This is a genomic window from Brevibacillus laterosporus (assembly GCA_007833815.1).
Taxonomy (GTDB): Bacteria; Bacillota; Bacilli; order Brevibacillales; family Brevibacillaceae; genus Brevibacillus_B; species Brevibacillus_B laterosporus_D.
In genome coordinates this window covers 2,326,543-2,557,228 of record CP033464.1, presented here as the reverse complement: position 1 = coordinate 2,557,228, position 230,686 = coordinate 2,326,543, and the positions used below count along the sequence as shown (strand labels likewise).

Annotated in this window: 211 protein-coding genes, 1 tRNA gene, 9 pseudogenes and 3 riboswitches (2 of these 224 running past the window's edge); of the genes and pseudogenes, 40 read left to right on the top strand and 181 right to left on the bottom strand. The window is 41.4% G+C overall.

What is annotated here, in order from left to right; genetic code table 11:
- The 5 genes from EEL30_13450 to EEL30_13430 form a co-directional block, all read left to right on the top strand.
- Positions 1-307: the 3' end of a DNA-binding response regulator gene (locus EEL30_13450; protein QDX93217.1), read on the top strand. 482 nt of this gene lie to the left of the window's left edge; 307 of the gene's 789 nt are visible here — the last part of the coding sequence; the start codon falls outside the window, past its left edge; it ends in the stop codon at positions 305-307.
- A gap of 254 nt (positions 308-561) precedes the next feature.
- The gene (locus EEL30_13445; GenBank protein QDX93216.1) at positions 562-894 is read left to right on the top strand and encodes a DUF485 domain-containing protein; all 333 of its coding nucleotides are present in this window, start codon (positions 562-564) and stop codon (positions 892-894) included.
- Entirely contained in the window at positions 894-2,426 is a 1,533-nt protein-coding gene (locus EEL30_13440; protein QDX93215.1) for a cation acetate symporter, read from the top strand. The genes EEL30_13445 and EEL30_13440 overlap by 1 nt, the downstream gene beginning before the upstream one ends.
- Positions 2,427-2,622: 196 nt before the next feature.
- The gene (locus EEL30_13435; GenBank protein ID QDX93214.1) at positions 2,623-4,164 is read left to right on the top strand and encodes a cation acetate symporter; all 1,542 of its coding nucleotides are present in this window, start codon (positions 2,623-2,625) and stop codon (positions 4,162-4,164) included.
- 229 nt (positions 4,165-4,393) lie between these two features.
- Complete coding sequence (locus EEL30_13430; protein ID QDX93213.1) at positions 4,394-5,221, top strand: late competence protein ComER; 828 nt, start codon at positions 4,394-4,396, stop codon at positions 5,219-5,221.
- 118 nt (positions 5,222-5,339) lie between these two features.
- Here EEL30_13430 and EEL30_13425 read toward each other — a convergent pair whose 3' ends face one another.
- The 17 genes and pseudogenes from EEL30_13425 to EEL30_13345 form a co-directional block, all read right to left on the bottom strand.
- Positions 5,340-7,811: a leucine--tRNA ligase gene (locus EEL30_13425; GenBank protein ID QDX93212.1), complete on the bottom strand. Its 2,472-nt coding sequence runs from the start codon at positions 7,809-7,811 to the stop codon at positions 5,340-5,342.
- Positions 7,812-8,265: 454 nt separating this feature from the next.
- Complete coding sequence (locus EEL30_13420; GenBank protein ID QDX93211.1) at positions 8,266-9,009, bottom strand: class I SAM-dependent methyltransferase; 744 nt, start codon at positions 9,007-9,009, stop codon at positions 8,266-8,268.
- 10 nt (positions 9,010-9,019) lie between these two features.
- Complete coding sequence (rsfS, locus tag EEL30_13415; GenBank protein QDX93210.1) at positions 9,020-9,370, bottom strand: ribosome silencing factor; 351 nt, start codon at positions 9,368-9,370, stop codon at positions 9,020-9,022.
- 10 nt (positions 9,371-9,380) lie between these two features.
- Positions 9,381-9,950 (bottom strand): HD domain-containing protein, encoded by a 570-nt coding sequence (locus EEL30_13410; GenBank protein ID QDX93209.1) that lies wholly within the window; start codon positions 9,948-9,950, stop codon positions 9,381-9,383.
- On the bottom strand, positions 9,931-10,521 hold the full coding sequence (locus EEL30_13405) for a nicotinate-nucleotide adenylyltransferase (protein ID QDX93208.1): 591 nt from the start codon (positions 10,519-10,521) through the stop codon (positions 9,931-9,933). The genes EEL30_13410 and EEL30_13405 overlap by 20 nt, the downstream gene beginning before the upstream one ends.
- 16 nt (positions 10,522-10,537) lie before the next feature.
- A complete protein-coding gene (gene yhbY, locus EEL30_13400) occupies positions 10,538-10,828 on the bottom strand; it encodes a ribosome assembly RNA-binding protein YhbY (protein QDX93207.1) in 291 nt (96 codons plus the stop codon).
- Complete coding sequence (locus tag EEL30_13395; GenBank protein QDX95766.1) at positions 10,829-11,683, bottom strand: shikimate dehydrogenase; 855 nt, start codon at positions 11,681-11,683, stop codon at positions 10,829-10,831.
- Between the two features lie 85 nt (positions 11,684-11,768).
- Positions 11,769-12,908 carry a ribosome biogenesis GTPase YqeH gene (gene yqeH / locus EEL30_13390; GenBank protein ID QDX93206.1) on the bottom strand — a complete coding sequence of 380 codons (1,140 nt, stop codon included), beginning with the start codon at positions 12,906-12,908 and terminating at the stop codon, positions 11,769-11,771.
- On the bottom strand, positions 12,887-13,414 hold the full coding sequence (locus EEL30_13385; protein QDX93205.1) for a YqeG family HAD IIIA-type phosphatase: 528 nt from the start codon (positions 13,412-13,414) through the stop codon (positions 12,887-12,889). The genes yqeH and EEL30_13385 overlap by 22 nt, the downstream gene beginning before the upstream one ends.
- A gap of 111 nt (positions 13,415-13,525) precedes the next feature.
- The gene (locus EEL30_13380; protein ID QDX93204.1) at positions 13,526-13,720 is read right to left on the bottom strand and encodes a hypothetical protein; all 195 of its coding nucleotides are present in this window, start codon (positions 13,718-13,720) and stop codon (positions 13,526-13,528) included.
- 5 nt (positions 13,721-13,725) lie between these two features.
- Positions 13,726-14,079: a DUF393 domain-containing protein gene (locus EEL30_13375; GenBank protein ID QDX93203.1), complete on the bottom strand. Its 354-nt coding sequence runs from the start codon at positions 14,077-14,079 to the stop codon at positions 13,726-13,728.
- Position 14,080: 1 nt separating this feature from the next.
- Positions 14,081-15,148: a DNA polymerase IV gene (locus EEL30_13370; protein ID QDX93202.1), complete on the bottom strand. Its 1,068-nt coding sequence runs from the start codon at positions 15,146-15,148 to the stop codon at positions 14,081-14,083.
- A gap of 69 nt (positions 15,149-15,217) precedes the next feature.
- Positions 15,218-16,327 (bottom strand): annotated as a pseudogene (locus tag EEL30_13365) (MATE family efflux transporter).
- 140 nt (positions 16,328-16,467) lie between these two features.
- Positions 16,468-17,067, bottom strand: a complete 600-nt coding sequence (locus tag EEL30_13360) for a nitroreductase family protein (protein ID QDX93201.1) — start codon at positions 17,065-17,067, stop codon at positions 16,468-16,470.
- 62 nt (positions 17,068-17,129) lie between these two features.
- Entirely contained in the window at positions 17,130-17,768 is a 639-nt protein-coding gene (locus EEL30_13355; protein QDX93200.1) for an NAD(P)-dependent oxidoreductase, read from the bottom strand.
- A 264-nt stretch (positions 17,769-18,032) separates the two neighbouring features.
- Positions 18,033-18,764: a gamma-glutamyl-gamma-aminobutyrate hydrolase family protein gene (locus tag EEL30_13350; GenBank protein ID QDX93199.1), complete on the bottom strand. Its 732-nt coding sequence runs from the start codon at positions 18,762-18,764 to the stop codon at positions 18,033-18,035.
- A gap of 16 nt (positions 18,765-18,780) precedes the next feature.
- Positions 18,781-20,412, bottom strand: a complete 1,632-nt coding sequence (locus EEL30_13345; protein QDX93198.1) for a peptide ABC transporter substrate-binding protein — start codon at positions 20,410-20,412, stop codon at positions 18,781-18,783.
- A 266-nt stretch (positions 20,413-20,678) separates the two neighbouring features.
- On the opposite strand from EEL30_13345, the gene EEL30_13340 reads away from it, so the two are divergent.
- Positions 20,679-21,485, top strand: coding sequence for a serine hydrolase (locus EEL30_13340; protein ID QDX93197.1), 807 nt, complete (start codon positions 20,679-20,681; stop codon positions 21,483-21,485).
- Positions 21,486-21,745: 260 nt separating this feature from the next.
- Here the strand turns inward: EEL30_13340 and EEL30_13335 are convergent, their stop codons facing one another.
- The 3 genes from EEL30_13335 to EEL30_13325 form a co-directional block, all read right to left on the bottom strand.
- Positions 21,746-22,231 carry a peroxiredoxin family protein gene (locus tag EEL30_13335; protein QDX93196.1) on the bottom strand — a complete coding sequence of 162 codons (486 nt, stop codon included), beginning with the start codon at positions 22,229-22,231 and terminating at the stop codon, positions 21,746-21,748.
- 13 nt (positions 22,232-22,244) lie between these two features.
- Positions 22,245-23,378 (bottom strand): virulence factor, encoded by a 1,134-nt coding sequence (locus EEL30_13330; GenBank protein ID QDX93195.1) that lies wholly within the window; start codon positions 23,376-23,378, stop codon positions 22,245-22,247.
- A 208-nt stretch (positions 23,379-23,586) separates the two neighbouring features.
- Complete coding sequence (locus tag EEL30_13325; GenBank protein QDX93194.1) at positions 23,587-24,237, bottom strand: hypothetical protein; 651 nt, start codon at positions 24,235-24,237, stop codon at positions 23,587-23,589.
- An 808-nt stretch (positions 24,238-25,045) separates the two neighbouring features.
- On the opposite strand from EEL30_13325, the gene EEL30_13320 reads away from it, so the two are divergent.
- Both EEL30_13320 and EEL30_13315 read left to right on the top strand, forming a co-directional pair.
- Positions 25,046-25,315, top strand: coding sequence for an ArsR family transcriptional regulator (locus EEL30_13320; protein ID QDX95765.1), 270 nt, complete (start codon positions 25,046-25,048; stop codon positions 25,313-25,315).
- Between the two features lies 1 nt (position 25,316).
- A complete protein-coding gene (locus EEL30_13315) occupies positions 25,317-25,952 on the top strand; it encodes a DUF1648 domain-containing protein (GenBank protein QDX93193.1) in 636 nt (211 codons plus the stop codon).
- A gap of 168 nt (positions 25,953-26,120) precedes the next feature.
- Here the strand turns inward: EEL30_13315 and EEL30_13310 are convergent.
- Positions 26,121-26,209 (bottom strand) — tRNA-Ser (locus EEL30_13310).
- A gap of 292 nt (positions 26,210-26,501) precedes the next feature.
- On the opposite strand from EEL30_13310, the gene EEL30_13305 reads away from it, so the two are divergent.
- From EEL30_13305 to EEL30_13295, 3 genes are all read left to right on the top strand, one after another.
- The gene (locus tag EEL30_13305) at positions 26,502-27,227 is read left to right on the top strand and encodes a FadR family transcriptional regulator (GenBank protein ID QDX95764.1); all 726 of its coding nucleotides are present in this window, start codon (positions 26,502-26,504) and stop codon (positions 27,225-27,227) included.
- A complete protein-coding gene (locus EEL30_13300; protein QDX93192.1) occupies positions 27,175-28,443 on the top strand; it encodes an MFS transporter in 1,269 nt (422 codons plus the stop codon). The genes EEL30_13305 and EEL30_13300 overlap by 53 nt, the downstream gene beginning before the upstream one ends.
- Positions 28,444-28,774: 331 nt before the next feature.
- A complete protein-coding gene (locus tag EEL30_13295; protein ID QDX95763.1) occupies positions 28,775-29,137 on the top strand; it encodes a L,D-transpeptidase in 363 nt (120 codons plus the stop codon).
- A 274-nt stretch (positions 29,138-29,411) separates the two neighbouring features.
- On the opposite strand, the gene EEL30_13290 is transcribed toward EEL30_13295, so the two are convergent.
- On the bottom strand, positions 29,412-29,681 hold the full coding sequence (locus tag EEL30_13290; protein ID QDX93191.1) for a hypothetical protein: 270 nt from the start codon (positions 29,679-29,681) through the stop codon (positions 29,412-29,414).
- Between the two features lie 257 nt (positions 29,682-29,938).
- On the opposite strand from EEL30_13290, the pseudogene EEL30_13285 reads away from it, so the two are divergent.
- Positions 29,939-30,138: pseudogene (locus EEL30_13285) on the top strand (hypothetical protein).
- Positions 30,139-30,603: 465 nt separating this feature from the next.
- Here the strand turns inward: EEL30_13285 and EEL30_13280 are convergent.
- The 3 genes from EEL30_13280 to EEL30_13270 all read right to left on the bottom strand — a co-directional run bounded on the left by EEL30_13280 (position 30,604) and on the right by EEL30_13270 (position 32,382).
- Entirely contained in the window at positions 30,604-31,047 is a 444-nt protein-coding gene (locus EEL30_13280) for an OsmC family peroxiredoxin (protein QDX95762.1), read from the bottom strand.
- Between the two features lie 551 nt (positions 31,048-31,598).
- A complete protein-coding gene (locus tag EEL30_13275) occupies positions 31,599-31,913 on the bottom strand; it encodes a hypothetical protein (GenBank protein QDX93190.1) in 315 nt (104 codons plus the stop codon).
- Positions 31,914-31,935: 22 nt separating this feature from the next.
- Positions 31,936-32,382 (bottom strand): GNAT family N-acetyltransferase, encoded by a 447-nt coding sequence (locus EEL30_13270; GenBank protein ID QDX93189.1) that lies wholly within the window; start codon positions 32,380-32,382, stop codon positions 31,936-31,938.
- Between the two features lie 177 nt (positions 32,383-32,559).
- Between EEL30_13270 and EEL30_13265 the strand changes: the two genes are divergently transcribed.
- The 3 genes from EEL30_13265 (at position 32,560) to EEL30_13255 (ending at position 34,380) form a co-directional block, all read left to right on the top strand.
- A complete protein-coding gene (locus tag EEL30_13265; GenBank protein QDX93188.1) occupies positions 32,560-32,805 on the top strand; it encodes a DUF2164 domain-containing protein in 246 nt (81 codons plus the stop codon).
- Positions 32,806-32,920: 115 nt separating this feature from the next.
- A complete protein-coding gene (locus EEL30_13260; protein QDX93187.1) occupies positions 32,921-33,184 on the top strand; it encodes a hypothetical protein in 264 nt (87 codons plus the stop codon).
- Between the two features lie 212 nt (positions 33,185-33,396).
- Complete coding sequence (locus EEL30_13255) at positions 33,397-34,380, top strand: alpha/beta hydrolase (GenBank protein ID QDX95761.1); 984 nt, start codon at positions 33,397-33,399, stop codon at positions 34,378-34,380.
- 155 nt (positions 34,381-34,535) lie between these two features.
- Here EEL30_13255 and EEL30_13250 read toward each other — a convergent pair whose 3' ends face one another.
- From EEL30_13250 to EEL30_13235, 4 genes are all read right to left on the bottom strand, one after another.
- On the bottom strand, positions 34,536-35,729 hold the full coding sequence (locus EEL30_13250; GenBank protein ID QDX93186.1) for a pyridoxal phosphate-dependent aminotransferase: 1,194 nt from the start codon (positions 35,727-35,729) through the stop codon (positions 34,536-34,538).
- 18 nt (positions 35,730-35,747) lie between these two features.
- Positions 35,748-37,307 carry a PTS maltose transporter subunit IICB gene (locus EEL30_13245; GenBank protein QDX93185.1) on the bottom strand — a complete coding sequence of 520 codons (1,560 nt, stop codon included), beginning with the start codon at positions 37,305-37,307 and terminating at the stop codon, positions 35,748-35,750.
- Between the two features lie 399 nt (positions 37,308-37,706).
- The gene (locus EEL30_13240) at positions 37,707-38,480 is read right to left on the bottom strand and encodes a MurR/RpiR family transcriptional regulator (protein ID QDX93184.1); all 774 of its coding nucleotides are present in this window, start codon (positions 38,478-38,480) and stop codon (positions 37,707-37,709) included.
- Positions 38,481-38,620: 140 nt separating this feature from the next.
- Positions 38,621-38,800, bottom strand: coding sequence for a hypothetical protein (locus EEL30_13235; GenBank protein QDX93183.1), 180 nt, complete (start codon positions 38,798-38,800; stop codon positions 38,621-38,623).
- Between the two features lie 106 nt (positions 38,801-38,906).
- Between EEL30_13235 and EEL30_13230 the strand changes: the two genes are divergently transcribed.
- A complete protein-coding gene (locus EEL30_13230; GenBank protein ID QDX93182.1) occupies positions 38,907-39,617 on the top strand; it encodes a DUF421 domain-containing protein in 711 nt (236 codons plus the stop codon).
- Between the two features lie 50 nt (positions 39,618-39,667).
- On the opposite strand, the gene EEL30_13225 is transcribed toward EEL30_13230, so the two are convergent.
- The gene (locus EEL30_13225) at positions 39,668-39,847 is read right to left on the bottom strand and encodes a hypothetical protein (GenBank protein ID QDX93181.1); all 180 of its coding nucleotides are present in this window, start codon (positions 39,845-39,847) and stop codon (positions 39,668-39,670) included.
- Between the two features lie 169 nt (positions 39,848-40,016).
- Here EEL30_13225 and EEL30_13220 point away from each other — a divergent pair, with 169 nt between their 5' ends.
- Positions 40,017-40,232 (top strand): LysM domain-containing protein, encoded by a 216-nt coding sequence (locus tag EEL30_13220; protein QDX93180.1) that lies wholly within the window; start codon positions 40,017-40,019, stop codon positions 40,230-40,232.
- 264 nt (positions 40,233-40,496) lie between these two features.
- Here EEL30_13220 and EEL30_13215 read toward each other — a convergent pair.
- Positions 40,497-40,790: pseudogene (locus EEL30_13215) on the bottom strand (sigma-70 family RNA polymerase sigma factor).
- A 68-nt stretch (positions 40,791-40,858) separates the two neighbouring features.
- A pseudogene (locus tag EEL30_13210) lies at positions 40,859-41,187 on the bottom strand (YolD-like family protein).
- 150 nt (positions 41,188-41,337) lie between these two features.
- Between EEL30_13210 and EEL30_13205 the strand changes: the two are divergent.
- Together EEL30_13205 and EEL30_13200 are read left to right on the top strand one after the other, a co-directional pair.
- Positions 41,338-42,132, top strand: a pseudogene (locus tag EEL30_13205) (hypothetical protein).
- Positions 42,133-42,157: 25 nt separating this feature from the next.
- A complete protein-coding gene (locus tag EEL30_13200; protein QDX93179.1) occupies positions 42,158-42,535 on the top strand; it encodes a hypothetical protein in 378 nt (125 codons plus the stop codon).
- A gap of 248 nt (positions 42,536-42,783) precedes the next feature.
- Here the strand turns inward: EEL30_13200 and EEL30_13195 are convergent, their stop codons facing one another.
- From EEL30_13195 to EEL30_13180, 4 genes are all read right to left on the bottom strand, one after another.
- Positions 42,784-43,164, bottom strand: a complete 381-nt coding sequence (locus EEL30_13195; protein ID QDX93178.1) for a VOC family protein — start codon at positions 43,162-43,164, stop codon at positions 42,784-42,786.
- Between the two features lie 389 nt (positions 43,165-43,553).
- Entirely contained in the window at positions 43,554-43,892 is a 339-nt protein-coding gene (locus EEL30_13190) for a hypothetical protein (protein ID QDX93177.1), read from the bottom strand.
- A gap of 169 nt (positions 43,893-44,061) precedes the next feature.
- Positions 44,062-44,310 carry a hypothetical protein gene (locus tag EEL30_13185; GenBank protein ID QDX93176.1) on the bottom strand — a complete coding sequence of 83 codons (249 nt, stop codon included), beginning with the start codon at positions 44,308-44,310 and terminating at the stop codon, positions 44,062-44,064.
- A 60-nt stretch (positions 44,311-44,370) separates the two neighbouring features.
- Positions 44,371-44,607: a hypothetical protein gene (locus tag EEL30_13180; GenBank protein QDX93175.1), complete on the bottom strand. Its 237-nt coding sequence runs from the start codon at positions 44,605-44,607 to the stop codon at positions 44,371-44,373.
- A gap of 678 nt (positions 44,608-45,285) precedes the next feature.
- On the opposite strand from EEL30_13180, the gene EEL30_13175 reads away from it, so the two are divergent.
- Positions 45,286-45,987, top strand: coding sequence for a hypothetical protein (locus EEL30_13175; protein QDX93174.1), 702 nt, complete (start codon positions 45,286-45,288; stop codon positions 45,985-45,987).
- Between the two features lie 501 nt (positions 45,988-46,488).
- Here the strand turns inward: EEL30_13175 and EEL30_13170 are convergent.
- Together EEL30_13170 and EEL30_13165 are read right to left on the bottom strand one after the other, a co-directional pair.
- Complete coding sequence (locus tag EEL30_13170) at positions 46,489-46,746, bottom strand: hypothetical protein (protein QDX93173.1); 258 nt, start codon at positions 46,744-46,746, stop codon at positions 46,489-46,491.
- Positions 46,747-46,806: 60 nt separating this feature from the next.
- Positions 46,807-47,157, bottom strand: a complete 351-nt coding sequence (locus tag EEL30_13165; protein ID QDX93172.1) for a hypothetical protein — start codon at positions 47,155-47,157, stop codon at positions 46,807-46,809.
- 96 nt (positions 47,158-47,253) lie between these two features.
- Here EEL30_13165 and EEL30_13160 point away from each other — a divergent pair, with 96 nt between their 5' ends.
- The 4 genes from EEL30_13160 (at position 47,254) to EEL30_13145 (ending at position 49,883) form a co-directional block, all read left to right on the top strand.
- On the top strand, positions 47,254-47,448 hold the full coding sequence (locus EEL30_13160) for a hypothetical protein (GenBank protein QDX93171.1): 195 nt from the start codon (positions 47,254-47,256) through the stop codon (positions 47,446-47,448).
- A 249-nt stretch (positions 47,449-47,697) separates the two neighbouring features.
- The gene (locus tag EEL30_13155; protein ID QDX93170.1) at positions 47,698-47,943 is read left to right on the top strand and encodes a hypothetical protein; all 246 of its coding nucleotides are present in this window, start codon (positions 47,698-47,700) and stop codon (positions 47,941-47,943) included.
- Between the two features lie 499 nt (positions 47,944-48,442).
- Positions 48,443-48,733, top strand: a complete 291-nt coding sequence (gene lepB / locus EEL30_13150) for a signal peptidase I (protein ID QDX93169.1) — start codon at positions 48,443-48,445, stop codon at positions 48,731-48,733.
- 877 nt (positions 48,734-49,610) lie between these two features.
- Positions 49,611-49,883, top strand: coding sequence for an XRE family transcriptional regulator (locus tag EEL30_13145; protein ID QDX95760.1), 273 nt, complete (start codon positions 49,611-49,613; stop codon positions 49,881-49,883).
- A gap of 585 nt (positions 49,884-50,468) precedes the next feature.
- On the opposite strand, the gene EEL30_13140 is transcribed toward EEL30_13145, so the two are convergent.
- From EEL30_13140 to EEL30_13130, 3 genes are read right to left on the bottom strand one after another with little or no spacing between them, the layout of a single operon-like run.
- Positions 50,469-50,600, bottom strand: coding sequence for a cyclic lactone autoinducer peptide (locus tag EEL30_13140; GenBank protein QDX93168.1), 132 nt, complete (start codon positions 50,598-50,600; stop codon positions 50,469-50,471).
- Positions 50,601-50,605: 5 nt separating this feature from the next.
- Positions 50,606-51,121 carry a post-translational modification of quorum-sensing peptide protein gene (locus EEL30_13135; GenBank protein QDX93167.1) on the bottom strand — a complete coding sequence of 172 codons (516 nt, stop codon included), beginning with the start codon at positions 51,119-51,121 and terminating at the stop codon, positions 50,606-50,608.
- Complete coding sequence (locus EEL30_13130; protein QDX93166.1) at positions 51,102-51,770, bottom strand: hypothetical protein; 669 nt, start codon at positions 51,768-51,770, stop codon at positions 51,102-51,104. Before EEL30_13130 ends, EEL30_13135 begins: the two co-directional genes overlap by 20 nt.
- A 412-nt stretch (positions 51,771-52,182) precedes the next feature.
- On the opposite strand from EEL30_13130, the pseudogene EEL30_13125 reads away from it, so the two are divergent.
- Positions 52,183-52,591, top strand: a pseudogene (locus EEL30_13125) (hypothetical protein).
- Between the two features lie 166 nt (positions 52,592-52,757).
- Positions 52,758-54,302, top strand: a complete 1,545-nt coding sequence (locus tag EEL30_13120) for a recombinase family protein (GenBank protein ID QDX93165.1) — start codon at positions 52,758-52,760, stop codon at positions 54,300-54,302.
- A gap of 154 nt (positions 54,303-54,456) precedes the next feature.
- Here the strand turns inward: EEL30_13120 and EEL30_13115 are convergent, their stop codons facing one another.
- The 7 genes from EEL30_13115 to EEL30_13085 all read right to left on the bottom strand — a co-directional run bounded on the left by EEL30_13115 (position 54,457) and on the right by EEL30_13085 (position 62,556).
- The gene (locus EEL30_13115; GenBank protein ID QDX93164.1) at positions 54,457-55,965 is read right to left on the bottom strand and encodes a recombinase family protein; all 1,509 of its coding nucleotides are present in this window, start codon (positions 55,963-55,965) and stop codon (positions 54,457-54,459) included.
- 266 nt (positions 55,966-56,231) lie between these two features.
- Positions 56,232-57,224 carry a carbon-nitrogen hydrolase family protein gene (locus tag EEL30_13110; protein ID QDX93163.1) on the bottom strand — a complete coding sequence of 331 codons (993 nt, stop codon included), beginning with the start codon at positions 57,222-57,224 and terminating at the stop codon, positions 56,232-56,234.
- 680 nt (positions 57,225-57,904) lie between these two features.
- Positions 57,905-58,393, bottom strand: a complete 489-nt coding sequence (locus tag EEL30_13105) for an accessory regulator AgrB (protein QDX93162.1) — start codon at positions 58,391-58,393, stop codon at positions 57,905-57,907.
- 148 nt (positions 58,394-58,541) lie between these two features.
- Positions 58,542-58,775 carry a hypothetical protein gene (locus EEL30_13100; protein QDX93161.1) on the bottom strand — a complete coding sequence of 78 codons (234 nt, stop codon included), beginning with the start codon at positions 58,773-58,775 and terminating at the stop codon, positions 58,542-58,544.
- A 632-nt stretch (positions 58,776-59,407) separates the two neighbouring features.
- A complete protein-coding gene (locus tag EEL30_13095; GenBank protein QDX93160.1) occupies positions 59,408-60,328 on the bottom strand; it encodes a DUF4179 domain-containing protein in 921 nt (306 codons plus the stop codon).
- A 3-nt stretch (positions 60,329-60,331) separates the two neighbouring features.
- Entirely contained in the window at positions 60,332-60,859 is a 528-nt protein-coding gene (locus EEL30_13090) for a sigma-70 family RNA polymerase sigma factor (protein ID QDX93159.1), read from the bottom strand.
- A 626-nt stretch (positions 60,860-61,485) separates the two neighbouring features.
- Positions 61,486-62,556 (bottom strand): LytR family transcriptional regulator, encoded by a 1,071-nt coding sequence (locus EEL30_13085; protein ID QDX93158.1) that lies wholly within the window; start codon positions 62,554-62,556, stop codon positions 61,486-61,488.
- A 644-nt stretch (positions 62,557-63,200) separates the two neighbouring features.
- On the opposite strand from EEL30_13085, the pseudogene EEL30_13080 reads away from it, so the two are divergent.
- Positions 63,201-63,814: pseudogene (locus EEL30_13080) on the top strand (noncanonical pyrimidine nucleotidase, YjjG family).
- Positions 63,815-64,170: 356 nt separating this feature from the next.
- Here the strand turns inward: EEL30_13080 and EEL30_13075 are convergent.
- The 3 genes and pseudogenes from EEL30_13075 to EEL30_13065 all read right to left on the bottom strand — a co-directional run bounded on the left by EEL30_13075 (position 64,171) and on the right by EEL30_13065 (position 68,280).
- Positions 64,171-64,524: pseudogene (locus EEL30_13075) on the bottom strand (sigma-70 family RNA polymerase sigma factor).
- 307 nt (positions 64,525-64,831) lie between these two features.
- Positions 64,832-66,184 carry a sodium-dependent transporter gene (locus tag EEL30_13070; GenBank protein QDX93157.1) on the bottom strand — a complete coding sequence of 451 codons (1,353 nt, stop codon included), beginning with the start codon at positions 66,182-66,184 and terminating at the stop codon, positions 64,832-64,834.
- 314 nt (positions 66,185-66,498) lie between these two features.
- Positions 66,499-68,280, bottom strand: coding sequence for a methyl-accepting chemotaxis protein (locus tag EEL30_13065; GenBank protein QDX93156.1), 1,782 nt, complete (start codon positions 68,278-68,280; stop codon positions 66,499-66,501).
- Positions 68,281-68,559: 279 nt separating this feature from the next.
- Here EEL30_13065 and EEL30_13060 point away from each other — a divergent pair, with 279 nt between their 5' ends.
- The gene (locus tag EEL30_13060) at positions 68,560-69,033 is read left to right on the top strand and encodes a hypothetical protein (GenBank protein ID QDX93155.1); all 474 of its coding nucleotides are present in this window, start codon (positions 68,560-68,562) and stop codon (positions 69,031-69,033) included.
- Here the strand turns inward: EEL30_13060 and EEL30_13055 are convergent.
- The 22 genes from EEL30_13055 to EEL30_12950 form a co-directional block, all read right to left on the bottom strand.
- Complete coding sequence (locus tag EEL30_13055; GenBank protein QDX95759.1) at positions 68,996-70,795, bottom strand: penicillin-binding protein 2; 1,800 nt, start codon at positions 70,793-70,795, stop codon at positions 68,996-68,998. The genes EEL30_13060 and EEL30_13055 overlap by 38 nt on opposite strands.
- Before the next feature lie 126 nt (positions 70,796-70,921).
- On the bottom strand, positions 70,922-71,563 hold the full coding sequence (locus EEL30_13050) for a uridine kinase (protein QDX93154.1): 642 nt from the start codon (positions 71,561-71,563) through the stop codon (positions 70,922-70,924).
- 1 nt (position 71,564) lies between these two features.
- Complete coding sequence (locus EEL30_13045; protein QDX93153.1) at positions 71,565-72,845, bottom strand: U32 family peptidase; 1,281 nt, start codon at positions 72,843-72,845, stop codon at positions 71,565-71,567.
- A 46-nt stretch (positions 72,846-72,891) separates the two neighbouring features.
- A complete protein-coding gene (locus EEL30_13040) occupies positions 72,892-73,833 on the bottom strand; it encodes a U32 family peptidase (protein QDX93152.1) in 942 nt (313 codons plus the stop codon).
- A complete protein-coding gene (locus EEL30_13035) occupies positions 73,830-74,483 on the bottom strand; it encodes an O-methyltransferase (protein QDX93151.1) in 654 nt (217 codons plus the stop codon). The genes EEL30_13040 and EEL30_13035 overlap by 4 nt, the downstream gene beginning before the upstream one ends.
- A gap of 120 nt (positions 74,484-74,603) precedes the next feature.
- Positions 74,604-75,710, bottom strand: coding sequence for an endolytic transglycosylase MltG (gene mltG, locus EEL30_13030; GenBank protein QDX93150.1), 1,107 nt, complete (start codon positions 75,708-75,710; stop codon positions 74,604-74,606).
- A 156-nt stretch (positions 75,711-75,866) separates the two neighbouring features.
- On the bottom strand, positions 75,867-76,283 hold the full coding sequence (locus EEL30_13025; GenBank protein QDX93149.1) for an NUDIX domain-containing protein: 417 nt from the start codon (positions 76,281-76,283) through the stop codon (positions 75,867-75,869).
- Between the two features lie 121 nt (positions 76,284-76,404).
- Positions 76,405-76,701, bottom strand: coding sequence for a DUF1292 domain-containing protein (locus EEL30_13020; GenBank protein QDX93148.1), 297 nt, complete (start codon positions 76,699-76,701; stop codon positions 76,405-76,407).
- A 5-nt stretch (positions 76,702-76,706) separates the two neighbouring features.
- Complete coding sequence (gene ruvX, locus EEL30_13015) at positions 76,707-77,120, bottom strand: Holliday junction resolvase RuvX (protein QDX93147.1); 414 nt, start codon at positions 77,118-77,120, stop codon at positions 76,707-76,709.
- 17 nt (positions 77,121-77,137) lie between these two features.
- Positions 77,138-77,398 carry an IreB family regulatory phosphoprotein gene (locus EEL30_13010; GenBank protein ID QDX93146.1) on the bottom strand — a complete coding sequence of 87 codons (261 nt, stop codon included), beginning with the start codon at positions 77,396-77,398 and terminating at the stop codon, positions 77,138-77,140.
- 148 nt (positions 77,399-77,546) lie between these two features.
- Positions 77,547-80,198, bottom strand: a complete 2,652-nt coding sequence (locus EEL30_13005; GenBank protein QDX93145.1) for an alanine--tRNA ligase — start codon at positions 80,196-80,198, stop codon at positions 77,547-77,549.
- A 430-nt stretch (positions 80,199-80,628) separates the two neighbouring features.
- Positions 80,629-81,717, bottom strand: a complete 1,089-nt coding sequence (locus EEL30_13000; GenBank protein ID QDX93144.1) for an AI-2E family transporter — start codon at positions 81,715-81,717, stop codon at positions 80,629-80,631.
- A gap of 416 nt (positions 81,718-82,133) precedes the next feature.
- Positions 82,134-82,331 carry a hypothetical protein gene (locus EEL30_12995; GenBank protein QDX93143.1) on the bottom strand — a complete coding sequence of 66 codons (198 nt, stop codon included), beginning with the start codon at positions 82,329-82,331 and terminating at the stop codon, positions 82,134-82,136.
- Between the two features lie 20 nt (positions 82,332-82,351).
- Positions 82,352-82,852 carry a photosystem reaction center subunit H gene (locus EEL30_12990; protein ID QDX93142.1) on the bottom strand — a complete coding sequence of 167 codons (501 nt, stop codon included), beginning with the start codon at positions 82,850-82,852 and terminating at the stop codon, positions 82,352-82,354.
- Positions 82,853-82,937: 85 nt separating this feature from the next.
- On the bottom strand, positions 82,938-85,202 hold the full coding sequence (locus EEL30_12985; protein QDX93141.1) for an ATP-dependent RecD-like DNA helicase: 2,265 nt from the start codon (positions 85,200-85,202) through the stop codon (positions 82,938-82,940).
- A gap of 266 nt (positions 85,203-85,468) precedes the next feature.
- Positions 85,469-86,611 carry a cysteine desulfurase gene (locus EEL30_12980; GenBank protein QDX93140.1) on the bottom strand — a complete coding sequence of 381 codons (1,143 nt, stop codon included), beginning with the start codon at positions 86,609-86,611 and terminating at the stop codon, positions 85,469-85,471.
- A gap of 32 nt (positions 86,612-86,643) precedes the next feature.
- Positions 86,644-87,063: an Rrf2 family transcriptional regulator gene (locus EEL30_12975; protein QDX93139.1), complete on the bottom strand. Its 420-nt coding sequence runs from the start codon at positions 87,061-87,063 to the stop codon at positions 86,644-86,646.
- 555 nt (positions 87,064-87,618) lie between these two features.
- Positions 87,619-88,935 carry an AAA family ATPase gene (locus EEL30_12970; protein QDX93138.1) on the bottom strand — a complete coding sequence of 439 codons (1,317 nt, stop codon included), beginning with the start codon at positions 88,933-88,935 and terminating at the stop codon, positions 87,619-87,621.
- Positions 88,936-89,242: 307 nt separating this feature from the next.
- Positions 89,243-89,998 (bottom strand): tRNA threonylcarbamoyladenosine dehydratase, encoded by a 756-nt coding sequence (locus EEL30_12965; GenBank protein ID QDX93137.1) that lies wholly within the window; start codon positions 89,996-89,998, stop codon positions 89,243-89,245.
- 310 nt (positions 89,999-90,308) lie between these two features.
- The gene (gene aspS, locus EEL30_12960) at positions 90,309-92,105 is read right to left on the bottom strand and encodes an aspartate--tRNA ligase (protein QDX93136.1); all 1,797 of its coding nucleotides are present in this window, start codon (positions 92,103-92,105) and stop codon (positions 90,309-90,311) included.
- Between the two features lie 58 nt (positions 92,106-92,163).
- Positions 92,164-93,429, bottom strand: a complete 1,266-nt coding sequence (locus tag EEL30_12955; GenBank protein QDX93135.1) for a histidine--tRNA ligase — start codon at positions 93,427-93,429, stop codon at positions 92,164-92,166.
- A gap of 397 nt (positions 93,430-93,826) precedes the next feature.
- Positions 93,827-95,362: a coproporphyrinogen III oxidase gene (locus EEL30_12950; GenBank protein QDX93134.1), complete on the bottom strand. Its 1,536-nt coding sequence runs from the start codon at positions 95,360-95,362 to the stop codon at positions 93,827-93,829.
- A gap of 604 nt (positions 95,363-95,966) precedes the next feature.
- Between EEL30_12950 and EEL30_12945 the strand changes: the two genes are divergently transcribed.
- The gene (locus tag EEL30_12945) at positions 95,967-97,868 is read left to right on the top strand and encodes an N-acetylmuramoyl-L-alanine amidase (protein ID QDX93133.1); all 1,902 of its coding nucleotides are present in this window, start codon (positions 95,967-95,969) and stop codon (positions 97,866-97,868) included.
- Positions 97,869-97,966: 98 nt separating this feature from the next.
- Here the strand turns inward: EEL30_12945 and EEL30_12940 are convergent, their stop codons facing one another.
- From EEL30_12940 to EEL30_12905, 8 genes are all read right to left on the bottom strand, one after another.
- A complete protein-coding gene (locus tag EEL30_12940) occupies positions 97,967-98,404 on the bottom strand; it encodes a D-tyrosyl-tRNA(Tyr) deacylase (protein QDX93132.1) in 438 nt (145 codons plus the stop codon).
- Positions 98,405-98,881: 477 nt separating this feature from the next.
- Positions 98,882-101,056, bottom strand: a complete 2,175-nt coding sequence (locus EEL30_12935; protein ID QDX93131.1) for a bifunctional (p)ppGpp synthetase/guanosine-3',5'-bis(diphosphate) 3'-pyrophosphohydrolase — start codon at positions 101,054-101,056, stop codon at positions 98,882-98,884.
- Positions 101,057-101,277: 221 nt separating this feature from the next.
- Positions 101,278-101,790 carry an adenine phosphoribosyltransferase gene (locus EEL30_12930; GenBank protein ID QDX93130.1) on the bottom strand — a complete coding sequence of 171 codons (513 nt, stop codon included), beginning with the start codon at positions 101,788-101,790 and terminating at the stop codon, positions 101,278-101,280.
- Positions 101,791-101,844: 54 nt separating this feature from the next.
- Complete coding sequence (gene recJ / locus EEL30_12925) at positions 101,845-104,202, bottom strand: single-stranded-DNA-specific exonuclease RecJ (GenBank protein QDX93129.1); 2,358 nt, start codon at positions 104,200-104,202, stop codon at positions 101,845-101,847.
- Positions 104,203-104,342: 140 nt separating this feature from the next.
- The gene (locus EEL30_12920) at positions 104,343-105,272 is read right to left on the bottom strand and encodes a cation transporter (protein ID QDX93128.1); all 930 of its coding nucleotides are present in this window, start codon (positions 105,270-105,272) and stop codon (positions 104,343-104,345) included.
- Between the two features lie 80 nt (positions 105,273-105,352).
- Positions 105,353-106,288 carry a protein translocase subunit SecF gene (gene secF / locus EEL30_12915; protein ID QDX93127.1) on the bottom strand — a complete coding sequence of 312 codons (936 nt, stop codon included), beginning with the start codon at positions 106,286-106,288 and terminating at the stop codon, positions 105,353-105,355.
- Complete coding sequence (gene secD / locus EEL30_12910; GenBank protein ID QDX93126.1) at positions 106,278-107,513, bottom strand: protein translocase subunit SecD; 1,236 nt, start codon at positions 107,511-107,513, stop codon at positions 106,278-106,280. Before secD ends, secF begins: the two co-directional genes overlap by 11 nt.
- 102 nt (positions 107,514-107,615) lie before the next feature.
- Positions 107,616-107,885 (bottom strand): hypothetical protein, encoded by a 270-nt coding sequence (locus EEL30_12905; protein QDX93125.1) that lies wholly within the window; start codon positions 107,883-107,885, stop codon positions 107,616-107,618.
- 148 nt (positions 107,886-108,033) lie between these two features.
- Here EEL30_12905 and spoVB point away from each other — a divergent pair, with 148 nt between their 5' ends.
- Positions 108,034-109,617 (top strand): stage V sporulation protein B, encoded by a 1,584-nt coding sequence (gene spoVB / locus EEL30_12900; protein QDX93124.1) that lies wholly within the window; start codon positions 108,034-108,036, stop codon positions 109,615-109,617.
- Here spoVB and EEL30_12895 read toward each other — a convergent pair whose 3' ends face one another.
- A complete protein-coding gene (locus EEL30_12895; GenBank protein QDX93123.1) occupies positions 109,618-110,334 on the bottom strand; it encodes a DUF421 domain-containing protein in 717 nt (238 codons plus the stop codon).
- 91 nt (positions 110,335-110,425) lie between these two features.
- Complete coding sequence (gene corA / locus EEL30_12890) at positions 110,426-111,403, bottom strand: magnesium and cobalt transport protein CorA (protein ID QDX93122.1); 978 nt, start codon at positions 111,401-111,403, stop codon at positions 110,426-110,428.
- A 144-nt stretch (positions 111,404-111,547) separates the two neighbouring features.
- Between corA and EEL30_12885 the strand changes: the two genes are divergently transcribed.
- Complete coding sequence (locus EEL30_12885) at positions 111,548-111,919, top strand: TIGR04086 family membrane protein (protein ID QDX93121.1); 372 nt, start codon at positions 111,548-111,550, stop codon at positions 111,917-111,919.
- Between the two features lie 80 nt (positions 111,920-111,999).
- Here the strand turns inward: EEL30_12885 and yajC are convergent, their stop codons facing one another.
- The 7 genes from yajC to EEL30_12850 all read right to left on the bottom strand — a co-directional run bounded on the left by yajC (position 112,000) and on the right by EEL30_12850 (position 117,215).
- Positions 112,000-112,335 carry a preprotein translocase subunit YajC gene (gene yajC / locus EEL30_12880; protein QDX93120.1) on the bottom strand — a complete coding sequence of 112 codons (336 nt, stop codon included), beginning with the start codon at positions 112,333-112,335 and terminating at the stop codon, positions 112,000-112,002.
- Between the two features lie 19 nt (positions 112,336-112,354).
- Entirely contained in the window at positions 112,355-113,485 is a 1,131-nt protein-coding gene (locus tag EEL30_12875; protein QDX93119.1) for a tRNA guanosine(34) transglycosylase Tgt, read from the bottom strand.
- Between the two features lie 121 nt (positions 113,486-113,606).
- The gene (queA, locus tag EEL30_12870) at positions 113,607-114,635 is read right to left on the bottom strand and encodes a tRNA preQ1(34) S-adenosylmethionine ribosyltransferase-isomerase QueA (GenBank protein ID QDX93118.1); all 1,029 of its coding nucleotides are present in this window, start codon (positions 114,633-114,635) and stop codon (positions 113,607-113,609) included.
- Between the two features lie 48 nt (positions 114,636-114,683).
- Entirely contained in the window at positions 114,684-115,691 is a 1,008-nt protein-coding gene (gene ruvB / locus EEL30_12865; GenBank protein QDX93117.1) for a Holliday junction branch migration DNA helicase RuvB, read from the bottom strand.
- Positions 115,692-115,694: 3 nt separating this feature from the next.
- Positions 115,695-116,315: a Holliday junction branch migration protein RuvA gene (gene ruvA, locus EEL30_12860; protein ID QDX93116.1), complete on the bottom strand. Its 621-nt coding sequence runs from the start codon at positions 116,313-116,315 to the stop codon at positions 115,695-115,697.
- Positions 116,312-116,812 (bottom strand): crossover junction endodeoxyribonuclease RuvC, encoded by a 501-nt coding sequence (gene ruvC, locus EEL30_12855; GenBank protein QDX93115.1) that lies wholly within the window; start codon positions 116,810-116,812, stop codon positions 116,312-116,314. Before ruvC ends, ruvA begins: the two co-directional genes overlap by 4 nt.
- A 211-nt stretch (positions 116,813-117,023) precedes the next feature.
- Positions 117,024-117,215: a hypothetical protein gene (locus EEL30_12850; GenBank protein QDX93114.1), complete on the bottom strand. Its 192-nt coding sequence runs from the start codon at positions 117,213-117,215 to the stop codon at positions 117,024-117,026.
- 183 nt (positions 117,216-117,398) lie between these two features.
- Between EEL30_12850 and EEL30_12845 the strand changes: the two genes are divergently transcribed.
- Positions 117,399-118,550, top strand: a complete 1,152-nt coding sequence (locus EEL30_12845; protein ID QDX93113.1) for a hypothetical protein — start codon at positions 117,399-117,401, stop codon at positions 118,548-118,550.
- Positions 118,551-118,641: 91 nt separating this feature from the next.
- Here the strand turns inward: EEL30_12845 and EEL30_12840 are convergent, their stop codons facing one another.
- The 3 genes from EEL30_12840 to EEL30_12830 all read right to left on the bottom strand — a co-directional run bounded on the left by EEL30_12840 (position 118,642) and on the right by EEL30_12830 (position 121,725).
- On the bottom strand, positions 118,642-119,955 hold the full coding sequence (locus tag EEL30_12840) for a purine permease (GenBank protein ID QDX93112.1): 1,314 nt from the start codon (positions 119,953-119,955) through the stop codon (positions 118,642-118,644).
- A 25-nt stretch (positions 119,956-119,980) separates the two neighbouring features.
- A complete protein-coding gene (locus EEL30_12835) occupies positions 119,981-120,574 on the bottom strand; it encodes a xanthine phosphoribosyltransferase (GenBank protein QDX93111.1) in 594 nt (197 codons plus the stop codon).
- 206 nt (positions 120,575-120,780) lie between these two features.
- Positions 120,781-120,885, bottom strand: a riboswitch (purine riboswitch).
- Between the two features lie 234 nt (positions 120,886-121,119).
- Positions 121,120-121,725, bottom strand: coding sequence for a BofC protein (locus EEL30_12830; protein QDX93110.1), 606 nt, complete (start codon positions 121,723-121,725; stop codon positions 121,120-121,122).
- Between the two features lie 294 nt (positions 121,726-122,019).
- On the opposite strand from EEL30_12830, the gene EEL30_12825 reads away from it, so the two are divergent.
- Positions 122,020-124,518: a bifunctional 2',3'-cyclic-nucleotide 2'-phosphodiesterase/3'-nucleotidase gene (locus tag EEL30_12825; GenBank protein ID QDX93109.1), complete on the top strand. Its 2,499-nt coding sequence runs from the start codon at positions 122,020-122,022 to the stop codon at positions 124,516-124,518.
- 112 nt (positions 124,519-124,630) lie between these two features.
- On the opposite strand, the gene EEL30_12820 is transcribed toward EEL30_12825, so the two are convergent.
- The 35 genes and pseudogenes from EEL30_12820 to EEL30_12650 all read right to left on the bottom strand — a co-directional run bounded on the left by EEL30_12820 (position 124,631) and on the right by EEL30_12650 (position 162,243).
- Positions 124,631-126,445, bottom strand: coding sequence for a glycerophosphodiester phosphodiesterase (locus tag EEL30_12820; GenBank protein QDX93108.1), 1,815 nt, complete (start codon positions 126,443-126,445; stop codon positions 124,631-124,633).
- 223 nt (positions 126,446-126,668) lie between these two features.
- Positions 126,669-127,664, bottom strand: a complete 996-nt coding sequence (locus EEL30_12815) for a serine kinase (GenBank protein ID QDX95758.1) — start codon at positions 127,662-127,664, stop codon at positions 126,669-126,671.
- 24 nt (positions 127,665-127,688) lie between these two features.
- Positions 127,689-129,419, bottom strand: a complete 1,731-nt coding sequence (gene safA, locus EEL30_12810) for a SafA/ExsA family spore coat assembly protein (protein ID QDX93107.1) — start codon at positions 129,417-129,419, stop codon at positions 127,689-127,691.
- Positions 129,420-129,544: 125 nt separating this feature from the next.
- Positions 129,545-130,426, bottom strand: a complete 882-nt coding sequence (ilvE, locus tag EEL30_12805) for a branched-chain-amino-acid transaminase (GenBank protein ID QDX93106.1) — start codon at positions 130,424-130,426, stop codon at positions 129,545-129,547.
- Positions 130,427-130,485: 59 nt separating this feature from the next.
- On the bottom strand, positions 130,486-131,358 hold the full coding sequence (gene pheA, locus EEL30_12800) for a prephenate dehydratase (GenBank protein QDX93105.1): 873 nt from the start codon (positions 131,356-131,358) through the stop codon (positions 130,486-130,488).
- 36 nt (positions 131,359-131,394) lie between these two features.
- Positions 131,395-132,333 carry a homoserine kinase gene (locus EEL30_12795; GenBank protein ID QDX93104.1) on the bottom strand — a complete coding sequence of 313 codons (939 nt, stop codon included), beginning with the start codon at positions 132,331-132,333 and terminating at the stop codon, positions 131,395-131,397.
- A 17-nt stretch (positions 132,334-132,350) separates the two neighbouring features.
- The gene (locus EEL30_12790) at positions 132,351-133,409 is read right to left on the bottom strand and encodes a threonine synthase (protein ID QDX93103.1); all 1,059 of its coding nucleotides are present in this window, start codon (positions 133,407-133,409) and stop codon (positions 132,351-132,353) included.
- The gene (locus tag EEL30_12785) at positions 133,402-134,727 is read right to left on the bottom strand and encodes a homoserine dehydrogenase (GenBank protein QDX93102.1); all 1,326 of its coding nucleotides are present in this window, start codon (positions 134,725-134,727) and stop codon (positions 133,402-133,404) included. The genes EEL30_12790 and EEL30_12785 overlap by 8 nt, the downstream gene beginning before the upstream one ends.
- 28 nt (positions 134,728-134,755) lie before the next feature.
- Entirely contained in the window at positions 134,756-135,202 is a 447-nt protein-coding gene (locus EEL30_12780) for an ACT domain-containing protein (protein ID QDX93101.1), read from the bottom strand.
- 430 nt (positions 135,203-135,632) lie between these two features.
- Positions 135,633-136,379, bottom strand: a complete 747-nt coding sequence (locus EEL30_12775) for a PilZ domain-containing protein (GenBank protein ID QDX93100.1) — start codon at positions 136,377-136,379, stop codon at positions 135,633-135,635.
- Positions 136,380-136,415: 36 nt separating this feature from the next.
- Positions 136,416-137,693 carry a GTPase ObgE gene (gene obgE, locus EEL30_12770; GenBank protein ID QDX93099.1) on the bottom strand — a complete coding sequence of 426 codons (1,278 nt, stop codon included), beginning with the start codon at positions 137,691-137,693 and terminating at the stop codon, positions 136,416-136,418.
- 15 nt (positions 137,694-137,708) lie between these two features.
- Positions 137,709-138,293 (bottom strand): sporulation protein, encoded by a 585-nt coding sequence (locus EEL30_12765; GenBank protein QDX93098.1) that lies wholly within the window; start codon positions 138,291-138,293, stop codon positions 137,709-137,711.
- Positions 138,294-138,416: 123 nt separating this feature from the next.
- Positions 138,417-138,710: a 50S ribosomal protein L27 gene (locus EEL30_12760; protein QDX95757.1), complete on the bottom strand. Its 294-nt coding sequence runs from the start codon at positions 138,708-138,710 to the stop codon at positions 138,417-138,419.
- Positions 138,711-138,715: 5 nt separating this feature from the next.
- A complete protein-coding gene (locus tag EEL30_12755) occupies positions 138,716-139,072 on the bottom strand; it encodes a ribosomal-processing cysteine protease Prp (protein ID QDX93097.1) in 357 nt (118 codons plus the stop codon).
- Positions 139,072-139,386 carry a 50S ribosomal protein L21 gene (rplU, locus tag EEL30_12750; protein QDX93096.1) on the bottom strand — a complete coding sequence of 105 codons (315 nt, stop codon included), beginning with the start codon at positions 139,384-139,386 and terminating at the stop codon, positions 139,072-139,074. The genes EEL30_12755 and rplU overlap by 1 nt, the downstream gene beginning before the upstream one ends.
- Before the next feature lie 150 nt (positions 139,387-139,536).
- On the bottom strand, positions 139,537-141,048 hold the full coding sequence (locus EEL30_12745) for an Rne/Rng family ribonuclease (protein QDX93095.1): 1,512 nt from the start codon (positions 141,046-141,048) through the stop codon (positions 139,537-139,539).
- Positions 141,049-141,151: 103 nt separating this feature from the next.
- Complete coding sequence (locus EEL30_12740; protein ID QDX93094.1) at positions 141,152-141,994, bottom strand: stage IV sporulation protein FB; 843 nt, start codon at positions 141,992-141,994, stop codon at positions 141,152-141,154.
- A complete protein-coding gene (locus tag EEL30_12735) occupies positions 141,987-142,790 on the bottom strand; it encodes a M23 family metallopeptidase (GenBank protein QDX95756.1) in 804 nt (267 codons plus the stop codon). The genes EEL30_12740 and EEL30_12735 overlap by 8 nt, the downstream gene beginning before the upstream one ends.
- Before the next feature lie 153 nt (positions 142,791-142,943).
- Positions 142,944-143,144 carry a cold-shock protein gene (locus tag EEL30_12730; protein ID QDX93093.1) on the bottom strand — a complete coding sequence of 67 codons (201 nt, stop codon included), beginning with the start codon at positions 143,142-143,144 and terminating at the stop codon, positions 142,944-142,946.
- A 233-nt stretch (positions 143,145-143,377) separates the two neighbouring features.
- Complete coding sequence (gene rodA, locus EEL30_12725; GenBank protein ID QDX93092.1) at positions 143,378-144,511, bottom strand: rod shape-determining protein RodA; 1,134 nt, start codon at positions 144,509-144,511, stop codon at positions 143,378-143,380.
- 179 nt (positions 144,512-144,690) lie between these two features.
- The gene (gene minD / locus EEL30_12720) at positions 144,691-145,485 is read right to left on the bottom strand and encodes a septum site-determining protein MinD (protein ID QDX93091.1); all 795 of its coding nucleotides are present in this window, start codon (positions 145,483-145,485) and stop codon (positions 144,691-144,693) included.
- A gap of 29 nt (positions 145,486-145,514) precedes the next feature.
- The gene (gene minC / locus EEL30_12715; protein ID QDX93090.1) at positions 145,515-146,186 is read right to left on the bottom strand and encodes a septum site-determining protein MinC; all 672 of its coding nucleotides are present in this window, start codon (positions 146,184-146,186) and stop codon (positions 145,515-145,517) included.
- A gap of 93 nt (positions 146,187-146,279) precedes the next feature.
- The gene (locus tag EEL30_12710) at positions 146,280-148,682 is read right to left on the bottom strand and encodes a penicillin-binding protein (protein ID QDX93089.1); all 2,403 of its coding nucleotides are present in this window, start codon (positions 148,680-148,682) and stop codon (positions 146,280-146,282) included.
- Between the two features lie 27 nt (positions 148,683-148,709).
- Positions 148,710-149,237 carry a rod shape-determining protein MreD gene (gene mreD, locus EEL30_12705; protein ID QDX93088.1) on the bottom strand — a complete coding sequence of 176 codons (528 nt, stop codon included), beginning with the start codon at positions 149,235-149,237 and terminating at the stop codon, positions 148,710-148,712.
- 1 nt (position 149,238) lies between these two features.
- Complete coding sequence (gene mreC / locus EEL30_12700; GenBank protein QDX93087.1) at positions 149,239-150,234, bottom strand: rod shape-determining protein MreC; 996 nt, start codon at positions 150,232-150,234, stop codon at positions 149,239-149,241.
- 15 nt (positions 150,235-150,249) lie between these two features.
- Positions 150,250-151,290: a rod shape-determining protein gene (locus EEL30_12695; protein ID QDX93086.1), complete on the bottom strand. Its 1,041-nt coding sequence runs from the start codon at positions 151,288-151,290 to the stop codon at positions 150,250-150,252.
- 93 nt (positions 151,291-151,383) lie between these two features.
- Positions 151,384-152,073, bottom strand: coding sequence for a JAB domain-containing protein (locus EEL30_12690; GenBank protein ID QDX93085.1), 690 nt, complete (start codon positions 152,071-152,073; stop codon positions 151,384-151,386).
- 71 nt (positions 152,074-152,144) lie between these two features.
- A complete protein-coding gene (locus tag EEL30_12685; protein QDX93084.1) occupies positions 152,145-152,735 on the bottom strand; it encodes a septum formation inhibitor Maf in 591 nt (196 codons plus the stop codon).
- Positions 152,736-152,746: 11 nt separating this feature from the next.
- Positions 152,747-152,988: pseudogene (locus tag EEL30_12680) on the bottom strand (DUF4321 domain-containing protein).
- A gap of 179 nt (positions 152,989-153,167) precedes the next feature.
- Positions 153,168-154,673, bottom strand: coding sequence for a sporulation protein (locus tag EEL30_12675; GenBank protein QDX93083.1), 1,506 nt, complete (start codon positions 154,671-154,673; stop codon positions 153,168-153,170).
- 70 nt (positions 154,674-154,743) lie between these two features.
- The gene (locus tag EEL30_12670; GenBank protein ID QDX93082.1) at positions 154,744-155,259 is read right to left on the bottom strand and encodes a prepilin peptidase; all 516 of its coding nucleotides are present in this window, start codon (positions 155,257-155,259) and stop codon (positions 154,744-154,746) included.
- Between the two features lie 145 nt (positions 155,260-155,404).
- Positions 155,405-156,811, bottom strand: coding sequence for a UDP-N-acetylmuramate--L-alanine ligase (locus tag EEL30_12665; GenBank protein QDX93081.1), 1,407 nt, complete (start codon positions 156,809-156,811; stop codon positions 155,405-155,407).
- Between the two features lies 1 nt (position 156,812).
- Complete coding sequence (locus tag EEL30_12660; protein ID QDX93080.1) at positions 156,813-158,183, bottom strand: bifunctional folylpolyglutamate synthase/dihydrofolate synthase; 1,371 nt, start codon at positions 158,181-158,183, stop codon at positions 156,813-156,815.
- Between the two features lie 51 nt (positions 158,184-158,234).
- Positions 158,235-160,901, bottom strand: coding sequence for a valine--tRNA ligase (locus tag EEL30_12655; protein QDX93079.1), 2,667 nt, complete (start codon positions 160,899-160,901; stop codon positions 158,235-158,237).
- 478 nt (positions 160,902-161,379) lie between these two features.
- Positions 161,380-162,243, bottom strand: a complete 864-nt coding sequence (locus EEL30_12650) for a YitT family protein (GenBank protein ID QDX93078.1) — start codon at positions 162,241-162,243, stop codon at positions 161,380-161,382.
- A 137-nt stretch (positions 162,244-162,380) separates the two neighbouring features.
- On the opposite strand from EEL30_12650, the gene EEL30_12645 reads away from it, so the two are divergent.
- Positions 162,381-162,566 (top strand): hypothetical protein, encoded by a 186-nt coding sequence (locus EEL30_12645; protein QDX93077.1) that lies wholly within the window; start codon positions 162,381-162,383, stop codon positions 162,564-162,566.
- A 63-nt stretch (positions 162,567-162,629) separates the two neighbouring features.
- Here the strand turns inward: EEL30_12645 and EEL30_12640 are convergent, their stop codons facing one another.
- From EEL30_12640 to EEL30_12580, 13 genes are all read right to left on the bottom strand, one after another.
- Positions 162,630-163,625 (bottom strand): hypothetical protein, encoded by a 996-nt coding sequence (locus EEL30_12640; GenBank protein ID QDX93076.1) that lies wholly within the window; start codon positions 163,623-163,625, stop codon positions 162,630-162,632.
- On the bottom strand, positions 163,622-164,608 hold the full coding sequence (locus tag EEL30_12635; protein QDX93075.1) for a hypothetical protein: 987 nt from the start codon (positions 164,606-164,608) through the stop codon (positions 163,622-163,624). The genes EEL30_12640 and EEL30_12635 overlap by 4 nt, the downstream gene beginning before the upstream one ends.
- A gap of 14 nt (positions 164,609-164,622) precedes the next feature.
- Positions 164,623-167,220, bottom strand: coding sequence for a LysM peptidoglycan-binding domain-containing protein (locus tag EEL30_12630; protein QDX93074.1), 2,598 nt, complete (start codon positions 167,218-167,220; stop codon positions 164,623-164,625).
- Positions 167,221-167,397: 177 nt separating this feature from the next.
- Entirely contained in the window at positions 167,398-168,294 is an 897-nt protein-coding gene (locus EEL30_12625; GenBank protein ID QDX93073.1) for an NAD-dependent epimerase/dehydratase family protein, read from the bottom strand.
- Position 168,295: 1 nt separating this feature from the next.
- On the bottom strand, positions 168,296-168,751 hold the full coding sequence (locus EEL30_12620; GenBank protein QDX93072.1) for an NUDIX domain-containing protein: 456 nt from the start codon (positions 168,749-168,751) through the stop codon (positions 168,296-168,298).
- Positions 168,752-168,929: 178 nt separating this feature from the next.
- Entirely contained in the window at positions 168,930-170,222 is a 1,293-nt protein-coding gene (gene hemL / locus EEL30_12615; protein ID QDX95755.1) for a glutamate-1-semialdehyde-2,1-aminomutase, read from the bottom strand.
- Positions 170,223-170,371: 149 nt separating this feature from the next.
- Positions 170,372-171,433 carry an Lrp/AsnC family transcriptional regulator gene (locus tag EEL30_12610; protein ID QDX93071.1) on the bottom strand — a complete coding sequence of 354 codons (1,062 nt, stop codon included), beginning with the start codon at positions 171,431-171,433 and terminating at the stop codon, positions 170,372-170,374.
- A gap of 1 nt (position 171,434) precedes the next feature.
- Entirely contained in the window at positions 171,435-172,415 is a 981-nt protein-coding gene (gene hemB / locus EEL30_12605) for a porphobilinogen synthase (GenBank protein ID QDX93070.1), read from the bottom strand.
- Positions 172,416-172,431: 16 nt separating this feature from the next.
- Positions 172,432-173,940, bottom strand: coding sequence for a uroporphyrinogen-III C-methyltransferase (cobA, locus tag EEL30_12600; GenBank protein ID QDX93069.1), 1,509 nt, complete (start codon positions 173,938-173,940; stop codon positions 172,432-172,434).
- A complete protein-coding gene (locus tag EEL30_12595) occupies positions 173,937-174,878 on the bottom strand; it encodes a hydroxymethylbilane synthase (GenBank protein QDX93068.1) in 942 nt (313 codons plus the stop codon). Before EEL30_12595 ends, cobA begins: the two co-directional genes overlap by 4 nt.
- Before the next feature lie 13 nt (positions 174,879-174,891).
- Entirely contained in the window at positions 174,892-175,530 is a 639-nt protein-coding gene (locus EEL30_12590; protein QDX93067.1) for a bifunctional precorrin-2 dehydrogenase/sirohydrochlorin ferrochelatase, read from the bottom strand.
- Positions 175,531-175,543: 13 nt separating this feature from the next.
- A complete protein-coding gene (locus EEL30_12585) occupies positions 175,544-176,362 on the bottom strand; it encodes a cytochrome C assembly protein (GenBank protein QDX93066.1) in 819 nt (272 codons plus the stop codon).
- Between the two features lie 100 nt (positions 176,363-176,462).
- Positions 176,463-177,830 (bottom strand): glutamyl-tRNA reductase, encoded by a 1,368-nt coding sequence (locus EEL30_12580; protein ID QDX93065.1) that lies wholly within the window; start codon positions 177,828-177,830, stop codon positions 176,463-176,465.
- A 359-nt stretch (positions 177,831-178,189) separates the two neighbouring features.
- On the opposite strand from EEL30_12580, the gene EEL30_12575 reads away from it, so the two are divergent.
- On the top strand, positions 178,190-179,107 hold the full coding sequence (locus tag EEL30_12575) for a DMT family transporter (protein QDX93064.1): 918 nt from the start codon (positions 178,190-178,192) through the stop codon (positions 179,105-179,107).
- A 109-nt stretch (positions 179,108-179,216) separates the two neighbouring features.
- On the opposite strand, the gene EEL30_12570 is transcribed toward EEL30_12575, so the two are convergent.
- The 12 genes from EEL30_12570 to racE all read right to left on the bottom strand — a co-directional run bounded on the left by EEL30_12570 (position 179,217) and on the right by racE (position 194,170).
- Positions 179,217-180,587, bottom strand: a complete 1,371-nt coding sequence (locus EEL30_12570) for a beta-N-acetylglucosaminidase (GenBank protein QDX93063.1) — start codon at positions 180,585-180,587, stop codon at positions 179,217-179,219.
- A gap of 74 nt (positions 180,588-180,661) precedes the next feature.
- Positions 180,662-181,297, bottom strand: coding sequence for a YihA family ribosome biogenesis GTP-binding protein (locus EEL30_12565; protein QDX93062.1), 636 nt, complete (start codon positions 181,295-181,297; stop codon positions 180,662-180,664).
- Positions 181,294-183,633, bottom strand: coding sequence for an endopeptidase La (lon, locus tag EEL30_12560; protein QDX93061.1), 2,340 nt, complete (start codon positions 183,631-183,633; stop codon positions 181,294-181,296). Before lon ends, EEL30_12565 begins: the two co-directional genes overlap by 4 nt.
- 326 nt (positions 183,634-183,959) lie before the next feature.
- On the bottom strand, positions 183,960-185,687 hold the full coding sequence (gene lonB / locus EEL30_12555; GenBank protein ID QDX93060.1) for an ATP-dependent protease LonB: 1,728 nt from the start codon (positions 185,685-185,687) through the stop codon (positions 183,960-183,962).
- A gap of 284 nt (positions 185,688-185,971) precedes the next feature.
- Positions 185,972-187,231: an ATP-dependent protease ATP-binding subunit ClpX gene (clpX, locus tag EEL30_12550; GenBank protein QDX93059.1), complete on the bottom strand. Its 1,260-nt coding sequence runs from the start codon at positions 187,229-187,231 to the stop codon at positions 185,972-185,974.
- Between the two features lie 51 nt (positions 187,232-187,282).
- Positions 187,283-187,861: an ATP-dependent Clp endopeptidase proteolytic subunit ClpP gene (gene clpP / locus EEL30_12545; GenBank protein QDX93058.1), complete on the bottom strand. Its 579-nt coding sequence runs from the start codon at positions 187,859-187,861 to the stop codon at positions 187,283-187,285.
- 99 nt (positions 187,862-187,960) lie between these two features.
- Positions 187,961-189,244 (bottom strand): trigger factor, encoded by a 1,284-nt coding sequence (locus EEL30_12540; GenBank protein ID QDX93057.1) that lies wholly within the window; start codon positions 189,242-189,244, stop codon positions 187,961-187,963.
- A 134-nt stretch (positions 189,245-189,378) separates the two neighbouring features.
- On the bottom strand, positions 189,379-189,900 hold the full coding sequence (locus EEL30_12535; GenBank protein QDX93056.1) for a metallophosphoesterase: 522 nt from the start codon (positions 189,898-189,900) through the stop codon (positions 189,379-189,381).
- Between the two features lie 2 nt (positions 189,901-189,902).
- A complete protein-coding gene (locus tag EEL30_12530; GenBank protein QDX93055.1) occupies positions 189,903-190,511 on the bottom strand; it encodes an XTP/dITP diphosphatase in 609 nt (202 codons plus the stop codon).
- A 268-nt stretch (positions 190,512-190,779) separates the two neighbouring features.
- On the bottom strand, positions 190,780-191,517 hold the full coding sequence (locus EEL30_12525) for a ribonuclease PH (GenBank protein ID QDX93054.1): 738 nt from the start codon (positions 191,515-191,517) through the stop codon (positions 190,780-190,782).
- A gap of 263 nt (positions 191,518-191,780) precedes the next feature.
- Positions 191,781-192,839 (bottom strand): spore gernimation protein, encoded by a 1,059-nt coding sequence (locus tag EEL30_12520; protein QDX93053.1) that lies wholly within the window; start codon positions 192,837-192,839, stop codon positions 191,781-191,783.
- Positions 192,840-193,345: 506 nt separating this feature from the next.
- Positions 193,346-194,170 (bottom strand): glutamate racemase, encoded by an 825-nt coding sequence (racE, locus tag EEL30_12515; GenBank protein QDX93052.1) that lies wholly within the window; start codon positions 194,168-194,170, stop codon positions 193,346-193,348.
- Positions 194,171-194,329: 159 nt separating this feature from the next.
- On the opposite strand from racE, the gene EEL30_12510 reads away from it, so the two are divergent.
- Positions 194,330-195,355 carry a superoxide dismutase gene (locus EEL30_12510; protein QDX93051.1) on the top strand — a complete coding sequence of 342 codons (1,026 nt, stop codon included), beginning with the start codon at positions 194,330-194,332 and terminating at the stop codon, positions 195,353-195,355.
- A gap of 500 nt (positions 195,356-195,855) precedes the next feature.
- Complete coding sequence (locus EEL30_12505) at positions 195,856-196,128, top strand: HU family DNA-binding protein (protein QDX93050.1); 273 nt, start codon at positions 195,856-195,858, stop codon at positions 196,126-196,128.
- Between the two features lie 142 nt (positions 196,129-196,270).
- Here the strand turns inward: EEL30_12505 and EEL30_12500 are convergent, their stop codons facing one another.
- The 16 genes from EEL30_12500 to cobJ form a co-directional block, all read right to left on the bottom strand.
- Positions 196,271-197,155: an ABC transporter ATP-binding protein gene (locus EEL30_12500; protein ID QDX93049.1), complete on the bottom strand. Its 885-nt coding sequence runs from the start codon at positions 197,153-197,155 to the stop codon at positions 196,271-196,273.
- Positions 197,156-197,229: 74 nt separating this feature from the next.
- Complete coding sequence (gene cbiQ / locus EEL30_12495) at positions 197,230-198,030, bottom strand: cobalt ECF transporter T component CbiQ (GenBank protein ID QDX93048.1); 801 nt, start codon at positions 198,028-198,030, stop codon at positions 197,230-197,232.
- Positions 198,027-198,335 carry an energy-coupling factor ABC transporter substrate-binding protein gene (locus EEL30_12490; GenBank protein ID QDX93047.1) on the bottom strand — a complete coding sequence of 103 codons (309 nt, stop codon included), beginning with the start codon at positions 198,333-198,335 and terminating at the stop codon, positions 198,027-198,029. The genes cbiQ and EEL30_12490 overlap by 4 nt, the downstream gene beginning before the upstream one ends.
- Positions 198,335-199,102 (bottom strand): energy-coupling factor ABC transporter permease, encoded by a 768-nt coding sequence (locus EEL30_12485; protein QDX93046.1) that lies wholly within the window; start codon positions 199,100-199,102, stop codon positions 198,335-198,337. Before EEL30_12485 ends, EEL30_12490 begins: the two co-directional genes overlap by 1 nt.
- A 19-nt stretch (positions 199,103-199,121) precedes the next feature.
- A complete protein-coding gene (locus EEL30_12480; GenBank protein QDX93045.1) occupies positions 199,122-200,732 on the bottom strand; it encodes a cobyric acid synthase in 1,611 nt (536 codons plus the stop codon).
- A 15-nt stretch (positions 200,733-200,747) separates the two neighbouring features.
- Positions 200,748-201,407, bottom strand: a complete 660-nt coding sequence (locus EEL30_12475; protein ID QDX93044.1) for a cob(I)yrinic acid a,c-diamide adenosyltransferase — start codon at positions 201,405-201,407, stop codon at positions 200,748-200,750.
- 38 nt (positions 201,408-201,445) lie between these two features.
- Positions 201,446-202,885, bottom strand: a complete 1,440-nt coding sequence (locus EEL30_12470) for a cobyrinate a,c-diamide synthase (GenBank protein ID QDX93043.1) — start codon at positions 202,883-202,885, stop codon at positions 201,446-201,448.
- A complete protein-coding gene (locus EEL30_12465) occupies positions 202,875-204,089 on the bottom strand; it encodes a cobalamin biosynthesis protein CbiG (protein ID QDX93042.1) in 1,215 nt (404 codons plus the stop codon). The genes EEL30_12470 and EEL30_12465 overlap by 11 nt, the downstream gene beginning before the upstream one ends.
- Complete coding sequence (gene cobM / locus EEL30_12460; protein ID QDX95754.1) at positions 204,086-204,907, bottom strand: precorrin-4 C(11)-methyltransferase; 822 nt, start codon at positions 204,905-204,907, stop codon at positions 204,086-204,088. The genes EEL30_12465 and cobM overlap by 4 nt, the downstream gene beginning before the upstream one ends.
- Positions 204,908-204,912: 5 nt before the next feature.
- Positions 204,913-205,698, bottom strand: coding sequence for a precorrin-2 C(20)-methyltransferase (gene cobI, locus EEL30_12455; GenBank protein ID QDX93041.1), 786 nt, complete (start codon positions 205,696-205,698; stop codon positions 204,913-204,915).
- Positions 205,682-206,935 (bottom strand): precorrin-6y C5,15-methyltransferase (decarboxylating) subunit CbiE, encoded by a 1,254-nt coding sequence (gene cbiE, locus EEL30_12450; protein ID QDX93040.1) that lies wholly within the window; start codon positions 206,933-206,935, stop codon positions 205,682-205,684. The genes cobI and cbiE overlap by 17 nt, the downstream gene beginning before the upstream one ends.
- On the bottom strand, positions 206,901-208,043 hold the full coding sequence (locus EEL30_12445) for a cobalt-precorrin-5B (C(1))-methyltransferase (GenBank protein QDX93039.1): 1,143 nt from the start codon (positions 208,041-208,043) through the stop codon (positions 206,901-206,903). The genes cbiE and EEL30_12445 overlap by 35 nt, the downstream gene beginning before the upstream one ends.
- A complete protein-coding gene (locus EEL30_12440) occupies positions 208,040-208,705 on the bottom strand; it encodes a precorrin-8X methylmutase (protein QDX93038.1) in 666 nt (221 codons plus the stop codon). The genes EEL30_12445 and EEL30_12440 overlap by 4 nt, the downstream gene beginning before the upstream one ends.
- A 33-nt stretch (positions 208,706-208,738) precedes the next feature.
- The gene (gene cobK, locus EEL30_12435; GenBank protein QDX93037.1) at positions 208,739-209,509 is read right to left on the bottom strand and encodes a precorrin-6A reductase; all 771 of its coding nucleotides are present in this window, start codon (positions 209,507-209,509) and stop codon (positions 208,739-208,741) included.
- On the bottom strand, positions 209,506-210,558 hold the full coding sequence (locus EEL30_12430; protein ID QDX93036.1) for a sirohydrochlorin chelatase: 1,053 nt from the start codon (positions 210,556-210,558) through the stop codon (positions 209,506-209,508). Before EEL30_12430 ends, cobK begins: the two co-directional genes overlap by 4 nt.
- Positions 210,559-210,571: 13 nt before the next feature.
- Complete coding sequence (gene cobJ, locus EEL30_12425) at positions 210,572-212,398, bottom strand: precorrin-3B C(17)-methyltransferase (protein ID QDX93035.1); 1,827 nt, start codon at positions 212,396-212,398, stop codon at positions 210,572-210,574.
- Positions 212,399-212,586: 188 nt separating this feature from the next.
- Positions 212,587-212,782, bottom strand: a riboswitch (cobalamin riboswitch).
- A 198-nt stretch (positions 212,783-212,980) separates the two neighbouring features.
- Here cobJ and EEL30_12420 point away from each other — a divergent pair.
- On the top strand, positions 212,981-213,544 hold the full coding sequence (locus tag EEL30_12420) for a nitroreductase (GenBank protein QDX93034.1): 564 nt from the start codon (positions 212,981-212,983) through the stop codon (positions 213,542-213,544).
- 106 nt (positions 213,545-213,650) lie between these two features.
- Complete coding sequence (locus EEL30_12415; GenBank protein ID QDX95753.1) at positions 213,651-214,157, top strand: hypothetical protein; 507 nt, start codon at positions 213,651-213,653, stop codon at positions 214,155-214,157.
- Between the two features lie 186 nt (positions 214,158-214,343).
- On the opposite strand, the gene EEL30_12410 is transcribed toward EEL30_12415, so the two are convergent.
- Positions 214,344-214,916, bottom strand: coding sequence for a helix-turn-helix domain-containing protein (locus EEL30_12410; GenBank protein QDX93033.1), 573 nt, complete (start codon positions 214,914-214,916; stop codon positions 214,344-214,346).
- A gap of 722 nt (positions 214,917-215,638) precedes the next feature.
- A complete protein-coding gene (gene thiT / locus EEL30_12405; GenBank protein ID QDX93032.1) occupies positions 215,639-216,205 on the bottom strand; it encodes an energy-coupled thiamine transporter ThiT in 567 nt (188 codons plus the stop codon).
- A gap of 227 nt (positions 216,206-216,432) precedes the next feature.
- Positions 216,433-216,544, bottom strand: a riboswitch (TPP riboswitch).
- 324 nt (positions 216,545-216,868) lie between these two features.
- Here thiT and EEL30_12400 point away from each other — a divergent pair.
- Positions 216,869-217,090, top strand: a complete 222-nt coding sequence (locus EEL30_12400) for a DNA-binding response regulator (protein ID QDX93031.1) — start codon at positions 216,869-216,871, stop codon at positions 217,088-217,090.
- A gap of 66 nt (positions 217,091-217,156) precedes the next feature.
- Here the strand turns inward: EEL30_12400 and EEL30_12395 are convergent, their stop codons facing one another.
- From EEL30_12395 to EEL30_12350, 10 genes are all read right to left on the bottom strand, one after another.
- Positions 217,157-218,080: an ABC transporter permease gene (locus EEL30_12395; protein ID QDX93030.1), complete on the bottom strand. Its 924-nt coding sequence runs from the start codon at positions 218,078-218,080 to the stop codon at positions 217,157-217,159.
- Positions 218,073-218,906, bottom strand: coding sequence for an ABC transporter permease subunit (locus tag EEL30_12390; GenBank protein ID QDX95752.1), 834 nt, complete (start codon positions 218,904-218,906; stop codon positions 218,073-218,075). Before EEL30_12390 ends, EEL30_12395 begins: the two co-directional genes overlap by 8 nt.
- Before the next feature lie 175 nt (positions 218,907-219,081).
- Entirely contained in the window at positions 219,082-220,497 is a 1,416-nt protein-coding gene (locus tag EEL30_12385; protein QDX93029.1) for a 6-phospho-beta-glucosidase, read from the bottom strand.
- A gap of 84 nt (positions 220,498-220,581) precedes the next feature.
- Positions 220,582-222,444: a PTS beta-glucoside transporter subunit EIIBCA gene (locus tag EEL30_12380; protein ID QDX93028.1), complete on the bottom strand. Its 1,863-nt coding sequence runs from the start codon at positions 222,442-222,444 to the stop codon at positions 220,582-220,584.
- 349 nt (positions 222,445-222,793) lie between these two features.
- Entirely contained in the window at positions 222,794-223,627 is an 834-nt protein-coding gene (locus EEL30_12375) for a PRD domain-containing protein (GenBank protein QDX93027.1), read from the bottom strand.
- 161 nt (positions 223,628-223,788) lie between these two features.
- Entirely contained in the window at positions 223,789-225,549 is a 1,761-nt protein-coding gene (locus EEL30_12370; protein QDX93026.1) for a hypothetical protein, read from the bottom strand.
- Between the two features lie 35 nt (positions 225,550-225,584).
- The gene (gene efeB / locus EEL30_12365; protein ID QDX93025.1) at positions 225,585-226,889 is read right to left on the bottom strand and encodes a deferrochelatase/peroxidase EfeB; all 1,305 of its coding nucleotides are present in this window, start codon (positions 226,887-226,889) and stop codon (positions 225,585-225,587) included.
- 5 nt (positions 226,890-226,894) lie between these two features.
- The gene (locus EEL30_12360; protein ID QDX93024.1) at positions 226,895-227,770 is read right to left on the bottom strand and encodes an EfeM/EfeO family lipoprotein; all 876 of its coding nucleotides are present in this window, start codon (positions 227,768-227,770) and stop codon (positions 226,895-226,897) included.
- A 148-nt stretch (positions 227,771-227,918) separates the two neighbouring features.
- A complete protein-coding gene (locus tag EEL30_12355; GenBank protein ID QDX93023.1) occupies positions 227,919-228,293 on the bottom strand; it encodes a hypothetical protein in 375 nt (124 codons plus the stop codon).
- A 78-nt stretch (positions 228,294-228,371) separates the two neighbouring features.
- A protein-coding gene (locus EEL30_12350) for a serine peptidase (protein QDX93022.1) crosses the window boundary here: on the bottom strand, positions 228,372-230,686 show its 3' portion. It continues 1,516 nt past the right edge of the window; the window shows 2,315 of its 3,831 coding nt (coding positions 1,517-3,831); its start codon lies off the right edge, out of view — the gene reads right to left on this strand; its stop codon occupies positions 228,372-228,374.

Here is a 230,686-nt window from a genome sequence, read left to right as displayed (position 1 = left end):
TCAACGGATGTATGTCATTGATCCCGAGACAATTATGTATGCAGTTAGAGAAGAACGTTCGTTGCTTCTGTATACAGCAACGAACACGTACACGTCTAAAATGACGCTTCAACAATTAGAAGGAAAATTACAAGCACATGCCTTTTTTCGTATCCACCGAAGTTATCTCGTCAATCTTCATTTTGTGCTGGAAGTTATTCCTTGGTTTAATGGCACTTATAATCTAGTTATAAAAAATCAACAACGCACCCAACTTCCCGTGTCACGCTCCTCTGCTCGAGAATTTTTAAAGCTGTTTCATAGCTAAGCAATCAGGTCAAAAACCCAACTGTCATCCCTTCATTGTTACACAAAGGAGATCAAAGCTAATACAGAAGAAGCAATCCCTCCTGATAAATCATATCGCCTATCATCTTTTACCTATTATTCTTCCAAACAAGCGCTTATTTCGGCCATTTAGTCATTCCTTACGACCATTCACTACACAATTTATCCATTATTCTCATTTTTCTATATAATTAACCCATTAGTTATGAAGCGCTTACATTAAGGAGGTATGGCATGTCTTATCAAAAAAATCAGCCCGGACGTATTAATTATACGACAATAGCTAACTCAGCAAGGTTTCAAATTTTGATGAAACAAAAGAATGGATTTGTACTTCCCATGACAATCTTTTTCTTCATATTTTATTTTCTGTTACCCATCATGACGTCGTATGTACCATCCATTAACCGCCCTGCCATTGGCGCTATAACATGGGCTTGGATTTTTGGCTTTGCACAATTCATCATGACGTGGGTGCTCTGTATGCTTTATTCCAGAAAAGCTAAAAAGCTAGATGCCATGGTGGAAGAGATCAAACAAGATATGGGGAAAGGAGTGGAAATGTAATGAATGTATTAGCCTTTTCCCTCTTTTTACTCATTGTACTAGGTACCTTAGTTATTACCTATTTTGCCTCCAAACACACAAATACCACCAGTGAATTTTACACAGCCGGTGGTGGTTTAACAGGTTGGCAAAACGGTTGGGCCATCGCTGGTGATTATATGTCAGCCGCTTCTTTCCTTGGAATTGCAGGAATGATCGCCTTATTTGGATTCGATGGTTTTTTCTACAGTATTGGGTTTTTAGTAGCCTATCTTGTAGTGCTGTATATCGTGGCAGAACCGTTACGCAATTTGGGTAAATATACTTTTGCAGACATGATTGCTGCCAGATTTAATGATAAGCGTGTACGTGGTGTAGCAGCACTAAATACGATTACCATAAGCATTTTTTACATGATTGCACAACTTGTAGGTGCAGGTGGACTTATAAAGCTTTTACTTAATCTAGATTACACAGCCTCTGTATTAATTGTTGGCACACTAATGACCATTTATGTTGTATTTGGTGGCATGACAGCAACGAGCTGGGTACAGATCGTCAAAGCGGTTCTTCTGATGAGTGGAACTTTTATTATCTCACTAATTGTTTTTGCAAAATTCGGCTTTAGCTTCAGTGCTATGTTCAATCACATTCAAACGGCAACACCTATAGGAGAAGCATTCTTACATTCCGGCAACAAGTTTACCAACGGGCTGGATACCATTTCGTTAAATCTAGCACTTGTACTAGGGACAGCAGGATTGCCTCACATACTCATTCGCTTTTTTACGGTTAAGGATGCTCCTACTGCTCGCAGTTCTGTTGTTTATGCTACATGGATTATCGGGATCTTTTATGTCATGACAATCTTCCTTGGCTTTGGTGCAGCTGCTTTTGTAGGACATGAAAGTATCCTTGCAGCCGATAAAGGCGGAAATATGGCAGCTCCTCTTCTGGCAAAAGTATTAGGAGGAGACTTCTTATTCGCCTTCGTCTCGGCCGTTGCTTTTGCGACCATACTAGCTGTGGTAGCAGGACTTGTTTTATCAGCAGCCTCTGCATTTGGACATGACTTTTACACGCACATCCTACGTAAAGGGCAAGTAACGGAAAAGGAACAGATGAAAGTTGCACGTTGGGCTTCTGTCGGGGTTGCTATCATTTCTATCATCCTTTCCTTATTCGCTCAAAAAATGAACGTAGCTTTCCTTGTATCTCTTGCTTTTGCAGTTGCGGCCAGTTCCAATCTCCCTGTCATTATCTTCACCATTTTTTGGAGAAGATTTAACACAGCAGGTGCGATTAGTGGCATTTTGGTTGGCCTGATTAGTTGTCTCGTCATTGTCTCTATCGGTCCTAATATTTGGGGGGCACCTGGTAAAGCAATTCTAGTTGGCACACCTCTCATATCATTAACAAATCCCGGAATTATTTCAATCCCCTTAGGTTTCCTAGGAGCATTTTTAGGAACCTTCTTGTCTAGAAAGCAGGATGCTGCCAAATTCGACGAGATCTATGTAATCGCAAATACAGGCATCAAAGAACAAGCTTAGTTTCTGCTGTCTAAATTGGTATTTCAAAAAAGCTGGCATACTTTTTGTGCACAGCTTTTTTCTTCACTTCTTGCCTTATAAATAATGCTTTTAAAACATTTTTCGACTAGTAATTGTATAACTGTCTTTTTGGATGCTCTGATACGGTCTTTGTTCAAATGTTAATATGTAGATGTTCTTTAAAAGGAGTTTCTTTATGAATATTTCTGGATTTTTCTTTTTTGCTGCGATCATTGTTGGAACACTTGCCATCACCTATTCTGCCAGCAAACGAACAACGAGTACCAATGAGTTCTATGCGGCAGGAAATCGCCTTAGCGGTTTACAAAACGGATTTGCCATTGCAGGTGATTTTGTAAGTGCTGCTTCCTTTTTAGGGATCACAGGCATGATTGCCTTACATGGTTTTGATGGCTTTTTTTATGCTATAGGCTTTTTTTGCTCGTATATGATCGTAATGTTGTTAATAGCAGAGCCGATGCATAATGTGGGGCGTTATACCTTAGCAGACTCCATCGCGGTTCGGTTTCCCTCTACTCGATTACGTGGATTGATTGCTTGTAATACTATCATTTTAACGGTTATCTATATGATGGCACAGTTAGTTGGCGCAGGGGCACTTATTTTTTTGTTATTAGATATTCCTTATATTGCATCGATCATTCTTATTGGTGGCTTAATGACCATTTTTGTAGCAGTTGGTGGCATGGTCGCAACCTCTTGGATGCAAATCGTGAAATGTGTTCTGCTTCTATTCGGTACAGTAATGCTATCACTTATGGTGTTATCTCGTTTTGATTGGAACCTGCTTACTCTGTTTGAACATGTTTCTCATCGTACGAGTACAGGACTTCGTTTACTAGAATCAGGACAGATGTTCAACCAACCTTGGGACACCTTCTCTTTGCACCTTGCTTTAGTGCTGGGTACATCAGGACTGCCACATATCATCACACGATTTTACACGGTATCTGATGCCAAAGCGGCTCGTGTTTCAGTCATTACTGCTGTTTATATCATCGGTTTTTTCTATTTGATGACTGTATCATTAGGACTGGGAGCATCATTGTTTGTCGGACAAGCCCAGTTGTTATCAACGGGAGATAATGTAAATCTGGCCGCTCCTCTGCTAGCACTAGCCTTAGGGGGACAGTTTTGGATGGCTTTTATTTCAGCCGTTGCATTTGCTACCATTCTTGCTGTCGTGACTGGACTAGTGTTAAGCGGCTCCTCTGCTTTTGCACATGATATGTATTTTAATATGATAAAAAAAGGTAATGCATCGGATCGCCAACAAATGTACGCGGCTAAACTATCAGCAATTGGAGTTGGCATCGTCTCTACTTTATTTGCTGTAGCTGCCCATAATGTCAATGCAGCTTTTGTCGTTTCCTTTGCATTTACGATCGCTGCTTCATCTCTTTTACCTATTATTTTATTTGGATTTTATTGGTCAAAATTTACGGAAAAAGGTGCAATTGCTGGCAGTATGAGTGGGTTGCTCTCTTCATTGCTACTTGCGTTAATCAGTCCTACATTTATGAATGAAGCACATGGAATTATTCGGGCGACACCGTTATTTCCGCTACACTATCCTGGGATTGTTTCTATTCCTTTTGGTTTCTTGGTATCATGGATAATTTCTTTATGCACACAACAGACGAGCAGCTCTGGAGATTTTACACGGTTACAAATTAAAGCTCATCTAGGGCTACGGGAAGAGGATTTTTATACCTAACGAATTGATTTTTCACAAAAAAACTACTTATTTGCATAAGTAGTTTTCTCCCAACCAAACAGGCTTTTGTTCTTTTACAGAGAGTTTTTTTGTTACCAAACAGAACGTTAACCTCTCAAAAAAACATGAACCCCTCCTTCACCACATAAGATATAAAAACCTCTATTTAGAACGAAAATGCATTGCTTGTACAGCTATTTACAAAAGAAGAAGTGGTGGAGGGATTATCATGCGACTTGGTTTTATCGGAACCGGCAGTATGGGGGGCATGCTTATTCAATCGTTCATTCGCTCTCAAGCCGTGCTACCCGAAAATATACGGGCCTTTAATCGAACTCTAGACAAATTGTCCATTCTACAAGAACAATTTCCTGGATTACAAATCGCTTCAAATAATGCTGACGTCGTTACCAATTGCGACCTTATTTTTTTATGTGTCAAGCCAAAAGAATATCGAACAGCCTTAGCTGAATTCGCTTCTTCTCTTTCTAGGGAGCAGGTCTTAATTACCATCACCAGTCCTATTTTAGTAGAAGAACTGGAGGAATTGGTTCCTTGTCAGGTCATACGTGCTGTTCCAAGTATCACTAATCATGCTTTGAGTGGACTTGTTTTGCTCGAATACGGTCGTCGCGCCACAGATGAAACGAAAGAACGTTTGCTCCATCTTTTATCACATATTGGTCTGCCATTGGAAATTCAATCACCGTTTTTGCGAATTTCGGCAGATATAGCCAGTTGTGGTCCTGCCTTTCTCAGCTATACAATGCAACAAATAATTCGTTCTGCTGAAGAAGAAACCGGCTTACCTCATGAAACCGCCGTTCATTTAACTACACAAATGCTAATTGGAGTAGCTGAATTGTTAAAACAAGGTCATTTTACTTTGCCTGAACTACAGGCTCGTGTCTGCGTTCCAGGAGGAATCACAGGGGAAGGACTACGGATCTTGCAAGCCTCTCTACCTGGCGTTTTTCATCATGTGTTCCGAATTACACAGAAAAAATTTGTAGAGGATCAACGGGAAATGAAAGAGCAGTTGGAGCGTCAGTATTAGAAAGAATGATTTGACCATATAAAAGCTACTTGACATATACGCATAGGAAAAAAGCCCCTTCCTTATGCTAAATTCTAGCATCAGTAGAAGAGGCTTTCCTTTTTACATGAATCCTATATTAACCTACTACAATGTTAACCAATTTACCTGGGACAGCAATCACCTTACGAACGGTTTTACCGTCGATTAGCGCGATTCCCTTTTCGTGACCAAGTACATGTTTTTCTAATTCTTCTTTACTAAGGCCATTGGCAACTACCATCTTATCGCGCACTTTACCATTGATCTGGATAACAATTTCCACTTCATCTAACACCAGTGCTTGTGGATCAAACGTTGGCCATTCTTGCATGTGTACGCTACTTGTCTTACCGATTAATTGCTGCCACATTTCTTCAGAGATATGTGGTGCGATTGGTGCAAGTAGAATGATCAAGCTTTCCATTGCATAAGCAAAGGTTCCACGGTCTGATTCTGCTGGATAGCTGTACATCTTGTTAACTAGTTCCATGATCGTACTGATCGCCGTGTTAAAGGTGTAACGCTCACCGATATCTTCTGTTACCTTTTTAATGGTATGATGCGTGGTACGATATAAGTCTTTGGCTGCATCATCGTTCGCTGCTACTTGGTAAGGAGCTTGGAACAATTCTTGATTACCTTCTACCAAGCGCCATACGCGGTTCAAGAAACGGAAGCTTCCTTCTACTCCCGTATCTGTCCAATCTAGATCGCGTTCAGGTGGAGCTGCGAACAGAATGAACAGACGAACAGTGTCTGCTCCGTACTTCTCGATCATATCATCTGGACTCACGACGTTGCCTTTTGATTTAGACATTTTAGCTCCATCTTTTAGTACCATTCCTTGTGTTAACAAGCTACGGAATGGTTCGTCGAAAGAAAGCATGCCTGCATCATGCAGTACTTTAGTAAAGAATCGAGAATACAACAAGTGCAAGATCGCATGCTCAATACCGCCAATGTATTCATCCACTTGCATCCACTTGTCTGCGCTCTCTTTAGAGAAAGGCAGTTCTGTGTTATGTGCATCTGTGTACCGTAGATAGTACCAAGAGGAATCGATGAATGTATCCATCGTATCTGTCTCGCGTCTTGCTGCACCGCCGCATGTTGGACACGTTGTCTTCGTGAATTCATCAGAACTAGTCAAAGGATTACGTTTTCCATCAATGACTACATCTTCCGGTAACAACACAGGAAGCTGATCTTTTGGCACAGGAACTACACCACAGCTATCGCAATAAATGATTGGAATAGGAGATCCCCAGTAACGTTGTCGAGAAACCAGCCAGTCGCGCAGACGATAAGTGGTAGTTAATCCACCTTTGCCTTGCTGTTCCAATAAATCGGCAATCGCTTTGATCGCTTCACGGTTTGGCATCCCATCAAATTGAGCTGAGTTCATCATGGTACCATCTTCTGTATAAGCGGCATCCACACCAACTTCTTCAGCAAAAATTTCTGGATCTTCCGGATTAATAACTACTTTAATCGCCAAATCATACTTTTTCGCAAAAGAAAAGTCACGTTCATCATGAGCTGGCACACCCATAACAGCACCAGTACCGTAGTCGGGCAGTACATAGTTCGCTACCCAGATTGGTACCTGCTCTCCGGTTAGTGGATGCTTCGCGTAGGCTCCCGTGAAGAGTCCCACTTTTTCAGCATCGGTCGCTGTGCGGGTAATGTCGCTCTCTTTCTTCATTTCTTCTACAAAGGCAAGTACAGAGGCTTCTTGTTCTTTACCAGCGATCAATTTAGGTACTAACGGATGTTCTGGTGCCAATACCATATAACTTACGCCATACAGCGTGTCAGGACGAGTTGTAAATACGTTTACTTGCTCGTCATTTTGCTCTGGAATCGTGAAAGTTACATTAGCTCCTTCGCTTTTTCCAATCCAGTTTTTCTGCATAGTACGTACTTTTTCCGGCCATCCCGATAATTTATCCAAGTCAGTCAAAAGACGCTCAGCATAGTCGGTAATGCTAAAGAACCACTGTTCCAGATCCTTCTTAGTCACTTCTGAATCACAACGCCAGCATAAGCCATCAATAACCTGCTCGTTCGCAAGTACGGTAGAACATTCTGGGCACCAGTTCACAAAAGCACGCTTACGATAAGCAAGCCCTTGTTCTAGGAAGGTTAAGAACAACCATTGCGTCCATTTATAATAATCTGGGGAGCAAGTCGCCACTTCACGGCTCCAGTCAATACTCACACCAAGACGGTTTAATTGCATTTTCATAAAGTCGATGTTTTCATACGTCCATGTAGCTGGCTGCGCTCCAAATTTAACCGCAGCATTCTCAGCTGGCAGACCGAATGCATCCCATCCCATCGGGTGCAATACTTGGAAACCATTCATACGCTTCAAACGAGCAATAACATCTCCGATTGAATATACACGCATGTGACCCATGTGCAAACGACCAGATGGATACGGAAATTGCTCTAGACAGTAAAATTTAGGCTTGGAAGAATCCTCCACCGTTTTGTTTGTTTGTTGTTCGTTCCATTTTTTCTGCCATTTGACTTCCAGCTCTTGTGGATTGTACGGCATAGACATTTGCTACATCCTCCTTCTATTCTTTCACAAATCCTTGTTCTCATTAATACCATGTACAAAAGGTTATCGTGTCTATTAAAAATCGGCAGACGAATAGCCGTCTAACGTCCAAGACACACAAAAAAACCTCACATCTCTAACAGCCGAAAAAGCTGCTAGGGACGAGAGGTTGTTTTTCTTCTCGCGGTACCACCCTAGTTAGCAAAGCAACTGTTTAACGCTATAAAACGCCGCCTAGTAGCCTTACTCCCTTCCTTTTTCCGTAACGTGGACAGACGCTTTTGCTTACACAACAGAAGTCTTCAGCAAAAAAGCAATGAGGGGAGTTCCAAAAGAATCGGGTTGACTCGCACCTACCGTCAACTCTCTTTATACCGGATCTAGCTTTTGTACTAGGCCTCATTATCGCTTTGTTCATATATGAGTCGATTATAGTCGTTTTTACGGGAACATGTCAATCACGAGAACGTTTGGCTGAGAAAAACAGACGCTCGCTTTCAGCAACAGGGGGTAGATTCACAAAGTCAGCGGTAAGCTTAATCTCTTCAAATCCAGCTTCTCGTAACCATAAAATGATCTCCATCGGCTGATAGGCCCGTTGGTATTGTGTTTCTTCCCGTTTTTGATAGCATCCATTTTCCAAACGAATAAAGAAAGTAAGCTCATGCTCCACTTCCAATCGTTCTTCATCCGTATAGCATTGCCAGATGTAGTTAATCTCCTCATCTACATGCCCAAATGTGTGGTTTCCAAAAAACTGGAGAATCTTAAAAGGGCTATGTACATCAAATAGGAAAGTTCCACCCGGTTTCAAATGCTGGTAAACACGCTGAAACGTGGCTTGCACATCTTCTTTTTCCGTGACATAACTAAGGCAATCACAAAAAGAGATGACGGAATCGATCGGGCTAACAGAGAGTTCTGTCATATCCTGTTCGAGCCACGTCACATCAACGTGCGCTGTTTTCATTTTTTCATAGGCAATCGCAAGCATCTCTGGCGACAAGTCAACACCTGTTACCTGATAGCCTTTTTGGGCCAGAGGGATGGCGATACTGCCCGTGCCACACCCCAGATCAAGGATCGTTTGTGGCTTACCGTGCATCTGCCAATAGTCCTCCGCCCAATCCAGCCAGTCCTGATAAGGCGTATCCGCCATCAACGCATCATAGACTGAAGCTAAATGCGTATATGACATAGCCTTTTTCCTACACTTCTACAGTGACGCGAGGTGCATCAGACCATAGTTTTTCCAAGTTGTAGAAATCGCGCTCTTCTTTATGGAATACGTGAACAACTACGTCGCCACAATCAACCAATACCCAACGTCCTTGGTCTTCCCCTTCAATGCCACGGATGATATACCCATTTTTGTGTACTTGATCACGAATTTCACGAACAATTGCCTGTACTTGGCGTTCGTTGTTACCATGACAAATAATGAAACGATCCGCCATAACAGAGATTGTATGGATGTCTAGCACCACTATATTTTCTGCTTTCTTATCTTCACACGCTTTATATGCCAGTTGTAGTAATTGATTGTCCAATTGTATCATGAAGGCCTCCTCATTCTTTTACAAGATCATTATAAGCAAGTAATGTGAGCGGATATACCCGCTGTTTTTTTTCAATTAAAAAACATATGGTTCCCCCGAGTGCTAAAGCAAGCGCCTGATTCAAATCCTGCTTTGCTAGACGTCTAATCTCCTCTAGACCAGGATAATTACGGTTGGGTTCGATGTAATCAGCAAGACAAACTACTTTCTCCAACAAGGACATGTTTTCACGTCCTGTCGTATGATAACGAATCGCTTGCAATATCTCAACATCTTGTATCTGTAGCTCCTGATGTACCACAATCGCGCCTACAAAGGCATGCCATAATTCTTTATCCCCTGAAAGCAAATCCTGTGGAAAATCATAACGGAGCAGATAATCTCGCAGTCGCGAAATCTCCCAGCATTTGCAGTAATCATGCAACAGTCCAGCTAGCTCAGCTTTAATCGGGTCGGCTCCGAAACGAACAGCCAGCTCTTTGGCTACTTCTGCTACGCCTAAGGTATGCTGATAACGTTTTTCATGCATTTGGGATCGAACCTGTGTAAGCAAAGCTTCTCTATGTTGGATCAGCTCCATATAACCCGCTCTCCTTTATATAGCATTCCACCGCTGAAGGAACAAGATAGCGAATACTTTTGCCAATCTGGACCTGTTCACGGATATACGTAGAAGAAAGCTCCCAAAGCGGTATTTCGATAAAATCCACATACGTTGTCCATTTTGAAGGCTGCGGTGCTGCCTGCGGGCGATGAAACCCAATAAAACGTACCAGTCTCACCAACTCTTCTATGGCATACCACTGTGGTAGCATCTCTACCATGTCTCCTCCAATAATAAAGTTGAATTGGCAATCAGGATGCAATGCCACCAATTGTTGCATGGTATCAGCGGTGTAAGAGGGACCTTCACGATCCAACTCCACCATTGTGATCCGAAACTGTGGATGTTTACGTATAGCCAGCCGTACCATTTCCGCTCGATGAGTAGCGTTCGCTACACTTTTTTTCTGTTGTTTATGTGGCGGGATATGCGCAGGCATAAACCAAACTTCATCAAGCTTTGCCTTTTCTCTCGCCTGTTCAGCAATCAACAGATGTGCGTTATGAATAGGATCAAATGTGCCGCCCATTATCCCAATACGTTTCATAGGCTTTTTGTAGTCCTTATGGTAGCACTATCGTTTTGTTTTCTTTTGATACTTTATACAGGACAACGGTATGACCGATCAATTGTACCATTTCAGCGCCTGCTCCAGTAGCCAATGCTTCTGCTACTGCATATTTGTCATCCGCATTATTTTGCAAAATGGAGACTTTAATTAATTCGCGTACTTCAAGAGCCTCCTGAATTTGCTTCACCATATTTTCATTTACCCCACCCTTACCTACTTGAAAAATTGGCGCGAGGTGATGAGCCATAGAACGCAAATAGCGTTTTTGTTTACCAGTTAACATTTAATTTCCTCCTTGTTGCAAGTGCTGCAACACTATTTCTCTCATTTTATCAGTAGGCGCCGCTTCTCCTGTCCACAATTCGTAAGCAAGCCCACCTTGATTAATAAACATGCCAACGCCCGAGTGATGAGTGGCTCCAATTGCTTTGGCATGCTGTAACAATTTTGTTTCTAATGGGTTATAGATCAGATCGCTTACAATCAAATCAGCTCGTAAGCACTCCTTATCCACGGGCATCTCATGAATGTGAGGGTACATTCCAATAGAAGTGGTATTGATTAAAAGTGTGCTATCTAGAATCGCTTGCTCTGCTTGAGAAAATGAATAGACACGCACAGGAATTTGTGACCCAAGAGCCATTGCCAACATTTCAGCTCGTTCAAGCGAGCGATTGACAATCCGAATCTCTTTTACTCCACGTTCCACCAACGTACAAGCAACAGCACGAGCAGCACCGCCAGCACCGAGTAACGTAACGACTTGCTCTGTTAGATTAACCCCTGTTTCTTCCAACAAAGAGCGAACATAACCTGTTCCATCCGTATTATATCCAATCAAGGTACCATCTTCGTTTACAATAGTATTAACGGCTCCAATGCGTTCTGCCAAGGGATCAATTTTATCCAGATACGGAATAACCGCTATCTTATGCGGAATGGTAACATTAACTCCCCGCATGCCTAAAGCTCGAATAGCCTCGACCGCTTCTTTTATCTGATGATCATCAACTTGGAAAGCAGCGTAAGCATAAGGCAATTGGTTATGTTCAAAAGCCGTATTATGCATCACCGGAGATAGTGAATGTCCCACGGGACGACCAAATAATCCAACCATTGTTGTTTTACTATGTAACAGGAAGACCCCTCCCCCAAGTAAGATATAAAAGCCCCTCCGCAAAGAAGGGGCTTGCTTGTTGTTCAAGTGATCGTCACGAGCTTGGTTAAACTAAGCCTTTTCGTAATCCGACGCTTACGCCCTTAGGCACATGCACTTCTACGACCCCTTTTACTTTCCCCTGAAGCGCAATCCAGCCTAATCCAGCAATAACGATATCCGTTGGCCCAGTTGTATCAATTTTTAATGTGTAGCGAGTGAATGGCAATAACGCCTTAGCCGCTTCTCCTGAAGGTGGTGCAAGCATCTCCCCATGATGCTTCGCCAACACTTCTTCCGCATTATCCATCTTTGTACGGTGAAGATAAAGATCATTAGCCAGATAGCAAGCAAATGGCTGACGTTCTCCGCTTACATAATCAATGCGTGCCAATCCACCAAAGAACAGCGTCTGCTTATCGTTTAATTGGAAGACACGCGGATTAATCCGTGATTTAGGCGTAAGTTTACGTAAATCTTCTGGTGACACCAAGTGACCAATTTGATCACGATTAATAATCCCAGGTGTATCAAATATAGAACGACCATCCTCTAAAGGAATCTCAATCTTATCCAAGGTAGTGCCTGGGAACGGCGATGTGGTGATTTCCATATCAGCAGCACCGTAGTCATGTAAAATCCGATTAATCAGTGTGGATTTACCTACATTGGTTACACCTACAATATAAACATCCCGTCCTTTGCGGAATTCTCCAATGCGAGCCAGCAATTCGTCAATCCCGTTTCCTTTTTCCGCACTCACAAGAACCACTTCATTTGGCTTTAGGCCGCGCTCTTTCGCTTCATGCTGAATCCAGTTTTTCACACGATTAAGATTGATATTACGTGGTAGCAAGTCTACTTTATTACCTACCAGCAAGATTGGATTTTGTCCAACAAAGCGCGGTAAGCCCCGTAGCCAAGAACCTTGGAAGTCAAACAAATCGACTACCATAACCACTAAGCATTTTGTGGAACCAATTCCATTTAAAATACGTAAAAAGTCATCATCATGCATCTCTACAGGTGCTACTTCATTATAGTGCTTGATACGGAAACAACGCTGACAAATCACAACATCACGCGTCAATGCAGAAGCAGGTGCATAACCTGGCTTCGCTTTGTTTTCTGCCTGTATCTCAACTCCGCAACCCGCACAGCTGATTGGGCCCTCGAAGTCCTGATCTACTTCTTGTTGTTGTACCACGAAATCATTCCTTTCTTGCTCATCCAGTGCAGGGCAAGTCGTTCCATTTTCCGGTTAAATCGCGTAAAAAAACCGTCCGAATTTTTTACGGGGACAACCAAAATCGTATGAAATCCTAATAAGTTGCCACCTAGCACATCCGTAAACAGTTGATCGCCAATAACCACTGTCTCCTCAATGCGAACATTCATTACCTCAACCGCACGTTTAAAAGCCTGATTGGTAGGTTTTCGCGCAGCCGGAATATAGTGGCATTGTAGGGGCTCACAAAAGTGTAAAACCCTCGCCTTGTTATTATTGGATACAATCGTCACTTGAATTCCTGCTTCATCCAGACGCTTGAGCCAATCGACTACCTCTGGAGTTGCATCTGGTGTATCCCAAGCAACTAACGTGTTATCCAAATCAGTAATCACCGCTTTGATGTTCCGTTTTCGGAGTTCATCTATATCAATGGAAAAGATGGATTCCACATATTCACTAGGGGTTAACTTCTGTAAAAGCAAATGCCCGTACCTCCCGTTCACCGTTCACTGGTCTTGCATGCACCACGAACGAGATATCGGGACTAACTATACCATATTTAGAAGGCTTGTTGCAAAACAAAATCAAATCTGCTATAAAGGAAGATTCTCTTTTTCGACTAATCTGCGAACACGCTCTGTTGGTTGCCAGCAATCAAAACGATAGGAAGACTGTGTCTCAAAACCCAGCCTACTACAGGAGTACGTGGTTTTAACACCATTTTCACCTTTGCTCACACGAAAATGCTGACACGTCGCACAGCAATGAAACCGATTCATTTCCGCCATTACGGTCATCCCTCCGATTTTCCAAACCAATGATAACGATTTCGTGCAACCCAAGCATACGCTTTTTCGCCCACATATGCAGCACCTGGTAAATAGAAAAGAGGCGCCAGCCAGCAGAAATAGGTAAGGTTAAGTAATTTTCTCACGGCATAAAACGCTCGCAAACGCTCTCCTGAAGGGAGGTGTACCTCCATCGCCTCTCCGCACGCCTTGTCATGCAAATTACAAACAGATACTTCCTCATAGTGACGCCATGCTATTTGCTGCTTTTTCCCAGGCAATAATAGGTGAGTCAACGTTTTGCGAATAAAACAGCACATGTTGCAATGCTCATCATAATAAATGATAATCTTACTCATGTTAGATTCCTTCTTTCCAAGCGGGAAGTGAAAAAATGCTTAGCTGTTCAAATCTTTCCTTCTGTTCCTCTTCCCGCAGAAAATTAGAAAAACCGACACCAATCAATCTAACACCTCTCGAGTAGTCAAATTCATCCAACAAAAATTCTAGCCATTCTTCCCAAGATGTTCCTGACACTACTTTACGCTGTTTGCTTTTTGTTGTGAAGTCAGTAAATCTAACTTTAAGCGTAAGGGTCTGAGGTTGTACTCCCTCTTGCTCCACTTCTTCTATGATATGGGTTAGCAATTCCCGAGCAATTTCAGCGATTCGGTCACGCTCCTGCAAATCATACACGAGAGTGGTTTCCCTACTAATTGATTTGACAACTCGATCCATCTCGATCTCCCGATGATCAACTCCACGTGCTCGTCCATATAGTGCATGTCCCCACTTGCCAAATAGTTGAACTACTTCTTCTAAAGACATATTCCATAAATCTCGGACGGTCTCAATACCCTTTTTGGTTAAAATCTCCTGCGATTTTTTGCCTACACCATGCAAGACACTGATTGGTAACGGAGCTAGAATATCCAGAGCTTCCTCTGCACGAATAATGACAAAAGCGTCTGGTTTTCTTAAATCACTGGCGATTTTGGCGAGTGACATGTTGTAGGATAAACCAATACTACAGGTAAGTCCCGTTTCCTGTTTAATGCGTCTTTTCAACTCTTTGGCAATGGGAACTGCATTTTCGTAGTGAGACACATCTAAGTAGGCCTCGTCTAATCCAATTGGTTGATATACCTCAGCATATTCCGTATAAATCCGCCTAATTTCCTCGGATTTTTCATGATAACGGGCAAAGCGACAAGGAACAAAAATACCATGTGGACATTTTTTACGTGCGATAGCAACAGGCATTGCAGAACGCACACCAAACGAACGCGCCTCGTAACTACAGGTAGCTACTACGCCCCGATTGCCCGTACCTCCCACAATGACAGGCTGACTGCGCCATTCTGGATGATCCAATTGTTCCACACTAGCATAAAATGCGTCGATGTCCACATGAATAAATTTTTTCATAGCCGCTCCACCCAAACATATATTCTTATTTTATTTTCTATTATAGAACACCGGGTGTAACGATTCAATTCACTTCGTTGCTTGATTTACATTTTGAGTGGTATCCCACGGTTTGTTTAACCATCTCCGCATGGCAAAGCAACCACGGAACCACTCATCCATGCCTTGAGCAATCCATACTCCAAGTAAGCCAAGGCCAAAGTAGATACCAAGTGTATAACTAAAGACCACCGCAATCCCCCACATTGCAAAAATACCAATGATCACTGGAAAACGGACATCACCTGCAGACTTTAACGAGCCCATTAAGACGATGTTCATCGCTCTACCTGTCTCAGTAATGACCATAACCCATAAGACAGGAAGGGCCACTTCAATAATAGTGGGATCAGTCGTAAACATTTGTAAAATAGGTGAGCCTAACAAAGCAATAATCAATGTCGTAACAAACGAAGCACACATCGAAATTTTCAGTGTACGCATCCCGCGACGTAAGGCCCATACTGTCTTCCGCCAATATAACGGGCTACGAGCAACTGCGTACCTTGAGCAATCGCCAGTGTAAACAAGTAGCAAATCATAGAAATATTTAACACATAAATGCGTGCCGCAAGCGATGAGGTTCCCATCGTAGCAATAAATCCCGTAATGATTACTTGTATTGGCAATCCAAAAATGCCAGTAATAGCGATAATATTACCACCTACGCTAATCATGTCCATCAGCAGGGTAACCATCAAAGAATCTTTTGTATATCCATGACTTCTAAGTACCGCGCTTAATGCTAAGGCAATTGATTCTAGGAACAACGACGCCCCACAAATTTGTACAAACAAAAGCCCGTAGCGCAGAACTTCCCCTTCAAGCTCAAACAGGCTGAGAAATTGTTTACCAAAGATAACAACAATCACAGCAATAACCATTCCGAACCAAAAATTTAATCCAAAAGCAGATCGCGCTAGCTGCCTTGCTTGATCCAATCGATTAGCCCCTAGTCTTTGACCAATCAGGATAGTTGCGATTTGCCACCCCTACACCCGTAGCTGCATCATCTGAATAATGACTGAGCATAAGCGTTGCGATAATCCCCATACCCATATGTAGCGCTAGTTCAAAAAAAATCGGCCAAGTAATTTGAAACAGAGTTTGTCGTTGATAATTATTGGTCTCTGTACTCACATTCACCCTTCTTTACTCCATTGAATTTATCTACTCAAAAAGATTTGTTCATTATAACGCTATGATGTGCGGATGGGAATAGAAACCGGCAAGTAGACAAAGAAAAAGCTACCCACATCGTAGGTAGCTAGTTCACTTTCTTATTTAAATGTTTTAAAACGCTCATCTAGTGGTTTGTATTCTTTTTCCTTAGGAGCCATTGTTGGTTGACCAAACGGCATTTGAGCGATTAGTTTCCAATGATCTGGGACATTCCATTCTTTTTTCACATCTTCATCAATTAATGGGTTGTAATGTTGTAAGGTAGCTCCTAATCCTTCCATTTCAAGAGCCGTCCAGATAACAAACTGATGCATACCAGAAGATTGTTGAGACCAGATAGGAAAATTATCTTTATATAGCGCAAAATCTTTTTGTAGTTGGTCTACAATTTGCTGGTCTTCAAAAAAGAGTACTGTCCCATATCCACTACGGAAAGATTTCATTTTTTCTTCTGTTGGAGAAAAGTTATTGTCGCCAACCACTTTCCGCAAAGCTGCTTCTGTCAAATTCCACAATTTATCATGTTGTTCTCCCAATAAAAGCACGATGCGAGCTGTTTGAGAATTAAAGGAAGAAGGCGTATGTTTAAGAGCAAATTCGATCACTTCTTTGATTTTATCATCCGTGATACTCACTTCTTTACTGATACCATAAATAGAACGTCTTCCTTCGACTGCTGTATAAAAATCTTTTGCCATGATAGTTGCCCCCTTTGTTAGAAAAAATAATGCTACTCAAAACTTGCCCTATTGACGTTAACTTATACTGACACAACCGTAAAACGTTTATTAACAAAATGCGGATTTTCGAGTTCATCTAGTACCGCAATCGCATAGTCTTCCATGCTAATAGAGCTTTCACCTTTTGAATTTACCAATAATTGCTCGTCACCTTTTTGATAACGCCCTGTGCGTTCACCCGGTTCAAACATTGCTGATGGACTTAAAAAGGTCCATTGGGGCAGATTGGATTGCTTTAAGATCTCCAAGTTTTTACCTTGATTCGTCGCTGTAGCCAAATATTCTTTTGGAAATTCTAGGGTTTCATATAGACGAACAGTTTTCGCTTCATCCACAAACAAACTCCCTGCTCCTCCAACTACAAACAGCTTCGTGTGCGGAGCATTCTTTAAAGCCTCAATCAGAACATTTCCTGCATCCACATGTAAATATTCTTCTCCTGGTTTTGCACCAAAGGAATTTATTACAACATCAAATTTATGTAAATCCTGTGTAGCTAGGTCAAACATGTCTTTTTGAAGAATAGCCACCTTTTGATTACTTTGGCCCAATTTGGTAGCATCGCGAACGATAGCTGTCACCTCATGACCTCTTTGTAAAGCTTCTTGCATGATTAAATTTCCTGCTCTCCCTGTTGCACCAATTATACCGATTTTCATGATATAGGCCTCCTTATAGGAATCTTTTTATAAACACGGTAGTTCATTTGAATGAATCAGATCAGATAAAGTCATTAGACTAACCGTTCCTCATGTAACCATTTTAGTTACAACTTTCTTTTTTGTCAAATTTTTTTTATGAATTACCCATACTTGTTCATTTTGTGCAGTTGAAATTAAATCGCTTATACTTACCATTGATTGCATTTGAAAGACAAAAAAACGTGTAAACAAAGGAAATCTCTCCTTGCTTACACGCTACGGTTATAGTAATTCATCTTGCTGTTTAACAAGCTGTACAAATTCCTTACAAATCCCAAGCATTTGTTCGTCGTGCATCCACATGCGCTCAGGATGCCATTGGACTGCGATAATACGACCATCTTCGCTTTCAAAACCTTCAACGACACCATCAGGAGCCACCGCAGTCACTTTGTAGCCTGTAGGTAACGTTTTAACCGCTTGATGATGAGAGCTATTTACCAACACTTTGTCAGCTCTCAAAGCCATTTTCAGAAAACCATCTGACACCTGAACATAATGAGACCCATACTGCTTAGAACCGATTTGCTGATGTTGCAACGCGTTCGGATACACACTCTCAATATCTTGTATCAAGGTACCTCCGACTGTTATTGCTATCATCTGCGCGCCCCGGCATACTCCAAGCACCGGCTTTCGTTTTCCTAACAGGGCACGGATTAGCCGAAGTTCTGCTTGATCACGTTCATAGTCCACTTCGCCCAGCCTTGAGTGAGGAACTTCTCCGTATAGATGAGGGGCGGGATCAACACCACCGGTCAAAAGAACGGCGTCCACAGCTTCAAGTATCTCCTCTACTGGGTAAGAGTCCTCGTTCATGATAGGCAAAAGAAGCGGTATTCCTCCGCTTCTAATAATCCCTTCGACATAACAATGACTTGCATGAAAAAAATGATCCACACGATTGTCTGAAACGTACATTTTTGAACTAGCGATTCCGATAACCGGACGCAAGCCTCTCGCTTCCTTTCTACTCGCGGCGGGCGTATTTGTAATCGACGAAGCCAAGTGCGTCGATTACTACGCCTTTCACATCATCCTTTTGTAACCATTTATATGTGTAATAGTAGATTGGAGTGACCGGCATTTCATCCATGATCATGGTATCAGCTTGTTTTAACAACTCTTTACGTTTCTCCTGATTACCTTCTGCGGAAGATTGGGATAGGATTTCTGTATATGTTGAATTAGACCACCCAGATTTATTGCTACCACCTTCCGCTTTAAATACTTCCAAGAAGTTAATAGGATCATTAAAATCACCAATCCAGCTAGCACGTGCAATCTGGAAAGAGCCTTCCTTCATGGCTTCACGCACCACTTTTAACTCCATGTTTTTCAGTTTCACCTCTACATTCAAGGTTTTGCGCCATTGATCTTGGATCGCTTGTGCTAGTTTTGCGTGCAATTCATCTGTGTTATACAAAAGCTCAACTTCTGGCAACTTCGAGAGTTTCTCTTCTTTTAAGCCCTCCGCCAGCAATTTTTTTGCTTTCTCTACATTGTTCTCCTTAAAATAGCCACTAGGGTTCAACGACATAGACGGAGGTAAAATACCAAGCGCTGCTGTTCCACCCGTTTGCACAATGTTATCAATCAGTTCTTGACGATTCATCGCATAAGCAAATGCCTGACGAATTTTCTTGTTGTTAAACGGTGCTTTCTTTGTGTTGAATACGTACCAGTACGTACCCGCTGTCGCTTGCGTATGCAGTTTATCTTTTAACGTACCGATCGCATCAGATGGGATGTCTCCTAATGGAGAGCCAGACCAATCTAATTCATTGTTATCGTACATGCTCAATTCAGTTGTGGAGTCTTCAATCATGTTAAACTCCAACTTCTCTAATTTCACATTCTCTTTATCCCAATATGTAGGATTTTTTTCGAATGTGATCTTGGATTTATGTTGCCATTCTTTCATAATATAAGGACCGTTTCCAACTAACGTGGACGCATCATTTGCCCATTTTTCGTTACTCTCTACCACTTTTTGGTTTACTGGGTAGTACGTCACAGATGACAACAGCTCTAGAAAAAATGGGGTAGGGTTTTCCAACTGCACTTCAAGTGTCTTATCATCAAGCGCTCTAACTCCTACTTGATCTAAAGGTACTGTTTTGGCATTCGCTTTTTGTCCATTTTTAATATAATAAAGCTGGTAAGCATACTCAGAACCCGTTTTTGGATCTAACACACGTTTCCACGCATATTCAAAATCTTTAGCCGTTACCGCATCACCATTCGACCATGTAGAGTTGCGCAATTTGAAAGTGTAGGTTTTCAAATCGTCCGAGATAGCGTAGCTCTCTGCTACTGATTCATGCAGTTTGCCGTCTTCGCCCAAACGAATCAAGCCATCAAAAGCAGAGCGAGCAACAGCCATAGAAATTGCATCTTGCGCTAAACCAGGATCAGCTGTCGGTGGTTCTGTCTTAATGTTGAGTCGTAGTTTCTGTTCCTTCGTTCCATTCTTTACTGTCTCCGCAGATTTGGAATTAGAGTCAGGGCTAGTTGCATTTGGACTAGCTACACCACACCCAGCTAGCACGGAAGTTAGAAGCAGGGCAGTACAGAGGGAACGGATGGGAAATCGCTTCATCGGCTTACACTCCTCATTTTTCAAAATAATAAGAAAATCATTACGTATCTTTCTTCCACGAGGGGTTATCAGGAAAACATCGCTACATTTAATAAGAAGTAGATTTTTCGCATAATCATTCACCTCTATGTGGCATAGTCAATCAGACAAATAATTCCTTGTCCTAACGGGCTTTTTGGGCTCCCCTCGATGAAAACTTTTTTCTATTATAGTAGATTCATTTATTCATGTATATACAAATGTAATCAAAGGTTGGTGTTATTTCAATGATAAAGACGCTGGGATCACAGATGCTGGAAGTTACTGAAAAAGCTGGTGGCGAGTGGGCAATATATATCGAAGACCTTTCTACAAATGAATCCTTTATGCATCAAGAAAAACAACCTTTTTACGCAGCAAGCCTAATCAAGGTACCCATTATGTCTACTGTCTTTCAAGCTGTACATGAAGGGTGCTTTTCTTTTGAAGATACGATCACTCTACGTGCTGAAGACCTTGTCGGTGGTGCAGGTGTTTTGCAGCATTTGACACCCGGTACTCCCATAACTATCTGTGATCTCGTTATGCTAATGATTATCCAAAGTGACAATAGCGCCACCAATATACTCATTGATTTGGTCGGGGAGGAAAACATACGCAGCATGCTTCACAATACAAACATGTCCAATAGCCTATTTTATAATAAACTGATGGTTATTCCTGCTAAATTAGAGGGCACGAATACCATTACAGCTGAAGACATGGCTAAGCATTTTCGTTTGTTAGCCACAGGTAAAATTATTTCCTACGATGCCTCATTAAAAATGCTGTCCATTCTAAAAAAACAACAAGTGAGAGATGCCATTCCTTATACCTTTCCCGACCCTGACCCTACTATTATTGGTGGACTACCTTTATGGGAATTAGCAAATAAAACAGGGAATGTGACTGACTTGCAACATGATGTTGGGATTTTATATGTAGGTCAACATGCTATCCTGCTAGCCTTTTTGTCACGCGGACTTGATAATAACAGTGCCAGACAAACCATTGCCAAGTTAGGAAAAATGGTTTTTGATCAGTATAACGTGTAAGAAAACAATCTTATTTCTTATAAGTAACTAGTAGGAACTCAAATTGATTAGTTATACAGAAGGGAACCTGGCATTATGTAAAGAGAATCATACTCGCCACCTTTGTTTTCCACTCAATTAGTTGCATAAAATTTCGTATTGTCACAACCATGCTCCTTTGTTAAAAAGGTAAGATGTACTTATGTTATCTCAATACACACAAAAAGACGACCGGTGTAACACGGTCGCCTTTTATTTGTAAATTATTGTATACCTCATACTTACTTTGCTTCTGTTACAAGTCTCCGCACTTCTTCTAGTAAATCTTCCACACCTGGTCTGTCAAACTGAGAACTACCAACGTAGGCGTAGCGGATTACATGTTCTTTGTCCAGCAAATAAGTACTAGGAACAGCAATACGAAAGGAATCCCACTTAAAGGGTGTAAAGACCTCATATGCTTTAATTACTTCACGAGTCGAGTCTGAAAGCAAAGGGAACGGCATATTGGTACTGTCAGCATACTGCACGAGATTCTGAAGTTTTTGACCCGCAATAACAACCACGGGTACACCTAGTTCTTCAAAACGAGCACAGGCAGGCTGCAAGGCTTCCAACTGTTTACGACAATTCGGACACCAAGTACCACGAATAAACAATAGTAGCAAAGGCTTACCAGCAAATTGATCCAATCGGATAGTTCCCTTTGTGGATTCCAATTCAAAATCTGGAGCTTTATATCCGATAGACAAGCCCTTTTTGCCCATATGCCTTCCTCCTCTACTCTCTTGAACGATTGGTCATCTGTTGCCACACCGTACCGCTAGCCTCTTCCCCACCCTCAATTCGTTCAATGGCCAATTTAATTTGCAAACTAATTTCGAACTCGCTATCCTCTTCAGCTTGTTGCAGGGCTGGCAGAGCTGACTCATCTCCAACCTCATATAAGAAACGGGCAGCCCGCCAACGGACCAACTTATTCGGATCTCCCAAAGCTTCTATCATGGCTGGTATCGCTAGAGGATTTCCTAGGTCAGATAAGGTATCGCCAGCTGTTCTCCTGACCGAAGCCGACGCATCCCGCAAAGCTAGATACAATAAAGGGAGAACCTCGTAGGTACCAATCATTCCTAAATAAACAACAGCTAGACGACGAATAGAAGCTTTTTCGTCCTCCAACGCTTTTTTCATTAGAGAAAGGTCCTCTTCCGTTGGTTCCATCCGCTCTAAAACGGCATAGCGTTTACGCCAATCAGAATCATTCAGCATTTCTATTGTCACTCTTTGTGGTGCTTGCCGTTTTGGTAGCTCCTGCTGTCCGCCTTGAGCTAATGCTATTTGTACTAGCTCCTGTAATCGTTCATCATCGTAAGCAGCATCCAGCTCCTGTGCCACTTCCTCACCAACTTCTTTCGCATTTCCATAACGCGCGCCCTGTTCTACCCACTGGCGCTCCGTAATCAAGTTAGGTGAAGTCACTCCTGCTTGCATTGCCATTCTTGCAAAGCGTTCAGGTAGACCCGTGCGGTTTTCTTCCCCATTTGCAATCATTTTTACCTGCATGGGAATGTGTCGAAACATTTGCACATATACTTGTAATTCTCCAAAAGCAGGTGCCTCTCCCTGATGGTTAGCCCAATCGCTGTCGCTCATTTCTTCTGCGCCTAATATATCCTTAGCTTCTGCTAAAATCGGTTGCCAAGCTGCATTTGACAGACGTTCCAGCGCAATAAAATCTACAACCTGATAAACACCTTTAACTCCTTCAATTCCTAATAGCTTTTGGATGTATTGTGGCGCCTGTTCCTTTTTCTTTTGTGTAAAATTATGTTGAACACCATTCGGAAGCTGTTCATCTAACGTTAGCTTCATCGTATTGGGACTTGGTGTAGGTTCAATGGAGCGTATTTTCATTAGCTCAACCCCTTTTCCGTAATGAGTGGCTATCTCAAGTAAGCTTAGAATTCATCATTACCAGTGTACTTTTCGCTAGTATAGCACATGATATTCGAGCCAATGAAACTTCCACGACAGTTTAGCTCATCCCTGATACTTTATACTCTCTTTTATGTAAAACAAAAATGGGTCACTTGCTCACCCATTTTGACTGTGATTATTTTCCCTATTCAACCAGCAATTCGTACGTTACTTCTGTTACATACGGTTCAGGTGTACCAGGAAGCACCATTTTTCCGCTCAGTCGTAATTGATGGAATCCAATTCCTAATGGTTGTAGCATAAGCCAAAATCCATCGGTAGCTGCATTACCATATCTACATGTACCGACAGGAACCTCTACATCAAGGAGATTGTCGTAGGGAAGCTGGATGGGGAAATTTGGCGAAGATACACGATATACTTCTGTTTTGATCGGATATCCATCCAGGATTACACTTGCTTCCACAATATGATCTGCTAGATATTTTGCCGCTCCAGATAAATCTAAAGGCATTCCTGATATTTTGGGTAAAAGAATGTCATTGCTCACTGCACTACATACAGGGAAAAAAATCGGCTTTGTATGAGGAATCGTGCATGTACGAACCGCAGGGCGTCCACTGTAACTTCCAGCCAAAAACCACACGGGTCTTTCGTGTTGTTTCATTTGATGCACTTCTGAATAGTCTCCAGTTAGGTCCAATAATGGATGAATAGCTTTTGGGATAGAAAAAGCCCATTGCCACCATTCTATCGTCCAATCACTAAAGCTTTTACAAAACGGCTGCGAAGTCGGAGGAAAGACCCGCGGGTCAACAATAAGTTTGTGACTCATTGATTTCACCTCCTCCTTTATCTTATTTCAATGAACGTGAAGGGAAACGGCTGATGGTCAGGTTCGATTATCTTTTCTGCCTTTTTTTGAAAAAAAACAAGCCGTAAACGGTATCCTTTTTCTTTTTTTAGAATAGAATAGCTCATTGCTGTTTTTATTGTCACATTTGCGGGGCTCTCTTTTACCATTCACGGCCATTTTTCTAAATGTTCAAAAATAAGTAACATTTAAACCCTATCTTTTTCCTTAATTTGGATCATAATATAAGTAGAAAATCTCTTGTATTTACAAACTTTTTGAAACTTATTTGTTGCTACATCGTATAAACAAGTAAGAATATAAATAGGAGTTGAAAAAGTAATGAGGACGTACACATTTTTGTTCGAAACAAAAACGAACAGATGGGAAGAACGAGTAGAAGCGAACAGCATGTTGGACGCCGCTCGCAAAGCAAAAGAATTGGCTATTGAAAAATCAAAAGCCCTTGCGACCAAAATTATGTTCTCTTTTTATCACGTTCGAGCAGTATAAGAAGCTATCTTCTTTGCAATAGATACGGCAGGTGATCCCACAACATGATAGTAACAGCATATGTCAAATGAAACGCTCCCTACCATACAGCTAGGGAGCGTTTTGTTATTTGCGTACGAGTAAGTAGCACCCATCCTATCTTCTATTTATTATATAGTTGCCTTATGTCATCGTTTTTTTCTCAAAAGACTTTTCTAATCAGCCTTCTGATGATATACTTTTAATAATTAGATGATTATCTAAATATCGAATTATAGAAGGGATGTCAGCATCAGGAATGGGATTAAACATTACTTTTAAAGCCTTAACTGACCCAACCAGGCGCCAAATTCTTGATCTTCTACGTGAAAAAGACCTGACAGCCGGAGAAATTGCTGATCATTTTAAAATGACAAAGCCGAGCATCTCCCACCATCTCAATCTACTAAAACAAGCTGACTTGGTGCGGGATGAACGAATGGGTCAACACATCATGTACTCGCTTCATACAACCGTTTTTCAAGATGTAATGAAATGGATGTTACGTTTTTCAGAGGAGGAGCATTAAAATGAAAAAACATTGGTTTTTCTTATTAATTTTTAGCATCACCGTTCTAATTAGCATCTGTAGTCTTCCTTATCTGCCCGCCGAAGTAGCCCTGCATTGGAACGCGAGTGGTGAAGTGGACGGCTATAATTCCAAATGGTATGCCGTTAGCTTCGGGCCGCTATTAATGCTCCTACTCTATGTCATGATGAATGTTCTGCCAAAATTTGATCCACGTCAGGATACCTACACTAAAGCAAAGAGTACGTACCTAATGACTCGATATGTAGTCATTGTATTTATGCTCGTCATACACTGCATTGTCATCTTAAATGGACTTGGCTACAATTTGGACATCGGCTTGATTATTAACATGTTGGTAGGGTTATTGTTTGTCTTCATTGGAAATGTGATGCCGCGTATGAAGCCATCATATTTTGTGGGAATTAGGACTCCATGGACGTTAGCTAGTGATGAAGTCTGGCGTAAAACGCACTTTGTAGGTGGCAGACTATTTGTTCTGGGAGGCATTCTCATAATCGTATGTAGCTTCTTACCCTCTTTCCTTCAAGTCTGGGCACTTTTAGTCATTCTATTAGGAACAGTAGTCATAACATTTTTCATATCATACTTTTACTATCGCCAGATCAAGCAGTAGGACACTCCACGCCTTATCCAAAAATCCCCCCCATTTTTATGTATCTGAAAACCACCGTCCAAGCAATAAGAACGGTGGTTTTCACATTGATAATGGCATGCTATGGTTAAACAAAAAGAATGCACAAAAAAATCCAATGAATTTCTTCATCGGATTTTCTGTAAAGTATGGCGGAGGGAGAGGGATTCGAACCCCCGTGACGTTGCCGCCTAACGGTTTTCAAGACCGCCCCGTTATGACCACTTCGGTATCCCTCCGTGTAGTAAATGTTGGTAACAACCTCTCAACAAAATTTATTATACCTGATGTAAAATTATTTAGCAAGGGTGAAATAAAAATTTTTTTATTTTTTTTGTTCAGTATTTTTGCATCAATTATTTTATCCATTTAGGAAGCATTTACTTGTCCTTATATAATCTTGGGTGAGTGAATACAGTTATGAGAATTTTTCTCATTGAGGAGCATTACAATCTATGCTATGATCTACATTATTCCAATCATCCTATGTTTCCGATGTATATTGATTTAGGTAAGGAGGTAACACACGCTATGAAATTAAATCAACCTACTCGCCTCACGTTGGTTCAACAAGTAGTCCTTCAATTTGAACAACTGATTGAATCAAATCAATGGCCATTAGGACAAAAAATCCCACCAGAGCCCGAGCTGGTCAAACAGTTAAGCGTTAGTCGCAACACTGTCCGGGAAGCCATTCGGGCTCTTGTACACAGCGGATTGTTGGACGTTCGCCAAGGAGATGGCACTTATGTATGCCGCACCAGCGAATTAGGTGCTGTGTTGACCCGTCGCTTAGAAAAAACGGAACTACGCGAGACAATGGAAGTTCGTTATGCGTTAGAACGTCAAGCTGCCCGCTTGGCTGCCCACAATCGGACAGAAGAAGATATCGCAACTCTACAACGTTATTTATCAGAAGAACATGATGCCAGAGAACGTGGTGATGTAGCCCTTTACATAGAAGCAGACGTAAAGTTGCACAAAGCCATTGTCGCATCAACACATAATACTCTTTTGCAGGAGTTGTATGATAGTATGACGGATGCACTAACGCATGCTGTTGCTAGCGTCATTGACCATACAACACTCTCTAGCTCTCCTGTCAGTCATACTGATTTAGTAGAAGCGATCAGGCAACAAGATGCAGGCGCCGCGGAAACAATCGCTTGCTCTTACATGAACACACTACAGCAAGTCCTTCAAGATGCTTGGGGAGGAGAAGAGAAAATTGAATACTCCGCAACATCAACTGAGTAATAACCGTCCACGGACATTCCAAATACGCACGATCCTTACCGTGCTAGGGATCATTTTAATTGCTGCCAACCTTCGTGCTGCAATCACCTCAGTAGGACCACTCATTGGCGACATCCGCGATAATACTGGTCTTACTGGCACAGTTGCTGGTATGTTGACAACCCTACCTTTGATTGCTTTTGCAGTCTTGTCCCCTGTTACACCAAAACTAGCACGTCGTTTTGGTATGGAAAAAACATTATTTGTGGGCTTACTTGTGCTCACCCTGGGAATTTTATTACGTTCTCTGCCTTCAACCATTTTGTTATTTGTTGGTACAGCATTGATTGGCTTAGCAATTGCAGTTGGGAATGTATTGCTACCTAGCCTGATCAAACGCGATTTTCCTCATAACCTAGGAATTATGACCGGGGCCTATTCTCTATCAATGAGTATTTTTGCAGCACTGGCATCTGGACTTAGTGTACCGATTGCACACGGCTTACAAATAGGATGGAGAGGTTCTCTATTGAGTGTTGCCGCTCTAAGCATTGTTGCTGCATTGATCTGGATTCCTCAGCTACAATCACGTCACATTCCAAAAGGCTACTCAACTAACAAGACTACTAGCAAAAGCATATGGTGTTGCCCGCTTGCATGGCAAGTTACTCTGTTCATGGGTTTGCAATCGTTAGCGTTTTATGTAAGCATTTCTTGGTTACCAGCCATCTTATTTGATCGTGGTTATAGTGCGGAATCAGCAGGTTGGATTTTGTCTTTGATGCAATTTGTTAGTTTACCGGTTAGCTTTATTGTTCCTATGATCGCTGGTCGCAGTAAAAATCAACGTGGACTTGCCGTTCTTATGTCGTTATTTGGCATGATTGGGTTTACTGGACTCTTCATTGGAAGTAATTCGTTGTTGCTTTTATGGATTATCTTTATTGGATTAGGCCAAGGGGGCAGTATCAGTCTAGCTCTCACCATGTTCGCCTTGCGCGCACCCAATGTTATGGTATCAGCAGAGTTATCCGGTATGGCCCAATCGATTGGTTATGCCCTGGCGGCTTGCGGACCTATTTTGTTTGGATTTTTACATGATGTCACAAATGGCTGGAATCTTCCTCTTATTGGGGTTGTCATAGTTATATTGATACAGCTACTTGTGGGTCTAGGAGCAGGTAGAGATGCTTATGTAACGCAGTTAGATAAGAAGGAGACAAATTCTGTGTCATAAAGAAAAACAGATAGTATCCCATTTTTCTCTTCCTTTTCTTTTTTAGTTTTTTTTGATTATTTTGTAATCTCTTATTATTGTATGATAGTACTCACATTTTTTCTCTTACTTCATTCATTTTAGCAGGAGGCGATAATTGACCGCCTTCTTGTCCCTACCATTTCATATCACCTGATATGTCTATCAAGATCATTGCTGATTATCAAAAAAGCACCTATTGAAAAATAAAAGCATGAGTATTATCTCAGGACCTATTAAAAGAACACAGCTATTGTTACGCTTTCATTACTCACGCATAAGATGTATGAGGCTTGATTAGGGGGTGAATGACATTCCGTCCTACCACATCCGCATTTCAATATCTAAGCTAAAGCTATATTTATTTGATGGGAGCCAACTTGTCCGCTCATTTCCCGTGGCTTTGGGCAAAATAGCCACCTCAACACCGTACGGCGATTTTACCATTGTAAGTAAAGTACCTTACCCGAATTCATACCCAGGTGGACCTTTGAGTGCGTTTGGTACATACTGGATGGGCCTCAGCAAACCTCACTATGGAATCCATGGTACCAACAACCCTACCTCCATTGGTAAATATGTGTCACACGGTTGTATCCGTATGTATAATCATGACGTAGAGACTCTTGCAAAACTCGTTTCAATCGGGACACCGGTCAATATTCGCAGAGTGTAAGAGTGAAAAAATTCCTTTATATTGCAATCAAACCCTTAGAATAGATGTTTAGACCATCTTCCTAAAGTTAACCAAATCGTATTTCATAGGATGCATTTTATCATTGTGTCAGCTATTAAGAACATAGGTTTGATGAATAGTAAAAAAGGAAAAAGTGTCAGGTTAGAACTGACACTTTCTTGAATTGTTCATTTTCACTTCTCCTGCAAAGGTATGAATCTGAGTCGCTTCATGTTTTTTTATCGGCAATATGTAAATTATAACCTTATTTTATCTAATAGTTATTTCTTTCATTTAATGATCGAATACTTTGCTCCCTTTCCATAAAAGTATATGTTTTCCTTCGATATGAACATGCCCCATGAACCTTGTCCCATACCTTAGTCAGACAATTCGGACATCTATACCTTTGACGTTTTACCTCTACCTTTCTTGGTTCTCCGTCTACAATATCATCGAATACCTGTATGCGGGTTTCGGTTTTGTGAAACTTTTGGTTTCTACAAACTGAGCATCTTTTAGGAGGTTCGGTGTAAAAATTCATAAGTAACCACACTCCTTATCGAAGTATATAATTGAAAGAAATTATATACTATTTTTTTTCTAACCACTACATGAAAGTAAATAAAACTGTAATTTTCTCATTGATTTCACATGTCGAGTATGCAACTCAAAAAATAATCGAATATGAAACAGATAATTGACTCAGATAAATAAAATTCGACAAATTTATGGAAAAGTATAGAAAAAAATCTAAAAGTAGTCTATTATTAGACCATAATTTGGATTTTTTCTGTAAGATTGATTACAGTGACAGAAAATAAATACTATAATGATGAAAATGAAAATACTACTGACCGAAAAGTTACCGAGATTAAGATAACAAATGATAAAAAGTTTTATATTGTTATAACGCGCTCAAACTCTACAATGCCTCTAATGCAGCAAAAGAAGCTCTTGAAGATGCGTATGACCTACTAAAAAATAAAATTACACCATACGAAGGATTAGGATTAACTATGTTAGATATTATTATCTGCTTACTTATATTAGCCTCATGTGATATTGTTGGCTATAACGATTCAAATGCTTTATCAAGCAATAAAAGCTTATTTTAGCCAATAAAGACTTTTAGCCTGGATTGGCTGATTAGAAAAATCTCAAGGGTTTGTTATTTTCTCCCTTTCAATAGAACGTGTTAAACCATTATTTAAGTGATTAACACCTACTATTTTGAGGGGGATTTTCTATTTTTTAAGGTTATAGTTACTCACTTAACCCATTATGACGTTTCTGTTTTCATGTGGTGGCTTTGCTCTTCTTGTATGCATCCTTCTCCCAGCTTTGTCGTTACTTGCGACTTTTAATCGTCAGGCACTTGACTATTATTTGAGTTGTTCTTAAAAAGAAAGCACCCAGATGAGGGTGCAATAGTACAATCGTTAGCATCATTTCAATAATTTGAATTAGTTTTCGATAATAATTCCGTTTAACTTGAGATTGACAGGATTAGCGATCGTGTCTCCAACTGGGCAGGTCTGCTCCAAAAATTGCACGAATGACTCAACTCGTTCTTTGGGCGCGTCGGTTTTGATGTGAAATGTGTATCGGATCTCGGAATACCCGCGGCGGACATCAGATTTGTTCATGAAGCCATCCGTATCGAGATCACCTTCAACTTCCACCCAAAAATCGTCGAGACGTACATTAAACTTATTGGCATAAGCTCTAGCAACGATAGATTGGCATGCGCCTAATGCGGAAAGTACTACTTCAACAGGATTCATTCCGGTATCTGTTCCACCCAATTTCTTGGGTTCGTCAATCGTCAACTCGAAATTTCTGGAACGCGCCTTGACGACCATTCCATTCTGCAAATGTGAAGTTGCTTTGAATGTTTCAACAGGCATTCTGTCCACTTCCTTTTGTTGGATAAATAACTGAATAAATAAACTATAACACGATTTCAATAAACTTAAAATGAGTTCTATCACTTTTTGCCTGATGTTAGAACCGTCCTCCAAAAATACTCCTCCAACGGTTGATTCCGTCAGAAGGATTTATTTATCTAATCGACGTTCTGGAAATCAAAAAAGTATGTAGTTTATCTCCATCTCTTGTTACAACATAGTTCGCTACCTACCCTCAGGATTAAGAGTAGGCATAACCTCGTGTGCTATATACGATAACTGGCGTAGGTTACAGTTTACCATCTTTATAGGGATAAGTATAAGCCAACTGCATGTTTTGCTCGCGTAAATATTCACGTTGGGCTGCATCCACCACTTGCTTGTCTTTTGCGTCAGGGAGTGGTTTTGATAAATCACGGAATTGTTTCTCGTAAGCAACGATTTCACCTGTATGTTTATCTACTACTATAGTGTAATCTTATCAGAGATAGTCAATCCTTCATGCATAGTTTCAACATAAACGAAGTATCTGGAGTCTTTTTCTTTAATAATTATTGATACTTCACGTGTCTCTTTTTCCAAATAGGGCTCTCTAAAAAAGCAAGAGCACTTTTCTGAGCCTTTGCTATGGGCCATTTTCCATCTACATAACTCATTATTTTTTTCTTAATTCCATCTGGCTTACTGAAGCCAAAAGAGACAAGCTCATTTTCTCTGATTAAAACTTCGTATTCGCTATTATCAACCTTTGCCACATATTCAGCTGTATGATTGCCAAAGAATTCTGGAGGCGTACTGCTGTTTTTAATGATGGCATCATCGGCTTTGATTCCAAATCCCTTAGCAAGTTGTACTATTTTATGCATAAAGAATGATATGTCTATTATTCTAATTTTCTAATAATGTGATAAAAACATTAGGGGCAACCTCAATATCTTTCACTTCCACAAATCCAAACATATTATATAGTTTTTTCGCTGGAAGATTCTTAGCACCAGTACTAACAGTTGCTTTATTTCCTTTGACTATATTCTGGACTAAATACCCAACCAAACTTTTGCCTATGCCTTTTCGGAAATGATTTGGGTGAACAACTAGTCGGCAAATATCTATGTGATCTTGATTCTCTGTGTAAGAAATAACACCCGCCAAGTCTTCCTCAATCATATATCCTAAAAAGATTTCATTAGATTTACTAATGGTTTCCACTGTATCTTTTAACTGTGGAATTCCATAAAAATTAATGATCTTAGCCTCTATTTCATATGCAGGAATTTGTACATTAAGAATCTTTCTAGCTATTTCTTCATTATTCACATTAAGGTTAATAATCATATTTTCACGTCCTTTATATTCTCTTACTATTTAAGCAAACCATCAACAAAAAAAGTTTCAATACTTGAACTTTTCTATTCATTTGTTCTAAGGTTCAAAGGAAGGTTTAAATGCTACAAGTTCCTAAACTGATTAATTGAACGACGGAAAAAAACGTTTAAGCAATAGGAGGATAAGATGAGCTTTGTTAAAATACCAAATGAGAAAAAAGAAATGATTGTAGAAAATATTCAGCGTTTTTTTGAAGAAGAAGACATGGAAAAAATCGGACGTTTCCAAGCAGAGCGGTTAATTGACCAGATGATAAAAGAACTTGGGCCATACGTCTATAATCAAGCAATAGGAGATGCAAGGAAGCTTGTTTTAGATAAGCTTTCAAATCTTGAAGAAGATTTATATGTACTTGAGAAAACAAGTAAATAGGCTCATCTCACCAGATGAGCTGTATCTCGCTTTTGTGAAAACGGATAGGAAGGGCGTAAATCCTCAAGTGCTCATCTGTACCTCCAGGACTTATCGAGTTTGAAAATGAAAATCAATGACCGATTTGCAGCAGTTTTACATCATTCATTTAATCAACACTGTCTATTCCATGATTCGATTTTACAAGAACATTCCCGCCTATACTTATCCTTTTGGTGGAACCAATGGATCGCATGAACTGAGCATGTACTTGCATTCCTCAGCTAACATTCAGATCATTGGATGGAATCGAGATGAGAAATCGTTCTATGTAGCAGACTTCGCATCCGTTCATGCCAGGGACTTTTCCCCTGATAAACAATTTCTGAACGAAGAGTAGCTAAAAAACATACGGACTAAGTCGCCGAAGGTAAAACAAAATGAATTTTTAGAAATGCCAAAACCCCTGATCTAAATTAGTAAGAGGTTTTATTGTATCCCTGTTCCCAAAGGCAATACATGTTTGGCAGTTGCGTGGAAGATAATAACTAACAAAGAAAGGGTGACACGCAATTGACAACAAGGAAAAAGTTTTATCTAAAAAAAAGATGGATGATTCCGATTATCTCTATTATCTCCGCTCCTATATTGTTTGTTATCATTTATCAGTTTACTCCTGCAATGAACGCATTTATAATTAAGCAACTATTCGAAGCTAAGCCTTTTGCTTCGCCTAAAGACATTGAAACAACTAAACAACAAGTTGTTGTTAAAAAAGATATTGTTTACGGTAGAGAAATTGACAATAGCCTTTTAGATATTTATTATCCGAAAAACATTGATAAGAATCTTCCTGTTATTATGTGGATTCATGGAGGTGGATTTGTATCAGGTAGTAAGGAACAAACGCAAGAGTACGGTATGTCACTAGCCCAAGCAGGATATGTAGTAGCAAATATTAACTATGCGATCGCGCCAGCTCAAAAATACCCTGGTCCAATAATTCAAGCTAATCAAGCTCTGAAATACTTGCAGGATAATATCGCTCAATATGGAGGCGATATTAATCGATTGTTCATTGGTGGCGATTCAGCGGGTGCTCAAATGGCCAGTCAAACTGTCGCCGTTATTTCTAATAAAAAATTAGCAAAGGCAATGGATATTAACCCTTATATAAATAAGAAACAAGTAAAAGGAGTTATTTTGTTTTGTGGGGTTTATAACATGGATAGAATCGTCAACAAAGTCTATGACTCTCAATCCTCAGCATTATCAAAGATTTTATTGCAAACTCTAGTATGGTCCTACACAGGGGTAAAAGATTTCTCATCCATACCCAAGCTAGATGAGATGTCTATAGTCAAACAGGTAACATCTGATTTCCCACCTGTCTTTTTGACCGTTGGAGATGCTGATCCTTTGGCGCCACACTCAACAGATCTTATAGAGGTTCTTAAAAAAAATAACGTGGAAGTGGAGAGTGTGTTATTTGATGGAACCAAGTCTGAATTAGGCCATGAGTATCAGTTTGATTTTACCTCATCACATGCTGAAAAGACGTTAGGGAAAACAATCGAGTTTTTGAATAAGCACTAAAAAAATTATTATCCCCTTTTTTCGACTATCCGTTAAGGGGATAATATCAATGTTCCGTCAGAGGGCAAGACTATCCCTATGGGATCTATTCTGTTTTTTAATCGCTAGTTGTTGTTAACACGATTCATTCTCCTCTAATTTAGGGAACCACTTAATTATTTATATTTATTTTCAAGATAATCTATGGCACTTTTAAATCGTTGTAATCCATCTATTATTTTTGAAGATGGGCAGCCTACATTCATGCGTAAGAAGCCTTTTCCATCCTTTCCGTACATTTCCCCTGGCATTATAGCTACTTTACCATGATGAATCAGTGCATTTTGTAGTTGTTCATCAGTATATGGAAGATTAGATACATCAATCCAGGCTAAATAGGTGGATTCAGGGATTTCTAAATGGGCAGATGGGATATGCTTGTTAAGAAATCCCTTTACTAATTCCATATTATTTTCAATATAAACGTTTAAGTCATCCACCCATTGACCACCTTTAAGATAAGCAGTCATTAATCCAATTGCACCTAGAGTACTCGTTGAAGAAAGTCCATCTTTATTCTTCAAGGTAACGAGAAAACTCTCCTTTAATTCTTGATTAGGAATAATTGCATAGGATCCTCCTAATCCAGGTGTATTGAATGTTTTACTTGCTGATGTACAAATACACACATGATCTAGATCTTCTGCAACTTCAACGATAGGAATATGCACATTAGGCTTCCTTACAATATCCATATGGATTTCATCGGAAATCACATATACCTGATGTTTTTTACAAAGAGCAATCATTTTTTTCAATTCTTTTTTAGTCCATACACGTCCAGTCGGATTATGAGGACTACATAATAGAAAAACTTTAGCATGAGGATGAGCAAGCTTTTTCTCTAGATCCTGAAAATCAATGGAGTACGTGTTATTTTCATAAAGTAGCTTGTTCCCAGAGAAAACCCGCTTATTATCTTCTACTAATTTAAAGAAAGCATCATAGGCAGGAGTTTGTACAACGACATGATCTCCTTCTTCTGTTATGTGTTCAATTAGCTTTGAAATCGTATAAATAACAGTAGGACTATATAGAATCCAATCCTCATTAACTAATGTAGAAAATCTCTTTTGGTACCATTGTTGAATTGCATCTTTAAACTCCTGATGATTCCATCTCGTATAACCAAAAATCCCGTGCTCTATACGCTTTCTTAATGCCTCAAGTATTTCGGGCGGGCATAGAAAATCTGTATCTGATATAGAGAATGGCAAAAGGTCCTTTTCTCCAAATCGATCTTCAATATAGTCCCATTGAGTACAATGGGTACCTAATCTATTTATTACTTCATCAAATGAATGTTTCATTTTAATCCAACCTCATCTTTATACTAATTTGTCCAATTGAGCTTTAACGGAAGCTACTTGCATTCCAATAATAACCTGTACATTATGTTTATCAAGTACAACAACACCAAGTGCACCACACTCTTTTAAGACGGGTTGATTTACTTTACTCATATCTTTCACGACAAGACGTAAACGAGTAATACAGTTATCTAATGACTCAATATTTTCTTTTCCGCCTAACGCACTTAAAATTCTTTCCTCATCATATTTCCCTTTTTTCTTATTAGTCATTACTTCTTCACCAATATCTTTGGTTATTTCTTCACGTCCTGGCGTTTTCAAATTAAATTTTTTAATTATATATCGGAATACTGTGTAATAAATAGCAAACCACACTATCCCTACAGCGAGTACTAAATACCATTTAGTATAGGTGCCCTGTAATACCCCAAAGATTAAAAAGTCTAATACACCGCCATCTGTGTTACCAATAACTACTCCAAGTAAAGACATAACCATAAATCCTAATCCTGTCATGAGTACATGAATTCCGTATAACACTGGTGAAACGAATAAGAATAAAAATTCAATGGGTTCTGTAATTCCTGTTACAAAAGCAGCAAGAACACCAGAAATTAATAGTCCTTTAATTTTTTTACGATTCTCAGGTCGAGCAGTATGATAGATCGCTAATGTAACTGCTGGTAATCCAAACATAAATGATGGCATTTTACCTTGGGATAAAAAGGCTGTAACTGAAGGACTAATTGTCTCTCCACTTTTTAACTGAGCGTAGAAAATATTTAATGCACCGGAAATTGTTTGGCCATCAACAATTTGCGTACCACCTGCTTCTGTAAAACGAATCATCGCAACAAGAATATGGTGTAATCCAAACGGAAGCAACAATCGCTCTCCAGCACCGAATAAGAATGGACCAAATGCCCCCGATTTTTGAATTAACAACCCTACTCCTGCAATCCCCAATGCAAATAATGGCCAAATGATTGGAAGTAAAATCCCAACAATCGCTAATGTCAAAGAAGTAATAATTGGCACAAAGCGTGCTCCTCCAAAGAAGGCAAATGCGTCTGGTAACTGAATATCGTAAAACTTATTGTGTAATAGATAAACGATAATCCCAACAATAATACCGCCGAGGACTCCCATTTCTAAGGTTTGAATTCCCATAACCATTCCTTGTCCAGCCTCACGTAATTTTTCGGCTGAAACAAGTTGATTAGTTTCCGTCAAATAGAAATTAATAGATAAATGCATGATCACATAGCCGGTAAACCCTGAAAAAGCAGCCACACCTTTTTCATACCTTACCAGTCCTAATGGAATGGCCATGGCGAATAATACTGGTAAATAGGTGAATGCAAAACCACCAATTGTAGACATAAAACTAAATAGAATTTGTAAAATAGGGTTTCCTAAAAACGGGATGGTATTAATCGTTGTAGGGCTTGTAAACGCACTGCCAATCCCTAGCATTAATCCCATGAATGCTAAAAGTGCTACAGGTAGCATAAACGTTTTCCCTAAACCTTGAAAGAACTCCCAAAAATTTGACTTCATGCCTGTTTTTTTCATACTGGACTCTCCTTTTTCTTATGGAAAGGGGAGGGACTTCGAATAAATCAGCTCCGCACACACCACCTTCACTAATAGGGAATCCAGAAAGTGGTGATTTTTCCATCATGATGTTGCGAGTAAACTGCTCTTGTAAGTCTTCTATAAACTTACGGGTATAGCATAGTATTATTAGCAACACCTTGCAATCGCTTTCATGCTTATTGTACACACTTACTTTTTTTGTAACGCGCTTACATACAAAAGCATAATTGCAATTTTAGCATCTCCTTCTTCTCAACAAACTCACTTCATCAAAAAGGCGATTTGAAGCCAGTTTGGGTTCTTCTTTATTAAGGTTCAAAGTCTCGTTCCCTTATCCTCCCATATAAAAAGGTTCTAACATATACTAAAAACCTATTAGTAGTATTGATTCATATATGTCAGGAGAATGAAATCCAATATAATGCTTAATGAAAATCTAGAACTCATATCTACCTCACCATAATACCCGTTTGTAATATGTGCATGAAAAGTTATATCAACCTCTTGTTGTAAACGACTATTTCGGTTGCCAATGACTGCAATTGTCTTTACGTTTCTCTCTCTTAATATATTCGCAAATTCTAGTATATGTAATGTTTCTCCACTATATGATACTAAAATGGCTAAATCATTTTCAGATAAACTATTGGCCACACACCTTAATTCATCCCAATCTTCACGTGCACTACATATTTTCCCAGAAAAGGTAAGTTTTCTAGCCGCTTCCACACAAGTTGGAAGTGATGCCCCAACCCCAAAAAACTCAACATAATTACTGTCTTTAATATATGCTGCAGCCTTTTGAATTTTTTTTTCATTAATATATTGTAATGTTTGCTCCATTTCTTTCTTCACTCGATCTATATGAATCAATAGCGTATTTGAAGAAATAATATTTTCATCATCTTGTTCTTGATCTTGATCAGCATATTTACTTAACGTGAATTTTAAATTTTGGAATCCATCGTAGCCTAACTGCTTACAAGTTCTACTGATCGTTGCAGTAGATACAAACAATTCTTTTGCAAGATCATTTACATTGCACTGAACTACATGATTCGGGTTTATTAAAATATAATCTAATACCTGTTTCTCTAATTGACTTAATTGACCTCTACGTTGAGATAGACGCTTTAAGAAAGTTTTCATAGTTCCTCCACATTTTATATTATCCTTTATTTTTTTAGCATATCCATAAATCGGTTCTGGTGCAAAAAATACTGTCGTCGTGTACACTGAGAATATTTATGAATAAAGTACGTGTTTCACGATGACAAAACCAGTAGATTTTATAGACTGACCCTAACTATTGAGAAGAAAAAAGCACCTAGGCTACCTAGTTCCGATACTCGTAGTCTGATAAAATCGATTAACCCGATACCGTCCAAAATGCTACATTCGGACGGTATCATTTTTTCTCTCTCGTTTCCCAAGCACTCCGCCACTTTGGCGTCAATCTCTCTGCTCATTGGCTTCCTCCTTAATTCTTGCGGTAATGTCTTTTCTATAACTACATAGATAACTTTTAAGCAAAATGGTAAATCTAAGAGTAAACATCCATTCGGAGGAATTTTTATGGTAAACAATGTTGCTTTACTTGACATAGCTAGTAGAACATTCTGTAGCTTTGTGGCTCTATTACTGTTAACGAGAATTCTAGGTAAAAAGCAACTTAGCCATCTTACTTTCTTTAATTACGTTACTGGAATTACGATTGGATCAATAGCAGCATCTTCTGTAGTCGACAAACATATTAACTTAATCGAAGCCATGGTTGCACTCATCTTGTGGTCTTTACTAACTGTTCTTGTTGAGTATATAAGTCTAAAATCCAATAAAACGAGAGTTATACTTGATGGTCAACCCACAATACTTATTAAAAAAGGAAAAATTATGGCAGATGCTTTAGCTCGGTGTCGAATGAACATGGATGACCTGAGCATGTTGTTGCGGGAAGAACATGTATTTTCGATCAAAGATGTTGCATATGCCATTTTTGAGCCTAACGGTCGACTGAGTGTAATGAAAACAAAAAGTGCTACTAGTGTAACGAGGGATGACTTGAAGATAAATAAAGCTGAGGTATCCATATTCCCTTCAGAATTAATCGTAGATGGTCATATTGTGGAGAAGAATTTAAAAGAATTTAACCTCAATAAGCAATGGCTCCTTCAAGAGTTAGACAAGCAAGGTATTAACTCATTACATGATGTGTTTTTTGCTGAGCTCCAAGAAGATGGCTCAGTAGTTATTGATAAGAAAGGAGACACTCATGAGTATAATTAGTTTCGCTTAATAGCCTTTATTTTCATGAATTTTCCCTCCTGTTTAACAAATTAGCTTTCGAAGAAGCTAGACTCTTTTTTATGTTTATCGCACGCTTGAACAGGTGCAGGAATATTCTTACCGCCCTCTGGATTCCTCATAAAAACAATACCGTTTGTAGTAGCTTCATTCTCATAATTTTTATAGCAACATTTCCCCATGAGCGTTTCAATAATCGGCTGTTCGGTCATTGTGCTTTCTCCTTTTTTTACGTGGCTCCATCTTCTCCACAATTTATTAAATAGGTAGAGGCCCATATCACTATACAGTTACTTACATATACTGTTTAGGCGAGTATCTATTGTGAAAGTAAAGAATATATGTAAGTAAATTTGGTTCCTTTTGAAGGGAGTAGTAGATATGTATCCAAGCCCGTCAGAAAAATTTCCTTACGAAATCCAGCCCGGTGATAACTACTGGCTGTTAGCTCAACGATTTAGCACACACGTAGATGAAATCATTGCCGCCAATCCAACCGTAAATCCCTACTACCTTTTTGTGGGTCAGGTTATTAGCATCCCTTTTGTACAACACTCCATGCCGGTTTCGTTCACAAGACCTGCAAACTATCTGTAACCACTTGATTGTTTTGAATGAAGACTATTACTCATGCTTGACTCCTCCTCTATTGTCATAATGACTTATACAATTCCTGTAAATGAGAATCATCCATGATCGGTTACTTCTACAATTAATCTGCGTTGGTTGCTTTTGTTGCTCCCGTTCCACTTGACGTTGTACGGCTACTGGAAGCTTGTCCTGCACCATAGGTTACAATTATTCATTTTCGGGGGAGTCTTCGATTGGTATCTTTCTTATACTCCCCCACTGTCAATTCATCTACCGCCCCTGCGTCTGTTTCGTCCGATAAAACTCATGGAATAGCTTCATCAGGGCTCTTTTCTCAATACGCGACACATATGAACGCGAAATTCCCAATTCACGGGCAATTTCTCGCTGTGTTTTTTCCTTGTCTTGATCTAGGCCAAAACGACCGATGATGACTTCTTTCTCACGTTCATCTAGAATATGAATATGTTGATAAATCTTGTTACTCTCCAACTTTAATTGCACAGCATCTACTACCTCGTCTGTTTCTGTACCAAGAACATCTATCAAGGTAATTTCATTGCCACTTATATGTTATCCATTACTTTAATCACTGTTATGACGATGCTAACTGGATTTAAATTAGGTATGTATTATTTGAACAAATCCTCTACAGGTATCCACCAGAAATCCTCATCGTTCTTTAGTTTGATCTGCTTAAAAGTAGTATCAAACTTTTCTACCCATTCCCACGCTGTTTCGATTACTCCCCTATCCCCTTTTGTTGCTTTCCACCAGTTGATCATAAGAGCATAGTCAAGATGACGTGAGTAGATATCCAATATCAGAACTCGGCTAGTTCATCTTCTTCAAGGATCAGCTTTTCAATCAGTTTCTTATCCTCATGAAGCTGAAATAACATCTGAGCATGTTCAGGTAAAAAGAATTTCGTTAAAAACGGATCAAGAATTTGGGAAGCTATCATATTTTCTGATATATTTATCTATACACTATTTCGCTAAATAATCATATTTTTCATTTAATACTAAATATTCCTATTAAATCTTCCGATATAATGATTGGATATATTTGTATATTCGCTATTAACTATATAAATATCGGGAGGATTAACATGTTATCAGTTTCTAGTGCTTCAAATTCTTACAAGCAAAATATGAACAGCGCAAGAGAAGTAATGGCTGTAAAAAATCAGCAAGAGCAACGTAAAAATGATCATTTACAAGGTAATATTCAAAATGATAGTGTACAAATATCAAAAGAAGGAAAACAATTGTATCTAGCCTCTTCAGCCAGTTCCAATTCATGGTGGGATGATTTAAAAGATACAGCTTCTGATTGGATTGATTCTAGTAAGAGATGGTTAGTAGATGCTGGTAATTTTTTATTAGACGCTGGCAAAGCAGGACTGGACTTCTTGATTTTAGATGATGTAAAAACAATTTTTGATCCAAAAGCTAGTGATGTAGAGAAAGGATTCGCAATTCTTTCTTTATTCCCTGCCGGAAAAGGGGCAAAGGCCGGTAAGAAAACGTACGACCTAATGAAAAAATACGGTGATGATGTAGTCGATCTTGCAAATGATGTCCTAAAAGGACGACAGAAGATTGGTAGATATTTTGTAAAGTCTAGAATCGATGAAGATAAAGTCATCTTAAAAGAGACAGAATAAGCTATGAAAAGCCCTATTATTCAAAGGGAAGCAAATAACTTGGTCGAAAAATACCTTAGAGGCCTAAATCCAAATAAAGGTTCAAGACCTTTATTTGTTGATGTACATGAACTTAGAGGAGAGGAAGGAGCAAGGGTATATTATAGAATGAAAGGGGACACTTTTGAGATTTTAGGGAAATCAGATAAGCATAATCAGCAAACGGTTATTGATCGCTTGAGAAAGATTTATAATTAAATATTTAGTAAAAGGGGTTCTATAGATGAATCAATTAAAGAAACATCAGAAAAAAAATATTTGGATTAGATCAGAAATTGGTGAAGGAGAGTTTGATCCCTGCGACGAAAATACAGATGTCATCGTAACCTTTCCTAATCGAACCAGATATGTTGCATCATTCTTTACTTATAAAAACATTGAAAGTATAAGACAACAGAATAGAGAGCATGGTGAAAATATGAATGGACTGTATTTCTGGTCTAGTGATATGGTGATAGTCGATAATATTAAAGCCGAGACAATTAAATCCATTATCGAACAATTAATTACAGAGGATAAATTTGAAAGTTTATTTACTAAAATTGAAGATGTATCCCCTGAATCTGATCATTTGTATGAAGAAGGATTCTTTGATTCTTAAATTTGAATCCTCAAAGATAAAACACCCGTTAGATACTATGAAGTGCACACCTTAAAGTAGACATTGGAAAAATCCCTAAGGTTAATCAATGAACTTTAGGGGTGCTCTTCAAGATTGATCAAAATGGATTCCTCAATTATAAATGATGACTCGATTTTTATAAAAATATTTGACGAAAACTGACGGTGTTTATTGTTCACTCAACATCCAAACGACTTTGAAGTTTGTTTCTTCTTTAATTTTGTGATTTACTTTTTTTCCATGACTGCAAAGTAATTTTTTTCATTATCAGCAAAGTTAAACACTCTACCAGAAGGCATACTTACAATTTCCCCGACTGTGATTTTTTTATCCGAAAAGTCTTTATATAACTTATCGAGATTTCCCGAGAAAAACATCATCGAAGGTGTATTAAGATTTAATTCAGGCTGCATTTTAGCAATTAATTCCTTATTGTGGAGAATGATACTCGTTTCTGCTTCCTTTGTTGGAGCAATTTCAATCCATCTTAACCCTTGGCCATTATCTTCTTCAGAAACTACGCTAAACCCTACTTTTTCTGTCCAAAATTGCAATGCCTCATCTTGGTTATTTACATATATCATAATTTGACCGACTTTATTAATCATTTTCTTCTCTTCCTTTCTGCTAGTTCAGTTAATATTGATTTTTTACTTTTGAGCATTCCATTATACTTTGGCATCAAAATCATATAACTACTTAATGATTATACCAAATGTAAGGCCTAAACAATTTTTGCCACGATTCAATTTTAATTCGTCTTAAAGCTGTTGGCGATCTAAGGCTTTATTACGGTTCGGACTTCTTCCTTTTGCCATTACATGATCACCACCACCTATTGAGTTTGTTTTGTTTTAAAAAAAATGCCATATGGGTACTACTTCTCCACAAAACAAACATCCCGCCCCACTTTTGACAAGTGAGAAACGGGATGTCATTTCATTAATTTTTGGTCTTTTAGAATTATCCTTTCGGACTACTCTCCAAAAATATTAAGCTAGTGTACATTAACTTGATATGTTTGAATAAACTTTCCATTTGTGTCATATGCAGTTACTGTTCCATTTGAAGCATCAGATGAAGCAAATAAATACCATTGTCCGCCTTGTTTTGCAACCCAAAGACCACGACCATCTACTTCATACCAGCCTACACCAGGTGAATACAACGATACCATTCCACCTTTGATAACATCAAATGCGGGTTTAATCAATTGTACTTGAGAGTTTGTTTCCTTTACAGTGTTAATCTCAGTAGCTGCAAAGGTAGGAACAGGAACGGTTAAAACCCCAGTAAGAACTGCAAAAGTAGATAATGATACTAAAAGTTTCTTCACTTTAAATCACCTCGTGTTTTTATTTGGAATTAAATTACATTTTTATAATAAATTAGAAATGTTTATCTGTATACAAATCCAGAATGAAACAGCAACAAATTATTATTTATTCAAATAATTATATAATTGTTAAACAGATTCTTTATTCGCTATCTCTCCAATAGAAAAGTCACCCGATTATCAAACAACCTGTTTTTGTTTCCATTTCTTCATTTATTTCAGTTTTTTTGCTGGTTTTGTTTTTATCTACACATTGTCCTGTAGTTATATTTACAGTAGGTGATAGCGTTACGGAATTGCTTTTGTTCGTACATTTATTTAGCTTCTCAAGCGCTGTCGTAACATCATCTATCGCTTTTGTAAGCTCCTTTAGTTCCTCAATCCCATTAACTTTAACTGTGATTGTTGTCGATGCCATGTTATCCCTCCATTAAGTTTGTTAAAAATGAAAAAAAGCACCGCAATCGGTGCTAGAGTTTTACATAAAAAATCTTTTTATTGTGGGATAAAGAATAAATACTGCAAAAGCAAAATTTATCATACTAGAAGTATGCTTTTTCTTTATGCTATCAAATATTCCATTGAAAATGAATAAAGCAGATATACCTAGAAGATAATTAACAATGTTACCATCAACCAGCAAATTTAATAGCATCAGTAATAATAATATTACTCTTGTTACTGTTTCTATTTTTTTCATTGGTCTGTTCCCCATTGTTGATTACGCCCCCTTTTATAATTATTAACCCGTACCACCTTTCAGCGATACGGGTTCTATTATAATTCTTTATAGGTTTCTAAGCCCTCAACTTCGAAGCTGATTTGTCACTTTCGCTGTGGTACTCGACACATTGATCATCTTTCTATGCATACCAGCTGGACATTAAAAAATCCACCCGATTTATCGAGTAGCTCTTTTTCGCTCATATTACCTAACTCTATGATGCTTAGTTTTTGTATCGGTAGTACTGATATTATCAACAAACTTCTTAGCATAATAAGTGCATCTAACACCGTTTTTATCTACTGTACGCCATGATAGGTCTGGTTCATCCATGGTTTGTAGACGCAATTCTTTGACATTTATCTTATTTAGAATTTAAAAAAGGTATAACTGGAAGATGGATCCTAGATGAAAGTAAGATCAATTGGGTTACTTCCTATTATCTTTTTAGCTCTTCTTCAATACTTTGTAGCTCCTGTATGTGTGTTCATCATTCATTCCCCCTCACCATCTGCTCATGGTATAATAGTTTTAGCGAACACACGTTTCTCCTGATGAGGGGGGGGCTTTTTTTATTTCTTCACATAATGCTTAAATAAAATATTAAAAGATGACACATGCTAAATGATATCGTGTGGATCAGATAACTATTGGATAAAGTAGTGATTATTGATGAATCGAATTTCGCTTCTTTTTCGAGCCATTGCAACTATTTTTCTCATTTTGATCATGTTTGAAGTAATTGGTTACCAGCCTGTTTATGCCGATCTTTCGCTACCGATTGTAGTTGATCAAGGGATCTATTGCATTGACGTTCACCCTCTGCAACACCAATTAATTGTTCGGAAATATGGTCAAAAAATAAAGACTTATCCTATCGCTGTTGGTAATCCGTCCACCCCTACACCTGTTGGAGAATACAAAATTGTATACAAAGGGAAAAATTGGGGACCAGCTTTTGGACCAAGGTGGCTAGGATTAAACGTCCCTTGGGGAACTTACGGCATTCACGGCACTAACAGGCCATATTCTATCGGACAACATTTGAGCCACGGTTGTATCCGTATGCGCAACAGAGACATCGTCGAATTATTCGATATGATTCCACTCGGATCAAAAGTTACGATTCATGGGCATATTTTGGGGGATCCGAGCCATAATCCGAGAGATTTAGCCGAAGGTGATGTCGGTGGAGATGTACAACTGATTCAATCCCGTTTGAAAAGCGCCGGATACTTTAATGGGAAATGTGATGGCAAGTTTCGCTCAAATACAACTACTGCCCTAAAAAAATTTCAACGCGACCGTCATTTGACACAGAACGGTGTCGTCTCAATTAAAGTATACGAAGAACTGGGATTGCTGGAGTAATGAACAAAGGGAGAGGTCATTACTCCAGTTTGTCTTGAACTTTTTACCCAAACCTTTTTTAGACCAATACGGTGTGTCGATATGCCACCCCACACCTTAGTTGCCAGTTAAATATCTGCCGTTCGGTCATTGTGCTCCCTCCTCGCCTTTTCGTACTAAGTGAATTTATCTCTTATCTGTTCCCATACCCACTCATTGAAGGCTTCTCCAATTTCTTCTTCTGTAGCGTCGTCCTCGAATTCGAACTCCTGCTCGTGGTTATCCCAGAATGGAATCCTTTTTTATGTCTAAACACAATTGTTATCTTTTTCATGCTATTCCCTCCACATACGGCGTAATATCCACGCCTTTAGCTTTTAGATAGGCTATGTTGGTAAATAATTTATTTCTAAAGATAAAACCTCAAGGCCTTGATTAAAGGAAAGTGTGGAAATAACCCATAATCGTATAAACAAACGTATTTCCATGAAGGTTCGTCCAAGCATTTTCAGCTATTTTCGATTACATATACAGTATGAAACAATGAGGAGGTGGAGAAAATGTCTTGTTGCTGTCGTCGCCGTCGTCGCCGTCGCTGTTGCAATTGCTTCCGTAGACGCCGTCGCTGTTGCGGTTTCTTCGGTAGACGCCGTCGTTTCTTCTTCTTCTGATAGGATTAACCCGATACCGTCCGGATTTAGGATTTTGGACGGTATCATTTTTTCCTCTCTTTCGCATCCCAAGCGACCCCGCCACTTTCACGTCAATATCTCTGCTCATTGGCTTCCTCCTTGCCTCTTTTTCTCCATCCTTTTTCAAGCTCTGTATTTATCCATCTCGTCAATTCTTCAAAGAAAACCCTCTGTGGCAATGTGGGCATGTTGGAAGCATCTTTTTTCCTCTGGATTGGCGTTCCAGATCCCGAAATGCCAGCATGTGTGGTTTGTAATTTACAATCTGTTTACGTTGTTCCAGAAGGTTCAGCACCTGGTCTCTCAGTTGCTCTTGTTCTGTAGCCAAATAGTACATAGCTTCATAAGGATCAACTGGTGCTCCACATCTGCCGCAATTTATTGCTCTATTCTGAGGATCGATAACAAAGGTTTTTTCAGTACATTGGCATCGTTTGTTACTATTCCTATTAATTCGAAGGACATCTATATCAACTATCTTTCCTGGAAGTTGGTTCATTGGCTTCCTCCCTTCTCCTCTGTACTCCGAGATATTTTGTTAAATTGATTTACAATACCAAATATTGTATATTTAATATGAAAGGTGGGTAATCAAATGAATAAGTTTGGTCGTTTCATGCTCTATTTTTTCAGTTTTTTATTCTTTCCTTTGGGTATTATTTTTTGGTTAGTTTTTTTATTAGAAACAGATTCATCAGTGAAAAAATTTGGACGAAATTGCCTATATTCTGCTCTCTATTCATTTGCATTATTTGTAACGATAGGTGTGATTAATTTTGTTGTTTCATGATTTATCCATTACAAAAACCGTTCTGCAAATCTTAGTTGTTGCTGTATATACGGATCGTCCTCTTTTCCTCCACTTGCAAACCAATCACCGATTCGTTTATTAAAATCATCCAGTACCTCAAGTGGAAGTTTTCCAGCGATTTTATTTATCTGCTCAGAATAAGACATTGCTCTCCTCCGTTGCCGTTTGGTTACATGCATGGTCAATTTGTATGTTAGAATTTACTAAAAAGATAAGTTGGTGAGTCTAATGAAAAAGAACCCTCTTTGGTTTAACGTCATTTCAATAATTGCCATTGTAATTACAATAGCTTCCCTTATAACCAGTGCTCCTTTCTTACGAATATTATCTATGCTGGGCTTAGCTGTTATCATGGCTTCTTTAGGGTCAATTGAGTTGAACAAAAACCGTAAGATGGCTTTTATGTTTTTTGGTGTTGCCTCATTTCAAGTTTTCGTATTGATTGATTCGATTTATGTTTTAGTAGCAAAATAACTATTAAGTAAAATCAGCTTTTATTTTGCTTGGAGTCCCCATGACACCACCCTTAACCAGCCAATTTCCGCATTTGCACTGAATTGACAGGGTATCGTAAAACTTCTTTCTTTCTACAATAGGCATCTTTGCTTCTTCAGAGCCGCAATTCGCACATTGTAGTGTAATCTCTCTCATATACTCCCTCCTTATCTCGCTGCACAATGTGAATATATCCTCTAGCTAACTAGTCTAATTCCCTGACACACTCAACGCAGACATTTTCGCTGTTTACTATCTCGGCATTTAGACACATTCGACATATGCCCATCACCTTAGTTGCCAGTGTTTCAATGATCTGCTGTTCAGTCATTGTGCTTCCTCCCTTGATACGTATTAATTGGATATACAAATCCTGAATAGCCGTCCATCACAATGATCTTTTTGTGTTATTATTAGTTGAAATAACTTATGGTAAGGTGGTTCTGATGAGAGTTTTAATGATATTAAAAAGAACAAGATGCATGTTAAACGAGTTGTTGGTATCCCTGGCGATACTGTTCAGTCTAAGGAAGATGTTTTATACATAAATGGAAAACCCATAGACGAACCATATTTATCAGAATACAAACTGAAAGAAAAACAGGATGGGAATCAATTTACATATGACTTTGGTCCTTTTACAATTCCTCAAGAAAGTGTGTTTGTACTTGGTGATAATCGGGTGAATAGTGCGGACAGTCGGGAATATGGGCCAATTGAAATCGAGAAAATTAAAGGTAAGATGATCAAGAAATGGTCTAATCCTTAGCAAGCTTAAAAGGCTTGTTTTTTTTTGCCACGATTGCTAGGGTTAAGCTTCTTCAGCATCGTGTGTTGTGTTAAATGTCATCCCATTGGATAGATATTTAAAAATAAGTAAAACCTAGAACATAAAATAACTAAACGTCTGTTATCCTTTAGTAAGCATTAAATCGTAGGGTGGTGATTATAATGGACTCAAAACAACGTTCTGCAAAGGATGAACCAACGATAGCCCCAAGTATCAACGGTCATGATCCACTTGAAGAAAAAGCGAGCGCTGATGAAGTAGAAAATGGAGAGTATACTTCTGTCACTAAGCTTTTTCTTGATCGCACTCCAGAAGATTAGAAAGGGGCCCAAGGAAACTTGTGTCCTGACACTAGATTTCATGCTATTTATTTGAAAATGTTTTAGATAAAGACCTATCTGTTGACGTGCATATCCTTCGTTCGCCATTTGTTCTCACTCCTACTGGATATAAATGTCATGTATTATTAGTTTGTGTTCATCTTTCAGGATCTCCCTCGGGCTGCTCACCTGGGGGAATTTTTGTAAGCTTGTACACCACGCCCAGATTGGGCGATCATACCGAAATACCTTTGGCATGAAGTGATTTGATAATTGCCCAACCTGCATTGTGATAATCCCGAAGCACTTTCTCTTTTTCCTCCTCAGTCATTGGAGGTGGAGCTACAATGTTCACAATTGTTTGACCATCTTGAATTGTCATATCGTATTTCATTTGGTCATCACCCCTTGATCTATCTATATGAGGTGAAGTGGATGGGACTACCTAGTTGATATTGACATTGGATTCACTCTTTCAAGCTTTTTGTGTCATTTGGACGCATTTATCATCAAAAAAAGTCTCCAATCGAAGTTTAATGCTGCCACATGAAGCAGGAAGACGCGAACCGGACAATGAGACTCTCCATAAACTCGCTGATTTTTTTAATGTGTCTATTGACTATCTATTAGGAAGATCTGAAGATACAAGCAATAGAGTTTTAATAGACCCATTTATCTCTGTCCTTAATGACCCGACTTTATCAGAAGAAGACAAAGATATTATCGATCGTATCCGTAGTCTCCCCCCAAGCAAAAAACATCTTGTAAAAGAACTTCTTAAAGCTTTTGAATCAGAAACAAAAAAATAACGATCCATCCTTTTTAAGAAGACAGGATGGCTTTTAATTATTCTTTATACGTTTTTGCTAACTGCTTTCTACTTGTTAGAATAGTCTTAATTGCTACAACGTCGTTTGATGCAAAAATGAAATTCTCTTTTCTAGTTTTAGTCATCTCACAACCCCCAGCAAAATAATAAAAGGGCCTATCTTTCTTTAAAGTTCAACACTACTAAATTTTTTTGAATCTTATTAGATGTTATTTTTCAGGAAAATGAGTTGTATAATTTAATCTAAGTAAAATTTTAACATGTAAAATGTAGTAAATTCACTTATTTTCATACGTACGAAAAATGGTTGAACAAATTGAAAAACTTACATTTTCACAACAAAAAAGAGAGCCAAAAGGCTCTCCTGATCATTATTTTTTATTTTTAAGAACTTCCATTATTTTATCTATATAAGGTCGTGCAACGGTCGAATACACTTGGTTGTTGCCTTCTGCATAAATGATATTTTCATCCCTAGCAAACTTCACAAGCAAAACATCCTTTGTATCCAAATAAACGATACAATTGCTTTTTCTGTAAATAACAGGAAATATCGGCATTAGTTTCAGCTTTCATTTTTGAGCAGTTCTTTGGGTGGCTTTGGTTGATGCACCATAAATGCTGATGCAGTGCTAACGAAGAAGTTTGCCATCAAAGTCAATGTTGCAGAAACAGAACGAGCTAGTCTTATTCTCATGTCATTCACCTTCCTCTGTTAATCAATGTAATTGATTGTATGAAAAACGCTTTTGATAAAATAGGAGAAAGAAATAAAAAGTTACTTAATACAATAATAACAGATACACCCTTTAATAGTGAGTATTTTTCCTTAGGTATTCTTGAGTGCCCCTCTATGTTGCTAGGAGCATACAGTATAACTAATAAGAGACTTAAAGCTAATAAAATATAATTCATTCCTGAGGTGATTGGTATATGAGGTAAAATAACAGCAAATGAGATTGAAGTAACTGTACATAGGTTTGCTGATTTAAAATGAAAGCCACCTGATACCATTCTCAAAAGTGAAAACGATAATATAGTTATACCTGTTTCTACAACTTTTCCGGTTAATTGCCCAATTATCAAAGATATAAGAACAACAATTGCAGTATTTAGGGAAATGATTAGTGCGAATTTCATCACTTCCTCGTTTACCTTATCGTCTTCACTTGCTATTTTTATACTTCTAGCAAGCTTCTCAGCTAAAGAATCGATCATTTTTGATATCCCTTTCTTTTGATAAATAGATTAACGCTCCTAATATACCTAAAAAGACTAGTGATATGAATGCGAATTTTCCTCTTGCAAATATCCAATAATTAAAAAAACCAAATAGTACAACAGCAAGGCAGACAGTTATTAGTAACGCTAAGTTGTATCCTTTAAATTTAATGCGAACAAAGCAGGTTGGAATAAAGCTAAAGCCAAAATTCATTCTTCGCAATCCAAGACTAATTAATAAAGTTGGAACGATAGTTGTTATCTGCAACAGATAACCAGATTCCGAATCTAATCTAATATCATTCAAGGACAATACAATAAAACTACTTATTATCGTAAATGTTATATATTGAAACAATCCATACATTAGATAAGATGTTACAACCATTACAGAGGCATAGAAAATAGGTATTCGACATATTACCCAGAACAAAACAATTAACCCTAACAAAAGAATTAATGGAGCAAAATCATTTATTTTTAAAAATGCCCTCAAGTAGTGCGAAAAGAACGTTATAATCAAACTTAATACAACAATTTCAATAAGATATTCTTTTAATTCAAATCTGAATAAAGCAAACATGAGAGTAAATATCGCCAGATACTCAAATAAAGAAAATAGATAAAAAAGAATTGTTTCAACCATATTTCCCTCTACACACCCTTCTGGTTTTTAGTGCAAAACTACTATGATTGTAACAGTCTTCGCCGTTCAATATCATCTTTTTCTTCCTATTTTATAATCAGATATGAAAATAGTTTTTTTGTTTTTTCACCTAAATGGTAATTATCCTGATAAATCTGTTTATTCATGCCAATAATATGGTATTATAAGAATAGAAGCTTGAATATAATAATAAAGACCGCAGGTTGCTGGTAACACCTACGGACATACAATAGACTGTCCCTTCAAAGGGATGGATCGTTTTGGCAATGAAGTAGATCACTAAGCTGGGAGGCTCAAGAGTGATCTACTTCTTTTTATGGAAGATAAAAACAGATTGATTGAAAGATGATAGTATCTGAATAAATCACAGAAAAGGGGAGGACTGATTCGTTTGGTGAAAAATTATATTATATTCGGAGCTAGCAAAGATTTAGGAGACGCATTTGTCAAAGGGTTACCCAATTCTGGAGACCAGGTATGGATTGTCTCCAGAAGCAGACCTAAAAGCTTAGACTTAAATGAAGGAATTCAGCGAATATGGCTGGAAGTTACGTGGTATAACAAATGCTTTGCGAGAACATGTTAGGAAAGATGGAATTGCTGTCACTTGCATCAATCCAGGTGAACTAGCGGCGGAAATCCCATATGAGGCTGGTGCTGAAAAAGCCATTTCTGAATATAACGGCACACGGATTCCAGTCCAGGATATTGTCTCTTTAGTCAAATGTGTTGTGAACTTGTCAAAAGTTTCTTGCGTCAAAGAGATTCATGTACCAGCCATAACAGATCTAAATGCTTGACGAACATATGACACTAGTAATGCATGAATAAATTAGTCAGGCTTTCTCTTGCACTTTATTTCAAATCCACATCATATATAAGCATACACTTGTAGTCCTATACGGTGATGTATTAAGATTATTATAGTGGGAATCCTTAAATAATTCTGCTTTTTGGGGGTGTTATATGGAACGCGTCGCCATGTATCTACGTAAATCACGTGCTGATTTAGAAGCAGAATCCCGTGGTGAAGGGGAAACCCTTGCTAAACATAAAAAGGCTTTGCTCAAGGTTGCAAAGCACTTGAATTTAAACATCATCAAAATACGTGAGGAAATCGTCTCTGGTGAAAGCCTCCTCTACCGTCCAGAAATGCAGGAGCTTCTAAAAGAAGTGAAAGATAAACAATATGATGCCGTTTTAGTTATGGATATGGATCGCCTTGGACGTGGTAATATGCAGGAACAAGGCTTAATTTTAGAAACTTTTCGGGAATCTAAAACCAAAATAATAACTACGCGCAAAACATACGACCTCGATGATGAGTGGGACGAAGAATACAGCGAGTTTGAAGCATTTATGGCACGTAAAGAATTGAAAATCATTAATCGTCGTTTGCAGGGTGGACGTATCCGTTCTATTGAAGAGGGCAACTACATAGCTACACGTCCCCCGTATGGCTATTTAATTGAGAAAAAAGGAAAAGAAAGATACCTTGTTCCTCATCCAGAGCAAGCACCCGTAGTTAAAATGATCTTTGATTGGTATGCGCATGACGATTATCAGCATCGCTTAGGAGCAAGTAATATCGCCAAGAGATTAAATGAGATAGGGTTTAAAACCTATACAGGTATACCGTGGGCTTCATCCTCTGTTTTAACCATTATCAAAAATGCAGTTTATATAGGTCGTATCCAATGGCAGAAAAAACAATATAAAAAATCTACAGACCTTACCAAAAAGCGTGTTACTAAAAACAAGCCTCCTGAGGAACAGATTGATTCCCAAGGAAAACATGAACCTCTTGTTTCCGAAGAATTATTTAATAAAGCCCATGAAATTTTAAAGAAAAAATATCATGTACCTTTCCAGCTTGTAAATGGTATTACTAATCCCCTTGCAGGGATAATCAGATGTGATATGTGCGGATCTTCTATGGTTTACAGACCGTATGGAGATAAGCCAGCTCACTTAAAATGCTATAATCAATTATGTAAGAATAAAAGCAGCCGTTTTGATTATGTTGAAACCGCTGTGGTAGGAAACTTAAAGAAATGGCTTAAACAATACAAAACCAATTGGGATGAATATAAAGAGCCTGAGGCTCCAAATAATTCGATTGAGTTAAAAGAGACGGCTTTAAAAAGCTTGCGTCGAGAAGCTGATGAATTAGAAAACCAAAAAGCTCGGCTACACGATTTCTTGGAAAGAGGAATCTACAATGAAGAAACTTATCTTGAACGTTCTCATAATTTAGCCACACGTACAGAAGTTGTCAAACAAGCGATTCATACAGCAGAGCAAGAACTCAAAATAGAAATACAGCGTAACAAAGCACAACATGACATCATTCCAAGAGTTGAACAAGTGATAGACCTTTATGAAAAGACTGACGATCCTGCCGAGAAGAATGATTTAATTAAGTCCATATTAGAAAAGGCTGTTTATCGAAAAGAGAAGTATCAAAAGAATGATCAGTTTGAAATTACTCTATATCCAAAATTGCCATAAAAGAAGCCACTTAGATGGATAACACCTAAGTGGCAATTCATTTCCCTCTTTATCCATTCCAATCGGATCGTGCAGAGATACATCCTTCTTGGTTTTCTTCAAACTACGTAGATGCATTAGGATTTCTATTCTAAAGTCATTAGTGGTGCGCTGGTTAAAATGTATAAATCTCTACACTGTCCTCGAACACCCTCACTTCTCTGACAATGTGACGAATAATTTCCTGTTTGTCTTCGAAGGTCATTTCCTCTCGTCCTTTATTCAAATAATATTCCGCTGCTTCCCTTAGTAGGTTCTGGCTGTGCTTATTACTCGTCCGATGCTGAACAGATTCATTAAGGTCGGCGAGTTTATTTGTTATTTCCTCTTCTCTTTCCTTCAGTTCGCGGAAGGATTGGCGGATCTCTTCTTCGGATATGTCCATCCCTTGGGAAAATAAAGTAAGCAGGCGTTTTCTACCGGACTTGGCTTTTTCAATTTCTGTTTCCAGTCTGGATATTTCTACTTCTTCTAATGAAACACTTTTATCATCCTGCACCACTTCGCTTGCTGCTGCAATTTCATTTGGTTGGTCCAACCAAGCCATAATTGTTCCCCATACCTCGTTCTCCAAATCCTCAGCTTTGATTTTTCTACCACAACCAGTATTTTTTGCACCTGAGAAATTTTTCAGATCAGTATATTCAAGTACATGCTTTCCCCAGTTTTTTGTTCTTCTTCCCGTCATGGTATTGCCGCAATCTCCACAGCGTACTATTCCACTTAAAAGATACTGGTTATGACTCTTTTTTGCCCATCTACGCCGTGATTCTTTTAGTAATTGCTGTGCGTGTTCATATGTTACTTTATCTATAATCGCAGGGCAAGGGATTTGAATCCACTCTTCTCTCGGGCGTACTCTCATTGGGACACGATCATCTGGGGCCTTATGCTTGTTACCTAGCATTCCCTCCGTGTTCCAACGATTTTGATAAAACTCTCCAATATATGCGCGATTCAGAAGTATCTGACGAACCACTTGACGATGCCACACATTAGCTCCACGTTTAGTCGGAATTGTCTTTTTTGTAAGGTAATGAGCGATCCCATTTATCCCTTTTACGAGATCGTTTGGTTTTGTGAATAAATCGAATATAAGCCTCACGATTTGGGCTTCGTTTTCGTTAATAACCATCTGTTCATTTTCTCTATTAAAGTCGTATCCATATACTTGAAAGTCCCGCAACACTTTACCTTGCCGAGCTTTTTGTCTTCGTCCTCGGCTCATGCGTTCTGTTATTTTCGCTTTCTCGAATTCTGCAATTGCACCGCGCATACTGTAAAACAGATTACCTTCGGGCGTTTTAGCATACTCACCGTTAACGAAGACCAATTCCACACCGCGCTTGTCTAACTCATCTGTAATAATAAGTTGGTTCATAAGTTTACGCGAAAGTCGATCGGGATCTAAACAGATGATTTTCTTTATTAGCCCATCTCGGGCATCCTGGCGCATTTTCGTTAGTGCTGGGCGGTCGAGGAATTCCCCTGAAATCCCCTCATCTACATACTCTAAGATCTCATCTGTCTTCGCCTTCTTTCGGCATTCGGCTACCTGGTCTTTCAAGCTGAACCCTTTCTTGGCTTGCTCTTCTGTACTCACCCTTGCGTATACTCCGATCATCTAACCTCTCCTTTCTGTACTTTTCTTCCAGATAAGCATAGCAGGATAGACGTATCTTTTCAGTTGAATCGCCCTCAATCACTTTGATATGCACCTATGCATCCCCCCCATAAAGGTTATGCAGGATCTGCTTGTCTGCTTTCGAAAAAAATAAACCCGGTCGGATTAGACTTGATAACCTGCTCGAAAATAAAAGAACAACATGAAATAAGATCATCGTTTTATAAAAAACAATGATCTTATTCCATGTTGTTCATGTATTATTTTCAGACCAGAGTCGACTGCTCACTACCTACTAATAGATTAATTTTTTCATATGTGATAACCTCATTTTTGTTGTCTCCAAATTTTCTAACCACAGGTGTAGGATTTTGATTAAAATTCATACTTAAGCTTTGGTTAGAATAGTGGCCAGCCGGATCAATATAGTATTTAAAATCAATTATTTTTTCTATATCAATATCCGCATAGGCAATTCCTTCTGTCTCTGCTGGAATCATTTCACTAATTGGTTCTCCATCTGGTCCATAAATACAAGTATGCCCACTCTTAAATGTATTGAAATACTCTTTTTGTTCTTGTGTTAAACAAATCATATCTTTCATCTCTTCTGAATAAATGGATGAAGTCATTAATACAAAAGTTTGAGTAGAAATTGCATAATATCTACTTGAAATTTCATCATCAAAATATCCTGGCCAAGAAGCTACGTGAACTTGTTCATTTTGTGAATTCATCGCAAGAAGATCTAATGGTACTTGATGTTCCCAACACATAAGTCCACCCAAATTACCGATTTCTGTTTCAAATACAGGCATTAAGCTTCCACTTCCATCACCCCAGATAAGTCTTTCAGCAACAGACGCTCTCATCTTTCTATGTTTTCCAATTAAATCTCCATTCGGATTAAACCATAATTGCGCTAGGTATAAAGAACCCCCGTCCTTTTCACTACAAGAAATACAAACATAAGTTTTATTTCTTTTGGCTGCTTCACTTATTTTTTGAATCGCTAGGCTTGGAATTTCGACTGCATTTTTATATAGTTCATGATAGAATTTTCTTGTATATTCTGGATGCCCAATAAATGCAAACCAAGGATAACCTGGAAGAAATGCTTCTGGAAATGCAACTAACTTTGCACCATTAGATGCAGCTTCATCAATTAATTTACAAGATTTCTCAACCGTTGCATCTAAATTTAAATATATTGGTGCTGCTTGAACAGCTGCTGCACGGTATTTAGGATATTTCTTCATCGTAATTCCTCCTAATTGTAATTTTTTATCCCTTAACTTTTCTAATGAGTTAGAATTGTTCCTTGCATTACAAATGTTATCATTTACTAAATTTGGTGTAACCATCCAGTTGGTTATTTTTTTATCCATCCACTTCATCTTTTACATAATTAATGTTCAGGGGACGCCCTAACACGATCAAACTCAAGAATATCGGTATCACCAGAACTTAGATTGTACAAAGCTGATCCCAATACAAAAAGGCACCCGATTAGGCACCTCCATCTCGTTAGCCGTATATTCAACCATTAAAAATTCGTCCGTATTGATAATTCTACTGAGTTGTTTCAACCGTCCATTGACACTCTTTGGAATTGGGATCCCTTTCTGATTGTTAAAATTTACTTTTATAAAATTGATCGATCTGTTGATAGATGCGCCCCCTCATACCTACGTACTGTGGTGCGTTTTGAACTCTTTCTTTACCCTCAAAACGTACTGTCGGGGTATTGTTATCCCAACTCTGTCCAATGCGTTTTTGTTCGTGCATTTACTCAGTTTCTCAAGCGCGGTTGTATAAAACAAAAGACCTTTTCCTCATAAAACTAAAGAAAAAACCCACGATTATCGAGCAACCATCTTTGGATTTGAGTCAATATCCTGGACACAAAAAAGCGGTCGATGCCGGTTGAGTGCTATTCTTAAAGAGAAATGAAGAAGGATAATGTAAGTATTGGAGATGTAAAAATAAAATTTGTACAAACGATAATAAATGAAATTATCTTCAGTAAGGGGTATTTTTCTCTTGATACTCTCACTTCATCAAAGACATTGTTTGGAGCTAGCAACAGAACTAAGACCACTGAAATTATATTTAAGATCAGAGTTATTAACGGAATCATAAGGATATGCGGTATAGACACCATAATACCTACTGTGACTACTACACACCCGTCTAACGACTTTAGATGATACCCACCCGAAAATGCTCTCAACAATATAAAAGAAAACAACGCTATAATTGTATCGGCTAATTTATCAAATAAATAACCAATTAAGGTTGAAAATATCAATATCGACAAAAAATTGAGCATAACCGATATTGAATAGCTCAATACCGGAACGCTACTTGTTTGAGGGTTTGCCTGATTAATTAATATAGCGAGTCTCTTTGAAATCTTTTCAACCATAATAATCTCTCTTTCGTAACAACCAAAGCAAAATAGCTAGAGGGATTAAAACATATGTAAGAATAACATATGGTCTTTCCTGATTTACAATTAGCACGTACAAAAGACTTATTAGAACAAAGGCAGCCAAAACTATCGCCGCAATAATTCATACAGTAAGCTTGGTCATTTTTGTTTTGTATGCCGTATTGTGTGGCGGTTGAATTATAAAGCTATAACCCATGTTTAATACTTTTATCATCCATGCAATGAAGAAGATGATCAGATCGGAAAGAATTTGTAATAAATAGGTTCCTACTTCTTGAAACTGTTCTAAAATATTATGTCGGATTGCATCAGTAAGTAGTAGGATATAAATTGAATTCCAATAAAGGATAAGCATCCAGCAGTATGCTTTTTAACCTTGCGTTACTTATTATAAGTTTTCGGCGATCGCTGCTTATCTTTCTCCTACAAAGCATGGTATTCATCTATCAGCCGACGGGTAGACTGATAGAAAAATGTACTTATGGTATCGAAAAGTACAAAAAAGCTGATAGGAGTTTAAATGGATGGATAATGCACAGCTAAAACGATATGTAGAGCACTTAAGCATAGAAGGTAAAACAGAGCCAGAAGTGATTACGGAATTGGCGAAATTAACTACACAAAATAATATAGCTCATGAAACGCATTGTTAACAAGCAATGGGAGCAAGAGCATATAAAAAGGGAAATTTTCACTAAAATGTACGAGATAGAAGTTCTCGAAAGCTTGTTGAACTAATCGATGGCTTTCTGTTATCTGGACCTTTATCTTAGCTTTGGTTAATAACAATTAGAAAAGCAATAGGAACAACTAGTATGATCAATATAATCAAAAAAACGCACCCTTTTGGATGCGTAAAGTCTGTAGCTTTATAATATTATTTTTTCTTAGCAGGTTGTAAATCGATCAGAACAGGCTCACCGGCCGCAAACGCTACCCCACTTACTACCTTTATGTTCCAACACGTTGACATTCCCAGGATTCATTTTAATTTGTTTTATTTTTTAATTTTGCAGGATCAATTTGAATTTGACCTTTCCAAGATCCAGCTGCTTTTCCAATTCTATTTATATCTACATCTAACGTAAGTGGTTGATTAAAAGATTCTTTATTACTTTCAAATACAACAAACGTAACGACACCCTCTGTATCACGAACGCCTACAGCGTCTAATTTTTTTCCTGCTGCCATTAATTCAAACGGTAAACCATCTGTACCTTGAATTTGTTGTCCGTTTACCTTTCCATCACTTTTAAGATCTAATCCAGTTGTATCAAATTCATACGGTACTAAACTTCCATCATCTTTCTCAATTGTATAATGAACAGATATACGTTGATCTGCTACATATAATTCTTTGAAATGTACAGTAATACCTTGATCAGTTATCTTTTCACTAATAGGCGTAAATTGACCATTTTTTGTCATATCTTGTGTTACATCATTTTCTACCATTCCCTCATTTACAACCGTATCATTTAAAACTACATTAGAAAAATAAGAGGCAATATTAGCAGCCGCAGCTTGTACTTGTGGAATCATTGCTGTTGTAAAAAGTCCTGCCACTGCTGCTGCTGTATAAACTAAACGTTTTGATTTTTTATTCATGTTTGTAAACATCCCTTTCTTCTTCTCTATTTTATGATTTATATCAGACACATTTTTTAACTGGGAATGGCTTTCGAATGTTTTCCACGCTTGTTCTACATCAATCTTGACTTCTTGTGTTGAATGTATACACTCTTCATCAAGTATCAAATTTTCCCATTGATTTAATTTACTAATTTCTAGTAATGATTTTTGACACTCTTCACATGTATCTAGATGTTGTATTAATTTCTTTCTTGTATCAAGAGAAAGTTCTCCATCTATATATGCTTGAATTAACCCAATATCATAACAAGTCATTTGTTATACCTCCTCCATCTGTTTATAAATCTTGCGGAATTTTGTTTTGGCTCTTACCAATAATGTTCCAATAGAAGATAGGTCAATTAGAAGTACTTGTGCAATTTCTTTATACTGAAATCCGGAAAATTTCATTAATAAAACAGTTCGATCTTGATCGCTCATTTTTCTTAAAACGATTTGTACCTTTGTAATCTCCTCCTTTCGTATCCATTGATCATCCAGTGATGAATCATTTCGTGTTTCTTGATATTGCATTTCTTTATCTATTCTGGCCTGATGTCTTTTTTCAGAACGTAAATAGTTATAAGCTACATAAGTAGAAGATTTAATAAGCCATCCAGGTAAGTTTTCAATTTGTTTCCAATCTGTCCGATATAATTGTAAAAATACTTCTTGCGCTAACTCTTCAGCCATAGTTTGTTTTTTGATAATCCATAATATCTGTTTTACAACGTAAACATAGTATTGTTTAAACAAATCTTCAAATGTTACATCCGAAACATGTCTCTCTTCACTTATAGTTAACATTTAAGTTAAAATCTCCTCTCATTTGATGCCTGCATTATAGAGAAACCAGAAAACAAAGTTTTGTGACAAAAACTTTTATTTTTTATTAAATAGCCGAGAACACTCGTGATTTTAATCATGAGATGAATCGTGCCTATGCTTATAACAGAGATAAGGGAAAGTGGCACGTCCTAAGTCAAATTATCCACACATGTGGATAAATCTTCCAAATCAATGGTAGAATGGGGTCAATAAAAAACGATTCGGAAATGAAAAAAAAGCCACCGGGATCGACTGGAGTTGGCGCTCCTATCGATTCTGTCCAACCGTCTTACACACGGTGAACAGGTAATCCGAAGATTACTAGTCCCATATGGCTCTTTGTCCATAGAGTTTATAATAGGCTGCCATCATAGCAAGCTTTCGTATAAATACGTGAGCCCTGTCACCCAAATAAACCGGTGGCAGGGCTTTAAGTGCTTCCATATTTTTGTAGACTTGTAGAACAATCATTTTACAAGCAAATCATCGAAGTTGGAAAACAAAAATCCGACTGTTATATGTAGTCGGATTTTACTTTTTTCAAATATATAAAATAATAATCAAATATAAAGAGGCTGCAATTAAAATATAAGTTAAATGGAGTTTTAATTTCCAGCAATGTCTAAATCATGTGCTTCAATATCCTTTTTATAAGGGTTTATTGTTTTTTTAACAAGTTCAACAATTGCGTCCTTGTCCAGATATTCATAATACATAGGTAGACCACTTGTACCGGTGGTAGGTAGAGTATATGTTGATAGCGCTTCTGTTCCTTTGATTTTATTAAGCTGACTTGCAAACCATAACATATTCTCTGGTTTAATATCGCTATCTACACTATTAGTAAATATTTCTATAAATTTAGGAATCTTTACTATATTTTCTGGTTTTATCAATTTATCAAGTATGGCCTTGATTACCACCTGTTGATTTTCAATACGCTGATAATCACTAATAATATTATGACCATTATTACCTTTTCTGTAGCGTGCAAATAATAGAGCACTTTCACCATCTAGGTGTTGTTTTCCTTGCTTTAGATTAATATGTAAATCCTGTGTTGGGTCGTCATACTTCATATCTAATGGTACATCAACCTCTACTCCACCAACAGCGTCCACTATTTTAATAAACGCATCAAGATCAACGCTAACATAAAAATCTGGAATAAACCCTATTATTGTTTTAACCTCCCTTTTTAACTGCTCAATACCTCCCTCTTTTCCACCTCCATATAGAGTACCAGCTGGATATGCGGCGTTTATTTTCTTAACGTTACGCTTAACATTTACCTTACTGTCACGCGGAATACTTATAATGTTTGATTCTTTGTTAATTCCATCATAAGAAGCTACCATTATAGTATCTGTATTAATACCTTCGTCCAAGCCAACTAATAGAAAAGTATAAAATTGTTCTTTTCTGTCTTCAGTTGTAAAGCCCTCAGGGGCTTGCAAACCATTGCCTATAAACTTATCATCTGAATTGCCATCCGGCGGTAGAAATGCAAGTTCATCTAAATTAAGATTTACATTGTCTTGTGGAATACTTGGAGGCTTTATTAAACTCTTAAAAAGAAATGTTCCAGCAAACAAGACAGTAAATACAATCATGGTTATAGATAATATCTTGAAAAATTTACTATTTTTATTGTATTTATTACTTTTATTATTCATTTCGATAATACTCCTTTATCAATATATCATTAGACAAAATAGGACAGATTTCGACCATCTCATTTTATATTATAGTATTATATTTTATAATAATTATCAATTAAAATCTTAATGTTAGATTTTTAAAAATAACCAATCAATGAAATAAGTCTAAAGAATGAAACCCTTTCCGGGTTTTTGGGTGACATATGCATTCTTTAACGCTTGTAATACTAAACCCACTCTCTGTCATATTGCGAGAAAAAGAATATCTAACGATTTTCTTTGTTCCATACCTTTATCTTTGCTTGATTGTGGGCGAAATTTCTTCCTTGTAATAGAACGAATATCAGCTTTTTTCATTAAACGCTGAGTTCTTTTTTTGGTATATTCAGTACCTCACAAATGAGTTGGATGGGGTGCTCTTTCACCCATTTATAATGGTTACTTCTGAAACGCCATATTCGCTAGATATTTGTTGTTTCCTGATAGAGTATGTCACAATTTCTTTATTATAAAGGTCTTTGATTACACATAGATAAGCCCATTTTGCATGTGCTTTTTGATTGACATCACATGGTTTTAAAATCCAGTATTGATATCTTCCAATAATTGAATAAAAAGTGCTATACTTGATAACAAAAGAAGAAAATGGGGGCATACTTTTGAAAAATTATCAAACTTTATTATTTGATGTAGATGATACACTATTGGATTTTGGTGCAGCAGAAAGCTTAGCGTTGCGCTTGCTTTTCGAGGAGCAAAACATCCCCTTAACCACTGAAATCTAAGCACGTTATAAAAAGATAAACCAAAGTCTCTGGAGGTCCTTTGAAGAGGGAAATTTAGATCGTGATGAGGTAGTGAATACTCGCTTTTCAATTTTATGTAAGGAATACGGTCAAGAGGTTGATGGACCTTTACTGGAAAAGAACTATCGTAGCTACTTAGAAGAGGGGCATCAGCTTGTTAATGGGGCCTTTGAATTGATAACAGACCTTCAAAATCAATATGACTTATATATTGTTACTAATGGTGTTTCCAAGACTCAGGATAAACGCTTACGTGATTCAGGATTATATCCGCTATTTAAGGATATTTTTGTTTCAGAGGAGACTTCTTAAGCTCGGATATGAAAGGCGGACAGCTAGCTGGGCTAGACACATGTTGGTTCAACCCTGAAATGAAGCCCAATGAAACTGAAATTGTTCCAACCTATCAAATACAAAAGCTTGATGAGCTATATCGAATTTTAAAAATTAGCTCTAAAATCCTCTGAAATCCATATATAAAAAATTAAACCATAAAATGGCCTAATATATACACTCCGTTCAATAGCCAGCTCTATTCCTGTCCCAGCACCAGCAAAATTGTCGACTATTATCTCCCTAAGAAGAGCAGTCCCATCAATCTCCACTCGCTTTCTCCACCTATAAAGTATCTCTCACCAGCTTCAACTTCTCGATCTGATTTCGATTGTCAGACTGTCTGGGTAACTACCTGATTGTTTTGAATGAAAACTAGTTGATTCATGCCTCCCCCTTCCATGTGGAATAGGAGAGAGCCGATTCTATTAAAGTTATCTAAATTACTCGGATCGAGGAAATATATTTTCACCAAAAATTTACGCACCACTAATGACATTAGATTATCATTTTCAATACATCTTGCTGCATACGTAGCCAGTTTTGTGCCTTTATTCACCTGATAGCTCTCAATAGCTTTAATCAGTCCGATGGTACCAATGGAGATCAAATCCTCGCTGTCCTCGCCGGTGTTTTCGAATTTTTTGACGATGTGCGCAACCAACCGCAAATTATGCTCAATTAATTTATTTCGAGCGATAGGGTCTCCCGTTGCCATTAATTTAAGATACTTCTCTTCTTCTACCTCGGGCAGCGGTTGTGGAAACGCATTGTTTTTCACATACGCCACAAACATAACCAATTCCTTAAACAGTAGCGAAAGCGCCACGAAGACACTTGACAAGTCTGCCACCTCCCCTTCAGTCTGCTCCTCTCCCTATCCATATGTGGGCAATTGCCTATACGTGCCTGTACAGAATGAAAACCATTAAATTGCATCAAAAAATGAATAGCCCTATACAGATAAGTAAATGCAGCTTCATAATATCCCCTTTTGATATCCTCTTCTTTGTTGCCACCATGAATATAAAAAATCACTGACCGGTATTCTCAGCAAAAAAAACCGCCAGCAACTAAGCTGACGGATGTTAATGCAATCTATATTCTAGGCAAACATATGTGGAGTAATCTTTTAGATAGTTAACAGTCACTCAGGAAAATCTAATAACCCCCAATGTATGCAAAAACACAAGAATAATCATGAAAGGTAACACGTACCTCACTAGAATAAACCAAATTCCAAAGAATCTCGTCGCCAGTTTGGAACCCCGAACGAATTCATCCTGTAATAATTCTCGTTTCATTTTGGTAGAAACAAATAGGGCAATGAGTAAAGCCCCTAATGGTAACAACAAGTTGCTAACCAAATAATCCGCTACATCGAAAATGCTTTTGCCATAAATCAATTTGTCCGACCAAATTCCAAAAGACAGACAAGATGGAACCCCTAGAACAAATACTCCCATCCCCGCTATCCATGAATAACGTCGACGTTTACTAGGGTCTTTTCGCGTCAGAGAAGCGACAGTAATCTCCAGAAGAGAAAAAGCAGATGTAATCGTAGCAAAAAAGAAGAGTGCTAAGAAACATGCCAGGAAAAGTCCACCTAGTGGTATATGGCTAAATACAGCGGGTAACACATGAAAAAGTAATCCCGGACCTTGTGTTGGTGTAAATCCAAGTGCAAAAACAGCTGGAAAGATGGCCAAGCCTGCCAATAATGATATGAGCAGGTTGAGACTCACAATAGAAACTGCGGATCGCGTCAAACTCACCGATTTATCCAAATAGGATGTATAGGTAGCCATAGCAGATGCACCAAGACTTAGGGCAAAAAATGATTGTCCCATCGCTGCTAAGATGGTAGTCGATTCAATTTTGCTCACATCTGGTTTTAAAAAAAAGACGATTCCTTCCCATGCACCTGGTAATGTTAATGCACGCCCCATAAGTACGATAAACAAAACAAATAAGGCAGGGAACATATATTTATTGGCTTTTTCAATGCCATTTTGTACGCCACGTGAAATGATGATAATAGTAAGAACGATAAAAATAAATTGAGCAGTCAAAGCTAAATAAGGCTCTGAAATGACTTGCCCAAATAATTGCTCGTAATTCATGTTTGGTTGGCTTAGCTTGCCTGTGATCGCCATACCTAAATAAAGTAAAATCCAGCCCCCAACTACACTATAAAATGAAAATAATAAAAAACATGTGATAACACCCATAATACCTAGGAAGTACCATTTCGTTTCTGGTGCTAATTCACGGTAGGCAGACACCGCTTCCTTTCCTGTACTACGGCCAATGACGAACTCACAAAGTAACAGTGGCAAGCCAATCAACAGGGTAAAGAACAGAAACAGTAAAAAGAAGACTCCTCCTCCACTTGTCCCTGCTACATACGGAAATTTCCAGATTGCTCCTAATCCAATAGCTGAACCCGCCGCTGCTAAAATAAATCCAATTCGTGATGTCCATTGTTCTGACTGTTGACTCATTCTATTCTCCGCTCCTGACTTTTCTCTGCTACGTTCCTTTGGAACATTTTAAAAAGTCCCCTAAATTTTATATTATACCTGATTTTCATCCAATTCCAAAGTACTTTACGTGTATACTCAGATGCAAGAAGATTTTTTATACCTTCCCATTTATTAAAGAAAAAGACGACAGGATACTCCCCTGCCGCCTATAAAAACTTATTCAATTCCATAATATTGAGATCAAAATTCTTTCCCTATCGTATTACTAGGTTTTGTTACCTACAATTTTGTAATCATCGACTACGTATACTTCTTCTATTACTATTGCATTTTTACCAAGTGGGGCTTCTATATTTTTCTTCCCCTTTTCTCACTTTAAAATGTTCGACCGCTGTTTGTAAATCTTTTGCAGTTCGATTCACTTCATTTGCAGAAGCCGCAACTTCTTCGATGGCAACTAATTGTTGCTGAGAAGAAGTTGCCACATTTTGCGTATATTGCGTAGCCCCCTGGGCAATTTGAGATAATTGCTCAATATTCGCAGTGACTTCTTCCGTACTAGCTGACATCTGTTCGGAGGAGGCGGATACTTCCTCAATTTGTCCCGTAATGTTTTGAATAGAGGAAACGATTCTTCCAAAAGCTTGTCCAGCTTGTTCGACTGCTTCCACCGTTTCTACTACTTCTCTTTCTCCTTTACTCATGGAATCCATGGCTTGTTGCGTACCTTCCTGTATGCCTTGTACCAACAATCTGATTTGATCCGATGATTCCTTGGATTGTTCAGCTAGTTTACGCACTTCATTGGCTACGACAGCAAAACCTTTTCCATTTTCACCTGCACGTGCCGCTTCAATCGCAGCATTTAACGCAAGCAGATTGGTTTGATTAGAAATTGTAGTGATAGCCCCAGTGATATGTCCAATTTCAGCTGACACTTCATTTAAAATATTAATAACCATAACGGCTTCATTTACCGTTTGACTTAACTCTCTCATTTGGCCTACCGTATTTTGAATGACTGTGTTACCCTGCTCAGCTTCTTTTGCCGCTTCGCCAGCCGCTTCGGCTACCTGGGAAGCAGATTCCGCAATACGCTGGATTCCCGTTGCCATTTCTTCCATTGAACGTACACTTTCCAGAGCACCTTGCATCTGCGTTTCCGAACCTGCTGCTACCTGTTGAATGTCTGCGGAAATTTGCGTCGTGGCTTGTGTTGTCTGTTCAGCATGAACAAAGAGATTTTCCGAAGAATCGACCATGCTTGCCGTCGTACGATGAATACCCTTTACTACCTCTTCAATACTGCATAGCATTGTATTAAAGTTCTCTGCTAATACGCCTATCTCATCCTTAGATGTTATTGGCACACGCACAGTAAGGTCTCCTTGTGCTGTCTGTAAAGATAGGTCAGATAGCGCTTTGATCCGTTTCATGGTATGACGAATCGCAAAGATACTACCGCCAAGTAAAATAACTCCAAAGAATAAACTTATTAACACGGGAAATTGCAAGCTTTGCAGGAGATCTTTTTGCATAAGATCATAATCAAAGTTTATAGCTAAAACAGCTGACACTTGATCAGAACGATTCTTAATTGTTGTAAATACCGTCAAAACCTCTTTATCCTCATTAATAAAAGATTTTGAAATGCTTTCCCCCTTATCCAACGCACTTTGATAGGCAACAAGCTGCGATGGGTTAAGCTCTATAATAGAGTTAGGCTTTACCCCAGCCTCTACAAGCTTTTCACTAGCTAAAATGACTTTAAGCTGGCTCTTTTGGTCGTTTTGAATAAGATCTGGAGCAAAAAGGTATCCATCTGTTACATATTCCGCTTGTAAAGAATTATCCAATTTGTTGGATAAACTTATAAAGACGTTGGTGTAGCCCGAATTGCTGTTTGACTCATCGACAATTAGCCGTTTAACAGCGTCAATTTCCGAAGATAACGTTTCAAGTTGGGTATCCACCGATTTTGAAATCGCTGCTATTACTTGAATAAACATCTGTTTCTGACGATCGTACGATAATACAATGGAAACCGAGGTAAATAAAAGAATGATAATGGAGATAAAAGCTATCGCACGAAACGAAAGGCTTCTGTGATTCAAATGGTATCGCCTCCCACATTTTTCCAGTGATTTGAACAGACTTGTGCATTATCTATATCGTCAATATACACGGAAAAATTTAGGCCTAATTACTTAAAAACTGTAGAAAAGATCGAGAATTCAACTTTCCCAACAAAATAACAGTGTAATTTCTCCTTTTAACGTTCCTATTTTCTGTTTCTTTATCTCTAGCCTCTTGCCCGATACACGTCCTTTTACCTTCTCACATATACTGGCAAGACAATTATCACTTCCGTCATTTGGAAAGGAGGTCTTGGGATGGCAACCTTATATCTTACAGAAGCCGCATGGTCCCAGATTCAAAAGTCGGTCCGACAATATCCCGATTTGGAGACAGGTGGGATTCTCTTAGGTTATAAGCGAGATGATAACAGTTGGCTTATTACGTTTGCTAGTGAGCCTGGTCCTAATGCACTACGTATGCAACATTCCATTATGTTTGATGATTCTTATCTTCGCCGCATCGTTAAGCGTAAAACACGACCAAATAGCCAAATCCAGTACATTGGAGACTGGCACAGTCATACAATGCCGCCTCTTACGCCTAGTCGAACCGACAAAAATACGTTTGTTCAAAAAAGCAATCAAAAAGAATATCGTTCCAACTCTCCTATCATGTTGATCGTCGGGTATAACCGCCAGGAACAGCTCATGGCCCGCGGCTTTTTCTTAGAGAAAGGAATTCGTTCCTTTTCTAAGATCGAAGTTCAAACGTCGCAAGCCGCTCAATAGCTAGTTTAAATGCTTGAGTTGCTTTGCTTGCACCAGATGTTGGTTGGTTCTTAGCTACTACCACAATAGCGTATCGAGGTCTATCAACTGGGGTAAATCCAGCAAACCATTGATGTACCTTAGGCTCTCCTTTATATAAGACCTGTGCGGTTCCACTTTTTCCAGCGACAGATAATGGCAGGTCTTTCAAGGAGCTGCCTGTGCCTTCTTGGACAACCTCTTGTAGAAAACGCGAAAGCTTTTGGGAAGTAACCTTGTCCAAACCTACCCCAGACAGATCATTTTCCGGAAACTGATAAAAACGACTCCCATTCCGATAATCAATTTCTGATACGAGACGCGCTTCTTTTGCTTTGCCACCCCGAGCAATCATGGCCATCATATTGGCTGTCTGTAGGGGAGAAATTTGTACATCACGCTGGCCAATCGCGGTTTGAATGAGGACCCCCTCATCATTTGGAGATACTCCTTTTGCAAATACTTGCCCTTTCTCTTCCCCGTCCAATTGCTTAAAATTTTCTATTTTATACAATTGATCTACCTGCCAACCAATTTGTTTGGTTAGCCCCATCTTCTCCGCTTGTTTAGTAATCCGTTCTCCACCTAAACGCTTGGCAATCTCTGCAAAGGTAATATTACATGACTCGGCAAAGGCTTCCAACATAGTTAGATGCCCGTGACCTTCTTTTTTCCAGCAGGAGAATCCATATTTTCCGTAGCTACCTTCACAGGTAAAGGTTTCACTAGGAGATACAACCCCATCCTCTAATGCAGCCGCAGCTACGACCGTTTTGTAAACTGAGCCTGGAGAAATCTGAGTCAAAGCTTGATTTTTCCATTTTCCTTCCGCCACATTTACCTTTGTTGGATCGAACTTTGGACGAGAAGCCATAGACAGGATATCGCTACTTTTCACATCAAGCACCACGACAGCTCCATCTTCTATTCCCGCCATATCCATTGCTTGTTCCATAAAAGACTGTATTTGGCGATCCAATGTCGTCTTCATTGTCAACGGATAAAAAGCATTATCTTCTACAGAAAATCGTGTATCCAATCCACTCAAGGGATTTCCTTGACCATCTACATAATAAGATAGAATAGAAGGCTGCATGCCTTGTAAAAATCGATCAAAGGTCCGTTCCAGTCCAGAAGAGCCAAGTGGGGTATCTAACATAATCTTTCCATTACGTAAATCATCTGCATATAATTGCGCAACACGTTCAGGATTTTGACTAATATAACCGATCACCTGTTTGGCAATACCTGTTGGTGCATAGCGCTCCGTCATGGCAACGGATAAAATACCTGGTATTTTCAGATCGTTAATTTGCTTCATCTGTTTTTCATTTAACTCAATAATGTTTCCCGCGAAATCACGCAATGGGGCAGGACTTTTTCCATTCTGAATCATTTTCATGATTTCAGACTCTCTACTTTGCACGATTTCTGCTACTTCTCTAATCTTCTCATTTACCTCTGCGTTCCCACGAGCCAACGGAAAAATAATGAGAGCATTTTTTTTTACTCCCGTAAGTGATTCTCCATGACGGTCTGTCATCTCGCCGCGTCCACTGTTTAACGTAATCGATTGCTGCCTTTGTTTAACAGCTGCTTTGACAAGATCAATATTGTGGGGGGAAAAGGAATTGGTCGCTGCTACCTGAATCCACCAAAGCCTCAATAGCAACCCACCGAATAGCAAACTGATAATAATTAGGATGAGAAAGCTTCGCCGTTTATTCAGCGCTCTCAGGTCCATTTTCTTCCTCATCTCCTTTGCTTTTTTCTCCCCAGTATTTCCCTCTATATATCTTTTCAAACCAAAAAGACCCACACCATGTAAAATGGTATGGGTCTTTTGCAATTCATTCATGACGACCTATTTTTAATCAAAATAGCATTGGTTCTTATCATGTAAGATATTGTGAATCTTCGTAGAGAGCAGATCAAGTGCTACCTTGTTATAGCCACCCTCCGGAATAATAATGTTCGCATAGCGTTTCGTTGGTTCGATGAATTGCAAATGCATCGGACGAACAACATTTAAGTATTGTTGGACAACACTATCTAAACTGCGTCCGCGCTCCTCAATATCGCGCTGAATGCGTCTCACGATACGTACATCGGCGTCTGTATCAACAAACACCTTAATATCCATCATGTCGCGAATACGTTGGTCTTCTAGGATCAACATACCTTCAAGGATAATAACATCAGCTGGCTGGACGTTAACCGTCGTTGCTGCTCTAGTATGCTCCTTAAAATCATATTTCGGTTTTTCGATTGCTCGATAGTTGAGTAGCTCATGGAGGTGTGTTAGCAATAGATCATTATCAAAAGCAAAAGGATGGTCGTAATTGGTTTTTACTCGCTCATCCATTGTCATGTAGCTTTGATCCTTGTAATAAGAATCCTGCTCAATCATCAAGACACTCTCGTCTTTAAACTGGCGGTATAATTCTCTTGCAACGGTGGTTTTACCGGACCCGCTTCCTCCGGCTACCCCAATTAGTACGGGGCGACCCATTCTAAAGCTCCTTCCTCATCATGTCATAAGGTTTCACCGGTTGGCTTACCTTCAATTTGACTAATGACATTGGATGACGTGCTGCATCTAATGATTCATCAGTGACATGGTGCCAAATTTGTTCTACTTGTTGTGCAAAGAATGTATCTGGTCCAAAGAATTCCACTTTCGAGCCCACTTTAAAATGGTTACGCACTTGAACAGTTGCAATACTTGTAGCAGGATCGTAATCCATAACCAGCCCCGCAAAATCATAAGGAATTGGATGATCTGGTTCACCAAAGATTTGTTCTTGTGTGCTTGGGCTTCCGTAAAAGAATCCAGTAGACAGCGTACGTGGCGCAGCCTTGTACACTTCGTCGATCCATTCTTGCTTGATCTTGAAGTTTTTCGGATCTTCAAAGTAAGAGTCAATCGCCATGCGATAAGCACGGGAAACGGTCGCTGCATAATGGATGGATTTCATCCGGCCTTCCACTTTAAAGGAATCGACGCCAGCTTCAATCATATCCGCAATATACGGCAACATGCTTAAATCTTTTGGAGACATCGTATATTGCTCGTCTCCTTCAGCAAACAATGTCTTAACTCCGTTTTTCTCTGCCTCTTCAAAGTTAAATCCATCTTCAAATAGATCATATTTCCAACGACAGGATTGTGCACAGCCTCCACGGTTAGAGTCACGCATCGCCATATGATTGGACAATACACAACGACCAGAATAAGCAATACACATCGCGCCGTGAATAAACGCTTCGATTTCTACATCAACATGAGATTTAATATCATAAATCTCTTTCATGGAAACTTCACGTGCTAGAACGACACGGGAAATTCCTTCATCTTTCCAAAACTGCACGGATCGCCAGTTCGTTGTTGACGCCTGTGTACTCAAATGTACTTCAATCTTAGGCGCAGCTTTCTTACAAGCCTGAATAAGTGCAGGGTCAGCTACGATAACAGCATCAATACCAATATTTTGTAGTTCTTGATAGTACTCCGCCATTCCACCTAAATCTTCATTGTGAGCAATAATATTGGTCGCTACAAACACTTTAGCTCCGCGATCGTGGGCAAATTTAACCCCTTCACGCATTTCATCATAGGAGAAGTTATCAGCATTGGCACGCAAGCTGTATACTTGACCACCGATATAAACGGCGTCTGCTCCATAACGAATCGCAAACTGCAATTTTTCTAGGTTGCCTGCTGGAGCTAGCAACTCAGGCTTGGCAATCACCGGTTTTAATCCTGTTTGGTTTGGGGTTATAATCGTGCCCAAGATGATTCACCTCTCATTTCAATTTACGCAAGTCTTCTTTACCCGTTTATGCATGGTAAGGAATTGGTGGTTTATAATAAAATCCGGTATTTAAAGGTCGATTTTCTGGTTGTAATGCTTCGATTTTCTCAAGAAATTCGGCTGCCTTATCACGATAAAGTTCTACATCAGATACGCACAAATCTAATGCTTCACGATATAGCTTGGTCACTGAGATTACATACTCAGACGTATGCAACAGCCCTTCAATTTTCAAGCTGTCCAGTTCCCCATTTACAAAATCTTCGAGACCATCAATCATACAGATATCTTCCGCACTGATAATATGAGTGCCATGGACATCTTCATATACAGGATAGCTGATATTGCGACGTTTTTCTTCCTTCACGTACATGCCGCGATCCATGCTGGTATCTTCCTGTTCCATATCACGTCCCTGATGACCAAAATAAGCCGAGACCAAATCACGCTTGGATTGGAAAATGCAAGTCGGACCATGCACCTGCGTTTGAATCTCACATGTTGCTTCCTGCTGATTTTCAATCGTTTCATCAATGGTCAACTCACGCGCCAATACAGCACGGTTTGCCCCTTTTTCCGCCCAATAATTAATTGTATCGTAACTTGTCGATAGCATTTCCATACTCCAGTGTAGCTTTAGCTTGGGAGCCATTTGTTTAACTGCAACTAACACCGCTGGATCGCCAAATACGACAGCATCTGCTCCCACTGCTTGCAAATGAATCAGAAAATCGTCTAATCCATCTAACTCTTCATTGTGCAATAACGTATTTATATTGATGTACACCTTAGCACCTTTACTATGTGCCAGGCGAATCGCTTCGTCTATTTCTTCTACGGTAAAATCTCCTGCATTGCGAAGTCCATAGCGTGCTTCCCCAATGCTAAGAGCATCCGCACCTGCCTCAATCAATGGTAGGACATCAGCTATTTTTTTTACCGCAACTAATAGTTCAGGCTTTTTCACGCACTGCCCTCTCCTCTCGTCTGCTTTACACTAATCGCAATCCCATCCCCGATTGGTACAATTGATGTTTCCAGTTCAGGGTGTCCCATGAGATGCTTGTTAAATCCATCAATCTTTTCTACCATTTTCTTTTGCCGTTTTCCTGCTGATTGCGGATCAGTCACGAGACCACGGTACAGAACATTATCCGTAATCACTAGACCTCCTTCTTTTAACAGAGGAAGGTATAATTGTAAAAAGGTGAGGTACTGTCCCTTAGCAGCATCAATAAACAAACAATCAAACTCATATGAATCAGCTAAACCTCTCGTCGCGTCTCCCTCTATCAGTTCAATTCGATCTTCAAGTCCAGCTTCTTTAAAAGTAGCTCGTGCGCGGGAGATGCGCTCTTCGTCCAGCTCCATCGTTACAATTTTTGCCGTAGGAGCAGCCTCGGCCAACCAGGTTGTCGAATACCCAATAGCTGTACCCACTTCCAAGATGCTTTTGGGTCTTTTAATTAACAGTAAGGTACGCAAGAATTGAGCCCCAGTCAACTGAATAATAGGGATATTCTCTTCATGTGCCTCCTGCTCCAGTCTCGTTAATAGCGGGGAGCGCTCTGGAATAAGATCTTTTAAATAATTATCTATAGCAGGGTTCGTAATCATGTGAAAGGTCCCCCGTTCTCTTCAACCAGATAATATACATTTTGGTATAGAATCTGTCATAAGCTAATTCACAACCGCTCTATTATAACACATTTCGACAAAACAGCCAGTATCGTTTTGCTACCAACTGCCTTGACTTTTAGCATTTTTTGAAGCATGTTCTGCAAAAGTTTTGGAGAAGTAATGCTCCTGTGTCCCGTCCTTTTTCGTCACAAAGAAGAAGTATTCATTTTCTTGTGGTTTCACGACCGACTCCAGTGATGCTCTACCGGGACTCGCAATCGGTCCAGGCGGCAGTCCTTCGTGCAGATACGTGTTATAAGGGCTAGCAATCTTTAAATCTTCAAAAGTGATACGATCACGTTGCTTACCTAATACGAATTGTACAGTGGCACATGATTGTAACTTCCATCTATCACGCATGCGGTTATAAAAAATTCCTGCTACGATTGGCCGTTCTTGATCCACAACCACTTCACGTTCCACGATCGCAGCTAAATTAACCGCTTCATCCATGGTTATCTTGTGTTTCTTAATTTGTTCGGTCCATTCTGGCTTCCACTCTTTTTGGAACTGTCCCAGCATTTTGGCGATAATTTCATGCTCAGTTGCTCCCTTGCGTACTTCATAGGTTTCCGGGAACAAATATCCCTCTAACCGATATTTTCGCCCTTCTTTCTTTGGAATAGACGAGACAAACGGAAATTCTGGGAAATTCCCTTCATTTATTTCATGTATAAATATATCTTTCTCAATTAGCCCTTTTTTAGCAAGAGCCTCAGCAATTTGGCTTACGTTCCAGCCCTCTGGTACGGTAAAGCGAACCACTTCTGCCTGGGTTCCTTTGCTCAACATATTGATTAGTTGCTCAGTAGTTACTTGTTGATCAAATTGATAGATACCCGCTTTTAAATCACCAGCAACGCCTTGATAGCGCACATAATACGAGAATAAAGTGGCATTTTTAATGACACCATTCTTCTCTAGTAACGTAGCTATCTGCTTGACGCTAGAACCTGCCGGAATGTCCACTTCTGTCGTAGCTGTAATTGGATTTGTTTGTAGCTGTTGATATACATAATAAGTCCCCACTCCACCCACAATCAGGCCGAGAAATATGACCCATAACAATCCTTTTACGATAAACCCGCCGCTTCGTCCCCTCCGCGATCGGGATTGATTCCCTAGCAAATTTTGTCTTTCTTCACTATCTTTTGCCAAGCGCACACACTCCTCCTCACATAACATCGCCATTCATTATACAAAAAGATAGCAAATCTTGCACGCTTGATAACGATTCTTCTTGCTGTCTATCTATGTTTTTTTCCGTTGAGGAGAAGGTTCGACACCTGATAGTTTCATAATCAAAAATTCCGCTAGTTCTTATAATTCTTGACTCATCTTTTTTACATCTTCAAAAACTCGTCTTAGTGAATGAACATGACAAACAACTTCATCTTCTAGCTGGTCAATCTCTGGAAAACTGAACCATCTTGCTTCGATAATTTCTTTTCCATCTATCTGAACGCTACCGCCAATCACCTTCGCAGTAAAGACATTGCGCACTAATTGTTTTCTCGTCGCACTTACAAATTGATAAATACCCGATAAACTGATTAAATCTACATCTAGACCCGTTTTTGTACGTGTTTCTCGAACAGCGGCATCCATAATTTTTTCTCCTGCTTGTACGACCCCTGATGGGATATTCCATAGACCTCCCTGCTCTTCACTGTCTTCTCTAATCAGTAAAACTCGATCTTCTTGTATAATTACAGTACTAACCATTTTTGTCGCCATATGCTCCCTCTTTCATTCATGATGTAAAAAAAGCATGAGCTACCGAAGAAAAGGCATCATCTCTTTGATGCACTCTTCTCCAGTTGACCCATGCCTTTGTTACCTACTACGTTATCAAATACTAGATCTCTTCGCCTTCCAATTCAGCGACCAGTGTTTCAAAGGTAGCTTCTACAGCATCCCATTCAGCATCGTCTTCAATCGGCTCAAGAATGTCACTTCCATCATAACGCAAGAAATGAACTTCATACTCTTCGTCATCTTCCTGATCAACCGGAACCAAAACTAAATAATTGCGATCTTCTACTTCTAGGATGTACATGATGCGGAAATCACGGGTAGCTGAATCGTCTTCCCCTTCCTCCACCAATGCGATCACGTCGCCTACTTCATAGTCATTTTGCATGTCTTCACTCATTGCTTTCACCTCGAATTAGCATCCATATACCCCTGAAGGATGAGTACGGCTGCCATTTTATCAATCACTTTCTTGCGCTTTTGGCGACTCACATCAGCAGAGATTAACATTTTTTCAGCTGCCATCGTCGTCAATCGCTCATCCCAGAGATGAACGGGTAATCCTGTCCGCTCCTTCAGTTGCTCGGCAAAAGCTTGACAGTATTCACCCTTGGGGCCAATCGTGCCGTTCATATTCTTCGGCAGACCAACCACCAGTGCTTGTACTTGGTACGTCGCAATCCATTCTTCGATACGTCCAAAATCTTTTTCTTTGGACGAGCGTCTAATCGTTTCGATTCCTTGAGCGGTCCAACCTAGCTCATCGCTTACTGCGACGCCTATAGTCTTCTCACCCACATCCAATCCAAGTATTCGCATAATTATCTCCTATGAAGTTATGAACCTTTTGGTGACAAATAAGCTTTCACCATTTCTTCAATCAGCTTGTCGCGTTCAATTTTGCCTATCAAACTGCGAGCATTGTTATGGCGAGGAATAAATGCAGGATCTCCTGATAGTAGATATCCTACAATCTGCGTAATCGGATTATAGCCTTTTTCTTGTAGAGCGCTATATACTTCTTCCAAAGTGGCACGTACTTCAGCTTCGCTTGCTTCCTTTGGAGCGCTAAACTTCATGGTATTGTCCATAGACATAGCCTAACACCTCGCTTTATTTAAAAATGGGCCTGTTACAAGCATAATGAATGGGCTCATTTTTAGAGTTGATCGGAAAGGCAAAGGATTCACCCGCACAGCGAATGAATCCAGTTCACCTTGTTACTCTATATTGTAGACGTTTTGCCTATTGATTTGCAACCGCTTGTCCTTCGACTACGCTCGCAACGATCGAAAGTGCCTCGCCTAATTTAGCTGGTTCCTTACCGCCAGCCTGTGCCATATCAGGACGACCACCACCACCACCGCCGCAACGGGTTGCTACTTCTTTGACGATTTTACCAGCATGGAAGCCCTGGCCCATCAGGTCTTTGGTCACTCCGGCTACGATGTTTACCTTATCGTCTTCTACAGATGCAAGCACGATAATTGCGGAGCCTAATTTATTTTTCAGCTCATCCACCATGCCACGTAAGTTATCCATATCCGTAGCAGATACTTGAGTAGCTAAAAGTTTTACACCCTTCACTTCTTGTACTTGCTCCGTGAGGGTTCCTGCCTCAATATTACCCAACTTTGTGCGTAATGATTCAGCTTCACGTTGTGTCTCTTTCAATTGAGCCAATACGCTCTCTACACGAGCAGGTGTCTCATGCAATTGCGGAGATTTGACTGCTTGTGCCACTTCTTTTAGTGTAGCTAACTGTTGGTTCAAATATTGATAAGCGCCACGACCTGTCACCGCTTCAATACGACGAGTCCCTGCTCCAATGCCGCTCTCGCTCAAAATTTTTAATAGACCAATTTCAGCTGTATTCCCTACATGGCAACCACCGCACAGTTCAATGCTATAGCCTTCCACATTAACCACACGCACGACGTCCCCATACTTCTCTCCGAATAGTGCCATCGCGCCCATTTCTCTTGCCTCAGCAATCTTCATGTTCGAAATATTGACCGGCAGGTTCTTCCAGATCTGTTCATTCACGATCTGCTCGATACTCTCCAGCTCTTCTGCTGTAATAGAGCTAATATGTGTAAAGTCAAAGCGAAGTCGCTCAGGAGATACCAAGGAACCTGCTTGATTCACATGTGTTCCAAGCACATCTTTTAGAGCCTGATGCAATAAGTGAGTCGCTGTATGGTTTTTAATCGTAGCGTTACGACCTTGTTGGCCTACTTCAGCCGCAACCTGAGCACCTACATGTAATGTACCTGCTTCAATCAGTACTTGATGTACGTTTTGACCATGCGGCCCTTTCTGTACATCCAATACGCGTGCTTTAACAGTATCTGCTGTCAATGTACCTTCGTCATTAATCTGTCCGCCGCTCTCAGCGTAGAAAGGAGTACGGTCTAACACCACTTGGCACGTAACGCCTTCCTGTGCTTCTTGTGCCAATTGGTTGTCAACGATAATGGCCTCGACTTTGGCATCAGCAAACAGTGTTGTATAACCGATAAATTCGCTTGCTACTGTTAATTCGGACAATGCCCCACCTTGAGTCTGCATGCTGTCTACATCTTGACGAGCAGCACGAGCACGTTCACGCTGCTCTTCCATTGCTTGTTCGAAACCATCGCGGTCAACAGTAAGGCCTTGCTCCATCGCGAAGTCCTCGGTCAAGTCAACAGGGAAGCCATATGTGTCATACAGTTTGAAGGTATCAGGACCGCTCAATTGCGTGCCACCTGTTTCCTTCGTTGCTTTTACCATGCCTTCTAAAATGGACAAGCCTTCTTCCAATGTTTCATGGAAACGCTCTTCCTCCGCGCGGATTACACGCTCGATAAAATCGCGCTTTTGTACTACTTCTGGGTAAAAATCCCCCATCATATCGCCAACTGTTTTAGTCAACGTGTACAAGAACGGCTTCTGGATACCTAGCATTTTCCCCATGCGTACAGCACGGCGAAGTAAACGACGTAATACGTAGCCACGACCTTCATTAGATGGCAAAGCTCCGTCTCCAATAGCAAAAGATACGGTACGTACGTGGTCAGCAATTACCTTTAGAGCTACATCAAGCTCATCATTGGTCTTATAAGACACACCGGAAATCTTACTCGTCTCTTCAATTAGTGGAAACAACAGGTCTGTCTCATAGTTGTTATCCACATTTTGAATAACCGAAACCATACGCTCCAAACCCATACCTGTATCAATATTTTTCTTAGGTAATGGAGTATAAGTACCATCAGGATTATGATTAAATTGCGAGAATACTAGATTCCACACTTCTAAATAACGTTCGTTCTCGCCACCTGGGTACAATTCTGGATCACTTGGGTCATTACCAAATGATTCCCCGCGATCATAGAAAATCTCTGTGTTCGGACCACTTGGACCTTCTCCGATATCCCAGAAATTTCCTTCCAAACGAATGATACGCTCTTCTGGTACGCCAATTTCTTTATTCCAAATTTCAAATGCTTCATCATCTTCGGGATGGATGGTTACAGATAATTTCTCTGGGTCAAAACCAATCCAATCCGGGCTTGTCAGGAACTCCCATGCCCAATGAATAGCTTCGTTTTTAAAATATTCCCCAATAGAGAAATTCCCCAGCATTTCAAAGAAAGTATGGTGACGCGCTGTACGTCCTACGTTTTCAATGTCGTTTGTACGGATTGATTTTTGCGCATTGGTAATACGGGGATTATCAGGAATAATTCGTCCATCAAAATATTTTTTCAGGGTAGCTACTCCACTGTTAATCCACAACAAAGATGGGTCATCAACTGGCACCAAAGATGCACTTGGTTCAATGCGATGTCCTTTACTCACAAAGAAATCCAAATACATTTGACGAACTTGATTTCCTGTCAACTTCTTCATGTTGTTTACCTCCTTTATTTTTCAACACGAGGTATTGACCAACTTGTCCTTTTTCTGTTCGGCCAAACCATCGTTTTGTATACGTATGCTGACTTTCAGACAAATAAAAAAAGCCCTCATCCCCTCAGGGACGAGAGCTATTGTCTCGCGGTACCACCCTGCTTACAGAACTCCCCTTTTTATACACCAAAAATAGCGCTTAAAAATGAGAGCATCTGTCGCTTTCCTGACCATAACGGGGTCTGCCGCCGGTTTTTCCGGTCTTCGGAGTAGCCTTCAGTTGTCCTTCTTTTGGATGCCCTTGCAGCCGGGGGGCGTCCTCTCTTTGAAAAGGGTGCAACCTACTCGTTCCATCAACGATCTAGTCGTTATGTAATTGGTTACATGAGTAATGTTTCAACGTAATTATAGTGTTTTTTTCTAATCCATGTCAACTTTGAGTTCGAATCAAAATAATACGTTGGATGATCACTTTTAACACCGCTAGCACAGGCACAGCCAAGATCATCCCGATCACCCCAGCAATCGCCTCACCAGCCAATAAGGCAAAAATAATTGTGAGTGGGTGAAGATGAAGTGTTTTCCCCATAATATTTGGCGAAATAATATTTCCTTCAATAATTTGAATCGCTAAGTTAATTCCTAGAACCAATAGAGCTTGTTTTGTGGAAATGGTAAGAGCAATCAACAACGCCGGCACAGCCCCAATCAACGGTCCAATAAAAGGAATGATGTTGGTTAAGGCCACAAAGCAAGCTAGTACAAATGGATAAGGCATTTTAATTGCCCAATATCCAATATAGATAAGCATACCTACTATTAGGGAGACAACCATTTGTCCGTGAATATATTTGCCCAATGAATCATTTATATCTCGCATCGCTACTTGCGTTTGGCGGCGAAACTTGCGTGGCACCCACAAAATAAGCCCTCGATGGATTTGTTTCATATCTTTTAATAAATAAAAAGCAATAAAAGGGATGACCGCATAGCCTAACACCTTTCCAAGTGTTTTCTTAGCACCATCAACAAAGGAGGAGATATCATGCGTCATTTTTTCCTGCGATTGAATAATAGCTCGATCTACGCCATGCTGAATGCTATCTGGCAAAAAGTATTTATGAGCCTCCCACTCTTGTATCCATGTTTCATACCAGGTCGTTAATCGAGGCAGATCGTCGGATAGTTCTACCATCTGCTTGGTAAAAATGGGAATGGCATTCATCACGGCAACGACGACTAGTAGCACAAACCCCATATAAATCAGAAGTAAAGCAGCCAAACGCGGAACCTTCCTTTTTTCTAGGCTAGCCACGATCGGATGAAGCAGATAGGCAATGATAAGACCAGCAAGAAATGGAAGGGTCACTTCTTCAATCCAAAAATAAAGAGGCTTCAACGCAGGTCGAAGCAGCACGAAAAGATTTGCTATGATGAGCAGTAAGATAATAGACACAGCGATATGATAAAAACGATAGCGTTTTTGTTGCGGTGTTGGTTGTTTTGTCAGTTGTTCCATTGCATTTCCCCCATATGTAAAAAACTCCTTTTGGTAGGATGCTCTAAAAAGGGAGGAAAGATGCGGAAAAGCTGGTGATTTGGAAGCAAAAAAAAGCAACCTGCTCCACCAAGGGAAACAGGCTGCTTGTAATCCATTTTTCCCACCAGTAAAAAGGTTACCCGTCACTTATTGTTGTTACATTCCAATTTGAATGAAGACTAGCGTGCAAACGAACGCTTCAAAAACCGACCAAACCTCTGAATATCTCGCTGTGAAAATTGCATTTTTCCCCAACCACTAAAGTATTTTTGACTCCGTTTAGACTTCATCAGGTACCCAATAGCAGCTACGATTCCACTCATGATCAAAGTTCGAAAAATTCCGCGTCTCATATAGCAGCCTCCTTCAGATTCTCATGGGGTCAAATTGAAGTGTCATGCTTGTGCTCTAAGTTCTTGGTCGTCTAAAAACAAGTCATTCAATGATTCCAAAGAACCGTCTTCTTCCACTTGATAAATAGAAGAAATCTGATCTCCAGACATACTCATCTCAACATAGCAATTCCAGCAGTAGTACTGATTCGTTCCAATTTTACCAATATCTTTTGATGAACAATTGGGGCAAGTCATCATGTATCATAACCTCCTAAACGCTAATGCGCCTTAAATCCGGTGTGCAAGGGGATGATAAGGTGGTCGTTTCCGATTGATACAGGCGCTGTCGCAGTAATCCGCTTGCGTCCCTCGGTAATATCGGCAATCCATCCGTCCGATAATTCGTACCCTACCATTCTTTCCCAGTCGACTGAAAAATAAACATCTTCCACTTTTCCTAGCCAAGCACCGGTCTCTGTTATTGCTTGTTTTCCTTTTAATGCATGTTCACCTGTAAATAGGCAGAACAATTGATTTGTATCTAGATGGCGCATTGAGGTCACAACATGCTTGTCCTCTACTGTGATGAAATCGTCCCCGATTGTACCGATATGGTTGGAATGAATGTAGCTTCCCTGCTGGAACCAGCCTGCTTCTTGCAAAACCAGACCAATGACTTGCAAGTGAAGATCACAGAGGATATCTCGGACAATCCCAATTTCTTCGCCGCTGTTCATGGCCAAAACTGGCAAGCCTACTGCGTCCAATGCTCTCTTCATGGGCATCTCCTCCCGTTATGTTAGTATTGCGGTTGAGATGACCTTGTATCCTGCCTAAACTGTTCCACCTATACCAAACCTTCCTTTATCCATACAACCGAAGTCGATCTTGTAAGTAGCTATAACGAATTCCTTCTTCATCGTTTTGCACCGCAATGCGAAAAGCATCTGGATCACCACACATTAGCAAAAATGACTTACTACGTGTTACACCCGTGTAGATTAATTTTCTGCGTAACATTCGGTAATAGTTACGTACTAAAGGTAAAATCACAATCGGAAATTCACTACCCTGTGATTTATGCACAGAGCAACAGTACGCCAAAGTTAGTTGATGGTATTGTGAACGACGGTATACAACCTCACGTCCTTCAAAGGAAACCACCAGTTGCTCTTCATTCTCCTCATTTTCTGTAGGACGAAAGATAGCAACAACTTCTCCCATATCTCCGTTAAAGACTTGTTCGTCTGCATTATTTACCAATTGGAGTACTTTGTCTTTTACCCGAAAAACAGTTTCGCCAAACGTTACCTCCCGTTTTTGTTCCGAAGGCGGGTTAAACAGTAGCTGTAACTCTTCATTGATGTGGTTAACGCCAGCTACTCCTTTATAAACTGGAGCAAGCACCTGTATATCTTTTGCTGTATATCCTTTATTTACGGAACTGGAGCAGATTTGTTTCACAACATCAACAACATTTTGTGGCGAAGTTGTGAAAAATCGTCGATCTTGGGTTGGAGCAAGCAAATCTTGTGGTACTTTTCCCACCCGAATATCATGGGCTAGCCGAATAATGGAAGATTCTTCTGCCTGTCGATAAATGTCTGTCAGTTGGACAACCGGGATCATATTTGACTCCAACATATCAAACAGAACATTACCCGGACCAACAGAAGGCAATTGATCAGGGTCTCCTACCATCACCACATGAATATCCTTTGGGAGGCAACGGAATAACTGATTGGCTAGCCATACATCCACCATGGACATTTCATCAATAATAATCATTTTGCCGCGAACCGGATTATCGTTGTCGTGCTCGAAGCTCTCTCCTTTCCAACCAAGAAGACGATGGATCGTCATAGCCGGTAATCCTGTCGTCTCAGACATACGCTTGGCCGCTCTACCGGTAGGAGCTACCAATAAAATAGGAAATGGATTATCGTGTGTGTCATATTTCTTCATGTCCAAACTAATTCCCTGCAAATTGGCAAAAACATGGCAAATTCCTCGAATTACTGTTGTTTTCCCCGTTCCTGGTCCCCCAGTCAACAGCATTAGACCGGAATCCATTGCCTTCTCTACTGCTTCTCGTTGTTTAGAAGCATAGCTAATACCCAATTCTTCCTCTACTTTTCCAATTGCTTGGTAAAATTCAGAAGCAGGATAGCTATCCGAATCCTCTCTTGAAGCAAAATAATGAAGCCGTTTCGCTAAACCAATCTCTGCAAAGAATAAGGACGGAAGATAAACACGCTCTTCTTCCCAATGGACTTTGTTTTCCATTACCAATTGTTCAATAGATCTTTGGACATCTTCCGCTTCAAAAACATGCCCACCGCATTCTGTTAATAGCTGAATGGCCCGTCCAATCAATTCCTCATGCGGGAAATAAACATGCCCCTCGCTATAACCTGCCTCTTGCAAAACATACAGACACGCCGCCATCACTCGTTCCGGTGAAGAAGCAGCAATGCCTGTCGAGAGGGCAATATCATCTGCACGTTTAAAGCCAATGCCCTGTACATCTTCAATTAGCTTATACGGGGTTTCTGTTAAGACTGTCATCGTATTATGTTTGTACGCTTGATAAATTCGCAAAGCTACATGCACACCAATCCCAAACTCGTATAAGAAGACCATGGTACGTTCCAGTGATTGATGCTCCATTACCGAATCATAGATCTGCTTGGCTCGTTTGGGAGAGATACCTGGAATAGCTGCTAGATCATCAGGGTTTTCAGCAATAATGGTTAGTGCGTCGACGCCTAGATGTTCTACTATTCGCTTAGCCAACTTCTTACCGATTCTACTAAAAAGCCCACTTGCTAAATATTTTTCCACACCTGATTTCGTCTTTGGTGTTTCACGCTCGTACCGTTCTGCCACATACTGCTTCCCGTATTTAGGATGATCTTTCCACTCTCCATAAAACGTATACGTCTCATCTTCGTGGGGGCGCGGAAAATGCCCCACCACAATGACATCCTTATCTTTTATCGGTTCCGTTGTTTCTTCTACTTTAAAACGAATGATGGCATACCAGTTCTCTTCGTTATAAAAAATTTCGTGTTTTACTTGTCCTCGAATGTAGGTCTCACGAAACAACGGGAGGGCCTGTTGTTGCACGGTAGTACGCCTCCTTTTCTAGTAGAAAACTTAAACTTTGCCAAAGCTTCTGGAGCCAGCAAAGAAGTTGTACATTTTTACAGATAAGAATTATTTCCTGCTAGTTAACATCATCGTAAAAAAAATTCCACTATCCGATGTGATAGTGGATGTGTGTTGCTTTATTGTACTTTGATTAAAAGGGTTTTGACAACTTGATTCGAACAAGCGTTCCAAACCTTTCACAACTAGCTACGCTAATGTCAAACAGCTTATTCATTTATTCCTTATTTCACCAAACGTTTTACAATCTGCACGATCTTTTGAGCTGCTGTTGTAACTTCTTCTTTTGTGTTGGTCATGCCAAAACTAAAACGGATCGCTGTATCTGAGCGCTCTTTGGACAAATGCATAGCTGTCAGCACATGAGAAACTTCCAATGACCCTGATGTACATGCAGAACCACTAGCAGCTGCAATACCTGCCAAATCTAAATTAAACAACATCGTCTCTGTATTTATATCCAGAAAACTGACATTTAGGATATGAGGCAAAAATTGCTCGTCATGACCATTTACTTCAAATGCAATACCCGATTCGCTAAATACATGTAACATTGCTTCGCGCATATCCAGATATTTTTTACGACGTTCTTCACGGTCAGAGCGCATGAGTTCGATTGCCTGAGCAAATCCAACAATTCCAGCTAGATTTTCTGTACCGGCACGTCGCTTACGCTCTTGTGCCCCCCCGTGTAAGTATGGAGTAATTGTAATTTTACGTCCCATACACAAGACCCCAATCCCTTTTGGTCCATTGATTTTATGGGCAGATAGAGAAATCAAATCTACTGGCAGCTCGTTTGCCTTGATGCGCAATAATCCAAAAGCTTGTACACAATCTGAGTGGAACAAAATACCTTGTTCCTGCAAAAAGCTACCGATCTCTTGGATAGGCTGTATTGTTCCTACCTCATTGTTCCCATACATAATGGAGACTAAAATGGTATCAGGACGAATAGCTTCTTTTACATCATCTAGGCTGACCATACCCGTTTCATCCACCGGTAAATAGGTCACTTCAAACCCCATTCGTTCCAGATGCTCACAAGCATGTAATACCGCATGATGCTCGATTTGGGTTGTAATGATATGCTTGCCCTTTTGTTCATTGGCAAGCGCTCCACCGATCAACGCCATATTATCTGCTTCTGTACCGCCACTAGTAAAAATAATTTGTCCGGGGTCAGCTCCTAGAAAATCTGCAATCGTTTCCCGTGCTTTTTCCATTGCTTTTCGTGCTTCACGACCAAACCCATGAATGCTGGATGGGTTTCCATAAATCTCCGCGAAATAAGGCTGCATGGCCAATACCACTTGTGGATGAACAGGGGTCGTTGCTGCATTATCCAAATATACATATGAGTTCATGTTCTAATCCCCTACTTTGTAATCTAACAAACTTAAATGTAGAACATATAATTATCAGTGCGCCCGTCATCTTGATAGTTGATGAGGTCTCGCAACGTAGTGGAGTCAATTACAGAAGTAATACTATCGCGAATACGCAACCATAAATAACGTTTGGCAGGATCCTCTTCTTCCGCAAATTCCACAGGACTAATTGGTCCTTCTAGCACACGCAGAATATCTCCCGAGGTAATATCGTCAGGCGATTTGGATAGCACATAGCCACCATAAGCCCCACGTATGCTTTTTACCAACCCTGCATTACGAAGTGGAGCAATTAACTGCTCTAAATAATGCTCAGACAACTCATGTCGTTGAGCAATACTTTTCAATGAAATAGGACCGTCCCCATGACGGGTGGCAAGCTCCATCATAATGGTTAAGCCGTAGCGTCCTTTAGTCGAAATTTTCAACGTTAACAACTCTCCTCTATGTTTCACTGTACGTCTTTTGACAAACTTCCCTGATATTGTAGCACATGAGTCTCTTGCTTTTGGTCAAAATATCGTCAGGGAGGTGAGCTTACATGGCAACCAACAAGCGTTCCGAACGTGGCCGAAATCATCCATCTGACGTTCTTTACGAAGTACCAGCAGGAACCTTTGCTCACAAAGCAAGATATGGTGCAAACGAAAACAGCAAGCAACCGAATGAGAACGGAGATTTACCGAATAAACCGGGCGGAAATGTACGGACGTAAAAGCCACACTAATGAATCGGTCGTCTTTCTCTTTGCTTTACCAAGCTTTGTACTTTCCCGTCAGTTCTCTTCTTGTATTTTCTTATGGAAAAATTATTCGTTACTTACCTTCTCGCATGCCATTACTTCGACCCCTCTTATCAGAGGGTCGAAGTTCTTTTTTATCCAATAACAAACAAGAAAAATAACCAGTACGCTCTAGTTGTCTCTGTTAAAAATAAATATAAACTTTTCCTAAAAGAATGTAAAGGGATCGGAATAATAGGGGTTAGCTACGAGATGCTTGGCGTTTTTGAATTTCTGATTCATACCCGATCTGCTTAGGATGATAAAACCGCTCCTCCACACCTTCTGGTAAATATCGCTGTTTCACATAGCCTTCGGGGTAATCATGCGGATATAAGTAGCCCTCTCCGTGACCTAATGTAGCAGCCCCTTTATAATGTCGATCACGCAGGTGGACAGGCACGGGCTTATGTCCTTCTTTTTGCACATAAGTTAATGCCTGATTAATACCCATATAAGCAGCGTTACTTTTCGGAGCGGTCGCAAGATACGTGGTGGCTTGCCCTAAGGAAATGCGTCCCTCTGGCATGCCTATTAATTCTAAGGCTTGAAAGCAAGATACAGCAACCGAGAGTGCTTGCGGATCAGCATTACCGATATCCTCTGAGGCAGAGATAATTAAGCGACGCGCTATAAATCGTGGGTCTTCACCTGCATCAATCATCCGAGCGAGCCAGTACAAAGCGCCATCTGGATCAGAGCCTCGAATGGACTTGATAAATGCAGAGATGGTGTCGTAATGATTATCTCCACTTTTATCGTAGCGAACAGCTCTACGCTGGATTGATTCAACTGCCACGTCCAGCGTAATGACGATCTCTCCTGTTTCATTTAATGGTGTCGTCGTTGCAGCTAATTCTAGTGCATTTAATAACCGACGAGCGTCCCCTTCTGCATAGTGAATCAAATGCTCTCTCGCTTCTGGTTTGATTTGAACTCGTAATTCTCCTAGTCCATCCAGCTCATCGGCTAAGGCTCTGTCAATAACTTGCCCTAAATCCTCATTTGTCAGGGATTGTAAGGAAAAAATTTGTGAACGTGACAGCAAGGCTGCATTTACTTCAAAAAAGGGATTCTCCGTTGTGGCACCAATCAAAATGACCGTACCCTCTTCTACATAAGGCAGGAGTGCATCCTGTTGAGATTTATTAAAACGATGAATCTCGTCTATAAACAACGTCGTGCGTTGGCTATTCATGACCAACCGATCTTTCGCTTCTTCTACGATCCGGCGAATGTCAGCTACCCCTGCGGTGACCGCATTTAGCTCACTGAAATGCGATTTGGTTGTACGTGCTATTACTTTTGCTAATGTGGTTTTTCCCGTGCCCGGAGGTCCGTAGAAAATTAGAGAGGAGATTTGATCCGCTTCTATAGCTCTACGAAGCAAAGAGCCTTTGGCTAATATATGTTGTTGCCCAACAACCTCATCTAGGTTCTTTGGTCTCATTCGTGCCGCAAGCGGCTTAGTACGCCCTTTTGAATCTTCCTGCTCATGGGCGAAAGAAAATAAATCCATCCTTGTCATCCCCCAACTAGGCTTCTTTACCTATTTGCATCTATAATCTGTCTTTTGTTACCATAGCCATAGATGTAATCATACCCTGTTCATCATACTTAGAAAAGCAAGATACTGCTTGGACGATTTACCAATAGAACTTTGTCATGATCCCAAATCATACACATTGTGTATAGATCACAATTGATCGTAGCCATTCTACTTAGACTTCCTTTCCGTAAAGAAAGTAGCGCAGAAAAGCCTTTAGGCCTCTGCGCTATCCATTCCATCAATTCAAAATAATTACTACTATAAATTAAAACCTATTTTAGCCTTTTTTTGGTACCCAACCAACCAAATCTTGCACAACCACACTAGCTAAAATCAATCCTGCCACAGATGGCACAAATGCGTTGCTTGCTGGTGGTTGCTTCACTTTTCTAATAGGAGAATCTGGATTTTGAACAATTTGTTCTCGTACATCCGCACGAATTGTTACAGGAATCTCTTTGGAATATACTACTTTGACACCTTTATAAATGCGATGCTTCTTTAGCTCACGACGAATTACTTTTGCAATAGGGTCATAGCTGGTTTTAGAGATATCCTCCACTTGAAAACGAGTCGGGTCCATCTTGTTAGCTGCCCCCATGCTCGCGATGATCGGGATGTTGCGTTTCTTTGCTTCTAGAATGACGTGAATTTTAGCAGACACTGTATCCATAGCATCCACAATGTAATCTATCTTGTGCTCGAACAAACGAGGAGCTGTTTCCTCGTCATAGAACATCTGGAGTGTCACAACTTCGCACTCTGGATTAATGGAGTGGATACGCTCTTTCATTAGTTCGGTTTTTTGCTGTCCGACCGTGTGTAAAGTAGCATGAATCTGTCTATTAATGTTTGTGATATCAACATCATCTTTATCAATCAAGATCAACTTTCCTACACCAGTACGTGCTAGAGCTTCTACTGTAAAAGAACCTACGCCGCCTACACCAAGTACAGCAACGGTACTGTTTCTCATTTTCTCCAAGCCTTCTGGACCAAATGCCAGTTCACAACGCGAGAATTGATGCAACATTTCACTAACAACCTTTCTTACATTCATCTATTTTTTGATAAGTAACATTCCATCCATAGTTACAGTTTTGTTTATGTCCTTATTATATGACCTAGTAATCTTCTCAGATTTATACTTTTTATACGATCATAAAAATGGTGACATTCCGATTATACCCACGAATAGGCTTATATTCAATTCCTATTATTTCACTAGGACTCTAAGTAGTTTGTAATGAGGCATATGCTATCATATTGAACCCGACAAGGCAAACAAAACAGGTCCAACCAAGAGGCGCTTTGCCTTGGTTGGACCCATTGTACACGTAAACTTACTTGCTCTCTACTTCTTCTTTTTTCTCTTCTTCAATGGTAGCAATAAACAACTGCTTTAACTGGTTCTCGTCTACTTCACTTGGAGCATTAACCATTAGGTCACTTGCGCTCGCTGTTTTCGGGAAAGCAATTACTTCGCGCAAATTCGTCCGTCCAGCAAGCAACATCACCAAACGGTCTAAACCTAGAGCGATACCGCCGTGTGGAGGTGTGCCATATTCAAAAGCATCCATCAAGAAGCCAAATTGCTCTTTCGCTTCTTCTTGACTAAAACCAAGCGCCGTGAACATTTTCTCTTGTACATCGCGTTTGTAGATACGCATAGACCCGCCACCTAATTCATAACCGTTTAGAACCAAGTCATATGCTTGAGCGCGAATAGCACCTGGATCTGTTTCAAACAAATGAAGGTCTTCGTCTTTTGGACGAGTGAACGGGTGATGTAGAGCTACATAACGTTTTGCTTCCTCATCCCACTCTACTAATGGGAAATCGACTACCCATAAGAAGGCATATTTACTTTGATCGATTAGGCCTAATTCAGCACCTAGCTTGCTACGTAGCGCACCTAGAGAATCTGCTACTACTTTTGGTTTGTCAGCTACGAACAACAATAGATCGCCTTCCTCTACCTGCAAGCGTTCTTTAATTGCTGCTACTTCTTCTTCAGAGAAGAACTTAGCGATTGGCCCTTTTACTTCGCCATCTTTAAATGCAATCCATGCAAGACCTTTAGCTCCATAACGTGAAGCGAATTTACCTAGATCGTCAACATCTTTACGTGAATAGTGACCGCAACCTTTTGCATTAATAGCTTTTACTTGTCCGCCAGTCTCTACTGTACTTGCAAATACTTTAAAGCCACTTTCTTTTACAAGATCAGATACGTTGGTCAATTCCATACCAAAACGAACGTCCGGCTTGTCGGAACCATAGCGATCCATCGCCTCTGCATACGTTACACGTGGGAATGATGTCCCTACATCTGTACCAACCGTTTGTTTAAATACATGCTGAACCATTTCTTCCATCATTGGCAACAACTCTTCCATTGGCAAGAAGGAAGTCTCAATGTCGATTTGCGTGAATTCTGGCTGACGGTCAGCACGTAAGTCTTCGTCACGGAAACAACGCACAATTTGATAGTAACGCTCGAATCCAGAAACCATTAGCAGCTGTTTAAAAATCTGCGGGGATTGTGGCAATGCATAGAATTCACCTGGGTGTACACGGGATGGTACAAGATAATCACGCGCTCCCTCTGGAGTACTTTTCGTAAGCATTGGCGTTTCAATATCTAGGAACCCTTTTTGATCCAAGAAATCACGGAACGCTTTTGTCGCTTTTGAACGCAAGTAGAATGCTTTTTGCATCTCTGGACGACGAAGATCAAGATAGCGATATTTTAGACGAATCTGTTCGTCTACATCAATTTCGTCTTCAATCAAGAACGGAGGGGTTTTTGCATCGTTTAAGATGGTGATCTCCGTTGCTAGCATTTCATATTCACCTGTTTTGATTTTCGGGTTAACTGCTTCTGGTCCACGATGTACCAATTTACCTTTTACAGATAGTACGTACTCACTACGCACGCGATCAGCTTTTTCCCATGCCTCTTTATTTACTTCTGGGTTAAATACAACCTGGCAAATTCCTGTACGGTCACGCAAATCGATAAAGATAACTCCACCAAGGTCACGACGTTTTTGAACCCAACCATTTAAAATAATCTCTTGTTCTACATGTTCTTTGGTAACTTCGCCACAATAGACACTGCGCACATCAAATTTCATAGATGGTCCCTCCAATTTTATTTATGCTGTTCGATCTGTTTGTACTTGCTCTCTATCCTTAGCGTTTAGCCAACAGCCATTCGCCTAATTCTGCAAAACTTACTTCTTGCTGATCACCAGTCGCTAGCTCTTTGACCATGACCACGCCTTTTTCCAATTCTGATTCACCAATGATCGCGGCAAACTTCGCTTCTACACGATCAGCAGCTTTTAATTGACCTTTCATTTTACGGCCCAAGTAATCCATCTCCGCTTTGACACCTTTGTTGCGCAGGTCATCTAGCAATTGGAATGCTTTTGTTTTCGCTGTTTCGGATTGCATAACAATATAGGCATCTAGTCCTGTTTCGATTGGCAATTGTATATTTTGCGTTTCTAATGCCATTAACAAGCGTTCAATACTCATCGCAAAACCAATGCCCGGCATATCCTCGCCACCAATTTCTGCAACCAGACCATTATAACGACCACCGCCGCACAATGTTTCAACCGCACCGATCTCTGCCATTTTAATTTCAAAAGCAGTCTGCGTGTAGTAATCCAGACCACGCACCATACGCGGATTAATGTGGAACGGAATGTTAATCGCTGTAAGGTAAGCTTGCACCTCCTCAAAATGCTGTTTGGATTCATCGCTAAGATAATCTAACAAGGAAGGGGCATCTTTCGTAAGGGTTTGACATTTTTTATTTTTGCAATCCAGAACGCGCAAGGGATTGCGATCAATCCGAGATTGACAATCCTCGCAAAGCTCATCGCGTACACTATTTAACACGTCAAGTAATGCCCCGCGGTGACGAGCACGATCTTCCAGAGTCCCTACGCTGTTTATCTCTACGGACAAACCCGTAAGTCCTAATTCTTGATAGATGCGCATCGCTACAGCAATTACTTCAGCATCAATTGCTGGATCAGCTGAACCGATTGCTTCAACACCGAACTGAACAAACTGGCGGAAACGACCAGCCTGTGGACGTTCATGACGGAACATTGGTCCTAAATAGTACAGCTTAGTAGGTTGATTAGGTACACCATACAGCTTTTTCTCCACGTAAGAACGTACCACTCCTGCCGTTCCTTCCGGGCGTAAGGTGAAATCTCCTTCTCCACGGGATTCAACGCTGTACATCTCTTTTTCAACTACATCCGTAGTCTCACCTACGCCTCGTCTGAACAATTCTGTCTGCTCAAAAATTGGCGTGCGGATTTCTTGGTAGTTGTAGCGTGTGCAAAGGTCGCGCATCTTCCCTTCGATGTGCTGCCAAAGCTCCACCGTACCCGGCATAATGTCTTGTGTACCACGTGGAATTTGGATTTTCGCCATGTGAGTCTCTCCTTTTTTTGTTTTTTGACCTGCTATATAAAAAGAATCCGTACAGGGCAAGTCAGGAAAAATAATTGTTAGAAAACACAAAAAATCTCCCGTCCTTGACATGCCCAACTTACGTACATGTCAGGGACGAGAGATTATATTCTCCCGTGGTGCCACCCTGCTTGGATATATATGTAATCATATCCCACTTCATTATCATCGTAACGCCGATGCCGCGCCTTACAGTTACTAGCTAGCAACGCTACCTTTCACTGGGGTCTTCAGGGAGGTCATTCACCTAACGTAATAGAGAAGCACTTTCAGCCACGATGCTTCCTCTCTAGCTATCCGTCTAAAGGTTACTTGGTCCCGTCATCAGATCAAAATTATATTACAGATCATAGCAAAATCAAGAGTGAGCGTCAACTACGCGATCACCTAAAATTTTATCTGAGTAAAGCGTATCTAAATCTCGCAGTTTTTTCTCGATCAACTGCTGATACGTATCATTATACGTTTTAGGATCTTTCGGATTTGGCCAACGTGACAAAACACCGCTACCAGGTCTCATCAACTTAGAGACAGCTCCACAGCCTAAGCCAAGTACAGTCTGCACCTCTTCCATCATTACGATGTTATAGATAGAGTCCTGATCCCGTAGCGCATAGCCCACATTTTCGAGATTACCCAAGATGTTTTTTTGTCGGTAGAGATAATAAGGCAAATATCCTTGCTCTTTCGCCCATTCTTCCGTCTCTTGCATCATGTTTAAAATCTCTTCACGACTGGCTACCTGATATTTATCTTTATTTTGCGTCATTTCCGATGCACGCTTAAACGAGAGCGTATGAACCGTTAGAGAAGTAGGCATGAGCTTTTCTACTTCCTGAAGAGAATGCTTCATTTCTTGCATCCCCTCATTTGGCAATCCGATAATCAAGTCCATATTAATGTTCGTTAAACCCATCTCCATGGCCAAGTTATATTTATCCACTGTTTCCTCAACAGTATGATGTCTACCAATCGCTTGCAACGTTTCTTGCGTAAACGACTGTGGATTGATGCTGATGCGGTCAACCTTCCACTTTTTCATTACCTCGATTTTATCAGGGGTGATGGTATCTGGTCGTCCAGCTTCTACCGTTAGTTCACGCACTTGGTCCATATGAGGAAAATGTTTATAAAGTGTAACAAAAAGCGCATCTAATTCGTCAGCAGTAATACTGGTAGGTGTACCTCCGCCAAAGTAAATGGAGGTGATTACTAGATCTTGGCGGGTCAACCAGTCACCTATTGACCGAATCTCTTCATGCAATCCTGCCAAAAATGGATTTACATTTTGGCGATGTACACCAATTGCATATGCTGGAAACGTACAGTACGCACATTTTGTTGGGCAGAATGGAATTCCAATGTAGATAGAGACTTCCCGATCAATTTGATATAAATCAGGAACAACATGTAATTGACGATCAACTATCTCTTGTAGGAGCTGTAGCTTGTGAGGGCGAACCATGTAGTCTTCTCTTAATTGACGGTGAGCTTCCTCACGACTCAAACCAGATTGAAGCATCTTGTGCAACAATTTGGTAGGTCGAATACCCGTCAAAATGCCCCATCCCTGTTCCATTCCAGTATGGCGCTCCAGCAAGGTTAATAGCGTGTAGCTAATTGCTTGCTTCGCCGTTTTGCGCATACCCTTTTCGGAACGGTCCTGATAGGGACGATCATACTCAAACGTATGGTGCTGATCAGCAAACAAAAGACGTCCTGTAGCATGGACTCCATCGGTTTGTGACTCACAACAAAGTTCTATCTTGATATCACGATGGGAGGAATTCTCCCAGTCTAGTACATAATGAATCGCGGGAACTTCATAGAACAGTGCGGCAATAAAGCCGATTTCACGTTCGAACTGATGACCCACGCATATAATTTGCAACATGTTCTTCACCTGCTTCTTTCGCAATCCTTCTCATCTTACCTTACCAACATAAGGTGGTCAATTTCAGAGAGGGAACCAACTGTTCTTATCCAAAGCATACATTTTTAAATGGGTATTACATCGCATAAGAACAAGCTGGTACGATACGTAAGAAAAGAGAAGACATGAGATTCACTACTGAATAGGTTGTTCGACTACATCTAGCTTGCTCTACTTGAACTAGCTTGACGTACTCTCGTTCGGCAACTTCCGTCACGCTCTACTGTTTAGAACGCCGGCGTAACTCTTGTACCTCGCGGATACTGATATGAAACTCATGCGACATTTCCACATCGTTTAAAATGGCTTCTTTTTGCAAGAAATCATGAAAATCAACGGAAAACATGCGACGATTTAATTCTTGGGCAAAACGTTCTTTATTGGATTGGCGCATGCTCGATCCCTCCTTACACTATTGTTTCCGGATGGGAAGATTTGCATGCATCTCGAAAAAAATGTCGGAAGTTGCAGGAAAATGTAGGGTCTATGAAGAAGAGTATGGTTTTACGGAAAATCAACCTTCCGCTAGGCGGAATAAATAACAAACAGAAAGGATGGGACAAACGTGTTTTCTCGCAAGAAAATGATCATCGGGCTTGCAACATGCCTCACAAGCTTGGTTGCGCCCCTTCAGATGGCCTGGGCAGCGAACCAGGTGCAGGTAACAGCCGATATTTTAAACATTCGCTCTGGTCCAGGAACCAACTATCAACTTGTAAGTTCCGTACCTAAGTCAACAAAACTAACCGTTCTATCAAAAAAAGATAAATGGATACAGGTAAAACTTCCTAATGGCAAACAAGGCTGGGGATTAAATACATACCTTCAGGAGATTAAAGCACCTCCTCAGCCACCAAAGGTTATTTATTTAAAAAGCACAGTTGATATGCTAAACGTACGGACAGAACCCAAACCAGACGCTCAAATCGTTCAGATAATGGACAAGACCAAAAGCTACAAAATGATTAAAAAAGAAGGCGTATGGGCACAAATTCAATTGTCTGACAAAACTACAGGCTGGGTTAACGCTAATTTTGTACAACATGCTACACCACCCACTACGTCAGCACCGCTACCAGGGGCACCATCACCAACAAATCCTACAGCGGATCAGAACAATCAGCCCACACCCGCTGATGTGTTGCCACCTGTGGAACCTACTGTGCAACCTCCGTCTAACAGTAGCATTAAAATTTCCGCCGTTACCAATGTGTATGCAGAGCCCAATGTCGCAGCTGTGATTATCGGGCAGTTAAGCGCAGGCGATCAAGTGAGTAAATATTCGGAGTCAAATGGATGGGATCAAATTTTGTATAATGGCACAACAGCTTGGATCTCAAAACCAGGAGCTCCTCCGTCTGATCAGACAACACTGCCTCCGACACAACCAAATCCTGCTTCATCAAGCACTACGGTGAAGGTAACTGGAAATAATGTAAACATACGGAGTCAAGCGAACACCACAAGCCAGGTCATCACCCAAGTGAATAATGGAAATGTACTACCTGTATTATCCCAAAGCAACGACTGGTTTCAAGTAAAAACACCGGATGGTAAAACAGGCTGGATAGCTAGCTGGTTGGTTACCAAATCAACAGTTACCCCTCCTACGCTTGGAGTAGTTGACCCAAATGAACATAAGAATCAAAATAACCTTCAGCCCTCAGTACCTAGTAATAACACAGAAATGAAAATCAAAGTATTAAATGAAAGTACAAACGTTCGTTCTGGTCCAGGCACCGAATACGAGCCAGTAGGTACTGTACAACCAGGTGAAAGCTATTCCGTTATAAAAACAGAAGGTGAATGGTATCAAATTCGCCTGAAAGATAACACAACGGCCTATATTGCAAGCTGGGTTGTACAAAAAGAATCAACAGATCTAAACAACCTACCTGCCTTAAGTGGAAATGAAGCGAGAGGTAAATTAATTGTAATTGATCCTGGACACGGTGGGACAGATAGTGGTGCCGTGGGTACCAGTTACAAGACATTTGAAAAAGAGATTAACCTTCAGGTAGCTCTGAAGCTGAAACAACGTCTGGAGGCGTCTGGAGCCCGCGTCATCATGACTCGTGCTGATGATACTACTCTTACATTGGAACAACGTGTTCAAGTGGCTGTGCAAAACAATGCAGACATGTTTGTCAGTGTCCATCACAATACGCATCCAAACGCAGCAACAAATGGTACCATCATGTTCTACTACCATAAAGGCAAATCAATGGAATTAGCCGAACTGACGCAAAGAGAGATTGTTGCTACCACTCAATATAAGGATTTAACGTCCAGATTTGGTGATTTCCATGTCATTCGTGAAAATCCAAAGCCAGCGATTCTTGCTGAAATCGGCTTTATGACCAACCCACAAGAAGAAGCTAACCTGCGAGACGAGCAACATCAACACAATGCGGCAGAAGGTTTATTCCGAGGCATATTGCGTTACTTCCAGGTTTATCCGAACTAGAGGTTACTACAAAAAAGCAGCTGGTCCACAATGGACTAGCTGCTTTTTTATTACGTTTAGTTAGTTTGAGTTCTCGAAGACCTTTGTTTCACCTACCATTAGCTTTCAACAATCAACGTTACAGGTCCATGGTTATATATCTGCACATCCATCATTGCCCCAAAACGCCCCGTCTCTACATGTAACCCTTTACTCCGCAATACCTCATTAAATTGATCATACAAAGGCTCAGCAACCTCTGGACGAGCAGCCGACATAAAGTTAGGACGTCGACCTTTACGGCAATCTCCGTATAGGGTAAATTGGGAAATAGATAAAATTTGACCACCTGTATCTTTCACAGAGTAATTCATTTTTCCTTCCTCGTCTTCAAAAATCCGCAAATTTGCTACTTTGTCTGCTACAAATTCTACATCTTTCATCGTATCCTCATGCGTAATACCGACTAATAAAACCAACCCACGCTCAATCTGTCCTACCACATCTCCGTTCACAGAAACGCTTGATGCTTTTGCCTTTTGTACAACGACTCGCACTTCTTACCACTCCTGTTCCATCTCTATTAGATTTTATGAATTAGCCGAGAACACTCGTGATTTTAATCATGAGGTGAATCGGCTTCGGACAAAGCGTGTCTTCTGACACGTTACTTGTCCGACTACTTCTTTGAATAACTAACAAGAACAGGTATACTAATCTTGTATAGATTGCTCATTGAAAACTGAATGTATGGGGTTGCCATAAGGAATGCTTTGTGGCGTAAAACATTCAAGCACCTTCGTCCTCTCTGACCGAAAAGCGAAAACCAAGCAGTAGGTCAGAGAGAAGAGTCCAACGTACACTTTTTTTCAATAACCGTAGGGACTACGGGGATAGCCTGCTAATTCTCACTTCGTTGGATGTGATAGCGCAGGAATCTCGTGGCTTTAGCCATGAGAGGTTCAAGTCAAGTTTCATGGTTATCAAAGAAAAGACAGTGTTCCCAAGGAATCACTGTCTGACACATAAAAATGTTAGGTGTTCAAAATCCGGCGAACAGAATAAATGTCTTTAATGCGTTTGATTCGTTCTACCACGCGATGTAGATGATCAATGTTGTTAATACAGATCGTCATGTTAATAGTAGCAACGCGATTGCGATCTGCTTTGCCACTAACGGCTGCAATATTGGTTTTCGTCTCCCCCACTACATGTAACACATCATTTAACAAGCCTGTGCGATCATGGCCGGTAATTTCGATGTCTACATTGTAGTTTTGTTTCTGGTCGCCTTCCCATTGTACAGGAATGAGTCGATCATTCTCTTCTAGAGTCACATTCGGACAATCCTTACGATGAATGGAGACTCCCCGTCCTCTTGTGATGAAACCAATAATGTCATCCCCTGGAACCGGCGAACAACATCGGGAAATACGAGTCAACAAATTGTCCACGCCTTCTACGCGGATGCCTGTATCACTTCTCGTTTGTTTCTGAGCGGGTGCATGTGATTTAAATTCCTGAATGGCTTGCTGTTGCTGCTCTTCCCGATCTCTACGTATTTTTTCTGTCAGTCGATTCGCTACTTGTGCAGAGGTGAGCCCGCCATATCCGACTGCTGAGTACATATCCTCGTCAGATTGGAAGTTAAATTTAGTTGCTGCTTCTTTTACATTCTCCGTGGTCATGGTCTCTTTTAAATCAAAGCCACGCGCTTTAACCTCAGCTTCGATCATAGATAGCCCTTTAGCCACGTTTTCTTCCCGCTTTTCTTTCTTAAACCACTGCTTGATCTTATTGCGAGCATGAGCAGACTTAGCTATTTTGAGCCAATCTTGACTTGGACCATACGAATGTTTGGAAGTCAAAATTTCCATAATGTCACCTGTACGCAACGCAAAATCAAGCGGAACGATTTTTCCGTTCACTTTCGCTCCGATTGTCCGATTGCCGACAGCTGAATGGATGCGATAAGCAAAATCCAAAGGAACCGAACCTTTTGGAAGCTCCACCACGTCACCTTTTGGTGTAAAGATAAATACCGTATCGGAAAACAAATCCTGCTTGAGTGATTCCATAAATTCCTGAGCATTCGGTGTCTCTTCTTGTCCACCTTGAATGATCTCTCGGAGATTACCAATCTTCTCTTCAAAAGAACCTTGGACTTCCCCTTTGCCCTCTTTATAAGCCCAGTGAGCAGCGATACCAATCTCCGCTGTTCGATGCATCTCCCATGTCCGAATTTGCACTTCCAACGGTTCACCTTTAGGACCGATTACTGTTGTATGCAAGGATTGATACATGTTAGCTTTTGGCATAGCAATATAATCTTTGAATCGCCCTGGCATCGGTTTCCACAAAGTGTGTACAATTCCGAGCACAGCGTAGCAATCACGAATATCATTTACAATGATGCGTAGCGCTAGCAAGTCATAGATTTCGTTAAACTGCTTATTCTGCGACACCATCTTTTTATAGATGCTATAGATATGCTTAGGTCTGCCAGCAATCTCCGCTTCAATATGCAACTCATCTAATTTATCAGTAATCATTGCCTTCGCTTCCGTAATGTACTCCTCGCGCTCTGTCCGTTTCTTCTGCATGAGGTTTACAATCCGATAATATTGCTGTGGATTCAAATAGCGCAAAGCAGTATCCTCTAGCTCCCACTTTACAAAGGCAATCCCTAGGCGATGAGCCAGCGGTGCAAAGATTTCCAACGTTTCATCCGAAATTTCACGTTGCTTTTCTTCGGACATATGACGTAACGTACGCATATTATGCAAACGGTCCGCCAATTTAATTAAAATGACCCGAATATCTTGTGCCATGGCCACAAGCATTTTGCGATGATTCTCCGCTAACTGCTCTTCTTTGGATTTGTATTTAATTTTTTCCAGCTTTGTGACTCCGTCTACCAGATGAGCTACCTCTGAACCAAAATCTTTACGCAAGTCGTCCAGTGTAAATTCGGTATCTTCCACAACATCATGGAGGAAACCGGCAGCGACGGTAACAGCATCCATGTGCATATCCGTCAAAATGCCTGCCACTGCGATCGGATGCATAATATAAGGCACCCCGGATTTACGCACTTGGCCTTCGTGAGCTTTGCGCGCTAAATCATAGGCACGCTCCAGCATAGTAACGTCCTCGTCTGACATATAGCTATTCGCTTTGCTTAAAATTTCCTCGATGCCCGTTGTCATATTTCCCTTCCTTAATCTTCACTCTGAAGATGAAAACCGTCTATCTTTCCCTTAAACGTATTACCTTTTATTATCTGGTATGAAGGGGAGAATGTAAAGGTAATAATCTTCCATTCTCTACTTAAAACACACAAAATAGACACTTTTTCCTCGAGTCCCTTAGGCAAAACCACAAAAAACCTCTGCAAGCGAAAAGCTCACAGAGGTTTTTATCCAATATACTAGTATGTGATAAGAGAAGAAACAGGGATGTCACCTAGTTTTTGACGACCATCTAGATAGCTCAATTCAATTAAGAATACGGCACCTACTACGATTCCGCCCAATTGTTCAACAAGGTTGATAGACGTTTCGATTGTACCACCTGTCGCTAGTAGGTCATCAGCAATCAGTACACGGTCACCTGGCTTGATTGCATCTTCATGCATCGCCAAAGCATCACTGCCGTACTCTAGGCTATAGTCAGCTTGAATTGCTTTGTAAGGTAATTTGTTAGCCTTGCGAATCGGAATAAATCCAACGTTCATCGCATAAGACAACGGTGCTCCTACAACAAAACCACGTGCTTCCGGTCCTGCAATTACATCCACATTTAGGGTATCAGCAAATACTTTTAGTTCATTGATTGCCGCTTTGTATACAGGACCATCTTTTAACAGGGTAGTAATATCTTTAAAACGAATCCCTGGTTGTGGGTAATCTGGAATCACGCGAATATAATCTTTAAAGTTCATTAAGGAATGCCTCCTACAAAAGAATAAAAACAATTTAAGTTGGGTGCTCTTCTTCTAAGGCTGATGAAGCAACTCCAAATATTTTCCAAGTCCCTCATGATTAGAAAGGAGCAGTTCAGCGTGTAGCTCAGCTTCCCCTCGCCATTCTAGGTATCGCGAAGAAGTATCCAAGGCAGCTTTGGCCGGTTCTGGATGCAATAGATATGCTTGATCGCTATCTTCAATAAAACAGAGCTCTATAAAAATAGTAAGCATCCGCTCTACAATCGAACGCTTTAACTTGATTTTTTTAGCTAATGCATCAAGATGAGCCTTGTTGATTTTACCATATTGTCGAAAGATTTGATACAGCCCTTTAAAATCTTCTCGACTCGGCACATGTAACAATTCAAAAGCCTCGTCTGCATCTCCAAACAAGCAGTATAAAGAATCCATCTCATCCAACGTAGATATGGCTTGCCCCAATGCTGTTTTGGAGGAAGGAAGGTCATATAGAACGAAAGAACGACATCCTTCTTTCCAGTCACCTTGTATAACTCCTGCATTCGTTACATAAACGAGTGAGCTTTGTGACAGCTGCTGACTCGTAAGCAAGGAATGCAATCGTTGATAATTAGCTTCTTGGAATGTAATCGTAATAAGCTCTTCCGTAGCTATCTTATTCATCCACTTCTTCTCTTTCTCACGTGTGCCCCGCCAGTCAAAAATCTGCTTATGCTTCACCGCTACATCGCGTAGCAAGAATTGAGGCTTTCGTAGTCCATTCCATTCATTAATCTGCAATTCACCAAGTACCGATAGCTTTGCTGTTGGAGCCACACGTTCCATAATTGGAGCAAAGCCAAAACCGATGGCATCTAGCTGCTTTTTCTCATGAGACAAGACACATTTAAGATGTGTTTCATCCTTCCCGATTTTACGCATACCCTGATGTCCAACTTCCTCACAGACAAGCATTGGAGTAGGGTTACCCATACCGAATGGAGCTAGTGCTTCCAGTTCGATGGCAAGATCCAGATTGATCTCATCAAAGGCCACTTCAAGATCTACTCTTGTTTTTGGAATGAAGTCTTCTGGTTGTAACCATTCTTGTGATATTCGGTGCAACGCTTTGCGAAGCGAATCCAAATTTTCTACAGGCAATGTCATACCTGCGGCCATTGTGTGACCACCAAAGTGTGGCAGAAGGTCCTTGCACGCTGTCAATGCCCCATACATGTCAAAACCGGCAATGCTTCGCGCCGAGCCTTTAGCTGTACCTTTCTCAGAATCGATACCAAGCACGATGGCAGGTCGATAAAATCTCTCCACTAAACGTGAAGCAACAATACCAACAACCCCAACGTTCCAGCCTTCTTTGGCAACGACCAGCACCCCATTCTGATCTGCAGGATATAACTGTTCTACCATTTCAATCGCTTCTTCCGCCATAGCTTGAACAAGCTCTTGGCGCTCGCGATTCAACTCATCAAGCACTTCTGCTTGTTCCTTCGCTTCTTGTACATCCTCTGATACGAGCAATTTAACCGCTGCTTCCGCTGTTTCTAAACGGCCGCCTGCATTAATCCGTGGACCAATGGCAAAGCCGACATGTCCTGCTGTAATCTCTTTCTCCTGAAGGCCGCACACATCAAGTAAAGCTTGGATGCCTACATTGTGTGTCCGATTTAATCGTTGTAACCCTAAGCTAGCTAACACCCTATTTTCATCCACTAGTGGGACAAGGTCAGCAATCGTTCCAATTGCTGCCAAATCAATTAAATCCATCGGAGGTTCTTTTAACAGAGCATGTGCAAGCTTAAAGGCAACTCCGACACCTGCCAGCATATCAAACGGATAGGAACAACCCGGTTTTTTAGGGTTCATGACCGTAAACGCATCAGGTAAAATCTCAGGCGGTTCATGGTGATCCGTCACGATGATATCAAGCCCCAACTGATTTCCATGCGCTACTTGCTCTACCGCACTTATGCCGGTATCCACAGTAACGACAAGTCGAAAACCGCTGTCATAAATGTATGACAACGCTGTTTGGTTTAACCCATATCCTTCTTTAAAACGATTCGGTATATAGTAATCAAAAGTGGCTCCCAATTTTCGTAACAAATGCACCATCAAAGCAGTGGAGCTAACTCCATCCGCATCATAGTCTCCATAAATGCAAATCGGTTCCTGGCGCTCAATCGCCTGTTGGATTCGATGCACGCTTTTGTCCATGCCATCCAATAAAAATGGATCGTGCAATTGTTCTGGACTCACATGCAAAAAGTCACGCGCCTTTTGTGACGTATCCATCCCTCTTAGAACGAGCAATCGTGCCAGCAAAGGCGATATCCCACACGCTTGGGCAATCTCCGCACTTCTTGCTTCGTCACATGGGGTGAGTTGCCATCGCGATTTCGCTTGTAGCATGAGGCAGCCCTCCAATCCTCATCCATTATATAAAGAAATAGAGGGCATGCCAAGCTTTCTTATAAACCAAAAAAGCGTATGTTTTTTGAAAATCATTCTAAATATGATATTTGGTTGTAAAAAACATGGATTAATCCACATTAAACCCGCGTCTTAGGAGGTTTTTCGTCACTTGACTTTCCCATTTCATCGTATGGGTTTATATGGACAAACACATTTCGAATATCCTGATGTTTCTCCATTAAGCTCCGTTTTACGTTTTTTCCGATCCGATGACCTTCCTCAACGGTTATATATGGGTCAACTGAAACCTTAATATCAACGATTTGGTAGTGACCAGTTTCTCTTGCCCACAATGCATCAATTCGCAATACTCCCTCTACATTCAAAACCGTTTCACGTAGCGGCAAAGTATCCTCTTCATGCAATACATGATCCAACGTTGAATGAATCGATTCTTTTAAAATATGGTAGGCTGTTTGTAGTACAAGGAAGGAGACAAAAATCCCAGCAATCGGATCAAGATACACGGTCCAATTAATCCCCATTTTTTCACCCAAGATAGCTCCGCCAACACCAATTAACGCAGCAAAAGAAGAATATACATCAGAGCGATGCTCCCAAGCATTTGCAATTAATGACTGACTGTTCAACTTTTTGCCTAAATTGTATTTATATCGAAACATCCATTCTTTTATAATCATCGAGCCCAATGCCGCCCATACTGCCAACATGCCTGGAGGCTCAAGTGGCTCAAAAAGCGATTTATACGAGGAATAAGCAATTTCAAAACCCACAATAGCAAGCAAAATAGATACTATGATAGCTGAAATCGACTCTGCTTTTCCGTGCCCGTAAGGATGATCGCTATCTGGGGGCGCTTCTGCTGCACGCAGCCCGATTAAGACAGCAACTGACCCTATTACATCCGATGCAGAATGAACAGCATCAGCTACCATCGCTCTCGAATCAGCAACGACCCCCACCATTAATTTGGCAAGCGCGAGCAACAGATTGCCAACAATACCTATCCAGGCGGCAAACTGAGCTTTCGCTAAACGATTTTCCATTTGGTTTCCTCCCCTAGTATATGGAACTTGAGAATGAAAAAAACCGCAGGGGACGTCCCCCACGGTTTATTCTATCCAATTTAGCTTTCATTAGGAGTAGCTTTTAAACCTTTTTTCTTCATTTCACGTTCTTTCATGGATACCCATATCTGTGCGGCAATAAAGATTGACGAGTACGTACCACTGATCAGACCGAAAATGAGAGCCAAGGAGAAGTTACGAATGCCTTCGCTACCAAAGATAGCAATAGCAGCAGCCGTAATGAACACGGTCAAAACGGTAAAGATAGAGCGACGCATACTTTGCCACAAGCTCACGTTTACCATGTGCTCTAGGTCCTCAATGGTTTTCGTTTTCATTGTACGCATATTCTCACGGATACGGTCAAAGATAACAATCGTATCATTAATAGAATAACCTACGATCGTTAAAATCGCTGCAATAAATGTTAAGTCAACTTCTAGACGGAACAAGGAGAACAGGGCAATCGGGATAAAAGCATCATGTAAAATGGAGATAACGCAAGCAATCCCGAATAAGAATTGGAATCGAATGGCAATATATACAACGATCCCTGCAGAAGCAACCAAAAGAGCAATAATCGCTTTGTTCACCAATTCATTAGCAATCACGGGGTCAACAGTAGATTCCTGCTTGGTTACTTGATCACCATATTTTGCTTTTATAGCAGCCTCAATCTCTTTCAGCTTTTCTGGAGTGATGGTTTCCGTAAACGTTGTAGTTGCAAATTCTTTGTTATTTCCATACTTGGTTACATCTTTAAAGTGAACATCAGGAACTGCTTTTGTAATAATTTGTTGGACATCTGCTTCATTAAACTGTGTGTTAATGAATAGGTCTAAACGAGTACCGGCTGTAAAATCAACGCCTTTATTTAAGCCAAAAAACATCATTGAGGCCAAACCTAGAACTAGTAAGATACCTGAAAACCAATAAAACTTGTGTCGGTTTTTAACAATATCAAATTTAACAATATCTTTTTCTTTAGAGTTCACCGATTTCACTCTCCTTTACACCAAACCAGCGAGGCTTCTTAAACGCATTGGAACGAAGAAGCAACCATAGCAAAAAGCGAGAGCCAAACACGTTGGTAATCAAGCTTACAATAAGAGTCATTGCTAGGATAATCGCGAAACCTTGAATGGAGCTTGTCCCAAAGTAGAACAGAACGACACACGCAATCAAAGTAGTAACGTGTGAATCAATGATCGTAATCAAGGAGCGACGTTCACCCGCACGGAAAGAAGACAGAATCGTTTTACCTGTTTTAATTTCCTCTTGAATACGTTCATAGGTAATAATGTTAGCATCTACCGCCATCCCTACGGCCAAAATAAAGCCTGCAATACCTGGCAGAGTCAGCGTAGCATGCATCCATTGTAACACCACTAAACAAACGTAAATAAATGCAGTTAATGTGATATTTGCAACCATACCTGGAACACGGTATACCAGTAGCATAAAGAGAAAAATTAGTGCTCCACCGATGTAGCCTGCGTTAATGGTTTTTTTCAGAGCCATATCACCTAGGCTTGCTCCAACAGCGGTTACTTGCTTTTCAATTAATTTAGCAGGCAGTGAACCGGCATTTAACGTTTCTGCTAATTCACGAGCTTCTTCTTTTGTGTATTTACCAGTTATTCGCGCACTACCATTTGTAATAACAGAGTTTATCGTAGGATTTGTTAACATGTTTTCATCCAAGAAGATAGCAACTTGTTTCCCTAAATTATTACGTGTTACTTCTGCAAATTTTTCCGCACTCGCAAATTTTAGAGTAACCTCTGGTTCATTTAACTCACCGTAACCAATAGCTGCTCCACCGGGTGCTAGGTCTGTACCGCGCAGTACCGTTTCACCTGTCATATCACGGAACGTCAATACAGCTGGTTTCCCGATCAAGGCACGTAGCTTCTCAGGATCGGTAACCCCCGCCAATTTTACGCGTACGCGGTTAGGTTTTTCAATCGTTACTTCTGGTTCAGAAACCCCACCGATATTTACACGTTTCTCAATCATCTGAGCTGTTGCGGTTAATAATTCAGTGTTTGTTTTCTGTTTTGAATCAAGCGGTTCTACTTCATACAAAATTTCAAATCCGCCTCTTAAGTCAAGACCAAGCACGATATTGCCCGCTACTTTTGTGGTAGTAGTGGCCATGAGCGTACCTAAGAGTCCGATCACCAGTAGGAAGAGAACAAATCTACTCCACTTTATCATCTAACATAATGCCCCTTTCCCAATGGATACCAAGCGTTCATACGCAAATATCCCAATTCAAAGAATCAATATGCCCATTATAGACTTGTAGAAAAATGCATGTCAAATTACCCCGTTATTTTTATACATATTAATCATCACATAGTTCATATATTTGCTAATTTTTAAAGAAAGAATATCGTTAACTAGACGGTGTAGAGTTGGTCGTTCCTCTCCTTTGTAGCCTGATATGACACAATCCCACACTTCTTCCGGAGTTATGTTATCGTAGCCAAGGATTAGAAATTCCTCTGCCTTACTTTTACATAAAAGTAACATTTCCTGATATTTCTCAACCTCGATAAAGCTCATCATATTCTCTTTATTTTCCATATTTCCACACCTCTTTACGTGAACTTGTTGTTTATGAATGTTTCTGCCCACACATAAAATCTAGTCATGCCCTAGGTGGCACGTCCATATGGTAATAGTGTAGTCATAAAAGCTTAAAGGTAAATGCTAAAGAGAAGGGGCTATCCCTATGAAAAAATCCTTTTTTTACGGAACCATGGTTCTCATCGCAGCAGGAGCAGTGACCAAGGTTCTTGGTTTCGCCCATCGCATCATTCTCTCCCGCTTTATAGGTGCAGAAGGTATGGGTTTGTATCAAATGATCGTCCCACTTCTCTACTTTTTGATTACCATTACTACATTCGGTCTTCCTGTTGCCATCGCTAAACAGGTCGCAGAAGCGGAAGCGGCCAAAGATAGCCAGCAGTCCAAACGTTTTTTATATTTGGCTCTGACCATCACAGCTGGGCTTAGTACGCTTGTCTCTCTTTTGTTAGTAGCTGGTGCTCGTTTCTTTACAGAACTGTTTTTTACGGATCCACGAACACACATTTTATTACTGACAGCTTTACCCATCTTACCAGTTGCTAGTATCTCGGCTGTCTTACGTGGTTATTTCCAGGGAAAACAAAACATGGTGCCCACTGCGTTGTCTCAGCTGATTGAGCAACTGGTCCGCATCCTAATTGTGATTGGCATGACCATGACACTTGCCCCTTACGGAATTCTTTACGCTACGGTTGGCGCAGTTGGTAGTATCTTATTGGGTGAGCTAGCTGGACTTTGGTACATGTTATGGAATTATAAAAAGAACAGTCGTGAACTGGGAGCAATGATAAAGAAGCCTGGATCCCGTAGAGCATTGTTTCAAAAAAGCTCTCCGGTTATCAAACAACTATTGCATGTATCCCTACCAGTCACCCTGAGCCGCGTAGTAGGTTCTATCGCTTATGTGATGGAGCCAATGCTTGTTCCCTATGCTCTCGTACTAGCAGGGTATAAGACCATCCAGGCGACCTCTCTATACGGTCAATTCTCTGGAATGGCTGTTCCGCTGTTACTTTTCCCTACTTTTCTTACCTATTCGTTATCTATTTCCTTGGTTCCTGCTGTAGCAGAAGCTGCATTTGACAAGAACAGTAAGATGGTTCATCGTCGTATCTATCAAGCGATGCGTATAACCCTAGTCATTGGTGCCCCCTGCGCTGTTTTGTTATATGTATTTGCAGAACCTCTCTGTCAGCTCTTATACAAGCAATCTGAAGTGGGATTATTATTAAAGCAATTAGCACCTTTTTCTGTGTTTTTATTTTTTCAAGCCCCGTTAGCCGCCGCATTACAGGGATTAGATCAGGCACATGTCGTGTTCCGCAACACCCTGATTGGAACAATCGTCAAAATCGCCTCAATGTTCCTGCTTACATCTCGTCCTGAGTTTGGAATTAATGGAGCCATTATTGCCCTTAATCTAAACATTACATTAGTAACAATGCTCCATTTTGCTAGCCTCGTCAAAGGTATTGGTTTTACCATCCAAGTTGCCGAGTTTTTCAAAATAGGATTAGCTATGTTAGCCATCGGATATTGTAGTACCTATATGTCTGAGCATTGGTTCAAAGATACTAGTTTACTACAAATGCTAGCGATATGTTCTTCTGCCTCTATGCTCCTCTATACAATATTACTCGTCACCATGAGGGTACTTGGCAAACAAGATGTAGCACGCATCCCATGGATTGGTCAACCATTAAGTACGTTTTTCCCCCGCCGGTAATCATTTGCGGGGGTTCTGCTTTTTATTTATAAAAAACTTACCTTGCTCATCAATGCTACAAAACATAACTTCATTTGCATGCCGGATGCGTAGCTTTTTTAATTCTTGTTTGAGCCAAAGTATATTTTTTCCGATTTTATTTAACGCGTCAGTCTGCACTTCCCCATCCATAATCAGCGGAATTGGAAACCCTACCTTGACACCTGATGAGGATTTTTGGGGCTGTTTTACCTTTAATCCTAAATCTTCCAAGGTAACATTTGATTTTTCCGGCTTAGTAAATACACTTACCTTTCCTGTCGTTTCCAAGATAGCAAATTCCACATCTGCTAGATTTTTTATATTTTCCTGGCGTAAGTGAATCAGAAGATCATCCAGATTAAGACGATTTTTTCTCAATGCTTCTTCTCTTATCTCTCCATTTGCGATCAAAACATCTGCTTCTCCGTTGACGAATTGTCTTATTTTTTTACTCTTCATAAACAAATAAGCCATACCAATTTCCAACAACATAATAAGGATCATGGGCGAAAACATGTGCATAAGTGGCCTTTTAACCTGATCAATGGCAAGTACCGCCATTTCTGCCAACATGATAGAAATGACGACATCAAATAAAGACATTTGACCTAGTTCTCTTTTGCCCATCAGCCTCATGATGAGTAGGAGAAAAAAATAACTAAAGAGGGTACGCATAAGTATGGTTACTAGCTCCATGGTGTAAGACCTCCCACATGTTCATCTACCTGCTTTCTAGTAGTGTCCACGGGTCCACCTTCCCTTATGCGTCCCTCTCTTTTCCTTTCGGTTATAGCCATTTTTTCTTTTTAAAAACGTAGAGCATCCAAGCTGTCAATAAAATCATCGAACCGAACGCAATGACAAACATGACAGGCTCCGCCTTATCCCCCATCCATTCAAAGGTATTCATTCCAAAAATTCCTGTGATAAAGGTTAGTGGCAGAATAACGGTAGAGATAATCGTCAGGATACGTACCGTCTCGTTACTTTTGCCCGTAATGATCGTGTAATAAGTATCAAGTACACCGTTTACTAAATCTCGAAACGTTTCAGTAGAGTCAACGATTCGTTCCAAGTGGTCGGTTAAGTCCACATAGAAAGGAACATTTTCCTCTGAGATATCAAAGGAGTATCGCCCGTTTACATTGGCAAAAATCCGCTTTTGTGGCAAGATCACTCGGCGAATTAAAATCAGAGTACGTTTTAACGCCAAGAACTCTTCCGTGATTTCTTCTGTCTGATGCTCATAGATTTCGTCTTCCAATTCATCAATACGCACACTTAGGCGGTCCATGATTGGGAAATATTCATCGGTAATCCCGTCAACGATTGCATATAGCAAGTAATCTGGTCCGCGGTTTAAAAATGCATTGCTTCGGTGGCTTAGAGCCGCAATACGCCCAATTGTATTCATCGGCGATTTATGAATAGTAACAATGTAATTAGGTCCAAGAAAAACATTTAACTCTACTGTCGTAATCTCATTGTCGCTCTCCTCATTATAACGTAGCGCATGAAATACGAAAAAATAGTAGTCATCATATTTATCCACTTTTGCACGCGGGCTGACGTGCAAACAATCCTCAATGGCCAATGGATGGAACTCAAAAATTTTCGCAATATAATGTAGTTCCTGATTCCCCACATCATACAGATCAATCCATAATAGATCCTCGGGAGATTTCAACCATTTATCCTTGGTTGTTAAATCTACATCATGGATCATCTTTTGTTCGGAATGATTATAAAAATAGGTTTTAATCATCGGTATCCTCACTCCCGTCTTTTTCCCTTATCCATCATACGAAAATTCGCGACGATGTTCAATCAAGAGATGAATAAGCCTGCCAAGCCTCTCATATAAATGGTAGTAAGAATGAGAATGAAAAAGAGAGGATGGGATCGTGTTATGCGCAGTCATTCCGCCTCGGTGATGACGGGATTATTTCTAACGCTTGGCCTTGTCTTGCTCGGTTCTATTTTAGCTGCTTTACTTCTTTCGTTTACCAATGTGAAGGAAAGCTCACTACCCTACTTTAGCTATGTCATTAACGTTTGTAGTTTGTTGATTGGCGGCTTTGTAACGGGGCGCAAATGCGGCGCACGCGGCTGGTATTACGGAGGATTAACCGGTTTGGGCTATTTCTTCCTCGTCTTACTAATTGGCTTTTTAGGCTTTGATGCACCGCTTAACTTCTCGACTTTATTGTATACGCTCTTTGCCTTTCTTATCGCAGGAATTGGCGGTGTTTTTGGTGTAAATACTTCAAATAGGCGGTAACCACGATCTAGGGATTGTACAGATATTTGTTCTTTCGAAAAGAAAAAGCTGTTAGCAATTAGCTAACAGCTTTTTTGTGTTTATGATTTCGTTTCTTCAGCAGGTGCTGCCAATTCCTCTTTGGAATTCTTCGTTTCCTCTACTTCTTTTGTAGGGCTAACAACAGAAACAGAATTCACTGCACCGCGGTCGAACGTCATGTGTACATTGTGGGAAACTTTCAAAATAAGTGTATCGTCAGTAATGTCTTGGATAGTGCCATGCATTCCTCCAATTGTTACAACGCGATCCCCTTTTTTTATAGCTGCCAACATTGCGTTGCGCTCTTTGTTACGTTTTTGTTGAGGTCGAATCAACAAAAAGTAAAAGATCACAAACATGATGATAATCGGCAACAATCCACCTAATCCTTGCATGGTTCATCCTCCTTAGTTCTTAGAAAGATCTATTTTCACCCAGACCATATTGGGCAAAAAACTGGTCTCTGAAATCTCCCAAACGATCTTCACGAATCGCTTGGCGCACTTGCTCCATCAATTTAATGAGGAAGTGCAGGTTGTGATGCGTGGTTAAACGAATCCCAAAAGTCTCTTCCGCCTTGATCAAATGACGAATGTACGCGCGCGTGTAATTTTTGCACGTATAACAGTCGCAATTAGGGTCAAGCGGAGTAAAGTCACGCGCAAATTTAGCATTGCGAACGACCAGTCGTCCTTGGCTCGTCATGCATGTCCCATTGCGAGCTATACGCGTTGGCAACACACAGTCAAACATATCAATTCCACGAAGTGCGCCTTCAATTAAGGCATCTGGAGAGCCTACCCCCATCAAATAGCGGGGTTTGTTATCCGGTAACAATGGAACAGTGTAATCTAGTACTTCATACATCAGTGGGAATGGTTCTCCTACGCTAAGTCCACCAATGGCGTAACCTGGGAAGTCCATCTGTACAAGATCACGCGCGCTTTGTTCACGCAAATCCTGGAACATACCACCTTGTACAATCCCGAACAACGCTTGATCTTCCTTGCGTTCATGCGCGTTTAGACAACGCTCTGCCCAACGAGTTGTCCGCTCCATCGATTTTTTTACGTAGTCGTATTCAGCTGGATACGGAGCACATTCGTCAAAAGCCATCATGATATCTGCACCTAGTGCGTTTTGAATCTGCATCGCTTCTTCGGGTCCTATAAATAGCTTTTCCCCATTTAAGTGAGAACGAAACGATACTCCCTCTTCTGTAATCTTACGTAAATTGCTTAAACTAAATACCTGAAATCCGCCGCTATCTGTTAAAATAGCTCCGTTCCAGTTCATAAATTTATGCAAGCCACCCGCTTCTTTAACGATCTGGTGACCCGGACGCAAGAATAGATGGTACGTATTACTCAAAATAATGTTAGCGCCCATACCGCTCACTTCTTCAGGGGACATGGTCTTAACTGTAGCTTGAGTCCCAACCGGCATGAATGCTGGTGTTTCAAAAGTACCATGCGGGGTATGAACTTTGCCTAGTCGTGCGCCAGTCTGTTTGCACGTTTTAATTAATTCGTAGCGTACTGCCAAAGTATCTGCACTCCTCAATAACCAGATGTGAACACCATCTGTTTTTTAGCATGTGTTTCCTACGTCTTATCTATTATAAGAGGTCTTCCCATGAATCACAAGAAAACGCATAAAAATTCTTTTATTTAATCAACATCGCATCTCCAAAGCTAAAGAAACGATACTTACGGGCAATCGCTTCCTGATAAGCATGAAGAACATTTTCCCGTCCAGCCAATGCACTAATAAGCATGACCAAGGTTGATTTAGGTAGATGGAAGTTGGTCAAGAGTCCGTCAATAACCGCAAAATCATAACCTGGGTACATAAAGATATCCGTCCAACCAGACTGGGCCACCAGTTTACTATCATGTTCTTGCGCTATGGTCTCTAAGGTTCGGCAAGATGTTGTTCCTACAGCAAAGACTCGTTTCCCCTTTTCCTTTGCATTATTGATCAAATCAGCCGTTTCCTGCGTTAATTGATAATGTTCGGCATGCATCACATGCTCTTCAATCACATCTGCCTCTACCGGGCGGAATGTGCCTAACCCCACGTGCAAAGTAACATAAGCTAGCTTGATTCCTTTTTCCTGAAGCTGTTTCAAGTAATCCTGCGTAAAATGTAAGCCCGCTGTCGGAGCAGCAGCCGATCCTAGCTCTTTGGAGTAGACCGTTTGGTACCGCTCCCGATCATCCAACTGTTCATGAATATATGGTGGTAGGGGCATTGAACCTAGCCGATCTAAAATCTCATAGAAAATTCCCTCATAGGAGAAACGCACGATGCGTCCTCCTGTTGGTGTAATCTCTTCACAGACACAGCGAAGCAAGCCATCACCAAACTCTATCTCAGCTCCCACTTTAAATCGTTTCCCCGGGCGAGCCAATGTTTCCCAGCGATCATCACCAAGCGATTTTAGTAGCAAAATCTCAATTTTAGCTCCTGTCTCGCTTTTTACTCCAATCAAACGGGCGGGCAACACGCGACTGTCATTGACAACCAGCACGTCCCCCGCTTCCAAATACGTAATCAAGTCTGTAAACTGCTGATGAGTCACTTCGCCTGTTTGTTTATCAAGAACAAGCAAGCGAGAGCCTGTACGATCCTCAAGTGGATGCTGGGCAATCAACTCTTCTGGCAGATCAAAATCAAATAAAGTTACATCCACGTTTCTCTAATCCCCTTTTTGGCAATTCATTGTTGTTAGACAATCCTATTAAGACTGGGAAGGCATCGGGCGTTGAAAATGCGTGTAACAAGCTGCAGTGGCAATACGTCCACGCGGTGTGCGCTGAATGAAACCAATTTGTAACAAGAAAGGCTCACACACATCTTCAATCGTTTGCGATTCTTCCCCAATGGTAGCCGCAATGGTATCCAATCCTACTGGACCTCCGGCGAATTTTTCAATAATGGCAAGAAGTAATTTATGATCAATATGATCTAGTCCACAAGCATCCACTTGAAGTCTTACTAAAGCTTCATGTGCAATCTCCTGTGTAATAATGCCTTCCCCCTGTACTTGAGCAAAATCCCGGACACGCTTTAATAAGCGATTGGCAATACGCGGTGTACCTCTGGAACGCTTGGCAATCTCTAGTGCCCCGCCTTCTTGCATGCCGATCTGCAAAATATCTGCCGCGCGAGAGACAATGAAAGCCAACTCTTCAATTGTATAAAATTCTAAACGATTAACGACCCCGAATCGATCACGTAGTGGAGATGATAGTAGTCCGGCGCGCGTTGTTGCTCCTATTAAAGTGAATGGCGGTAAGTCTAGGCGGACATTGCGAGCACTTGGCCCTTTTCCAATGATAATATCGAGTGCGAAATCCTCCATCGCTGGATATAAGACTTCTTCTACGCTACGATTTAGCCTATGAATCTCGTCAATGAACAGCACATCCCCTTCCTGTAAATTGGTAAGGATGGCAGCTAAATCACCCGGACGTTCGATAGCAGGTCCGGAGGTTGTTTTTACGTTTACACCTAGTTCATTAGCTATAATCTGGGATAAAGTCGTCTTGCCTAAACCTGGAGGTCCGTATAAAAGAACATGGTCCAACGCCTCTTTCCGCATTTTTGCAGCTTCGATAAAGACCTTTAAATTCTCCTTTACCTGCTTTTGCCCGATGTATTCGGATAAGAAGCGCGGACGCAAACTAAATTCGTTGGCATCTTCTTCCCACTGCATGTGGGTTGTAATAATCCGATTGTCGTCCATCTTTTATCCCCTCATAAAGAGCGCTAGCCCCTGTTTAATCAACTGTTCTACGCTGGCTCCCGACTTAGCAGATTCCAGCAATTTAGGACGGATCCCTTGTGTTTCGTTATCCGAATACCCCAGAGCCATCAATGCCTGCATTGCTTCTTCTAAAGCGGCCATATCAGAATTACCCTTAACCAACAAGGATTCTGGAGCAGACGTAACCAGCATAGATGGCGTAAAGTCCTTTAACTTATCCTTCAAATCCAAGATCATGCGCTGAGCTGTTTTCTTTCCAATACCAGGGAATTTAGTTAAATAAGTCACATTTTCTTGTTGAACAGCGGATACAATTTGATCTGGTGTAGCGCCTGCTAATATAGCTAATGCTCCCTTGGGCCCAATTCCGCTCACATCAAGTAGTCGGCGATACAAATCTCGCTCATCTCTGGTCGCAAAACCATACAAATGAATAGCGTCCTCGCGTACATGATGATGGGTGTACAAACGAAAAGGTTTTCCTTCATCTTTTACAAAATAATAAGGATTGGGACAAAAAACACGATAACCTAGCCCACCTGCTTGCACCACCACGTACTCCGAATCTATATAAGAGACAATTCCCTCTACAAAATCAATCATTTCTTTGCACCTTCCGATATCTCATAATACGTGCGGCTTTGGGCATGGGTAATCGCTACGCCTAATGCATCCGCTACGTCATCCGGTTTTGGTACTTCCTTTAATTTTAACAACATCCGTACCATTTCTTGAATTTGTTTTTTTTCTGCACCACCGTAGCCTGTCACTGCTTGTTTGATTTGCATCGGTGTGTATTCAAAAACAGGAATTCCTTTTTGTTCAGCAGCTAAAATAATGACACCACGCGCCTGCCCTACTGTAAAAGCAGTGGTGACATTTCGATTAAAAAATAATTTTTCTATGCCCATTTCGTCAGGCTGATACGTATCCAAAAGTTCAATGGTAGCATCATATACTTGGCGCAATCGTAAAGGCACAGGTGTATGAGCTTCTGTTTGTATGCTACCATACTGCACAGGCTTTAATGAACTTCCTTCTTTATCTATAAACCCAAACCCGACAATAGCAATCCCCGGGTCTATTCCAAGTATCCGCATTACGTTCTCTCCGCTTCTTCCTGTCTTCCTCTAACTGTAACACAAACCAGTCAGATTGCGAACATGCATTTCCGTTGAAAGTTCGATAAAACCAACTAGGAAACTGCCAAAACTCTAGCTCACTGTCGATTCATGAGACCAACAAAGAAAAAGCCTGCTGAGATCGTTCTCAACAGACTTTCCTGCCACCTTCAAAAAGTGGGACGGCCAATTAGTGTTTGTTCATACCAAGTTCATCTGCTACGTCATGTTGCATGTGGGCATAATCGTCCACTTCGTTCCGCATCTGGCTCTCAATATTGTTTATTCTTCGGTAGTTCAATTTGTTATGACCTTGGTTAAGCTGAACATACAAGCGTTGGTGGAACTGGTCTTTGTAGCTTCCTCCAGGCATTGAAGACATACAAGAACTCCCCCTTCACATGGCCGTCCTCTACAGTATGCGATGTTGATGACTATGGTATGTATCCCGATTTTACCTGTTCAATTTCATCTGCAAAGGATATCAAATTTGTATGAAATGGATAAGTTGATGCATCCTATGGCTATAAAGGTTTTAATCCGTTATTTTCAAAGGGAGATATATATGAAAAGAAAATTCTATACTCTGCTCGTCTGTTGTTTACTCTTCTCCCCATCCACCGTTTTAGGAAAAATTCATTCGAACATTCAAAAGGGAACGGATAAAATCTCTCCCTTTACTCCTGGTTCCTTGCCACATGGGGGCATGAGCATCATTGTAAAATCCTCTTTAGATGCTAATTTCCAATCTAAGATAACAATAACAGGTCCAGAAAAATGGGGACAACTAATTGAAGCTAGGCCACGTATTACAAGTTCTGAACCAGAATTTATTCGAGCCACAATCTATACAGAAAAAAATCGTTATTTTTATAGTGATGACCAACGCCTCTTTGAACAAAATACGAATCAAGAAGTGCTATTAACTACCTCATTACGTGAATGCCTTGGGAAATGGGTATTATTGGTAGAACGGAAGCATTACGGTTCGCCAGCCCCGTGGAAAGAGGTGCAACAAAACTTTAAGCGCATGTCATATGGAACTGTTACAGATATTGAAACAGGTGAACAATTCCGTGTACAACGACGGGCTGGCAGTGATCATGCTGATGTCCAACCATTAACCAAACAAGATACCTCTATCATGAAGAAAATATATCAGGGAAAATGGAGCTGGAAAAGGCGTGCCATTTTACTAACTATCAACGGACATCATTATGCAGCTTCTATGCATGGGATGCCTCATGGTGGTGATGGGATTGCTGGAAATCAATTTGATGGACATTTTTGCATTCATTTCCTAGGAAGTTCTACCCATAAACGTCACGAACCAGATGCTGGCCATCAATTTATGATTAGAAAAGCAGCTGGTACCCTCTTTTCAGCTCTACGTGAAGCTTCTCCCCTTCAAGTTATTGATTATTATCTGACATGCTTGCGAGAAGAAGAGCTGCTTGCTACCTGCTTAGTTGCTGGTTCACCAAGTTCTCTAGCCGCTGTAAATGGTCCGATGTATGTTCGTGAACCGTTGCACCCGCTTTTAGATAAAATGACTGCGGATGAGCAAACCAGCGATATGTTTTCAGTGACCATTCCTGTACAGCTTTCTTATATAAAAAAGGGAAAAACCCATCAAGGGATCTGTTATTTTACATTAGTCAGAGGCTCTCAATGGGAACGTTGGAGAATTACAGAAATGGAGATAGCTGGAGAGTAACAGTTATTTTTTAAAAAAGGGATGTTCCTAAGCAATCTTGCTTTATGGAATATCCCTTTTTCATCTACAAAAAAGGCAACTCTGGATTTCCTTACGCAGAAACTGTGTCTGATGTAGTCTGGGAAGCATTTTGCACTTTCTTGTCATTTCTAGACAAACAAATATTTAATACAATCGCAGTCAAGGAGCCTGTAACGATGCCGTTTTGCATAATCATCTTCGCCATACCTGGAAGTTGATCAAACATTTGTGGTACTACTGCGGAACCTAAACCTACTGCTATGCTACAAGCTGCAATCAAGAGATTTTCATTTTTGGATAAATCAACGCTGGACAAGATGTTAATACCTGACGCCACTACCATACCAAACATAGCAATCATGGCTCCGCCTAGTACAGCATCAGGAATAATAGTCGTAAGTGCAGCCAATTTTGGTAACATTCCCAATGCAACTAGAATAACACCGGCACCCATAATGGCTTCCCTACCTTTAATACCCGTCAGTGAAAGCAAACCCACGTTTTGCGAGAAAGCCGTATACGGGAAAGCGTTAAAAACGCCACCCATCGTAATTGCTAGACCTTCTGCCCGCAAACCTTTTACCACTGTTTTTGACTCAATTTTGGTGTCTGTTACTTTACCTACCGCAAAATATACACCTGTAGATTCCACCATGCTGATCATATTTACAATAATCATGGTGAGAATCGCCATGATATCAAAGCGAGGTGTGCCGAAATAGAAAGGTTGTACAATACTAATCCAGGAAGCTGTCCACACCTGAGAGAAGTCAACCATACCCAAGAAAAAGGCGATCATTGTACCAGTAACAAGTCCAACCAGAACGGCAACAGATCGAATAAATCCAGTAAAAAAACGATTAAATAACAAAATTAAAAGCAAGGTTAAAAGAGCTAGGAGTAAATTAGTAGGTGATCCAAAAGATGCATTACCTTCCCCACCAGCCGCATTCTTCATCGCAACAGGAATTAAGGATAAACCAATGATAGTAACAACTGAACCCGTGACCACCGTCGGAAAAAAGCGTAGCAATTTACCAAACAAAGGCGCAAACAAAAACACAAAGATACCAGATACAATAATAGCTCCATACGCCGTTGTTAAACTGTTGCCAGCTGAAAGTGACACCGCAATAATGGGGCCTACCGCTGTAAAGGTACATCCCAGCATAACAGGAAGTCCCGATCCGATATACCTCCCTCCATACACTTGAAGCAAAGTTGCAAGTCCGCTAGTGAAGAGGTCCGCCGCGATCAGATATGCCATTTGTTGTGGTGTTAATCCTAATTCTTTACCGATAATGAGCGGAACGATAACTGCTCCAGCGTACATCGCTAGAACCTGTTGAAAGCCCAAGGTAAAAATCTTTTGCTTGCTTAACATTGTGCTCTACCTCTCCCTTTTTGCCTTACGATTTGCTTATTGCGATTTCCTCGATGAATTCAATGCCTTCTGGAGACATCGATTTGATACGAGCTAACGAATGAATCGCAATTCCTCTGTCTTCAAGCAAACCTCGACCTTCTTGGAAGCTTTTTTCTATAACAGCTCCTACACCCACCAACTCGGCGCCAGCCTCTTTTACAATGTCGCATAATCCTACTAATGCAGCGCCTGTGGCCAAGAAATCATCTACGATCAACACTCGCTCTCCCGGCTGTAAATAGGTTTTTGCCACGCTAATTAGGTATGTCTCTTTACGTGTGAAAGAATGCACAGATGCCGTATACACATCATCCGATTGCGTAATTGCTTTTTTCTTTTTGGCATAAACAAAAGGAACTTGTAAAGCAACCCCCGTTGCCATTGCAAATTGAATTCCACTTGCCTCGATTGTTAATACCTTCGTAATCTGTTCATTAGCAAATCGCTTTGCAAATTCTTCACCAATCTGCATCGCCAATTTGGGATCCACTTGATGATTTAAAAAAGCATCTACCTTTAATACCGTATCGGACAATACGTTTCCATCCTGACAAATTCTTTCTTGTAATACCTTCATGAGTAGCCAAAAGCCCCTTTCTACATTTCAACAAAGTAATTTCAAAAACAAAAAAACCCAAAAGGACAAGGCACTTGAATAAAAACGTTCAAGTGAAACCTGTCCTTCTGGGTTTTTATCCCTCAGGTGTAGCTTTGTTATGCGTACAAAGCTTGCATCGCTCGGACCAGCCTTTTGTCAAAAATCTTTAGAGACAAAAACGGAACCCTAGATGCACTTTCACTCGTAGTCAGATGAGATTATCGGTCATCTGGTAGAAACTTATGGGCCATATCCCCACGAATTATACGAGTCATCTGAAATTGAATAGGTACACTGTAACATACCCACTATTTTTCGACAAGCAGCAAACGCATCTAGCTATCAAACACATTTTCCTATTATTAATAGGAAGCGATTTCATAGAACTGAACAGTTTAACTGCTCATTATCCTCTCATAAAATTTAAACAAGTTCGTTTCAATCAAAAAACAGCCAACTGTCTCCATACATCTATTCGGAAGAAGCTGGTTGTTTTTTAGATGATATATTAGCCGATCTTTTGTTTAATGAGATTCAATCTGTCGTTGGAATTCGCTAAAAGTAGATAAAATACTGTTATATTCAGCTAGGTCACGCACACGTATACCTTTATATAAGTGCCCAATCTCTTCTTTAGAAAGGCTCGCCTTCATACTATCCGTGTTAATTTGGTAGAAGGTTTGAATCACTTTCTGGTAGTCTGGCAAGCCGTCAAAAAAGGTTAAGAAGCCGTCTGGCGACAAACCAAAGTAGCCATTCTCTTTACAAATAGGAGCAAGATCATTCTCTTCTTTATGTAGCACAATATGATCAGGTTGAACCGAAACCAATTCCCAACCGGCATAAGGTTTCAAAATTTGATCTAACGTGTTTTCTCTTACTTCTTTTTTCTCCTCACCTGTCACTCCGCATACATATGTACGTGTTAAGACAACCTGTCTTGGCATCGAGAATACAGGAACGCTTTCTTCCCCTTTAAACTGGGATGACATACTATTTCTACCTTCTTGATTGGTAAGCTTCATTTCAAGGCGAGAAGCCCAAAACCCAAGTACCAAACCTACTGATAACATAAGAAACAACATTAGCCATTTCCATTTCAGTCTTGCTGGGCGTAACAATTTGAACATAGCAGAAAAACCCCTTTAGATGGCGTTTTCTCCTATACTCTCCATCTCTAAAGAGTTTTATACAATAGTCGGATACGAAACAAATACGGATATTAATCTTAAAAAAAATATTATTATTCGTTATTTTTGTTAATGAAAGCGTTTTTTCTGTGTATCGCTTCTTATTTTACCTATGAAATCTTCATAAATTTTGTGTTATTACGTCCAATTTATCTGTTGAAAAATAAAAACTTGTGATATGATCGAACTTGTCCAATTCTCAACATTTTATAATTTTTTAAGGGGGCCTTTTACTTGAAGAAAACACATCTAAACAGTGTGCTAGCTACCTCTATGGTACTTAGCATGTTTGCTCTTCCCACAGCTCATGTAGGTGCAGCAGAAGAAAGTATTATTAAATTACGTTTGATGGAAACAACAGATATCCACACAAACGTAGTGAACTATGACTACTATAAAGATGCTCCAACTGACCAATTTGGTCTAGCTAAAACAGCTACCTTGATCAAAAAAGCACGTGGAGAAGTTACAAACAGTGTTTTGTTTGACAATGGTGACTTGATTCAAGGAAATCCACTTGGCGATTTCATTCATGAAAAAGGGTTGAAAGATGGAGAGGTTCATCCAATATACAAAGCGATGAATCTACTTGACTATGATGTAGGTAACATCGGTAACCACGAATTCAACTTTGGCCTTGATTATCTTCAAGCTTCACTTAAAGGCGCAAAATTTCCTTATGTAAATGCTAACGTCTATATCGACGACAAAGATAACAATCCAGACAACGACAAAAATTACTTCACTCCTTACCATATCTTAGAAAAGAAAGTAAAAGATGAGAACGGAAAAGAAGTTACTATTAAAATCGGCGCAATCGGATTTGCTCCTCCACAAGTAACTGCTTGGGACAAAGGTCATCTAGAAGGTAAAGTAATTGCTAAAGACATCATTGAAACTGCTAACAAATTCGTTCCTCAAATGAAAAAAGAGGGCGCAGACATCATTGTTGCTATCCCTCACTCTGGGTTTGAAAAAGCTCCAGCAAAAGGAAATGACGAAAATGCAGTTTACTACCTAAGTAACGTAGAAGGCATTGACGCTATCTTGTTTGGTCATGCTCACAAGCTGTTCCCAAGTAAAGATTTTGATGGTATTGAAGGCGTTGACACAGCAAAAGGTACCATCAATGGCGTCCCTTCTGTTATGCCAGGATTCTGGGGCGATCACTTAGGTGTTATCGACCTAACTCTTAAACAAGCAGATGGAAAATGGCAAGTAGTTGATTCCACAACAGAAGCTCGTCCAATTTACGATGTAGATACTAAAGAAGCACTTGTAGAAGCTGACAAAGATATTCTCAGTGCTGTGAAAGAAGATCATGAAAACACATTGGACTATGTTCGTGGACCAGTTGGTCAAACGAAAGCTTCCATCAACAGCTTCTTTGCATTAGTTAATGACGATCCATCTGTCCAAATCGTTTCAAATGCACAAATATGGTGGGCAGAAAAAGCAACACAAGGAACTGAATTCGAAGGAACCCCAATCTTGTCTGCTGCTGCTCCATTTAAAGCAGGTGGACGTAACGGTGCTGAATACTACACAGATATCGAAGCTGGTACTATTGCTGTAAAAAATGTTTCTGACCTGTACATCTATCCAAATACAATCAAAGCTGTAATGATCGATGGAAATCAAGTTAAAGAATGGTTGGAGCGTTCTGCTGGACAATTTAACCAAATTGATCCAAGCAAAAAAGAAGAGCAAGCATTGGTTAATGATGCTTTCCCAACTTATAACTTTGACACGCTGGATGGTGTAGAATATCAATTCGATCTGACTCAACCATCTCGTTACGACATCAAAGGTACTTTGGTAAATGAAAAAGCAAACCGTGTAGTTAACCTACAATACAAAGGTAAGCCAATTGATCCTAAACAAAAATTTATTGTGGTAACAAACAACTATCGTGCTTTCGGTGGTGGTAATTTCCCTGGTATCGACGGTTCTAACGTAATCATCGATGCTCCAGACGAAAACCGCGAAGTGTTAATTAACTACATCAAATCTCAAAAATCCATCAACCCAACAGCTGATGGAAACTGGGGGTTTGCACCAATCAAAGGTGACGTAAAAGTAACGCTAACTTCTTCTCCAAAAGCAAAAGAATTTGCTGAAAAGCTTGGATACATCAAATACTTGGGTGAAGGCGAAAATGGTTTTGCTAAATATAGCATTGACCTTTCCACTACAACTCAAAAAGTAGCGGATTCTACAGAAGCTACTAAAGAAGAAGTGAAAAAGGAAGAGCCTAAAAAAGAAGAAACAACTAAAGAAGAAGTAGAAAAAGAAGAGCCTAAAAAAGAAGAAACAACTAAAGAAGAAGCGAAAAAAGAAGAGCCTAAGAAAGAAGAAACAACTAAAGAAGAAGTGAAAAAGGAAGAGCCTAAGAAAGAAGAAACAACTAAAGAAGAAGCGAAAAAAGAAGAGCCTAAGAAAGAAGAAACAACTAAAGAAGAAGAAGTGAAAAAAGAAGAGCCTAAGAAGGATCCAAATACACTGGTTGCTGTTCGCACAACTGCTGAGGGTTTAGGCATTCAAGTAGCCTACGATAATAAAACAAGAACTGTTACCTTGACTAAAGGCGATTCCAAGCTTGTTTATGTACTCGGTGCTTCTGAAGTAGTTGCTAATGGTAAAACAGTAGAAGTTGATTCTGACATAGTGAAAAACCGTCTGTTCCTACCAGTAGGTCTTTTGGAAGAAACTTTCGGTGTAACAATTAAGTAAATCGATCGATCTATGAAGAGAAGGGGAATTTTCCCTTTCTCTTTTTTCTGTAGGGTAAGGCAAGTAGAAAAATAGTAGAAAAAAGAAAAAGGAGAGGAATCTCCTCTCCTCCCTACTCTATACGAATAATTTTCTCAAATATCGACTCCATCGTCTCTGTCGCCACTCGGAATGGACCGAACTGCTTCTGTTCTTCCGTAATCTGCCATATCGCCTCATGTACATAACCAGGATAATCCGTAATAACCCCATCAACCCCCATTTTTAAGAAGGTGTAAATGGAATCATAACTATTCGCTGTCCATACATAAACTGCTTTATTCAATGCTTTAGCTTCCTTCAACACAGACTTGTTCACCATGTATTCCTCCATTACGAAAAAATCACCTGGTAAGTCCTTTAAGCCTGTTCGGTTAGCAAAGAGTACAAATCCTACCTGTAAACTCGGATTTGTTTTCTTTACATTATAAACCACTGTATCGTGTAAGGACTGGATAATACATTCTTGTTCAAAATTATTTTCTTTTAAGATGCGTAGCAAGCTAGTGATGACATCCTTTTCTTGTTCATGTCCATGTAGTTTTACTTCAATGTTTAATTTTATTTTATTCTTAGCAAATTTGATGACTTCATCTAATGTACTAATTTTTCCACTAAATCTTCCTTGTTGCAGTGTAACCTCTCTTAGTTCAGCTAGCGTCATCTCGTACACGTTTCTATCGATTCCAGCAAGGCGTGACAAATTAGTATCATGTATAACAACAAGCTGTTTATCTTTTGTCTGTAAAATATCAATCTCAGCATAGTCTGCATGCTCGTCTATAGCCCCTTGTATAGCTTCCAGTGTATTTTCTACACCTTTTTCTGTAGAGCCCCGATGTCCCATAGTTAATGGTTTATGCTCAAAAGCAGGAAACACATATAGAAAGTTGACGACCGCTATAATCACCACACTAACAATAGCCATGTAACTGATAAGTAATTTGTACTTATGTCTTTTTACAAACGAAGGATTCTCATCAGCACATACATGAGGGTCATTCATTACACGAATCTCTTGCTCCCCCGCTTTGCTAATATAAAACCAAGTCATAATGGATAACATCAGTGGTGTCAAAAAAATGGCAAAAATATAGATTAGATGCGTATACACAATGGCCCCTAAGGCAGCCACATAACTATTGCTTGTTGATGTAGAAAGGCGATACAAGAGTGCAGAAACCCCATCTACGGACAAGAATAATAAGAAAAGCCCTACAATCGTAGAAAGGGCTACAATAATAATACGCCCTACATTTCTTTTTACAATTTCTCCACTCTTTTTAGCCGCTTGCCAAAAGCTTTTTTCCTCCAGCACAATAATTGGCAAAGCAAACATACAGCGAATGTTAATGCAGAATACCAATAAAAGAACACCAACATACAGAAAAATACCATATTCCATTTTAAATAATTCTCCTGTAATAAAATTAGGGATAGCTACTGTAGGAAGCAAAGTGCTACTAACCCCTAATTTCATTAAAGGACGCAATAATAGTAGATAGAGGGCAAAAACGGGCAATGAAAAAGTAAAAAGTGCCTGCAAAGGAGACAACGCTTTGCGTAAGACAAAACGTAAATGCACTCTTTGTCTCTTACCAGCATAGTAGATCAGCAAAATTAAAACTGCAAATTCGTAAAATATAATCAGAACAGAAAATGTCATCAACAACACAATAGCTAGTATCCCGTACTTCGTAAGAAAAAAATACAAAAGATTCTCATTTGCCGCATAGGTATATCCACTCTGATGAATCAAGTTTTTCAAAACTACTGATAAGAATGGAAGCACGACCACAATGGTTAAAAAACGGTACATAATTTCGAATAACAAGATATTCCAAAAAGAATATTTCAAGGTTTTCCAAGCGTATTTAAATAAATTCATCCCGTTTTCTCCTTACAACTCACCATCTTTATCTTTTATGTCCTATTTGTCTGATCGTTTAGTTATGAAATCATCCTATAATTATAGGATAAGAATTATTTGTAAGTAAAGTTTTGATAGAAATGATAACTGCTTCAAATAATGAAAACGCAATGATTTCCATCACCTGGAGTCAATCAGTACTGTTTCAATTGTACAAAAAAGGGCGACCTGTGTCGCCCTTTCATCCATATTGACCTCCTTTAAAAAACCTTCTGCGCTCATGTTTTAATTTTCGCTCCATTTGCAATAGATGCGTGACACTTTTTATCCGGTAGCCAGGTATTTTGTTGTATATTCCTGTAATCTCACGTAACGGATTATCTGGATAGCGGAGTAGGTGATAAATGATTTGAATTTCATCGTCGGATAAATGTTTAACCTTGTGGTAAGACTCGATTGCCTGATGATAGACCTTTCTGTCATATTCATGCAAAAATAGCATACGACTTGCCATCTGAACAAGGTCCACGATCTGCATATCAGGAGCAACCGTATCCAGATCAATTAAGTAACAGCTACCCGATTCCTTAATTAAAAAGTTGTGACTAGCTACATCTCTATGAGCCAGGGTACCATAATAATGAGCCTGCTCCATGTGTTGACTAATTGGCATTTGATAAGCTGCCTGCAATACTTCTTGACCTTCTCGCTTAATCTCTTTTGCCATGCTCTCAACCATAAGTTCAAAACGATTCTGTGGACCACGCAAAGTAATTCGCTTGGAGATTCGCTGAAATTGCTCCAGTCTCCTCTTCCACTTCTCCAAAAGGGGTGGTTTCCCAATTTCTATCTCAGAAACAAAGGGGGCAGTGGGGAAACCCTCTGCAGCTCGGTGGAATCTCGCTAATGCAGCGGCTGATTTTTTGAGATCTCCTACGTTCGCATAAGTGGCATCTCTACCGTCTATTTCTTTCATTACGGTGTAAAACTGTTCTCCAATCGGCTGCACTTTTTGACCATAGGAGTTCGCTACGTATTTCACGGTATGATAAAAACCTTGTTCTTGTAGTACGTCTGCTAAATGCGTAACCCATAGGGCTTTCTCTTCTTCCGCATACCCTTTGACAATCCATGCCCCTCGATCGGTGCGAACAGAAAAAACGCTCCGTTGCGGTTTAATCCCATATATTTTGCAGCGAAACGCTTTTTCTAACGCTTTCATAAAGTTAACGTCCATCTCTACCATCTCTACTGTTTACCTTCAGCAGATCGTCGATGAGGATTCTTCATGACCTTTATCCCATTTAGGCCACATTTCTGGACGGGGTAAATTGAGATTGATAGGCATGTGATGGGGATGCTGTCCATACGTATGTGAGGAAGAGAGATCCGGGCATGGCTTCTTATGCGGGTGTGGCTTCTTATGCGGGTGTGGCTCCATATACGGGTGTGGCTTCTTATGCGGGTGTGGCTTCATATGTGGGTGTGGCTCCATATACGGGTGTGGCTTCTTATGCGGGTGTGGCTCCATATACGGGTGTGGCTTCTTATGCGGGTGTGGCTCCATATGCGGGTGTGGCTTCTTATGCGGGTGTGGCTCCATATGCGGGTGTGGCTTCATATACGGGTGTGGCTTCTTATGCGGGTGTGGCTTCATATGCGGATGTGGCTTCTTATGCGGGTGTGGCTTCTTATGCGGATGTGGCTTCTTATGCGGGTGTGGCTCCATATGCGGATGTGGCTTCATATACGGGTGTGGCTTCATATACGGGTGTGGCTCCATATGCGGGTGTGGCTCCATATGCGGATATGGCTTCATATACGGGTGTGGCTCCATATGCGGATGTGGCTTCATATACGGGTGTGGCTTCATATGCGGGTGTGGCTTCATATGCGGGTGTGGCTCCATATGCGGATATGGCTTCATATGCGGATATGGTTGCATTTGAGAATATGGCTGTGGCACTGGACAAATAGGTGGATAAGGATAAGCAGGCTTATGTTCTGGAGCACAATCATACTCTTCCCATTGATAACCATGGGAAGTGCTACTTTCATGACAAGTGTAGCTATCTGCCTCCTTTGGTCGATAATGTGAGTGAGCGTTATAATCCGTGCAACTGGTGCTAGAAGGACTCGTGGTTGTTGCCTGATTTGAGCTATTCGAGCTGGAAGTAGTTGAAGAATAGTCCGGATAACCTGGATGGCCACAAGGTGGGCAAGGAGCTACAGCTGGTGGATACATTGGAGCGTATGGTGGCGGACAAAATGGTACTTGGTACATAGGCGGCGATGGCTGAATGGGCATTGGTCTTGGTACTGGTTGTGGCACTGGTACAGGGCGTTGTGGCTGTGGTTGCGGCATTGGCATCGGTCTTGGCATTTCTTTTTTTGGTGGTAACGGCATAGGGTGTGGTAAGGGAGCTGGTTTTGGTACTGGAACCGGTTTTGGTTTTGGTACTGGGATTGGGATTGGCACTGGAATTGGTACTGGAATAGGCTTTGGTCGAAGTTTTGGCATCTCTTTTAAAGGTGGAATCGGCAATGGTGCGATCGGTAATGGCCTGCGTCTTTCCTTAGGCGGCACTGGCATCTCTGGTGGTACAGGACATTCCTGTTGTGGTGCAGGACATTCTTGTTGTGGTGCAGGTGTCACCGGAGATTGCTCGGGTGACATTCTTTCTTCCGGTTCTGGCATCTCTGGTGATTCATAAGCAGGAGGTATAGGTCTTTCCTTGCTTGGCACTTCGGGTGGTACAGGCCTCTCTTTCATCGGTCTTTCTTTTGGGGGCCTCTGCTCCATTCCCGGTCTCCTTGATGTACCAGTTGGAACTTTCACTTTCATGCCAGGCATGATTTTATCCGGATTTTTTATTGTTGGTTTGTTGAGTTCCAACAGCTCTTGGAAGTCGACACCATATTTCTTAGCGATTTTCCACATGGTGTCCCCTTTTTGTACGATATGGATTTTCACAACTGCCTCTCCTCTCATACTTGAGTCCCTACCATGTTATGCACCTATAGGCGTTTTGCTCCTGTTCTATTTATTACATAAAAAAACAGAGCCACAATAATATGCTGGCTCTGCTTCTCTTTCGGTTTTTCAACCCTTTACCCTTATTCGTATACTTTTACACCGTCTTCTTGTACATAGCGGCGGAATTCTTCCAATAGTTGTTTCGTGACAGGACCCGGCTTTCCGTCCCGAATGACCCGAGCATCTACCTCAGATACAGAGATAACCTCTGCAGCTGTTCCTGTCAGGAAAACTTCATCAGCAATATACACATCGTGACGAGTAAATGGTTCTTCTTTAATTACATATTCTAGCTTTCTAGCGATATCCATAATAGCTTGACGCGTAATACCATCCAATGCGCCTAGATATGTAGGAGGGGTGTAAATGACACCTTTTTTTACAAGGAAAATATTATCGCCGGAACCTTCTGTTACATAGCCCTCACTATTGAGCATTAATGCTTCACTAACACCAGCCATACTAGCTTCCATACGAACCATAACGTTGTTCAAATAGTTCAATGATTTAATCTTTGGATTTAATGCGTCTGGTTTGTTTCGACGTGTTGGAACTGTCACAATTTTTAAGCCTGTCTCATATAATTCTTGTGGAAAGAGTCGAAGTTGTTCCACAATAATTACAACATTTGCCTGCTTACAGCTACGAGGATCAAGACCCAAATCCCCATCTCCACGCGAGATTACTAGACGTATATAAGCATCACGCAGTTCATTTTTTCTAACGGTTTCGACTACTGCATCCATCATTTCTTCAATCTTCATGGGAATAACAAGCATGATGGATAATGCTGATTCATATAGACGTTCGATATGCTCTTGGAGGCGAAAGATATTACCATTGTAAACACGAATGCCTTCAAAGATTCCATCGCCATACAAGAAGCCATGATCATAGACAGAAATTTTTGCATTTTCTTTTTCTACAAATTCACCGTTTAAGTAGATCAACTGCTGCGCCATGCTACCTTCACCCTTTTTCTAACGTTTTTGAATAGTATAAATCTACAGGATGTATAGCGTCAATTCTTTTCACCTATACCCCTATAGGCGAACACTGGATAGCTACCAAGTACCCGAACCTGGCATCCTAATGCTTCTATTTCCGCAAAAGCCCCTGGCATTAAAATCTCATCCATGCTTTGCACAATATCCAATACAAAATGATAGCTACCTAAGCCTTTTTTCGTAGGACGTGATTCAATACGTGACAGATTCAATTTACGCCAGGCGAATGCTGCCAATACCTGATATAATGCACCTGAATAATCCTCGGGCAAGGTGACCAAAATGGTTGTTTTGTGCTTATCAGATAGTGGCAATTCTAACTGACTTTGTCCCACCAGCACAAATCTCGTAAAATTGTTTGCGTAATCCTGAATGCTCTCTTGAGCGAAGGAAAGTGGGTATATCTCTGTATTTAATCTCGTTCCAATAGCTGCCCATGGCTGATCAGGTTGTTCACTTACCAACTTAGCTGCCATAGCCGTACTATTGGTATATTCAATCTCTACATGTGGCAAGTATTTTTGTAAGAATAAACGGCACTGAGCAATGGCATGCGAATGAGATAAGACCTTTGTAATCTGTTGTAAAGGTAGAGGTTCCTGCCTAGTTGCCATTAACAGATGCTGTGTGATCGGCAAAGCTAATTCTGCTAAAATAGGCAGTTCCTCACCATGTATCAGGCCATCCATTGTCAAATTGACCGTTCCCTCAATAGAATTCTCAATGGGTACTACACCAAAATCGGTCTGTTCAGTGTAAACTGCTTCAAGCACATCCAGGATGCTTGCATATGGTCGAGTTGAAAGCTCCTCCTGAATCGGCAAATGACGTACTGCCTCCTCTGTAAATGTGCCAGATGGTCCTAAAAAAGCTAGTGTTCTCCCCATTATACTCCATGCTCCCATCTGATGTTTTTCTATGCATTATGCTGTACAAACAGGGCTTGTGTCAATGATTACCCCATTATCATCAGGAAGGAGCACCATGGTGGAATAACTTAGTTGATGCTTCTGCATGACTTGTTCAATAAAATGTAGAAGTCTCTGCTCTGCTTCATCATTTTCAAAAAAGCAGAGTATAGTCGGACCTGCTCCTGACAAAGCCGCTCCTAGGGCACCATGATTCGGGGCTTTTTCCACAATCTCGGACAAACCTGGCACTAGTGCTGTACGATAAGGTTGATGCAAGCGATCCTGCATAGCAGTAGCCAATAAATCCAAACGATCTTGGGCAAACGCAGCAATCAATAAGCTTGCCCGCGAAATATTAAAAACAGCATCTTCACGGGAGTATTGATCAGGTAGCGCTTCCCTTGCTTGATGGGTTGGTAATTCAAAATCTGGAATAATTACTAGCGTTTTCAAGCGCTCAGGTACCGAAAATTTAGCATAAGGAACTTGCACCTCTTCCCGATCAGGTAAAGCCGCAACGATTAGGCCACCGAATTGTGAAGCCCCTACATTATCCGGATGCCCCTCCCAGCGACTTGCTATCGTAAATAACTGTTCATCCGTAAACGGTCCACCTGCCAGAACATTTGCTGCTATCAATGCACCAACAATTGCTGCTGCGCTACTACCGAGCCCTCGAGTCAAGGGCACTTCCGTCTCTACCTCAATTGCTAATTCAGGAATAGGAAGCGAGACCTTCTCAAATAAGAAGGCCGCTACTTCGTAAAGTAGATTCGTTTTATCTTGAGGTAAGCTAGCTAGTTCTGTTCCCACAAGTCGAATCGTGGTCTGGTCAGCGATGCTCATGGTTATGGTTGTGTAAAGTTGGAAGGCAAGACCGATTGTATCAAAACCAGCGCCCAGATTGGCTGTGCTAGCGGGTACTCGCACTCTAACTCTCTGTATAGACATGTTGTTCGACACCTACTTTACTTTTTAATCAGCCCCATGACATCTTCTCTTGTCGCAGGTACTTTCACTGGTTCATTGGCAATTGTCTTAATCGCGATGCTAGGATCTTTTAAGCCATGGCCGGTTAATACGCAAACAATACGTGCTCCTTTTGCCAACTGTCCCATCCGATGTAATTTAATGATACCAGCAAAGGAAGCTGCCGAGGCTGGCTCACAGAAGATTCCCTCTTTTTTTGCTAATAACTGATACGCTTCTAAAATCTCCTCATCTGTTACACTCTCAATGCGCCCATCTGATTCCTTCAATGCCTGTAAAGCTCCCTCTTTACTAGCCGGATTGCCGATGCGAATTGCTGTCGCAATCGTTTCTGGTTGTTCTACAGGGTGTCCTAGGACGAGCGGTGCTGATCCTGCTGCTTGAAAGCCATACATGTTCGGTAAGGTAGTAATGTTTCCTGCGGCTTTATATTCTTTAAAGCCTTTCCAATATGCCGTGATATTACCTGCATTTCCAACTGGAATAGCTAGAATATCAGGAGCACCCTCTAAACGATCACAAATTTCAAACGAAGCAGTTTTTTGTCCCTCAATTCGGTAAGGATTTACTGAATTAACCAACGTAATAGGTTCTTCTGCTGTAATTTGTTGTACAATTCGCAACGCTTCGTCAAAATTGCCGTCAATCGAAATGACTTCCGCTCCATAGGCAATCGCTTGAGCCAATTTCCCAAGTGCAATGTTGCCATCAGGAATCAATACGATACAACGCAATCCTGCACGAGCCGCATAAGCAGCTGCGGCAGCGGATGTATTGCCTGTCGAGGCGCACATAATGGTATTGCTTCCTTCTTCTACCGCTTTGGCAACCGCCATCACCATGCCCCGATCTTTAAAAGAACCGGTTGGATTTAAGCCTTCATATTTAAAGTAGAGCTCAACGCCCCATTCTTCAGACAAGCGGGCTGCATGAACCAGCGGAGTGTTACCCTCATGTAATGTCAAAAATGGTGTCTTTTCTGATACAGGCAAAAATTCTTTATAATGTGTGATGATTCCTAGTCTATGCTTACTCATGATGTACAGCACCTGCTTCCTTATCGATACCTTCCACTTGATAGTAGCTCTTGATTTCGCTGATTACATCCATTCCTTCAAGTGTTTGGAGTACAGATGTAACATCGAATTTGGAGGCAGTGTGTGTCACCATTACAATTTCGGATTGACCGCTATCTTGGTATGGCTGTTGAATGACCTGATCTAAACTGACATTTTTCTCGGCTAGTAGGTTGGTAATTTGAGCAAGGACTCCACGTTTATCTGCAACGATCAAACGCATAAAGTATTTCGATAATTTTTTATCATCAGTCTTTAATTTTTTCTCTTTATAAGGTGCCACTGCTCCACGTCCATTAACACCTAATTTCATATTTTTCACAACGGTAACCAGATCCGAAACAACCGCTGTAGCTGTTGGCATCTCACCAGCTCCTGGACCATAGAACATCGTCTCTCCGACTGCTTCTCCATGTACATACACCGCATTAAACACGCCATTCACAGAAGCTAACGGGTGAGACTTATGAACCATCGTAGGTTGTACGCTAACTTCAATTTCATCATTGTCACGACGTGCAATGCCAAGTAGCTTTACTTCAAATCCTAGTTTTTTCCCATAGGCAATATCCTCTTTACTCACTTGGCTGATACCTCTTACCTGCACATCTTCCAAATTCATCGGGACACGGAAGCCCAGTGTGGAGAGAATTGCCATTTTTCGTGCCGCATCAAATCCCTCTACATCAGCAGTAGGATCAGATTCTGCATATCCAAGGGCTTGAGCTTCAGCCAGCACTTCATGATACTCCGCACCTTCTTTGCTCATTTTGGTCATGATGTAGTTAGTTGTACCGTTGACAATTCCCATCATTTTGGTGATTCTATCAGAGGAAAAGCCTTCAACCAAGGCCCGCAAAATAGGAATTCCTCCGGCTACGCTCGCTTCATAGAAAACATCGCAACTCTTTTCTTGCGCTTTATGCAGTAGCTCTGCACCATGTAGCGCCATAAGATCCTTATTGGCTGTTACCACATTCTTGCCTTGTGCTAGAGCCTTCAATAGGTAATCTTTTGTAGGCTGTATGCCACCGATCACCTCAACAATGACATCGATATCTGGGTCTTCTAAAAGGTCATCCGGGTTGACGGTAATTTTCGATTGATCGATCGCTACACTACGTGCTTTTTCTTTGTCTTGCACCAGAATTTTATGGATTTCAATACCTAGACCCGTTTGGTTTAACAAATCCTCCTGATGAGCTTCCACAATCCGAATCACACCCGTTCCCACTGTTCCAAGTCCCATCAAGCCTACTTTTACCTGCTTTTTCTCCATGTTTACGCCTCCTTAGTTGTCCTCACCTTTATCCTCTGCCAACAATCATTGCCTTGCGCACACCATGTAATTTTTCTAGTAAATCTAAAAACTCGGTTGTGGGCATATGCAACTGAGCCATATCTACTGACATCGCAACATTGGCAATTCCTTGTAATGGAATGGTCTGATTAATGGTCAATACGTTTCCGCCCTTTTCTGCTACAAATTGTAATACTTTCGATAAAATGCCTGAACGATGTTCCAGATTAAGGCTAACGGTCATAATTTTTTCACTCATCATGGCATTGAAAGGGAAAATCGCATCTTTGTATTTATAAAAAGCGCTGCGACTAAGCCCAACCCGTTCGACCGCTTCATTTACCGTATCAATTTCGCCTGATTCCAACAGTTTTTTTACTTCAATCGTCTTCGCAATCGATTCTGGGAGGATGTCCGCTCGAATTAAGTAGAATTTTTCGTCTCGTCTGCTCATTTGTCCTCCTGAAAAATACAAGTGTTTTCTTATAAAGGACATTATACGCTGACTACGATACTCTGACAACCCCAAAAAGCGGATTACATGAAAGCTTCTATCAACGTACACACTAGGCTTTGATAGCAAAATAGGCAAAACCCCTTTGCTGTCCATGTTTTTCCAGTCATACAGCATCTTGTTATCTTACTGCTGTACTTTTACTAAAGGAGGTGTAACGAATGGGCGGACGTGGAAAATCGGATAAATCCCAACGACGTAACCACAATGGTGTGGGGAAACCAGGATCCCTGGATCAATTCGGAAAAAAGTTAGATGAGAAGCGCATGGCAGTCTCTCCAAATTATCAGATAGACAACGAGCGCGGGGGTTGATATACGCGCACAAAAAAGGCACCTCGTTTTAAAAACGGGGTGCCTTTTATTACAGTTTAAGCTAACATAGTCTTGTGATAGGCGATTAACTCAGCATGCTGAGTAGGATCGACATCTGTGATGGAGAGCGTAACAATGGTAATATTATTATCAAACTGCTTTTGAATTACTTTGGTCATGGCTACTACTTCCGTTTTCGTACGTGGAATTACAAATGAGAGATTCACAAAATCTCCCTTAGCCAAATAACCATCCGTTCCTACATGTAGCTCCCTTTCTGAAAAGCTAAGGAGTACTCCCTCTCCCAACTCTTCATTTGGCTTAGCTCCCATTCGCTTGTAAGGAACATTAATAATAAAGTCAGGTTTAACCAATTGTTGCGCCTGATTTTCTCCATCAACAGGCTGGTCATTCGTGAGAGCGGATTCTTCATGCTTGCTTCCCTTTAATTTCGCTAGGATAGCTTGTCGAGTAGTATCCTGCGGACTTACAACAGAAGCAGTAGGCTGTTGCTTCAATTCTCCATCTACCGGTTCTAAGCGTACTGGCAGTAGCCCCAAAATAACAACTGGCCATGCAACCTTTTCTGTGAAAACCTCGTAGGCTTGATATTCCTGACCTTCATTCAAACGCACATGAAGGATACTACCCAGAAAAGAAGGATTTGCCTGCTCTGAAATATAAGAGAATAGCAAATAATCCCCCTTCTGGTACTCTATCATGGCATCCTTTAAAGCAACGAATTGATTTTCATGCGATACGTGTACAATGGTACCTCGTGCAAGCTGTCTGTTTTCCCCCATAGTCCCCATCTCATCACACTCACTTTTAACCAAAGTTTACTCTTGGAACTCAAATTCGAATTTACCAATCTGAACAGTATCTCCGTCTTTCGCACCACGCTCACGCAAAGCCTGATCAATTCCCATTGTGCGCATCAAACGTGAAAAACGCTGGATAGAGTCATAACTGTTCAAGTTAGTCATCTTCGTCAGTTTCTCAAGCTTGTCACCGCTCACCACAAATATGTCATTGTCTCTTGTTATGACAAAAGGAATTTCTTCTGGTTCTGCTTTGAACACAACTCTCTCTTCTACTTCTGCTACTTCTTCTACTTCAAAGCGATCTGGAATCGTTTCAAGTAGATCGCCAATCGCATACATGAGATCTTGTACACCTTGACGAGTCACACCAGAAATCGGATATATTTTCACATCTGGACATTTTTCACGGAAAGCCTGCAAATGAACCTCTGCATCTGGCAAATCCATTTTATTAGCCACGATAATTTGTGGTCTGTCTTCCATACGGGCATTGTAATGTTTAAGTTCTTCGTTAATTTGAAGATAATCTTCGTATGGATCACGACCCTCAGTCGATGCCATATCGATCACATGTACAATCAGTCTTGTACGCTCAACATGGCGTAAAAACTGATGACCAAGCCCAATTCCTTCATGAGCTCCTTCAATAAGTCCTGGTAAATCAGCCATAACAAAGCTTTTTTCACCTAAGTCTACTACACCTAGATTTGGAGCGATTGTTGTGAAATGGTAAGCAGCAATCTTAGGTTTCGCTGCTGTTACTGAAGATAGTAGCGTCGATTTTCCTACACTCGGATAACCAACTAAGCCAACATCAGCAATCAGCTTTAATTCCATACGAATATAGCGTTCTTGTCCTGGTTCACCGTTCTCCGCAATCTCTGGAGCTGGATTAGAAGACGTGGCAAAACGAATGTTACCTCGTCCGCCGCGGCCACCTTTGGCAATGATTGCACGTTGACCATGTTCAATAAGGTCAGCAATCACCTCTTGTGTATCATCATCGTACACGGTAGTACCTGGAGGAACACGAACGATCATATCATCTGATCCAGCTCCGTGCATCCCTTTTGTTCTACCATGCTCACCACGTTTTGCTTTAAAATGACGTTGATAGCGGAAATCAATCAGCGTACGTAAACCTTCATCCACGACGAAAATTACGTTTGCTCCCTTACCGCCGTCTCCACCCGCAGGTCCTCCAAGTGCTACATACTTTTCACGACGGAATGAAACGGCTCCATTACCACCGTCTCCGCCTTTTACATAAATTTTTACCTGATCAACAAACACAAAATTGCCACCTCTCTACATTTTGCAAGGAAAGCTCATTTCAGCAATCCAGCCTGTGTCGGTATGTATTTGTTCACTTACGAGCTTGGCCATACCCTTATGATCATGAATAAGCTTTTCCACTTCCCCTGCAACTAATGCAGAGACCTGACCTTCCAAGTCAAAGCTGGCAAATACTTCATTATCTGAGTGAAACAACGTCACCGCTAAGTGAGGATGTTCCACTTGTTCCGTAAGCAAGTGATGCTGTAATAGCCCGATGCAAGTTGAAATCAAATAAAAAAAGCTATCGCTTTGCATCTCTAGCTTGGTCACATCCACCTGTGTTTTAATCTCTACCTCTACTATTATGTCTTTATTTAACGTATTAAACGTCAAAAAGAAAGCAGACAAACGCGAACAGTTTATGCGGGCAATCATACTTTCACGGTGGGCTTCCTCCGCCACTTTATGCAGGTAAGACTCCCCATCTTGGTAGCGCCCCAACTTCAAATAAGCATGGAGAACCTGGAAATGATTGAGCCAATCATGACGTTCCTGATTTAAAATCCGCAATAACGTGTCCGCATGATCCGTAATAAACCTTTGTTCGTCCTTCATGTTTTCCCACCTGTCACTTATATGGATTCCATCTTTCATTTTAACATAAGTACGAGTAGAGTAAAGGAGAGTGCGTAAAAAGAAAAACCCAGCGATTGGCTGGGTTTTAGCTTCTTGTCGTTATTACGCTTCAGCAACAACTGGTTCGATCACAACTTGCTTGCGATCGCGGCCCAGACGTTTGAAACGAACGATTCCGTCAGCTTTCGCGAACAAAGTATCGTCGCCGCCGATGCCTACGTTAGCACCTGGATAAATTTTTGTTCCGCGTTGGCGAACAAGAATGTTACCAGCTTTTACGAATTGGCCGTCGCCACGCTTTGTACCAAGGCGCTTAGCGATGGAGTCACGACCGTTCTTTGTAGAACCTACCCCTTTTTTGGATGCGAAGAATTGCAGGTCCATAGTGAATAGCATGTTCATCATGAGTGAGCACCCCCTTGCCATTTTGGATCTTGTACAGAAATATATGTTCCGTAGTTTTGGGAAATACCCAGTAGAGCAACCACAGTGCTTTCCGCCAGTAGTTGTTGCTTCTCTTCAAGAGCCAGATCATCCAAAGATGAAAGCTGCCACTTTAAAAATCCGCCTTCTTCTGTGTTCATTTCCACATCCGGTTTCAAACCGAGCAAAAGATGTACCGCATTCAGGTTGCCTAAAATAATGGCCGATACAGCAGAACAAACAATGTCCTCCCCGTATTTACCAGCATTGGCATGCCCTGTCATAGCAATCTCTGCAATGCCCGCCTGAGATCGAATTACTTCGACCTTAACCATTACGCGTTGATCTTTTCGATAACAACTTTAGTGAACGGTTGACGGTGACCTTGCTTACGACGATAGTTTTTCTTTGCTTTGTACTTGTACACGATAACTTTTTCACCTTTACCGTGCTTTTCAACTTTCGCTGTTACAGTTGCACCAGCTACAGTTGGAGTACCCGCAGTTACTTTACCATCTTTGCTTACGAACAATACTTGATCAAAAGTAACTGTTTCACCTTCAGTAGAAGCAGTTAGTTTTTCGATGTAAAGGGTAGCACCCTCTTCAACTTTGTATTGTTTACCACCTGTTACGATAATTGCGTACATTCTATTGCACCTCCTATACTCAGACTCGCCTCATGCAGGTGTGGCTTCGAAAACCAGCTTAATTAAACCTGATTCGCGCGGTTACAGTATGCTTCAAGGTACAAGCATAGCTGCATAACAATCAGAGGATATCATACCCAGCTAAAAAGGTCAAGAAAAACGTTTGGAATCAACCTCTTTGCCAACATGTAAAATCTGATACTCGCTTGGATGCATGGTTTCACGTGAAATAAATTGAACCATTACACCCCATTCCTCCATAAACCTCTCACGTCTGCCCTCTGCTTGTACATACTGATAAACATGAGGATGAAATGCAGCTACGATAGCCTCGGCTTCCTGTGTTCGGATCAATGCTTTAGCCTCTCTGATAAAACGTCCTGCTACTTCCTGCTCCGTTAAAATCCTTCCCTTACCACTACAAGTAATGCATGCTTTAGTCAGAACGGAGGATAGATTGTTTCTCACCTTTTTCCGTGTCATTTCCAGTAAGCCTAATTGTGTAAAACCCATCACATAACTATTGGTAGCATCTTTTTCCAGTTCCCTCTGCAAGGCTTCTTGTACAAGCTGTTGATTTCTAGCCTGCTTCATGTCTATGAAATCGATGATGATGATACCGCCGATATCCCGAAGTCGTAGCTGTCTAGCAATCTCTTGGGCTGCTTCCACATTTGTTGCCGTCACAGTATCTTCCAATTGCTGACCACTCTTGCCCGTAAATTTTCCTGTATTAACATCAATAACGGTCATAGCTTCCGTCTGATCAATTACCAAGAAACCACCGTTTTTCAGCCATACCTGCCTATATAGGGCTTTTTCAATTTCTTTGTCGACCCCATAGGAGTCTAACACAGAGGTTTTCCCTTGATAAAATTGAATTTTATTAAACATGGCTGGATGAATAGCCTTAGCCTGTGCTCTAAGCTCATGATACAACACTGCATCATCCACCACTACTTCCGACAGCTGATCTTCAGAACGATCTAACAATAGGCGCGTAACTGCATGATCCGCTGATAAAAGGAGGGACGGTGTTTTTTTCTTTCCTGCTTCCTGCACAGCCTCCCTCCATTTTGCTCGTAGGAAATCAAGTTCGGTTTGCAAATGCTCCAGGGAAGCATCCTCGGCCATCGTTCTTATAATGATACCTTCTCCCTCAACCAAGCTATCGGTTGCCCACGTTCGCAGTCTCTCACGTTTTACTCCATCTACAATTTTACGTGACAAGGATACAAGCCCTGCTGACGGCAAATAAACCAGCATGCGTCCTGGCAAGCTGATTTCAGAAGTAAGTCTTGGAGATTTGCTCCCCATCGCTTCCTTGCTAATTTGAACAATTTTTTCCTCGCCTACTTGCACCAATGTCCGGATATTAGGTTTGGCTGCCCCACGGTTCTGTACTTTCCAGCCAGGGGGCAAAGCCTCGTCAATATATAAAAACGCTTCCTGCTCTTCTCCGATATCTATAAAGGCAGCTTGCATGGCTGGTAAGACTTTTTTAACCCTTCCTCTGTAAATATTGCCGACTGCTACCATTTGTCTAGCTTGTTCCATTGTCAACTCAGCAAGTCGTCCTGCTTCCATGACAGCAATACGCGTTTCCTCTATATCACGGCTCACGATAATTTGTTGGAGAGCACGTTGTTGTTTTTTGTTCAACTAATCTTCCTCCTGGAGGTCTGTCCTATCCCCCTATTGTAACGCATTTCTACTCGATTTGAAAAATAGCAGGACTGCTTGATATAACTAGATCCGTAATAAGCTATAACAAGCTACTAATCCATTCCCGCTGACGCCGCTCCACTAAACAAGCATAGAGCAAATTCTCTTCAGTCAGTACACCACCCTGTTTACCTGTAATATAAAACAAATGATATTTACCTTTTTGTAGTCTATGAGTAGCTTCCCAAACTGATAAAGACGATGAAACACGAACTGGCTCCATGCGATCTAGTCTAGGTGCTCCCTGATATCTTTTATGTAAAAAGCGAACAAACTGATAAGGAAATCGTTTATATGCCTGCCCATTGCTAAAAGCCAAATAGATCGCAACAGCAGTTAGATTAGCATGAAAAAACCAAATTCCTATTACCATTAGTAAAATTGCAAATCCACAACTGCTACCAAATGATAAAATCGCCGCTTTCCGATAAGGAATACAGGATGTTAGGATCGCTTGCACAATGCGCCCACCATCTAGTGGCCACATCGGTAATAAATTAAATAAAGCAATCATCATATTACTTTTCATAAAAAAGGTGGCCCAAGATTCCGACCATATTCCCAACCACCAAAATAAAAGAGAAAAAAAAATCATAACGATATTCATAAAAGGGCCTGCTAGGGCTACGACAATCTCATCGATAGCATCTGCTGTCGGAGCTTCTTCCATGATTGCAACACCACCAAAAGGCAACAGTTGAATCTCTTTTACTTCCCAGCCCAGTTCACGGGCAGCCGCTATATGACCAAGCTCATGAATAAGAACAATAATGAACAATGCAATCGTTTCTACAAAATAGCCAGCCATTACAGCTAGACCAATGACCAACCAAAATAAAAGGTGAATGCGGACACGAATACCGCCTGGCCAAAAGTCACTCAAATGAAATCACGTCCAATGGATTAATGAACTCCCCGTTCTGTTTCATCGACATAAATAGGTAACGCGTGTTAACCTCTTCATCCATAAAAGATTTGGCAATTCCAATAAGGTCACCTCTATTTAGCCAGTCGTTTACAGATACGTTGACTTTTTCAACATTTCCATACCAAGCCTCTCGACCATTGGTATATTGAATGATTACAGTAGTACCATAACCAGGTTTCTCCGCAATAGAAGTTACCCAACCGGTATCCATGTTTAGGACTTCTCCTTTTTTCCCTAAATCAACAACCAATTTGGCACTTTGAGAATCGTACGCCTTCGCTATTTTCCACTCTTTAGGTATACTCCATTTATTTATTTGAGAGGCGGTCGCTGGCACGCTCTCTTTCTCTTTTTTATCAAAAAGGACTGGTAGCGCGCTTGGCGAGTGACCTGTGACTTGTTCATACCAAACAGCCACACCCTCAAAATTAAAGTCGCGCGTCATCACCTCTCTAGATAATTCTCGCCATGTATTCGGAACGCCAAAAGGACTTTTTAATAAGATATACGCGATTACAATAACCGCTAACGAAAGATAAATTTGCCATTTCAGATGATACCCTGTTGGTTTGTTAGGGGCTGTCTCCTTCGCAAAATCAGTGGCTCTTGAATATTGATCCGGGATAAGCACTCTTTCCAACGGATCGTGCAGATCATCGATATGTGGCGGCATACTATCGCGCGATTGTAAGAGAAGCTGTTCTTTTCTTTCCCGTCTTCTCTCCTTTACCCGTTCCCTCTCATCAAACATGCGTTCCACCCCTTTTTCAGGCCAAGCTTTACTTGGAGTATATGACTTGTCTAGGAGGGATATGACTATGTAAAACCAAGCTCTGCATCCCTGAAACAAATGCAAAAAAACAGCCCCTCATCTGAGAGACTGTTTCTTTTTATACTATTTAACTTACAGACGATTAACGTTAGAAGCTTGTGGTCCGCGGCTACCTTGAACGATTTCAAACTCAACTTTTTGACCTTCTTCAAGAGTTTTGAAACCTTCAGTTTGGATAGCGCTGTAGTGTACGAATACATCTTCTCCGCCTTCTACTTGAATGAAGCCGAAACCTTTTTCTGCGTTAAACCATTTTACAGTACCTTGTTGCATGGAAAAAACCTCCTAGAAATGTTCGCCTTTTCAGACGATTAAAATATCTGTTAACCATCACTTAAAGCTTGTTTCAAGGAAAAAAGCCGTGCCCAACAGAGACTTGATCACATGGTGACGCTATCTCTGAAAAAGCACGGCATATCATCCAATCCATCAAATCACTAGGTAAGTAAAATGGTTAACTTATCTTGAATATATCACACATTTATTGGTTTGTCACGATTTTTAACTTAATCGAAACTAAGTTTCTGCTTCCTCATTCCGATATTTAATACTACCCCTATTGTTAAAAAATTGGTCAGAAGAGAACTTCCACCATAACTAATAAACGGCAACGGCAAACCAGTAATTGGCATTAGTTGGATGGTCATTCCAATATTCTCGAAGATTTGAAACGTAAGCATTCCAACCACACCTGATACCACATAGGCACCGAATGGATCATTACATTCCATAGCAATCCGAATCATCCGATAGACCAATACGAAAAACAGAATCATCATAATTCCTGCACCAATAAAACCCAAACGTTCAGCAATTACCGTAAAAATAAAATCACTCTCACCAACGGGTACCCATAACAAGCTAGCCTGTGTAGCCGTTTGTAAGCCTTTTCCCGTTAACTGTCCTGATCCAATAGCAATAAGGGATTGTAAAAGCTGAAACCCTTGCCCTACCGGATCATGATACGGGTTTAACCAAGATTCAATACGAGCCCATTGATAAGGTTTAATCAATTTAAAAAAGATATCTTCCTTATGGTACATATAAACATAGGTAACTAATCCCACAAAAAAGGTAGAAATTCCACTAAATGTAATCATGTGGCGTACTCTGATGCCGCCAACGATCAACATGGTCGCTAGTATGGCACAAAAAACTAAAGCAGTACCCAAATCAGGCTGTTTAAATATCATCAGAAGCGGTACCCCAACAATCAGAAATACAGGCCACCATTCATAGAGATAATAGGGTTTACCCAATTTTTCCTCATGCTTAGACATATAGTGTGCAGCAGCTAATATCGTAAAAATTTTCATAGGTTCCGATGGTTGAAATAAAACAACCCCTAAATTATACCAACTAGTAGCCCCGTTAATAACCTTTGTAAAAAATACACCAAAAAGCAAAACTAATCCTCCGGCGTACGCTACATACGATAGTTGTCTAAACACACGATAATCGACAATCAGTGTACAAAACAATACACCAAATCCAATGCCATACCACATAAGCTGTCGATTTGCTGTCGCCACCCCTGGAGCAGATCCACTAATACCAAGATAACTAAACAGGCCGAGACTCAGGAGGATTAACAGAATCAACCAATCCAGCTGCTTTATATATCGTTTTTCAAAATCCATTTTTTTCCCCCGTGCATATATAAGGTCTAGTATCTGTAAGTCTTATATTATTCTGACATGTAAAGAAAACTTGGAAAACCAAACCTATGGCACTAACCGAACCTTAGATACACTTTGTTGAGATAAAAAGAAACAGGAGTATACCCCTGTTCTCTCTCCTATTTCTTGACTAGCTTTCCTTATTTTAAGCCAAAAAACTTACGGAACTTATGAAAAACTCCTGGCTTAACCTGAAGCGGTAGTAAGGGAACTGATTCTCCTAATAAACGCCTTGCTACATTTCGATATGCAAGAGACGCACGGGACTCGTGATTCATAACTGCTGGCTCACCTGAATTGGCTGATTTTATGATATATTCATCATCAGGAATTACGCCTAGTAAATCAATGGCAAGCAAATCAAGAATGTCTTCCACATCTAGCATATCGCCATTTTTGACCATATGGGACCGCACTCGATTAATTACTAATTTTGGCATACCTACATTCTCACGTTCAAGAAGACCAATGATACGATCCGCGTCACGTACTGCTGCCTTTTCCGGCGTCGTCACAACAATAGCCTGATCTGCTCCAGCTACAGCGTTGCGGAATCCTTGTTCAATACCTGCTGGACAATCAATAATGACATAGTCGAAGTCACGCTTGAGTTGTGTGACAATATCTTCCATTTGTTCTGGTGTGATGGCCGATTTATCTTTGGTCTGTGCTGCTGGTAATAGCGACAGTGTCTCAAAACGCTTATCTTTAATTAAAGCCTGTTGCAAGCGACAGCTACCTTCCGCTACATCAATCAGGTCGTATATGATACGATTCTCCAGTCCCATGACCACATCCAGATTGCGCAATCCGATATCTGTATCTACCATGCACACCTTCTGGCCATTGAGAGCCAATGCGGTTCCTATATTAGCAGATGAGGTGGTCTTACCCACTCCGCCTTTTCCTGAAGTAACAACTATTGCAATACCCACTTATGCTCCCTCTCCTTCATTCCGTACCGTTATGCTTTCTTCTCACCCATATCTGAACGTAAGCGATGCAAAAAGTTCATTTTAGCGACCACCATCCGATCCTCTTCTAAATAAGCAAACTCGGTGGTACCGCTATAGTCCGACCATTCATCTCCCGGACGGCTGATTACTTCCGCAATCCTCAGTTGGGTAGGGTGCAAGGAAGCGGAGGCGATCACAGCATCTTTGTTGCCATTCGTCCCCGCTTGCGCTGCACCACGAAGATTACCTAACACGAAGATACTGCCTGTACTTTTTATCGTACCACCAGGATTAACATCCCCTAGTAACAAAATATCTCCGTCGTATTCCAATACCTGACCGGAACGAACCGTGTTTGTTTGTACAATCAATCCGGGAGCTTTTGCTTCTTTGTATGCTTCTTCCTTTAGAATCACATCCGAGTCGATCATATGAATAACCAGATTACCCTTCGTTCGAATAATCTGCGTTAACTCTTCCTGTTGTTCTGGAGTACAGTAACGCTTCCCAAGCTTTAATGTGATCCTGATGAGAGGACCACTTAAAATTTGTTGATGACTGTGCTCAATTTTTTCACGCAAATCATCCAATAGCTCCGAAAATGAGCAAGTCTCGTCCATAAAAAAGACAAGCCCATCTTTGGTCCCTTTGATGATTACTTTACTTTTGGTCGTATTCATGGAGATGTTTCACCTCGACCGTTACCATTCGCCATTTACGGAACAAACTCCTGCCTCGCTGCCAAAAATCTCAGCGAATTTGTCTTAAAAAGCCTACTCTGTCGGCGTTACCGTGTTACTAAGTGGATACAGAGCATGATACGCCTCCAGCATTTCACGTGCAATCTTATCTGAACCATGGCCTCCAGAATGAGGAACTACTACCACAAAGGATATCTTTGGTTTTTCGTAAGGTGCATACCCGAGGATCAAGGAGTTATCAGAAGTTGTTCCTCCTGTTTGAGCGGTACCTGTTTTAGCAGCGACACTAAATGGTAGACCAGCTAATGTTCTCGCTGCAGTACCTTCTCCTTGTGTAACACGACGCATCCCTTCTTGGACTAGCTTGAGATAGCTTGGGTCAATATCAATTTTATTTAATACCTTTGGCTCTATTGTTGTAATCACATCACCTGGGGTCTTCGGATCAACGGACCCCTTCCGGATTTCTTTAACCATATGCGGACGGATTCGATAGCCACCATTTGCGAGTATAGAAACATATTGGGCTAATTGTATAGGCGTAAAACTATCATACTGTCCAATAAGAGCATCGGCAATACGTCCCATTTCAAATGTCGGAGCTGGCCAGCCTGACTTTTCACTCGGCAAATCAATGCCCGTTTTAACACCTAGTCCAAATTGCTGATTGTAAAAACTAATAACCTTGAAGGATTCACGATAGCTATTTCCTTTTGCTAGTTCGCGCTCCTTCAATCTCCATCCCATTGTGTACATGTACGTGTTATTGGACACGGCTATTGCCCGCCTTGCGTCAACTTGACCATGACCACTCAGTTTCCAGTTACGCTTCTTTACATCACCGAACTGGAAATAGCCTGGATCATAAATCGACTCATATGGTGTAACTAGCTTCTCTTGTAAAGCCATCATCACCGAAATCGGTTTAACCGTAGAAGCTGGCGGAAAGACACCCCGTGTTACGTTGTTAAGCTGCGCGGGAGCAACCACTTTCTCATAGTTTTCATTGAATTGCTTACGATTATAGTGAAGATTTAAATCATAGTCAGGGTAGTTGGCCAAGGCCAAAACCTCACCCGTATTAGGATTCATCACGACGGCTGAAGCAGAATCTACTTTTCCTTTGGCAGAACGTCTCATCTCATTGACATTTCGTTTCAGGATTTCTTCCACTTTACTTTGGAATCGATAATCTAGGGACAAGACCAAGTCATTACCAGGTATTGCTGCACGAGATTGTCCTTTCACTACCGTTTCTGCATCCTTATTTACCTGCACGTCCATAATGCCATCTTTTCCGCGTAAATCTTTCTCATAATATCTCTCTAAACCCTCGACACCAATGCGATCTGTCTTGGAATACCCCATTGCGAGATACTCATTGACCTGACTTGCATTTATAGGACTGATATACCCAAGGATATGTGTAGCAAAGGCTCCATCCTCATCTTGCCTAATTTGACGAACAGGTTCAACGATTACATTAATACCAGGCAATTCACTTAAATTTTCATTGATTTTGGCTACTTCAATTTCGGTAGCATTCTCCTTGATACGGCGAGGAATAAATTTAGGCATGCTATAATCTCGAATACTATTTAAGATACTAATGCGATGCCACTGATACTTGCGTTGTTCAGGTGTAAGTGGCAATGCAACATCCAAATCAAACATGGCAGTATACTGAAGTAATTCTGCATCTGTTTTGCTACTAAGCTCATTTACAGTAGGCATCTTACTTAAGAGCAAATTTACTTCTTTTTGCAAAGATTCCTTTACTTTGTCTTCAAGAGCAATTGGGTACGGGATGTTTGCGGTGATGATGTACTTTAACAATTCTCGATCATACGCTGTCTTTGTATCCACGTTCTTTCCGTCTACATTAATCGTTGCTGGCAATTTTTTTTGCAAAGCTTCACGATCATTTTCATCAAAAGGTGAACGAACTGTAAGTCCCAAAGAAAAAGCTGTCTTTACCAAATCATAGTCTTTCATTCCCTTTAGATGAGAAGGATTTGGTAGAGCATTAATTTTGGGAGTCAATTGCTGGATTACCTTCTGAGATTGCTCAGGCTTTAAAGTGACAGGCAATGTCGTACGTAGTTCAGTTGCTTTTTTAACCAACTCTTTGTCGGTACCCATCTTTTCGTCCATTTGGAGCAAGCCTGTCAATTTTTCAGCTACTGCCTCTTCGTCAACCGCCCGCTTTTGCTCAGAGGTGTACGTAACGGTAAAGACAGGCTTATTCGAGACCAACACATTGTGGTTCACATCTAAGATACGACCACGGGGTGCAGGTATTGGCAATTGTCTAATACTATATTTTTCTAAATCGTGCTGATATTGTTCTCCTTCTACGATTTGTACGTAGGCAAGGCGTAAAATAACAGCAGCAAAAAACAGAAATACGAAAAAAAACAAAACGTTTAATCTAGTGGCAATATGGGATTTAGGTTGTTCTTGGTTCTCTCCCATTCGAGCTACTCCTCCTTCTGTCAGATCCTACTCATGAGAGCGCTCTTTGTTTTCTTGCACTTGCAAACAAAGCTTTTTCATTGGCACATAGACGAATGCCGCAAACACCATATTAAGAAGAACCGTCGGGAAGATTTCGTGAGTAAGTGTCCACTGCACATCTACAGGATTGGTAACAAACAAACGGAATAGTGTATAAGTAAGCCACTCATGTCCAAACAGAACTAGAAGAAGAGTTGTAAACACCACGGCAAAGCTACGATGAAATAGCATTAAGACCAGTCCAGCAAGGTAACTTGCTACCATCATAGATAACGTATACACACCAATGATATGACCAAAAACAACATCTTGTAACAGCCCAAAGACCAATCCATATAGTAATCCTTCTCGTCTACCGATAAACAAAGAAATCAGGATTGTTCCGACCAAAGCAAAGCGGGGAATTGTCTCGTAAGACATCCCCCATGCACTCGGTACAAAAACTTGTACGACCGATCCTTCCAATATAAACAACATTAGTAAAAAGAGGGACAATTTCGTTCGTGAAAACATACTATTTGCCCCCTTTTCCCTTCGATTCCTGAGTGGTGCCTTGACCAGAAGGGACCATCTCACCAGCCGGTGTCATCACAGACTTGCGATCAATAACCAATACATCGGAAATCAATGTGAAATCGGCGTATGGTCTAATATAGGCAGTTTGAGTTAAACCATAGTCACCCGGTTCTGTTTTGACCACCACACCGATTGGCAGCTTACTAGGAATCATACCCCCCAGACCAGACGTGATAACCGCATCATTCGGGCTTATCTTTTGATCCAATGAAATTTTACGCATGATCAGTAATTTTCCAACCGAGTCGTAATCTTCTAAAATTCCACTCACAGGTTTAGGCTTCGCCACATTTGCAGTACTGTTTGCTCCATTTGTCTGTTGCCCATTACCCGCAGTCGAATTCGGAGTTTGAACAGGTTGGGTAGGCAAAATGTAGCCAGAAACATGGTTACGGTTAGAGCTCTCTTTGCTTGTGAGCAATTCAACTGTTGCAGAAAAATTGGACACATCCTTCACTCTACCAATCAAGCCTTTAGAAGTCATGACCGCCATATCTTTCTTCACACCTTGTTTGCTACCGCTATTAATAACTAGCACATCATTCCACTGACTCGTATTTCTTGCCGCTACTTCTGAATATATTACATTGTAGTCATGGTAATTTTGCTTTGTGCCAAGGCTCTCTCTAAGTTGTTCATTTTCATACTTTACAGCTCTTAACTCAGCAGACATTTGGGCGTATTGATCCAAACTTGCTTTTAATACGCGATTTTCTTCATACACGTGATACGCATCTTGAACATTATGAACAAACTGCGAAACAGCCTGAGCAGGGCGATAAAAGAAGCCCTGCACCACGCTGGTTGTATCTTTCATAAACTTTTCAGGCCATGTCAAGTTCATTCTGTCTTTGGCGGTATACCCCATCACTACTAACAGAACAACCAAGCCAATCAATACAATTATGAGTTTGCGATTACCGAAGAATGACATAGACACGTCACCCGCTTATCGTCTTCTTGCTCGTGAAGATGTAATTCCATGTTTAGATTTAAAGAGATGCAAATTCTCAAGCGCTCGTCCTGTTCCGATTGCCACACAGTCAAGAGCATTCTCTGCGACATGGACAGGCATGCCTGTTTCACGCGTTAACAGACGGTCAATATGACGCAGCAGTGCCCCGCCCCCTGTTAATACGATTCCGCGGTCCATGATATCTGCTGCCAATTCTGGAGGACTTTTCTCCAACGTAATTTTCACAGCTTCCACAATCGACATAATCGTTTCTGCCAATGCTTCTGCGATCTCCGTACTCGTAACAGAGATCGTCTTTGGCAGACCAGTCACAAGGTCACGTCCACGAATATCTACCGTTTCTTGTTCATCCGGGGCGATAGCGGAGCCAATCTCCATTTTTAACGTCTCAGAAGTACGTTCACCAATCATCAGATTGTAACGACGTTTAATGTACTGAATGATAGCTTCATCCATTTCATCACCAGCTACACGAATGGAACGGCTAGTTACAATTCCACCTAGTGAGATGATCGCTACTTCCGTCGTACCGCCCCCAATGTCCACTACCATGCTACCTGTTGGTTCCCAAACAGGCAAATCAGCACCAATCGCAGCTGCAAATGGCTCTTCAATAGTATACGCTTCCTTAGCTCCTGCTTGTTTGGTTGCATCTTCTACCGCACGTTTTTCGACCGCTGTAATCCCAGATGGTACACAAACCATTACATTTGGACGGCGGCTAAAAAAGCCTTGATTTTTCTGCGCTTGGCGAATGAAATAACGCATCATGGTTGCAGTGGTTTCAAAATCAGCAATAACTCCGTCTTTCATGGGACGAACAGCCACGATATTACCTGGAGTACGGCCAATCATATTTTTTGCCGCATTACCTACAGCCTCAATTGTATTTGTATCAGTGCGGATCGCTACAACAGAAGGCTCGCTCACCACAATTCCTTTTCCTTTAACGAATACGAGGGTATTAGCTGTTCCCAAGTCAATCCCCATATCGCGTGTGAAACTACCAAACATATTGAAAATCTCCTTCCATTTTGTCAAAACGGTCATATTGTAGGATGCTTCCGCTGACAGACAGGTATTATTTGTTTTGTGTAAGGGTACGTGTTACATATATCCCTGTTCTTTTAAACTAACGTATCGGCCATCTCCAATAATAACATGATCCAAAAGAGGGATTCCTACTAAATCCCCTGCTTGAAGCAGAATTTTAGTCACATTAATATCCTCTTTGCTCGGAGCAGGATCTCCGCTTGGATGATTATGCAAACAGATTATAGAGGCGCTAGAGCGTTTTATCGCTTCGCGGTAAATATCGCGCGGATGAACAATAGAAGAATCCAAGCTTCCCACAAAAACTGTTTTCTTCCCGATAACCTGATTTTTTGTATTTAAAAACAGGCATACAAAATGTTCTTGCACAAGACCAGCCATTTCCGGCATCATATACTCCGCTACATCTCTTGGCAAGCGAATACTGATACGAATATCTCGGACTTTAAGCGCTGATCTGCGCCCCAGCTCCAAAGCGGCCTGTATTTCCACAGCCTTAACGGGACCAATCCCGCTTATATCTGTCAGCTCCTCATGAGAAGCTGTTGCGAGTTGTTGCAAATCGCCAAACACAGCTAATAAGCGTTGCGCTACACCTTGGACTGAGTCTTTTTCTGTGCCTGTCCGAAGTAAAATCGCTAAGAGTTCAACATCAGATAAAGCAGCAGACCCTTGCCTTAGCAAACGCTCGCGCGGACGCTCATATGTAGGGACGTTTTTTAGCTTCAAATTGTTACAGTTCATCTCTTATTTTGCCCCTTCCGTCATTCCTGCCAAGTGGCTTCTATCATGGAGAGGCAATCTAAGAGGAATACCTACTTGTTTAACAGGGAAATTCCAAATTGATTAAGCATCTGGGCCAAGCGATTAAGTGGCAAGCCTACTACCGTAAAATAATCGCCCTCGATTCGTTCTACAATCGTCGATCCAAGGCCCTGTATAGCGTAAGAACCAGCTTTATCCATCGGTTCTTTACTAGCGATGTATCCACGTATCTCTTCAGCTGTCATCGTGCGCATTTTAACCTGTGTTGAAGAATAATCAACTGCTATCTTCCCAGTCGCAACATCAACAATAGCAAGACCGCTATATACTTCATGCTCGCGTCCTGCTAGAGAGGTGAGCATCCGAAACGCATCTTCTTCATCACGTGGTTTTCCTAATACCTGTCCGTCTAGTACAACAATTGTATCAGAGCCAATAACTAGACCAAATGACAAATTTTTGGCAACTGCATCCGCTTTTCTAAGAGACAAGATTTTCACGATTTCTTCTGGTGCAATCCCATCAGAAGTCGTCTCATCAACATTGCTTACTTGAATACGAAAAGGAAGTCCCAAGAAAGCGAGCAACTCTTGACGTCGCGGGGAAGAAGAGGCTAATACGATTTGCTGTTCTGGATTCATCATATCTCCCCCTATCGAATTTTTTTATATATCCAAAAAGCGAGAGCAAGCCCTCCAATACTGGCTAGATTTAGTTTACCTCAAAATGAAGATCGTACTTCAAAATGTCCAAATCTGCCGCAGGATTCCATGTTAACATCTTACTCTCTCGAAGAAAAGGAATCCAAGGACCTAATATCTGTCCTAATAGACTACCAAACAAGAGACCTGATAACAGGACAATCAATAAAATCACAAATTCTTTCCCCGTCATTCTCTCTACCCTCGTTTTTTTTCGATGTTTGGAAGAAAGTCGTCATAACCACACCTAAGTGTAGCAAAACTTGACATCAGGAGACAACTACTGAAGCAGTTTCATTTTTATTATTTTTATGATCATAACGAAAGAAAGACCTTGTCTGCAAGAAACCTTATGCAAACAAAGTCTTTTTCCTACTCTGTTTCCTTCATCCATTTCGCATAATAATTTAGATATTGCATAACCCCTTTTTGAACCTGCCAAGCATACGGCTCTGCATTAGCTGTTTTTAGCTGAGTCATCGTGCTCATTGCCTGATTCATTCCCTGCACCATGCCAGCTATGTAGACTTGCTCCTTTTTTGACAGCGCCTGCTGTGTCGCTCTGCTATTGTCTAAGAAGGCAACATGCAAGCTCTTTAGCTTTGTTTCCTGTTCCGCTGTGAGCGGTCGTACCTTTTGCCTTTCTGTATTAACCACTTGACTGGAGAGAGCTGACAGCTGTTGAATGATTTCCGCTCCTGATTTGATAAAGGCATTAACGACACCTTTATCCACGGAAGCACCTACTTCTAAGGCAGAAGTAGGTACAAGCTGAACTTTTTTCTCCATAGCCGGTAGCTTTACTTCTTTGACATAGACATCTATCTGTTTCTGTCTGTAATTGTCAGCCAATCCCAAAATGGCATCACGGCTTGGAGCTACTCCCGTAAATAAATGCAGTCGTCCGTCGATTTGATAAAGAAAATGAGGTAAACCCTTCTCATCAAGAGAGATAATCGCTGGGTCAGCTGCTTTTGGGTCAGTAAACACCCCCATTTGAACCATGTAATAGTTTTGTTCTGGAAATTGCACACTAGCAAAAATCGCATCAGCTGTTTTCCCACCAGTGGAACTCGTTCCCGATGCTCCCTCTCTAGTGGAGTCTATTTCCTTTACTTGATTAGATCCTACACCTCGATTTTCACCATTTACAGGAACCGCTGTTGCCCCTGATCCATTCTGATTGCCAATAGAAGTAGATGTCGTTTGAGGTGCAGTTGGTTTCGGTAGGGAAACACCCGCTTGTGAAGGATGAACCAGTTGCTCCTGCACAAAAACATTTAATACAATAAAGCCAAATAATACTCCAAGAATAATTGCACCTAATGTGGTAATAAATAATCGCAGAACCGGTCTCTTAGACATACGGCTTTGATCCTTTAATAACCTTACCCACCAAGCTGGCTTGTTTGATCGCTTGCCCCAAGCAGAGGAATACAACTCCTCGTAATATCGGTCCTCCCTGTCCTCTTCTGTCAATCGGTCTTCTTCCAACGATCTGACTTTCTCTTCCTTTTGATATACGTCCTCATCTCGATGTAATTCAGCCAAAAATTGTTCCTTGCTGGTATGAGTAAGTGTACGTAGCTCTTCAAGCTTACCCAATCGTTGCATCGCTTCTGCCAATTCCAGCTCTGCTTCCTTCACTTGTTGATCGTCTTTTGGCTGAATTGTTTCTTTGTTATCATCACCTACTACCTCTACATTACCTACAGACATTTCCTCATTACTCACAGGGTTCCCAGTCAGTTCCTTCTTTAGAGCATTTCTGGATACTACCGGCATATTTGGTACTTGTTGCTTTGCCCTCGTCTTTTGTTTGGGTGGGATAGTAGGTGATAGTTTTATAGAAATTCGATTGGAAGGTTGTCCGCTCATGGTAGGTCCTCCTCGTTCTCTAACTCTAGTACTACTAGTTTACGAACAGACCTAACAAGTTATGACTGCTTTAGGGAAGAAAAAATGTAATATACCCCTGCAACACATCAACCTTACCTACATAAGTTAAAAACCAGCCGACCGTTAAACAGCAAGCAAATGGTATCCCTTCTTGTTTCATCCGTGTCTGTCTACCTAGCAGAATAACCAATGTAATAGCGCAAATCCCTGCCACTAGCAAAAGAGCTATTATATATGTCTTCCCAACAACCAGTCCCAATAAGGAAGCTAGCTTGATGTCGCCTCCTCCCACTCCTCCTTTTGTTGCTATTGCCGTCATATATAAAAGTGCAAAAGCAAACACCATGGCTACCACATGCGTTGCAAAAGTCTCTCCCTTTAAGGGAAACATCAAACGTATCCACAAAAATACCAGCCAAGCGGGCCATACCATCACATTAGGAATCAGGCGTTTCCTACTATCAGTAAGGCAGAGCACCCCCAGTAAAGCCCCACATAACCAACTTACCAATAGTTCGATGTCTGCTCCTGCCATTATCATTGTGTACCAATTCCACTGGTCCATCATCATCACCCGCCGACTCACTTTGTTATTTATTTCACTTATTTATATCCTATCGCTCTTGACAAGGACAAAAAAACTGCCAGACAAATCCGGCAGTTTCCTTTGTTACCACTATCTAATTTAGTATGACAATAAATGCTTTATGCTAGCTTTCCTGCGTTTCCTTAATCTTTTGTTTCAAGTGTTCAGCGAACCAATAAGCCGACTTCCAAATGTCCCCAGCTCCCATTGTCAAGATCAGATCACCCGGTTGCAATTGTGTCACCAAATGATGCTGTACCTCTTCTTTCGTAGGAATGTACTGTGCACGAGGATGGCTATTCACTTTAATTTTATCAACTAGTACCTCAGAGGATACCCCTTCGATTTTCTGTTCACCAGCTGGGGAGAAAATGTCCGTAATAATAACTTCGTCCGCTTCTGAAAAAGCTCGGCTAAATTCTTCCATCAAAAAATACGTACGTGTATAGCGCTGTGGTTGGAAAATCGCAATCACTCGACGGCCGCAAGACTTCGCCCCATTTAATGTTGCCATGATTTCAGTTGGATGATGAGCATAATCATCAACCACTAGAATATCTTGTGCGTGACCAATAATTTGGAAACGGCGTTTTGCCCCACGGAATGTGGTCAAGGCCTGAGATATCTTATCAAAGGAGACCCCTGCTTCTAACGCTACAATCATTGCCGCTAGAGAGTTGGCTACATTATGTTTACCCGGGAAGTGAAGGATTACCTCACCCAAATGAACTCCTTTATGCCACGCCTGATAGGTCGTAACTAGATCACCGCACACAATATCCTTAGCGTAGTAATCGGCTGATCCACTATATACAGGGTCAATAGAATACGTGATTACCTTTCGATTAACTGTAGGCATTAATTCACGTACGTGCTCATCATCCAGACACAAAATAGCTGTTCCATCTGGTTTAATGTTTCCTAGAAAATGGACATACGCCTTTTTCAGGTTGGCAAAATCGCCATCAAAGTGTTCCAAATGATCTGGTTCAATGTTAGTCACAATGGCATACGCTGGATGGTACTCCTTAAAGGAGCCGTCACTTTCATCTGCTTCTGCGACTACATAATCACTTTTACCAGCTTTCGCATTTGTGCCAGCATTAACTAGTTCTCCACCGATAATAAACGTGGGGTCCTCGCCACACGCTTCCAGAATGTGAGCAGTCATGGAAGTAGTAGTGGTTTTTCCGTGAGCACCAGCCACCGCTACACCCGTTCTCTCATTTAGAATCTTTGCAAGCATCTGTGAACGATGCAACAGCGGAATCCCATTTTTCAGGGCCGCTGCAACTTCAGGATTTTCTTTCGAGATACTAGTGGAATAAACTACGATATTTGCCCCATCAATATGGGAAGCATCGTGACCGATAACCACCTGTGCTCCTTTTTCTTGCAGTTTTCGGGCAAGATCGTTCATCGCTACGTCCGAGCCTGTTACTTTATATCCTAAATCAACTAATACGCGAGCAATTCCACTCATACCATAACCGCCGATTCCGACGAAGTGGACATGTTGCAATGGTTCCACTTTATTCACCTACCTGTTCTACGGGGATTGAAAAAATTGAGCGTACCAAAGAGATGAAGTAAAGTGATCCGCAAATCAACAACGTCTCATCGCTCTTCGTCTCGTCGCTCAGCCATTCACGCAACACGATTTTCCAGTCATCAACACATTCCAGTTGTTCTTGATTAAAGCCGCCAGTTAAAAAAGCATCCTCCAAGGTATCAACAGAGGCGGCTCTTGGAAAATCAAAGCTCGTGAGATACACGTTGGCAAGTTCGAGCGGCGCCTCTTTAAGAACCCGAGCCATTTGAGACAACGGTTTATCTTCAAGAGCAGAGAACATCAAATGAATCCGCTTTGTATCTTTTGCAAGTTCACCCAAACTATCAACCAGCATCGTGATACCTTCCGTGTTATGTGCTCCATCTATCATGCATAATGGATTTCTTGAGACAATTTCCATTCGACCTGGCCATGTAGCTTGTGCCAAGCCTTTTTTCCTATCTTCTTCTTCAACAAAAAAGGCATAAAATTCCCGCAAGAGATCTAGAACCATCAAGGCAACACCCGCGTTTTGCACCTGATGCTTACCCAGTAAACCCAGTTGATATGTGGAAGTCGTGGGACGAAACAAACTACTATACTCAATATGTTGCGCCCCTTTTAAGGCTTCCGTAAAGAGCGGCTGGGCATCAAATTCGCAACCCAACCGATAAAGCTTGCTGTTCTTTTGTTTTGTAATCCTAGAAATAACGTTCAATGCCTCTTCTTGGAGATTACCTACTACGACAGGCACTCCCGGTTTAATAATGCCGGCTTTTTCCAAAGCGATTTCACCGATAGATGAACCGAGAATATCTGTATGATCAAGACCAACATTAGTAATGACGCTCATGATGGGATGGACAACGTTAGTTGAATCCAAACGCCCACCAAGCCCGGTTTCCCAAACAACAATTGCAGGTCTGACCACTAGGCCAAAATAACAGATAGCCAGCAACGTAATAACCTCAAATTCAGTAGGACAACCGTACTCTGTTTCCTGTTCACAACGCTCCACCAACGGCTTTATTTCATCCACAAGACGAACAAGGTCGTCCTGTGGAATGAGTTGGTTATTTAATCGAATACGTTCGCGAAAATCAGTGATATACGGGGATGTAAAGGTTCCAACACTAATCCCCGCCTCCAGCAAAACGTGCGTCAAAAAAGTGCACGTAGAGCCTTTTCCATTGGTACCTGCCACATGAACAAATAATAAGTTACGTTCGGGATGCCCCAACTCCTCTAGCATCCAATTCATGCGCTCTAAACCCGGTTTTAATCCAAAACGTAACAGGCTGTGAAGCCAATTTAGCGCTTCATCATAAGTAAGAATGTGATCTGCCTTCATTTACCGTATGACCCCAATCGTTTTGTTATGACAAAAATGAAGCAGTCAAGCTTAGGATTCTAGGTCAGCTAAACGAGCGACTACCTTTTCACGCTTGTTAGCGTAGTCCGTCATTTTCGCTTTTTCTTCCTCAATGACATTTGCGGGTGCTTTTGCCATAAAGCCTGGGTTGTTCAGCTTTTTCTCGATGCGATCTACTTCTTTATTTAGTGTATCAATTTCCTTCTCCAAACGCTTGCGCTCTTGTACTAAGTCAAGTAACCCGGCAAGCGGTAAAAATAGCTCGGCTCCAGTGACAACAGCGGACATCGCTTTTTCCGGAGCTTCCAGATCAGCACCGATCACCAGTTTTTCAGGGTTGCAGAAACGTACCAAGAACTCTTCTCCACGTTGTAAGCATTGGAGAGATTGTTGGTCATTTGCCTTGATCACTAGTTCAATTTTTTTGGACATTGGTACGTTTACTTCTGCACGGATGTTACGTACACTTCGGATAATGTCCATGAGCAAGCTCATTTCTGCTTCTGCATCATTAAAAGTAAGCTCGCTTTTCGCTTGCGGCCAAGCAGCAACGGTAATACTTTCTCCTTGATGAGGTAGAGCTTGCCATATTTCTTCCGTGATGAATGGCATGAATGGGTGTAACAAGCGCAACGTCTGATCTAGTACATATACAAGAACCGATTGTGTCGCTTTCTTCGCTTGTTCATCTGTGCCGTACAATGGTAATTTAGCCATCTCAATGTACCAGTCACATAGATCATCCCATAGGAAATTATACAACAGACGACCCGCTTCCCCAAAGTCAAACGCATCCATCAATCGAGTAACATCTGTAATCGTTCCTTGTAGACGTGTCAAAATCCATTTATCAGGTGCAGATAATTCTTTGGTCAAGTCGATATCTTCATACGTAAAGTCTTGTAGATTCATCAAAGCAAAACGTGAAGCATTCCAGATCTTGTTTGCAAAGTTTCGGTTTGCTTCTACTTTTTCCCAATAGAAACGTTGGTCGTTACCTGGAGAATTACCTGTTGCCAGAGTGAAACGCAATGCATCCGCACCATACTTCTCGATTACTTCCATCGGGTCAACCCCGTTACCAAGCGACTTAGACATCTTACGTCCATCAGAATCGCGGATAATTCCATGGATCAGCACATGTTCAAATGGTTTTTCTCCGGTAAATTCCAATCCACTGAAAATCATACGAGCTACCCAGAAGAAAATAATGTCGTAGCCTGTTACAAGTACATTGGTTGGGTAGAAGTATTTCATGTCTTCTGTTTCATCTGGCCAGCCTAATGTGGAGAATGGCCACAAAGCAGAGCTAAACCACGTATCTAAGACGTCATTGTCTTGAGAAAGGTTGCTAGAGTGACACTTGCAACATTCTGTGATGTCGTCACGGGATACATGCAACTCGCCACAGTCCTGACAATACCAAGCTGGGATACGATGGCCCCACCATAATTGACGGGAAATGCACCAGTCACGAATATTTTCAATCCAGCGCAGGTATGTGTTTTTAAAACGCTCAGGAACGAATGTAACGCTGTCTTCTGAAGCAGCATTTTTTAGTGTCTCATCTGCAAGAGGCTGCATGTTAACAAACCATTGCGTAGATAGGTAAGGTTCGACTACTGCGTCGCTTCGCTCACTGTGCCCAACCTGGTGGATGTGTTCTTCAATTTTAAACATAACGCCTTGCTCTTGTAAGTCTTTGATAATTTGCTTACGACAAACGAAACGATCAAGCCCTTTATAGAAAGCTGCATGCTCATTCATTACCCCGGATTCATCCATGACAATGATCTGTTCCAAGTTATGGCGTAGACCAATCTCAAAATCATTTGGATCATGCGCAGGTGTAATTTTGACCGCACCTGAACCAAATTCAGGGTCTACATAATCATCCGCTACAATCGGAATCTCACGACCTATGATTGGTAGGACAACCATTTTGCCAACTAGGTGTTTGTAACGGTCATCTTCAGGGTGAACGGCTACTGCTGTATCGCCCAACATCGTTTCAGGTCGAGTAGTAGCCACTTCAATAAAGCCACTTCCATCAGCTAATGGGTAACGCATATGATGCAAAGCACCTTTTACCTCTTTATAAATAACCTCAATGTCAGACAAAGCTGTACGAGCAGCCGGGTCCCAGTTAATGATGCGTTTACCACGGTAGATCAAGCCTTTGTCATAGAGGCGAACAAATACTTCACGAACAGCACGGGACAAGCCTTCGTCCATCGTAAAACGCTCACGAGAGTAATCTAGAGCAAGCCCAATTTTTTCCCATTGTTCACGGATATGGCTAGCGTAGACATGCTTCCATTCCCATACTTTTTCTACAAATTTTTCACGGCCTAAATCATGGCGACTCAAGCCTTCTTCACGCAAATTCCCTTCTACCTTGGTTTGAGTTGCGATACCAGCATGATCCATTCCTGGCAGGAACAGTGTGCTGTATCCTTGCATGCGCTTAGCACGCGTAATAATATCTTGTAATGTTGTGTCCAACGCATGACCCAAATGTAATTTACCTGTTACATTTGGAGGTGGAATCACAATTGTATAAGGAGCTTTCTTTGGATCGCGCTCCGCTTTAAAAAATTCTTTTTCCATCCAGTAGGGATACCATTTGGCTTCCGCTGCCTTTGGATCATAGTTTTTTGGTAGTTGTGCATCAAGGGATGCTTGTTCGTTTGCCATAATCCTATTCCTCCTTATAATTGCACATCATTACATGGGCAAATAAAAAAACTCCTGATCATCAAAGGACGAAAAGGAGTTTGTTTCGCGGTACCACCTTTGTTAACGCGTATAATACTATTCACGTATCTTTCCCATAATAGTGAAAGAACAGAACTCACGCGTTCACTCTAACAAGATAACGGCTTGACGCCGATTCCAACTACTCAATATGTACTCGTTCATTGGAATTGCTCATGGACGACTTTCCATATCCCTACTCCTTAGAGAATCTCGCAGCATAATGACTCTCCCTCTCTGACAAGGCGGGTTTATGTACTCTTTCCAATCATAGCATTGCATATATAATCGTTTATATACAGCATATTATAGCGAACCCATAATGGTACGTCAAATAGAGAAAAACGTGGGTGCATAAAAGCGGGAACGAAAGCTGTTTGATTTACCTTCCCCCTAAATCAGACAACTCTCGTTCCTCTTAATGAATGGCTTTTTTCTTAAATCGACCGCCTTTTACATCATGAATGTTCCCAATGGCTAAAAATGCAGATTGGTCCCATTCTTCTACAATCGATTTTAATTTAGCTTCTTCCAATCGGGTGATTACAGTAAAGATAACCGTCTTGGTATCTCCTGAATATCCACCTTCCCCATTTAGATAAGTAACGCCACGACCTAGCCTTGCAAGAAGAGTTTCACCAATCTCTCGATGCTTGTCACTAATGATCCAGACCGATCTTGATTCGTTAAAGCCCTCAAGGGTTAATTCAATCATTTTGTAAGCAATGTAGTAAGCAATCAATGAGTACATAGCTTGATTCCATCCAAATACAAAGCCAGCACTGCCTAAAATAAATATGTTTAAAAACATAATTATTTCGCCAACGGAAAAAGCTGTTTTTCTGTTAAACAAAATGGCTACGATTTCTGTACCATCAAGGGAACCGCCGTAACGTATTACCAAACCTACCCCAATGCCCAAAAACACACCTCCATACACAGCAGCGAGAAACGGTTCTTTCGTTACAGCACTGACCGGATGCAATAATGTCGTAGCAATTGACATGATCGTAACACCAAACAATGTAGACAAGGCGAACGTCTTTCCGATCTGTTTATAACCAATGATTAGGAAGGGGACATTTAACAGAAATAAAAAAATACCGATCGGCCATCCTGTCAAATGGCTAAAGATAATAGAAATGCCCGTAATTCCCCCGTCAATAACCTGATTGGGAATTAAAAATTCTTCTAGTCCAAAAGAAAAAATCATTGAACCCAAAATGATAAAAAACACTCTTTTAAATAGTTGAACCGTGTTGATCTTCCTATGTTCAACCAAAAGAACCACATCCTTTCTTCATTTCTTTCTTTTCTTTATTTTACTGCAATTCCTTTAAATAAACGAATCAGAAAGTGCCTCTGGGCTTCACTCTCTTGCGTCATGCTGCATACGCTGTGCAATAAGGGGTGATCATTATGAACTGGCGACGCTTTAAATACAGTTCCTTTCTCTTTAACATCAAGTCCGCCTATAAACAATTTCTGTTGCCTTTTACAGCCTTTCAGTTTATCAGAACCCTACTGTTGCCTACCTCCCTAGATGTATTAATCTTAGGCTTTCTCGCCATTTCTTACGTAGCATTCTCGATGGATTGGCTGTAAGCATATCATTATATATCCAACGATCATGCAAAAAACGCCTCCTTTTCCAAGAAGGCGTCTTACTCAAAACGCTTGATTGATCCATCTATTTAACCTCACCAGCCGATCCAAATCCTTTTCCAATCGTTTAACCGCAAATAGCTCCGTCCATTCATAACGTCGATTGTAGTAAGACTCCAGATCACGCATGATCCGCTCTGGATATTGCAAAAAGTATTGTAGTAGCGACAACTCTTCTGGACGAAGAGGGAACACTTCGCCATACTGTTCAAAAAGATCAGTTGCTGTTTTACTTTCTCCACCTAATTGAAAGTAATTGCGGAGCATCACGGTCATATCTCGTACAGGAGTATCGAACACGGTTCGGTCAAAATTTAGTAAACGTATCTTGCCACTCTCATCCATAACTGTATGGCTGGGATGTGGATAACCATGGATGAGCGACAGTCGAAAATGATTACTTGTTTCGTGTCGTCTTCGCCAAATCCGCAAATTTTCCAAGGCTTGGTTGGCAACGTCCGCGATAAAAGCATGGTTTGCCAAAAAGACAACATCAAATGGGGACGAATAATCCCGTTCATTCGCTAGATCACGAAACATATCCAACTGACGAATCCAACTCTGCCATCTATTGATTAAGGCATCAACGAGCGGCTCCACCTGTCTCGGATCATCAAAGCGATAATTTTGGGTCAGCTGATGGAACTCAGCCAACCGAACAACTGTACCAGAAGCCCAGATAGACAGGTTTGCCTTGGAAATCATAACACTTTCTTCCCATTCGGTTAAATAATAAACCTCTTCCCCCCGCTTCACATAGGGCTCATCGAATTTTGTATATAAAAGTGGAATAGCACCATCCCAGCCTTTTTGCTCCAAATGCCTCAGAACGCCCCCCACATAGTGTAGGCGAGTGATCGGCGCAGCTGTTTGTTTGCAGGAATAACATCCATACGGAGTAGTCCCTTTATAAACAGTTGAAGGCTGTACCACCTCAATGGATTGTACATACATATCGTACTCGTTAAACAAGGGGAAGAGGTGATCGTAACGACTCATGACGGTTGCCGTCCTCGCTCTGCTCGCTTCGCCAAGCGTTGCAGATGATAGTCTAGTTCACGTTGTCGCATGACAGACTGTTTGATATCTTCCGCTACCTGATTATCCTCTTTTATATTAACCTGCAGAACTTTCTCCAAGTTGCTCCACAGTTCCTGCGGATAAACCATAAAAGAGAGTAACAGTCGGAATTCTTCATAACTCAATGTTTTTTCTTCTTCATAGCCATCAAGGAAGGCATCAACTAACGCTGGGTCTCCACCGTCCAGAGCTATTTCCTGTAAAAAGCTTGCCGTATCTTTATGCTGAATGGTGAGAGAGGTTTTGTAGAAACCTCGCAAAAACAACTTGTTGTCGACCATAACCCAGTTTTTCCGTGTTAACTCCTTATGGGAGGCTGCAAGTATTTCCTCTGGTAATGATACACTCTTGATTAAAACCGCACTGCGTTCCATCCGTTCTAAGATAGAGGGAAACAGGCTACTCCATCTACTTCTTCGTTGTTTGAAATTACTTTCTCGTTCCCACTGCTCCAAAATTTTTTTTGTCTGTACCATTACTTCCTGTGCATGTGATTGCTCCCGTTTTAGCAACTCTCCCCCTATTTGGGTAGCTTGTGCCTGTTGAGCTTGATGCATCCGCGCTATCATACGACCACATTCCATCATGTTATCTATGGTGTAGGCAATGGGTTCTGCCGCGCTATAATGATCTGTCAGGCTATAACCTTTTTTATTTGATACCACATAGGGCTTCGAATCTTTTGTGCGGATAAATCTTTCAACATTCCTGAAACCCTGCCGCGCCATCTGTTCACGCCACCCAAAAGACCAACGCATATAATCTACACGAGGCCAGACCCGCATCTCCTTGGTTCCCCTGTTTGTTTGTATTAAATAGTAATCGGTTTTCGGCGTTATTTTAATCGTTCTGATTTTGTATCGCTTGCAGATGGGGGAAATATCTATTTGTTCTTTTGCCATACCCCTCTCTCCCCTCATTGCGGAATGTAAAGAATTTGCCCCTCTTCTACGCGATCTGTTGACATGCGATTCGCTTCTTTAATTTTGGTAACCGATAACTCATACCGCTGGGCAATAGAATCCAAGGTTTCATTTTTCTGGATAATGCACATTTTTAATTTACTGAATTTCTCTGTACGGTCTTGCACAAATGATGTAAGGTTACCTAATGCATCCGTACGTGAACTACTCCCATCAGTTCGTCTGGCTTTCATTTGTTCCAGTGCGTCTTCCTGTTTGCCCTCATCACGCCGTCTTCCACTTTTCTCATTTCCATGTAAGTGAGAGAAAATATTGGAGAAATTCATCGTTTCATTTTTCTCTGTCCTGTTGTTTTTGGAACCAATGGCCACTTTCATTTCTTTTTCTGATTCAGCTACAGGTGTTGCAACTATTTCTTCAACAGTTATTTCTTCTTCCGCTTCTAGTTGAGCCATAAGAACAGTGGCTTCATCCTCTTCACTTAATTCGGTACTGATAGCAGGCGCTTGTATTTCCTGATCGTATTCCGCTGTATGAGCATGCACCTTATTTTCATCATGATCGACATGTATTTCGACTGCCTCCGTTACTTCTGCTGCTTCCGTTACTTCTGCTACTTCTGCTTGCTCATCTTCACTGCCTTCCCAATATTTCGCATATGGATCTGGATCAGCAGCTAATTGCACTTTAGGAGGGGAATTGTGAAGCGTTACCCGCGCTTCTTCACGTTCTGTAACGACTTTCTTTTGTTTAGTAACAATTTCTTGATCTTCTGTAACAACTTCTTTGTGTTCTGCAACAAGTTGGAAGTGTTCAGATGAATTATTGTGAGATGACTCTCCTTTAGAAGTAGCTTGATATGCGGATTCGTACGCCTTCTCCTCTATAGCCGTTTCTAATTCTTCCTGATCATGATAGGATGCAGGCTCTGCAAGCACGTTGTCAGTCTCTTGTTCATGTTCCTCCACACACTCATAAGAAGGTGGAGGCTGATACGCAGCTTGATATGGAGATTCGTACATTTTCTCCTCTATATCCGTTTCTAATTCTTCCTGACCATGATAGGATGCAGGCTCTGCAAGCACGTTGTCAGTCTCTTGTTCATGTTCCTCCACATACGCATAAGAAGGTGGAGGCTGATACGCAGCTTGATATGGAGATTCGTACATTTTCTCCTCTATATCCGTTTCTAATTCTTCCTGACCATGATAGGATGCAGGCTCTGCATACACATTATCAGTCTCTTGTTCATGTTCCTCCACATACTCATAAGAAGGTGGAGGCTGATACGCGGCTTGATATGGAGATTCATCTACATATTCTGACTGGTACTGAATAGCAGAAGCAGCTTCTGGTACCGGATTAGGTGGATACGGCGGCGGCGGTTGATAAAAAGTCTGTTGCGGTGGTGCGTATGGCGGCATTTGGGCAAATGGGTATTGCGGAGGTTGCTGCCCTTGATGGAACTGCCCTGCAATCGGTTGAAACGGGTGTGGAGGTGGTGGCGCAAAAGGGTTAGGGTTCGGCACTTGACCTGGTCCATGTGCGAAAGGATTTAGCTGATAATAGGGCTGTGACCCGTACGGTACATACTGTGGTGGTTCCGACATTGATGTTGGATGAAATCCGTATCCAAACGGTGTTTGCTGTTCTATAGATTCTTCTGGTACATGGGAATATGTTTGATAAGGAACATTACTTGATTGCTCGACTTCTCCCCGATCTGCCATTTCTGCCTCTGCTTCATAAGCTGCAAATTGTGGGTGTTGATAACGGAAACGTGTAGCCGAATCCTGATCCCAGCTACTTTGTTCTGTATCTTCTCGTTGTGATTGTAATCCCGGAAATGGTTGATAAAACTGGTATGGTTGGTATTGCTCAGCATGAGCAACTTCCTCTACCGATTCTTGTCCGTCTGCATTTTGGTGTTCTAATTGGGCCTCTACTTCTTTTTCTAAAGCGGCCAGCTTTCGTTCTAAATCATCAATAGTGACATGCTGATATTCCTGTTCAGTACTCTCATCATGAGCTACTTGAATATACTCCCAGGTATCGTCAGGCTTATGAGATTGCTGTTCAGCGTGGATTTCCTGTTCAGACTTTAACTGGATGCCAGCTATCTTTAAATCGGCAGTAATGAGCAATTGTTTAGGACCCTTTACCTCATAATCAAAACTATCGACAATCCCGTAAATTTCAGCTACCTCTTTGGTTCTGGAGACGGGGACAGAGATACTTAAAGGTATACGATGCATAATATCCGCCTCTTCTTCTGAGAAAAAAACATCCGTATCTCCTTGTTCCAACTGCAACGGTGTAAACTTCATCGCCGAAACCAAGGTGTCCGTTCCGCCATCCGTTTTTGCGTTGGCGCTCTTGGTCGGCATATATTTGCCGCGCAGCTGTAAGGACCCACAAATCGTAATTTCATGATCAGTTTCCCTTATGTCTAAGTCGGGCAATAGTTCTAATTCCCGCAATTCTTCAATTCCTGGTTTATCTGATGAGAGAAATATGGTCTCCTTCATTTGAAACGATAACAGTCCATCTTGTACAGACACACATGCTCCTCCTTTCAACTCCACAAACATTTCCCTATATCTATATGGACAGAGCAATGGAAATAGAACATTCTAGAAGGATCTGAAAAAAAGTTATACGTCTGCATCTGGTAACATTGGACAAAAAAATCCCACTCCACCTTTATTGGTGAAACGGGACGATTTTAGATCACAAAGCTACAACACGCTCATTTACTGTGGCTATACCTAGCTCTCTATTTTTTCAAACGATTTCCTGATTCGGTGAATAAGTGGTGGTAACCATTCTTGCAAAGGAACGAATAAAAAGCCTGTTTCTTTTGCTTTTTCATTACTCATGCACCATACCGAGTGCGATATCCCGAATGGCGACATGTGTTCATCCTCTGTCTCTGACAAAATGATTGCCTGCTTACCTGTGCTTTCTTCTATCATGCTGATTATTCCTTTTAATGTAACAACGCCGTGCGAGCAAGCATTAAAAGCCCCCTCCAGCTCCTCTTCTGCAGCCCATAACAGAAAACGTGCAGCTTGATTAGCTGGAATAAAGCCCATAGTCGCTTCTATATTAGGGATACCGATCGGCCATTGTTTCATCACATGTTCTACGTGAAAATGTAAGCGGCGCGTATAATCATCGTCTCCCAATACAATCGGGAATCGAATAGCCGCTACAGGAAAAGGGGCTTCCTGAAAGAACACGGCTTCAGCCAGACGTTTCCCTTCCTTATAGGACGTTTCTTGTCTGTTCACATATTGAATAGGGTAGTGATAAGGATCAAAATCCTCTTCTGTTACAAATCGGTCTGCCTCATCATAGACAGATAAGGTAGAAGTAAAAATATAACGGGAGACTTTATCAGTAAAAACCTTTATAGCAATCCGTGCATCCTCTGATGCATAGCAAATATTATCAAATATCATATCAAATTCGTAATCCTCAAATGCAGACAGCATGGATTCCTCATCATAGCGATCGACAATAATTCTCTCTACCTGATTGCCAAACGGATCTTTGGTAAGTCCCCGATTCGCAAGGGTGACTTTTATCCCTTTATCCAAAAGCTCCTGAACCAACCTTTTTCCAAAAAAACGAGTTCCCCCTAAAACAAGCGCTGTGTGCACACTATCCCTCCTTGTTTTCAAATCCGTAACTATCAAACCAGATTTCAGATCTACTGACCGATAGCTCAATCGCTTTTTTTATATATGAAATGGTATTCTGAGGAAGATCATGAATAGAGAACCATGCTAATTCATCGCATTTATGAGGTTCTGCGTTGTAAATCTCTCCTAACCATTCTGTTGCTGTTACAAAAAAATCAATGCGCTCATCCATGGAAAAACGATGCATGATGCCCGTTATCGTTATCTGTTCAGGGCTTAATTCAATGCCTGCCTCTTCACGAGCTTCACGAATCGTAGCTTCTATCACCTGTTCACCACCATCAAGATGACCAGCTACAACACTATAATTTCCATCTTCATAACCGGTCTGGTACCTTCTTAACAGTAGGATTTTGTCATCTTCTCGTAGAAAAATATGTACAGTGACTGGTGCCGTAAATCGTTTTCCTCCCATGTCATTCCTCCTCGGTGTCTATTTTTTTTCTGTTATGAAACCCCCTATTTATTATATCATCTTGTTAGAGAAAGTAGGTGAAGTTTGCTTTTTTGAGCAAGTTTTAAGAAACAAAAAAACAGACAGATGGAGTGTTCCACCTGCCTGCTTTATTCCCAAAACCTATATTTTCATTTAATTAGACTAGTGTAGCCATCGCCTTATAACTTGCCTCAATGGTCTCTTCGATATCCTCATCACTATGCATAACAGAGACAAACATTCCTTCGAATTGAGAAGGTGGAATCATGATGCCTTCTTGTAATAGCTGTTGGAAATAACGAGAAAACTTGTCCAAATCTGCGGTTTTAGCCGTCTCATAGTTGATGACTGGCGTATCTGTAAAGAATAGGCATACCATCGAGCCAACACGATTAACAGTATGGGGGATCCCCAATTTAGTTGCATTAGCCGCTAAACCTTCCGCTAGTCGAGCAGAACGCACATCCAATTTTTCATAAACACCTGGTTTACTAAGCTCAGACAATGTAGCAATCCCTGCTGCCATCGCTAGTGGGTTACCCGATAAGGTTCCTGCTTGATATACGTTACCCGCCGGAGCCACGTGTTGCATAATTTCACGTTTACCTCCATATGCACCAACTGGCAAACCTCCACCAATTACCTTACCCATTGTGGTCAAATCTGGCATGATCTTATACAAATCTTGAGCACCGCCACGAGCTACACGGAATCCCGTCATTACTTCATCAAAAATGAGCAATGTACCATACTGTTCCGTAATACTACGCAATTCTTCTAAGAAGCCCGGTTGGGGTGGCACAACACCCATATTGCCGCCAATCGGCTCTACAATAACAGCTGCTAGTTCATTACCGTATTTTTCAAAAGCAAGACGCACACTATTCATATCATTGTACGGTACCGTTATGGTATTGACCGCAATTGTTTCAGGAACACCAGGACTATCCGGCAAGCCTAATGTAGCAACACCCGAGCCAGCTTTAATCAGCAAACTGTCCGCGTGGCCATGATAACAGCCTTCAAACTTCATAATCTTGTCTCGTTTCGTGTACCCACGAGCCAGACGAAGCGCACTCATTGTTGCTTCTGTGCCAGAGTTTACCATTCGTACAACTTCTACTGATGGAACAATATCACACACTAACTTGGCCATCGTGGTTTCACGTTCTGTAGGCGCTCCGAAACTAGTGCCAAGCAAAGCAGTCTCACTAATCGCCTGCAATACTTTTGGATGAGCATGTCCCAAGATCAAAGGTCCCCAAGAACCAATATAATCAATATATGTATGTCCATCTACATCGGTAATACGGGACCCTTCCCCTTTTTCCATATAAATAGGATTGCCCCCTACGCTTTTAAAAGCACGCACAGGACTATTAACCCCACCTGGAATGTATTCTACCGCTTCTTTATGTAATTCGATTGATTTGGTAAATTGTCGAGTCATTCCACTCACCCCATTAACATCTGTTATAGTGAAACTGTTAGAAAAAACGCTTGTTTGATCACTCTCAAACAAGCGTTTTCCTGTTATGACAATATGCTCCTTATCAGGAAACAGCGCATGCATTGCAATCTATCTGACATTGTTCACGCTTACTTGTCCAATCCCAGTCTTTCCGCCACCTCATCTTCCCATTCATAAATCTCAGGTGTGAAATAAGATACGCGTGTTTTCTTATATTCTTTAGTAGAGTACAATGTGATACGATCCGTGATACCTGTTTCATCTTCAATTGCTTGTAGGATTGATTCACACTCTTCCTTATCACGACCATGTACCATCGTAAAGATGCTGTATTTCCAGTCTGGATAAGTCGGACGCAAATAGCAATGGCTAACTGCTCGGAAGGAACCCATTTTCAGTCCCATTTCCTCCGCTTGTTCTTCTGGTACATTCCATACACCCATACCATTTGCACGGAAACCAGCTTTTCGATGATTTAGTACCGCAGAGAAACGACGCATTTGACCGCGCTCTACCAATACTTTAGCATGATTTAATAATTCTTCTGTGGTCATTCCAGCATTTTTTGCCCACTCATCATATGGACGCGAAACGATAGGTAAATCCTTTTGTAATTCGATAATCACCTTGGTATCTACATCAGAGATGCCTAGATCAATAGCTGCCTGACGCATTTCTTCCGTGTAGGTAGGTGCGGATTTCGTATTCGCTTCCGTCTCCTTTTTCACATCTAGTTGTACTCCAATTTTATACAGTTTCAGAGTAGGTAGAATGCGAATAGATTCCACATTAGACAATTCTCCTAAAATTTCAACCGTTTTTTCCAGTCCAAAACGGCTGTTCGGAGGTAGAGCAATCGTGAACCAAAGGTTAAAATCATGGTTACGTTTATAGTTATGTGTAATACCTGGATGGGTATTAAAAACTTTTACAGCCATTTCATCTAGTTTATCTGGAGCAATACGAGCTGCTACAAGGCTTGATTTATAGCCCAATGCTTTGGTATCGCAGATCGCAGAGATTTGACGGATAGAATCACCCTTCATTTTCTCCAAACGAGTCATTAGCTCTTCTTCTGTCGTTCCCAAATTTTCCGCCATTACTTTAAATGGCTCAGGAACTAGCGGAATCTCTTTTTGAATAGCATCCAAAATCTCTTTGTCTAACGCATCTAGTAAGTCAACCGACATGTTACAAACCTCCTTGTAGCCACTTGGCAACATCTTTTGCATGGTACGTAATAATCAAATCTGCACCTGCGCGTTTAAATCCAACCATCGTTTCCATAACTACGCCTTGCTCGTCAATCCAACCATTTGCACTAGCCGCTTTAACCATGGAATACTCTCCACTGATATTGTAAACAACTAGTGGCAAATCAAAGCTCTGACGTAAACGTAGCACCATATCCATATATGCAAGGCCTGGTTTTACCATTAAGAAATCGGCCCCTTCAATCACATCGGATTCTGCTTCACGTAGACCTTCACGCGCATTGGCATAGTCCATCTGGTATGACTTACGATTACCGAACTGCGGAGCCGATTTCGCTGCTTCACGGAACGGACCATAGTATGCCGAAGCATATTTAACGGCATAAGACATGATTGGAATATGAGTGAACCCAGCTTCATCCAAAGCTTCACGAATGGCAGTAACAAAACCGTCCATCATATTGGATGGCGCGATGATATCAGCACCCGCTTTAGCCTGAGATACAGCAGCTTGGCTTAATAAAACGAGGGACTCATCATTTAATAACTCCCCACATTCATGCAAAACGCCACAGTGCCCATGATCAGTATATTCACACAGACATGTATCAGCAATGACAAGCATTTCAGGAAATCCTGATTTTATATGACGAATAGCTTGTTGGACAATGCCATCTTCTGCATAAGCTTCTGTTCCAAGAGCATCTTTATGTTCTGGCACTCCAAATAAGAGAACAGACTGTATACCTAAGCTAACAATTTCTTGAAGTTCCTCATTTAGACGATCCAAGGAAAAATGATAAACTCCCGGCATAGAGGAAATTTCATTTTTAATATTTTCCCCTTCTACTATAAACAGCGGGTAGATCAAATCTTCTACACGCACATGATTTTCTCGTACAAGGTTGCGCATCGCTGGGCTTCGGCGCAAACGACGATGACGGTCAAATGTTATCATAGCCCTCTTCCCCCTTTTACGTAGTAATTAGTGAATTTACTAGTCCTTCAATCGTATATTCACTTGCCATGATATCCACTTGAAGTCCTGCTCGTTTTGCTGTATCAGCCGTGATCGGTCCGATACAAGCAATCTTCACACCTTGAAGTAGTTCATTAAGATCATATTCCTTCAACGCTTCCACAAAATTTTTGACCGTGGAGGAGCTGGTAAATGTAATGATATGAATCGCTTTTTCTTCCAACAAGGAAACGGTTTCCCCGATGTTTCGTGCATCTATAACTGTATCATAGGTATCTACTTCCGTCACTTCCATGCCGAGAGTTCTCAACTCTCTTGGTAATGTTTCACGCGCGATATCAGCACGTGGAAGCAACACTTTTGAACCTGGCTGTAGTTCACTCTTTAGTGACTCTACCAATCCTTCTGCAAGGAATTCACCTGGTAACACATCTACAGTCAAGCCTCTTTCTTCTAACATAGAAGCAGTCTTCGGACCAACTGCTGCAATCTTACCGGTTAAAGTACGGATGTCAACCTTTAGTTCACGCAAACGTTTAAAGAAAAATTGAACACCATTTGGACTAGTAAACATAACCCAATCATAGCTAGACAGCTGTTGAAGTTCCGTATCCAATTGTGGGAGGGCTTGTGGCTCAACCATTTTAATCAGAGGAAATTCATATGCCTCGCCGCCCAGCTCATTAATTTGATCTGATAATTCGCTGGCTTGACTTCTAGCGCGTGTCACTAGTACGCGCTTGCCAAACAACGGTTTCTTTTCAAACCAATGTAGCTTCTCACGTAGTTGTACCACTTCACCAACCACAATAATAGACGGATTAGTTAAGCCTGCTTGCTCGCGTTTTTCCACAATGTCTTCCAAGGTACCAACCAAGGTCTCCTGATCCACCAAAGTCCCCCAGCGTACCAAGGCTACCGGTGTTTGTGGAGAACGACCATTCTTCATTAATTGTTCCGTAATATAAGGTAGATTGCCTACTCCCATATAAAAAATAATCGTGCCAACAGCCGTAGCTAATTTATCCCAGTTAATGCTTGATTCTGTTTTCTCTGGACGCTCATGTCCTGTCACAATCGCTAAAGAAGAGTTAAAATCTCGGTGGGTTACTGGAATACCCGCATACGCCGGTGCTGCGATTCCTGAGGTGATACCTGGCACAATTTCAAACAAAATATCGTGCTTAGCCAGTTCCTCTGCCTCTTCACCAACACGACCAAAAATGCATGGATCGCCACCTTTTAGACGAGTAACCACTTTTCCTTCTAAAGCTTTATCGACCAATACTTGATTGATCTCTTCTTGGGTCAAGGTATGACGATCAGGGAGTTTTCCACAATAAATCAGCTCTACGTCCGGTTTTGCATAAGCTAGCAACCGCGGGCTTGCCAAGCGGTCATACACAATGCAATCAGCCATTTGAATCGTTTCTAGTCCACGCACCGTAATTAACTTAGGGTCACCGGGGCCAGCACCTACTAAAAATACTTTTCCTTTGTTCATTGCCGGTTTTCCTCCAATACCTTAGCAAGTACTTCTCGCGCCCCTTGACGGAGTAGTTCATCAGCCAAATTTTCACCCACTGCTTGCGGATCGTCTCCGGTCAATGTCGCTTTAAACATCTGTCTTCCATCAGGAGATCCTACCATTCCTGTAATGCTAATAGATGGCTTCTGCTCCGCGTCCAGCTGCACTTCTGCATAAGCACCAATCGGTACTTGGCAACTCCCCTCCATCTTGTGGAGGAAAGCTCGCTCCGCCTCAACCGCATAACGCGTCTCTGGATGATCAAAACGTTGCAATAGTGACATCATCTCAGTATCATGTTCACGGCACTCGATAGCAAGCGCCCCTTGACCAACCGCAGGAAGGCTGATTTCTGGCTCTAGATACTGAGTAATCGTGCCTTTCCATTCCACGCGTTTAAGACCAGCAGCAGCCAGAATAATCGCATCAAAGTCCTCTTCTTCTAGCTTGCGAATCCGCGTATCAATATTTCCACGAATCGGTTTAATAAGTAAGTCCGGTCGGTAATTCAACAATTGGGAAGAACGGCGCAAACTACTGGTACCTACCACCGCTCCTTCTTTTAATTCATCTAAAGTCTTACCGTCTTTGGATATCAGTACGTCTCGTGGGTCTTCCCTTTTCGGAATGGCGCCGATCGTCAAGCCCTCCGGCAGGACAGCAGGCATATCTTTTAAACTATGGACAGCCATATCAGTTTGTTCTTCTAACAGAGATTGCTCGATTTCTTTAACAAACAGACCTTTACCGCCCACTTTGGAAAGTGTAACATCCAGAATGCGATCTCCCTTAGTAACAATCTCTGTGATGCTAAAACGTGATGCAGGGTCTATTTCACGCAAACGAGCCAGCACCCATTTTGTTTGGGTAAGCGCCAGCATGCTTTTACGCGATCCAACTTTCCACTCTTTCATGTCTGCCTCCCTATTATTGCTCTCTTTGTTTCAACTGTTGTAGTAAAGCATCCGCCATTTGCTCTCTTTGCGAGGAAGGAGCTTCTACATATACGTCATCAAGCAACTCTTGAAAGATTTGTTTGCGCACGGCGGCATCCTTAATCTCTTGTAGAACCCTCAATCTCATCTGAGCTAAAAAGTCAACGTAACCCTCATATTCCTGACCAAACTCCCGTTCCAGCTTTCTACGTAATTTACTTGCCAGACTGGGGCTTGCACCTGAGGTTGATACAGAAATAACTAGCTTTCCTCGCTTTACAGTAGAGGGAACAATATAATTGCATAGGTCTGGACGGTCTGCAATATTTATAAAAGCCTTCGTTCCTTTAGCTTGTTCATATACCGAATAGTTAACTTGACGATGATTGGTCGCGGCCACGATAAAATAAAACGGACTTAAATCCTGTCCTTGATACAGCTCGCGTTTCCAATTGATCTTATCCTGCTCGGCCCACTCAGCTAACAATGGGGTTATCTCCGGAGAAATAACAGTGATTTTTGCCCCACACTCTAGTAGAGAGCCTACCTTCCGTTGGGCTACCTCTCCACCGCCAATAACTGCACAGAGCATCCCTTCCATTTTAACATGAATCGGATAATGCGGATTCATCTGCCCCACCTCTCTACGACCATTGATGAAATTGCGAGTAGGGATCAATCAGCAAAAAATTAAGCAATAAACATGCAAATGCGATGATGTTTATCCAAGCTGCCACTTTTCCCAACCATTGATTCCGAACTCTTTGGTATAGCAACACAATATATAAGATCAGAACAATGGTAGACATCCACACTTTTGCGTCCATCCAAAATCCATGAGAGAAAATCAACTGTGCCCATATACTGCCCAAAATGACCGACAACAACAGCAAAGGCACACCAAAGATATTTAACTTAAAAGAAAACGCATCCAATTTCTCCAAACTTGGAAGGCGTTGCCAAAGTGGTGTCCACTTTTTTTTCTTCAGCATATGTAAGTTCACTAGATACATACTTGAGAATATCATGGATACAGCCAATAATGCATAGCTAATGATAGCAATTGTTACATGAATAAAAATAAAATCAGAGATAACTCCGCTATGTTGCAGAGTTGTTGGCTCTGAAAAGAACATGGATAAGGTAAGAACACCAAACCCGATCACATTAGTAAAAAAGAGTAAGAAATCAATTCGAGAAACTGCATGAATGATCAGAGAAAGGGTCACCAACACCCAAGAATAAAAAACCAAGGTTTCAAAAAATGTAACAACGGGCAAATAGAGCTTTACCACCATTTGGTAAATAAAAAAGATCGTTTGTAACACCCAGACAATCGAGAGCAGCCCTAGCGCAATCTGTTTCATTCGCCGGTTACTCTGCAAAAAATCATTGAAGTAACAAAGCACACCCGCTGCATAGAGAAAGATGGTCAAGTCATAGAGCCATCTTGCATTTGCCATACACGCTCACCTTTCCCTATTATCTATATCACGCCTATTTTCTCAATTGCCTGTGAAAACAGGCGAGAGCAAGAAGAAAGAAACTTCCCCCTCTTCTTGCTTAGAAGCGCTGTTCGCGCGTTTTTATTGATAAAGCTTTTTCACGTCCTAAAGCTTCACGCTTTTGCTGTTCCCATAATGCTTCCTGCTTTTTGCCTTCCAATCTTTCGTCCAAAGCGAAAATAGTAGAAAAGATATCGAGTACCTCTTCCCCTTTCTTCTGGACGGTCAACTCCTTCAGTTGAACAATTGGGTCATGTAATAATTGAGAAATGATTCCCCTTGTATGTTTACGAATAATATGCATTTCTTTTTCATCTAAATGAGGCAATTTGTTCTCAATTTTGCGGATCGCTTCTCCATGGATTGAAAATGCTTTTTCCCGCAATGCCGCAATTAATGGAACTACGCCTAGCGTCTGTTTCCAGTTTATGAACTCCTGTTTCTCTTCTTCAATCATAAGCTCAATACGCTCTGCTTCTTTGGAACGTTCAGCTAGATTACTCTGGACGATACCTTCCAGATCATCTATATCATATAGGAATACATTTTCTAGCCCATGAATATCAGGATCAAGATCACGCGGCACGGCGATATCAATCATAAATAATGGCTTATGAGGACGCTGCTTCATAATCGGTTTTAATTGTGCTTTCGTTAACACAAAACCGTTTGCTCCCGTCGAACTGATGACGATGTCAGCTTTCGCCAGCTTCTGGGGCAGATCCTCCATGGTACAGGCCTCTCCTCGGAACTGGTCCGCTAAGGTCTGTGCACGTTCTAGTGTACGATTTGCTACTGTGACATGAGCCACTCCGTTTGCGTGCAAATGCTTAGCCGTTAACAGACTCATTTTACCTGCACCCAAAATTAGTACATGTTTGTCAGCAAAGCTACCAAAAATCTTTTTGCCAAGTTCAATCGCAGCATAGCTGATAGATACAGCATTTTGACCAACAGAGGTTTCTGTGTGAGCCCGTTTAGCGAGCGTCACAGCCTGTTTAAAGAGTGTATTAAAAATCGTGCCAGTTGTCTCATGTTGTTGTGCTAGGAGAAAAGCGTTTCGCATTTGACCGATAATCTGTGTCTCGCCCATCACCATGGAATCAAGTCCACAGGTAACACGGTACAAGTGTTCAATCGCTTCATCATTTTCCTTTACATACATATAATCGAGAAGCGACTCTTTCTCTACACCAAACCATTCTGCAAGAAAATTCCGTGTATAAAATCGACCGGTATGCAATTGATCACAAACCACATAGATTTCAGTCCGGTTACAGGTTCCTACAATGATACATTCTAGAATGCTTTTGGTATGAGAGAGAAGATGAAGTGCTCTCGGCGTGCTGTCGTCATTAAATGTGAATTTTTCACGAACTTCGACAGGCGCTGTCTTATAGTTTAGGCCGAGCAATAAGATTTCCATAGCCTTCCTCCCGTGTCATTCAAATACGGATTTTAGCTTCTTCATTATAACATTATGTCCGTAAGCAAGTAGTTTAAAATGTGAAAATTTCATTAAAGTTGTTCAAAAAACCTTGTCAAATGTGCTCTTCACTGGTTCGACAAATTCTTTTCAGTATTTAACATTATTTTCCGTATATTAACATTTGGTGATTTTGTTATTTTATCCAGTTTTTCACTTGCTTAGTTTGTCTCATCGTTACTTGTTCATGCTTCTTTCGGAACTATCAAAAAACTCCTTCCTTCCCTTATCATCTACTCTTATAATGAGTGATATAGATTGAAAATGGCCGAAACATCTTCTAGAAATGGGGTAGCAGAGTGAAAAAAGCATTTGTAGTTGATTTATTATTGTTATGTATTGTTTTTGTATGGGGAGCAACCTTCGTGGTCGTTCAGAATGCCGTTCACATGCTTCCTCCCAATATATTTAATGCTGTCCGCTTTTTTATCGCTTCGTTATTCTTAGCCCTTATCTACTTTATTCGAAATCCCAAAGCTTGGCAAACTTGTAACTTTTCTTTGGTACTCAGCGGTGGGATTCTGGGTTTCTGGTTGTTTATTGGATATGCAACACAAACAGTGGGACTCTTGTATACTTCACCGTCAAAAGCAGGCTTTATTACAGGCTTATCAGTTGTGCTTGTACCATTACTGTCTTTTGTCATTCTCAAGCATAAAGTGAAAATCTCTGCTCTTTTCGGCGTCTGTATGGCTGTGATTGGGCTTTATTTGTTAACGATGAATGGCACACTCGCTCTTACGTTTGGTGATTTTCTAGTGCTTTGCTGTGCTGTTTGCTTTGCGATGCAGATTGTTTTAACTGGACGTTATTCACCCAAATTTTCTACGATGCCATTAGTGATTATACAGTTGTTTACCGTCTCATTTTTTAGCATGAGCTATTCCCTTCTGTTTGAAGACTGGCAAACTGTATTTGATCCTGCAATCATTGGTCACCCTAAGGTTTTATGGGCGCTATTCATCACAGCGATCCCTGCCACAGCTCTCGCGTTTTTAGCGCAGACTGCCTTTCAAAAGGACACGTCTCCAACACATGTAGCACTTATTTTTGCCTTGGAGCCAGTATTTGCTGCATTAACATCCTATCTGTGGATTCATGAGCTGTTGACGATCAAACAGTTGATCGGTTGCACTTTAATTCTTAGTGGTATGCTGTGCTCAGAACTCCCCATTCCGTTATGGCTACGCAACCTGAAGGCAAAAATGTCCGCCTAGTGGTACACCCCGCTTCGTCACTTGGAACTAATTATGTTCCTTCTAAAAATCAAACAGACATCCTCCTTAGTATAGCTGGAAGGTGCCCGTTTGATTTTGCTTTCTTATTCTATACACGTCGTTTCCACGTTTGATAATTGCGTACTTCCAAGCTAAGTGCCTCTACCATAAGACTCATCACATTGCTACTTACCTTCTCAGGTAGCTTCTCTGCTTGCCGCAAGCTTCGTCTCATTCGTAAAAAATAGAAGACTGCACGTAGAGTCTGTCCCTTCCGGCCAGCATCAATTAAACGGGTTGCCGTCTTACCTAATTTAGCCCAGCATGCATACTTTTTGAGCCATCCTTTAATTTCCTTGTACAACCTCTCGTTTTGCATGCCGTTTAGTAAATGATGAGCAGAACTCTCCATCTCAGAAAAGGTATTCTCCAAGATTTTCACAGCTTTCTGTTGATCGCCATGAAAAAAGTGATAGCGAAACTGATGTAATTTCTCAAGTAACTGCGGTGCTTCCTCATCGCATAAAAACGAGGCACGTACATGATCAGCAAACAGAAGGAATGCGTTAAAATCCTCAAGACCCACTACTTCTTTAACAGCGCGCTGAAAGGCTTCCTCAGGATCGTAGGAATCTGGATGGGTTAAATACTCTCCGATCGTAATGATAGGAATTTTGGAGCTTTCTGGGTATTCCATTGCATTAGCTACATATCCAGTGGCAGAACGATATAGGGTAGCATCCCTATTTTGCAAAGGGCCAATGTGTAGCTCGTTCGCCATCGCCAGATCATTAACCGGATAATTATCCCAATAAAATGGGTAGTGTCCCGTCTGGTTAAAAAAATAGTGAGAGTCTGCCTCTGTCAAATATGGAGAGCAAACAAATCTTCCCGTCCAAAACAGATCAATTTCCACTGGTAAATGTTGGCCCAGATAGGTAATATACGCTTCGTTCCCTCTTCCGTGATAGACCGTGGGGCATACGACAAGATGAATGTCATCTTTTCCATCCTCTTTTAATTTGTTCCATACCGTAAGCGTAATCTGCACATGTGCCTCTGCCAAATGGACAAAAGTTTCTTGATCACTTTTGTGCATTAACTCTTGTGGAATATCGTCAAATAACAAAGCAAATCTCGTCACTCCACTATAAAGAAGATGCTGGTACTTCTCTATTAATCTATCTACGTGTTTAGAGTTAGCATACTGCATGCTCATCCCTGGACTGAGACAATAATAAAAGGCACATCCAACCGAATGTGCCTCCGTAATCAGCTCCGAGATGAGACGCATTTGGGCGGGAGAATGATGCAACTGCCAATCATCGCGCAGGATCGCATCATCTTTGGGCGCATAAAAATAGGCATTAAAGCCGTGCCGACTGATGAAGTGCAACATATCGAGCCGTTCTTCATGCGACCATGGCTTACCGTAAAACCCTTCAATAAGTCCCCGTAATGCAAATCCTTGTGAAGACATCCTTTCTCCTCCTCGGGAAGCTGTTGTCTATATCTAAGCTGCTGGTGCTTTACTACCTGTATCTTTTTCTGATGTTACTCAGTATCTTCCAGTATATGGGCTGATTCTTCCGTAGGTTCCTGCTTACCTTTTAGCCTACGTAGAATTTCCCCCCATAATTCATCTCTACCTTGTCCCATTTCCGTCGAAAAGACAACGAGTGAATCCGTTGACTGGAAATTCAAAGTTTGGCGAATTACTTTTAGATGTTGTAACCATTTACCGCGAGAAATTTTGTCCCCTTTTGTTGCTACCACGATGGTAGGGATACCAAGCTCTTTGCAGTATTCATACATGCCAACATCCTCTTTAGAAGGTGCATGACGAATATCTACCAATTGAACAACGAATTTTAGCTCTTCTCGTTGACTCAGGTAGGCATCGATCATGCCTCCCCATGTTGACTTAATGGATTTAGAAACCTTCGCATATCCATAACCCGGAAAGTCAACAAAGTACATTTGATTGTTCACCTTAAAATAGTTAAGCGTCTGAGTTTTCCCCGGACGAGAGCTTGTCCGCGCAATTGCTTTACGACTTAACATTTTATTGATTAAAGATGATTTACCTACATTGGAACGACCCACCAGAGCAATTTCTGGCAGGCGATCCTTCGGGTATTGTAGAGGTCCTACGGCGCTGATAATAAATTCTGCTGAAGTAATCTTCATTTCTTTTTCACCATTTTCCCTTGCACGAAAGCATATTTGATAACGTCATCCATGTGTTCTACAGGATGGAACGTCATATCATTTTTCACACTGTCTGGAATATCTTCCAAGTCTTTCTCATTTTCAATTGGCAAGATGATGGTGGTTAAGCCAGCACGATGGGCAGAAAGCACTTTTTCTTTCAATCCACCAATCGGCAAAACACGACCACGTAACGTAATCTCACCTGTCATACCCACTTCTTTACGCACAGGAATATTTGTCATGGCTGATAACAAAGCAGTTGCCATCGTAATCCCTGCGGAAGGGCCATCCTTTGGAATCGCTCCTTCTGGTACGTGAATATGGATATCATTTTTATCCAAGAAGTCCTGCGTAATGTCCCATTGACCAGCACGAGAACGGATATAGCTGAGAGCTGCTTGTGCCGACTCTTTCATTACATCGCCTAATTGTCCTGTTAACGTCAATGTACCTTTCCCCGAGAAAACACTTACTTCCACGTTTAAGGTATCGCCACCTACCTGAGTCCAAGCTAATCCAGTAACAGACCCGATTTGGTCTTCTTTCTCTGCTAAACCATAGCGGAATCGTGGTTTACCAAGCAGGTTTTCTAAGGTCTTCGGTGTCACGACCACACGCTTTTTCTCTCCACTTACAATGATTTTGGCAGCTTTACGGCATAGATTAGCCGCTTCACGGTTCAAGTTACGTACCCCTGCTTCACGTGTATACTGACGAATCACCTTCATCATGGCATCCTCAGAAATTTGTAGCTTCTCTTTCGTAATCCCATGCGATTTTATGTTTTTAGGCAGGAGATAATCTTGCATAATATGCCATTTTTCCAACTCGGTATAACCGGAAATTTCGATAGTCTCCATCCGATCTAGCAATGGTCTTGGTATAGTGTGTAGTGTATTTGCCGTTGTTAAAAAGATAACATTGGACAAATCATAGGTTTCTTCTACGTAATGATCGCTAAATTTATCGTTTTGATTCGGATCAAGTACTTCCAATAATGCAGATGCTGGATCTCCACGGAAATCACTCGCGAGCTTATCAATCTCATCGAGCAAAATAACCGGATTGACTGTACCCGCTTGACGCATTGACTGAATGATTCGGCCTGGCATCGCTCCTACATAGGTACGACGGTGCCCACGAATTTCAGCTTCATCACGTACACCACCAAGCGAGATACGGATAAACTCGCGGCCCATCGCTCTTGCGATAGATCGACCCAACGAGGTTTTACCGACACCCGGGGGACCGACAAGGCACAGAATTGGCCCTTTCAACTCACTTACCAATTTTTGAACAGCAAGATACTCTAGGATACGCTCTTTCGGCTTTTCAAGACCATAGTGATCTTCATCCAAAATCGCTTCGGCATGAGCAATATCCAGATTATCTTCTGTCTTTTTCGTCCATGGCAAAGAGAGCAATGTGTCAATGTAAGTACGAACCACACTGCTTTCTGCAGAAGTAGCTGGCATCTTATCTAAGCGATCAAGCTCTTTTTCCAGCTTGACCTTGATACGTTCAGGGGCATCAGACTGTAGCAACTGTTCACGTAGATCATCCATTTCTCCATTGCGCCCGTCACGCTCGCCTAGTTCCTTCTGAATTGCCTTCATCTGTTCACGCAGATAATATTCTTTTTGGGTTTTTTCCATTTGCTTCTTAACTCGTTGACCAATACGGCGTTCTAGCTCCAGCACTTCACGCTCATTGTTTAAGATGTTGAGCAAGATTTCCAGACGATGATGCACATCTACTGCTTCTAGTACGTCTTGCTTATCCTTCATCTTGAGCGGCAAATGGGATGCAATGACATCCGCCATGCGACCGGCTTCTTCAATATCACTAACGGAGCTAAGCGTCTCAGGGGACACTTTTTTAGAAATTTTGATGTACTGCTCAAATTGCTGCAAAACCGTTCGTACCATAGCTTCGATTTCATTTTCATTTTCCCTTGTTTCAGGTAAATATGTAATCGAAACATAGTAGTATTCATCTTTTTGCAGATATTCATTAATCGTGGCACGCTCTAAGCCTTCCACTAATACGCGAATAGTTCCATTAGGCAGTTTTAACATCTGCTTGACTCGTGCAACGGTACCTACCAAATAGATTTGTTCTGTATCCGGTTCTTCTACCTGCACATCTTCTTGTGTAGACAACAGAATATAATTATCATCTACCATTGCTCTTTCTAGAGCTTTTACGGATTTTTCACGTCCGACATCCAAATGCAACACCATGCTTGGATAAACCAATAAACCACGAAGCGGAAGCAGTGGTATTTCACGGGATCCTGTATGTTCACTCATGACCAAGCACCTCCCATTTCTAAGGCCACGATATCTCTCTTATATAATGTCCGAAAGACGGTATCGTCTCATTGTATCGCAAAATGATACCCAATGTCTAATGACCACATGCATTTGCTTACACAGCACGCCTCTCACTGAAACATTCGTAACATACACGATGATGAGCAGTTTTTATTATACCCAAAAATTCCTAATCTTTCATAGAAGCTTCTGCTCTTTCATGCACTTTGATTGTAAAGTAAAGGATAGAGATAGGCTCCGTCAAACCATATAGGGACGGAGCCTATGTGTAAAAAACTCACTAACTATATTTATTTTGGTTGTTACAGCGGCAAACCACCTGGCTGAATCCCTTCCACTTGTACAGGTACACTAAATGGCGGTACATAAGTTTCTTCTCCCTGTTCTTCCTCAACGATTTGATCCAAAGCTCCTTCATCTACGAATGCCATGTGTATTGCTTCCTCTACATGATGGATCGCGATTACTTCGATGCCCTCCACATCGGTAAAGATCGTCTGCCAGTTCTCTGCTGGGATAAAAACACGTTTAGCGCCTGCCTGACGAGCCGCTTCTACCTTGGCAACCACGCCCCCGACTGGTTTCACTTTCCCATGTATACTAACCTCGCCTGTAACAGCCAACAAATTGTCAATCCGTCTTTCCTTGATAGCTGAGAAGATAGCAATCGCGATCGTCAAACCTGCGGAAGGACCATCCACAGGCACACCACCCGGAAAATTTATGTGTAAATCGTAATCATATGGCTGAATGCCTAATCGGTGCAGAACAGTTAATACATTATCAATGGAGCCCTTTGCCATGGATTTACGGCGGATTGTACGGCTAGGACTACCCAACTCCTCCTCTTCCACTAAACCAGTCAAAATAAGTCTACCTGCGCCCTTAATTGGCGCTAGTGAGGCTGTTACCTCCAGCTCCATCACAGTTCCCATATTAGGACCATAGACAGCCAGCCCATTAATCACACCAATTTGCGCCGGTTCATGAACCTGTTTCTCCTGACGTGGCGATTTTTGACTGCTATGAACCACCCATTCCACGTCTTGAGTGGTGACAATCTCACGGCCTTCTGTCATACAAATTCCAGCAGCTATCTGTAATGTATTAATTGCTTCCCGTCCATTGGTAGCATAACGCTCTATCACTGAAATAGCCTCATCCACTACCTGAATTTGCATTTTTTGCATGGCATTTGAAACAATGCTTCCAATTTCATTAGGCTGTAATGGCCGAAAAAAAATCTCTAAGCAACGCGAACGCAAGGCAGGTGGTATTTCCTCTGGTGTACGGGTCGTCGCTCCGACTAAACGAAAATCCGCTGGCAGGCCATATTGAAAAATTTCATGAATGTGGGCAGGAATTTGGTTATTATCCTCGCTGTAATAAGCGCTCTCCAGCATCACTTTTCGGTCTTCTAGCACTTTTAGCAATTTATTCATCTGTACCGAATGTAGCTCGCCTATTTCATCTAGGAACAAAATCCCTCCATGTGCCTTGGTAACAGCACCTGGTTTTGGTTGCGGAATACCAGCTTGTCCCATAGAACCCGCACCCTGATAGATTGGATCATGCACCGAGCCAATTAGAGGATCAGCGATGCCACGTTCATCGAATCGAGCAATCGTCGCATCAATCTCCACAAATTTTGCATCTAGCTTAAAAGGAGAAAGGGAGCTTTTTTTGGCAGCTTCCAACACCACACGTGCGGCTGCTGTCTTCCCTACCCCGGGAGGCCCATAAATAATAACATGTTGAGGATTAGGTCCGCACAATGCTGCTCGCAACGCTTTTAGCCCATCCTGTTGTCCAACGATATCTTCTAGCTTGCTAGGTCGTGTTTTCTCAGACAATGGCTCAGTCAATGCAACCATTTTCATTTTTCGTAAATGATCTACCTCTTTACGAGATTCCTTGTCAGTTGAAACCTTTGTTGTTCGTTGCATCTTTAGCAAATTAAAAAAGTAGATGCCTATAATGATCCCTACGACAAGCTCAATAGCCCCTACTATGACTGTTGTATATTCCAATTCTATACCCTCCCAAGTAATGCTGGTAGTGCCTCCAAAAACTATATAAAGTAGTATTACCTAGTGAATGGGAGAGTAAACAGGAACGTTAAACAACCTTTTAGGATATCTACTTAGGCTCCATTAGTAACATTGCTTTCTTTTGCATCAGTATCCTACATAGCAAGCTGTAAAACAACTACATATGGCTTACCTCGATACATGATGGACTGTTTTTTGGCCATCAAAAAAGGTGCCTGTTCAAAAGAACATAGCACCTTTTTATCATGATTTTCAACGAATAGTTACGCAGATTGAATGATGTCGCCTTCTTTATTCTTCAGTTGTGGCTTCACTTTTTCGCTAACCACTTCTTCGGTAATCAGGCACTTCTCCACGTCTTCACGAGATGGAAGCTCATACATCATATCTAGCATGATTTGTTCAATAATCGCACGTAGACCACGAGCACCGGTGTTACGCTTGATCGCTTCCTTAGCGATTTGAGACAAAGCACCTTCTGTAAACTCCAACTCTACTCCGTCTAGGCTAAGCAGCTTTTGGTATTGTTTGATCAAAGCATTCTTTGGCTCTGTCAAAATACGTACCAGCGTCTCCTCATCCAATGGTTCCAACGTTGCGTGTACCGGCAAACGACCTACAAACTCAGGTATCAGACCGAATTTAAGCAGATCTTCAGGCAATACGTATTTCAGGTATTCGCCTTGTTTCAAGTCGGACTTCACGCCTTCCACCATTTCGGAACCAAAACCAATTACCTTTTTACCAATACGGCGCTTGATGATTTGTTCGATGCCATCAAAAGCACCACCGCAAATGAACAAGATATTGGAGGTATCGATTTGAATGAATTCCTGATGCGGATGCTTACGTCCACCTTGCGGAGGTACGCTCGCTACTGTGCCTTCCAGAATTTTCAACAAAGCTTGTTGTACGCCTTCCCCTGAAACGTCACGCGTGATAGAAGGATTCTCAGATTTACGAGCCACTTTATCGATCTCGTCAATATAAATAATCCCTTTCTCAGCTTTTTCTACATCATAATCGGCAGCTTGAATAAGTTTTAGCAAGATGTTCTCAACATCTTCCCCTACATACCCTGCTTCAGTTAATGATGTAGCATCAGCAATCGCGAACGGTACATTTAGGATACGAGCTAGCGTTTGAGCTAACAACGTTTTACCACTACCTGTTGGCCCAATCAGAACGATATTGGATTTAGATAATTCCACGTCCTCGATTTTCGCACCAGAATTAATGCGTTTGTAGTGGTTATATACAGCAACAGCCAAAGATTTCTTAGCTTGATTTTGTCCGATAACGTAATCATCTAGGATATTACGGATTTCCAATGGTTTTGGAATTTCCTTCATATCGATTTCTTCATCGGTTCCTAACTCTTCTTGCACGATCTCATTGCAAAGCTCAATACACTCGTCACAAATGTAAACACCAGGACCAGCTACAAGCTTACGCACTTGCTCTTGAGACTTTCCGCAGAAAGAGCATTTCAATTGACCTTTATCGTCATTAAATTTGAACATGTTTTTTCACCTCACGTCGATGATTTTTTCAGCCTAGCACAGGATGGCCCCTTAACGGCGTTCGATCACACTGTCAATTAACCCGTAGTTTTTCGCTTCCTCAGCAGACATGAAGTTATCGCGATCTGTATCGCGGTCAATCACTTCATAAGGTTGACCTGTTCTTTCTGCCAAAATCTCATTTAATTGACGCTTTGTTTTGATAATCCAATCAGCGTGAATACGAATATCCTCCGCTTGACCACGAACACCACCCAGCGGTTGATGAATCATCACTTCACTGTTTGGCAACGCATAGCGCTTACCTTTCGCGCCTGCTGCCAAAAGTACCGCACCCATGCTGGCCGCCATGCCGATGCAAATCGTGGAAACGTCCGATTTGATAAATTGCATGGTGTCATAAATCGCCATGCCTGCGGTTACAGAACCGCCTGGAGAATTTATGTATAGGCTGATGTCTTTTCCTGACTCTTCGGACTCGAGGAATAACAATTGTGCTACTACAGCATTTGCTATTTCATCATCAATCTCGCTTCCTAGGAATATGATACGGTCTTTTAATAGACGTGAATAAATATCGTACGCACGTTCTCCGCGGTTAGTTTGCTCTACGACCATAGGGATCAGCATAAGGGATGGCCTCCTTCACTCATTTCTGCTTCCTTTATCTGAGAAAACAAGGCACGAAAAAACGTTCGTGCCTTGCGCCCATATTTAAGGTTATGCAGTTTATTTGCTTTCTGCAACCAACAAATCTACAACTTTACGAGTTAAGATTTCGCGGTACAAACCAGCAAGTCCGTCTTGAGCACCAAAGATTTTCTTAAGTTCGTCAGCAGGACGACCATACATCTTCGCATATTGCTCAAGTTCTTGATTTACATCTTCTTCATTTGTTTCAAGATTTTCTGCTTTAGCGATTGCTTCAAGAACCAATGCTGTGCGTACGCGCAACACTGCGTCTTTACGCATTTGATCACGAAGAGCCGATTCATCAGTACCAGAGAATTGGTAGTACAATTCAAGGTTCATACCTTGCATTTGCAAGCGTTGCTCAAACTCTTTAACCATTTGATCAAGCTCTGACTCAATCATAACATCTGGAATTTCGATCTCAGCGTTCTCTGTAGCTTTTAGAACCAATTGCTCACGGATATGGTTTTTCTTATCCGCTTCAGTTTTTTCTTCTAATTTAGCTTTCAGATCAGCTTTGTATTCTTCCAACGTGTCAAATTCGCTTACATCTTTCGCGAATTCATCGTCCAACTCAGGTAAATTTTTACGTTTTAGGCTGTTCAATTTTACTTTGAAGACAGCTTCTTTACCTGCAAGGTTTGGAGAATGGTATTCTTCTGGGAAAGTAACAGTAACTTCTTTCTCTTCCCCAATCGCCATACCTACGACTTGCTCTTCAAAACCAGCGATGAATGTTCCTGTTCCAAGTTCCAAAGAATAGTCTTCTGCTTTACCGCCTTCGAATGCAACTCCATCTTGGAATCCTTCGAAATCAATGTTTGCAGAATCGCCATTTGTAGCTGTGCCTTCTTCAACTGTTACCAGTTCAGCGTGACGAGCTTGTAGACGCTCTAATTCTTCTTTCACTTGATCTTCTCCTACAGTGAAATCTTTCTCTTCAACAGAAAGACCTTTGTAGTCGCCCAATTTCACTTCAGGTTTTACAGTAACCGTTGCTTTGAAAACCAATTTTTGACCAGCTTCCATTTGTTCTACGTCAACATCTGGACGATCAACAGGATCGATACCTGCTTCACGAACAGCTTGTCCGTATGCTTTTGGAAGTAGAATGTCCAATGCATCTTGGTACAAAGACTCAACGCCGAAGCGATTTTCGAACATTTTGCGAGGTACTTTACCTTTACGGAATCCAGGCACGTTCACTTTTTTTACTACCTTTTTAAATGCTTCATCCAGAGCAAGGTTTACTTGATCGGCATCAACTTCTACCGTCAAAACCCCCTGGTTATTCTCTAACTTTTCCCATTTTGCTACCACTTAAACTTCCCCTCCTAGATTAAATCCAGAAAACATTGCCTCACCCACACAGAAACTATCTATGTCATTAAGAAGCAATTTACCTGCCATTATAACCATTTCAGTATATCACATAACAAATAAATTTCAAGAAATCAGCGTCGCGTCAAAAATTGACCACCGCGTTCAGAAATTTCTTGTCCTTGTCGATCGTAGAAGTGCACCTGTACCTGAATATGGAAATCATCGGTACCTGTTTGATCTAGAACAGCGTATGTAGGAGTCCGAAAACCACGCGGCATCATTAAACTACCAGGGTTAATGAACAAAATACCCCTCTCCACTTCACATACTGGAAAATGGGAATGTCCAAACAACACAATGTTCGCTCCCACTTCTTCAGCACGATAGTGCAACTTCATCAGTGAGCTTTTAACATCGTACAGATGTCCATGCGTCTGGTAAATGATTAAATCTTTCCAGTGTGTAACTCGATCTTTAGCAACTGGTTCAAAATCACAGTTTCCTTGCACGAGCTGCATTCCTGAAAATGGTGCTTGCTTCTGGTCGACACAGAAGTCTCCACAATGCAAAATTAGATCTGCTGGGTGGCGATCCACCACGTCTTGTACCTCTTTGACTTGCCCATGTGTGTCGCTGATGATGAGAATGCTCACGCCTATCTCTCCCTCAGTTTTTCTAGCAAACCCTGCATGGCGATGGCCCGATGACTGATTACATTTTTCTGTTCAGGTGCCAACTCTGCCATCGTGCATAACTGACTTGGTACAAAAAAGATAGGATCATAACCAAAACCGTTGGAACCGGACGGCGCATGTGCGATGGCCCCTTCACAAGTTCCAGTCGCAATAACTGGCTCTTGGCCTGGTACTACATAAGCTAGTGTACAACGGAAGCGAGCTGTTCGATCTTTCATCGGAACATCTGCGAGTTCGGTTAACAGTTTTTGATAGTTTTCTTCATCTGTAGCCTTTTCTCCTGCAAAACGTGCAGAATAAACTCCTGGCGCACCATCTAATGCATCTACCTCTAAGCCAGAATCATCCCCGATTGCTGGTAGTCCTAACAATTCTGAGATTGTTTTTGCTTTTTTGAGGGCATTGGCTTCAAACGTTTCGCCATCTTCTTCTACCTCGGGTGCATCCGGAAAATCCGATACACTGACTGCCTCCAGATTCAATGCGACAAACAATCGGTTGAATTCGCGAACTTTCCCTTGATTTCTAGTGGCTAACACCACTTTTTTCTTTGATGTTTGTTCACTCATGCTCGTCCCCCGCTTTCGTGATAAGAAGCTATTCTTTATTCCATTTTCTGTATTACCTATGTATTACCCCACATTATATCGTATGCAATGTAAAAATTCATCTTTCCAATCTTATTAAAATGTACAAAATACAACCTAGAGTTTTTTCATCCTTCCACACATTTTCATCCATAGATTAATTTTTTCGTGCCGATTATTTAAAAACCCGAACAGCAGATTTGTGAATAAGTCCGCTTTTCGGGTTTAATCAACTATGTAAGCTCGAAAGTTACGCTTTGCCGTGGAGTTTTACTTCTCCTAGTACTTCTTTTTGTAGCTCAATGAGGTCTTGAACACCTTTTTGACCCAAAGCAAGTAATTGCATTAATTCCTCTGTGCTAAACGGAGATTCTTCCCCCGTCCCTTGCAACTCTACATATTTACCTGCGCCTGTCATTATGACATTCATATCCACCATCGCAGACGAATCCTCTTTATAATTCAGATCCAACACCGGTTTACCCTCTACTACACCTACGGAAGTAGCAGCTAGGAAATCTGTGATCGGTAGCTCTTTCCAAGTGCCAGCAGTCACTAATCTATTCATAGCATCTACCATTGCTACAAATGCACCGGTAATAGAAGCAGTACGAGTACCGCCATCTGCCTGAATAACGTCACAATCTAACCAAATTGTACGTTCCCCCATCGCTTCTAATTTCACTACAGAACGGAGTGCACGGCCAATCAGACGTTGAATCTCCATCGTACGTCCTCCAACCTTGCCTCTAGAAGATTCGCGGGCATTACGTGTTTCTGTTGCACGAGGCAACATAGAATATTCAGCTGTAATCCAGCCTTTTCCACCGTTTCGCATAAACGGAGGTACTTTTTCTTCTAACGTCGCCGTACAAATTACCTTGGTATCGCCTACCTCAATCAAGCAAGAACCTTCTGCATGCTTGATGTAATTACGGGTAATTTTAACGGGACGCAATTGGTCGCTCGAACGTCCATCCAATCTCATAAAAGACCTCCTACATATTTTCAGATTCGTTATCATGTCGCTGTGCTTATTTACTGGTTGTTACCCGAATAGTTACGTTTAGACACAAAGCCTTCAATCAGTATACCAAGGCACACCATGAACTGCCAGTTTTTCAATCTGATTCTCACAAGAGCATGCCCGATTTATCAAAAAGAAAACCAAGTACAACACGAAAGCTCCACTTGCTGAGAGGCTAGATGCCCTATAAATAAACATCCACGCCCCGAGACGTGGATGTTATCTTACAATTCAAAGGCATTAATTTGAATCGGTCTCGTTACAGGCTGGTCAAATTTCATCGTACCTGCATGTTCCAGTGGTTTACCTTCCACCTGAACCTGCACCTTTTTAATGCCTGTATTCTCCGTTAAAGACAACACTAGTGATTCCATCGCTTCAGGGTTTGCTTCCTTCCCTTTATCAAACTTTAGAACATCACTGCTTAAATTAACGACCACTGTATCCTTTTGTTGCTCTACTCCAAGTACCTTTGTAGTTCGTAGCAACGAGCTAAATAATGGTGAGCCTTCTTTCGGCCCTTTTATCAACTCTTCAACGGCCGCTTTCGACACATCTTGGGTTTCTGGGATCAGACGAGTCACTGGAACAAAATAGGTTCGTTTATCATCTAATTGACTTTGAAAATATACCGTTATCGCAGATGTTCTTCCAGGATGCGCTCCTTCTACCAGCTCCGTGTTAATGCCCTTTTGTCGGTTCAATAATGAAATAGGAGTACCATTCACAGGCATCTCGTTTAGTGCTTGCCCATTCACCCAGATGGCAATGTCTTTAACTGTATCAAATTCTGTCATGGACCGAGTAATCGCATCTAGAATTTTTTGTTCATCAGTAGCTTTATAATTTTTAAACTCGGACGAGAATTCAATTGTTGCTTTTCCTTCTTTAATCGACATGCCGAGAATTTTCGTTCCTTCCGGCAAAAGAGCCTCAAATCCTTCTGGCTTCACCGTTTCCACGGGACCACCCTTTACCATATAGCCTAATACTTGCTTTGCGGGACCTTCTGCTTTGGGCAAAATCAAGGAGACTGGGACAACAAAACCATTGGTATCTTGCAAATAAACGGTACGCCTTGCCGTTTGGGTAACTGCTCCCTCCGCCTCCGTGCCAGTCTGTTCTGTTGTTATCTGTAATGGATTAGGATCTACACCTGTAATGGATGGGGCCTGTATAGGGGCACTGGTTTCCTTGGCTGGACCAAACAGCCCGCATCCTGTCATCAGTATCGCGCTCAACCCAACAACCGCTGTCATCTTCCCGATAGGTCTTTTTTTCATCCCATATCCTCCTCGTTGACACTTTGTACTACCATGTATACGAGCAGGGCTTGGGTTTATTCCTCCTTGGTCAAAGAAATCTCAAAACTAGCAAACTTTCTTAGACATATTTCTCTCAGAGGTAATGTTCATACAAAAGATGACAATTGCAACACTCCAACTTTCTTACACTCCTTATTTTTTATCATGTTATCTATATATAGTTGTATATACATCTTATTGAAGCTCTACGTTGTCTACTTCTCGCTCTGCCGAAGCTTACCAGCATGATTTGGCGCTTGCTCATTTTCTTCCTCGTACGCTTGCTCCATCTATTCCTTCAAACTGATAAAATGTTGAAGCTCTGTTAAGGAGAAGCCTAGTACCTCTCGCGCCTAATACTTTCAAAAATATGGTCATTAGAAAAGAAAATCAGTCCCTTTATTACTACAAGGAACTGACCTGTTTTGTGCACCGCTTTTTCAAATATCCCATGTACACATACATACCCTGCTTCATTTAAAAACCTACAAGGACGAATTCGCATGCTCCAGCATGTGCTGCTGTACGTTCAACGAACATTCCAGCCACTCTTCTCCAATCTGCTGGAACACCTGCTTATCACCACTTGTATAGAACAGATGCTGTTTGGGTTCTATTTCCTGTTGCTCATTCAATAGTCCTTGCATAGACAACATAGCACTTAGTTCACGAGCAGTTTCTTCTGCTGAATTAATCAATGTAATACCATCTCCCAACGCCTCCTGAATGAGTGGCGCAAGTAAAGGATAATGCGTGCATCCCAAAATCAATGTATCAAGTTCTTCAAAGCGGAAAGGTTTCAGGGTCTCTGCTACGATTCGCCGAGCATCCTCTGTATGTAGACGTTGTTGTTCAACTAATGGGACAAACGCCGGACATGCCATTCCAACTGCGTACAGTTCAGGATTAATACGGCGCATTGCTTGTAGATAAGCCCCTGTACGGATGGTCATCTCTGTACCAATAACCCCGATACGCCCCGTACGAGATGCAGAAATGGCAGCACGCGCTCCTGGTTCGATTACTCCAATAACCGGCAACTTCATTCGTTCCTTCGCTTCATGCAATACCACCGCAGCAGCCGTATTACAAGCGATCACCAACGCCTTTAATTGAAATTGAGAGACAAATTGGATCATTTGATTCGTATATGTGCGAATCTCTTTGGAATCGCGTGAACCATATGGACAACGGGCATTATCGCCAAAATAGACAATCTTTTCACGCGGTAATTGCCGCATCACTTCTTTTACTACGGTCAATCCGCCTACACCTGAATCTATAATCCCGATGGTTTCTTTTCCATTCATTGATGTTAGCTCCTTTGAAGTCAGAGTCCCTTTTTTACCATATGCCGATCCCAGGCCCTGTGTAATGACACATATGTAATAAACCAGACAAAAAATTTTGAACCTGTAGGCATTTATCATCATAAGGTATACAGCAAGAAAGTTGAAGGAGGAATTCCCTTGAACCACCAAATACAGCATCTCCAAGATTGGAGCGAATGGGGCCGACAATGGGTCGATTACCTGCGTCAAAATCCTCATTGTGCGGAAATGAAGCGCGATTTGCATAAATTCCATGTGGCCTTTAGCGAAGTGGGACGCAAAGCCAACTATTACCAGGATAAAGAGGACCGAGAGAAAGAGATTGCTAAACTAGCTTCCCAAGCTGAAGACATTCAGCAGCACTTCCATGACCTACTCCGTCTCGTCCAAAATCGTAAGACAGAAGAGGACAAAAAAAAGGAGGAAAAGCAAGCAAACACTCAGGCAAAAGACCGCTTTCCACGAAAATCGAAGTCAGACCCACCCACAAAACCAGCTATTATTCCTGTCATGTCAGACACCACCTATTCAGATTCAGCCGTACCAATTGGCGGTCATACACTTCCACCTCTCCCCTATTCTTACGACGCGTTAGAGCCATATATTGATGGAGAAACAATGCGCATTCACCATAATATTTTACATCGCAATTATGTAAACAACTTGAACAAAGCTGAAAACATGATGGCCCAAGCTCGCGAAACGGGAGATTATAATCTGATTAAATTCTGGGAAGGAGAAGCGGCGTTTCATGGAGCTGGTCATTACTTGCATACCATTTTTTGGTCTGTTATGCGTCCAGATGGTGGTGGTGTGCCAACTGGAGAGTTAGCTTCTCACATTAATAGTTACTTCGGTTCCTTTGAAAAATTCATGCAACATTTCTCACAAGCAGCTGAAAAAGTAGAAGGTAATGGCTGGGCCATTCTCGTCTGGTCCCCGCGCTCCCATCACTTGGAAATTTTACAAGCGGAAAAACATCAAAATTTATCCCAGTGGGATGTAGTCCCCTTATTAGTTCTCGATGTATGGGAGCATGCCTACTTCCTCTCATATCGTAGTCAAAGAGCTGATTATATCAAAGCCTGGTGGAACATCGTCAACTGGGAAGAAGTGGAGAATCGTTTTCGTCAAGCAAGTCGCCTACGCTGGAAGCCTTATTAATCCTGTACGGATATGCTTTAAGTCTAGATGATACTCTCAAGCTCTTGATAAAAACATATCAGATACATGTAAAGTACATGACATATTTAAGATAAAAGAAAGTAGATGGGCCTATTCTTTTGTCCGTTTTTTTTTGTATAGATAGATTGCTTCCAAAAGAATAAGCAAGAAGAGCATGCGAGTGTTATATGACCCACATGCTCTTTTTGATCTTTCATCATTTTGTTATCCCATAAATGAGTTGGACATCCATTGCCAGCTTTTTGCGCGGTTGGTCGATTGGTCGGTATATTCTTATTTCGTTTTCTTTTCGTTTATTTTTAGGTTTGTAACAAGTAAAATTTGGTAAAAATAGAAGCAAACCAAAAATTTTATCCTTTGTTTCGTCCTTTTTTGAAAAAAAAGGTGATTTTTTAAGGGTTTCTCTGCTTTTTTACTGTTCTAATAAAGGAATTTTTGGTATGATGAGTAGTAGTTTTTTAAAGAAAAGAGGTAAGAAAATGAACAAGACAGAACTGATTGCAAAAGTAGCTGAAACAGCTGAATTAACAAAAAAAGATGCTGGACAAGTGGTTGATGCCGTATTCGAAGCAATCACTGGCGCACTAAAAGATGGAGAAAAAGTTCAATTGATGGGCTTTGGTACTTTTGAAGTACGCGAACGCGCTGCTCGTAAAGGCCGCAACCCTCAATCTGGCGAAGAAATCGAAATCCCAGCAAGCAAATTGCCAGCCTTCAAAGCAGGTAAAGAATTGAAAGAAGCTGTTAAGTAATCATTCTTCCTACATAAGAAGAGACAAAAATAAGGCTAGTAAATGACCGTATGGTCGTTTGCTAGCCTTTTACTACATAGATAACCGTATAAATTTTTTACTGCTCAAACTGACCCTTTTCCTGGCTTTTACTCTATGTCTTCTATCTTTTCGTTACCAGCAACTGTTCCTTTTCTCTCATACTCATTCTCTCTGCATAGCTGCACCATTCTTCTACTGTTCTTGGTGCCTTCCACGTTGCACGTTGCTCCTCGTTTAGGAATGGCTGCATGCCCTCCCAGACGGTGTAAAGCAAAGGAATACCTAGCTGTACTTGCCGTAGCATATCTTTCTGCTGAAAAACTTCTCGGGGGGTTCCCTCCAAAAGAAGCGACCCCCTATGCATAACAAACACCCAATCTGCCCATGCATAAGCAAGCTCCAAATCATGTGTGGACATGACAACGGTGGTTCCTTGCTGATGAATTTGTTCCAATTGAGTCAAGAACAGCTGTGTATGATAGCTGTCGAGATAAGCTGTAGGTTCATCAAGCAATAGTAACTCGGGTTGCAATACAACAACACCTGCTAGAGTCACCAGCTTTTTTTGCCCTAAGCTTAACTGATGCAGTGGCAGATGTAACCATTCTGTTATTTGAAAAGCTTCAGCTGTGGCCAACACACGCTCACGAACCTTATCAACAGCCAGGCCCTGATTACATAACCCATAGGAAAGATCTTCAGCCACCGTAGCCGCCAATAATTGATGCTCCGGGTCTTGCATCACTAATCCTACTTTGCTACGTAACTCTTGTAAAAAACGGCGATCATAACGGTATGGTTCTCCCTTGTAGTACAGCTCTCCCACTGTTGGGCGGTATATACCATTTGCCTGTAAAAACAAAGTAGACTTACCCGATCCATTATGTCCAAGCAATACGCTCTTCTTACCTGCGGGGATACGTAGGCTTATCTCCTTTAGAGCGAGGCTATTTGTCTTGTGTTCGTAGGCATAACTTACTTTTTCCAAGCTGATCAAGGCTTCCACAAGAGCCACGCTCCTATCCTAGTTGTAAAGAAAACCTGGTATTTCCAAGTCTCACGTTTTTCCATTCTTATCTCTTATAGAAGAGCGTGCCATATAATCAGAGCTACACAGCACGCTCCCCCAATCGTTGCTTCAATTAGATAACGCCTTACATATACCTCTTTTTCCATACTAATCACTTGCAATTCACCATCGAATCCGCGCGCCAGAAGGCCATGAGTTAATGACTGGTACCGTTGCATACTTTTAGCAAACAACAGGCTAACTAGTCGTCCCATGTCCTTTAGTTGGGCAGAAAAACTCCCATGTCCACCCCGTGCTTTTTGCGCAATCCATAAATCATGTGCCGTTTGGAAAAATACAAATAAAAATCGATACATCAACATAATGAGTTCAACAATGATGGGAGGCACTCGTAATGCGCGCAACACGTCGAGCAATTGAACCAAAGGAGTCGTTAGCAACAAAAAAGCAAAACAAGCACTAGCACCCAACGTGCGGCTAAACAACTTACCGATCACAAACAAATTACGTTGATCAATAAAGACGTACCAATCACCTATAGTAAACAAGTGCCAGCTCGTTTCTACCCCTACCGTAGCTGATCCAGACAAACGTTGAACGTCCACTAATAGGGCAGGCGTACTACTAATAAAAAACAAGCCGGCTACTCCTACGAAAATAAGATAACTACGCAGAGGAACACTGGCATATCCTACAATCCAGATACTCATCCAGATAAAAATGGCAATTTGGATTTCCATATCTGCACACAAAGCAAGCAAGAGCATACCTGCTGCGAATCCAGCTTTAAAACGAGCAGACACATCCCGCAGTCGATTTTGATACGCTATCCGATCTATCCAGAGATTCATTCTTGTACTTCGGGCGCCGCTTCGCTCTTTTTGCGACCTTTAAAAAATCCAATTGCATAACCAATCACACCAGCTCCAATAGCTGCCTGAACTGCGAACAACAAGCTCTCCGTTTCGGAGCCAGGCACTTCCATCAACGGTTGAAACCAAGGCTCATACTCGGGAGCCAGTTCCTGAATCGCTTCCTCAGCCTGACCATCTGCTCCTCCAAATTCCGAGTCTTTGATCATCATCAGTGGAATGACAGCAATAACCACCACGAGGGCAAGTAACAATAAGTTTTTCCATTTCGCTACTTGTTTCATTATTTGGCACCTCCTCGCAAGCTCAGTAACATTTGCAATTCTTGACGGTTATACGCGCTAATCCAGTTCCACACGACTACAGTAAGTAATCCCTCACAAATGGCTAACGGAATCTGGGTGACGGCAAAAATAGTTCCAAACTTTATGAATGCAGCTACAAATCCACCGGTAGCCGCTGGAAAGGCCAATGATAATTGAACCGAAGTAGTGATGTAGGTAGCTAAATCAGCCAAGGCAGCTGCGAAAAAAATGCTAACTCCCTGCTTGACCTGCATACCATTTAGTAAACGATAAATGCCATAGCCGACAAATGGTCCCACAACAGCCATAGAAAAAGCGTTGGCTCCTAATGTGGTCAATCCTCCATGAGCAAGTAAAATCGCTTGGAATAGCAGGACGATACTACCTAAAACACTCATAATTTGCGGTCCGAATAACACGGCCCCAAGTCCCGTACCTGTTGGATGAGAGCTACTACCTGTTACGGATGGAATTTTAAGCGCGGATAATACAAAGCTAAATGCACCAGCCAAGGCTAATAACAATTTCACTTGTGGTTTGTCGTTCGTCAAACGTATTAAGGAGCGAAGTCCCCAGATAAAGAACGGGACAAACACTACCCACCAAAAGATCGCCCATTTGATAGGCAAGAAGCCTTCTGCAATATGCATAGCATAGGCACTTTCAGGGGAATTCACAAGAAAATACAGAGCAAACACAGGCAATAACCATAACAAACGGCTACTTGCTACCCATTTCCAGTTCATGTTCATCATCCTTTGGAAATTAATTAGTATCTTTCTTTGCAAACCAGGCTTCTAGATGACTAATATTTAAGTGGCTTTCCACGTGCTGTCCTAGTTGATCATAAGCTTTTTCACGTCTCATCTGCTCGGTGACGACCTCTTCTGTAAAGATCGGTAACCCTTTTTCCTGCCGTAATAGATTAATGACTTGTCTGGTAAAATGTCGATTATGAAAAATCCCATGCAGGTATGTGCCACTAGCTCTTCCATTTTTAGAAATGGCCCCGTCCTGTTTTCCGTCCTGTAAGACAATGAAAGGAGAACTGGAGCGATCCGTTATACAGGTCTCTCCTAGATGAATTTCATATCCTGTTACTTGTGTTTGAAGAGTCTGGCTTTTCTTCGAGTTACTTTCCTGTTCCATGGTGGTATGCTCCTGCTCGTGGTCAACTTCAACAATCCGCAGTCCCAGCATTTCCTGTGCCTTTGGATGCAACTCTCCGCTAACTTGCACGGTTCGTTTCTCCTGACAAAATGTCGTTTCAACAGGTAGGAAGCCTAATCCAGCACATTCTTGGGCACTACCGTCCCCTTCTACGCCGTCTGGGTCAAGTAACTTTTCACCCAACATTTGAAAGCCTCCACAAATTCCAAACATCCTCGTACCTGAACTATGCAATTGATGTAGGGCCTCAACGATACCTTCCTGTTCCAGCCACGCTAGGTCATCTACCGTATTTTTTGTACCCGGAATAATCACAAGATCGGGTTGTCCTAGCTCACGTCGATTACGTACGTATCGCACGCCTGTTTCTGGTTCATCAAACAACGGATCAAAATCGGTAAAATTCGAAATACGTGGCAAACGAAGAATAGCGATATCGATAGGAAATTCCTCTAGTTGTGGTTGTTTAAAGCGAAGCGAGGATAAGGCTAGCGAATCTTCCGCCTCAATTTCAACCTCCATGTAGGGTAAAACGGCCAAAACAGGGATACCCGTTTTCTGTTCCAACCACTCCACTCCATCGTCCAACAAATCGCGTCTTCCCCTAAATTTGTTAATGATAAAACCTTTAATTCTTGCCCGTTCCGCATCATCTAGTAATGCTAGTGTCCCAATAATAGAGGCAAATACTCCACCACGTTCAATATCTGCAACCAAAATCACATCGGCATCTGCCAGATGAGCCATTCGCATGTTGGCAATATCTCGGTCCTTCAGATTAATCTCCGCAGGGCTACCCGCCCCTTCTAAAATGAGAACATCGTACTCGTTTTGTAAACGTGCCAAAGCTTCCTTAACAATCGGCATAGCTTGTTCCACATAATTCTCTCGGTATTCTCTTGCATCCATATCAGCATATCGCTTGCCGTGTACAATAATCTCGGCAACCATATCTTGTTTTGGTTTTAACAAGATGGGATTCATATCAGTTGTAGCCATTACTCGTGCTGCCTCTGCCTGCACGCCCTGAGCACGTCCGATTTCCTTACCATCTTTTGTTACATAGGAGTTAAGGGCCATATTTTGCGATTTAAACGGTGCTACCCGATATCCTCGATTGGCAAAGATACGACACAAGGCTGTACAGATTAAACTTTTCCCCACATCTGAGGCTGTGCCGACTATCATGATGGCCTTTGCTTGCATGTAAGCACTTCCTCTCTAAAATTCCAAACCTTTTACTGCAGGAATTCCTTCATTATAATAGTGCTTAGACGGCTCAATGGTAGAGACCAAATCTGCTAGTTCTATCAGTTCCGTTTTAGCACTACGACCTGTGATTACCAGATGCATATTGGTAGGACGATTTTTGATGGCCTCCACCACTTCTACTAGTGGCATAACATCTTCAATGGGGAACGTAGAGATTGCTAATGCATTATTTAATTCATCCAATACTAATAAGTCAATTGTTGAATCGCTTAATTTCGCTTTCGCCAATGTCCATGCTTTTTTTAAAGCCTCACGATGCTCTTCCGGTGTCTTGGTCCAAGTAAATCCAATCCCGAGCTGTTGCATCTCCATCCCTAATTTACGCATGGACAATGCCTCACCATAGGATCGTTGCGGAGATTTAATAAATTGAAGAAACGAAACGTTCATGCCCCGTCCCAAGGCACGCAGGCTAACACCTAAAGCCGCTGTTGTCTTTCCCTTACCATCACCTGTATACATTAAAAACAGGCCGCGTCGTTCAGCTCTTTCTTTCGAGCTGTCTTTTTGCTGTAGTTCATCAAGCGATTCCACTGGAACCGCTACCGTTGATTGATTTTGGCTTTGCGTTTGGCTATGTGCTTGATTCACGTCATTCTGTTGAGACATGGTTTTGCTTCCCTCCTGCTGATTCACTTTCACCCTTCTTACAGTAAGCTAGTCCCTAGTTCAGTTGATTTACCTGATGTATACTTCCTGCATGTATCTAACCAGCGCTTAATCATTCCTGGTTGAGAAGCAAAATGCAAATGTGTATAACCCGCCAGCAAATTACCTTTGGCGTAGCCTTCCTTTTTCAAGCCTCGCATTCCCTTCACTTCATACGCATGATGCTCAGTAGTCTCCTCGGTTATTTTAGAGTAATGGAACTCATGCCCACGAGCCGTCTCACCTGCTAAAAGTAACAAGGAATCACGTTCGGCAACCGCTTCCCGATAACCAAGCGCTGCCAGCTTCTGTTGCATCTCCACTTCATAAGGAATGACGCCCACCATCTCATGCTTTTGTCCAGCTCGATTTGTAATGGACTGACACAGGTACATGAAACCGCCGCATTCTGCAAAAGTAGGTAGCCCACTTTCTATCATGGAATGCAAGGTTTGCCGTTCTTTTGTCCACTGTGAAAGTCGTTCGGCAAATTCCTCAGGGAAGCCACCGCCAATATAAAGTCCATCAGCATCAATCGGGGGAAGCTCCCCATGTAGTGGGCTAAAATAACAGAGTTCGGCTCCATACGCTTCTAGTAGCTCTAGATTTTCCTGATAATAAAAGTTAAAAGCTTCATCTTTTGCCACAGCCAATTTCACAGGAGATAGATCGGTTGAGGTATTAGAGGGACCAACTAACAATTTTTCCGTAGGTTCTGCTAGAGCCGGTGCTCCACTTGCCAATTTCAGCAATAAATCCAAATCAACTGTCGCTTCTATTTTCTCGGCTAACAGGTCGAACCACGGTTCCATCTCCCCACGTTCAATAGCGGGAATAAGCCCAAGATGACGTTCAGGTACTTGTAGGGCTGGATCATTTGGTAAATACCCGACCACTGGTACATCGCACATTTGTTCAACAGCCGCTTTCACCAAGCGAAAATGGTTAGCGCTCCCACATCGATTCGCAATGACACCAGCGATTTGTACAGCCGGCTCCAGCGCTTGAAATCCTTTGACAATCGCTGCCGCACTGCGAGCCATCGCCTTCACGTCAAGCACCAGAATTACTGGTGCTTGTAATAACAGACTAATTTCTGCTGTACTACCTTGATTGCTGAGCGGGTCTTTTCCATCATAAAAACCCATAACCCCTTCAATCAAGCTAATATCAGCTGACTCGCTTCCACGCAGAAAAACCTCTTGCATGACTTGTGGTGACATCATCCATGTATCCAAATTACGAGATACTCTGCCAGTCGCCGCTGTATGATAAGTAGGATCAATGTAGTCAGGACCCACTTTAAATCCTTGAACATGGAGCCCTCGCTTACGCAAGGCCGACATCAATCCGATTGATAATGTTGTTTTGCCTGCTCCGCTACTGGTTCCCCCCAACACGATGCGTGGATGGTGATGAGTCTGTCCCTTATCCCCCATGTACAATACCCCCTCCGTTAACCAAAGCGATGGACAAGGTTACATTGCCGCTTTTTTGTTTTGCCAAAAAAGGTGCTTCTGCCTCTGCGGAACGCAACGCGGCAGGTTCACTTACTCCATAAGCACCAGTAAATTTATAGACCGTTTCCGAACGTTCTGTCATTGGCATTTCATTTAATTGCTCCGGCGTATAGGCAACTAGTGTCCAACCATATTTCTGGCAAACAGCTAAGAGTCCCGCTTCGTCTTGTTTTAACGTAATGGTTGCGATATTGCGGACGCTTTTCACAGAGAGGTGTTGTTCAGCCAAAGCTTGCAGAATGACCTGTTCGATTTCTTCCGCTGATGTTCCACGATTACAACCAATACCAAGCACAATGGTTTTTGGACGATAGACAACACCATTTACTAAAAAGCGTGCCTGCTCCTCAACTGTCAATAACCGTGGCGTAATTACAAGTGCCCCCTGAAATGTATCATCCCAAGCCTCAGCTATGGAATGATACACCTGAAAATGCCCTGGCAATGGCTTATCCGGGTAAGGCCACCAACCTCTTTCGCCTGCTTCTTGGATAATGGCTACTTTTTCTTCATTAACCACGCTAGCACTTACGGGTGTTACCTTCTCAAAGCTATCCAGCTCCCAGCCGAATCCACGTCCGAACAAGTCTACAGGAATCGTTTTCTGCACATCTGATGCCGTAGTAATCACTGGATTAGCGTCAAGTAATCGCGCCAGTTCACGAGTCAATTCATTGGCACCGCCCAAGTGTCCTGATAAAACACTGATGACGTTCTCCCCACGATCATCAACGACCACAACACCCGGGTCTACTTTTTTATCTTGCAAAACCGGAGCCATCATCCGAACAACAGCTCCAAGAGAGATGAAAAAGATAAGCCCATTATATTTTTTAAACAAATCGGCAAATAATAGACGAACTGAACCTGTAAACATGCGGATATCTCGTTCTTGCTCATCTCCTACCATGAATTTTTCCATGTAGTATAAATGAGAGCCAGGTAAAACCTGGTGTAAGTGACGCGCTTTTTCCACCCCATGCTTGGTAATGGCGACAATCGCGTATGGCAATTGCTCTGAATTGTGCACGATTTCGCTTGGAGTACGTCCAGCGGTTACGGTGATTGCTTCGGCTCCTGCCTTCATTCCTACGCCTACTCCAACTTCCGTACCCTCACTCATCCATTAGTCACTCCTTTGCGGAATCGATGTGTAAAGGTCTTATCATACAGCTTAGAGCGATGTTCAGATGACTCATGGAGCATAGGGTCAAGTGCCCAACCAGCTAAGATCATAGCATGGCTACGAATGCCGTTTGCTGCCATATCTTTGTCTAAATGCTCTAGGGTTGTACGGACGATTTTTTGATCTGGCCATGATGCTCTCTGTACAACAGCTACAGGAGTTTGTTCGCTCCAGCCAGCTTCTACTAGCTCACGTACCACTTTTTTGGTCAACGTAGCACTTAAATAAAGTGCAAGTGTACAGTGGTGGCTAGCAAGCTCTTTTAACTGCTCACGATCTGGTACAGGTGTACGTCCCTCTGCCCGTGTTAGGATGAGAGTTTGAGTCAATTCAGGTACCGTTAACTCCGCTTGCAGTGCTGCGGCAGCCGCAAATACAGAACTAACTCCCGGAACGATGGTAAAGGCAACTTCTGCTTTTTTCATCAAAACCATCTGTTCCAAAATTGCACCGTACACCGCAGGATCTCCTGTATGTACGCGAGCGACGCTTTTACCTGCCCGTACTCGCTCCACCATCATTTCCACCATTTCATCAAGAGCAAGTCCTGCACTTTTGATTACTTCTGCTTCGGGTTTGGCGCGAGCTATCAATTCATCGTTTACTAAAGAATCTGTATAAATCACAACATCTGCTGTTTGTAGAATGGTTAGTCCTTTTACTGTGATCAGATCGGGATCTCCCGGCCCTGCTCCTACGATATAGACCATAGGCTCAAGCCCAGTATTTGTAATTTTTTCGTTCGGTTTGTTCATGTCACTCATCCCTTCCGTACCACCATTAGTGTAAGATACTCTAGCTCTTTTCCTTTTAACTGGCGCACGTCTTTCCAGATCGTTTCTTCACCAGATGTCACCTTGGTAATTACAGACGCACAGTCTGACATACCTAGCTCCTCTAACAAGCCAATCATCATATCTAACACTTTAGCTACTTTCAAGAAAATGACAGTATCATGATGCTCTAATACTAGGCGCATTGATTCTCGATCTTCGGTTGCTGGTATGATACCAACCTGCTCATCTCCGTCAGCCAATGGAATACCCAGCTGTGCAGCCGCTCCTAGCACTGAGGAAATACCTGGAACTGTTACAACCGGCACTTCTGGATGCAATTGATTCATAAGGCGGGCCATGTGGATAAACGTACTATATAAATTAGGGTCTCCTTCTGTGACGAATACCACATTTTTTCCTTGTGATAGCTTCTCCCAAACCTGAGATACAGTCTGAGTCCACTGTTTCTTCAGAACGCTCTCTTCTTTTGTCATTGGGAAAATTAACCCAAGCAACTCTTTTGACAGACCCTCGGTATATTGTTCTACAATGGTCAGTGCATAGCTTTTGCCACTTTTACGCTTTTTAGGATAAGCGATTACATCTGCTTCTTTCATAAGACGAAATGCTTTGACTGTAATAAGTTCAGGATCACCAGGACCAATTCCAATGCCATATAAAGTCCCGACAGAGGTATTCACCTGGGGGTTTGTTAGTGTGTTTTCATGATTTTCAAGAGCAGTATTCGTTGTATTAGTCATGTTGCTCATCTTTATTCTCCTCCTTAGCTTTCTGTTTGGCAGTAATGATATAGACAGGATTTAATCCTTCAAGTCTGGTCAAATGCAAAATCGGTTTACTGCGTGACACCTGCAACATCGTAACTGACACGTCAAAACCTACTGCTTTGCAAGCCTGCATCGCATCTGCTAGATTCTCGATGGTAACAGCGTTGATTACTACACGTCCATCGGGGCGCAGGCGCTTAGCGAATAGCTGGATTAACTCCGTCAGCTCTCCTCCGCTTCCTCCAACAAAGATAGCATCTGGATCAGGAAATTCATCCATCCCAGCCGGAGCTTTTGCATGAACTAGTGTCAGATCTGTACGAAACTTGTACATATTAGCGCGAGCATTTTCCAGATCTGGCTCATTTTTCTCTACAGCATACACAGCTCCTAAAGGTGCTAGCTTCGCTGCTTCTATCGCCACTGAACCGGTCGCTGTTCCGACGTCCCAGACGATGCTATCAGGTTTTATCTGCAACTCTGCCAGGCTAGCAACCCGCACTTCTTTTTTTGTAATCAGCCCTTTGTCTGGTTTACGTTGGGCAAATTCCTCATCAGGAATGCCCAACGTCCAATTTACAACTGAGGCATTTTCTTTTCTTTTTAGAATCATCACATTCAACGGATCACACTCTGTCTCTGCCAACTCAACAAGCGTAAACCATCGACATCGTTCTTCTGTATTTCCCAATCGCTCAGCTACAAACGCTTCATATTCATCCATACCAAATTGTAGGAGATACTGAGCCACTTTTGCTGGAGTATTGTCCTTATCGGTTAATAAGGCTACCTTGGTCTTGCCATTAATGCGCTGTGCCAATCCCAACATCGGACGACCGTGTACACTGTCGATATGAGCATCCTGCCAGGCTTCCTTCATTTTGCTAAAGGCAAGCTGCAAGCTACTCAAATGCGGTACTACTTGCACAACTTCACGACCGAGTTTGCGTGTGAGTAAGCCTCCAATTCCATAAAACAATGGGTCTCCAGAAGCAAGCACTACAACCTTCTTACCTGCTACTAGCGCTTGTTTTATTTCATCAATTGCTGCTACAACACCATTTTTCAAAGCATAGCGCTCGCAGTTAAGGTCTGGGAAAAACGCTAAATGTCGTTCTCCTCCTACCAGCAATTGGGCTTGTTTAATTAGATCAACAGCTTGGGGAAATAAGCCCTGGGCCCCATCATCCCCGATCCCGATTATCGTTACCTGTGTCATCTACTACCGCCTTTCCCAACAGTTCGCCTTTCAACGTGGTTAGCACGGTTTCTATAACCATGCCTCCCCCGACGTGCTTATTGATTTGTTCAGAGCATTTGTATGCCAATAACTCAAAAAAAGCGGTGTGTCCCGCTTGGCTCATGATTTCGCCCACCTGCATGGCCGTGTTGGCTCCCTCTATCTCCTCTATATGCTCTTCACTCGCACCTATTTCTCGCGCTACGTCCGCCAAAAATTGAAAATCAACAGCAGACCCTTTGGAATGCACCATCATAGCGCCTTGGGCAACCTTGGACAGCTTACCCATCATCCCAACCATTGCGATGTGAGTAAATCCTTGTTTTTTGCCAAGGAGTGCACTAAATCCAACAAAATCTCCCATCTGAATAAACGATTCCTCTGCCCAATCTGGATAATGCTCCATCGCCGTTTTCTCGCTACGTCCGCCTGTTGTAATCGCAATAGCTTTGCAGTTACTTGCCTTAGCTACTTTAATAGCTTGAGCCACAGATGCTTTGTAAGCAGCAGTTGAAAATGGAACGACCGTTCCTCGCGTGCCCAATATGGAGATGCCACCAACGATTCCCAGTCGTCCATTCAACGTTTTCTTAGCAATCTCTTCTCCGTCTGGAACCGAAATGACGATGCTGACACCACGATCCTCAAGACCGTATTGATCCAAAAGCTCTTGGGCAACACCCTTAATCATTTTTCTTGGAACAGGATTAATCGCTGCTTCACCAACTGGAATAGGTAAGCCAGGCTTCGTAACCCTACCGACGCCTACTCCACCATCCAAATGAATGCCGCTATCATCGTGCCAAGAAACACGTGACAGAATAAGGGCCTTATGTGTGGCATCTGGATCATCACCACCATCTTTAATGATGCCAGTCTCCACCCAGTTCTCTCCGCGTTCCTGAGACACCATCTGAAAGGTAACTCGATCCTTATTGGGCAAAAGAATTTCCACCTCCGAAACTTTTTCCCCACTAAGTAAAGCTAGTAGGGAAGCTTTCGTGGCGGCGGTAGCGTTGGAACCGGTTGTATATCCATGACGCAGTGGCTTCTCGTTTTCTGCCTCCGCTACCTTTGCGTTAGTCATGCATGCTCGCTCCGTTCCGTTGCTAGAATGGACAACGCATTAACCGCTGCCACAGCAACGGGGCTACCGCCTTTGCGATCCAGATTCGTAATAAATGGAATATCCAGCTTAGCTAATTCCTCTTTGGACTCAGCCGCAGACACAAAACCGACAGGAACGCCAATAACCAATGAAGGATTGGCTTTGCCCTCTTTTACAAGACGAATCAATTCAAGTAAAGCAGTTGGGGCATTCCCAATGGCATAGATACCACCTTTAATTTGGCTCGTAGCTTTACGAATGGAGATAATCGCACGAGTGGTATTCTCCGCCTTAGCCTGTTCCATTACATCAGCATCAGAAATATAAACATGCACATCTCCACCAAACGTTTTTAGACGCGGTTTACTAATACCTACTTGAACCATTTGAACATCTGCAATGATTGGCTCGCCAGCTTGAATAGCGCGAATGCCTGCTTCTACTGCATCAGGATGGAACTTCATGCTACGACCTAAATCAAAATCAGCCGTTGCGTGAATAACGCGCTGTACTACACGATACTGCTCATCCGAAAATGGATGCGCACCTAATTCCTCTGTAATCATTTCAAAGCTTTTCGATTCAATCTCTTGTGGTTGAATCGTTAATGGTTGAAACTCCGTATGAAATTGCGATGACATATTATTTCTCCCCTCATTTTTCCACGATATTTTTTAGACCACAACCTGTTTGCCTACAGCTTCCAACACTCCGGCAAACGACTGGTGCATCTCTCCGTACACGAGCTTTGGTCTGTCGATCATAATGGTGTAGATGCCAAGCTCTAGTGCCGCTGCTAGTTTTTCATCCACAGCGCCCACCTGACCGCTTTCTTTCGTAATCATCGTAGTAACACCAAACTGTGTATACAGTGCCGCATTCAACTCTTTAGAGAATGGGCCTTGCATAGCAATAATATTTTTTTGTTCTACACCCAACGCTTCACATTTTTCCATATTGTCTTTCCGTGGTAGCATGCGCGCGATCAGACGAATCTCAGGATCACCCAACAAATGCTTGGTGAACGTTCCGAGTGTCTTACTTCCCGTGGTTAGCATCACAACGCCTTTTCTGCTTTTTGCTTCCAATGCTGCTTGTTCATAATTTTCCACCAAGAGCACATTAGGGTGATCAACATAACTACGGGTCTCCCTTTCATAACGAATGTAAGGAAGTTGTAACTCTTCTGCGCAAGCCATAGCATTTTTTGATGCCTCTTCTGCAAAAGGATGACTCGCATCCACAATCTTTGTCACCTTTTGCTCCTTAGCTAATGCAGTCATATCCTCTAACGGTAATCTTCCTACTCGCGTCGTAATGCCCACCTCTTCCAAGCTTTTAGCAGCAGAATCGGTGACAACCGTTGCCAGTAAATCAACCCCATCTGACTTTAAGAGAACAGCCAATTCGCGTGCATCGCTTGTCCCTGCCAAAAACAGGATCATACACGTACCCCCCGTTTGTCGTCAGCCTGTGTAGCTTGTGACTCCTTGCTACAGGAAGTTGGTTCATTTTTTGTTTCTGAGGTGTGAGCATGACCATGGTCGTGCTCATCCTCATGCTTGTGATCACAATGGTCATGGCTATGGTTGTGATCATGGTCATGATGATGGTCGTGACTGTGATCATGATGATCGTGGTCATGATGGTGATCATGGTCATGATCGTGGTGATGGTCGAATACAGCAAGTTTTCTAAATTGGCAAAGATCACAGTTAGCCAACGCTCGTCCTTGTAGCGCTTCCACAGAACGATCTGCTACAATTTGTTCCAGCAATTCATGGAATCCTAGCGCCTCACTCATTGACGCATTTACATCTGGAAAGTCTTGATGAAACTGTTGCAAGTTCTCTTCTAAACGCTTTAACAAAATACCTGTAAATAACAAATAAGGTAGTACGTAAATTTGTTTAGCTCCTTGTTTTACACAACGAACCAATCCTTCTTCCACCGTTGGATAGGTAACACCCATGTAAGCCACTTCAACATTGCCTACCCCTGTGCTCTCCCACAACAGGCGAGCGATTTTGCACAGATCACTGTTAGCATCCGAATCACTACTTCCACGGCCTACTAAAAGAATGGCACTATCTTTGTTAGCCTCTTCTAGCGGAGTATATAAAGTTGTATTCTGTAAACGATCCCGCAAGATTTGCACCATATCTTCATGAACTCCAATAGGGCGACCATAGTGGAAATTTACATGCGGATATTTAGCTTTTGCTTCGTCTATTTCGTGAGGGATGTGCAGTTTAGCATGAGCCGCCTGAAATAACATTAACGGTACCATCGCTACGGTAGTTGCACCGCGTTCGACTATTTTTTGTACGCCTTGCATGATGGTCGGTCTAGTTAACTCCAAAAAGCAAGTTTCATACAACGTTACTTCTGTTTGTTCCTTTAATAAGCCAGTGACTCGTTGTGTAAATTGTAGAAGGTGCTCATTTCCCTCCGCATCTCTGCTACCATGACCGATAAAAAGTATTCCGTTCAATGAATTCCCCTCCTTAATCTCCACACGGTTCTTCAATCTGCAGCGGAGCTATAAATTCCTGATAGCGATGTCCAAGCACTTGTCCTGTACGTTTAAAGAATTTATGGAATCGTTCGTCAATATGACCTTTTGCCTTATATTCATCCACAATTCGTTCTACGAGTCCAATAATCTGGTCTTCCGGTACTCCCTCGGCTATACGTTGTCCAGGATGTGCATTACGCCCAATACGTTTACCACCTAAAAACACATCATATGCACCACGTCGGTACACAAGACCAATGTCTTCCATAACCGCTCCATAACATGCCATTCCGCAGCCGTTAAAGCCGATTTTTAAATCTTTAGGCACAGCAAGACCATCCAATCGTCTACCTAATTCCTCTGCTACCGGTATGGACTCATCCTTTTCTAAATCACAAAAATCACATGCTTTTATCTGCGCACTAGCTCCAATCGGAAACAATTGAAACCCTACTGATCTCAACTGTTCAGTTACCTTTTCTGGATCTACTTGTGGTAATCGGAGAATAATTTGATGCTCGATGCTATACATCATTTCTCCACCATCTTGGGTTAAATCTGCCAAGAGGCGCATTTGCTCAGAGGTAAAATTCTTGCGCGCTACGCCAGGCGAAACGCCCAGTTCCAAAATATCAACAACTCCGTTAAACGGACGAGGTGGCGGAGTGATACCCTGATTAAGTTCTAAGGCTGTCTTGGCATCAACACACGCGAGCGCTTCCATCGCTAACTGAAAGGCCTTTACCGCTTGTTTAGGAGCTTGAAAGCTCTCGGTCTCTACCTGAAAAGAGTCCTCAGGCAACTGCTCTACTTCCCAAGAGAATTGCCTGGGATGTGAAAGGGCTTCCATTGTCGCTAATGGGGCTCCCTCCAAAACTTGAGTTTCTTGTAATGTAGCTTGTGGTGATGTCGCCGTAGCCACTCCATCAGTTGGTTGTTCTTGTACAGATGATGAACCAGAAGGCGAAGTTCCACCCTCAGGTTGACTGTGTAGTGCCCAAGGCTCTGCCTTCTCCTGTAAACGTTCATGAGGTTTTAGTGGTTGTTCCATACGATTTAACGTATATTTACGTTGATATCCACGCGGTGTAATAATCTTTTGATCGTAAACAAATGTGGTGGAGTTCCCGATAATTACCGTTGTCAACATGCCAATCTCGTGCTGCAACATATCTGCAAGTCGTGTAATTACCACATGTTCCCGATCTCGATAGGCGCTTTTCACAATGCCTACAGGGGTATCAGGAGAACGATGTTTTAATAAAATTTGCTGTGTTTCTACAATTTGTCTCGTACGACGACCACTGCGAGGATTGTATAACGCAATTACAAAATCAGCAGAAGCCGCTGCTTCCACACGCTTGGCAATCGTTTCCCACGGTGTTAGATGGTCACTCAAACTGATTGTGCAAGCATCATGCATGATCGGAGCACCTAATAAAGAGGCACAAGATTGAATGGATGAAATCCCAGGTACAACCTCTACCTTCACTCCAGTGGATTCTTTCCAACCTTTTTCCACAAGAACTTCATAGACTAGTCCGGCCATGCCGTATACCCCAGCATCTCCGCTAGAAATAACGCCGACAACTTTACCTAACTCAGCCAATCTAACTGCTTCTTGAGCACGACTAACCTCTTCTGTCATTCCAGTACGTACAACACTTTTTTCCGAGATCAGCTCTCTAATTAAATCTACATAAGTGTTGTAGCCAATTACCACTTCACATTCTAGGATAGCCTCTTTTGCCCGATGCGTAATGTGATCATGATGTCCTGGTCCAAAGCCGATCAGTAGAATTTTTCCTTTATCCATCTACTCCAAGCCCCCTATCCTTATTTGCAATCAACCTTACATTTTTATACAACAAAAAGAAACAGCACTTCCCCCGCCTGACTGTACGTGAGAAGTGCTGTTATGATGAGCCTGTATTTTCTGAAAGGGTGCTTCCCTTTTGTATGTAAAATTGCTCTCATAACACCTCCCCATCTGCCGTAGGTCTGACGGTGTTGTTAGAATAAATAGGGTAGCCTGACTCTTGGATCGTATCCTGCTCCTTTTTGTCTTACCAGATATTTGGTGTATCCAGTGACAAAACCGAGCTCTCCAATTACAGTGGCGGGACCGTGTTGGATTTTCACCAACTTCCCCTTGTGAATCGTTTCTCATGTAACAATTCCTTTATTCCCAAGCTTATGTGATTGCTTCTATCATAATCCAATTTGCATTTTATTGTCCATACTTTTCTGTCTAACCCACTGGGTACTGGACAACAGGAGAAGGGAGACCGTATACTGACATACTATTAGAAATCTTCCATTTTTATGCAAGAAGAAAAACATACATGGATCAGAAATACCACAGCTTTCTTATCATATTACCGAAAGGATGAATAACATGTCTCTCTTACCTGTATTACAACAACGTCAAGCTATACGTGCCTACGATGGGCGACCTGTAGAAACCGCAAAGATTGAGCAGTTGCTAGAAGCGGCTGTGTTAGCACCCAATGATCGCTTGCGAGAGCCATGGCACTTCTATGTCATTCAAGATGCTGCCAAGGAACGATTTAACCAACTAGCTCAGGACTTTTTATTAGAGCGCTTCCCTACCAAGCCTCATTTAGTAGAAGAATCCATGAAGAATGTCCTAGCAACTCCTCTCATTATAGTCGCTACGTCACAAATCATAGAAGGAGACGAAGCTTCCTCACTTGATAATGAATATGCCGTAAGTTGCGCCATTCATTCTATGTGGCTAATGGCATCGGAACTAGGACTTGGGTTTGTGTGGCGTACACGCGGTGTAGGTCTGGCAAGAGATGAACGTTTGAAAGCTTTCTTGTCATTATCTGATCAGGAGAAAGTGATTGGTTCTTTATTCATTGGCTATCCAACTGACGGAGCCACACCTCGTACCTCTCGGATACCTTTTGCACAAAAAACGACTTGGGTCCAGTAAGGCTTTGGCGTAATTTGAAAGGTTACGTTTTACCCCGCTTCGTTGTAACGTTTTACTCTCCTGCTACGTATTATTTTTATAGTAGGTGATACATATGACAAACCACATGACTTTTGCCATAATGGTGGGCTTGTGTGCAACGGCAGGACTCTTTTTATTTCGACGCGCTGTGACGGGTGGGGATCGCCAGGAGGGTGGGTTCTGGATTAATGGCCTAGCAATCGCTATCGCAACTTTGCTTGTCTTGTTCTCGGGCGCCATCGTTGTATTCTTATTGGTTACGATTCTCTGGACAGTCGGCTTTCTATTTCCTATGTTTGTCGACAAATCTTATTTCTGGGTACTCGTTTCCTTTGCAGTCGTCTCCTTTTTCTTGTTAATGCTGTACGAACTAATTCTTGAACCAGTCCTTTTATACATATTGCAAAGACTACATATCTCAAGAAGTTGGAAATTGATACCTGAAATTTTAGCAACTACCTTTATTTTTTATCTTGTGCATACAACATGGATTCCTGGTGTCATGTTAACCTCATTGACTCCATTGTTTGTAGGCATCCTGGCCGTAACCGTCGATTACTTTTTAGAACGGATCATGGGTAAAAAAAAGTAAAACACAGCCACGACAAAAAGCACCTCTTTGTTACGTGCAATTCACAGCACGACAAGCGGGTGCTTTTTGTCTGGTCTCCATCTTTTCCAATCGTACAAAAAGGCGCTTCTGATTTCTTACAGAAACGCTCCATCTGTTGTTTCATTTTGTTTATATGTATGTGCCCCCGTTATACAGCAGGTACAATTAGCGGGTTGTTCCCGTTTTTTCCTGTTTTTTCTGCTGTAACCGGTACTGAGTAGGTGTACAACCTGTTTCTTTCTGGAAAACAGCGGCAAAATAGGCGCTGTTGCGAAAACCCACTCCGCTTGCAATCATCGAAACATTCCGATCTGTTTCCAATAGTTGCTTTTTCGCTTCATCCATTCGAATGCGCGTTAAATATTTGCCGGGTGTTATCTTCATGCAACGAGAAAAACAACGCTGCAAATAAAAAGGACTCACATAGAGACGTGACGCCATTTCACGCAGAGTTACGGGTTGATTATAGCAATCGTGAATCATCTCTAGCAGACGGGTTGCCGCATCTTCTTCCGCTGATTTCCATGTAGGTTCAGATGGTCTACACCGCTTGCAAGGACGAAAACCTGCAGCAATGGCATCGGGCGCCGCGTAATAAATCTTCACATGCTCTCTTTTGGGTGTCCTTGATTTGCATGACGGTTTACAAAAGATCCCCGTCGTGCTAAGGCCATAAAAGAATAGGCGATCATAATTTGGATCGCATTCCACTATCGCCTTCCAGAACTCCTCTTTCATCCACGATCCCTCCTAGCCTTCAATCCTCAGTATAGCGTAATGCTTTTATTAGTAGTAAGCACTAAAGAATGAAAGAGCAAAATATTGATAGTTTTTTCCAATTTACACAATTTTATAACTTTCTCTAACTTTATACGTCAATAGTAATAGTACCTTTTTTATCTTTTTCAACATGAAAAAAGGCGAAAGCTCCTTCGAACCTTCGCTCTTGTATTGGTATGAAAAAGGCTTCTAGCTTCTTGTTTAGAACACTAAATACTCTTAATGTTCATATTATTAATTATATCATCTTAATTTTATGATGCTACTTTTACAACTTCCTGATATTTTTCCTCTTTTTCCAGGAGGTTTTTTGTAGCAAACAAGGCTAGCATCACCGTTTTCACTAATTTGTACATAGATCGCATTTTCATGTTCTTGGCCTCCTCTTCCTTCATGTTTTGTTGCTATGACTTTATTTTACTAGAGGAGAAGAGATCGTACTATCGAACTACCTTTCAGTTATCTTACAAGTATGTAACTTTATAAGACAGAAAATGCTTCTGCCATGATGGACCGCCGACACATTTATGGTATTCTCTTCGTACTCAGCGTGATAAAACTCTTCCCTTGTTTGACGCCAATACCGTGATTGACCCAGTTCGGCTTACATTAATGGGGACCACAACAAAATAATAATATTTTTAGGTAAACCATTACTGGTACTAGTAACCCCCACTTGTTTATATACGGCGATAAGCGCCCGCATTCTGTTGAAACAATTGAGGAGCTCCATTTGCTAGTAACGTCACCACTAAAGCTGTTATCACATACTCAGGAACCAAATAGGTCGCATTATATATAAGTGAATAAAGCGTCGCAGGTGTTCCTTCTGGTGCATAGCTACCAAACCAGACCGCTCCTGAAGTCGTGCGGATCGCCAGACATAAAGCGATTCCAACTAGTAATCCACCCCAAATTGATGCTATTTTAGTTGCTTTGTTATGTGTCTTACTCGCGTACAAGAACGCTCCAAACCCTAACACGGCATACGAGAGTGGATAGTCTAGCACCATTTGAATCGGATGAACCATCTCACCGCCAAAAAAGAATTTGACCATGCCTACAAGCCCACCTGTAATGATACCCGCAACCCATCCACGGCGAAAAGCCAGCAGGGCTATTGGGACCATTACTAGAGATACACTACCTCCTTGGGGCATAGCAAATAATTTTACCTTGCTTAAAATAACAGCAATCGCCGCCATAATAGCTATTTCCATCATGATTACCAATCGTGTTCGTGACATTTCTTTTCCTCCTCGTTCTGTTGCAATTTGTATGTAAGCAGCAGAGAACAGACAGCGTCCAACTCAAGTATTTGTAGAGCAAAAATAAAAATAAGAGCAGATTGTATCTCCTTGTTGGTTGTGGAAAGTGTCTTCCATGTTTTGTACACAAAAAAACCACCCTAGACGGATGGTTCTCAACTCGGCGATAAAACCCCATCCCAATGATAGAGCTACGGCTTTCGCACTTGAAGTCAGCTACCTCTCCCTCCGCTGGCATTACCCAGTTCAGGTTCTACGGTTAGTAACGCGTTCTGTTACAATCTCAGCCGTATTTGCTCGGCCCCCGTTTAGTACACGCTTATTTCGTTTTCATTCTTACGATTTAAGTATTACCATATCATATTCAAAATGTTTTGCAAAGGGCATCTCTGAGGATGAGATTTTGCATTGCAATAATGAAGAAGGGCTGGCTGTAGGAGACGAAATTTTTACATTATTTATTGATAACATATGAAAATGAATGGGGCCGAGGTACCCGCACCCAACGCCATGAATAGTATGTAAGGCAAAAGCCTAAAAAGCCTGCTACTTCGGCACCAACACACTCCCCCTGACATAGGATAAGGTGACTGTATCCCTCAACCTTGTTCCTGTAGAGCCCACAAGGAGGGGTGGCACGTTTTGAAGAGTAGCGACCAAAGTAAACCGTTATTAACTAATCGCGAAAGAGAAGTGTTTGAACTCCTGGTCCAGGATAAGACCACAAAAGAGATTGCAGGACAACTCTTCATCAGCGAAAAAACAGTCAGAAACCACATCAGTAACGTCATGCAAAAATTAGGCGTGAAGGGGCGGTCACAAGCCGTAGTCGAATTGGTGCGACTTGGCGAATTAAAAATTTGACCGCTAATGTGAAATGCCTCCCTTTTCTTCGAATGATTGAAGAGAAGGGGGGGTTTTTTCATTCCCCTACACATAAGGAGTCCGATTATAAGCCTCTTCATACCGTTTTTTCAATCCGTTGACAATCAAAGTAAATCCTAAGACTGCAAGCATAAAAGCGGTTAATGGTAAAAAGAAAATCCATTGATTAGCTTGTAGGAAAGAACGTGCTTGCCCGATCATCCCCGCCCATTCATATGTTTTGGTCAGAAAAATACTCGGGTCAAATTGCTCGATTGTGCCACCAATAAACAGGTTAAAAATACCTAGTTGTCCCATCAACGTCATGACACCGATAATTTCCATAACAAATAGCATCATAATCTGCTCTTTTATTTGAGGAAGAATGTGTCGAAGCATGATGTGATCTTTGCTGGCCCCTAGAGAAATGGCTGCCGTCACAAAAGGAACTTCTTTCAACTGCTCTGTCTTTTGCCGAACAGATGATACAACACTAGGAATACCTAGCACTGATACAACAACAACGAATATGACCACTAAAAAAAAGGATGATAACGGTGAATTCACATTAATGCGATACAACAAAAAGTATACGGGCAAAAACAGTGGAACATGCCCCCAAGCATTCTCTAGGCTGAGCCACCATCTCTGCGGACGATCTGCCATCCCTATTTTAAGTCCAATAATCATCCCCAACACAACTCGTAACAGCGCACAAGCAACTGTCACAAACAAAGTATATTTTGCACCATATAACAAGATGGTGAGCATATCGTGGCCCCATTTATCGGTCCCTAGTGGATATTTCTCAGAAGGTGGTAATGGGGGTGAAACAATGACCTTCACACCATTTACCTCCACATATTCCGCTCTTACCTGAAACGCTATATCATAAGGAGCAAATATTGGACCAAAAATGGCAAGCATGAATAGCACGGCCACAATAATGGAGCCCAACCATAATGAAATTCTGCCTTTTCTCTTATTCATAAATAAAACCTCGCTCGAACAAATATAGGAGAAAACGAATGATCGCATAGACAAGACCTGTAATGAGTAACAAAATACATAAACCAATCACCACTACATTAAATTGGTACGATCCAAAAATAAACCGGGTTATCCCTGACACATTTAGGAGATATTCCACGATAAATAAATTGGCCACGGAGATCGAGATCGCTTTCTTTAAATCAGCAACAAAAAAAGGCTTTATATTTTTATACATGTGGTGTAATTGAACATGTAATCCGCCTAGCCCTTTTGCTACGGCTGTTCGCACGTAATCCTCTCCACCGACTTGCTTGTATTTCAGATCGACCAGTTTCACCAAATACAACATCGGTCCAATCGATAGAACAAACACCGGGAACCAGATCTTTGACAAATCCTTGCTTAACGGTGAGATTGTAATCAGACGAATACCTGTTGCCTTGTAGAGGGTAACCGACGTAAATAAAAAGAACAGGATTAAAATAAAATCAGGAATAATGGAAAAAAAATCAAATATTTTTTTAATCCAAGTAATAACACGCCACCTGTGCAGGAACAATCCGAACAAAACACTGACAACGATCGCTACAAGCAAACTGGAAAGCAAAAGAATAAATGATTGTTTGGCAAAAGGAAAAATATCATCTGAAATATTGCGTATATTTTCACCCGATGCGTATTTTCCTAAGGTGCCCTTGGAAACATCATGTACGAGCGCCCCTGTTTGTAAGATTACGTTTTCTGGCGTTATGAACAGTAATCCGTCTTCGTTAATGGCAAGCATCTGTGGTAATCCTGCCATTATAATCACCAGAATGAGCATGATTATTATTTGTTTTAAAAATTTGAACAATTCTTACACCTCCACCTTGTTAAGAGCGTACTATATCATGAATCAAACTTCTAGACTACTCTATATATTTTATTTTTATTTATCACATTTCTATCAGAATGAAAAAAAGGCGCAAAGGTTATAAACAACCTAGCGCCTTTTCATTTTAGTCTAGCACTTCTCCATTACTAGCAATTACGTTTTTATACCAATAAAAGCTTTTCTTTTTCAATCTTCTCAGTGTTCCTTTTCCCTCATTGTCCTTGTCTACATAGATGAAACCGTAACGTTTTTTCATCTCAGCAGTGGATGCACTAATTAAATCAATAGGTCCCCACGTTGTGTAGCCTATCAGATCAACACCATCCGCAATCGCTTCCTTCATTTCAACAATATGATCCTTCAAGTAAGCAATACGGTAATCGTCCACAACGATGTCGCCTTCCTCTACTACATCAACAGCTCCCAGTCCATTTTCAACGATGAACAATGGTACTTGATAACGATCATACAAAATATTAAGAGCAATACGCAGACCTTTCGGATCGATTTCCCATCCCCAATCGGTTGCTTTTAAATATGGGTTTTTCACGCCACCCATAATTAGATTTCCGTCTGTTGAATCAGCTTTTTCAGGAGTTACTGTTGCCGTTCTACTTACATAATAGCTAAAGCCTAAGTAATCTACTTTATACGTGCGCAAAAGCTCTTCGTCGCCCTCTTCTATGGCGATTTTAATATCATTTTCGGCAAAGTAACGCTTCGTGTAAGAAGGATAGTAACCTCTCACTTGAATATCTGTAAAGAATAATGTTTCCCGATCTGCCGTAAATGCTTTCCATACATCTTCAGGATTACTTGTCAGCGGATAGGTTGGCAAGTATGCAAGCATGCAGCCAATCTGAGCATCTGGAATGATTTCATGGCATGCTTTTACAGCCAAAGCACTTGCCACGAACTGATGGTGAGCCGCTTGATACATCGTATTCTTCTGATTTTCACCTTCTGCAAATACAAGCCCACCACCCGTAAAAGGTGCGTGTAGCACAACATTAATCTCGTTAAAAGTCATCCAGTATTTCACTTTATCTTTGTAACGATTAAAGACCGTTTTGGCAAAGCGTTCATAGAATGCAACTAACTGACGATTTCTCCATCCACCGTATTGTTTCACCAGATAAAGTGGCATTTCATAGTGAGAGATAGTCACAACTGGCTGAATGCCGTTCTTGATAATTTCATCGAACAAATTATCATAGAATTGCAATCCTTCCTCGTTTGGCTCAAGCTCGTCTCCATTCGGGAAAATTCTTGTCCATGCAATTGAGGTACGGAAGCATTTGAAGCCCATTTCTGCAAACAAAGCAATGTCTTCTTTATAACGATGATAGAAATCGATTGCTTCATGATACGGATAGAACCCTTCCATGGATTCATCATGTGGATACATAATGCCACGTGGTGACACATCTGCTGTAGAAAGACCCTTGCCACCCTCTTGATAAGCACCTTCTAGCTGATTGGCTGCTACTGCTCCTCCCCATAGAAAGCCTTCTGGAAATTTCTTCACGATTTGCGTCATAACTTGTTTCCTCCTTATAAGTAGAGTTGCATCTATGCAAATTTTCGTTATAAACATAGGTTGTAAATAGTAACTTGTTGTCAGCTATGCTCGTAGGGTAAGCAAAAGCTCTTTCTCTTTTATAGCTGGTTGAGAAGAGGTTTCAATTTCTGGATACTGATCTGTGTTAGTGATTATCACAGGAGTTATCGTCTCAAACCCTGCTTGTCTAATCTCATGAAGATCAAATTCAATGAGCAGCTCTCCTACCTTGACCTGATCGCCTGTTTGCACATGGGCTGTAAAATGTTTGCCCTCTAATTTGACGGTATCAATCCCGATGTGAATCAATACCTCCGCTCCCTCATCACTGATTAGACCTATGGCATGTTTCGTATTAAAGATTGAAACAACCGTTCCATTCACAGGAGAGACAACGCGACCTTCCGCAGGTTCAATCGCCATTCCTTTTCCCATAATCTCTCTGGAAAAGGTAGGATCACTTACTTCTTTTAATGGGTGGACGACTCCAGCTAATGGGCTGTAAATCGCTTCACTTTTTATAAGAACATGCTCTGTTGTCCCTTCTTTCTCTGTCGGTTCTTCTTTGTCATTGTCGCTTGGAATATCAACAAATCCAAGAAGGTACGTCACAACTGCTCCGACAACAAAAGCAATGATAAGACCAATAATGGCATACAAGAATGTCTCGCCGATGAGGACAGGTAGGCCAGGCAATCCTGCATTTCCACCTATAATATACGCTTTTGTTTTAAACAAGCTGATAAAGGCTCCACTGACTGCCCCACCGATCAACGCCGCAATGAATGGCTTTTTCAGTCTCATGTTGACCCCGTACATCGCTGGCTCAGTAATTCCCATCGTTGCAGTTATGCTAGTAGATATTGCGATTGATTTAAACTCTTTGTTACGTGTTCTAAGGAATACCCCAAACGCTGCACCCGCTTGTGCCAAGTTAGCTACGAACATCATGGGAAAGATGTAATCGTAGCCAAGCTGAGCAACGGAACCAATCATAATCGGTATCAGTGCATAGTGCATACCAGTAATAATAATGAGTGACATCGTTCCGCCAAGCAGCAATCCTGCAAAAAGTCCTGCATGATCAAACAATGCCGTAATTCCTGAGGCAAGACCGTTACCGATAATGGTTCCAATCGGTCCAATTGCTATTAGCATAAGGGGTACTACTATAAGTAAGGTAAGCATTGGTACCAAAATCAGTTTCATTGATTTATGAATGACTTTATCTACGGCTTTTTCTACATAAGATGCTAGCCAGATCGTAATGACGATTGGAATCACCGACGAAGCGTAGGTGACGGCTGTTACCGGCATGCCAAGAAAACTAGTGTTTTGACCTGTTCCTAACAAGGCTGTCAACTGAGGATGTAGGACAGAAGCAGCAACGGCAACAGCAACGAAAGGATTATTTCCAAATTTGTTTGCCGCACTAAATGCCAAGATGAGCGGTAAGAAGTAGAAGGCACCATCTCCAATCGCACTTAAGATCATATAGGTACTATCATCTGGAGACATCCATCCAAAGGTTGCCACCAAAGACAAGAGACCTTTAATCATCCCTGCACCAGCAATAGCTGGTAGAATCGGAGTAAACACACCCGCAATGACATCAAAAATAGCACTTATCGGGTTTTGCTTCTTTTTTGGAGCCTTATGTTCTCCTTGTGAACTCTCAATCAAATTCGTACTCTTTACCATCTCTTTATAAACCTCTGCCACATCGTTTCCAATGATGACCTGGAATTGCCCTCCGCTTTTCATGGTACCCATAACACCTTTTGTCTTTTCCAGCAGCTCTTTATTAACAAGCTGATCGTCATGCAAATTAAAGCGCAATCTCGTCATACAGTGAGTGACATGTGCAATATTTTCTTTTCCTCCAACAAGCGCTACAATTTCCTTTGCTACTTTTTCCTTATCCATAGTAAAACACATCCTTTTTACCAACATGTGTGAGATAAAGGCAATGCACTTGTTCAATGGGCCCAATTGATCAAAAGATTTGCATCATCTCGTGATTGTAAAAAAACCCAAACATCTACACACGTACCGAGAATAATCTCGTACATGAATAAACATTTAGGTTTTGCCTGCTTACCAGTAACAATCCTAGTAGTATGAAATTAAAAAAACCTAAATCGCTGTCTATATAAATAGACAACCATTTAGGTTTTGCCTGCTTAACCAGTAACAATCCTAATAAATAAGAACATGTCTTATTAAGTTACTTATAAAATATCATGCTCTTTTATAAATGTCAACGCTTTCATCATTATTTTTTGTTTACAACCCTGTGAATATGGATCGTTAGATAAAGCACTTCTTCATTAGTCAACTCATGCTTGTATTCCTTATGGATATGTCGCTTGATTTTCTTCGTACACTCATAAGCTTCTTGATATTTGCTCTTGACCATCTCGTATAAAAAATCATCGGTGCTCTCCATGTAGGTTTCTTTACACAATCGTTGAGCAAAAAACTTTATATGTGTAATAAACCGATAATAATGCAACGATTCCTCATCTACTTCAATGTTGAAATGATATTTAACGATATTTAAAATCTCTTGCATAACCTTCGTGATGGTAACAATCGTTGGCATTTCTTCGTTTAATTCAGCATTTACAATGTGTAAAGCAATAAATCCTGCTTCATCCTCAGGTAGTGTAACTCCCAATTTTTGTTTGATTCGTTTAACTGCCTCTTGTCCAACTGAAAATTCGTCTTGATACAATCTTTTGATCTCCCAAAGCAAGGCATTTTTAATATCTAATCCGTCTTTGTTTCGCTGTATGGCAAAGTAAATATGATCAGTAAGGGAAACGTAAATGCTCTCATTTAACTTTTTTCCGAAACTCATTTTAGCATGATGAATGATTTCCTCTGAGATTTCCATATACTCCATCGGGATTTCATAAAGTAATGTTTTAAACTTCTCGGAGATATCCTTATTTTCTAATGTGAAAATTTTCTCGATCTTCTCTTCTTCGACTACATCACCTGGGCGCTTCTGGAAGGCAATTCCTCTGCCCATCATAACCAGTTCTTTATTTTGATCGTTGTACACGCTGATCACATTGTTATTAATAACCTTGGCTATTTTCATGCTGATGATCCTCCCTCGGGATAAACCAAATGCTAATTAGAGTCGCTTCCAATCTTTTTTTGATCGTACCTTTCTTTTCGGACAAGGTCAATGGAAAATGAATAGAGAGAAAAAGCCCGATCACTTAATCTGATCGGACTCTCTCTTTGCTCCTATTTCTCTTATGCAGGAATCACGGGTTTTTTAGCCCGTTTGTGTGTCCAAACGAACACACCTAGCACGACTATCAGTAAAACTCCTTGTGCCAGCACTGTTTCCATGGTTGGAAATAACCCGATTCCTTCCCACAAAGGTACCTGGCTTAAAGGATGGACAGGTAAAGATTTGGTGATTTGCAATGCGTGAACACTAACTCCAACTATTTTGAAAGCTAGCGCATAGATAACAACGGTGGCCGTCGTAAAGAATAGTCGAATCGGCAGTTTTACACTATAACGAATTAACACAAATCCAACAACCACCAAGATAGCTAGCGCAAGACCGATCCCCGTAAGCAATTCTTTCATCGTAATGGATGGAGCTAACCCGATATAGAAAATAACCGTTTCTGCTCCTTCACGGAAGATAGCTAGAAAACTAACGGTTGCCATGGCCCATAGCCCACCTTTAGCAACTGCTGATTCCACTTGGCCTTTAAGGTAAACATTCCAATTCTGTATGTTGGATTTATTATGTAACCAGTTCCCTACCAGCACCATCATCACAACAGCCGCAATCCCGAAAATACCTTCTAAATATTCGCGGCTAGCACCTGCTGTCGCTTGAGAAAAGAACATCTGGATACCAACAGCCAACAAACCACTACATATTATCCCAGCACCCACACCTGCCCATATCCATTTTTGTTGATGGGCGTGGTTGGTTTTTCTCAAAAAGGAGAGTAAGGCTGCTACAATTATTAAAGCCTCGAATCCTTCACGCAATAAGATTACCGCAGCATCCCACATGTGGTAAGAGCCACTCGACACATACGGAGCCAAATCAATCTGTAGCTGTGCCAATCGATCAGTTGCCTGTGAAGTCTTAGGAACCTGAGAGCTAAGTTCACTGATAGCTAGTGGAATCTCATTCTCCACTTTTGCGTATAAGCTAGGTGCCCTCGTCATAATTTCACCTTCGACCAGTGGCCAAATCGTTAAAAATTGATTAAGGGTATCAATAGCAGTAGCATTATCATTGGCCCCAATAGCAGAGATTGAAGTCGAAAGCATATCTAGTAAGCTTTGAACGGAGTACGTTCCTTCTGCTGGGGCCTCTCCACTTGTTTTTCCATCTAAAAATGCTTGGATAGACTGGTGGAGTCCATCCATTTTTTCAGCTACTTTTTTCAAATCAAGCGGCTCGGCATTTAACGCAATACGCACGAAAGCCATCTGCTTCTCAATATCTCCATATGCCATGATGCTTTTGTTTCGAACAATTAATTCTGCCTTAGTCCAATTTCTATCCAAGGACTGATAGGCCTTGAGCATCTCTGGCTGGCTCTGTTGGCTTACATCTTTTTGCCATTTTTCCAGTTGGGCAAGGACAGCTTTAAGCTTCTCTAGGTTCTCCTCTTTTTTTGGAGTTATCGTTTCTTCATACGTTCTCAACGCTTTAGACAATTGTTGTAGGCCGGCATAAATAGCCTTATCGTCCTTTGCCTCTTTCTGTAACTCCGTCTGTACGTATGCGATCGCGTTGTCCACTTCTTTTGCTTGAGGAATATCCATTCTCTCTTTAGCCCACTCTAGAGCAAAAGTGCTGATTGTTGTTTCTACGTGTGGCCAATCTTGTTGTTTCGTCTTCAAGAAAGCATCAGACATCGTGACAAAGAGACGATCCGTTGCTTCTGTAGCCCAAACTGGTATACTTACCGACAACAAAAAGCAAGCCACCATAAAAATGGCCATGACACGTTGTTTATTTTTAGAAAACCACATGGGGCTCACAACTCCTACTCGTTATAGATCTACGTTTAACGGAACAAGCCCTCACCTATATAACCACCCTTTTTAACTCCAGGGAAACAAGCAAACATACCACTTCCGCGATGAACAATGTACTCGTTTAGCTTATCGTTCTTCGCCAATCTATGTTGCATAGGGATAAATTGCTTGATCGGATCTCGCTGATAGCTTAGAAAGAGTAGACCAGCATTGAGCGCTCCCGTTTTCCCATCCATACCATCTGCATAGGAGTAGGATCTGCGTAAAATTTTGATCGAACCATCTCCATGTGCAATCCGGGCATGGGAAACATCCGGTAATTTCTCTGGCTGTAATGGCTCAAACTCGTCTGTTCCCCCTAAAGGAGCACCACTAGCTCGATGTCGACCAAATGTCTGTTCTTGATCGTTCAGGTTGGTACGATCCCATACTTCGATACGCATCTGAATGCGGCGAAACACCATATAGGAACCGCCTACCATCCATTCTGGCCCATCAATAGGCTGTACCCAGACATGTTGATTAAGTTGTGCTGGATCCTTCACATTAGGATTACCTGTGCCATCTTTAAAACCAAACAAATTACGCACTGTTTCTCCCTTTAGGTCAGCTTGCTTGGTGCGTTGAAAACCCGCTTGATTCCAACGCATAGTAGCGATGCCTCTCGCTCTTCTTATTAAATTGCGCAACGCATGAAACGCCACCTGCTGATCATCAGCACATACCTGCACAACAATATCTCCACCCGTCCATTCTGGTTGAAGATCATCTTGAGCAAAATGTGGTAGCTCGATCAACGCTTGCGGACGTTTAGCTTTGATTCCATAACGATCTATGCCGTCTTTTACAAAAAACTGGGCACTAACGCCAAACGTAATGGAAAGCTGGGAAGCAGCAAGTCCCTCTGCTTCCCCCGTATCCACCGGAGGAAGATACTGACTTGTCTTAGTATCCTCCACCGGTAGACCCTGTGTCATGTTTGCTGTAGCCAAGGTCCAATCTTTAAAAAGTTCTATCACATCTGAACGTTTGGTTGTATCTAGGTCAAAAGCAGCTACATAAGCAAAATTTTGAACCTCGGTAGTAATACCTGCTTGATATTCTCCATAGAAGGGAACAATATCATCTTTCGTTTGACCTGATTTTCCCTTTGTTTTGGCAGGCTCACTTTGCAAATGGTTAGCTGCTGCAATTACACCACCCATTCCACTTGCCCCGACTAAAAGCCCCAGTCCACCCATCCCTACCATTTTAAGCATGTCTCGGCGAGAAAGTGTTGTGTCTTCCTGATTAGAAGTAGTGTTCTGTTGTTGTTTCTCACGTTCTTCTTTCATAAGGTCTATCCCTCCAACACAACACCAATTTTGGACAGTGGCTCAGCAAGTGCATCAATCGCTTGGCTAAGTTTTTTAACCTGATCCGGTTTTAATTCAGTATAAGAAGCGTAATTTTCACCCTGTTTAAAAGGGGCTAATAGTGCGAATACTTCATCGAAACGTTTTTTGATCTCATCCGATACTTTTTGATCCTTCGTTATTAATGTTGGTTGCAAAAGCTCATAAATTTTTTGCGCGCCTTCTACATTGGCAGCGAAATCATACAGATCAGTGTGTGAGTAACGCTCCTCTTCCCCTGTTACCTTGGAGGAAGATACCTCATTTAGCAAATCAACGGCACCGGTTACTAAGAGTTCTGGTGTCACTTCCACTGTCTCTACTTTAGCACGTAGTAATTTCACATCATTTAACAACTGATCAGCCACTTTTTCAGAGCCTTTCGTGGTTTTGTTTACCCATAAACCTTGCTCAATCTTGTGGAAACCTGCCCATTCTTCTTTTGGTACGTCTCCTTCACGAGCATCTATTTTAGGGTCCAAATCTCCCAATGATTCTGCTATTGGCTCAATGCGTTCATAAAACATACGTGATGGAGCGTATAATTGCTTCGCTTGTTCCAAATCTCCTGTTTTCACCGCGGTAACGAATTTCTCAGTGGATGCCACAAATTGATCGATTTGATCAATAGAATATGTTCGATAAGCTTCAGCTACACTTTTCAAAGCATCGCTAGCTCCTGTTTTTTCTTCTACCTTTGGCGTAGCCTCTGCTTGGGCCGCTGGTTTATCTGTCTGTGTTGGTTGGGCTTGTTGAGTACACCCAAGAAGTGATGCACTTACTAGAAACATTGTTGATAAAGCAAAAATGGACTTTTTCATAAAGTCTCCCCTCGATTGTTAGAAATAGAAATAAGTTCGTAACACATTATAATACGAATGATAATCATTATCAATAGATTTTTTAATTCTATGTGGGGAGATTCTACCAAGTATGTAATCTCAAGTAAAAACAAGGTGACACTTAGGATTACTTGATCAAATAAGGAATGGAAGGAAATAAACGTCTAATCGTTTCATGCTCCTCTGTTGCATAAATAGCTACTGTTTCTCGTAAATCAAGAATAGGTACGGCTATTTCATGTTTACTTAATTGCCATAAGGGAATGGGTAGCGTTTGAAAGGAAAAAACCACATTACCAAAGCGGCGACACTCTCGTAAGCAAATGTCCTGTGAATAATCACAGCTCTCTTCCAGCAAATGAATAGGTTCAATCCCGAATTGTTCAATTAAATGCATCCTATCAGATAAGTCTTTTCCATGTTTATAGGGGGCTGTCCGTCTTGGCGACAGGATTGGATAATGCGAAACGACATATTTGACATGAATACCGTGATAAAACAAAAGCCTCACCTCTTTTTGATTAAAGAAAGAGTGACCACGATTCTAATGGTCACTCTCATGGTGCAGGGATGGCCCCTCTTATTCTTGCAGATTGGGCTTTAAGCGCTGTGATTGTATTTTAATGCCTGTTACAATTGCCTGGGCCTTCGTTTCACGTCCTAATAGATCGTGCGCAACTACCGTAATCGTCTCTTTTCCCTCTTTTACTTGTGGAATTTCTAAGAGAAAATCTCCTTGATCACTTACATCACCATAAAGGCGCTGCTCTCCATAGTAGAAGGATAGCTCTGTATTATATTGTTTTATGACTCTGCCTTTCACCTGAATGGTAGAACCTGCCGTATCTTCGTAGCTAGGCTTGGTGAAACCCACAGAAAGCGGTTTAGCAGGAAGAGCATTGTAAGTAATACGATTTTGGTCCTGCATTAAAACCACTGTTCCGATCGTTGCATCTGCATAGAATACAATGGATTGGGTCGTCAGATTTTTCGCTTCATCCATCGCCTCAACCAGAACTTTATTTTCCCCATGCTTGAGTGCAATTGGGTGCGAAAAGTATTTGTGAACAGGCTTCTCAATCTGATCCTCTTCCCAGCTTGCGATAATTTCACCATTTATCTTTAGTTTCCCTTTGTAATTTATATCACGATACATCAAACGCAGAGGAATCACGATTTTTTTGCTAGAAGCGTCAAACATAATATCTTCGTTTCCATCGTTTACCATTTGCAAAATGGGCGGTGTTTTATCCACAATAATACGTTGAGTAAATTCACGGGTATTGCCAAATGCATCCGTCACCTTATATGGTACATATTGAATACCCTCTGGCAAATCCAGCACGGTCTGAAACCGCCCGTCTTGTTCCACTTTTACAGATTGATCCTTGATCGTAACTTTGACACGATCCATCATATCTTCACCCGTCACTGTGCCACGGATAGCCACATGATTTTGATTGCTTACCATGACTTGTTGAAAGATCTGATCAGGGAATTCAATGCCCGGTGGTGTCGTATCACTTTGTCCATTGATATGAGTGTATGAGGTGTTACCAGCATAGTCATAGGCAACAAGCGTCATTTTTTTATGCGGCTGGCTAACTACTGCTTGTGTAATAGTCGGTGCATAAGGTCCTCCTGTTTTCTTTCCGTCCACATACAGCAGGTAGCCCTGAACGTCTTTGTCCTTACTCTCCCACTGAAGTTTGTTTTTATTTAACTGAGCAGTTACTTGTGGCTCTTGACGATCCACACGGACAGGTAAGGTCAGAGTCTGCCATTTTGCGTTCACAGCATCATTCTTGGCACGGATGACAAATCGATATGCACCATCAGGCGCCGGTATATATGCCCCTTTGTCTGAGGAATAAATCATTCCGTCCCAAGCCCACTCTTCTTTCTCCGTAAAGAAATAGGAATCCCCTTTTTTGGACTGATCAAATTTATTTACTTTCCCATCCTTTACTAGGGATCGAACAACTTTACCCGTTGTATCCGTGACATTAATAGAAAGCTCCCTCGCATTACGTAAAAATGTAATAGATGGTGCAGCCTTGTCATAATGACCATCTCCATTGGGTGAAAAGGCAATATGATCTGGGTCGATCAAAACATTTCCATTCTCATCTACACCATTTACACCTAATGCATCCCGAAAACGCCATTTGTCGCTTTCTTTATCGTGATACCATGTCGTTTTGACACCAGTTAGCTTTTCCTGACTCTTTGTGTGCCACATTGGAGCATCCATAATTCTAGGTTCATTCCACTCCCCATAAAAACCATAGTAAGGGACTCGTAGGGCAGGTACATGAGTTTGCTTAGGCGTAAATAGCAAGTAGCCTTCTACAAACATCTGTTTAGGAGCAGTCTTTGGCACAGTTACGGTCACCTGTATTTCTTGTTTTTGCCCTGGAGCTACTGTGACGCTTTTTGTTTGAAAATGAACCTTGGCTCCAGCTAACCGAGTATCCTTCATGCTAAAGTGACCATTCTCTACCTGATCAGTCAACACACCGAATTCGTCGCTTAGCGTATAAGTAAGTGGCTCTTTGCCAAATTTGTTAGAAATAACAAGATCAAACGTTCTCTTCTCCCCAATCTGCCCCAAAGAAACGCCAGCTTTTCCCGACTTATTTGTAATAATAACAGGGGTTTTCGCCGCCTTAACTACTTGCATGATTCCTGCCCCCTGCACCCGAGGTGAATAAGGAATTGGGTGTGCCTTATCTTTAGTCTTCGTTTTGATGGTGCGACGAGGATCAAGGACAGGCTGAGCTGTGTTCATGGCTACTGCTTTTAAAGTCTCGACCAGCTCTCGTCCCTCTAATGTATACCCTTGCTTTTTATAATATTGTTTCAGTAAAGCCATAGATCCTGCAACATGTGGAG

What these genes read in the sequence shown, in the direction of transcription:
- EEL30_13160 (QDX93171.1), top strand. Translation starts at nt 47,254, where the DNA reads ATGAATAAGTTTGGTCGTTTCATGCTCTATTTTTTCAGTTTTTTATTC.
- EEL30_13020 (QDX93148.1), bottom strand. Translation starts at nt 76,701, where the DNA reads ATGAGTGAAGACATGCAAAATGACTATGAAGTAGGCGACGTGATCGCA.
- EEL30_12955 (QDX93135.1), bottom strand. Translation starts at nt 93,429, where the DNA reads ATGGCGAAAATCCAAATTCCACGTGGTACACAAGACATTATGCCGGGT.
- EEL30_13300 (QDX93192.1), top strand. Translation starts at nt 27,175, where the DNA reads ATGCTTGGGGAGGAGAAGAGAAAATTGAATACTCCGCAACATCAACTG.
- EEL30_13120 (QDX93165.1), top strand. Translation starts at nt 52,758, where the DNA reads ATGGAACGCGTCGCCATGTATCTACGTAAATCACGTGCTGATTTAGAA.
- EEL30_13230 (QDX93182.1), top strand. Translation starts at nt 38,907, where the DNA reads ATGGTAAACAATGTTGCTTTACTTGACATAGCTAGTAGAACATTCTGT.
- EEL30_12830 (QDX93110.1), bottom strand. Translation starts at nt 121,725, where the DNA reads ATGTTCAAATTGTTACGCCCAGCAAGACTGAAATGGAAATGGCTAATG.
- EEL30_13375 (QDX93203.1), bottom strand. Translation starts at nt 14,079, where the DNA reads ATGAGTAAGATTATCATTTATTATGATGAGCATTGCAACATGTGCTGT.
- EEL30_13335 (QDX93196.1), bottom strand. Translation starts at nt 22,231, where the DNA reads ATGGGCAAAAAGGGCTTGTCTATCGGATATAAAGCTCCAGATTTTGAA.
- EEL30_13195 (QDX93178.1), bottom strand. Translation starts at nt 43,164, where the DNA reads ATGATTAATAAAGTCGGTCAAATTATGATATATGTAAATAACCAAGAT.
- EEL30_12850 (QDX93114.1), bottom strand. Translation starts at nt 117,215, where the DNA reads ATGTCTTCAATGCCTGGAGGAAGCTACAAAGACCAGTTCCACCAACGC.
- EEL30_12795 (QDX93104.1), bottom strand. Translation starts at nt 132,333, where the DNA reads ATGTCTATACAGAGAGTTAGAGTGCGAGTACCCGCTAGCACAGCCAAT.
- cbiE (QDX93040.1), bottom strand. Translation starts at nt 206,935, where the DNA reads ATGACACAGGTAACGATAATCGGGATCGGGGATGATGGGGCCCAGGGC.
- EEL30_13100 (QDX93161.1), bottom strand. Translation starts at nt 58,775, where the DNA reads ATGCTTATCCTTTATTGGAATTCAATTTATATCCTACTACTTACTGAT.
- EEL30_12970 (QDX93138.1), bottom strand. Translation starts at nt 88,935, where the DNA reads ATGGATTTATTTTCTTTCGCCCATGAGCAGGAAGATTCAAAAGGGCGT.
- EEL30_12710 (QDX93089.1), bottom strand. Translation starts at nt 148,682, where the DNA reads ATGGGAGAGAACCAAGAACAACCTAAATCCCATATTGCCACTAGATTA.
- EEL30_13180 (QDX93175.1), bottom strand. Translation starts at nt 44,607, where the DNA reads ATGGGGAACAGACCAATGAAAAAAATAGAAACAGTAACAAGAGTAATA.
- EEL30_13330 (QDX93195.1), bottom strand. Translation starts at nt 23,378, where the DNA reads ATGAAAATACGCTCCATTGAACCTACACCAAGTCCCAATACGATGAAG.
- EEL30_12930 (QDX93130.1), bottom strand. Translation starts at nt 101,790, where the DNA reads ATGAACTTTAAAGATTATATTCGCGTGATTCCAGATTACCCACAACCA.
- EEL30_12375 (QDX93027.1), bottom strand. Translation starts at nt 223,627, where the DNA reads ATGAAAATAGCCAAGGTTATTAATAACAATGTGATCAGCGTGTACAAC.
- EEL30_13060 (QDX93155.1), top strand. Translation starts at nt 68,560, where the DNA reads ATGGCAACCTTATATCTTACAGAAGCCGCATGGTCCCAGATTCAAAAG.
- EEL30_13130 (QDX93166.1), bottom strand. Translation starts at nt 51,770, where the DNA reads ATGGTTGAAACAATTCTTTTTTATCTATTTTCTTTATTTGAGTATCTG.
- rplU (QDX93096.1), bottom strand. Translation starts at nt 139,386, where the DNA reads ATGTACGCAATTATCGTAACAGGTGGTAAACAATACAAAGTTGAAGAG.
- cobK (QDX93037.1), bottom strand. Translation starts at nt 209,509, where the DNA reads ATGATCCTGTTTTTGGCAGGGACAAGCGATGCACGCGAATTGGCTGTT.
- EEL30_12590 (QDX93067.1), bottom strand. Translation starts at nt 175,530, where the DNA reads ATGAATCCGCATTATCCGATTCATGTTAAAATGGAAGGGATGCTCTGT.
- EEL30_13250 (QDX93186.1), bottom strand. Translation starts at nt 35,729, where the DNA reads ATGAAACATTCATTTGATGAAGTAATAAATAGATTAGGTACCCATTGT.
- EEL30_13445 (QDX93216.1), top strand. Translation starts at nt 562, where the DNA reads ATGTCTTATCAAAAAAATCAGCCCGGACGTATTAATTATACGACAATA.
- EEL30_12695 (QDX93086.1), bottom strand. Translation starts at nt 151,290, where the DNA reads ATGTTTGGTAGTTTCACACGCGATATGGGGATTGACTTGGGAACAGCT.
- EEL30_12525 (QDX93054.1), bottom strand. Translation starts at nt 191,517, where the DNA reads ATGAGATTGGATGGACGTTCGAGCGACCAATTGCGTCCCGTTAAAATT.
- EEL30_12490 (QDX93047.1), bottom strand. Translation starts at nt 198,335, where the DNA reads ATGAAACAAGTAGCGAAATGGAAAAACTTATTGTTACTTGCCCTCGTG.
- EEL30_12730 (QDX93093.1), bottom strand. Translation starts at nt 143,144, where the DNA reads ATGCAACAAGGTACTGTAAAATGGTTTAACGCAGAAAAAGGTTTCGGC.
- hemL (QDX95755.1), bottom strand. Translation starts at nt 170,222, where the DNA reads ATGACTCGACAATTTACCAAATCAATCGAATTACATAAAGAAGCGGTA.
- EEL30_12835 (QDX93111.1), bottom strand. Translation starts at nt 120,574, where the DNA reads ATGAAGGTATTACAAGAAAGAATTTGTCAGGATGGAAACGTATTGTCC.
- EEL30_13085 (QDX93158.1), bottom strand. Translation starts at nt 62,556, where the DNA reads ATGAATAATAAAAGTAATAAATACAATAAAAATAGTAAATTTTTCAAG.
- lon (QDX93061.1), bottom strand. Translation starts at nt 183,633, where the DNA reads ATGAGTGAACATACAGGATCCCGTGAAATACCACTGCTTCCGCTTCGT.
- EEL30_12370 (QDX93026.1), bottom strand. Translation starts at nt 225,549, where the DNA reads ATGTGGTTTTCTAAAAATAAACAACGTGTCATGGCCATTTTTATGGTG.
- ruvX (QDX93147.1), bottom strand. Translation starts at nt 77,120, where the DNA reads ATGCGAATACTTGGATTGGATGTGGGTGAGAAGACTATAGGCGTCGCA.
- EEL30_13070 (QDX93157.1), bottom strand. Translation starts at nt 66,184, where the DNA reads ATGAGTCAACAGTCAGAACAATGGACATCACGAATTGGATTTATTTTA.
- EEL30_12395 (QDX93030.1), bottom strand. Translation starts at nt 218,080, where the DNA reads ATGAATAAGAGAAAAGGCAGAATTTCATTATGGTTGGGCTCCATTATT.
- EEL30_13440 (QDX93215.1), top strand. Translation starts at nt 894, where the DNA reads ATGAATGTATTAGCCTTTTCCCTCTTTTTACTCATTGTACTAGGTACC.
- EEL30_12640 (QDX93076.1), bottom strand. Translation starts at nt 163,625, where the DNA reads ATGAGTCGTTACGATCACCTCTTCCCCTTGTTTAACGAGTACGATATG.
- EEL30_12520 (QDX93053.1), bottom strand. Translation starts at nt 192,839, where the DNA reads ATGAAAAAAAGACCTATCGGGAAGATGACAGCGGTTGTTGGGTTGAGC.
- cobM (QDX95754.1), bottom strand. Translation starts at nt 204,907, where the DNA reads ATGAACAAACCGAACGAAAAAATTACAAATACTGGGCTTGAGCCTATG.
- EEL30_12845 (QDX93113.1), top strand. Translation starts at nt 117,399, where the DNA reads ATGAAAAGAAAATTCTATACTCTGCTCGTCTGTTGTTTACTCTTCTCC.
- cobI (QDX93041.1), bottom strand. Translation starts at nt 205,698, where the DNA reads ATGAGCAACATGACTAATACAACGAATACTGCTCTTGAAAATCATGAA.
- EEL30_13145 (QDX95760.1), top strand. Translation starts at nt 49,611, where the DNA reads ATGCTGCCACATGAAGCAGGAAGACGCGAACCGGACAATGAGACTCTC.
- rsfS (QDX93210.1), bottom strand. Translation starts at nt 9,370, where the DNA reads ATGATACAATTGGACAATCAATTACTACAACTGGCATATAAAGCGTGT.
- yhbY (QDX93207.1), bottom strand. Translation starts at nt 10,828, where the DNA reads ATGTTAACTGGTAAACAAAAACGCTATTTGCGTTCTATGGCTCATCAC.
- EEL30_12410 (QDX93033.1), bottom strand. Translation starts at nt 214,916, where the DNA reads ATGAAAGAGGAGTTCTGGAAGGCGATAGTGGAATGCGATCCAAATTAT.
- corA (QDX93122.1), bottom strand. Translation starts at nt 111,403, where the DNA reads ATGATTAAAACCTATTTTTATAATCATTCCGAACAAAAGATGATCCAT.
- mreD (QDX93088.1), bottom strand. Translation starts at nt 149,237, where the DNA reads ATGTTTTCACGAACGAAATTGTCCCTCTTTTTACTAATGTTGTTTATA.
- EEL30_13095 (QDX93160.1), bottom strand. Translation starts at nt 60,328, where the DNA reads ATGACTTGTTATGATATTGGGTTAATTCAAGCATATATAGATGGAGAA.
- EEL30_13345 (QDX93198.1), bottom strand. Translation starts at nt 20,412, where the DNA reads ATGAAGCGATTTCCCATCCGTTCCCTCTGTACTGCCCTGCTTCTAACT.
- EEL30_12765 (QDX93098.1), bottom strand. Translation starts at nt 138,293, where the DNA reads ATGAAGGACGAACAAAGGTTTATTACGGATCATGCGGACACGTTATTG.
- EEL30_13155 (QDX93170.1), top strand. Translation starts at nt 47,698, where the DNA reads ATGAAAAAGAACCCTCTTTGGTTTAACGTCATTTCAATAATTGCCATT.
- recJ (QDX93129.1), bottom strand. Translation starts at nt 104,202, where the DNA reads ATGCTACAAGCGAAATCGCGATGGCAACTCACCCCATGTGACGAAGCA.
- EEL30_12660 (QDX93080.1), bottom strand. Translation starts at nt 158,183, where the DNA reads ATGAAGGCAGATCACATTCTTACTTATGATGAAGCGCTAAATTGGCTT.
- EEL30_12635 (QDX93075.1), bottom strand. Translation starts at nt 164,608, where the DNA reads ATGGCAAAAGAACAAATAGATATTTCCCCCATCTGCAAGCGATACAAA.
- EEL30_13185 (QDX93176.1), bottom strand. Translation starts at nt 44,310, where the DNA reads ATGGCATCGACAACAATCACAGTTAAAGTTAATGGGATTGAGGAACTA.
- EEL30_13235 (QDX93183.1), bottom strand. Translation starts at nt 38,800, where the DNA reads ATGAGCAGAGAGATTGACGCCAAAGTGGCGGAGTGCTTGGGAAACGAG.
- aspS (QDX93136.1), bottom strand. Translation starts at nt 92,105, where the DNA reads ATGAAATTTGATGTGCGCAGTGTCTATTGTGGCGAAGTTACCAAAGAA.
- cobA (QDX93069.1), bottom strand. Translation starts at nt 173,940, where the DNA reads ATGAACAAAGGAAAAGTATTTTTAGTAGGTGCTGGCCCCGGTGACCCT.
- clpP (QDX93058.1), bottom strand. Translation starts at nt 187,861, where the DNA reads ATGCTGATCCCTATGGTCGTAGAGCAAACTAACCGCGGAGAACGTGCG.
- ruvA (QDX93116.1), bottom strand. Translation starts at nt 116,315, where the DNA reads ATGATTGATTTTGTAGAGGGAATTGTCTCTTATATAGATTCGGAGTAC.
- EEL30_13280 (QDX95762.1), bottom strand. Translation starts at nt 31,047, where the DNA reads ATGCCTGTTGAAACATTCAAAGCAACTTCACATTTGCAGAATGGAATG.
- EEL30_12920 (QDX93128.1), bottom strand. Translation starts at nt 105,272, where the DNA reads ATGGAAAATCGTTTAGCGAAAGCTCAGTTTGCCGCCTGGATAGGTATT.
- EEL30_12530 (QDX93055.1), bottom strand. Translation starts at nt 190,511, where the DNA reads ATGAGTGAACAAACATCAAAGAAAAAAGTGGTGTTAGCCACTAGAAAT.
- EEL30_12670 (QDX93082.1), bottom strand. Translation starts at nt 155,259, where the DNA reads ATGGACCAGTGGAATTGGTACACAATGATAATGGCAGGAGCAGACATC.
- EEL30_13275 (QDX93190.1), bottom strand. Translation starts at nt 31,913, where the DNA reads ATGCATAAAATAGTACAACTTGCTAAGGGATTTGGAATCAAAGCCGAT.
- EEL30_13340 (QDX93197.1), top strand. Translation starts at nt 20,679, where the DNA reads ATGATAAAGACGCTGGGATCACAGATGCTGGAAGTTACTGAAAAAGCT.
- EEL30_13200 (QDX93179.1), top strand. Translation starts at nt 42,158, where the DNA reads ATGAATCAATTAAAGAAACATCAGAAAAAAAATATTTGGATTAGATCA.
- ilvE (QDX93106.1), bottom strand. Translation starts at nt 130,426, where the DNA reads ATGGCGCAGCAGTTGATCTACTTAAACGGTGAATTTGTAGAAAAAGAA.
- EEL30_12755 (QDX93097.1), bottom strand. Translation starts at nt 139,072, where the DNA reads ATGGTTAAGGTCGAAGTAATTCGATCTCAGGCGGGCATTGCAGAGATT.
- EEL30_12950 (QDX93134.1), bottom strand. Translation starts at nt 95,362, where the DNA reads ATGTTGCAAATTATATGCGTGGGTCATCAGTTCGAACGTGAAATCGGC.
- EEL30_12785 (QDX93102.1), bottom strand. Translation starts at nt 134,727, where the DNA reads ATGGAGAAAAAGCAGGTAAAAGTAGGCTTGATGGGACTTGGAACAGTG.
- EEL30_12620 (QDX93072.1), bottom strand. Translation starts at nt 168,751, where the DNA reads ATGGGAGGAAAACGATTTACGGCACCAGTCACTGTACATATTTTTCTA.
- EEL30_13165 (QDX93172.1), bottom strand. Translation starts at nt 47,157, where the DNA reads ATGAACCAACTTCCAGGAAAGATAGTTGATATAGATGTCCTTCGAATT.
- EEL30_12505 (QDX93050.1), top strand. Translation starts at nt 195,856, where the DNA reads ATGAACAAGACAGAACTGATTGCAAAAGTAGCTGAAACAGCTGAATTA.
- EEL30_12820 (QDX93108.1), bottom strand. Translation starts at nt 126,445, where the DNA reads ATGAATTTATTTAAATACGCTTGGAAAACCTTGAAATATTCTTTTTGG.
- EEL30_12685 (QDX93084.1), bottom strand. Translation starts at nt 152,735, where the DNA reads ATGAATCCAGAACAGCAAATCGTATTAGCCTCTTCTTCCCCGCGACGT.
- EEL30_13355 (QDX93200.1), bottom strand. Translation starts at nt 17,768, where the DNA reads ATGAAAATCGGTATAATTGGTGCAACAGGGAGAGCAGGAAATTTAATC.
- yajC (QDX93120.1), bottom strand. Translation starts at nt 112,335, where the DNA reads ATGCAAGGATTAGGTGGATTGTTGCCGATTATCATCATGTTTGTGATC.
- EEL30_13000 (QDX93144.1), bottom strand. Translation starts at nt 81,717, where the DNA reads ATGGAACAACTGACAAAACAACCAACACCGCAACAAAAACGCTATCGT.
- EEL30_13110 (QDX93163.1), bottom strand. Translation starts at nt 57,224, where the DNA reads ATGAAGAAATATCCTAAATACCGTGCAGCAGCTGTTCAAGCAGCACCA.
- secD (QDX93126.1), bottom strand. Translation starts at nt 107,513, where the DNA reads ATGATAAAGTGGAGTAGATTTGTTCTCTTCCTACTGGTGATCGGACTC.
- EEL30_13140 (QDX93168.1), bottom strand. Translation starts at nt 50,600, where the DNA reads ATGAGAATAAGACTAGCTCGTTCTGTTTCTGCAACATTGACTTTGATG.
- EEL30_13290 (QDX93191.1), bottom strand. Translation starts at nt 29,681, where the DNA reads ATGAATTTTTACACCGAACCTCCTAAAAGATGCTCAGTTTGTAGAAAC.
- EEL30_12760 (QDX95757.1), bottom strand. Translation starts at nt 138,710, where the DNA reads ATGCTATTCACTATGGACCTGCAATTCTTCGCATCCAAAAAAGGGGTA.
- EEL30_13325 (QDX93194.1), bottom strand. Translation starts at nt 24,237, where the DNA reads ATGAGTCACAAACTTATTGTTGACCCGCGGGTCTTTCCTCCGACTTCG.
- EEL30_13410 (QDX93209.1), bottom strand. Translation starts at nt 9,950, where the DNA reads ATGGAGCTGATCCAACATAGAGAAGCTTTGCTTACACAGGTTCGATCC.
- EEL30_12415 (QDX95753.1), top strand. Translation starts at nt 213,651, where the DNA reads ATGACTTTTGCCATAATGGTGGGCTTGTGTGCAACGGCAGGACTCTTT.
- spoVB (QDX93124.1), top strand. Translation starts at nt 108,034, where the DNA reads ATGAAAAAATCCTTTTTTTACGGAACCATGGTTCTCATCGCAGCAGGA.
- clpX (QDX93059.1), bottom strand. Translation starts at nt 187,231, where the DNA reads ATGTTCAAATTTAATGACGATAAAGGTCAATTGAAATGCTCTTTCTGC.
- EEL30_12735 (QDX95756.1), bottom strand. Translation starts at nt 142,790, where the DNA reads ATGTTTGATGAGAGGGAACGGGTAAAGGAGAGAAGACGGGAAAGAAAA.
- EEL30_12475 (QDX93044.1), bottom strand. Translation starts at nt 201,407, where the DNA reads ATGTCTCAACAGAATGACGTGAATCAAGCACATAGCCAAACGCAAAGC.
- EEL30_12790 (QDX93103.1), bottom strand. Translation starts at nt 133,409, where the DNA reads ATGAGTAAGCATAGACTAGGAATCATCACACATTATAAAGAATTTTTG.
- ruvC (QDX93115.1), bottom strand. Translation starts at nt 116,812, where the DNA reads ATGCGGATACTTGGAATAGACCCGGGGATTGCTATTGTCGGGTTTGGG.
- cbiQ (QDX93048.1), bottom strand. Translation starts at nt 198,030, where the DNA reads ATGAATCTCTGGATAGATCGGATAGCGTATCAAAATCGACTGCGGGAT.
- EEL30_12840 (QDX93112.1), bottom strand. Translation starts at nt 119,955, where the DNA reads ATGTTAAGCAAGCAAAAGATTTTTACCTTGGGCTTTCAACAGGTTCTA.
- EEL30_13255 (QDX95761.1), top strand. Translation starts at nt 33,397, where the DNA reads ATGATTCCGATTATCTCTATTATCTCCGCTCCTATATTGTTTGTTATC.
- EEL30_13245 (QDX93185.1), bottom strand. Translation starts at nt 37,307, where the DNA reads ATGAAAAAAACAGGCATGAAGTCAAATTTTTGGGAGTTCTTTCAAGGT.
- EEL30_12630 (QDX93074.1), bottom strand. Translation starts at nt 167,220, where the DNA reads ATGTTTGTGGAGTTGAAAGGAGGAGCATGTGTGTCTGTACAAGATGGA.
- EEL30_13090 (QDX93159.1), bottom strand. Translation starts at nt 60,859, where the DNA reads ATGTTAACTATAAGTGAAGAGAGACATGTTTCGGATGTAACATTTGAA.
- EEL30_12485 (QDX93046.1), bottom strand. Translation starts at nt 199,102, where the DNA reads ATGAACTGGAAATGGGTAGCAAGTAGCCGTTTGTTATGGTTATTGCCT.
- EEL30_12780 (QDX93101.1), bottom strand. Translation starts at nt 135,202, where the DNA reads ATGAGCAGACGAGACGAAAAATTCTACTTAATTCGAGCGGACATCCTC.
- EEL30_12440 (QDX93038.1), bottom strand. Translation starts at nt 208,705, where the DNA reads ATGTCATCGCAATTTCATACGGAGTTTCAACCATTAACGATTCAACCA.
- EEL30_13115 (QDX93164.1), bottom strand. Translation starts at nt 55,965, where the DNA reads ATGATCGGAGTATACGCAAGGGTGAGTACAGAAGAGCAAGCCAAGAAA.
- EEL30_12690 (QDX93085.1), bottom strand. Translation starts at nt 152,073, where the DNA reads ATGAACTGTAACAATTTGAAGCTAAAAAACGTCCCTACATATGAGCGT.
- EEL30_13035 (QDX93151.1), bottom strand. Translation starts at nt 74,483, where the DNA reads ATGATTACGAACCCTGCTATAGATAATTATTTAAAAGATCTTATTCCA.
- EEL30_12980 (QDX93140.1), bottom strand. Translation starts at nt 86,611, where the DNA reads ATGAACTCATATGTATATTTGGATAATGCAGCAACGACCCCTGTTCAT.
- EEL30_13320 (QDX95765.1), top strand. Translation starts at nt 25,046, where the DNA reads ATGGGATTAAACATTACTTTTAAAGCCTTAACTGACCCAACCAGGCGC.
- EEL30_13050 (QDX93154.1), bottom strand. Translation starts at nt 71,563, where the DNA reads ATGGGTCGCCCCGTACTAATTGGGGTAGCCGGAGGAAGCGGGTCCGGT.
- EEL30_13010 (QDX93146.1), bottom strand. Translation starts at nt 77,398, where the DNA reads ATGTCTATGGACAATACCATGAAGTTTAGCGCTCCAAAGGAAGCAAGC.
- EEL30_12465 (QDX93042.1), bottom strand. Translation starts at nt 204,089, where the DNA reads ATGAGTGAGGGTACGGAAGTTGGAGTAGGCGTAGGAATGAAGGCAGGA.
- EEL30_12595 (QDX93068.1), bottom strand. Translation starts at nt 174,878, where the DNA reads ATGAAAGAGTGGAAAGTTGGATCGCGTAAAAGCATGCTGGCGCTTACC.
- EEL30_12775 (QDX93100.1), bottom strand. Translation starts at nt 136,379, where the DNA reads ATGGGGGAAAACAGACAGCTTGCACGAGGTACCATTGTACACGTATCG.
- EEL30_12570 (QDX93063.1), bottom strand. Translation starts at nt 180,587, where the DNA reads ATGTCTTCACAAGGATTTGCATTACGGGGACTTATTGAAGGGTTTTAC.
- EEL30_12935 (QDX93131.1), bottom strand. Translation starts at nt 101,056, where the DNA reads ATGACAACGGGCATCGAGGAAATTTTAAGCAAAGCGAATAGCTATATG.
- EEL30_13240 (QDX93184.1), bottom strand. Translation starts at nt 38,480, where the DNA reads ATGAAAACTTTCTTAAAGCGTCTATCTCAACGTAGAGGTCAATTAAGT.
- EEL30_13425 (QDX93212.1), bottom strand. Translation starts at nt 7,811, where the DNA reads ATGTCTATGCCGTACAATCCACAAGAGCTGGAAGTCAAATGGCAGAAA.
- EEL30_13370 (QDX93202.1), bottom strand. Translation starts at nt 15,148, where the DNA reads ATGAAAAAATTTATTCATGTGGACATCGACGCATTTTATGCTAGTGTG.
- EEL30_13420 (QDX93211.1), bottom strand. Translation starts at nt 9,009, where the DNA reads ATGTCATATACGCATTTAGCTTCAGTCTATGATGCGTTGATGGCGGAT.
- thiT (QDX93032.1), bottom strand. Translation starts at nt 216,205, where the DNA reads ATGTCACGAACACGATTGGTAATCATGATGGAAATAGCTATTATGGCG.
- EEL30_12480 (QDX93045.1), bottom strand. Translation starts at nt 200,732, where the DNA reads ATGCAAGCAAAGGCCATCATGATAGTCGGCACAGCCTCAGATGTGGGG.
- racE (QDX93052.1), bottom strand. Translation starts at nt 194,170, where the DNA reads ATGAATGGAAAAGAAACCATCGGGATTATAGATTCAGGTGTAGGCGGA.
- EEL30_13055 (QDX95759.1), bottom strand. Translation starts at nt 70,795, where the DNA reads ATGGACCTGAGAGCGCTGAATAAACGGCGAAGCTTTCTCATCCTAATT.
- EEL30_12360 (QDX93024.1), bottom strand. Translation starts at nt 227,770, where the DNA reads ATGAAAAAGTCCATTTTTGCTTTATCAACAATGTTTCTAGTAAGTGCA.
- EEL30_13435 (QDX93214.1), top strand. Translation starts at nt 2,623, where the DNA reads ATGAATATTTCTGGATTTTTCTTTTTTGCTGCGATCATTGTTGGAACA.
- EEL30_12885 (QDX93121.1), top strand. Translation starts at nt 111,548, where the DNA reads ATGCGCAGTCATTCCGCCTCGGTGATGACGGGATTATTTCTAACGCTT.
- EEL30_12815 (QDX95758.1), bottom strand. Translation starts at nt 127,664, where the DNA reads ATGGACGTTAACTTTATGAAAGCGTTAGAAAAAGCGTTTCGCTGCAAA.
- EEL30_12385 (QDX93029.1), bottom strand. Translation starts at nt 220,497, where the DNA reads ATGACGCAAATCGTGAAGAAATTTCCAGAAGGCTTTCTATGGGGAGGA.
- EEL30_12610 (QDX93071.1), bottom strand. Translation starts at nt 171,433, where the DNA reads ATGTCGGTTGACTTACTAGATGCGTTAGACAAAGAGATTTTGGATGCT.
- rodA (QDX93092.1), bottom strand. Translation starts at nt 144,511, where the DNA reads ATGGATTTTGAAAAACGATATATAAAGCAGCTGGATTGGTTGATTCTG.
- EEL30_12470 (QDX93043.1), bottom strand. Translation starts at nt 202,885, where the DNA reads ATGGGGGATAAGGGACAGACTCATCACCATCCACGCATCGTGTTGGGG.
- EEL30_13265 (QDX93188.1), top strand. Translation starts at nt 32,560, where the DNA reads ATGAGCTTTGTTAAAATACCAAATGAGAAAAAAGAAATGATTGTAGAA.
- efeB (QDX93025.1), bottom strand. Translation starts at nt 226,889, where the DNA reads ATGAAAGAAGAACGTGAGAAACAACAACAGAACACTACTTCTAATCAG.
- EEL30_13260 (QDX93187.1), top strand. Translation starts at nt 32,921, where the DNA reads ATGACCGATTTGCAGCAGTTTTACATCATTCATTTAATCAACACTGTC.
- pheA (QDX93105.1), bottom strand. Translation starts at nt 131,358, where the DNA reads ATGGGGAGAACACTAGCTTTTTTAGGACCATCTGGCACATTTACAGAG.
- EEL30_13025 (QDX93149.1), bottom strand. Translation starts at nt 76,283, where the DNA reads ATGGCGACAAAAATGGTTAGTACTGTAATTATACAAGAAGATCGAGTT.
- EEL30_12990 (QDX93142.1), bottom strand. Translation starts at nt 82,852, where the DNA reads ATGAAGAGAGCATTGGACGCAGTAGGCTTGCCAGTTTTGGCCATGAAC.
- mreC (QDX93087.1), bottom strand. Translation starts at nt 150,234, where the DNA reads ATGTCATTCTTCGGTAATCGCAAACTCATAATTGTATTGATTGGCTTG.
- safA (QDX93107.1), bottom strand. Translation starts at nt 129,419, where the DNA reads ATGAGAGGAGAGGCAGTTGTGAAAATCCATATCGTACAAAAAGGGGAC.
- EEL30_13380 (QDX93204.1), bottom strand. Translation starts at nt 13,720, where the DNA reads ATGGCGGAAATGAATCGGTTTCATTGCTGTGCGACGTGTCAGCATTTT.
- EEL30_12580 (QDX93065.1), bottom strand. Translation starts at nt 177,830, where the DNA reads ATGGAAATCTTATTGCTCGGCCTAAACTATAAGACAGCGCCTGTCGAA.
- hemB (QDX93070.1), bottom strand. Translation starts at nt 172,415, where the DNA reads ATGATAACATTTGACCGTCATCGTCGTTTGCGCCGAAGCCCAGCGATG.
- EEL30_12965 (QDX93137.1), bottom strand. Translation starts at nt 89,998, where the DNA reads ATGTTGCATCAATTCTCGCGTTGTGAACTGGCATTTGGTCCAGAAGGC.
- EEL30_13170 (QDX93173.1), bottom strand. Translation starts at nt 46,746, where the DNA reads ATGAGCAGAGATATTGACGTGAAAGTGGCGGGGTCGCTTGGGATGCGA.
- EEL30_13360 (QDX93201.1), bottom strand. Translation starts at nt 17,067, where the DNA reads ATGGCAAAAGATTTTTATACAGCAGTCGAAGGAAGACGTTCTATTTAT.
- EEL30_12420 (QDX93034.1), top strand. Translation starts at nt 212,981, where the DNA reads ATGTCTCTCTTACCTGTATTACAACAACGTCAAGCTATACGTGCCTAC.
- EEL30_13220 (QDX93180.1), top strand. Translation starts at nt 40,017, where the DNA reads ATGTATCCAAGCCCGTCAGAAAAATTTCCTTACGAAATCCAGCCCGGT.
- EEL30_12390 (QDX95752.1), bottom strand. Translation starts at nt 218,906, where the DNA reads ATGCTCATTCTGGTGATTATAATGGCAGGATTACCACAGATGCTTGCC.
- EEL30_13105 (QDX93162.1), bottom strand. Translation starts at nt 58,393, where the DNA reads ATGGTTGAAAAGATTTCAAAGAGACTCGCTATATTAATTAATCAGGCA.
- EEL30_13315 (QDX93193.1), top strand. Translation starts at nt 25,317, where the DNA reads ATGAAAAAACATTGGTTTTTCTTATTAATTTTTAGCATCACCGTTCTA.
- lepB (QDX93169.1), top strand. Translation starts at nt 48,443, where the DNA reads ATGCATGTTAAACGAGTTGTTGGTATCCCTGGCGATACTGTTCAGTCT.
- EEL30_12655 (QDX93079.1), bottom strand. Translation starts at nt 160,901, where the DNA reads ATGGCAAACGAACAAGCATCCCTTGATGCACAACTACCAAAAAACTAT.
- EEL30_13135 (QDX93167.1), bottom strand. Translation starts at nt 51,121, where the DNA reads ATGATCGATTCTTTAGCTGAGAAGCTTGCTAGAAGTATAAAAATAGCA.
- EEL30_12645 (QDX93077.1), top strand. Translation starts at nt 162,381, where the DNA reads ATGAACTGGCGACGCTTTAAATACAGTTCCTTTCTCTTTAACATCAAG.
- EEL30_12565 (QDX93062.1), bottom strand. Translation starts at nt 181,297, where the DNA reads ATGAAGATTACTTCAGCAGAATTTATTATCAGCGCCGTAGGACCTCTA.
- cobJ (QDX93035.1), bottom strand. Translation starts at nt 212,398, where the DNA reads ATGGATAAAGGAAAAATTCTACTGATCGGCTTTGGACCAGGACATCAT.
- EEL30_13430 (QDX93213.1), top strand. Translation starts at nt 4,394, where the DNA reads ATGCGACTTGGTTTTATCGGAACCGGCAGTATGGGGGGCATGCTTATT.
- EEL30_12380 (QDX93028.1), bottom strand. Translation starts at nt 222,444, where the DNA reads ATGGATAAGGAAAAAGTAGCAAAGGAAATTGTAGCGCTTGTTGGAGGA.
- EEL30_12585 (QDX93066.1), bottom strand. Translation starts at nt 176,362, where the DNA reads ATGGCAAATGCAAGATGGCTCTATGACTTGACCATCTTTCTCTATGCA.
- EEL30_13405 (QDX93208.1), bottom strand. Translation starts at nt 10,521, where the DNA reads ATGAAACGTATTGGGATAATGGGCGGCACATTTGATCCTATTCATAAC.
- EEL30_12895 (QDX93123.1), bottom strand. Translation starts at nt 110,334, where the DNA reads ATGGAGCTAGTAACCATACTTATGCGTACCCTCTTTAGTTATTTTTTT.
- EEL30_12905 (QDX93125.1), bottom strand. Translation starts at nt 107,885, where the DNA reads ATGGAAAATAAAGAGAATATGATGAGCTTTATCGAGGTTGAGAAATAT.
- EEL30_13005 (QDX93145.1), bottom strand. Translation starts at nt 80,198, where the DNA reads ATGAAGAAGTTGACAGGAAATCAAGTTCGTCAAATGTATTTGGATTTC.
- EEL30_12995 (QDX93143.1), bottom strand. Translation starts at nt 82,331, where the DNA reads ATGATGACTTGCCCCAATTGTTCATCAAAAGATATTGGTAAAATTGGA.
- minC (QDX93090.1), bottom strand. Translation starts at nt 146,186, where the DNA reads ATGAATACGACCAAAAGTAAAGTAATCATCAAAGGGACCAAAGATGGG.
- EEL30_13305 (QDX95764.1), top strand. Translation starts at nt 26,502, where the DNA reads ATGAAATTAAATCAACCTACTCGCCTCACGTTGGTTCAACAAGTAGTC.
- ruvB (QDX93117.1), bottom strand. Translation starts at nt 115,691, where the DNA reads ATGGACGACAATCGGATTATTACAACCCACATGCAGTGGGAAGAAGAT.
- EEL30_12675 (QDX93083.1), bottom strand. Translation starts at nt 154,673, where the DNA reads ATGAGCGGACAACCTTCCAATCGAATTTCTATAAAACTATCACCTACT.
- EEL30_13270 (QDX93189.1), bottom strand. Translation starts at nt 32,382, where the DNA reads ATGATTATTAACCTTAATGTGAATAATGAAGAAATAGCTAGAAAGATT.
- EEL30_13225 (QDX93181.1), bottom strand. Translation starts at nt 39,847, where the DNA reads ATGACCGAACAGCCGATTATTGAAACGCTCATGGGGAAATGTTGCTAT.
- EEL30_12445 (QDX93039.1), bottom strand. Translation starts at nt 208,043, where the DNA reads ATGACTAACGCAAAGGTAGCGGAGGCAGAAAACGAGAAGCCACTGCGT.